This is a genomic window from Nostoc sp. DSM 114160 (genome assembly GCF_053470305.1).
This window is the reverse complement of sequence record NZ_JBPFGO010000001.1, coordinates 1,065,899-1,296,584: the sequence shown is the minus strand read 5'-3', so window position 1 is coordinate 1,296,584 and position 230,686 is coordinate 1,065,899. Positions and strand designations below refer to the sequence as shown.

210 protein-coding genes, 1 tRNA gene and 11 pseudogenes (2 of these 222 cut by a window edge) are annotated in these 230,686 nt (G+C 41.8%); 114 read left to right on the top strand and 108 right to left on the bottom strand.

Annotated features, from left to right (window positions below; all coding sequences use genetic code 11):
- Positions 1–256, top strand: partial view of a DUF1003 domain-containing protein gene (locus NSTCB13_RS06115; RefSeq protein WP_448271708.1) — the final stretch only. Its footprint begins 377 nt before the window's first position; the window shows 256 of its 633 coding nt (coding positions 378–633); the start codon falls outside the window, past its left edge; the stop codon is at positions 254–256.
- Between the two features lie 303 nt (positions 257–559).
- On the opposite strand, the gene crtH is transcribed toward NSTCB13_RS06115, so the two are convergent.
- Positions 560–2,029: a carotenoid isomerase gene (crtH, locus tag NSTCB13_RS06110; protein WP_448271707.1), complete on the bottom strand. Its 1,470-nt coding sequence runs from the start codon at positions 2,027–2,029 to the stop codon at positions 560–562.
- 409 nt (positions 2,030–2,438) lie between these two features.
- Between crtH and upp the strand changes: the two genes are divergently transcribed.
- The 3 genes from upp (at position 2,439) to NSTCB13_RS06095 (ending at position 3,916) form a co-directional block, all read left to right on the top strand.
- Positions 2,439–3,089 carry a uracil phosphoribosyltransferase gene (gene upp / locus NSTCB13_RS06105; RefSeq protein WP_445628777.1) on the top strand — a complete coding sequence of 217 codons (651 nt, stop codon included), beginning with the start codon at positions 2,439–2,441 and terminating at the stop codon, positions 3,087–3,089.
- Positions 3,090–3,163: 74 nt separating this feature from the next.
- Entirely contained in the window at positions 3,164–3,517 is a 354-nt protein-coding gene (locus NSTCB13_RS06100; RefSeq protein WP_448271706.1) for a hypothetical protein, read from the top strand.
- Positions 3,518–3,646: 129 nt separating this feature from the next.
- Positions 3,647–3,916, top strand: a complete 270-nt coding sequence (locus NSTCB13_RS06095) for a YggT family protein (protein ID WP_322671822.1) — start codon at positions 3,647–3,649, stop codon at positions 3,914–3,916.
- 145 nt (positions 3,917–4,061) lie between these two features.
- On the opposite strand, the gene NSTCB13_RS06090 is transcribed toward NSTCB13_RS06095, so the two are convergent.
- Positions 4,062–4,493 (bottom strand): biotin carboxylase, encoded by a 432-nt coding sequence (locus NSTCB13_RS06090; RefSeq protein WP_322702877.1) that lies wholly within the window; start codon positions 4,491–4,493, stop codon positions 4,062–4,064.
- A gap of 140 nt (positions 4,494–4,633) precedes the next feature.
- Here NSTCB13_RS06090 and NSTCB13_RS06085 point away from each other — a divergent pair, with 140 nt between their 5' ends.
- Positions 4,634–5,248, top strand: a complete 615-nt coding sequence (locus NSTCB13_RS06085) for a hypothetical protein (RefSeq protein ID WP_448269019.1) — start codon at positions 4,634–4,636, stop codon at positions 5,246–5,248.
- Between the two features lie 173 nt (positions 5,249–5,421).
- Here the strand turns inward: NSTCB13_RS06085 and NSTCB13_RS06080 are convergent, their stop codons facing one another.
- Positions 5,422–6,621, bottom strand: coding sequence for an alpha/beta hydrolase (locus NSTCB13_RS06080; protein ID WP_448271705.1), 1,200 nt, complete (start codon positions 6,619–6,621; stop codon positions 5,422–5,424).
- A gap of 113 nt (positions 6,622–6,734) precedes the next feature.
- Entirely contained in the window at positions 6,735–6,983 is a 249-nt protein-coding gene (locus NSTCB13_RS06075; protein ID WP_448269016.1) for a transposase, read from the bottom strand.
- Positions 6,984–7,082: 99 nt separating this feature from the next.
- On the opposite strand from NSTCB13_RS06075, the gene NSTCB13_RS06070 reads away from it, so the two are divergent.
- Entirely contained in the window at positions 7,083–7,493 is a 411-nt protein-coding gene (locus NSTCB13_RS06070) for a fasciclin domain-containing protein (protein WP_448269014.1), read from the top strand.
- A gap of 326 nt (positions 7,494–7,819) precedes the next feature.
- On the opposite strand, the gene NSTCB13_RS06065 is transcribed toward NSTCB13_RS06070, so the two are convergent.
- The 3 genes from NSTCB13_RS06065 to NSTCB13_RS06055 all read right to left on the bottom strand — a co-directional run bounded on the left by NSTCB13_RS06065 (position 7,820) and on the right by NSTCB13_RS06055 (position 12,115).
- On the bottom strand, positions 7,820–8,467 hold the full coding sequence (locus tag NSTCB13_RS06065; RefSeq protein WP_448273135.1) for a Uma2 family endonuclease: 648 nt from the start codon (positions 8,465–8,467) through the stop codon (positions 7,820–7,822).
- 319 nt (positions 8,468–8,786) lie between these two features.
- Positions 8,787–10,304: a M16 family metallopeptidase gene (locus NSTCB13_RS06060; RefSeq protein WP_448271704.1), complete on the bottom strand. Its 1,518-nt coding sequence runs from the start codon at positions 10,302–10,304 to the stop codon at positions 8,787–8,789.
- 35 nt (positions 10,305–10,339) lie between these two features.
- Positions 10,340–12,115, bottom strand: a complete 1,776-nt coding sequence (locus NSTCB13_RS06055) for a M16 family metallopeptidase (RefSeq protein ID WP_448271703.1) — start codon at positions 12,113–12,115, stop codon at positions 10,340–10,342.
- A 150-nt stretch (positions 12,116–12,265) separates the two neighbouring features.
- On the opposite strand from NSTCB13_RS06055, the gene NSTCB13_RS06050 reads away from it, so the two are divergent.
- Positions 12,266–12,880, top strand: a complete 615-nt coding sequence (locus NSTCB13_RS06050) for a TetR/AcrR family transcriptional regulator (RefSeq protein ID WP_322681570.1) — start codon at positions 12,266–12,268, stop codon at positions 12,878–12,880.
- A gap of 73 nt (positions 12,881–12,953) precedes the next feature.
- Here NSTCB13_RS06050 and NSTCB13_RS06045 read toward each other — a convergent pair.
- From NSTCB13_RS06045 to NSTCB13_RS06035, 3 genes and pseudogenes are all read right to left on the bottom strand, one after another.
- A pseudogene (locus tag NSTCB13_RS06045) lies at positions 12,954–13,392 on the bottom strand (DUF4332 domain-containing protein).
- Positions 13,393–13,400: 8 nt separating this feature from the next.
- Positions 13,401–13,655: a hypothetical protein gene (locus NSTCB13_RS06040; RefSeq protein ID WP_448271702.1), complete on the bottom strand. Its 255-nt coding sequence runs from the start codon at positions 13,653–13,655 to the stop codon at positions 13,401–13,403.
- Positions 13,656–13,975: 320 nt separating this feature from the next.
- Positions 13,976–14,719: a class I SAM-dependent methyltransferase gene (locus NSTCB13_RS06035; RefSeq protein ID WP_448269008.1), complete on the bottom strand. Its 744-nt coding sequence runs from the start codon at positions 14,717–14,719 to the stop codon at positions 13,976–13,978.
- Between the two features lie 196 nt (positions 14,720–14,915).
- On the opposite strand from NSTCB13_RS06035, the gene NSTCB13_RS06030 reads away from it, so the two are divergent.
- On the top strand, positions 14,916–15,380 hold the full coding sequence (locus NSTCB13_RS06030; protein WP_448271700.1) for a DUF29 domain-containing protein: 465 nt from the start codon (positions 14,916–14,918) through the stop codon (positions 15,378–15,380).
- Positions 15,381–15,388: 8 nt separating this feature from the next.
- Here the strand turns inward: NSTCB13_RS06030 and NSTCB13_RS06025 are convergent, their stop codons facing one another.
- Positions 15,389–16,189: a PhzF family phenazine biosynthesis protein gene (locus NSTCB13_RS06025; RefSeq protein ID WP_448273133.1), complete on the bottom strand. Its 801-nt coding sequence runs from the start codon at positions 16,187–16,189 to the stop codon at positions 15,389–15,391.
- A gap of 270 nt (positions 16,190–16,459) precedes the next feature.
- Between NSTCB13_RS06025 and NSTCB13_RS06020 the strand changes: the two genes are divergently transcribed.
- Complete coding sequence (locus NSTCB13_RS06020) at positions 16,460–16,729, top strand: hypothetical protein (RefSeq protein ID WP_445628764.1); 270 nt, start codon at positions 16,460–16,462, stop codon at positions 16,727–16,729.
- A gap of 45 nt (positions 16,730–16,774) precedes the next feature.
- Positions 16,775–18,157, top strand: coding sequence for an aminopeptidase P family protein (locus NSTCB13_RS06015; protein ID WP_448271699.1), 1,383 nt, complete (start codon positions 16,775–16,777; stop codon positions 18,155–18,157).
- Positions 18,158–18,212: 55 nt separating this feature from the next.
- On the opposite strand, the gene NSTCB13_RS06010 is transcribed toward NSTCB13_RS06015, so the two are convergent.
- From NSTCB13_RS06010 to NSTCB13_RS05995, 4 genes are all read right to left on the bottom strand, one after another.
- The gene (locus tag NSTCB13_RS06010; protein WP_448271698.1) at positions 18,213–18,623 is read right to left on the bottom strand and encodes a hypothetical protein; all 411 of its coding nucleotides are present in this window, start codon (positions 18,621–18,623) and stop codon (positions 18,213–18,215) included.
- Positions 18,624–18,641: 18 nt separating this feature from the next.
- Positions 18,642–19,106 (bottom strand): CYTH domain-containing protein, encoded by a 465-nt coding sequence (locus NSTCB13_RS06005; RefSeq protein WP_448271697.1) that lies wholly within the window; start codon positions 19,104–19,106, stop codon positions 18,642–18,644.
- 323 nt (positions 19,107–19,429) lie between these two features.
- Positions 19,430–20,116 carry a DUF6875 domain-containing protein gene (locus NSTCB13_RS06000; RefSeq protein ID WP_448271696.1) on the bottom strand — a complete coding sequence of 229 codons (687 nt, stop codon included), beginning with the start codon at positions 20,114–20,116 and terminating at the stop codon, positions 19,430–19,432.
- A gap of 1,377 nt (positions 20,117–21,493) precedes the next feature.
- Positions 21,494–23,143, bottom strand: a complete 1,650-nt coding sequence (locus tag NSTCB13_RS05995; RefSeq protein ID WP_448271695.1) for an alpha/beta hydrolase — start codon at positions 23,141–23,143, stop codon at positions 21,494–21,496.
- Between the two features lie 607 nt (positions 23,144–23,750).
- On the opposite strand from NSTCB13_RS05995, the gene NSTCB13_RS05990 reads away from it, so the two are divergent.
- Positions 23,751–24,203, top strand: coding sequence for a hypothetical protein (locus NSTCB13_RS05990; protein WP_448271694.1), 453 nt, complete (start codon positions 23,751–23,753; stop codon positions 24,201–24,203).
- Between the two features lies 1 nt (position 24,204).
- On the opposite strand, the gene NSTCB13_RS05985 is transcribed toward NSTCB13_RS05990, so the two are convergent.
- The 6 genes and pseudogenes from NSTCB13_RS05985 to NSTCB13_RS05960 all read right to left on the bottom strand — a co-directional run bounded on the left by NSTCB13_RS05985 (position 24,205) and on the right by NSTCB13_RS05960 (position 30,140).
- Complete coding sequence (locus tag NSTCB13_RS05985) at positions 24,205–25,254, bottom strand: M28 family peptidase (RefSeq protein WP_448271693.1); 1,050 nt, start codon at positions 25,252–25,254, stop codon at positions 24,205–24,207.
- A gap of 163 nt (positions 25,255–25,417) precedes the next feature.
- Positions 25,418–26,510, bottom strand: a pseudogene (locus NSTCB13_RS05980) (ABC transporter ATP-binding protein).
- A gap of 185 nt (positions 26,511–26,695) precedes the next feature.
- Positions 26,696–27,580 carry a carbohydrate ABC transporter permease gene (locus NSTCB13_RS05975; protein ID WP_448271692.1) on the bottom strand — a complete coding sequence of 295 codons (885 nt, stop codon included), beginning with the start codon at positions 27,578–27,580 and terminating at the stop codon, positions 26,696–26,698.
- Between the two features lie 3 nt (positions 27,581–27,583).
- Positions 27,584–28,495: a carbohydrate ABC transporter permease gene (locus tag NSTCB13_RS05970; RefSeq protein ID WP_448271691.1), complete on the bottom strand. Its 912-nt coding sequence runs from the start codon at positions 28,493–28,495 to the stop codon at positions 27,584–27,586.
- A 221-nt stretch (positions 28,496–28,716) separates the two neighbouring features.
- Positions 28,717–29,932: pseudogene (locus tag NSTCB13_RS05965) on the bottom strand (ABC transporter substrate-binding protein); the annotation flags it as partial.
- Positions 29,856–30,140, bottom strand: coding sequence for a hypothetical protein (locus NSTCB13_RS05960; RefSeq protein ID WP_448273235.1), 285 nt, complete (start codon positions 30,138–30,140; stop codon positions 29,856–29,858). The gene NSTCB13_RS05960 and the pseudogene NSTCB13_RS05965, both read right to left, overlap by 77 nt.
- 243 nt (positions 30,141–30,383) lie before the next feature.
- On the opposite strand from NSTCB13_RS05960, the pseudogene NSTCB13_RS05955 reads away from it, so the two are divergent.
- Positions 30,384–31,656, top strand: a pseudogene (locus NSTCB13_RS05955) (urease accessory protein UreH domain-containing protein).
- Positions 31,631–32,332 carry a hypothetical protein gene (locus NSTCB13_RS05950; protein ID WP_448271690.1) on the top strand — a complete coding sequence of 234 codons (702 nt, stop codon included), beginning with the start codon at positions 31,631–31,633 and terminating at the stop codon, positions 32,330–32,332. The pseudogene NSTCB13_RS05955 and the gene NSTCB13_RS05950 overlap by 26 nt, the downstream one beginning before the upstream one ends.
- Before the next feature lie 139 nt (positions 32,333–32,471).
- Here the strand turns inward: NSTCB13_RS05950 and galE are convergent, their stop codons facing one another.
- Complete coding sequence (gene galE, locus NSTCB13_RS05945) at positions 32,472–33,470, bottom strand: UDP-glucose 4-epimerase GalE (RefSeq protein ID WP_448271689.1); 999 nt, start codon at positions 33,468–33,470, stop codon at positions 32,472–32,474.
- 225 nt (positions 33,471–33,695) lie between these two features.
- Here galE and NSTCB13_RS05940 point away from each other — a divergent pair, with 225 nt between their 5' ends.
- From NSTCB13_RS05940 to NSTCB13_RS05840, 21 genes and pseudogenes are all read left to right on the top strand, one after another.
- Positions 33,696–33,863, top strand: a complete 168-nt coding sequence (locus NSTCB13_RS05940; protein WP_448271688.1) for a hypothetical protein — start codon at positions 33,696–33,698, stop codon at positions 33,861–33,863.
- Positions 33,864–33,873: 10 nt separating this feature from the next.
- A complete protein-coding gene (locus NSTCB13_RS05935; protein ID WP_448271687.1) occupies positions 33,874–34,524 on the top strand; it encodes a hypothetical protein in 651 nt (216 codons plus the stop codon).
- Between the two features lie 245 nt (positions 34,525–34,769).
- Positions 34,770–36,522, top strand: a pseudogene (locus tag NSTCB13_RS05930) (ABC transporter ATP-binding protein).
- A 370-nt stretch (positions 36,523–36,892) separates the two neighbouring features.
- Complete coding sequence (gene acsF / locus NSTCB13_RS05925) at positions 36,893–37,948, top strand: magnesium-protoporphyrin IX monomethyl ester (oxidative) cyclase (RefSeq protein ID WP_445628744.1); 1,056 nt, start codon at positions 36,893–36,895, stop codon at positions 37,946–37,948.
- A 357-nt stretch (positions 37,949–38,305) separates the two neighbouring features.
- Complete coding sequence (locus NSTCB13_RS05920) at positions 38,306–39,694, top strand: eCIS core domain-containing protein (protein WP_448271685.1); 1,389 nt, start codon at positions 38,306–38,308, stop codon at positions 39,692–39,694.
- A 368-nt stretch (positions 39,695–40,062) separates the two neighbouring features.
- A complete protein-coding gene (locus NSTCB13_RS05915; protein ID WP_448271684.1) occupies positions 40,063–41,010 on the top strand; it encodes a zinc-binding dehydrogenase in 948 nt (315 codons plus the stop codon).
- Between the two features lie 15 nt (positions 41,011–41,025).
- Positions 41,026–41,373, top strand: a complete 348-nt coding sequence (locus tag NSTCB13_RS05910) for a hypothetical protein (RefSeq protein ID WP_445628741.1) — start codon at positions 41,026–41,028, stop codon at positions 41,371–41,373.
- A gap of 29 nt (positions 41,374–41,402) precedes the next feature.
- The gene (locus NSTCB13_RS05905; protein WP_445628740.1) at positions 41,403–42,203 is read left to right on the top strand and encodes an SDR family oxidoreductase; all 801 of its coding nucleotides are present in this window, start codon (positions 41,403–41,405) and stop codon (positions 42,201–42,203) included.
- A gap of 96 nt (positions 42,204–42,299) precedes the next feature.
- The gene (locus NSTCB13_RS05900) at positions 42,300–43,214 is read left to right on the top strand and encodes a TauD/TfdA dioxygenase family protein (protein WP_445628739.1); all 915 of its coding nucleotides are present in this window, start codon (positions 42,300–42,302) and stop codon (positions 43,212–43,214) included.
- 354 nt (positions 43,215–43,568) lie between these two features.
- Positions 43,569–44,162, top strand: coding sequence for a glutathione S-transferase family protein (locus tag NSTCB13_RS05895; protein WP_445628738.1), 594 nt, complete (start codon positions 43,569–43,571; stop codon positions 44,160–44,162).
- Positions 44,163–44,230: 68 nt separating this feature from the next.
- On the top strand, positions 44,231–45,610 hold the full coding sequence (locus NSTCB13_RS05890; protein ID WP_448268980.1) for an LLM class flavin-dependent oxidoreductase: 1,380 nt from the start codon (positions 44,231–44,233) through the stop codon (positions 45,608–45,610).
- 186 nt (positions 45,611–45,796) lie between these two features.
- Positions 45,797–46,720 (top strand): DMT family transporter, encoded by a 924-nt coding sequence (locus tag NSTCB13_RS05885; RefSeq protein WP_448271682.1) that lies wholly within the window; start codon positions 45,797–45,799, stop codon positions 46,718–46,720.
- Between the two features lie 15 nt (positions 46,721–46,735).
- On the top strand, positions 46,736–47,392 hold the full coding sequence (locus tag NSTCB13_RS05880) for an HAD family hydrolase (protein WP_448271681.1): 657 nt from the start codon (positions 46,736–46,738) through the stop codon (positions 47,390–47,392).
- A gap of 9 nt (positions 47,393–47,401) precedes the next feature.
- On the top strand, positions 47,402–48,178 hold the full coding sequence (locus tag NSTCB13_RS05875; protein ID WP_448268977.1) for a sulfite exporter TauE/SafE family protein: 777 nt from the start codon (positions 47,402–47,404) through the stop codon (positions 48,176–48,178).
- A 196-nt stretch (positions 48,179–48,374) separates the two neighbouring features.
- The gene (locus NSTCB13_RS05870; protein ID WP_448271680.1) at positions 48,375–48,995 is read left to right on the top strand and encodes an MFS transporter; all 621 of its coding nucleotides are present in this window, start codon (positions 48,375–48,377) and stop codon (positions 48,993–48,995) included.
- A 122-nt stretch (positions 48,996–49,117) separates the two neighbouring features.
- Positions 49,118–49,600, top strand: a complete 483-nt coding sequence (locus tag NSTCB13_RS05865; RefSeq protein ID WP_448273132.1) for an MFS transporter — start codon at positions 49,118–49,120, stop codon at positions 49,598–49,600.
- A gap of 69 nt (positions 49,601–49,669) precedes the next feature.
- Positions 49,670–50,056, top strand: a complete 387-nt coding sequence (gene hpxZ / locus NSTCB13_RS05860) for an oxalurate catabolism protein HpxZ (protein ID WP_445628732.1) — start codon at positions 49,670–49,672, stop codon at positions 50,054–50,056.
- Positions 50,034–50,246 carry a hypothetical protein gene (locus NSTCB13_RS05855; RefSeq protein WP_448273234.1) on the top strand — a complete coding sequence of 71 codons (213 nt, stop codon included), beginning with the start codon at positions 50,034–50,036 and terminating at the stop codon, positions 50,244–50,246. The genes hpxZ and NSTCB13_RS05855 overlap by 23 nt, the downstream gene beginning before the upstream one ends.
- Positions 50,247–50,300: 54 nt before the next feature.
- The gene (locus NSTCB13_RS05850) at positions 50,301–51,116 is read left to right on the top strand and encodes a class I SAM-dependent methyltransferase (RefSeq protein WP_445628731.1); all 816 of its coding nucleotides are present in this window, start codon (positions 50,301–50,303) and stop codon (positions 51,114–51,116) included.
- Between the two features lie 64 nt (positions 51,117–51,180).
- Positions 51,181–51,534 carry a GNAT family N-acetyltransferase gene (locus tag NSTCB13_RS05845; protein WP_448271678.1) on the top strand — a complete coding sequence of 118 codons (354 nt, stop codon included), beginning with the start codon at positions 51,181–51,183 and terminating at the stop codon, positions 51,532–51,534.
- Complete coding sequence (locus NSTCB13_RS05840; RefSeq protein ID WP_448273130.1) at positions 51,452–51,730, top strand: GNAT family N-acetyltransferase; 279 nt, start codon at positions 51,452–51,454, stop codon at positions 51,728–51,730. The genes NSTCB13_RS05845 and NSTCB13_RS05840 overlap by 83 nt, the downstream gene beginning before the upstream one ends.
- A gap of 509 nt (positions 51,731–52,239) precedes the next feature.
- On the opposite strand, the gene NSTCB13_RS05835 is transcribed toward NSTCB13_RS05840, so the two are convergent.
- From NSTCB13_RS05835 to NSTCB13_RS05815, 5 genes are all read right to left on the bottom strand, one after another.
- The gene (locus tag NSTCB13_RS05835; RefSeq protein ID WP_445628728.1) at positions 52,240–52,914 is read right to left on the bottom strand and encodes a hypothetical protein; all 675 of its coding nucleotides are present in this window, start codon (positions 52,912–52,914) and stop codon (positions 52,240–52,242) included.
- A 619-nt stretch (positions 52,915–53,533) separates the two neighbouring features.
- Entirely contained in the window at positions 53,534–53,995 is a 462-nt protein-coding gene (locus tag NSTCB13_RS05830) for a hypothetical protein (protein ID WP_448268971.1), read from the bottom strand.
- A 26-nt stretch (positions 53,996–54,021) separates the two neighbouring features.
- The gene (locus NSTCB13_RS05825; protein ID WP_448268969.1) at positions 54,022–55,860 is read right to left on the bottom strand and encodes an SUMF1/EgtB/PvdO family nonheme iron enzyme; all 1,839 of its coding nucleotides are present in this window, start codon (positions 55,858–55,860) and stop codon (positions 54,022–54,024) included.
- Positions 55,861–56,531: 671 nt separating this feature from the next.
- Positions 56,532–57,341: an ABC transporter permease gene (locus tag NSTCB13_RS05820; protein WP_448271676.1), complete on the bottom strand. Its 810-nt coding sequence runs from the start codon at positions 57,339–57,341 to the stop codon at positions 56,532–56,534.
- Between the two features lie 522 nt (positions 57,342–57,863).
- Positions 57,864–59,894 (bottom strand): protein phosphatase 2C domain-containing protein, encoded by a 2,031-nt coding sequence (locus NSTCB13_RS05815; protein WP_448271675.1) that lies wholly within the window; start codon positions 59,892–59,894, stop codon positions 57,864–57,866.
- Between the two features lie 254 nt (positions 59,895–60,148).
- On the opposite strand from NSTCB13_RS05815, the gene NSTCB13_RS05810 reads away from it, so the two are divergent.
- Together NSTCB13_RS05810 and NSTCB13_RS05805 are read left to right on the top strand one after the other, a co-directional pair.
- Positions 60,149–60,583, top strand: coding sequence for an NfeD family protein (locus tag NSTCB13_RS05810; protein ID WP_448271674.1), 435 nt, complete (start codon positions 60,149–60,151; stop codon positions 60,581–60,583).
- Positions 60,584–60,819: 236 nt separating this feature from the next.
- A complete protein-coding gene (locus tag NSTCB13_RS05805; RefSeq protein WP_445628722.1) occupies positions 60,820–61,827 on the top strand; it encodes an SPFH domain-containing protein in 1,008 nt (335 codons plus the stop codon).
- A gap of 122 nt (positions 61,828–61,949) precedes the next feature.
- Here NSTCB13_RS05805 and NSTCB13_RS05800 read toward each other — a convergent pair whose 3' ends face one another.
- Both NSTCB13_RS05800 and NSTCB13_RS05795 read right to left on the bottom strand, forming a co-directional pair.
- Positions 61,950–62,372 (bottom strand): type II toxin-antitoxin system VapC family toxin, encoded by a 423-nt coding sequence (locus NSTCB13_RS05800; protein WP_448271673.1) that lies wholly within the window; start codon positions 62,370–62,372, stop codon positions 61,950–61,952.
- On the bottom strand, positions 62,369–62,605 hold the full coding sequence (locus NSTCB13_RS05795) for a type II toxin-antitoxin system Phd/YefM family antitoxin (protein WP_445628720.1): 237 nt from the start codon (positions 62,603–62,605) through the stop codon (positions 62,369–62,371). Before NSTCB13_RS05795 ends, NSTCB13_RS05800 begins: the two co-directional genes overlap by 4 nt.
- Positions 62,606–63,032: 427 nt before the next feature.
- Here NSTCB13_RS05795 and NSTCB13_RS05790 point away from each other — a divergent pair, with 427 nt between their 5' ends.
- Positions 63,033–63,602 (top strand): Uma2 family endonuclease, encoded by a 570-nt coding sequence (locus tag NSTCB13_RS05790; protein ID WP_448271672.1) that lies wholly within the window; start codon positions 63,033–63,035, stop codon positions 63,600–63,602.
- An 89-nt stretch (positions 63,603–63,691) separates the two neighbouring features.
- Here the strand turns inward: NSTCB13_RS05790 and NSTCB13_RS05785 are convergent, their stop codons facing one another.
- The gene (locus NSTCB13_RS05785; RefSeq protein WP_445628718.1) at positions 63,692–64,096 is read right to left on the bottom strand and encodes a Fur family transcriptional regulator; all 405 of its coding nucleotides are present in this window, start codon (positions 64,094–64,096) and stop codon (positions 63,692–63,694) included.
- A gap of 146 nt (positions 64,097–64,242) precedes the next feature.
- On the opposite strand from NSTCB13_RS05785, the gene purS reads away from it, so the two are divergent.
- The 4 genes from purS to NSTCB13_RS05765 all read left to right on the top strand — a co-directional run bounded on the left by purS (position 64,243) and on the right by NSTCB13_RS05765 (position 66,923).
- On the top strand, positions 64,243–64,521 hold the full coding sequence (gene purS, locus NSTCB13_RS05780; protein WP_292747447.1) for a phosphoribosylformylglycinamidine synthase subunit PurS: 279 nt from the start codon (positions 64,243–64,245) through the stop codon (positions 64,519–64,521).
- A 133-nt stretch (positions 64,522–64,654) separates the two neighbouring features.
- Positions 64,655–65,326, top strand: a complete 672-nt coding sequence (gene purQ / locus NSTCB13_RS05775) for a phosphoribosylformylglycinamidine synthase subunit PurQ (RefSeq protein ID WP_448271671.1) — start codon at positions 64,655–64,657, stop codon at positions 65,324–65,326.
- A gap of 401 nt (positions 65,327–65,727) precedes the next feature.
- The gene (locus tag NSTCB13_RS05770; protein WP_448268964.1) at positions 65,728–66,252 is read left to right on the top strand and encodes a DUF937 domain-containing protein; all 525 of its coding nucleotides are present in this window, start codon (positions 65,728–65,730) and stop codon (positions 66,250–66,252) included.
- 116 nt (positions 66,253–66,368) lie between these two features.
- The gene (locus tag NSTCB13_RS05765; RefSeq protein ID WP_448268963.1) at positions 66,369–66,923 is read left to right on the top strand and encodes a pyridoxamine 5'-phosphate oxidase family protein; all 555 of its coding nucleotides are present in this window, start codon (positions 66,369–66,371) and stop codon (positions 66,921–66,923) included.
- A 41-nt stretch (positions 66,924–66,964) separates the two neighbouring features.
- On the opposite strand, the gene cls is transcribed toward NSTCB13_RS05765, so the two are convergent.
- From cls to NSTCB13_RS05730, 7 genes are all read right to left on the bottom strand, one after another.
- The gene (gene cls / locus NSTCB13_RS05760; protein ID WP_448271670.1) at positions 66,965–67,798 is read right to left on the bottom strand and encodes a cardiolipin synthase; all 834 of its coding nucleotides are present in this window, start codon (positions 67,796–67,798) and stop codon (positions 66,965–66,967) included.
- The gene (locus NSTCB13_RS05755) at positions 67,767–68,408 is read right to left on the bottom strand and encodes a hypothetical protein (protein ID WP_448271669.1); all 642 of its coding nucleotides are present in this window, start codon (positions 68,406–68,408) and stop codon (positions 67,767–67,769) included. The genes cls and NSTCB13_RS05755 overlap by 32 nt, the downstream gene beginning before the upstream one ends.
- Position 68,409: 1 nt before the next feature.
- Positions 68,410–69,255 carry an endonuclease/exonuclease/phosphatase family protein gene (locus NSTCB13_RS05750; RefSeq protein ID WP_448271668.1) on the bottom strand — a complete coding sequence of 282 codons (846 nt, stop codon included), beginning with the start codon at positions 69,253–69,255 and terminating at the stop codon, positions 68,410–68,412.
- A gap of 245 nt (positions 69,256–69,500) precedes the next feature.
- Positions 69,501–70,313 carry a pentapeptide repeat-containing protein gene (locus NSTCB13_RS05745; RefSeq protein ID WP_448271667.1) on the bottom strand — a complete coding sequence of 271 codons (813 nt, stop codon included), beginning with the start codon at positions 70,311–70,313 and terminating at the stop codon, positions 69,501–69,503.
- 176 nt (positions 70,314–70,489) lie between these two features.
- Positions 70,490–70,960: an N-acetyltransferase family protein gene (locus NSTCB13_RS05740; RefSeq protein ID WP_448271666.1), complete on the bottom strand. Its 471-nt coding sequence runs from the start codon at positions 70,958–70,960 to the stop codon at positions 70,490–70,492.
- A gap of 22 nt (positions 70,961–70,982) precedes the next feature.
- On the bottom strand, positions 70,983–71,639 hold the full coding sequence (locus NSTCB13_RS05735; protein ID WP_448271665.1) for a glutathione S-transferase family protein: 657 nt from the start codon (positions 71,637–71,639) through the stop codon (positions 70,983–70,985).
- Between the two features lie 4 nt (positions 71,640–71,643).
- Positions 71,644–71,928 (bottom strand): hypothetical protein, encoded by a 285-nt coding sequence (locus NSTCB13_RS05730; protein ID WP_448271664.1) that lies wholly within the window; start codon positions 71,926–71,928, stop codon positions 71,644–71,646.
- A 176-nt stretch (positions 71,929–72,104) separates the two neighbouring features.
- Between NSTCB13_RS05730 and NSTCB13_RS05725 the strand changes: the two genes are divergently transcribed.
- Positions 72,105–72,998 (top strand): LysR family transcriptional regulator, encoded by an 894-nt coding sequence (locus tag NSTCB13_RS05725; RefSeq protein ID WP_448271663.1) that lies wholly within the window; start codon positions 72,105–72,107, stop codon positions 72,996–72,998.
- A 73-nt stretch (positions 72,999–73,071) separates the two neighbouring features.
- On the opposite strand, the gene NSTCB13_RS05720 is transcribed toward NSTCB13_RS05725, so the two are convergent.
- From NSTCB13_RS05720 to NSTCB13_RS05705, 4 genes are all read right to left on the bottom strand, one after another.
- Entirely contained in the window at positions 73,072–73,713 is a 642-nt protein-coding gene (locus NSTCB13_RS05720) for a transaldolase family protein (RefSeq protein ID WP_322695995.1), read from the bottom strand.
- 241 nt (positions 73,714–73,954) lie between these two features.
- Complete coding sequence (gene rbsK / locus NSTCB13_RS05715; protein WP_448271662.1) at positions 73,955–74,893, bottom strand: ribokinase; 939 nt, start codon at positions 74,891–74,893, stop codon at positions 73,955–73,957.
- A gap of 89 nt (positions 74,894–74,982) precedes the next feature.
- On the bottom strand, positions 74,983–75,384 hold the full coding sequence (gene vapC / locus NSTCB13_RS05710) for a type II toxin-antitoxin system tRNA(fMet)-specific endonuclease VapC (protein ID WP_448271661.1): 402 nt from the start codon (positions 75,382–75,384) through the stop codon (positions 74,983–74,985).
- Positions 75,385–75,612 (bottom strand): antitoxin, encoded by a 228-nt coding sequence (locus NSTCB13_RS05705; RefSeq protein ID WP_448271660.1) that lies wholly within the window; start codon positions 75,610–75,612, stop codon positions 75,385–75,387. It lies immediately after the preceding gene.
- Between NSTCB13_RS05705 and NSTCB13_RS05700 the strand changes: the two genes are divergently transcribed.
- Positions 75,611–76,081, top strand: a complete 471-nt coding sequence (locus tag NSTCB13_RS05700) for a hypothetical protein (protein WP_448271659.1) — start codon at positions 75,611–75,613, stop codon at positions 76,079–76,081. The two genes, NSTCB13_RS05705 and NSTCB13_RS05700, sit on opposite strands and share 2 nt — an antisense overlap.
- Positions 76,082–76,246: 165 nt before the next feature.
- Entirely contained in the window at positions 76,247–80,482 is a 4,236-nt protein-coding gene (locus NSTCB13_RS05695; protein ID WP_448271658.1) for a Hachiman antiphage defense system protein HamA, read from the top strand.
- A 77-nt stretch (positions 80,483–80,559) separates the two neighbouring features.
- Here the strand turns inward: NSTCB13_RS05695 and NSTCB13_RS05690 are convergent, their stop codons facing one another.
- Positions 80,560–80,787: a hypothetical protein gene (locus NSTCB13_RS05690; RefSeq protein WP_448271657.1), complete on the bottom strand. Its 228-nt coding sequence runs from the start codon at positions 80,785–80,787 to the stop codon at positions 80,560–80,562.
- Positions 80,788–80,833: 46 nt separating this feature from the next.
- Positions 80,834–82,003 carry a cysteine desulfurase family protein gene (locus tag NSTCB13_RS05685; protein ID WP_448271656.1) on the bottom strand — a complete coding sequence of 390 codons (1,170 nt, stop codon included), beginning with the start codon at positions 82,001–82,003 and terminating at the stop codon, positions 80,834–80,836.
- Between the two features lie 216 nt (positions 82,004–82,219).
- Here NSTCB13_RS05685 and NSTCB13_RS05680 point away from each other — a divergent pair.
- Positions 82,220–83,853, top strand: a pseudogene (locus tag NSTCB13_RS05680) (phospholipase D-like domain-containing protein).
- 81 nt (positions 83,854–83,934) lie between these two features.
- On the opposite strand, the gene NSTCB13_RS05675 reads toward NSTCB13_RS05680, so the two are convergent.
- Together NSTCB13_RS05675 and NSTCB13_RS05670 are read right to left on the bottom strand one after the other, a co-directional pair.
- Positions 83,935–85,020, bottom strand: a complete 1,086-nt coding sequence (locus tag NSTCB13_RS05675) for a glycosyltransferase family 4 protein (protein ID WP_445632232.1) — start codon at positions 85,018–85,020, stop codon at positions 83,935–83,937.
- A gap of 1,000 nt (positions 85,021–86,020) precedes the next feature.
- Complete coding sequence (locus NSTCB13_RS05670) at positions 86,021–86,398, bottom strand: hypothetical protein (protein WP_334821438.1); 378 nt, start codon at positions 86,396–86,398, stop codon at positions 86,021–86,023.
- 128 nt (positions 86,399–86,526) lie between these two features.
- Here NSTCB13_RS05670 and NSTCB13_RS05665 point away from each other — a divergent pair, with 128 nt between their 5' ends.
- The gene (locus tag NSTCB13_RS05665; protein ID WP_094353117.1) at positions 86,527–86,715 is read left to right on the top strand and encodes a hypothetical protein; all 189 of its coding nucleotides are present in this window, start codon (positions 86,527–86,529) and stop codon (positions 86,713–86,715) included.
- A 276-nt stretch (positions 86,716–86,991) separates the two neighbouring features.
- Here the strand turns inward: NSTCB13_RS05665 and NSTCB13_RS05660 are convergent, their stop codons facing one another.
- The 6 genes from NSTCB13_RS05660 to NSTCB13_RS05635 all read right to left on the bottom strand — a co-directional run bounded on the left by NSTCB13_RS05660 (position 86,992) and on the right by NSTCB13_RS05635 (position 93,229).
- Positions 86,992–87,540 (bottom strand): hypothetical protein, encoded by a 549-nt coding sequence (locus tag NSTCB13_RS05660; RefSeq protein WP_448271655.1) that lies wholly within the window; start codon positions 87,538–87,540, stop codon positions 86,992–86,994.
- A 91-nt stretch (positions 87,541–87,631) separates the two neighbouring features.
- Complete coding sequence (gene tmk / locus NSTCB13_RS05655) at positions 87,632–88,267, bottom strand: dTMP kinase (protein ID WP_448268949.1); 636 nt, start codon at positions 88,265–88,267, stop codon at positions 87,632–87,634.
- 280 nt (positions 88,268–88,547) lie between these two features.
- Complete coding sequence (locus NSTCB13_RS05650) at positions 88,548–89,870, bottom strand: lactate racemase domain-containing protein (RefSeq protein WP_448271654.1); 1,323 nt, start codon at positions 89,868–89,870, stop codon at positions 88,548–88,550.
- The gene (locus NSTCB13_RS05645) at positions 89,839–90,675 is read right to left on the bottom strand and encodes an SDR family oxidoreductase (protein WP_448271653.1); all 837 of its coding nucleotides are present in this window, start codon (positions 90,673–90,675) and stop codon (positions 89,839–89,841) included. Before NSTCB13_RS05645 ends, NSTCB13_RS05650 begins: the two co-directional genes overlap by 32 nt.
- Before the next feature lie 68 nt (positions 90,676–90,743).
- Positions 90,744–92,171 carry a glucuronate isomerase gene (uxaC, locus tag NSTCB13_RS05640; protein WP_448271652.1) on the bottom strand — a complete coding sequence of 476 codons (1,428 nt, stop codon included), beginning with the start codon at positions 92,169–92,171 and terminating at the stop codon, positions 90,744–90,746.
- Positions 92,172–92,197: 26 nt separating this feature from the next.
- On the bottom strand, positions 92,198–93,229 hold the full coding sequence (locus tag NSTCB13_RS05635; protein WP_448271651.1) for a LacI family DNA-binding transcriptional regulator: 1,032 nt from the start codon (positions 93,227–93,229) through the stop codon (positions 92,198–92,200).
- A 212-nt stretch (positions 93,230–93,441) separates the two neighbouring features.
- Between NSTCB13_RS05635 and NSTCB13_RS05630 the strand changes: the two genes are divergently transcribed.
- The 4 genes from NSTCB13_RS05630 (at position 93,442) to NSTCB13_RS05615 (ending at position 97,473) form a co-directional block, all read left to right on the top strand.
- On the top strand, positions 93,442–93,927 hold the full coding sequence (locus NSTCB13_RS05630) for a gluconokinase (protein WP_445628697.1): 486 nt from the start codon (positions 93,442–93,444) through the stop codon (positions 93,925–93,927).
- A gap of 137 nt (positions 93,928–94,064) precedes the next feature.
- Complete coding sequence (locus tag NSTCB13_RS05625; RefSeq protein ID WP_445628696.1) at positions 94,065–94,388, top strand: DUF1815 family protein; 324 nt, start codon at positions 94,065–94,067, stop codon at positions 94,386–94,388.
- 593 nt (positions 94,389–94,981) lie between these two features.
- Complete coding sequence (locus NSTCB13_RS05620; protein WP_448271650.1) at positions 94,982–95,878, top strand: inositol oxygenase family protein; 897 nt, start codon at positions 94,982–94,984, stop codon at positions 95,876–95,878.
- Positions 95,879–96,663: 785 nt separating this feature from the next.
- On the top strand, positions 96,664–97,473 hold the full coding sequence (locus NSTCB13_RS05615) for a substrate-binding domain-containing protein (RefSeq protein WP_448271648.1): 810 nt from the start codon (positions 96,664–96,666) through the stop codon (positions 97,471–97,473).
- A gap of 116 nt (positions 97,474–97,589) precedes the next feature.
- Here NSTCB13_RS05615 and NSTCB13_RS05610 read toward each other — a convergent pair.
- Positions 97,590–98,157, bottom strand: a pseudogene (locus NSTCB13_RS05610) (IS1 family transposase); the annotation flags it as partial.
- A gap of 67 nt (positions 98,158–98,224) precedes the next feature.
- Here NSTCB13_RS05610 and NSTCB13_RS05605 point away from each other — a divergent pair.
- The 6 genes from NSTCB13_RS05605 to NSTCB13_RS05580 all read left to right on the top strand — a co-directional run bounded on the left by NSTCB13_RS05605 (position 98,225) and on the right by NSTCB13_RS05580 (position 106,289).
- Positions 98,225–98,404, top strand: a complete 180-nt coding sequence (locus tag NSTCB13_RS05605) for a hypothetical protein (protein WP_448271647.1) — start codon at positions 98,225–98,227, stop codon at positions 98,402–98,404.
- Positions 98,405–98,548: 144 nt separating this feature from the next.
- The gene (locus NSTCB13_RS05600; RefSeq protein WP_448271646.1) at positions 98,549–99,601 is read left to right on the top strand and encodes an ABC transporter substrate-binding protein; all 1,053 of its coding nucleotides are present in this window, start codon (positions 98,549–98,551) and stop codon (positions 99,599–99,601) included.
- Positions 99,602–99,875: 274 nt separating this feature from the next.
- Positions 99,876–101,432, top strand: a complete 1,557-nt coding sequence (locus NSTCB13_RS05595) for a sugar ABC transporter ATP-binding protein (protein ID WP_448271645.1) — start codon at positions 99,876–99,878, stop codon at positions 101,430–101,432.
- On the top strand, positions 101,429–102,427 hold the full coding sequence (locus NSTCB13_RS05590; protein ID WP_448271643.1) for an ABC transporter permease subunit: 999 nt from the start codon (positions 101,429–101,431) through the stop codon (positions 102,425–102,427). Before NSTCB13_RS05595 ends, NSTCB13_RS05590 begins: the two co-directional genes overlap by 4 nt.
- A gap of 172 nt (positions 102,428–102,599) precedes the next feature.
- Positions 102,600–104,000, top strand: coding sequence for a sugar porter family MFS transporter (locus tag NSTCB13_RS05585; RefSeq protein ID WP_448271642.1), 1,401 nt, complete (start codon positions 102,600–102,602; stop codon positions 103,998–104,000).
- Positions 104,001–104,675: 675 nt separating this feature from the next.
- The gene (locus NSTCB13_RS05580) at positions 104,676–106,289 is read left to right on the top strand and encodes an iron uptake porin (protein ID WP_448271641.1); all 1,614 of its coding nucleotides are present in this window, start codon (positions 104,676–104,678) and stop codon (positions 106,287–106,289) included.
- Positions 106,290–106,550: 261 nt separating this feature from the next.
- On the opposite strand, the gene urtD is transcribed toward NSTCB13_RS05580, so the two are convergent.
- From urtD to urtA, 4 genes and pseudogenes are all read right to left on the bottom strand, one after another.
- On the bottom strand, positions 106,551–107,297 hold the full coding sequence (urtD, locus tag NSTCB13_RS05575; protein ID WP_448271640.1) for an urea ABC transporter ATP-binding protein UrtD: 747 nt from the start codon (positions 107,295–107,297) through the stop codon (positions 106,551–106,553).
- Positions 107,272–108,395 (bottom strand): annotated as a pseudogene (gene urtC, locus NSTCB13_RS05570) (urea ABC transporter permease subunit UrtC). The gene urtD and the pseudogene urtC overlap by 26 nt, the downstream one beginning before the upstream one ends.
- A 27-nt stretch (positions 108,396–108,422) precedes the next feature.
- On the bottom strand, positions 108,423–109,583 hold the full coding sequence (gene urtB / locus NSTCB13_RS05565) for an urea ABC transporter permease subunit UrtB (RefSeq protein ID WP_448271639.1): 1,161 nt from the start codon (positions 109,581–109,583) through the stop codon (positions 108,423–108,425).
- 165 nt (positions 109,584–109,748) lie between these two features.
- Complete coding sequence (urtA, locus tag NSTCB13_RS05560; protein ID WP_448271638.1) at positions 109,749–111,065, bottom strand: urea ABC transporter substrate-binding protein; 1,317 nt, start codon at positions 111,063–111,065, stop codon at positions 109,749–109,751.
- A gap of 862 nt (positions 111,066–111,927) precedes the next feature.
- Here urtA and NSTCB13_RS05555 point away from each other — a divergent pair.
- The 6 genes and pseudogenes from NSTCB13_RS05555 to NSTCB13_RS05530 all read left to right on the top strand — a co-directional run.
- Positions 111,928–112,449 (top strand): annotated as a pseudogene (locus NSTCB13_RS05555) (SRPBCC family protein); the annotation flags it as partial.
- A 5-nt stretch (positions 112,450–112,454) separates the two neighbouring features.
- Complete coding sequence (locus NSTCB13_RS05550) at positions 112,455–113,624, top strand: zinc-dependent alcohol dehydrogenase (protein WP_445628679.1); 1,170 nt, start codon at positions 112,455–112,457, stop codon at positions 113,622–113,624.
- Positions 113,625–113,686: 62 nt separating this feature from the next.
- Positions 113,687–114,865, top strand: coding sequence for a zinc-dependent alcohol dehydrogenase (locus NSTCB13_RS05545; protein ID WP_448273129.1), 1,179 nt, complete (start codon positions 113,687–113,689; stop codon positions 114,863–114,865).
- A gap of 54 nt (positions 114,866–114,919) precedes the next feature.
- On the top strand, positions 114,920–115,483 hold the full coding sequence (locus tag NSTCB13_RS05540) for a type 1 glutamine amidotransferase domain-containing protein (RefSeq protein WP_445628678.1): 564 nt from the start codon (positions 114,920–114,922) through the stop codon (positions 115,481–115,483).
- Positions 115,484–115,651: 168 nt separating this feature from the next.
- On the top strand, positions 115,652–116,722 hold the full coding sequence (locus tag NSTCB13_RS05535; RefSeq protein ID WP_445632230.1) for a glycosyltransferase family 4 protein: 1,071 nt from the start codon (positions 115,652–115,654) through the stop codon (positions 116,720–116,722).
- A 52-nt stretch (positions 116,723–116,774) separates the two neighbouring features.
- Positions 116,775–116,924: pseudogene (locus tag NSTCB13_RS05530) on the top strand (IS701 family transposase); the annotation flags it as partial.
- Between the two features lie 129 nt (positions 116,925–117,053).
- Here NSTCB13_RS05530 and NSTCB13_RS05525 read toward each other — a convergent pair.
- Positions 117,054–117,479, bottom strand: coding sequence for an ester cyclase (locus tag NSTCB13_RS05525; RefSeq protein ID WP_448271637.1), 426 nt, complete (start codon positions 117,477–117,479; stop codon positions 117,054–117,056).
- Between the two features lie 280 nt (positions 117,480–117,759).
- On the bottom strand, positions 117,760–118,899 hold the full coding sequence (locus NSTCB13_RS05520) for an NAD(P)/FAD-dependent oxidoreductase (protein WP_448271636.1): 1,140 nt from the start codon (positions 118,897–118,899) through the stop codon (positions 117,760–117,762).
- A 443-nt stretch (positions 118,900–119,342) separates the two neighbouring features.
- Between NSTCB13_RS05520 and NSTCB13_RS05515 the strand changes: the two genes are divergently transcribed.
- Positions 119,343–119,630 carry a hypothetical protein gene (locus NSTCB13_RS05515; RefSeq protein ID WP_448271635.1) on the top strand — a complete coding sequence of 96 codons (288 nt, stop codon included), beginning with the start codon at positions 119,343–119,345 and terminating at the stop codon, positions 119,628–119,630.
- 144 nt (positions 119,631–119,774) lie between these two features.
- On the opposite strand, the gene NSTCB13_RS05510 is transcribed toward NSTCB13_RS05515, so the two are convergent.
- Positions 119,775–120,167 carry a hypothetical protein gene (locus NSTCB13_RS05510; protein WP_448271634.1) on the bottom strand — a complete coding sequence of 131 codons (393 nt, stop codon included), beginning with the start codon at positions 120,165–120,167 and terminating at the stop codon, positions 119,775–119,777.
- Between the two features lie 131 nt (positions 120,168–120,298).
- Here NSTCB13_RS05510 and NSTCB13_RS05505 point away from each other — a divergent pair, with 131 nt between their 5' ends.
- Positions 120,299–120,535 carry a hypothetical protein gene (locus tag NSTCB13_RS05505; protein ID WP_448271633.1) on the top strand — a complete coding sequence of 79 codons (237 nt, stop codon included), beginning with the start codon at positions 120,299–120,301 and terminating at the stop codon, positions 120,533–120,535.
- 207 nt (positions 120,536–120,742) lie between these two features.
- On the opposite strand, the gene NSTCB13_RS05500 is transcribed toward NSTCB13_RS05505, so the two are convergent.
- From NSTCB13_RS05500 to NSTCB13_RS05490, 3 genes are all read right to left on the bottom strand, one after another.
- A complete protein-coding gene (locus NSTCB13_RS05500) occupies positions 120,743–121,633 on the bottom strand; it encodes an isopenicillin N synthase family dioxygenase (RefSeq protein ID WP_448271632.1) in 891 nt (296 codons plus the stop codon).
- 244 nt (positions 121,634–121,877) lie between these two features.
- Positions 121,878–123,125 carry a bifunctional metallophosphatase/5'-nucleotidase gene (locus tag NSTCB13_RS05495; RefSeq protein ID WP_448273128.1) on the bottom strand — a complete coding sequence of 416 codons (1,248 nt, stop codon included), beginning with the start codon at positions 123,123–123,125 and terminating at the stop codon, positions 121,878–121,880.
- Positions 123,126–123,147: 22 nt separating this feature from the next.
- Positions 123,148–123,960: a hypothetical protein gene (locus NSTCB13_RS05490; protein WP_448271631.1), complete on the bottom strand. Its 813-nt coding sequence runs from the start codon at positions 123,958–123,960 to the stop codon at positions 123,148–123,150.
- Positions 123,961–124,296: 336 nt separating this feature from the next.
- Here NSTCB13_RS05490 and NSTCB13_RS05485 point away from each other — a divergent pair, with 336 nt between their 5' ends.
- From NSTCB13_RS05485 to urtE, 5 genes are all read left to right on the top strand, one after another.
- Complete coding sequence (locus tag NSTCB13_RS05485) at positions 124,297–126,336, top strand: filamentous hemagglutinin N-terminal domain-containing protein (RefSeq protein ID WP_448271629.1); 2,040 nt, start codon at positions 124,297–124,299, stop codon at positions 126,334–126,336.
- A gap of 73 nt (positions 126,337–126,409) precedes the next feature.
- Positions 126,410–128,233, top strand: a complete 1,824-nt coding sequence (locus tag NSTCB13_RS05480) for a hypothetical protein (RefSeq protein WP_448271628.1) — start codon at positions 126,410–126,412, stop codon at positions 128,231–128,233.
- Positions 128,234–128,795: 562 nt separating this feature from the next.
- On the top strand, positions 128,796–129,902 hold the full coding sequence (locus NSTCB13_RS05475) for a calcium-binding protein (RefSeq protein WP_448271627.1): 1,107 nt from the start codon (positions 128,796–128,798) through the stop codon (positions 129,900–129,902).
- Positions 129,903–130,394: 492 nt separating this feature from the next.
- Entirely contained in the window at positions 130,395–132,953 is a 2,559-nt protein-coding gene (locus tag NSTCB13_RS05470) for a CHAT domain-containing protein (protein ID WP_448273127.1), read from the top strand.
- A 111-nt stretch (positions 132,954–133,064) separates the two neighbouring features.
- Entirely contained in the window at positions 133,065–133,763 is a 699-nt protein-coding gene (gene urtE, locus NSTCB13_RS05465) for an urea ABC transporter ATP-binding subunit UrtE (RefSeq protein WP_445628667.1), read from the top strand.
- Here the strand turns inward: urtE and NSTCB13_RS05460 are convergent.
- Positions 133,726–134,466, bottom strand: coding sequence for a hypothetical protein (locus NSTCB13_RS05460; RefSeq protein WP_448271626.1), 741 nt, complete (start codon positions 134,464–134,466; stop codon positions 133,726–133,728). The genes urtE and NSTCB13_RS05460 overlap by 38 nt on opposite strands.
- Before the next feature lie 8 nt (positions 134,467–134,474).
- The gene (locus tag NSTCB13_RS05455) at positions 134,475–135,788 is read right to left on the bottom strand and encodes a cytochrome P450 (protein WP_448273126.1); all 1,314 of its coding nucleotides are present in this window, start codon (positions 135,786–135,788) and stop codon (positions 134,475–134,477) included.
- A 248-nt stretch (positions 135,789–136,036) separates the two neighbouring features.
- Between NSTCB13_RS05455 and NSTCB13_RS05450 the strand changes: the two genes are divergently transcribed.
- Positions 136,037–136,642 carry a DedA family protein gene (locus NSTCB13_RS05450; protein WP_322711889.1) on the top strand — a complete coding sequence of 202 codons (606 nt, stop codon included), beginning with the start codon at positions 136,037–136,039 and terminating at the stop codon, positions 136,640–136,642.
- 86 nt (positions 136,643–136,728) lie between these two features.
- Positions 136,729–137,259, top strand: coding sequence for a hypothetical protein (locus NSTCB13_RS05445; RefSeq protein ID WP_448268909.1), 531 nt, complete (start codon positions 136,729–136,731; stop codon positions 137,257–137,259).
- Between the two features lie 804 nt (positions 137,260–138,063).
- Here the strand turns inward: NSTCB13_RS05445 and NSTCB13_RS05440 are convergent.
- Positions 138,064–141,798, bottom strand: coding sequence for an EAL domain-containing protein (locus NSTCB13_RS05440; RefSeq protein ID WP_448271625.1), 3,735 nt, complete (start codon positions 141,796–141,798; stop codon positions 138,064–138,066).
- A gap of 607 nt (positions 141,799–142,405) precedes the next feature.
- Between NSTCB13_RS05440 and NSTCB13_RS05435 the strand changes: the two genes are divergently transcribed.
- Positions 142,406–142,627 carry a ferredoxin-thioredoxin reductase variable chain gene (locus tag NSTCB13_RS05435; protein ID WP_445632227.1) on the top strand — a complete coding sequence of 74 codons (222 nt, stop codon included), beginning with the start codon at positions 142,406–142,408 and terminating at the stop codon, positions 142,625–142,627.
- Positions 142,628–142,632: 5 nt separating this feature from the next.
- Here NSTCB13_RS05435 and NSTCB13_RS05430 read toward each other — a convergent pair whose 3' ends face one another.
- From NSTCB13_RS05430 to NSTCB13_RS05395, 8 genes and pseudogenes are all read right to left on the bottom strand, one after another.
- The gene (locus NSTCB13_RS05430) at positions 142,633–142,854 is read right to left on the bottom strand and encodes a hypothetical protein (protein ID WP_448271624.1); all 222 of its coding nucleotides are present in this window, start codon (positions 142,852–142,854) and stop codon (positions 142,633–142,635) included.
- Between the two features lie 176 nt (positions 142,855–143,030).
- Positions 143,031–143,824, bottom strand: a pseudogene (locus tag NSTCB13_RS05425) (YdcF family protein).
- A 173-nt stretch (positions 143,825–143,997) separates the two neighbouring features.
- On the bottom strand, positions 143,998–144,504 hold the full coding sequence (locus NSTCB13_RS05420) for a hypothetical protein (protein ID WP_448271623.1): 507 nt from the start codon (positions 144,502–144,504) through the stop codon (positions 143,998–144,000).
- Between the two features lie 133 nt (positions 144,505–144,637).
- Positions 144,638–146,167: a bifunctional aminoglycoside phosphotransferase/ATP-binding protein gene (locus NSTCB13_RS05415; RefSeq protein ID WP_448271622.1), complete on the bottom strand. Its 1,530-nt coding sequence runs from the start codon at positions 146,165–146,167 to the stop codon at positions 144,638–144,640.
- Positions 146,168–146,241: 74 nt separating this feature from the next.
- Positions 146,242–146,859, bottom strand: a complete 618-nt coding sequence (locus NSTCB13_RS05410; protein ID WP_445628659.1) for a 50S ribosomal protein L25/general stress protein Ctc — start codon at positions 146,857–146,859, stop codon at positions 146,242–146,244.
- Between the two features lie 98 nt (positions 146,860–146,957).
- A complete protein-coding gene (locus NSTCB13_RS05405) occupies positions 146,958–148,301 on the bottom strand; it encodes an adenylosuccinate synthase (RefSeq protein WP_448273124.1) in 1,344 nt (447 codons plus the stop codon).
- A 443-nt stretch (positions 148,302–148,744) separates the two neighbouring features.
- Positions 148,745–148,816: transfer RNA gene (locus NSTCB13_RS05400), tRNA-OTHER, on the bottom strand.
- 5 nt (positions 148,817–148,821) lie between these two features.
- The gene (locus tag NSTCB13_RS05395) at positions 148,822–149,985 is read right to left on the bottom strand and encodes an SDR family NAD(P)-dependent oxidoreductase (protein WP_448271621.1); all 1,164 of its coding nucleotides are present in this window, start codon (positions 149,983–149,985) and stop codon (positions 148,822–148,824) included.
- 261 nt (positions 149,986–150,246) lie between these two features.
- Here NSTCB13_RS05395 and NSTCB13_RS05390 point away from each other — a divergent pair, with 261 nt between their 5' ends.
- The 7 genes from NSTCB13_RS05390 to NSTCB13_RS05360 all read left to right on the top strand — a co-directional run bounded on the left by NSTCB13_RS05390 (position 150,247) and on the right by NSTCB13_RS05360 (position 158,244).
- Positions 150,247–152,448, top strand: a complete 2,202-nt coding sequence (locus NSTCB13_RS05390; RefSeq protein WP_448271620.1) for a PAS domain S-box protein — start codon at positions 150,247–150,249, stop codon at positions 152,446–152,448.
- A gap of 379 nt (positions 152,449–152,827) precedes the next feature.
- A complete protein-coding gene (locus tag NSTCB13_RS05385) occupies positions 152,828–153,454 on the top strand; it encodes a PEP-CTERM sorting domain-containing protein (protein WP_448271619.1) in 627 nt (208 codons plus the stop codon).
- 148 nt (positions 153,455–153,602) lie between these two features.
- The gene (gene modD / locus NSTCB13_RS05380; protein ID WP_448271618.1) at positions 153,603–154,454 is read left to right on the top strand and encodes a ModD protein; all 852 of its coding nucleotides are present in this window, start codon (positions 153,603–153,605) and stop codon (positions 154,452–154,454) included.
- A gap of 794 nt (positions 154,455–155,248) precedes the next feature.
- Entirely contained in the window at positions 155,249–155,926 is a 678-nt protein-coding gene (locus tag NSTCB13_RS05375; RefSeq protein ID WP_448271617.1) for a hypothetical protein, read from the top strand.
- A 364-nt stretch (positions 155,927–156,290) separates the two neighbouring features.
- The gene (locus tag NSTCB13_RS05370; protein ID WP_448271615.1) at positions 156,291–157,100 is read left to right on the top strand and encodes a substrate-binding domain-containing protein; all 810 of its coding nucleotides are present in this window, start codon (positions 156,291–156,293) and stop codon (positions 157,098–157,100) included.
- Positions 157,069–157,221, top strand: coding sequence for a PEP-CTERM sorting domain-containing protein (locus NSTCB13_RS05365; RefSeq protein ID WP_448271613.1), 153 nt, complete (start codon positions 157,069–157,071; stop codon positions 157,219–157,221). Before NSTCB13_RS05370 ends, NSTCB13_RS05365 begins: the two co-directional genes overlap by 32 nt.
- 39 nt (positions 157,222–157,260) lie before the next feature.
- A complete protein-coding gene (locus tag NSTCB13_RS05360) occupies positions 157,261–158,244 on the top strand; it encodes a substrate-binding domain-containing protein (RefSeq protein ID WP_448268895.1) in 984 nt (327 codons plus the stop codon).
- 334 nt (positions 158,245–158,578) lie between these two features.
- On the opposite strand, the gene NSTCB13_RS05355 is transcribed toward NSTCB13_RS05360, so the two are convergent.
- From NSTCB13_RS05355 to NSTCB13_RS05280, 16 genes are all read right to left on the bottom strand, one after another.
- The gene (locus tag NSTCB13_RS05355) at positions 158,579–159,610 is read right to left on the bottom strand and encodes a DUF2817 domain-containing protein (protein ID WP_445628650.1); all 1,032 of its coding nucleotides are present in this window, start codon (positions 159,608–159,610) and stop codon (positions 158,579–158,581) included.
- A complete protein-coding gene (locus NSTCB13_RS05350) occupies positions 159,611–160,711 on the bottom strand; it encodes an amino acid kinase family protein (RefSeq protein WP_448271611.1) in 1,101 nt (366 codons plus the stop codon).
- A 1-nt stretch (position 160,712) separates the two neighbouring features.
- Positions 160,713–161,750: an aspartate-semialdehyde dehydrogenase gene (locus NSTCB13_RS05345; protein ID WP_448268893.1), complete on the bottom strand. Its 1,038-nt coding sequence runs from the start codon at positions 161,748–161,750 to the stop codon at positions 160,713–160,715.
- A 68-nt stretch (positions 161,751–161,818) separates the two neighbouring features.
- A complete protein-coding gene (locus NSTCB13_RS05340) occupies positions 161,819–162,718 on the bottom strand; it encodes a DMT family transporter (RefSeq protein WP_445628647.1) in 900 nt (299 codons plus the stop codon).
- Positions 162,719–162,747: 29 nt separating this feature from the next.
- Complete coding sequence (locus NSTCB13_RS05335; protein ID WP_448271610.1) at positions 162,748–163,542, bottom strand: class I SAM-dependent methyltransferase; 795 nt, start codon at positions 163,540–163,542, stop codon at positions 162,748–162,750.
- A gap of 70 nt (positions 163,543–163,612) precedes the next feature.
- Positions 163,613–164,101, bottom strand: a complete 489-nt coding sequence (locus NSTCB13_RS05330; protein WP_322710748.1) for a GNAT family N-acetyltransferase — start codon at positions 164,099–164,101, stop codon at positions 163,613–163,615.
- A gap of 141 nt (positions 164,102–164,242) precedes the next feature.
- Complete coding sequence (locus NSTCB13_RS05325; protein ID WP_448271609.1) at positions 164,243–165,673, bottom strand: NAD-dependent succinate-semialdehyde dehydrogenase; 1,431 nt, start codon at positions 165,671–165,673, stop codon at positions 164,243–164,245.
- Positions 165,670–166,803 carry a hypothetical protein gene (locus NSTCB13_RS05320; RefSeq protein WP_448271608.1) on the bottom strand — a complete coding sequence of 378 codons (1,134 nt, stop codon included), beginning with the start codon at positions 166,801–166,803 and terminating at the stop codon, positions 165,670–165,672. The genes NSTCB13_RS05325 and NSTCB13_RS05320 overlap by 4 nt, the downstream gene beginning before the upstream one ends.
- A 777-nt stretch (positions 166,804–167,580) precedes the next feature.
- Positions 167,581–167,727, bottom strand: a complete 147-nt coding sequence (locus tag NSTCB13_RS05315) for a hypothetical protein (RefSeq protein WP_448271607.1) — start codon at positions 167,725–167,727, stop codon at positions 167,581–167,583.
- A gap of 165 nt (positions 167,728–167,892) precedes the next feature.
- Positions 167,893–168,348: a hypothetical protein gene (locus NSTCB13_RS05310; RefSeq protein ID WP_448271606.1), complete on the bottom strand. Its 456-nt coding sequence runs from the start codon at positions 168,346–168,348 to the stop codon at positions 167,893–167,895.
- 42 nt (positions 168,349–168,390) lie between these two features.
- Positions 168,391–169,146, bottom strand: coding sequence for an SDR family NAD(P)-dependent oxidoreductase (locus NSTCB13_RS05305; RefSeq protein ID WP_448271604.1), 756 nt, complete (start codon positions 169,144–169,146; stop codon positions 168,391–168,393).
- A 318-nt stretch (positions 169,147–169,464) separates the two neighbouring features.
- Positions 169,465–170,523 (bottom strand): hypothetical protein, encoded by a 1,059-nt coding sequence (locus tag NSTCB13_RS05300; protein WP_448271602.1) that lies wholly within the window; start codon positions 170,521–170,523, stop codon positions 169,465–169,467.
- Between the two features lie 27 nt (positions 170,524–170,550).
- Entirely contained in the window at positions 170,551–171,309 is a 759-nt protein-coding gene (locus NSTCB13_RS05295) for a hypothetical protein (protein ID WP_445628639.1), read from the bottom strand.
- Positions 171,310–171,461: 152 nt separating this feature from the next.
- Positions 171,462–172,229 (bottom strand): hypothetical protein, encoded by a 768-nt coding sequence (locus NSTCB13_RS05290; protein ID WP_448271601.1) that lies wholly within the window; start codon positions 172,227–172,229, stop codon positions 171,462–171,464.
- 591 nt (positions 172,230–172,820) lie between these two features.
- Positions 172,821–173,594: a HesA/MoeB/ThiF family protein gene (locus NSTCB13_RS05285; RefSeq protein WP_445628637.1), complete on the bottom strand. Its 774-nt coding sequence runs from the start codon at positions 173,592–173,594 to the stop codon at positions 172,821–172,823.
- 656 nt (positions 173,595–174,250) lie between these two features.
- Positions 174,251–176,095, bottom strand: coding sequence for an iron uptake porin (locus tag NSTCB13_RS05280; protein ID WP_448271599.1), 1,845 nt, complete (start codon positions 176,093–176,095; stop codon positions 174,251–174,253).
- Between the two features lie 271 nt (positions 176,096–176,366).
- On the opposite strand from NSTCB13_RS05280, the gene modA (NSTCB13_RS05275) reads away from it, so the two are divergent.
- Positions 176,367–176,795 (top strand): molybdate ABC transporter substrate-binding protein, encoded by a 429-nt coding sequence (gene modA / locus NSTCB13_RS05275; RefSeq protein WP_448271598.1) that lies wholly within the window; start codon positions 176,367–176,369, stop codon positions 176,793–176,795.
- Positions 176,774–177,184: a molybdate ABC transporter substrate-binding protein gene (gene modA, locus NSTCB13_RS05270; RefSeq protein WP_448271597.1), complete on the top strand. Its 411-nt coding sequence runs from the start codon at positions 176,774–176,776 to the stop codon at positions 177,182–177,184. The genes modA (NSTCB13_RS05275) and modA (NSTCB13_RS05270) overlap by 22 nt, the downstream gene beginning before the upstream one ends.
- An 82-nt stretch (positions 177,185–177,266) precedes the next feature.
- On the opposite strand, the gene NSTCB13_RS05265 is transcribed toward modA (NSTCB13_RS05270), so the two are convergent.
- Complete coding sequence (locus NSTCB13_RS05265) at positions 177,267–177,455, bottom strand: hypothetical protein (RefSeq protein WP_448271596.1); 189 nt, start codon at positions 177,453–177,455, stop codon at positions 177,267–177,269.
- Positions 177,456–177,475: 20 nt separating this feature from the next.
- Between NSTCB13_RS05265 and NSTCB13_RS05260 the strand changes: the two genes are divergently transcribed.
- Positions 177,476–178,315, top strand: a complete 840-nt coding sequence (locus tag NSTCB13_RS05260; RefSeq protein ID WP_448271595.1) for a DUF928 domain-containing protein — start codon at positions 177,476–177,478, stop codon at positions 178,313–178,315.
- Between the two features lie 39 nt (positions 178,316–178,354).
- Here the strand turns inward: NSTCB13_RS05260 and NSTCB13_RS05255 are convergent, their stop codons facing one another.
- The 3 genes from NSTCB13_RS05255 to NSTCB13_RS05245 are packed head-to-tail and all read right to left on the bottom strand — an operon-like array spanning position 178,355 to position 184,470.
- Positions 178,355–180,796 carry a CHAT domain-containing protein gene (locus tag NSTCB13_RS05255; protein ID WP_448271594.1) on the bottom strand — a complete coding sequence of 814 codons (2,442 nt, stop codon included), beginning with the start codon at positions 180,794–180,796 and terminating at the stop codon, positions 178,355–178,357.
- On the bottom strand, positions 180,753–180,980 hold the full coding sequence (locus NSTCB13_RS05250; protein WP_448271593.1) for a hypothetical protein: 228 nt from the start codon (positions 180,978–180,980) through the stop codon (positions 180,753–180,755). The genes NSTCB13_RS05255 and NSTCB13_RS05250 overlap by 44 nt, the downstream gene beginning before the upstream one ends.
- Positions 180,946–184,470 carry a two-partner secretion domain-containing protein gene (locus NSTCB13_RS05245; protein WP_448271592.1) on the bottom strand — a complete coding sequence of 1,175 codons (3,525 nt, stop codon included), beginning with the start codon at positions 184,468–184,470 and terminating at the stop codon, positions 180,946–180,948. Before NSTCB13_RS05245 ends, NSTCB13_RS05250 begins: the two co-directional genes overlap by 35 nt.
- Positions 184,471–185,118: 648 nt before the next feature.
- On the opposite strand from NSTCB13_RS05245, the gene NSTCB13_RS05240 reads away from it, so the two are divergent.
- The 5 genes from NSTCB13_RS05240 to NSTCB13_RS05220 all read left to right on the top strand — a co-directional run bounded on the left by NSTCB13_RS05240 (position 185,119) and on the right by NSTCB13_RS05220 (position 192,056).
- Complete coding sequence (locus tag NSTCB13_RS05240; protein WP_448271591.1) at positions 185,119–185,478, top strand: hypothetical protein; 360 nt, start codon at positions 185,119–185,121, stop codon at positions 185,476–185,478.
- Between the two features lie 338 nt (positions 185,479–185,816).
- Complete coding sequence (locus tag NSTCB13_RS05235) at positions 185,817–186,176, top strand: hypothetical protein (protein WP_448271590.1); 360 nt, start codon at positions 185,817–185,819, stop codon at positions 186,174–186,176.
- Between the two features lie 259 nt (positions 186,177–186,435).
- The gene (locus tag NSTCB13_RS05230) at positions 186,436–188,634 is read left to right on the top strand and encodes a peptidase domain-containing ABC transporter (RefSeq protein ID WP_448271589.1); all 2,199 of its coding nucleotides are present in this window, start codon (positions 186,436–186,438) and stop codon (positions 188,632–188,634) included.
- A 38-nt stretch (positions 188,635–188,672) separates the two neighbouring features.
- On the top strand, positions 188,673–190,175 hold the full coding sequence (locus NSTCB13_RS05225) for an HlyD family efflux transporter periplasmic adaptor subunit (protein ID WP_448271587.1): 1,503 nt from the start codon (positions 188,673–188,675) through the stop codon (positions 190,173–190,175).
- Between the two features lie 252 nt (positions 190,176–190,427).
- Positions 190,428–192,056, top strand: coding sequence for a sulfatase family protein (locus NSTCB13_RS05220; RefSeq protein WP_448271586.1), 1,629 nt, complete (start codon positions 190,428–190,430; stop codon positions 192,054–192,056).
- 135 nt (positions 192,057–192,191) lie between these two features.
- Here NSTCB13_RS05220 and NSTCB13_RS05215 read toward each other — a convergent pair whose 3' ends face one another.
- The 4 genes from NSTCB13_RS05215 to NSTCB13_RS05200 form a co-directional block, all read right to left on the bottom strand.
- A complete protein-coding gene (locus tag NSTCB13_RS05215; RefSeq protein WP_448271585.1) occupies positions 192,192–194,582 on the bottom strand; it encodes a CHASE2 domain-containing protein in 2,391 nt (796 codons plus the stop codon).
- A 410-nt stretch (positions 194,583–194,992) separates the two neighbouring features.
- Positions 194,993–196,198, bottom strand: a complete 1,206-nt coding sequence (locus NSTCB13_RS05210; RefSeq protein ID WP_448271584.1) for a DUF1822 family protein — start codon at positions 196,196–196,198, stop codon at positions 194,993–194,995.
- Positions 196,199–196,223: 25 nt separating this feature from the next.
- On the bottom strand, positions 196,224–197,414 hold the full coding sequence (locus tag NSTCB13_RS05205) for a sigma-70 family RNA polymerase sigma factor (protein WP_448271583.1): 1,191 nt from the start codon (positions 197,412–197,414) through the stop codon (positions 196,224–196,226).
- Positions 197,415–198,322: 908 nt separating this feature from the next.
- Positions 198,323–199,705 (bottom strand): IS110 family transposase, encoded by a 1,383-nt coding sequence (locus tag NSTCB13_RS05200; RefSeq protein WP_448271582.1) that lies wholly within the window; start codon positions 199,703–199,705, stop codon positions 198,323–198,325.
- Between the two features lie 127 nt (positions 199,706–199,832).
- Here NSTCB13_RS05200 and NSTCB13_RS05195 point away from each other — a divergent pair, with 127 nt between their 5' ends.
- A complete protein-coding gene (locus tag NSTCB13_RS05195) occupies positions 199,833–200,057 on the top strand; it encodes a hypothetical protein (protein WP_448271581.1) in 225 nt (74 codons plus the stop codon).
- Here NSTCB13_RS05195 and NSTCB13_RS05190 read toward each other — a convergent pair.
- The 4 genes from NSTCB13_RS05190 to NSTCB13_RS05175 form a co-directional block, all read right to left on the bottom strand.
- Positions 200,041–200,241, bottom strand: coding sequence for a hypothetical protein (locus tag NSTCB13_RS05190; protein WP_448271580.1), 201 nt, complete (start codon positions 200,239–200,241; stop codon positions 200,041–200,043). The two genes, NSTCB13_RS05195 and NSTCB13_RS05190, sit on opposite strands and share 17 nt — an antisense overlap.
- The gene (locus NSTCB13_RS05185) at positions 200,234–200,902 is read right to left on the bottom strand and encodes a hypothetical protein (RefSeq protein ID WP_448271579.1); all 669 of its coding nucleotides are present in this window, start codon (positions 200,900–200,902) and stop codon (positions 200,234–200,236) included. Before NSTCB13_RS05185 ends, NSTCB13_RS05190 begins: the two co-directional genes overlap by 8 nt.
- Before the next feature lie 94 nt (positions 200,903–200,996).
- Positions 200,997–201,185 (bottom strand): hypothetical protein, encoded by a 189-nt coding sequence (locus NSTCB13_RS05180; RefSeq protein ID WP_448271578.1) that lies wholly within the window; start codon positions 201,183–201,185, stop codon positions 200,997–200,999.
- A 96-nt stretch (positions 201,186–201,281) separates the two neighbouring features.
- Positions 201,282–201,596, bottom strand: a complete 315-nt coding sequence (locus NSTCB13_RS05175) for a hypothetical protein (RefSeq protein WP_448271576.1) — start codon at positions 201,594–201,596, stop codon at positions 201,282–201,284.
- A gap of 442 nt (positions 201,597–202,038) precedes the next feature.
- Between NSTCB13_RS05175 and NSTCB13_RS05170 the strand changes: the two genes are divergently transcribed.
- The 5 genes from NSTCB13_RS05170 (at position 202,039) to NSTCB13_RS05150 (ending at position 204,530) form a co-directional block, all read left to right on the top strand.
- Entirely contained in the window at positions 202,039–202,443 is a 405-nt protein-coding gene (locus NSTCB13_RS05170; protein ID WP_448271575.1) for a hypothetical protein, read from the top strand.
- A 138-nt stretch (positions 202,444–202,581) separates the two neighbouring features.
- Positions 202,582–202,833, top strand: a complete 252-nt coding sequence (locus tag NSTCB13_RS05165; RefSeq protein WP_448271574.1) for a hypothetical protein — start codon at positions 202,582–202,584, stop codon at positions 202,831–202,833.
- On the top strand, positions 202,830–203,054 hold the full coding sequence (locus NSTCB13_RS05160; RefSeq protein WP_448271573.1) for a hypothetical protein: 225 nt from the start codon (positions 202,830–202,832) through the stop codon (positions 203,052–203,054). Before NSTCB13_RS05165 ends, NSTCB13_RS05160 begins: the two co-directional genes overlap by 4 nt.
- Before the next feature lie 69 nt (positions 203,055–203,123).
- A complete protein-coding gene (locus NSTCB13_RS05155) occupies positions 203,124–203,864 on the top strand; it encodes a hypothetical protein (protein WP_448271572.1) in 741 nt (246 codons plus the stop codon).
- Between the two features lie 63 nt (positions 203,865–203,927).
- Complete coding sequence (locus tag NSTCB13_RS05150; RefSeq protein WP_448271571.1) at positions 203,928–204,530, top strand: DUF4102 domain-containing protein; 603 nt, start codon at positions 203,928–203,930, stop codon at positions 204,528–204,530.
- On the opposite strand, the gene NSTCB13_RS05145 is transcribed toward NSTCB13_RS05150, so the two are convergent.
- From NSTCB13_RS05145 to NSTCB13_RS05135, 3 genes are read right to left on the bottom strand one after another with little or no spacing between them, the layout of a single operon-like run.
- Positions 204,454–204,996 carry a hypothetical protein gene (locus NSTCB13_RS05145; protein WP_448271570.1) on the bottom strand — a complete coding sequence of 181 codons (543 nt, stop codon included), beginning with the start codon at positions 204,994–204,996 and terminating at the stop codon, positions 204,454–204,456. The genes NSTCB13_RS05150 and NSTCB13_RS05145 overlap by 77 nt on opposite strands.
- Positions 204,993–205,154 (bottom strand): hypothetical protein, encoded by a 162-nt coding sequence (locus tag NSTCB13_RS05140; RefSeq protein WP_448271569.1) that lies wholly within the window; start codon positions 205,152–205,154, stop codon positions 204,993–204,995. Before NSTCB13_RS05140 ends, NSTCB13_RS05145 begins: the two co-directional genes overlap by 4 nt.
- A complete protein-coding gene (locus NSTCB13_RS05135) occupies positions 205,151–205,732 on the bottom strand; it encodes a tyrosine-type recombinase/integrase (protein WP_448271567.1) in 582 nt (193 codons plus the stop codon). Before NSTCB13_RS05135 ends, NSTCB13_RS05140 begins: the two co-directional genes overlap by 4 nt.
- A 218-nt stretch (positions 205,733–205,950) precedes the next feature.
- Here NSTCB13_RS05135 and NSTCB13_RS05130 point away from each other — a divergent pair, with 218 nt between their 5' ends.
- From NSTCB13_RS05130 to NSTCB13_RS05075, 12 genes are all read left to right on the top strand, one after another.
- Positions 205,951–206,265 (top strand): hypothetical protein, encoded by a 315-nt coding sequence (locus NSTCB13_RS05130; protein ID WP_448271566.1) that lies wholly within the window; start codon positions 205,951–205,953, stop codon positions 206,263–206,265.
- Positions 206,266–206,275: 10 nt separating this feature from the next.
- Entirely contained in the window at positions 206,276–206,815 is a 540-nt protein-coding gene (locus NSTCB13_RS05125; protein WP_448271565.1) for a hypothetical protein, read from the top strand.
- Positions 206,815–209,010: a hypothetical protein gene (locus NSTCB13_RS05120; RefSeq protein WP_448271563.1), complete on the top strand. Its 2,196-nt coding sequence runs from the start codon at positions 206,815–206,817 to the stop codon at positions 209,008–209,010. The genes NSTCB13_RS05125 and NSTCB13_RS05120 overlap by 1 nt, the downstream gene beginning before the upstream one ends.
- Complete coding sequence (locus tag NSTCB13_RS05115) at positions 209,007–209,378, top strand: hypothetical protein (RefSeq protein WP_448271562.1); 372 nt, start codon at positions 209,007–209,009, stop codon at positions 209,376–209,378. The genes NSTCB13_RS05120 and NSTCB13_RS05115 overlap by 4 nt, the downstream gene beginning before the upstream one ends.
- Positions 209,365–209,802, top strand: coding sequence for a hypothetical protein (locus tag NSTCB13_RS05110; RefSeq protein WP_448271561.1), 438 nt, complete (start codon positions 209,365–209,367; stop codon positions 209,800–209,802). Before NSTCB13_RS05115 ends, NSTCB13_RS05110 begins: the two co-directional genes overlap by 14 nt.
- A 134-nt stretch (positions 209,803–209,936) precedes the next feature.
- Positions 209,937–210,254, top strand: coding sequence for a hypothetical protein (locus NSTCB13_RS05105; RefSeq protein ID WP_448271560.1), 318 nt, complete (start codon positions 209,937–209,939; stop codon positions 210,252–210,254).
- A 61-nt stretch (positions 210,255–210,315) separates the two neighbouring features.
- Positions 210,316–210,717, top strand: coding sequence for a hypothetical protein (locus tag NSTCB13_RS05100; protein ID WP_448271450.1), 402 nt, complete (start codon positions 210,316–210,318; stop codon positions 210,715–210,717).
- 23 nt (positions 210,718–210,740) lie between these two features.
- Complete coding sequence (locus tag NSTCB13_RS05095) at positions 210,741–211,079, top strand: hypothetical protein (protein ID WP_448271559.1); 339 nt, start codon at positions 210,741–210,743, stop codon at positions 211,077–211,079.
- A gap of 51 nt (positions 211,080–211,130) precedes the next feature.
- On the top strand, positions 211,131–211,490 hold the full coding sequence (locus tag NSTCB13_RS05090; RefSeq protein WP_448271558.1) for a hypothetical protein: 360 nt from the start codon (positions 211,131–211,133) through the stop codon (positions 211,488–211,490).
- Positions 211,491–211,552: 62 nt separating this feature from the next.
- Positions 211,553–211,756 carry a hypothetical protein gene (locus NSTCB13_RS05085; RefSeq protein ID WP_448271557.1) on the top strand — a complete coding sequence of 68 codons (204 nt, stop codon included), beginning with the start codon at positions 211,553–211,555 and terminating at the stop codon, positions 211,754–211,756.
- Between the two features lie 81 nt (positions 211,757–211,837).
- Positions 211,838–212,746 carry a phosphodiester glycosidase family protein gene (locus NSTCB13_RS05080; protein ID WP_448271556.1) on the top strand — a complete coding sequence of 303 codons (909 nt, stop codon included), beginning with the start codon at positions 211,838–211,840 and terminating at the stop codon, positions 212,744–212,746.
- A gap of 74 nt (positions 212,747–212,820) precedes the next feature.
- A complete protein-coding gene (locus tag NSTCB13_RS05075) occupies positions 212,821–213,132 on the top strand; it encodes a threonine dehydratase (RefSeq protein ID WP_448271555.1) in 312 nt (103 codons plus the stop codon).
- Between the two features lie 323 nt (positions 213,133–213,455).
- On the opposite strand, the gene NSTCB13_RS05070 is transcribed toward NSTCB13_RS05075, so the two are convergent.
- Entirely contained in the window at positions 213,456–213,665 is a 210-nt protein-coding gene (locus NSTCB13_RS05070) for a hypothetical protein (RefSeq protein ID WP_322716912.1), read from the bottom strand.
- A gap of 543 nt (positions 213,666–214,208) precedes the next feature.
- On the opposite strand from NSTCB13_RS05070, the gene NSTCB13_RS05065 reads away from it, so the two are divergent.
- The 4 genes from NSTCB13_RS05065 (at position 214,209) to NSTCB13_RS05050 (ending at position 217,907) form a co-directional block, all read left to right on the top strand.
- Positions 214,209–215,258: an adenosine deaminase gene (locus NSTCB13_RS05065; RefSeq protein WP_322693277.1), complete on the top strand. Its 1,050-nt coding sequence runs from the start codon at positions 214,209–214,211 to the stop codon at positions 215,256–215,258.
- A 48-nt stretch (positions 215,259–215,306) separates the two neighbouring features.
- A complete protein-coding gene (locus tag NSTCB13_RS05060) occupies positions 215,307–215,627 on the top strand; it encodes a hypothetical protein (RefSeq protein ID WP_448268871.1) in 321 nt (106 codons plus the stop codon).
- Positions 215,628–215,637: 10 nt separating this feature from the next.
- The gene (gene mutL / locus NSTCB13_RS05055; RefSeq protein ID WP_448271554.1) at positions 215,638–217,392 is read left to right on the top strand and encodes a DNA mismatch repair endonuclease MutL; all 1,755 of its coding nucleotides are present in this window, start codon (positions 215,638–215,640) and stop codon (positions 217,390–217,392) included.
- Positions 217,393–217,472: 80 nt separating this feature from the next.
- Positions 217,473–217,907 carry a DUF2262 domain-containing protein gene (locus tag NSTCB13_RS05050; RefSeq protein ID WP_448271553.1) on the top strand — a complete coding sequence of 145 codons (435 nt, stop codon included), beginning with the start codon at positions 217,473–217,475 and terminating at the stop codon, positions 217,905–217,907.
- Between the two features lie 153 nt (positions 217,908–218,060).
- On the opposite strand, the gene NSTCB13_RS05045 is transcribed toward NSTCB13_RS05050, so the two are convergent.
- Positions 218,061–221,675 carry a two-partner secretion domain-containing protein gene (locus NSTCB13_RS05045; protein ID WP_448271552.1) on the bottom strand — a complete coding sequence of 1,205 codons (3,615 nt, stop codon included), beginning with the start codon at positions 221,673–221,675 and terminating at the stop codon, positions 218,061–218,063.
- Positions 221,676–221,921: 246 nt separating this feature from the next.
- Positions 221,922–225,110: a two-partner secretion domain-containing protein gene (locus NSTCB13_RS05040; RefSeq protein WP_448271551.1), complete on the bottom strand. Its 3,189-nt coding sequence runs from the start codon at positions 225,108–225,110 to the stop codon at positions 221,922–221,924.
- Positions 225,111–225,418: 308 nt separating this feature from the next.
- Here NSTCB13_RS05040 and NSTCB13_RS05035 point away from each other — a divergent pair, with 308 nt between their 5' ends.
- The gene (locus NSTCB13_RS05035) at positions 225,419–225,592 is read left to right on the top strand and encodes a hypothetical protein (RefSeq protein WP_448271550.1); all 174 of its coding nucleotides are present in this window, start codon (positions 225,419–225,421) and stop codon (positions 225,590–225,592) included.
- A gap of 42 nt (positions 225,593–225,634) precedes the next feature.
- On the opposite strand, the gene NSTCB13_RS05030 is transcribed toward NSTCB13_RS05035, so the two are convergent.
- Entirely contained in the window at positions 225,635–226,438 is an 804-nt protein-coding gene (locus NSTCB13_RS05030) for an aldo/keto reductase (protein WP_448271549.1), read from the bottom strand.
- A 533-nt stretch (positions 226,439–226,971) separates the two neighbouring features.
- Here NSTCB13_RS05030 and NSTCB13_RS05025 point away from each other — a divergent pair.
- From NSTCB13_RS05025 to NSTCB13_RS05010, 4 genes are all read left to right on the top strand, one after another.
- Complete coding sequence (locus tag NSTCB13_RS05025) at positions 226,972–228,462, top strand: glutamine synthetase family protein (RefSeq protein WP_448271548.1); 1,491 nt, start codon at positions 226,972–226,974, stop codon at positions 228,460–228,462.
- Between the two features lie 267 nt (positions 228,463–228,729).
- The gene (locus tag NSTCB13_RS05020; protein WP_448271547.1) at positions 228,730–229,092 is read left to right on the top strand and encodes a microviridin/marinostatin family tricyclic proteinase inhibitor; all 363 of its coding nucleotides are present in this window, start codon (positions 228,730–228,732) and stop codon (positions 229,090–229,092) included.
- 179 nt (positions 229,093–229,271) lie between these two features.
- Positions 229,272–230,261: an MvdC family ATP-grasp ribosomal peptide maturase gene (locus NSTCB13_RS05015; RefSeq protein ID WP_448271546.1), complete on the top strand. Its 990-nt coding sequence runs from the start codon at positions 229,272–229,274 to the stop codon at positions 230,259–230,261.
- An 80-nt stretch (positions 230,262–230,341) separates the two neighbouring features.
- Positions 230,342–230,686 carry the beginning of an MvdD family ATP-grasp ribosomal peptide maturase gene (locus tag NSTCB13_RS05010; RefSeq protein WP_448271545.1) on the top strand. 630 nt of this gene lie beyond the right edge of the window, so the window shows 345 of its 975 coding nt (coding positions 1–345); it begins with the start codon at positions 230,342–230,344; its stop codon lies beyond the right edge, outside the window.

The window sequence follows — 230,686 nt, the reverse complement described above, 5'->3', positions numbered from 1 at the left end:
TCAGGAAAAATTAGCAGAGCAAAGGGCGCAACTTAGCCTTCAGCTTAACCTCCTCTCTGAGCAAAAAATCGCAAAACTTATCGCTTTAGTTGAAGAATTACGCCAAGATATTCCTAATGTCAAAAATCGCCCCGATCCGCAAGCCCAAATAATGAAAGAAGCTGTCGATCCCCAAGCGATTCTAGATACTTTAGAAGAAACTTTAGAATCAGAGTTAGCTAATTTTCAGAACCGAAAAATACCAGATAAGGAGTAATAATGCTAACTATTGTATTAGCAAAATCACTAAAATTAGTAACTTTTTGATTGTATTTGCTACCCCTCTCAATACGGTTTAGATAGGCTGGGGAGGTAGTTTGGAGGCTCTTAAAGTGAAGAGATTAAATTTAAATACTTTTGCTTCCCCAGCACTTTCCTCTACCTTCGCTCAAAAAATTCGCTTTAACAGATAACTTTCTTAACAAACCGTATTGAGAGTTACTCAGATTGTTAGGTAGCTATCAGCTTCACTAGTAAAGCTATCCGCTTACTAGGTTTTTTGCAGAGGCTGTTTCTGTAATTAAAATCCTAAATCTACGGCAATGCGGTGGGCGCAAGCAAACCCAGAAAAAGCGACTGCATTCAACCCTTGACCTGGAAAGGTACTATCCCCTACACAATAAAGTCCTGGAATGGCTGTGCGATTAAAGGGCATATTCAATAACCCCCACAACTTACGCCGGGGAATTGGCCCATAAGTGCCATCCTCACGACCCAAAAAGCGGCGATGGGTGCGCGGTGTTCCGACTTCTAAATAATCCAATCCGGCATCTAAACCCGGAAAAAGCTTCTCTAAACGGTCAATAATTCGCCAAGCTGCCTTTTCTTTTTTTGCTTCGTACTCACTTGGAGAAAGTTCTTGCCAATCATCAATCCAGTGAGGCGTAAAGGCATGAATGATGTGATATCCATTTGGTGCTAAATCTGGGTCAAGCAGTGTGGGAATCGAAACAAACACTGTGCCTTCTGCTGCTGTCATCTTTTCCCAGTCTTCCAGCAAAATATGGTGACACTCTGTCCCTACAGGTAAAACTGACTCCTTCACCCCAATGTGTAAACTCAAAAAGCTTGGAGATTTTTGGTAGTTTTGTTGCCATTTTTTCTCATTATCTTGCATTGCTTCTACTGGTAATAATTGTGTAAATGTATCCCAGCGTGTAGCATTAGAAACTATGCGTTTACCCCGATATATTTTACCATTAGCCAGTTGCACACCTACCGCTTTTCCTTGTTCTGTAAGAATTTTGGTGACTCTAGCTTGGTACTGAATCTGACCTCCAGCCTTTTCTAGACCTTCGACTAGTTTTTGGGCAATTTGCCCGACTCCGCCTTTGGGATAGTTAACTCCGCCATAATGCCTGTCAGAAAAGACCATTCCAGCATTAATCATAGGAGTCATATCTGATGGAACCACCGACCAGCAATAACATTCCATATCAATAAATTTCAATAATTGCGGGTCTTTGATGTAGCGCCGCGCCACATCTCCAGCATTTTGCGGCAGATACTTAGCTAAACCGAGACACGCCAAAGGATGCTGGAAAAATACGCGCAGTAAATACCGAGGTTCTTCCAGCGACAGCAAATCCATGCTGTTGAGACACTTGAATACTTTTTGGCATTCGTCATAAAAGCGACGAATCCCTTGTTCTTCATGACGAAAATGAGCAGTAAGATTTTGTAAAAATTTTTCATAAACCCGGTCAACCTTCAAGTCTAAACCTTGGGGTAAATGATAGTGAATCTGTACCGGATCTGCGATCGCTTCTTGACTGACATTTACAGCTGATAATGCACGGGTGAGTAAGTTGGTAGTACCGTTGTGTCCCAGTCCAAAAATCATTGATGCGCCAACATCGAATCGATAGCCTTGGCGTTCAAAATAACCAGCGCTACCACCTGGAATCAAATAACGTTCCAGTACCAGCACTTTAGCTCCCTTCGCCGCCAACTGGGTCGCTGTTACTAATCCGCCAATCCCAGACCCCAATTACGATCGCGTCATTTGTCATTTGTCATTTGTCCTTTGTCATTTGTACTGAGCGTATCGCTAAAGCGAAAGCTCCGCTAACGCGTAACGTTTCGTAGAGAAGTATTTGTCCTTTGTCTAGAGTCAAATCAATATTTAATTTAACTAATGACAAATGACCAATGACCAACGACTAATCAAAAAAAAGAGGGACGAGCCTGCTACTGCTGGCTAATCCCGTCTGCCGATCCTTAAAAGAGAGGAGAACACTTTATAAAAATATAGCCTTGATTGAGAATTAATGTCAACTATTAATGAAAAAGTTTATCAATAAACTTGAGATTGTCAATTTTAAGCTGTCAGCCGGATGCAGGAAAGAGTATTATGGTGTTTCAGTTCTTATACAATCAAAAGGCGCCTATTTCTGGCTATGACGCTACAATTGCGCGTTTATGTTCCACCCCATCCCCTGATCAAGCACTGGCTAGCAGTTGCCCGTGATGCAGGCACGCCTTCAGTATTGTTCCGCAGTGCCATGACTGAGTTGGGAAGATGGCTGACTTATGAAGCTGCACGAGACTGGTTGCCGACTCAAGAAACAGCAGTACAGAGTCCCTTAGATACCTGTGCAGCAACGGTAATCGATCCGCAAGTGCCTATGGCAGTAGTGCCGATTCTGCGGGCTGGGCTAGGATTACTAGAGGGAGCGCAGACTTTACTGCCTTTAGCATCGATTTACCACCTTGGTTTGGCACGAGATGAAGAGACACTACAACCTCATTGTTATCTGAACAAGTTACCAGAAAAATTTGACCCCCAAACACGAGTGTTAGTTACCGATCCAATGTTGGCAACCGGAGGATCGATCATGACAGCAATGGCAGAATTGACACAACGGGGTGCTGACCCAGCCCTGACGCGGATTGTTTGTGTAGTAGCAGCTCCACCAGCTTTACAAAAATTAAGTGAAGCTTATCCAGGTTTAATAATTTATACCGCTACTATTGACGAAAAACTCGACAGTAGGGGATATATTGTACCGGGATTAGGAGATGCAGGCGATCGCATCTTTGGGACTTAAGCTAGTATGCAGCTAGGGCAGGAAATAGCATAACTACTGTAAAAGTTGCAAGGTTTGTTGAAGGCGGTAAAGATATGAGTCAGCGAGATGGTTTTGGCAGTGGTTTTGTAGCAGGGGCGTTTGTTGGTGGCGTATTTGGCGGTGTTATCGGGGCACTGATTGCTTCTCGACGCGAGCCAGAATTGCTAATAGAAGAGGAGACAGAACTGACAGATAGTCAAGCCGAAGCGAAAAAAATAGCAGCAAAGCGGCGTCAGATGAAAGCCTCAGAAAGCGAAAGCATCGGCATAGAAACGGCCAGGCGATCGCTAGAAGATAAAATTGCCCAGCTAAATGCCACAATTGATGAAGTGCGAAAGCAACTGGGAAATGTTAATGGCGGTTCACCCCAACCAATCAATGACCGCTCCCTCACTAAAGACTCCTGAAGTTTGTTTAGGCGTGGTGAAAGTGTCAAGTGTGGTAAAGGTGAAATCCGCAAACACTTTTGACTTTGGACTAAATTAAAATTAAAACATAAGACCGCGTTTGACACCTAGTAGGAAACAAAGCTATCCATGAGTTTACTGATTACAACACTAATTACCTTTGTCACCTTTTATAGCTATTTGCTAATTATCCGGGTTTTGCTAACCTGGTTCCCGACAATCAACTGGTATAACCAACCATTTGCCGCTTTAGCCCAGATAACCGATCCTTATCTAAATCTATTCCGCTCAATTATTCCCCCATTGGGCGGTATGGATTTTTCGCCGATCTTAGCTTTCTTAGCACTCAATCTAGTTAGTAGCCTTCTGAGTGCCATTCCAGCTAGCCTGCCCTTATAGAACGATTTTGATTACTACCTTGGTAAAGAATTGTGTAGAGACGTTAAGTATACAAGCGTCTCTACGATTTTTTACAGGGTTTCTAATTAGCTAGCCGTACTACGAATTACGTAGCTTGCTTCTCGCCTTTGGCGAGTATTAAGAATTACTTACGCACTTGACCGCTAAACCCCGCAGCCTTGAACTGTTTTAGCTTCAACGGAGTAGGCTGATTCGCAGGTACAGAAATTCTCAATTCAAAATCGCTAATACCTGGTGGTACCTCAGTAATGGAGCCTAAGCGAGTGCGGTTTTGCATCACCGAGTCATTATTAGCATCATAGATACGTCCAAAAATATCTGCGTCGTAGACTGTTTTGTTAGTGCCATTTTCTGCTTTGCCAACGACAAGAAAACAATTGGCAGCAGCGCTACCACTACTGATAACAGCCCCTTGTGCTAGTTCTGGTGGACAATCTTTATATGAGACATCAAATAGTTTAATCTGTGTCAGGGCTACAGCTGGGGGAATAATCACCCACGATAGAAAAGTAATGAGACATGAAATAAAAACGACCGTGAGTGAACGCAACCGCATAAAAGACCCCGTGAGTTAATTTAGCAAACAATATTTAACTTACAACCTCAGCTTACCTGAATTTAACTACAGGGTGATTGGAGACTTGAATTTAACATTTGTAATAATTAGGGGAATAACCCCTCAATTGCTATGAACTTATGACTCCAGATGAGATTGAAGTAGCTATGTTCGCAGCCTTTAATGATTGTGATGCAGCAAGCTGTCCTCTCACTGACACGCAAAAACAGATATTACTGCAAGTGGTTGAGCAAATTCAGGGAAATTCTACCTCTGCGATGTCAAATATTGCTAATCCTTTAGACGAACTTACCCCAGAGGAGTTAGAAGCATTTTTACAATTTGTTAAGGATGAAGAACAACGCAACCGCACTTGGAAAGTGCAATTACTAAACGACTGGTTGCTGGGCAATGACTCTGGAACGGTACAATTTATTCGCCAACGCTATGGTTTACAGTGGTTGAATCGGGTTGAGTCATATCATTTTGACAAGTATTCTTATTTTGAGGATGCACTGAAATTAAGAGTAGGCGATCGCATTGAAGTTTCCAATGCACTATGGGAATGGGTACAGGAGGATGGGCCTTGTAAGCGGGAATGGTTTCCCTGTATGGTGATTAAGGTTAAGGAAATTAGCGATAGCAATGATTCTTCTACTAATTGCGTTGTCCGCTTCTTCAATGGCGCTGAGTATGAAATTCAAGGCATATATGAATGGAATCGCTACAATTGGCGTTGGCCTCAAAAGGAGTAAGGAGGGCTGAGTTTTTAATACTTGTAAGTGATATCAAGTCCGGCTAATTAGTTATGATTCCCGAATCTATGCAAAAACCCAAAAACCCTTCCCCTCTGCCCCTCTGCCCCCTGCCCCTCTGCTGCCTTAATGATAAGTCTTTAACCGGACATGATATGAGTCTGCGAATCAAATCATTGCCTGAACAACGCCCAAGCCAAAAACCTCTCAGTATAATACAACGCTAATTGATTGCTCACACCGTTGAAAACAGCATCAAAAGCGTGTTCTGCCCAAGGAATTTCTAGAAAAACCGCAGTGTTGCCATCATGTAAACGTTCGTACATCTGTCTGCCAAATCGCGCTTGCACCAAATGGTCACGGCTACCGTAAATTAATAAAGTTGGGGGTAAAGGGTGCGTTAGGTAATTTATCGGTGAAGCAATTTGATACCGATTAGGCAATTCTTCTAAAGAACCACCAAGAAATGCTTTTAAAACAGCGCGGCTATTTATAGGATCGGGATTTGGCGGCGTTTTGTATCCTTCGGTTAAATCAACAGGCCCGTAATAGTTCACTACAGCACGAATGGGTGGTGCATCGGGTTGATAAGCTGCTAGCATTGCTAGGTGCGCTCCCGCAGAACGTCCTAAAAGTATCATACGTTCTGAATCGGCTTCATATTCAGTTGCATGTTTGCGAATAAAGTTTAGGGCTGTACGCACATCATCTAACTGAGAGGGAAACTGATATTTAGGTGCGTGTCGATAGTCGATCGCAAATACCGTATATCCATGATTTGCAATATATTGATTAAACTCGGTATTGGCATGAGTATTGCCATATTGCCAAGCTCCACCATAAATTACTACCACTGCTGGATATTTCCCTACCTCTGGGGGTTGGTAAACTTCCATTTTTAAAGGCATTCCCCCAGGAGAAGCAAAGAGAATATCTTTTTGATGACGCGTTTTACCTAATGGAATACCCCAGAAAAAATTAACTAAGTTAAAGGGATAGATTTGCATCTTAGCCCTTACTTGAGGTGGAATTTGCTCTAGATAATTTGCTCCCAACCCTTGTTTCATCGCTTTAGCCATCTGCATTTGAGTTGGTGGAATATTTACTAGCACCCATCCACAAATTAGCAATCCAATGAAACTGAAAATGCAAACTAAACGCTGTAATTTACGGCGACGGATATAGAATAAAGACAGCAATAAAAAGAGCAAGTTTAATAAAAATAACCAAGGACTGACTTCTGGCGCTCCCACTGCAAGGGTGAGGAAAAACATATTTGGAGCCGGAAGAATAATCCAAGAACTAAGAAATAGAGTTGCCAAACTGAGTAACAATGCAACCGATGATAAAAATGTTTTGGGTTTAAAAAACATAGATTAAAATGCGGTAGTAATGACTTCAAAGAAGTACAATTTATCCGCTAATGCTAGGGCGTGTCATCAATTGAGCCAGATGATAGAAGCAGCCAGATAAATATAAATAGCACCTAGAAACTTGGTTGCCCGTTTATCATAGCGAGTTGCGTAGGCATCGCCCGGTACTGTTTGAGTTTAGCAAAGAAGTTTTCAATTAAATAACGAGCTTTGTACAAGTCCAAGTCGTAATCACGAGGATTCCTGCGGTTGCGCTTGAGCGGAATCACGACAGTTTTGCCTTGGGCTTGCAGGGGTTCAATTACGCGCTTATCAGCATCGTATCCTTTGTCTGCCAGCACCAAACAATATCTTGTTGGCATGAATTCATTAACAGAATTTAACCTACCTGTGGATAGATAGTAATAGTTTGAATAAAAGTATATTTTCAGTAACGAAAGATACAGAAATTTATAAAACATATGGCTGACATTGTTGATACTGCTGTGAATGCTGGTTCCTTTAACACCTTAGTAGCAGCAGTACAAGCTGCTGGTTTAGTGGATACCCTCAAGGGCCCTGGTCCATTTACGGTCTTTGCACCAACTGACGAAGCATTTTCTAAGCTACATGAAGGGACAGTAGACTCACTGCTTGCTGACGTTCCACTACTGACAAGAATCTTAACTTATCATGTTGTTTCAGGGAAAGTGTTGTCAACAGATGTGGTCAATTTAGACTCTGCTCCAACCGTTGAAGGAAGCAGCATCAAAATTGATGCATCTAATGGTGCTGTGAAAATCAATGATGCGACAGTTATTACACCAGATGTGGAAGCTGATAACGGTGTGATTCATGTGATTGACACAGTATTAATTCCTGAATCTGCATAGGCACTTGTTTCAATAGCTAATTTGTATTTCGATTTTGTAGGGACAGCGATTATATTTAATTGCTGTCCTACAAATTTTTAGATGCAGTGTAGAGCCTGACTTTTCACGGGAAGTCCTCAAACCTCAAAACAACGTGGCTTTTTCCACTGGTTAATTCTCAATAGCTTTAAATTAATGAAAATGGCTAACGTAAAAATCAGGGTTTGGAAAAGCTAAAAATGGCGTTTTCCAGATGCCGTGAAAAGTCAGGTGCAGATCAGGGGTGAGTGTTGGGTTTCGTTAACTTGAAACCCGGTATATGTTGTGAATTCTGGTGACAGCATAAGTTATTGCTGTTGTATCTGTTTTTGTACCCAAAGACGAAAAGCTTTGAGCGTTGCATTTCTGCCTGCTGTTGTACTTTGCTCCAAATATTGGGGAATGATTTCAATTAGTGAGAATAAAGGAAAATTTAGGCTTTGCTGAGATTCTACATAATGTCCGTCTTGCAAAACGTTAATTTGGAGCTTTCCTCGATCAAAACGCCAAAGTTCCGGCACTTTTAAGGCTTCATAAATATTAGGATGAGTGCGAGAAGTAATATCAATTTCTAGAGCTAAATCTGGAGGAGGATCTACTGCTAAATCTAGCCGCTTCTTGCCGCGAATCTTAGATTCATTTTTTATATAGAAACACCGATCGGGTTCTATACCTTGAGCCATTGCTTGGTTTTTGAAAGTAGTAGAACCAAGGCTGATGAATTCAGTACTCAACTCTTCTAGAAGCGCTTTGACTAAATCACCAATAATTTCTTTGTCATATTCATGTTCTGGCAGTGGTGCCATAATCTCCAGTATTCCTCTGTCATAAGCAATTCGTGCAGCACGATGTTCCCCTAAATCTTCTAGAATTGTTTCCAATTCCTGCCAGGTTACATCTCGCAGTAGCACTCTTTGTCCTGGTGGAACATGGATGCGCTTTAATTCCAACAACATCATCTCCACTCCCGATAGTTAAAACCTAAATTTAGCTTACTCTAGTTGACCCGATCGGGGCGACAACTTTTGCTGCTTTATAGAAGTGTATGCTGGAGCGATCGCTTCTATAAAGATGAATAGAGTAGAGAAAAACCTCTGGAGTTTCCAGAGGTTTTGGTTCCTGATTTAGTTTCTACTTGTTACTCCAATTTGTCCTTAGTCATTTCCTGATAATGGAGAAAATTATTTTAAAAACAAGATCCCCAATTTCTTAAACAGTTGGGGATCTGAGCCTTGCGATTTTATTTGGATATTGAATGTCTACCCATCTACGCTATTAATTCTTTGCCTGTGGCTGCGAACCAGGAATCGTTACATCTATTGGTGTCACCTGTTTAGCTAACTCTGTCAATGGCGGTTGAATAGCGGTTTGATTCCCCACTACTAGAGTCACAATCTTTTCTGGTTTGAGATATTCTCGCGCTACCCGTTGGACATCGGCTGCTGTGGTGGCGACGACGGCTTTTTGATAGCGAAAGAGAAAATCAGCAGGATAGCCGTAATATTCGTATCGCATCAAGCGTGATAAGGTTTGGCTGGGGTCTTGAAAGTTGAATACAAAGGAGTTGAGTGTAGACTCTTTGGCATAAGCCAGTTCTTTTGCTGTCACTCTTTGGGTTTGGGTGCGCTTGATTTGGGCTTGTAAGGCTTTGACAAACTGGACGGTAGCATCCGATCGCGTTTCTCCACCAGCGATAAATATGCCAGGATAATCGTAGCGGGGACTCCACTGCCCGTAGACAGAGTAAGCTAAACCTTGACGCGATCGCAATTCATTAAACAAGCGTCCACCAAATCCATTTAACACTCCATTCAATACATCCAGCGCGGCATAATCGGGACTATCGAAACGTCCGCCCAAATGCCCGATAAGCACACTACTTTGCGTCAGTTGGGGCTGATTGACAAAAAAGACTCCACCTGTATTAGCTGGTGAAACCTTTGGTAATGTGGGTTTAGCAATACCTGGGTTACGCTGCCAATCGCCAAACTTATCTTGAATGAGCGATCGCATTTTCTTACTCTCAAAATCGCCCACAATCCCTAAAATCATATTATTGGGGTGGAAATATTGCTGATAAAACTTGAGCAAATCTTCACGCTCAACTTTATCCACCGTCGCATACTCTATGGTGCGAGCATAAGGGCTATCTTTGCCATAGATTAATTTCTTAAATTCCCGATTTGCAATCCCATCTGGATTGTCATTACGACGGGCAATGCCACCTTTGGCTTGAGTTTTCGCCAAGTCTAGCTTTTCTTGAGCAAATACAGGCGATCGCAACACCTCAGCAAACAGCCCAAACACTGTTTCTAAATCTTCACTGAGGGCGTCAAAGCTAGCACTACCAGAAGTTTCACCAATACCAACTTCTACAGATGCTGCCCGTTGTTCTAATATCTCGTTGAGTTCATCTGCTGAATGGTTCTTAGTTCCTCCAGTTCGCATTACTGCGCCTGTAAAACCAGCCAACCCAACTTTTTCCATTGGTTCCAAGCGATTCCCTGTCCGCACAAACGCCGTACCATTCACCAACGGTAATTCACGATCCTCCATTAAATAGACAACCAAGCCATTTTGCAGCACAAACCGCTCATACTTGGGTAACTTAATCTCAGGTAGCGGTGGTAGCTGCAACTCTGTGTAATGTTTCGCCTCAGCCGTCGCCGCCAGAGAGAAATTACAAGTTAAAAGTAAGCACGCAAAAACAGCAACCAAAGCATAAATCAACCCTTTCCTATTTTGAATTTTCAACGCTATTTGCCTTTTAGCTTTCACCTTGTACTTGTGCATATCTATTTTCCTGTGCGCCCTTTGCGATTTGTTGTTCATGCTGCTTTCGACAACAACTTGCCAATCGTGCGATTTTTCGGCGTAAAAGTTTCCTTTGCCACCCGTTGAATATCAGCCGTTGTCACTGCTGAAATGTCATCCAACTGCTTAAACAAATTCCGCCAAGAGCCAGTTTTCACTTCATATTCCAACAATTGTTGAGCCATGCCCATATTGGAATCGAGAGTACGTAACAAACTCGCCCGTGCTTGGGTTTTCACTCGTTGTAAATCAGCCGCCGCCACAGGCTCAGTTTTTAATTTGTCAATTTCTTGACGTAAAGCCACCGCCAACTCATCAACTGTATGACCAGGAGCTGTGAGAGCATAGAAAAATATCAAGTTTGGGTATTTATCTCCAGGAAATCCACTGTAACCTTGGGCATTTAACGCCAAACGCTGCTTTTCTACCAAAGACTTATATAGCCGCGACGTGCGCCCATCACTTAATAAACTGCCAATGATTTCATAGACGGCATTATCTGGATGAGTAATCGCCGGACGATGATAACCTTCTAAATACCAAGGTTGAGAAGGTAGCTGTAAAGTAACTTCCCGTGTTTGTTGTTGTGGCGGTTCCACCGGAATTTGTTCAACAGCTTTGGTTTTGGCTTGAAAGCGACCAAAATAAGTTTGCGCCAGTTTTTTCACCTGAGTGGGATTGACATCTCCGACAATAGCGATCGCTAAATTACTTGGTACGTAGTGAGTATCAAAAAACTTTTGGACATCTTCTGGTGTCAGATTGCGGATATCTTCGTCATAACCAATCACCGGACGCCTGTAGGGATGGGCTTTATAAGCAGTATCGATAAACTTTTCCACCATCAATCCAATAGGTGAATTCTCTATCCGCATCCGTCGTTCTTCTAAAATTACATCTTTTTCTTTATAAAACTCACGACGAATTACCGGATCGAGAAATCGTTCTGACTCCAACGACATCCAAAGTTCTAGCTTATTGGCAGGAAAGCTGTAAAAATAACGAGTCGCTTCGGTTGAAGTATTGGCATTTAAACCCACGCCTCCCGCTTGTTCGACAATTTGCCCTAATTCATTTTGCTTGACGAGCTTATCTGCTTGCGATTCCACTTGCTCAAACTCAGTTTGTAAGCGGATAACCTCAGCTTTTCTGCCAGCGGCTTTCGCTGTTTTAATTTGAGCATTCAACTGCTCTAAGGTATCTAGTAGCGGTTTTTCTTTTTTGTAGTCTTGTGTACCAATGCGCGTTGTGCCTTTAAACGCCAAATGTTCCAAAAAGTGAGCTACACCAGTTTTACCATCTGGCTCATCCACACCACCCACATTCGCATAAGTGAGAAAAGAAACCACGGGCGCTTGATGTCGTTCCAAGACAATGAATTTTAAACCATTGTCGAGGCGAAACTCCGTTAATTGCTTAATAACTCGATCTAAATAAGGTTGAATTGAACTTTCAACTGGTGGGGTTGGAGTTTTAGTTTCTTGAGGAGGTGCTGTCTGAGTTTGAGCTAGAGCAACTTCTGGCAGCAATCCCCATGAGAGAACGATCGAAGCTAACAAAGCGATCGACAACCGCCGCAATATCACAGATACTCGATCTGACCAATCCAAAATCGTTCGACTGAGCGTACCCCTGCGGGGAAGCAAGCTACGCGTAGCGTCTCGTAGAGAAGTCGAAGTCCCCAATCGTTCGACTGAGCGACTTGCCTTGAGCGTTCGCGTAGCGTCTCGTAGAGAAGTCGAAAGGAGCCGAAGTCTAAAATCTAAAATTGACCGACTGCTCTGGTTCATAAGCGAGAAGTAAGATAAAGTTACATTACCTAAATAACAGGATACTTAGCAAAAGAGCCTTAATCTTGTATTAAGCTTTCAGTGGCTCTTTAACTTGATGTTAGACAATAATGCTACAAGTCTTGTTACGGATATCTAACCATAACTGTTATGCGAGTTTTTAATTCTTCCCCGCCCTCAGAGGCTCAGACGCGCACCCGGATTTTACACGCAGCGCAAAGGTTGTTTGCCTCTCAGGGATTTGACGGCACTACCACCCGCGACTTAGCACAAGCGGCAGGTATAGCTGAAGGTACTTTATTTCGTCATTTTCCAAATAAAAAAGCAATTTTAGTGGAAGTAGCCACGAATGGCTGGGTAGAAATTCTGACAGATTTGCTCACAGAATTAAGTGAAATGGGCAGTTATAAAGCCGTTGCTCAGGTGATGCGCCGTCGGATGTGGAATTTCCAAAAAAATGCCGATTTGATGCGCGTCTGTTTTATGGAGGTGCAATTTCACCCCGATTTGCGCGATCGCATTCAATTAGAAGTCATTACCAAAATGACTGATGTCGGCGAAGCATTCTTTCAAACAGCGATGGATAAAGGTATTTATCGTCAAGGCGACGCGAAGCTAGTTGCGAAAGTTTTCTTAGGAATGTTTGCGATCGCAGGTTTTTCTAACAACACCCTCATGGAACCTGATGCCTCTCCCCAACAAATGCAGGAAATGGCCGAAGGACTCGCTGATATTTTTCTTAATGGTGTTTTAGCTAAAGAGTGAAGAGTTATGAGTTATGAGTTATGAGTTATGAGTTATGAGTTATGAGTTTTAACTCCTCACTCCTAACTCCTAACTAAATGATTGTTTTCGCTTGCTGACTCCACTGTTGTACTAGCTCAAGTGCTGGACACAAATCTCGGCGCTGCATTGTTGCTACTTGCAAGCGCATGATTTGTTGGTGCAATCTGTGAGTGGGAGTTTGAGCTAACTGCACTACAGAACCAATACCCGCATGAAGCAATAAACCACAATATTGTGTCCCGACACTGGGAATACGTGCCAAGTCAGCTAAAGCCATCCATTTATTTACATACTGAAGATGAATCTGTAATTTATTTGCTAACGCTAGTCTTGACTCTAGAGTTTTCCCTTGTTTGACTAAAGCTACTGTGCTAGTTATCCCACAATTTTGGAGTTGAGATTGTTCCTCATGGCTCAGTCCCAGGTAATTGCTCAATTGGCCAATCACGAGATTGGATACTAGTTCTACTATCTTTGTGTTTAGCAGACATTTTTGAAATTAAAATATAGGCTTGTTTAAATATTGTGACAGTTGCTTCTTCGCAAGAGAACGCTCTTGCGGTTTAGTGTTTGTATTGATGTGCAATTTTAAGCCAACCTTCTGCAATGCGATTGCATCGACTGACAATGCGATTGTATCGACTGACAATGCGATTGCATCGCTTGACAATGCGATTGCATCGCTTGACAATGCCATTGCATCGCCTGACAATGCCATTGCATCGCTTGACAATGCCATTGCATCGCCTGACAATTAGATATCTTGCAAAAGTCTCTAACACTTCACAGGCTACAAGCAGACACAGCTTGGTACATAAACCTCATCTATGTTGAAACCTAGAGTTTTTTAAAAAATATATTTTTGTAGGTTGGGTGGAGTGAAACGCAACCCAACATTACCACCAAATTTTATGTTGGGTTACGCTATCGCTGCACCCAACCTACAAAACTTGTGTATACACCGTAGCCTAAAAGGTGAGGGGAGGAGTAACGAGAAAACAAAAGTTTTTGCTCCCCTCTCCTGGTAGGAGAGGGGCTGGGGGAGAGGTCAAAATAGCACTCGTCGAACTCACGTTATTTTAGGCAGGTAATGCCGATCGTATCGGGATAGTCAATGTAATCCTGCCAGAACTCAAAGCCAAATTTATGTATGCCTTTGGGAGAGACTTTTGGATGGTGCCAGCGGATATCTTTAAAACCAGCATTCATCAAGGCCCATTCATAAGTCGCTTGGCTAAGGTAGTAGTTGTCAATACTGATAGACTCACCGTCATCAGGAATACTCAATGTTAAGGTTATGGGAGTACCTTCTTGGAGCGACTGGGCACATCTCCTAGCAATGCCATATTTCTGATGTTTATCATAAAACTCTGGAAGCAGTTCTAAATTATTGTTCAAACTGACGAATCGACCACCAGGTTTCAGATGAATTGCTATGGCCTGACACATTTTGAGTAGTTGCTCTTTAGTTGAAGCGCAATTGAGCAAGTAGGAGACTACCACAAGATCGAAGCTGCCAATAGAACCAATTTCCATGACATCACCGATGATATATTCAATTCCAAGTGGCACAGAGGCTTCTTCAAGTCTTGCCAACTCGATCATTTCTGAGGAAATATCTACACCAACCAAACGTGCAGCGCCATTCTGTTTGAGCAATCGTGTGAAAAATCCTTCTCCACAAGCTAGATCGAGGATTGATTTCCCGGCAACATCTCCGATTAAATTTAAGTATGTATATGCCTCACCATACAAGCGATAAGGCATTTTGTTAAGTTTTTGAAATTGGAGAGCTATGTTATCAAACACGGTTGCCATTTTTTCATCTCACTTGCAAGTTTTTTATTAAAGGATATCTCAAAAGTTAAATTCTACGCTTGTCATCTCAGCATCAACAGTTCAAGATAAGCGCGTTACGGCTCGTATGGCTAAAAAGATGCGATCGTTTTCTTGAAGTTAAAATGGGCGTACAGTATCTCAGTTTAGCTAGTATACGGTAAATTGCAGAAAGATCATGACCCAGATTCCAAAAAGCGCAGCCCAGTTGTATGAAACAGACTTTGCAGCATGGACAGAAAAAACTGTACAACTCATTCGGGCTGGACAATTTGGACAAGTAGACTGGGATGCTGTGATTGAGGAGATTGAAAGCTTGGGACGGTCAGAACGACGAGAGTTGAAAAGCCGCTTGGAAGTATTATTACAGCATTTGCTCAAGTGGCAATATCAATCTAGTTTACGGAGTGGCTCTTGGCGGAATACTATTGATGAGCAGCGCCACAAAATTGCAGATTTACTGCAAGAGAGTCCCAGCCTCAAGTCTTATCCAGAAGAAGTTTTAGCCCAGTCTTATCATCGGGGATTGAAAGCTGCTAGTAATGAAACTGAACTACCAATCAATACGTTTCCAGTGGAATGTCCTTATTCCATTGCCCAAGTTCTTGACGGTGAATTTTTGCCAGATATTATTGATTTGTAATATGAGGTTTATGCGGTAATTAACTCGCCTCGCAACACAGTTACCGCTTGTCCGGCGAGAAAGACGCGATCGCTCCCGTCATAAGACACCTTCACCACACCGCCGCGACTGGATGCTTGATAAGCCAAAAACTCATTTTTGTGCAAGCGATCGCGCCAGAACCAAGCAAGACAGCAATGAGCCGCTCCTGTCACTGGGTCTTCATTAATACCTAATCCCGGTGCAAAAAAGCGAGAGACGAAATCATATTCAGAATCAGAGTCAGTGAGGCTGGTGACAATGACATTAGGAATCGGCAACGTTTTGAGTAGTTGAAAATTAGGCTGTATTTGCCGCACCAATTCTTCAGATTCAAATTCCACAAGATAACCCAGTGAATTCTGCAAAACAGATTTGTAGGGTACACCCAAAGCTTGCTTGAGTTCTGGAGGAGCGATTGTTACTTGTGAGTGATTTACTGGAAAATCTAACTCAATCCAATCATTTTGTAACTTCGCAAACAGCACTCCACTTTTGGTATAAAAACGTGCAACTTCATCAGGTAATAAATGTCCCTCTGACCAAAGTACATGGGCACTAGCTAAAGTTGCGTGACCACAAAGCGGCACTTCTACTGTAGGCGTAAACCAACGCAGATTAAAGCCATCATCCTGTCTGACTAGAAAAGCTGTTTCAGATAAATTCATCTCCTGCGCCACCTTTTGCATCCAGCGCTCATCTTGGGGAGTAGGCAAAACACAGACAGCAGCCGGATTACCTGCAAAAGGTGTATTGGTAAAAGCATCAACTTGAGTAATAATTTGTCCCATTATAGTCACGTCACCTCGCTCCAAATTCAAAATTCAAAACTTGTACTGAGCTTGTAGAAGTATTCACGCATTCAAAATTTAAAATTAATGATCCCCATAAATAAATTTTCTTGTGGGGCGGGCATCTTGCCCGCCAGGACGGGCTAGAGAGCTTATCCCACAAGAGTTTGCTAATGCACTATTTTAGTCCTACGTTGTGTTAATCCAAATGAGAACCACTATATACAGTACCTTAGAAATTAGAAATACAATCTCCAAAAACTAGGGTCAATGTTAAAGCAAACCGAAAACGTGAGGATAAAAATCTTCAGAAGCATCTTTGCTGCTGTCAACTTAGCGCTAATTTCTGGAGGATTAGTTAGTTGTGTTGTTGAAGTCCCGCAGCCACCTGCACCAACTGAGCAACAAAAACCAGTGTTACAACCTAATCAAGAACCTAAGCAGATAAAGCAGAACGACCAAGATGATGATGACAAACATCGCGATCGCAAAAACGATCGAAAAGATGGCGATAAGGATGATAAAGACGATAACGACTAAATAAAGGCAAAACCATCACTTTTATCTTTTTTTGAGTTTACATTTATGCTTATCCCACAAACTTCTACTTCCCTGGGCGAAACTTTACGCCACCGACGGCAACAATTAGCCAAACTGATTGATTTTCCCGCAATTTTGTGGTCAGGTAGCAATAATCCGCGCAATTTTCCGGCAAATTCCTTTCCATTTCGTGCTAACAGTCATTTCCTCTATTTCGCCGGACTGCCATTACCAAAGGCGGCAATTCGTCTAGAAGCAGGCAAACTAGAATTATTCATCGACGATCCGTCACCCAGCAGCGCCCTTTGGCATGGTGAAATGCCAACGCGCGAGGAAATAGCCGAGAAGATTGGGGCGGATGTGGCAGGGCCAATGGCAGAATTAGAGTCTCGGCTAGAAGATGCCGCTACACTTGCCGTCCAAGATGCGGCTACTTGGACGCAGCAATCGCAGCTATTAAATAGATGGGTTTTACCACAAAGTCCTCCTCAAGGAATTGACTTGGAGTTAGCGAAGGCGATCGTTTCTCTCCGCCTCACCCACGATGATGGTGCATTAACCGAGTTGCGAAAAGCTGCGGCTGTCACTGTCAAAGCTCACAAAGCCGGGATGGCAGCAACACCCCAAGCCAAACTAGAAGCAGAAGTTCGGGCAGCGATGGAAGGGGTGATTATTGCCCACAATATGACCACCTCTTACAACAGTATTGTCACTGTTCGCGGTGAAGTTTTGCATAACGAGCAGTATCACAATAGTTTGCAGCCAGGTGATTTACTCCTTGCCGATGTTGGCGCTGAGACTGAAACTGGTTGGGCAGGTGATGTGACTCGTACATGGCCAGTTTCGGGTAAGTTTTCATCTACCCAAAGAGATATTTATAATGTGGTGTTGGCAGCCCATGATGCTTGTATTGCCAAAATCCAGCCTGGTGTAGAGTATGGAGATATTCATTTGCTAGCAGCTACAGCGATCGCTGAAGGTTTAGTAAATTTAGGTATTTTACAAGGAAATCCCCAAGATTTAGTAGAAATGGATGCCCACGCGCTGTTTTTTCCTCATGGGATCGGCCATCTACTGGGTTTAGATGTGCATGATATGGAAGATTTGGGCGATTTAGCTGGGTATGAAGAAGGACGCCAAAGGAGCGATCGCTTTGGCTTAAGCTATCTTCGTTTAAATCGTCCCCTGCGTCCAGGAATGTTAGTCACAATTGAGCCTGGTTTTTATCAAGTACCAGCAATTTTAAACGATCCTAATGTCCGTTCAAAATATCAAAATGTGGTGAATTGGCAGCGTTTATCTGAATTCGCCGATGTGCGAGGAATTCGGATTGAAGATGATGTTTTAGTTACTACAGAAGGCAGCGAAGTTTTAACAGCTGCATTACCAAACGATGCCGATACTGTAGAAAATCTAGTTAATGGCTAAGTTCATATCTCACAGGCATCCTTTGTAAATACTTGCAGTGTGATGCTGCGTACTACTACGGTTTTTCTAAATTACTGGATTGACGTTTAATCCAGTTAAGCATTTGACTTCGCACATCACCTTCAGATCGGGAATCCAGCAAGATCGCTAACATAGAGGCATCGCGCTCATCATCAGTGTTAGAGTACTGCGCTGGCTCTCGATTTACTTGCACTTTTGCAATCTTTACGCTTTCTGCAATCACCTCAAAACGCACTTTGAAAATACAAAAACCAGTCCAACTACGATGCAAGTATAGCCAAGGAGCCTCATAGAAAATGAACCACTTATCTTCCATCTGCTCTGGAATGACTCCAGCAGCAATTCGGTCAAATTCTTCCTGTGAGAAAACTTTTTCTAGTGTTATATTTTTGCATACAGAAGGCATAGGTTCTGTTTTCCAATCATTGCATTTGGCTATTCGCATAGTTTTGATTTCATTCTATTACCATTGTGAAAAAGGGTATTTTACTAAATTGCTGTTGAAATATCTAGAGTCATCAGAAACTTCTTGTCCAATCCAGTTTGGTAATTCAATTTGCTGATTTTCATCAGTGAGTTCAACTTCTGCTAATATGAGTCCTTTATTAACACCATCAAACTCATCTATTTCCCAAATCAAACCACCCGACTCTATTTTATATCTGGTTTTTTCTATAAAGGGACGTTGACATAATGTCTCAAGTATTTCTTGAGCATCTTGAACAGGAATAGGATACTCAAACTCTAATCTCGAATATTTAAGATTGGGGCCTTTAATGGTCAAATAACTTTTTTCCCCTACTATACGTATGCGTACAGTTGCTTTATCTTGTGTAGCAATATATCCTTGACGATATACACTACCTTCAGCTAATCCTCTCCAGCTATCTCCTCTTACTAAATATTTCCGCTCTATTTCTTTTGCCATTTTATTTACCAAATTATTTGCTTTTTTATATCACAAATAATAGATTAATTCTAAATATATTCACAAAAATGTGTGTGCAATTATTACAAATCAAAGTAACTTTCTTGAAGGATTGATATTGACTAATTGATAATTAGCGATCGCTTTTACTGTCGTCCGATAATTTACCTCCTGATGACGATTTAATGCTATCTGCACTAAGCAATTGCAAGTAGCAGTAAATTCGTAATTTTTATCCCACTTATTTCCAGGTACAGTGAATTTAAAAGACTTTTAATCCTCCATACCTATGCTCGATCGCTAACCTGGAATTCAAACATTTGTTATATGTAAGAACTCACCAAATTTTCTTGTTTAATTTGTTCTTTTGCTAAAGCCAATGATTGACGAGCATTTTTAAACTTTATTTCATCTGTAAATTTATGCTCAAAATTCTTTAAATAAGCTTCCAAATATCGAATACGTAAGTGTGGATCGGCAGGATTCTGAAGAAAAGGGAGGTCAGCTTCAACCATAAACCGAATAGCCAACAAGGGGATAGGGCTACGAAGGGGACGAAAGTTTGGGTTGTGTAGACCAGGACTTTCATTACGTTTATGAAATTCTCCGATCATCAGTCCTGACTCAACAAACAAAGGTTTAAGTTTTTGTTGGACACTATCTATTACTTTAGAAGCGTCTTCTATATGAATGTCAGGAAAAATAAGTAAAAAAGCTCTATTAATTGCTAATTCCTGCTCTTTAACATCTATTTGCAGAAATATATCTCGATAGCGTCCAACAATCTCTTCTAATTCTCCTGGATACAAATCTTTTGTGTGAATAACTGCTAGACGAATACTATTTGATTTGAGAGAGTAAGGTACAAAGGGGCAAACTGCGCCAGGTCTACCTAAGTCAGGATGAGGCCTTCCTAAAAAGGTTTTCACCCACTTCATAATTTCATTTAAGGCAGAAAGGTCTTCATGTTGCTGGAGTTGTTCAATTTCACGAGTTGTATAGAGTTGCATAAGCTTGAATGAAATGGAATAATTGTTTAATTCTGAATCCCAAATTAGTTTACCTACATGTGTATTGTAAAACTAATTATTTAAGTAAATAAAACAAGCCCTTTGTTGTTGATTTTTGGTTACTCTTTAACTGGCAGAAGATAACAACTATCTCTCATTTAGTTCTGTGAACTTAAAGTAAGTTACCTCAATACATACACAAACATATTTCACATCAAATAACTTGTTTTCATTTGTTTTGAAATTAGTTTGTAATATGTTAGCTTCAGAACTAATATTTGAATCTTGAACCACTTGTAAGGTGTGCTACAGTTTGCTAATACACCCTACAAGTAATTGAGAATCTTTTTCAAAAATAATTTACGATTTCTATAGGATACGTATGTACCATCATTCGGCATCTACTCCTAGTTTTTTTTCACTCTTAAGCTTCTGTTATTTTTACGAATACATTATAAATTTTATGTGTAAATAGTTATTTTTACTGTAAAAATTTGGTGTAGATTTAACAGCAACTTTAGTGCTACTATCAAGGTAGTATACTTGTAGCAAGTAAAAAGTTTACATAGAATTGGTATAAGTCAATTTTATAAGTTTTATATTACTTACAGCGGATTATAAATTAATAAAGTACACTCTCCCAAATAGATTGGGGAGGATGCTTGATAGGGTGGTAGGGTAGTTAATCTGCTTAGATAAAAAGTACTATATTCTCGATTGGTCGATCTCAACGTCAGGTATTTGTAGCGAATATCAGTATTTTAGGCTTTGTTTGGTCTCAAAATAAAAATAGTAGGGATAGTTAGAATAAGCGGGGGCTTCTACCGTTCCCTATACCCCTATTCTTAAGTAAGCTACTCACAAAATTAAATATTTTAGGACTTACGGTACTATACTAATCAACCATAATATGCATCAAGTCAAATTTATATTTTAGGTGCTGATTGCAACCCCGATTTTGTTGCATATTTACTGTTCTGGGTATTATAGGACTTACGCAAGTGTCACAAAAAAATCGGATTTGTAGTTTGTAGTAAGCGGCTCTAGCCCTTATTTTGAGTACTTTAGTCGTCTCTTCTCTTTCAGAGACGCTGCGCGAACACTAAGAACTGAAAATAATATGTCAGTTGCGTAAGACCATTTTGAAAAATGATTGCGACAGATGGATTCACACCAAGCCAGACGCACCAAGGCAATTTCCAATCCAAAATCGTTCGACTGAGCGACTTGCCTTGAGCGAAGTCGAAAGGAGCCGAAGTCTAAAATCCAAAATCTAAAATGGTATAAGTCCTGTATTAGAAATGGTTCAAAAGCCCAAAATTAGTATAGTCAATATGTATGATAAGTAAGTCCTATATTTGTTTAATTGGAAGTCCCTTATTTATCAACAAATTCTTTCACCACTGCCATAGCATCAGGAGGAATCTGGGTAATTAGACGAAATGGAAATGCGGCAGTTGAAGCAAACTGAGCATAATCTGGTGTCAGGAAAATAGCATAGTTTTTAGCTTCTGGAGTCATCTGGAAAGCAAAGGCCAAGGTTAGAGCTTTAACGTACTTGCGAACATCTGCTGCTTGTTCGCCGACAACTTCACCGCCACTAATTGGTGTATTTGGTTGTCCGATTTGATCTAATGTGGTGCTGGGGTCTTTTACACTGAGATGAGTACCCCCAATAATACCAACTAGCGATTTTGGGGATGGGATCTTGTCAAATCCCACAATTTGTTCAGTTAAAGCTGGGGTGGTTTTATCGGCGGAACCTGCTAACACTATGGTAGGAATTTGTATCTTAGTTAACCCAGTTTCGCCAAAAATTAGAGAAGTTGTCGGATTGAGAGCGATCGCTTGTTTGATTCTAGTATCTCGTAGTTGATAGCTATTTTCTGGTAGTTCTTGAGCGATGCACTGGATATTTTCTCCCAAACTCAAGATAGTCAGGTTCTTTTTACAGCGTTGTTTGAGATGTTCTAGTTGCAACTCGGCTCCAGCAAGTGCTAAAGCTGTACCACCACCCAAAGAATAGCCAACAACCATCGCGTTTGTGGTTGCAAGTTTCCCTTGTAGGGGATGATTAGCCGTTTGGTTGAGTTTTTCTAATTCATCGAGAACAAAACTAATATCTTGAGGGCGATTTAAAAACTCTTGAGGCTTCATAACTCTGGTTTTGCCTTGTAATGCCATATCAGTATTTGCCGCATTACTACCAGGATGTTCTAAAGCTGCTACTACATAACCGTGGGATGCTAAATGTTCTGCTAGGTAACGCAAGTCAGTGCGAACCGATCCAAAGCCATGAGAAAAAACAATTACGGGTTTTTCGGGAGTTGCAGCAGTTGACCAGTAAATATCAACTGGGATTTGGCGTTGGCGCTTTCGATCGTTCAGACTTAAGTTGAGTATTTTTACTTGGGCGCTTCCTGGTTGGCTGGGATCGAAGGGGAAAGCAATCTGCGGTGTTCTCGGATGTGCTGTTATCGGGTCGAGTTGGGGAGCGATCGCTAACATGAATTGCTGGGTACGCCAAAAAGCTGTATTTAAGTTTTTTGTAACAACCCAAGCCTTTGGTAAATCAATTTCTAAGCGTTTACTGGGATAAGCAGCAATAAAACTCAGTATAGAAAGGCCTTGCGGTGCAGTAGAACCTAATACCAAGCCTGCTCTGAGTGCTTGTACCCCAGCTTTATCCTTTCGGGCTAAGGCTGTAGCGAAGTCATTGAGAATAGTTGTACCAATCTGGGTATTAATTAACTTATCAAGTGTGACAACATTCATGGGTATATTCATACCCAGCGCCCCCAAGAAGAAGCGGCGTTGTTCTTCAGATAAAGACTGTAAACTCCCAGGCAATTTTCCTGTTTTTACAGCCTTTTGCAACTCAGTAAGAGAAATGGATTCTGTAAATAAACCCAAACGCACAACAACCGTGTCAGCAGCAATGGCCGAAGTATTTACCCCGAACTGTGTAAGTGCGATGGCGCTAAATAAACCCGCAACTGTCTTCAGACTTCTCCAACTTTTTCCCATAAACTTTTATACCAATTGTTACTTACGGGAATATAACGGATATTTGTGTATTTGACTACCCCAATAATTGATTAGAAATAAAAGTAAATTTTTTCTTAACTTGATGGCGATGTCTACAATGGGTGGTTCCTGAGTGCAGCCGTACCACTTACCTACGACACGCTGTTCGCGTTCGTGAAAGCAAGCTAAAGAGCGTCTCCGGCAGGAAAAGGGCTACATCTATGCTCTAATCTCCTCAAAACATCTGCTAATGCAAACAGAGCCATATTACAAGCATAACAAAGGTAATGAATTGTAGAATTCATCACAGCCAAAAATTTGAGCATAAATCAGTGTTAACAGCCACAAAAGTTTGATTGTTTCTCAGCTAGGTTTAAGACTGTAACGGAGCTACTAGAACAGGGAAAGCGATGCCTGCGGCGATAAACTACGCATCTACAATCTGCAATTTTCTTTGACAGAAAAATTTAACTGAGTGCTTAATGTTTTGTCTTTGCCCTTTAAAACATTTTGCAGATGTGTTGCAGGTGAATAGTCTGACTGCTGTAGCTGCACGATCGTTACTCATCAAATTCCCCCAGCCGCATCAACAATTTTTCTTGGCTTTATGCGTCGCAGACTACCCTATATTTTAATTTTTCTGCTCTCTTTGAGTATTATTACACTGTGGTGGCCTGTGAATGATTCTGATTGCAATTTCGAGGCTTTTATCGCATCAAAAACTCCAAAATTTCAAGTACATGCTACTAAGGTTAGTGTTCAGCCCTGGCGTGGTCGTCACCATGTATATGGAATCTTTATGATTCCTGATGAATACAAACAAGCTCCATTTTTTGTGTTAACAGTCCAAGGTGCTGGTAGTTACTGTTCAAAACAATTTGGTTATAAACAAAACTTTGATGATATCTTTGCTGAACCAGGAACTTATCTGGTAAAGAAGGCTATTAGAACTCGAAAAACTTTGCGGCTCATTCTTCAAGGTTTATATTCTCAGGTCAATGATAAAAATAATTGGACGTTAACTTTCCCTGAACCAAAAGCTAGCCAAGATAATTCATAAGTTAGCTTGGTGCTTGAGTTTCCAAAACCTGGTTTTTCTCTAACAAGGCACTAGTAGCATTAATTACAATTTGTGCTGCTCCGGTAAAGAACGATCGCTCGATCGTCGCTGGTACATCGCTAGGTTTATGATAGTGCGGAGTGCGTAAATTTGCGGTATCTGTCACTAGCACAGCACCCACACCTTGGTACCAAAACGGTGCATGATCGCTGCGTAAGGTGTCTGGTGTCAGTAAACCTTTAAAAGGAATTGGTAGTGTTAGAACTGCTGGCATTGATTTTTGTTTATTCAGGGTTGAGGAAATATTTTGTGAGTTTTGAAAGGCATTTAAGAAAGGCAAATGTTCTGTATCACCCACTACTACTAAAAAGTCGCCCTTGTCGCTAGGTGGCGTAACAGGCAATCCAGCAGGGTATTTCTGACATCCAGGAGTGTAACAAGCGTAACCTACCATATCCATAACGATCGCTCCACCTAAATTTTGCAAGCGTGATTTCTGACTCACAAAAGCCTGACTACCCAAAAGTCCTGCTTCCTCTCGGTCAAAAAAAGCTAGCTGTAAGGTTCGTGGCGTAGGACGAGAACCGAGCAACCGAGCAATTTCCAGCACTACAGCGACACCACTGGCATTATCATCAGCACCAGGGGAAGAGAAAACAGTGTCGTAATGCGCTGCTACAAGAATTGCTTTCGCGGCTTTATTCGTTCCTGGGCGTTCGGCAAAAATATTCACACCGTCAGAGAACTTTTCTAATTTAGGTTTCCAGCCGGCTTTTTTCAGTTCAGTTGTAATATAAGTGCGAGTAAGCGATCGCTCTTTTGCGGTGTAGCGCTGAAAATTCAACTTTTGGATATGGTTCAGCAGCCGATCGGTAGACACTTGCGGGGTAATATCAACTTCCTTTGACTCTGGCTGTGGTTCGGATGTTTCCACTGGAATGCTTTCAACAATTGCCGGTGAGGGGCGCTGTTCAAAAAACGTGCTACCTCTGCTACCCACAACAACAACTGTCATCAGCACCAACAGCATCAGCCAAATCCATTTGCTCATCTGATTTATCCTTGGCTTCCTGACTTAGGGTAGCGCAAATCCCCAAGCATCACTTTCCAGGATTGCTTCGGTTAAAGTTTTTTGATGAAAATTCTAGCGATCGCAAAGACGCGATAAATCTGATTATTGTAGAGACGGCGATTCATCGCGTCTCTTGCTTGCGTTAACCTAACATTTGTCTCTTAACAAGAGCATGGCCAGATTGCACGTCAAACCAGTGAATATCTTCAGGGGGCAATGCTAGTGTAATATCCTCGTTACTCCAATTTTGGTCTGTTGGCAACAAAGCCCGTACCGTAATCGCTCCGGTTTGTGAACCCTCCACCTTGATACTAACCAAATAGTGCATACCCAAATTTTCCACTAAAAACACTTTCCCTTGAATAGTTTGAGTATCACCTGGTTGAGCAATGCGGACATTTTCTGGGCGGATTCCCAGAACAATCTGCGGTGGTACAGTTGGTATATCTGGGAGAAGTATTTGGAAATTACCCAGGAGCGCGTATTTTCCCTTACAAGGTAAAGTCAGCAAATTCATTTGCGGACTACCAACAAATCCAGCCACAAATAGATTAGCTGGATTGTTATAGATGCGGTCAGGCGGGTCAAGTTGTTGGACATAGCCATCGTTGAGCAAGGCAACTTTCGTAGAGAGCGTCATCGCTTCGGTTTGGTCGTGGGTAACGTAAACAACTGGCACTTTCTGAGCGGCAAAAATTTGCTTGATATCGGCTCGGACTCGTTCCCGCAGCAGTGCATCCAGGTTACTTAAAGGCTCATCCAGCAGGTAGACATCGGCATTACGCACCAAAGCACGACCGACAGCAACCCGTTGCCGTTGACCCTCCAGACATTTGGCCAGGTTTGCGGTTCATTAACTCTGCTAATCCTAAAACGTCTGCCACTTCTGCTACTCGCTGTTTAATTTCTGTCGGTGGGACTTTTTTCAGCTTCAGTCCAGAAGCGAGGTTTTCGTACACCGTCATGTGGGGATAGAGTGCATAGCTTTGGAATACCATTGCAATATTGCGATCGGCTGCTCGTTTATAGGTGACATCCACATCCCCAATCTGGATCTGACCGCGAGTCGGTTCTTCAAGACCTGCAATCATGCGTAGAACGGTGGATTTACCACAGCCAGAAGGGCCAAGTAAAGTGAGAAACTCATGGTTATCTACAGTTAAACTAACGTCTTTGACAGGGACGACTTTGGGACTGTAGGTTTTATTCAAGTTTTTAAGTTCGAGTTTAGCCATTTTTCATTTGTCATTTGTCATTTGTCATTTGTCATTTGTCATTTGTTATTTGTCATTGGGCATTGGGTATTGGGTATTTATCTATTGTTATTCCCCTTCATCTCCCTTGTCCCCCTGCTCCCTGCTCCCCTGCTCCCTGCCCCCCTGCTCCCTGCTCCCTGCCCCTCTGCTCCCCCTGCTTCCCCTTATCCCTTGACAGCACCAGCGGTAAGACCTTGGACAATCCGGCGCTGGAAAAACAAAACTAGTAAAATCAGGGGTAATGTGCCGATGACAGTTGCAGCAGCGATCGGGCCATAGGGAATTTCATATATTGTCGCACCACCCAACTGAGCCGCAGCAACCGGAATTGTCTTCAACTCTTCACGAGTCATAAATGTGAGAGCAAAAATAAACTCGTTCCAAGCAAAAATAAAGGTGAGAATTCCAGTAGTTACTAAAGCGGGAAGGGTCATGGGTAGCACAATTTGCCACAGTAGTTGAAAAGTGTTATAACCATCGACCCTAGCAGAATCTTCCAAGTCTTTTGGTAATTGTTCAAAAAAGCTTTTAAGTACTAGAATTGTTAGCGGCAAATTGATCGCAGTATAGGGTATAATCAGCGCCAGATAATTATTACCCAATTTCAGCGCTTGGATAATTTCTAATAGTCCTAAGAACAAGAGAATTCCAGGAAATAAGGTAACAATTAAAATGCTGGCGAGGATAACTTTTTCACCCCAAGGGCGTAACCGTGCCAGAGCATAAGCCGCAGGTGCGCCGATCGCTAAAGCTACAGCTGTAGAAGTAATCGACACAAAGGCACTATTGAAGATGTAGCGCCAAAATGGACGACGGGTGAATAACTCAATGTAGTGATTGAAAGTGAATCGTGTGGGGAAATAAACAGTAGGAACGGCGGCAATATCCTCATTCACTTTAAACGAGGTCAGCAATTGCCATAGAGCTGGTGCTAGGCTAAATAGCACTATTAATACAACTATGATGCCCAGCAAGATTTTTTTCAGAGAAAACTTGGTTCCCCCTGTTCGTTTTGGAGTCGTTGGAACTGCTTGGGGAGTTACACTCATCGGTTAAATGGCTCCTGATGTTTTGGCACGGTATTTGTTAAGTAAGAAACTAGCGATCGCCACCGCGGCAATTAATATCAAAAATGTCACTACTACCAGGGCAGCTCCATAACCAAAATCTAAGTAGCGCATCACCGTGGAGTAAATGTACAATGACACCACTTCCGTAGCGCCACCAGGGCCACCCCCGGTCATCACAGCAATCAAGTCAAAAATTCCGAAAGCTTGAGCAAACCGAAATAGCACTGCAATTAATATCTGCGGCAGCAGTAATGGTAGGGTAATATTGCGGAAACTTTGCCAAGCAGTTGCTCCATCAACCGAGTAAGCTTCATAAAGGTCTTGTGATATCGACTGCAACCCAGCTAGCAACAGGATACTGATAAACGGCGTAGTTTTCCAAACATCAGCAAAAACCACTGCGATCGTCGCCAGCGTTGGATCTCCTAACCAATTAATCCCAGTCTTAATCAGCCCTAAGCGCAGCAGAATATCATTCACAACCCCAAACTGATCGTTAAAAATCCAAGCCCACGCCAGACCAATCAAAGCAGTAGGCAAAGCCCAAGGGATAATGGCAGTTGTACGCACTATACCCCGCCCAACAAACGCCTGGTTGAGAACTAGGGCAATTCCCAGTCCTAGCAGTAGTTCTGAGATGACTGATGCTGTTGTGAATACGGTTGTCGCCCACAAACTCTGCCAAAAACGACCATCCCCCGCCATCCGCAGATAATTCTCCAAACCAGAGAATACGGGTTGTAGTTCTGTTCCCAAATTTCTAGTAAATACGCTTAACCAAAATGCTCGCAAAATCGGGTAGGCAAATACAAACAACAACAGCAGCAATGCTGGTGTTAATAAAATCCAGGCTGTCTGTTGTTCTCGATTTCTTAGTGTATGTAAATTTGTCATTTGTCATTTGTCATTGGGCACTTGTACTGAGCGTAGTCGAAGTATTGGGCATTGGGCATTGGGCATGAAGAAGAGACAAGGTAGACAAGGAAGAGGGGCAAGACTTGGGAGAGACTTATTCAATAATTCTCCCTTGTCCCCCTTGTCCCCCTTGTCTCCCTTGTCCCCCTTGTCTCCCTTGTCCCCCTGCTCCCTGCTCCCCTGCCCCTCTGCTCCCCTGCCCCCAGCAATCGCCGCGTTTCGGCAGCAGCAGCTTGCATTGCTCGTTCAGGATTCATTCGATTGGATAATGCGGCGCTGAGATAACGCTGTAAAATATCTGATGTTTGAGCATATTGGGCGATCGGTGGACGTAAAACTGCATTGTCTACGACCTCTAATAACTGCGGATAGTGGGGGTATTTAGAAACAATCCCTGGGTCTGTAAACAGTTCCCGGCGACTGGGCACATAACCTGCACTGAAAATGAATCGGCGCTGTGCTTCTCGACTGGTAAAATACTGAATTGCTTTCCAAGCTTCTTCAGGATGTTGAGAAGATTTCGCAATGCCTAAACCCCAGCCTCCAAGACAAGCTGCTCCCGTCTTACCAGGAGCATGAACCATCGGTTTAATCGCAATTTTGCCCCGGATTGGCGAATTTTCTGCTTGGGCGAGAGGCCATGCGTATGGCCAACTACGTAAAAACGCTACTTGACCACTTTGAAACAAGCGTCGGGTGTCTTCTTCTTGATAGGTTGTGACTCCAGGAGGAGAAACGCCTTTGCTGATGGTACTACGTAGAAACTCAATGGCTTGTAATGTTTCTGGTCGATCTAGTCCAACTTCGAGGGTGTCGGGTTTAACCCAAAAGCCGCCAAAGCCATCGAGGACTTCCGCAAACATCGCCACGAGTCCTTCATATTGGCGACCCCTGCCAAACATAGCCCCAATTTACCTGGTTTTTCTTCTGCAAGACTTGGGAAATTCGGATCAAATCATCAAATGTTTCTGGCGGTTGCAATCCTGCTTGTTTGATTAAATCTTCCCGGTAATAGAGCATTCCTACGTCGGAACGCACTGGAATGCGGTACAGCTGGTTTTGATAACGTCCCCCTTCTACATCCTGGGGTGAAAATGCTGCCAACTCTTTTTTAGAAATGCGATCGCCTAAAGGTAGCAACCATCCAGCAGCAGCAAACTTGGATGTCCAGATCACATCCATATTGATCAGGTCATAAGGGGATTCACCCAAGATAAAAGATGAGGTATACAGGTCTTCGAGCAAATTTGTGGCATTCGGCCCTTCAACTAGGTTAATGCGAATACCAGGGTTCTCAGCCTCGAAGTCTTTAATCAAACCCTGCCTCCAAGGTTGGGCATCAGGGGCAGTCATTAATAGATTGAGGGTAACTGGTTGCTGCGAGAACGCTACCCAACTGAACAATATAATGCTCAAGAGAGTTGCCAGAAAAACCCCTATATGCAAATAACTTTGTTTTTGGATGAATTTTTGCAACTTGTTTATTGGCTTTCGGTACAACATTATCAATGTAGCGATCGCTAGTAGTAATTCTTAGGAAATAAAAACATAAAACATCTCCAAAAAGATTATTTTGTATTATTTTTTTACGGTTTTTTATAAGTAAAATTAATTTATCGAACAAAATTCAGGAGTCAGGAGCGTCTTTGGCTTTGCTCCTGAATTGTGACTTCTGAATTCTTCTTCAATAGAGAAAACATCAAGTTTGACGCTTTGTCTTTTGACAGCGATCGCAACTTCACTTACAGTTCCGCACTAGAGGAGTTTTGAGTACTGAGTAAGAAGAAAAGAAAAAATTTCTTATTACTTCTTCAAAATCTTTATTCGGACACTCAGGACTCATAACTCAGAACTCGGAACTTTTTTTATGGTAGATTTGTTGCTGATCGTAATCCTGGGGTTCCTGGGGAGTTTTGGACACTGCTTTGGGATGTGTGGCCCGCTAACAGTGGCATTTTCTCTGTCTCATCAGCCGCAAAGTCCAAAAACAGTCTCTTTGGGACGAACATTAACCTTAGAAAAACCCGATACTTGGCAACAGCAATTAAAATTTCATATCCTGCTAAACCTGGGGCGGATGTTGAGCTATGCTCTAGTCGGTGCTGGCATTGGGGCGCTAGGTTCGGTATTGCTGCAAGGTGGACAGCTAGCGGGTGTTGGCAGCGAGTTCCGGCGCTGGATGGCAATTCTGACTGGTGTGATGTTGATTTGGTTTGGCTTAGGACAACTAAAACCCGATTTACTCCCGCGCATTCCCGTATTACATCCCCTATTGCAAGGTAGTTTACACGATCGCCTCAGCAGCGGAATGGTTAAACTTTCCTTAAAAACCAAATGGTGGGACGCCAATGCTTTTGGGGATGACTTGGGGTTTAATGCCCTGTGGTTTTTTGTATGCTGCCCAAATTAAAGCCGCTGAAACTGGCAATTTATGGATGAGTACAGCTACTATGCTGGCTTTTGGCTTGGGAACCTTGCCGACGATGCTAGGTGTAGGCGTTTCCACTTCTTTGGTAAGTAAAGACAGGCGCAGTCAGTTGTTTCGATTGGGCGGTTGGGTAACACTCACCATTGGCATCATCACCTTGCTGCGGACTGGTGACACAATGGTAGATTACACCGGACACGCGGCGTTAATCTGCTTAATTTTGGCGTTAATTGCGCGTCCGATTAGTGGCTTGTGGGCTTCACCACTGCGTTATCGTCGCGGCTTGGGTGTGGGAGCTTTTGTGCTTTCTGTGGTTCACACCTTCCACATGATAGAACACTCATTGCAATGGAATTTTGCCGCCTTTTCGTATCTGCCGCCAGAATTTCAGTGGGGGATGGCTGCGGGTGCTGTAGCATTGATATTAATGTCCCCCGCCGCTTTTACAAGTTGGGAATCGTTGCAAAAATCTTTGGGCAAGCGTTGGCGACAGATTCATCTATTGGGCGTGCCAGCCTTGCTCTTGAGTGCCATTCATACTGTGTTGATTGGTTCCCATTACCTGGGTTCCTTGCAATCAACTTGGGGAAATAAATTAGCGGCAGTACTGATGGTAATGATTACTCTCAGTGTCTTGCTTGTGCGTTCGCGCTTTTTTTGGTCAAAGTTAGCCGTAGAAAAGTTTTATGTTCCCCCAACCAAATCGCGGTAAATCATCTTTATTTTCTGGCTTTGTTTCAACGAGTCAAAAACAGAAGCGTTACCCTCAAAAAGGCATTTTCTGGAAAAATCAAAGAACAATAAAGTATTTATTATTCTTGAGTTGCTTAGTTATATCAATAACTAATCTTTACCCTGCTTTTGCTCATAAGGTGGAAGTAGCCTCAGATGTCGGTGGTACTCTCCACATTGAACCAAATGATAATCCCCGTGCTGGAGAACCAAGCCAAGCCTGGTTTGCACTTACCCGCAGAGGTGGAAAGGTGATTCCTCTATCACAGTGTAATTGTCAGTTGGCTGTTTATGCCGAACCTTATGCAGCCGGAGAACCGCCGCTATTAGAACCACAGTTACAACCTGTGGCAGCCGAACGCTATCAAGGCATCCCAGGTGCAGATATTACCTTTCCCAAACCAGGTCTTTATGAGTTGCAACTAAATGGAAAACCTGTTTCTGGGGCAAGATTCAAACCCTTTGAATTCAAATTTGAAGTAACTGTGGCAGGAGGCGGGTCTACACAAAATACACAAAATGTGCGAAATGTCAATGGCGATTTAGTAGAGGGTCAATCTCAACAATTACCAACTTGGGCGATCGCACTGCCAATTCTCGGATTTATCGGCATCTTAGTTGTCGTCATGCAAAGTATGAGGAGAGGTGGGGAGTAGGGAAGAGGCAGGGAGTAGGGGGGCAGAGGAGCAGGGAGACAAGGGAGACAAGGGGGAATTATTGAACAAGTCTCTCCCAAGTCTTCCCCCTCTTCCTTGTCTACCTTGTCTCTTCTTCAATGACCAATGCCCCATGCCCTTACTTATGTCGCTTCTGATGCCACTGCCACGCGTCAGCGACGATATCTTTGATGGATGGATACTGAGGTTGCCAGCCTAAAATGGTTCTGGCTTTCTCGCTGGTGCCAATGAGAACTGGGGGATCGCCAGGACGGCGATCGCGTTGTTCTACTGGTATCGAAATTCCTGTCACCTCTTCAACTGCGGCAATGACTTCTCTAACGGAGAAGCCGCTACCATTGCTCAAATTAAAAACTTCGCTATCGCCACCTTTTAATAAATATTCCAATCCCAAAATATGGGCATCTGCTAAGTCGTTAACGTGAATATAATCGCGAATACACGTACCATCGGGCGTTGGGTAATCAGTGCCGAAAATTGAAATGGATTCTCGTTTCCCTAAAGCTGTCATTAGCACCAACGGAATTAAATGGGTTTCTGGGTTGTGATCCTCGCCTAGTAAGCCATCGGGATTAGCACCAGCAGCATTGAAGTAGCGAAAACGCACTGATTGCAAACCGTAAGCAACATCAAAATCAGAGAGAATCCTTTCTACCATCAGCTTTGTCGCGCCATAGGGATTAATCGGATTTTGGGGATGGGTTTCTGGAATGGGCACGAATTCCGGTACCCCGTAGGTGGCACAGGTAGAAGAAAAGACAAATTTCTTTACAGATGCTGTCAGCATCGCTTCTAACAGCGTTAAAGTACCAAGGACGTTATTGCGGTAATATTTGGCTGGATCGCTCACCGATTCTCCTACGTAGGCATAAGCAGAAAAATGCATCACTGCGGCAATATCGTGGGTTTTAAATACACGATCCAGCAAGGCGCGATCGCTTGTGTCCCCAATTATCAGTTCTACCTGTAAAACCTCTTCTACTAGATCGCGATGTCCATAGACTAGATTATCAAGTATGACAACGCCATAACCCGCTTTCTTCAAAGCAAGCACTGTATGAGAACCAATATATCCAGCTCCCCCCGTTACCAGAATAGTAGGCTTTCCAGGCGACATAGTTTTTCCTTTTGAGTCGATTACTTAATTAATTTAGTTTACCGGTACTAGATTACTCTTCTGGAAAATTATAAATAATAGACGCAGTGTCAAAAAATTGCACTAAAATCACTACGACGGTAGTCATTGGGTGTGAGGTTTGAGAAATTTTAAGTCAAACAGTACGATTACAATTTGACAATAAAATAAATCCATTTCCCGAAACCTCTAGGTTGAGCCTTACGGGTGACGCTTATCACGTCGCTATCAGTAAGAAGTCGCCAGTTGTTTTATGTATGGTTTCCCTGCATGGCAGTCTTTTCTGGGGGCAACCCCGATCGAAACGGACTGCCTCTCCTGACGGAGACGCTACGCGAACACCACCACACTGGCTCACTGCACCAGAAAATTTGAGAGTTAGTCTATGTTTCTATTGTTAAGCCGGGTACTGCTGTGGCTGCTGATTGGCACTATCGTTTATTCTCTGTTCCAGCGATTTTATCCCTCTGGAACTTTTGTCGGACGATTAATCTTAGTCGTTATCTTGGTAATCGTAGCCCTATCATTTCTTAACCCGAATGAACCTGCTGTGGCGTCGTTGTGGAGGATGCTATCTTTTCCACTCAAGCCTCTAGGAGCCTCTGTTTTACTGATGATTCTTGCCGCTCAGAAAATCAAAGGAGGTGGAATAGACAAACCAGGAGGATACTTGATCGGTTGGGCACTGACGATTTTGCTGTTGGCAAGTACACCAGCAGTCGCCTATTTCCTTTATAGAGCACCTCTAGCAATGACGGGCGAAACATCTGTTGCAACTGCTACACCAACATCTGGGACACTGGTAGCATTAGGGCAACCCGCCACAGCGAATATCTCAGATGTAACGGGGGATAGCATTCTTTCTTATAATTTGAGAGTGCCTCCCTATTTATTACAAGGAAGTCCTCAAGATATTCGCACACGCGGTTTACGACTTGAAGACTTTGTACCAAATTCGGAAACGTTGCAATTGACAACAAGAACTTGGGAAAGTTATCTGGTTGAAATTTACAGGTTCTTGCGTGTTCAGCGGTAATAGGCAAGAGAACAATACTTAGTTCGTAGTCAGCGCTTGAGCGCTTAATTCAATGCCTAAAGTCCTGACTACGAACTTATTTCTTCATTAAAGTTGCTGTGGTGGACTACTAGTACCGAATGGCAATAGCTATCCAGTTAAAAGAGGTAACAAAAGCTGAATTTATCACAAGCGATATTTCCTCTTCATAGCTGCCTTCTGGGACTAGCAGTTAATCTAGATGATAAAGTTGCACAATTGCTTTAATGGCAAAATCTCGACGAATCGCTAAACTCAGTGCTTACCTACGACCCCCATTGGCGGGAAGCCTCCTTGGGCATTCTCGCTTTGTTGTCTGTCAATGCACTGGGTGTTTATATCCCTTGGTTGATTCGTGCTGGTGTTGATAAACTCTCGACAACCTTCAGCTGGAACCAAATACTACATTACGTAGTAGTTATTGTCTTGCTCAGTTCGGCAATGTGGCTAATGCGGATGGCATCACGCATTTGGCTATTTGGGGTGGGGCGTCAGGTAGAATTTGACCTGAAACAACGGATTTTTGAACACTTACTGAAACTGGAGCCTGGTTATTTCGCCAGTAATACTGCTGGCGATTTGATTAGTCGCGCTACTAGTGATGTGGAAAATATCAAGCGGTTATTGGGTTTTGCGGTCTTGAGTTTGGCAAATACGATGTTTGCCTACGCCCTGACACTGCCAGTAATGCTGACAATTAGTGTGGATCTCACCCTAGCCGCCCTGGCAGTATACCCTTTTATGCTCTTATTGGTGAGTCTGTTTAGCGATCGCTTACGCAAACAACAAGCAAAAGTCCAAGAGCAACTCTCTGACATCAGCGAACTCATCCAAGAGGATATCAGTGGCATTGCTTTAATAAAAATCTATGCTCAAGAAGCAAACGAGCGTCGAGCTTTTGCCAAGAAAAATCAGCAGCTATTGACTGCTAACCTGGAATTGGCAAAACTCCGCAATACACTGTTTCCGCTAATTGGTGGGTTAGCTAATATCAGTTCGCTGGTAATCATCTGGCTAGGGTCGGCACGAATGTCTGCTGGGACACTTCAGGTTGGCGATTTTTTAGCATTATTAATTTATGTAGAGCGTCTAGTTTTCCCTACTGCTCTTTTAGGATTCACAATTACTGCCTACCAACGCGGTGAAGTTAGTATCGATCGGCTTGAAGCTATTCTCTCTGTCACACCAAAAATTCAAGATGCAGCCGATGCCATACATCTGCCAGTGGCTGAACTCAAAGGCGAACTGACAGCTAAAAATCTCACCTACAGTTACCCTGGTTCTACGACTCCAGCTTTAGCAAATGTTAACTTTACCATTGCTGCTGGAGAAACTGTCGCGATTGTTGGGGCAATTGGTTCGGGGAAATCTACTTTGGCCAATGCTTTACCGCGCTTGTTAGATATTGAATCAGGACAATTGTTTTTAGATGGCGTAGATATTACTAAGATCGCTTTGACAGATTTACGAGGTGCGATCGCCTACGTTCCTCAAGATAGCTTTCTATTTAGCACTACAATCAAAAATAACATTCGCTACGGCGATCCAGTTAGCGAACAACAGCAGGTAGAATCTGTCGCTAAACTTGCCCAAATTGAATCTGAAATTCAGAATTTTCCCCAGCAATATGAAACTATTGTTGGCGAACGCGGTATTAATCTTTCTGGCGGTCAACGCCAACGTACTGCTTTGGCTCGAGCAATGTTGGTCAATGCTCCAGTATTAATTTTGGATGACGCTCTCTCTAGTGTAGATAATCAAACAGCTACGAAAATCCTCAAAAATCTTTCTAGTGGTACTGAACGCAAAACAGTAATTTTTATTACGCACCAATTATCAGCGGCAGCGGCAGCTGACCGAATTTTTGTCATGGAGAAGGGAAAAATTGTGCAGATCGGAAATCACCTAGAACTTTTACAACAACAGGGGTTATACAGAACTTTATGGAGCCAGCATCAAGTTGAAGAATTACTGCGGTGAAGAGGGCAGTTCTTGCTGGGAGTAGGGGGAGTAGGGAGAGTAGGGGGAGCAGGGGGAGAAGAATTAATAACCAGTCCCACAGTTCCCAATACGGTTCAGTTAAGCGCTACTTGTACAAGATCGTGGGTTTTTAAGACGCGATAAATCGCCGTCTCTACAAGTGTTTTGGTCTTATCTGAACTGTATTGCCACAGTTCCCATTACTCACCTTCAAGCTTGGCTGAAATTGGGGAATCCTGGGCGCGACCCCGTTGAAGAAAAATTCAGAAATTCCAACTTTACTGAAGGATTGTAAATAGGTCTAGCAAAATAATTGCATTTGTCATAGCTTTATAGTTATAGAACTATTGACTCGATCGCCTCATCACTCATGGTTAACACCCTACCCAAGCCAGAAACTAAAACCCCCAGCAAAGAAACTGTACTCACCCCCCGGTTTTACACTACAGATTTTGAAACCGCAGCCAAGCTGGATTTGTCTGCCCAGGAAACGGAATTGCAGGCGATGTTGACAGAAATGCGGACAGACTACAATCGGCACCATTTTGTCCGGGATGAAGCGTTTGAGCAGTCTTGGGAACACATTGACGGTGAAGCAAGGCAGGCGTTTATAGAGTATTTGGAACGTTCTTGCATTTCTGAGTTTTCCGGCTTCTTGCTGTTCAAAGAATTATCCCGCAAGCTGAAAAATCGCAGTCCAGTGCTAGCGGAAATTTTTCAAATGATGGCGCGTGATGAAGCCCGCCATGCCGGATTTCTCAACAAAGCAATGGCCGATTTTAAACTCTCTCTTGATTTAGGTGCTGTTACTAAAACCCGCACTTATACATTTTTCCCAATTGAATGGGTACTTTACACCGTTTACCTCTCAGAAAAAATCGGCTACTGGCGTTACATTATTATTTTCAGGCATCTAGAAAAGCACCCAGAAAACCAGTTTTATCCGATATTCCGCTACTTTGAGAGCTGGTGTCAGGACGAAAACCGCCACGGAGATATATTCAAGGCATTATTGCGTTCTCAACCCCAACTCTGGAACACCTGGAAATCTAGGCTGTGGAGTCGCTTTTTCTTGCTATCAGTATTTGCTACTCACACCCTGACAGTTCATGAACGTTCTGGGTTCTACAAATCATTGGGACTTGATGCCACAGAATTTGATATCCAAGTTGTCCGCAACACCAATGAAACCGCAGGACGGGCTTTTCCTGTAATGTTGAATACCGAACATCCCCAGTTTTTCCCACGTCTGCAACGCTGTGCAGGTTATAACTTGAAAATTGCAGAGATTGAAGGCAGTTATAATCCGAAATTAATGAAGCTAATTCGCAAACTACCTTTGATTGCAGCAATTGTTTGGAATCTGCTGTTAATTTACCTCATCAAACCAATTGATGCTGAAGCCCTGCGGGGAACGGTTCGTTAGCTATTTATTAGACATCTGCTTGTGAAATTAATTATGTGTTCTGAATAACGCATAATTAATTTCCCTAGATGTCAATTTTTGAATATTTGGGTAGCTGAATAATGACAAAACTAGACTAAAGTCTATATATAAGTATGTTAATAAAATAGTTAAATTTTTGTATAAGTATCTAGGCATAAACAAATTTCAAGTTTGTAGTAAGGACTTTAGTCCCGATCATCCTTGCTCTGAGCGATAAATCGCTCACTACAAACTAGGAGTTGATTTTATATTTAATTATATCTACCTACTTAGAAGATACTGGAATGCAATCTATAAGAGGTTACTAATTAATCTAGAAAATGTAGGAATTGAGAGATGAGCGACATTAAAAGACAAGCCGCTTCGCCTTTAACCACATGGAAAGGGTCCAACACAGGAACATCAAATTTTACGAATCCATCGCTTGTCTCATCCAATATTCCCACATTGGCCAATCCAACACGCGGTTTTGGTTTACCAACAAATAATAGTACTGCGCTCAATGGCGACGTTCAAGAAACCCCGTCTGCTAATAATGAGCAATTATTAGAACCAGAAGCTATTAAAGAAAAACCTCTAGTTCACGACATTAGTCGGATATCTTTGCGTCGTCCACAGCCGCAACTTATAGGTAGCCAGCCAAAAGACCAGTATGAGCAGTCATCTGACCAGATTATGCTTCTACCTAGACTTAAGTCAAATATAAATATCGGTGCAATAGATTCACATCTAGTACAACGAGAATGTGCAGATTGTGAGCAAGAAGAACAAGAAGTAGAAACCGAGTTGTCACTACAACGCGTTAGCGATCGCAGCGTTCAAACCCAAGATAATATTGAGAGTCAGTTAAATAATAGTAAGGGTGGAGGAAGCCCGTTATCTCCCGAAGTGCGAAACTTTATGGAACCACGCTTTGGTAGTAAATTCGACGATGTGCGAGTACATACTGACTCCAATGCTACGCAGATGAATAAGTCGTTGAGAGCGCAGGCCTTTACTCATGGTAGTCATATTTACTTTAGCGCCGAGAAATCACCTGGTAATAATGAGTTGACAGCCCATGAGTTAACCCATGTGGTACAGCAGACAGGCAAAGTACAGAAACAAAGCGATGCATCTACAGCACCAGCCGCTGTTGAACAGACATCTAGTGGGATGCCGCCCAAAAAAGGGACAACTAAAATTGACAAAAAAAATACCACAATTACTGCTTCTGGAAAAAATATTACCGAAGCAATTACAAACTTAACATCACAAGGAAAAGGCGAAGCAGGGAGTGTTACTTGTGCCCCTGAAAAAGATGTCAAAACTTACCAAGCAGAAGATAAATCTGATGAAATTGTCTACGAAGCAGATGTCTTAGTAACAGAAACTAAGGCAATGCCCGTCTGGACGGAACTCGACCAACAATGCGAACCCGTTAAAAAAGAATGGGCAAGGTTTTATAGCGCTCTTGATACACACGAGAATGGGCACATTAGTATTGACGAAAAGGCTTTTAAAGATTTACACAAAAAGCTTCTTGGCAAAACAACTTCAGCATCTGACAAGATTTTTAACGATACTTACGCCCAAGCAAATACTGATAACAATACTTATGACACTACAACGAAACACGGACTCACTCAAGGTACAGGAGTAACTCCGGTACAGTGCGGCCCAGAAAAAGTTTCTCAAAGTGGGGATGAATCGGATGCAAAGGTAGAGGTTCAAACTCAACAATAAAGGCGAAAACAGCATAATGCAAACCTGCTAATAATTTTCGCGCTTACACTGTTTGGAGTCAAATTGAAAAATTACAAAAAGAACTCCGAACCATACGGAAGCCACTTGGCTTGACTATAGTGCAAGAAGTGTCAACGGCGAATTTATCCACAAGGTGCTTGATTCTTCTGGCTGTCTGTGATAATTTTTTTTGTACAAACCATAAAATACTGTAATCTTATCAAGATACCGTTGTTTTCAAACCTCGTTAACCTATTTACACAGATTGGGAGTTAAGAATAAATAGCTAATCTATCGAGATTATTTATTGCAGGTATAAGATTGCGAACCAACGAACTAGAAATTAATCTCTAAGCTAGGGCAACCTTATGAGCAAAATACGTGCTGTGATTGTTGATCCTAATGTGCCGGGGCGTTTGGCACTGAGTGAAGTGACTGCACCCAAGCCTGCCCCAGATGAAGCTCTAGTGCGGGTAGCGGCAATTTCCCTCAATCGAGGAGAGATAAAACGTTCAACCACTGCTGAGGCTGGTTGGCAACCTGGTTGGGACTTGGCAGGTGTAGTGGAAATCCCCGCCGCCGATGGTTCCGGGCCTCCCCAAGGGGCACGTGTAGTTGGCTTGCGTCGTGCTGGTGCTTGGGCAGAACTTGTATCTGTTCCCACCAATGCCTTAGCAGTAGTGCCGTCATCGGTATCTTTTGCTCAAGCTGCCACATTGCCTGTAGCGGGTTTAACTGCATACCATGCGGTGTTAAAAGGTGGTTCACTTTTGGGTCGGACAGTTCTGGTTACAGGCGCATCAGGAGGCGTTGGTTACTTCGCTATTCAATTGGCGCAACTGTCAGGAGCACAAGTTGTGGCACATATTCGTCAAACTGGCTATGAAACTCTAGTTAGAGAAGCTGGGGCGCAATCGGTAGTGATTGGCGAAGACCTCTCACCCGCCAGCGAGTATGGGCCCTACGATCTAATTGTAGAGTCAGTAGGTGGCAAGACTTTGGGGATAGCCCTTGGCTTACTGGCACAGGATGGGAAAACTGTGCTGTATGGAGTATCTGGGGGATCTGAAGTAACATTCAACGCGGCTCAATTTTTTGGGACTGGTAGCGTCAGCCTGTATGGTCTACGTCTGTTCGATGAATTGAGATTTGAATCAGCAGCAATCGGTCTAAAACGGCTTTTGAGTCTAGTAGAAGCAGGTGAGTTACATCCTCACATTGATTTAGAAGCTTCTTGGACACAAATAGCTGATGTGGCCCAACAACTGCTCGATAGGCGTTTTCCTGGCAAAGCTGTGTTGCACATTTCAAATTGAGCGATCGCAGATGGTATGAGGGATAGTACTGAATTCTGGTTCAAACTAGATCGGCTTGTAGCCATTAGTAATCTCAAGATAGATCGCCCAAAGGGTACATCGCATCCACGTTATCCATCCTTTGTTTATCCGTTGGACTATGGATATTTGGAAAACACTCGCTCTGGAGATGGAGCCGATATTGATGTCTGGATAGGTAGTTTATCTAGTAAAAAAGTCACCGCCATCATTTGTAGTGTTGACTTGGAAAAACGGGATACAGAAATCAAAATACTTCTGGGCTGCACTTTTGGGGAAAATCAAGCCATCTTGGATGTCCACAATACAGGCTCTCAATCAGCAATATTATTGGTTCGCAATTAAATTACTTACATTTTTGAGGGTAAGTTTGTATGAGTTTAGAACTAAAACTATCAGGTAAAACAGCGATCGTTACAGGAGGAAGTGCGGGAATTGGATTAGCTACTGCCAAAGCACTTTATAGTGAGGGTGTGAATGTGGCGATCGCAGCTCGCAATCAAGAAAGACTGGAAAATGCAGTAGCTGCCATCCAGTCCTTACCAAGTTCAGGCGCTAAAGTTATTGCCATCAGCGCCGATTTAACGAAAGCAGAAGATATTGAAAAAGTTGTCTCCACAACATTAGCCCAGTTTAATCAGATTGATATCTTGATTAACAATGCCGGATCGGCCCGTGCTGGGTCTTTCCTAGAATCCACTGATGATTTATTTTTGGATGCTTGGAACTTAAAATTATTGGGCTATATCCGCTTAGTTAGAGCCGTCGTTCCCCATCAAAAAAGTCGCGGTGATGGGCGGATTGTCAATATAGTCGGTGGTGCAGGACGGACACCTCGTCCGAACTTCCTAGCTGGTGGTACAAGCAATGCTGCTTTGCTGAATTTCACAAAGGGCATTTCAAAAGAACTAGCCGAGTACAAGATTCGCATTAACGCTATCTCCCCTGGTGCTACAGCTACCGAGCGTGCCGAGACTTTAGCTCGGCAAAACGCCCAAGCGCAAGGCATCACCGTTGAGCAAGTGAAGGCACAAAATATCCAAAGTATTCCTTTAAAAAGAATCGCCCAGCCAGAAGAAATTGCCGCGCTGGCGCTATTTTTGGTGTCCGATCTTGCTGCATCGATTACAGGAACAGAGATTATCGTTGATGGCGGATCTACCCCTGGTGTTTAACAGACGCGATGAATCGGACGCGATGAATCGGACGCGATGAATCAGACGCGATGAATCGCGTCTCTACAAAAATACAAACTTCTTGGAGATAAAAACATGGGTTCTCAATACTTTGATATCAAACCAGTTGCAGGACGTATTGGTGCTGAAATTATTGGTGTTAATCTGAGTTCTAACCTCAGCGATGACATTATCAGCGATATTCGCAAGACTCTAGTCAAATACAAAGTGATCTTTTTCCGCGGTCAGCAACAACTCGATGCTGATGGACAGGTTGCTTTCGCTCGTCGTTTTGGTGAAGTCACTACAGCCCACCCCACTGTACCATCGCTGCCAGAAAACCCAGAAGTCTTAGATTTGAACTATGGCCGCACCACTTCCCGCGCTAATAGCTGGCATACTGATGTAACATTTGTAGACCGTCCTCCTCTCGGTTCTATCTTACGAGCGCTTGACATTCCGCCAACTGGTGGCGATACAATCTGGGCAAACTCGGTAACTGCATACGAAGATTTACCTATCCATTTGCGTAATCTTGCAGACCAACTTTGGGCAGTACATAGCAATAAATACGACTATGCTACTGCATTTGACCTACCTGAAGATGCGAAGGCTTACCGGGCTGTCTTCACCTCGACTGTGTACGAGACTCTGCACCCAGTAGTACGCGTCCATCCCGAATCTGGGGAGCGGGGGCTATTCATCGGTGGATTTGTGCGCCAATTCCGTGGCTTATCAACAACTGAATCAGATGATATTCTGCGGTTGTTGCAAGCATATATCACACGTCCTGAGAACACAGTCAGGTGGCGTTGGCAAGTTGGTGATGTTGCATTTTGGGATAATCGGGCTACTCAACATTACGCGATCGCAGATTACGGCAACCAGCCTCGCCACGTTCAACGAGTGACAATTGTCGGCGACCTCCCAGTTGGCATTGATGGTAAACAAAGTGAGGCGATCAAAGGAGATGCTTCTGAGTACAACCGACGTGAGGCGGTGACTGCCTAATATTTGGGCATTGGGCATGGAGCATTGCGCATTGGGCATGGGGAATAGGGGATGAGTCTTTGATACTCGTGAACGAGTCTTTAATACTCGCCGACGAGTCTTTGAACTCCGTTAATGAGTCTTTAATACTCGCCGACGAGTCTTTGAACTCCGTTAATGAGTCTTTGATACTCGCTGGCGAGTCTTTGAACTCCGTTAATGAGTCTTTAATACTGGCTGACGAGTCTTTGAACTCCACTCTCCTACTTTCTCTGCTCTCCCTCATCTCCCCATTCTCTTTTGCTGGCTTAACCTTCCACTGATTAATGAGTCCTGAATTCTGAATTCAGTATCTAATCACGATCGCACTTTTTTATGAAACTCTTCTATACACCTAATTCACCCTATGCACGCATTACACGGATAGCAACACTAGAATTGAATCTCAGCAATCAGATCGAAACGCAAAAAGTCATTGCACGAGATCCAAACAGCGACCTAGTGAATTACAACCCTACAGGTAAAGTTCCAACCCTAGCGACTGACGACGGATTTATCTTGAGTGAAACACGTATAATATGCGCTTATCTAAATCACTTAAATCCTGAAATCAAACTAGTTGCTGACATTTCTAATGGCTTTTTACAGCAACTTGAAGGTATAACTGGTGGCTTCATAGATGGCATTGCTGTCTGGGTACGGGAGTTAAGGCGTCCTCTAGGCGAACAGTCTCTTGGGGCGATCGAGTTTGAGCATGAGCGGGCGTTGAGAATTTTAAACTACTTCGAGAAGATATCAGATAAACTCGACCAAACTCCTAAACTTGCTCATATAACCCTCGCCTCTGCACTTGGACTAGAGATCCGTCTTCTCAATCTGCAATGGCGGCAGAAATATCCAAAACTTGCTAATTGGTACGATGAATTCTCTAAACGACCATCCATGCAAGTAACAAAACCAGAGTCTTAATAACTAATACTTTCTTATTCCAAACAAGAAAACGAAAAAAGCATAAGTACGCCGTCGCAAATAGAAATATGAGTACAAAAAAACAACTTAAACTCGGAGCATTTTTACCCGGTAGTGGACATCACGTTGCAGCATGGCGGCATCCCAACACCCCGGCTGATGGAGGTTTAAACTTCCAACATTACAAGCAGCTGGCACAAACGGCTGAACGGGGTAAATTTGATATGCTTTTCCTCGCAGATGGTTTAGCTGTCTGGGATAGAGGACAAGGGGCTGAGGCTTTTAGCCGTTCGGGACAATTCAGTGTCCACTTTGAACCTTTAACCTTGTTGTCGGCTCTGTCTGCTGTGACAGAAAATATCGGTTTGGTGGCGACATCATCAACGACTTATGATGAACCTTATCATCTCGCCCGTAAGTTTGCATCACTGGATTATCTAAGTGGTGGTCGTGCTGGATGGAATCTCGTAACCTCTGCTGCTGAAGCCGCAGCGCAGAATTTCAGCCAAGAAAACCACCTAGAACACTCACTACGCTATGAACGAGCGAGGGAATTTGTGGATGTTGTCACCAAACTTTGGGACAGTTGGGAAGACGATGCTTTCCTCCACGATAAGGAGTCAGGTATTTACTTCGATGCAGAAAAGCTGCATGTTCCCCACCACAAGGGCAAATATTTCTCGGTGCGCGGCCCGCTCAATGTGGCGCGTCCACCGCAGGGATATCCAGTAATTGTACAAGCTGGATCTTCCGAGGCTGGACAGGATTTAGCTGCCCAAACAGCAGAGGCGATTTTCACTGCTCAACAGACATTGGCAGAGGCTCAAGCCTTCTACACCAGCGTCAAAGGGAGATTAGCTAAATACGGACGTTCCCCCGATCATCTCAAAATTATGCCAGGGGTATTCCCGGTAATTGGTAAGACTGAGCAGGAAGCTAAGGATAAATATGAGCAACTTCAGGAGTTGATTCATCCCTTGGTCGGATTAGGGCTACTTTCTGGGCTAGTGGGTGGCCATGATTTGTCCAAATATCCCCTAGATGGGCCGCTGCCGGATCTGCCAGATACCAACGGTGGCAAAAGCCGCTTGCAGTTGATTACCGATCTTGCCCGCAGAGAGAACTTAACAATCCGACAACTGTATTTGTGGATTGCAGGAGCGCGGGGACATCGAACGATTCTCGGAACACCAGAACAGATTGCCGATCAGTTAGAAGATTGGTTTGTTAATGGTGGGGCTGATGGATTTAACATTATGCCGCCCTGGCTACCTGGGGGTTTGGAGGAATTCGTGGACTTGGTAATTCCCGAACTGCAACGCCGAGGAATATTTCGTACTGAGTATGAAGGCAGTACTTTACGCGAAAATCTTGGTTTACCCCGTCCGGTGAACCAGTTCACCACAAAGACTGCTCCTGAACCTGTGAGCGCCGGTTCCTTAGCATAGTAATAATTGATGGATAAATTCCTTGTAGAGACGGCGATTTATCGCGTCTTTTGAAGCAACGGCTTTGATTTCTTCAAACTTCATCTGGTTTGTTATTCCAGTGGTTTTAACAATACAATCAAGTCGTCTCTACGGAAACTTTTTATCGTGTTGGGCATCCTAACGGTTCTTGTATCCTCCTTTGTTTTGACGTTTCACAACGTTACTGTCCGAGTTTTGTTTTCAGAACATCTCGTACTAGGTTTATTTTTACTCGGTGGATACGTTAAACCGGATTTGCAGAATTCCTTCTTGCTGATGTTCATGCGAATGCTGCTGGTGGTTCCATTCATGGCATCTCTATCATTCAAGCTATATCCATCTGCTTGGACGGAACTCCAATACTTGTTTACCCGCAACAGTAGGGATATTCTAATCCAAGCTCTTGGCTGTGGGGTGCTGATGTTTGTGTATATTGCCTCACTCTACATTGCTATTGGCTTGATTCCCACAGGCATTGCTTTGACCCTTTTCTTCACTTATCCCGTATTTACAGCGCTGCTGTCTTGGAGGTTTTTTGGCGATCGCCCCACATTGTTTCGTTGGCTAGTAATGGCTATTATTCTGGTAGGAAGCGCTCTCACCATTCCCCAATCTTCTCCTACTTATAGCAGCCATACCATTGCGATCGGCATTTTCGCTAGTTTTGGCGCTGGCATCGTTTACGCCTTTTATTGCATCATTGCTCAAAAATGTTTAGAAAAATTCCATCCAATTCCCTTTACCTGGATCAGTTTTGCCTGTACTCTACTGCTTTCTGGTGTTAGCTTACTGTTCTGGCCAGGTAAAAACGCCCAACTTGATTGGACACCCCTATGGATTGGTAGCATATTTTCTGGTCTGGTTAGCTTTCTCGGACACACTTTAAACAATGTCGGGATTCAGATGATTGGCGCAACTACCGCATCAATCATCGGCTCTAGCAGTCCAGCATTGACAGCGTTAGTTGCATGGATAACCATTAGCGAAACTTTAAACGTGATTCAGAGCATCGGGATTGGTGTTGTCACATTGGGGATCGCCTTACTTAGTGCAGAAGGCTTTGTGAAATCGCTCAAAATTAGGGGTTGAATTGGGAATTAAGATATGCCTTTCTCCGCTATCCTTTTCGATCTCGACGGGACTTTGACAGATCCTAAACCTGGCATCACTGGTTGTATTCAATATGCACTCTCTGAACTCGGTTACAAACCACCGAATGCTGATGAATTACATTGGTGTATTGGCCCACCACTGAAAGATAGCTTTTCGCAATTACTCAATACTTTGGATAGCACAGTAATTGAACAGGCTATTTTACATTATCGTCGTCGCTTTGCCACAATTGGATTATTTGAAAATTCCCTTTATTCCCAAATTCCAGAAGTCCTAAAAGCCATTCGTTTTGCTGGATATAAAACTTTTGTTGCAACTTCCAAACCATATATTTATGCTACACAGATTATTGAATATTTTGGGCTATCGTTGCTTTTTGATGGTATTTATGGTAGTGAACTTGACGGAACACGGAGCATAAAAGGTGACTTAATTCACCATATTTTATTAACAGAAAAACTTTTACCCTCTAGTGTGGTGATGGTAGGCGATCGCTCACATGACATCATTGGAGCCAAGCGCCATCATATTACTTCAATTGGTGTCACCTATGGCTATGGAACTGAGGAGGAATTAAAAGCTCATGGTGCTGACTTGATTGCCCATTCTCCAAGTGATATTCCCAAATTAATAATTCGTAATTCGTAATCAAAGATAATGCCACCATCATTAACGTTTATCCATAGCTTGCTGTTGTTTAGTACCGCTTTTATTGCAGGTGGCTTAAATGCTGTAGCAGGTGGTGGAAGCTTTATCACGTTTCCAACTCTCATCTTTACAGGTGTCGCCCCGATCGCAGCTAACGCCACTAATAATACTGCAATTTGGGTAGCTTCCCTTGCCAGTGCTGGAGCATATCGTCAAGATTTGGGCATTGAGCGGCGAGATTTTTTACTTCTATGTGGTGTCAGTTTAGTTGGTGGCATGATTGGCTCCATCGCCTTGTTGTATACATCGCCAGATGTCTTTAAAAAGCTGATTCCCTATCTATTGCTGCTAGCAACAGTTGTATTTACCTTTGGCGAACCGTTCAAAAAGTGGTTGCAGCGTAAAAGCCAGAATACATCACCAGAATCTGTACCGTTGTTTAATTTGGTACTGGCTCAACTTGCGATCGCCATCTATGGCGGTTTCTTCGGCGCAGGTATAGGGATTTTAATGCTGGCAACTCTGACATTGTTAGGTATCAAAAGTATCCACAAAATGAATGCTTTTAAGACATTTTTAGGGAGTTGTATTAATGGTATTGCGATCGTTCCATTTCTTTTTGCTGGTGTGATTGCTTGGCATCAAGCTATTTTGATGGCAGTCGGTGGCTCTCTTGGTGGTTACTTAAGTGCCCATTATGCTCGTAAACTTGAACCGCACTTAATTCGGAAATTTGTCATGATTGTTGCCTTCAGCATGACTGCCTACTTTTTTATTCACGGTTAAGAACTGGGAACTACTCAGGGGTGATGTATGCAAGCATCAAACAAATCACAGGTCATGTTGCGTGCTTTTAGTTCTAGAAATTTTCGCCTGTACTACACAGGTCAGGCAATTTCTCTAATTGGTACGTCAATGACTCAAGTAGCTACTAGTTGGTTAGTATATCGCCTCACCGATTCCGCTTGGTTACTAGGGTCTAGTGGGCTTTGCCAGCCAAATTCCTACACTTCTATTGATTCCTCTAGGTGGAATCATTGCCGATCGCACCAACCGCCATCGCATTCTGCTTGTTGCCCAAATTCTTGGGATGCTTCAGTCTTTGGCTCTGACTTGGCTGGCTTTGAGCGGTACTATTAACGTTTGGCAGATTGCATTTCTTGGTGTACTGCAAGGGATAATTAACGCCTTCGATATTCCCACTCGACAAGCATTTCTACCGGAAACGGTCAGTAAGGAAAATCTCGGTAATGCGATCGCTTTGTACTCCTCCCTTGTCAGCGTTTCACTTATGGTTGGACCTGCGATCGCAGGTTTGTTGATTGTAGCGCTGGGATCGGGGCTATGTTTCCTGATTGATAGCATTAGTTACATCGCTGTAATTATTGCCCTCCTAGCAATACGGCTGACATCCAGAAAAGCCGTCATTCCCAAACGCAAACCCTTAGAAGAATTAAAAACTAGTTTTAAATATGCCTTTGGGTTTTTGCCAATTCGCTCAGTCTTGATTGGTTCGGCTTTAGTTTGCTGCGTGTGGGGATTTTACTTAGCTTTGGGGCCGATTTTTGCTAAAGAGATTTTGCAGGGTGGCCCTAAGAGCTAATTTGTAAACTCAAGTAAAGTACTTGTCTTGCAAGGATTTCAGGAATTTGAGTCAAAAAAATACTTATTCGCTGAAACTCAGACCTAGTAACGAGTTGAGTATCCTTCAGATTTTCTTTACGAATCAGCTCTAACACTTTCGGTTTCTTGATGACAGCTTCCAGTTTGGGAACCTTAGCAGGTGGTATCTATTTAACGAAGCATAGCAATGTACTAGAGTCGGGTAAAGTTCTAACATTGGGAATAGGTTTTATGGGGTTAAACTTGATTGTCTTTGCCTTATCCCGTGTATTCTGGCTTTCACTGCTTTCATTATTAGCAGCTGGTTTCGGCTTTATTTTGCAGATAATTGCCGGACGCACTTTGCTTCAGTTGTTGGTGAGCGATGAAAATCGCGGACAAATTACTGGTCTTTATGTTATGGCCTCTACAGGCGCATTTGCTATCGGCAACTTAATAGCTGGCGCACTAGCAAGCAAAATTGGTAGTAGCAATACTGTCATCCTTGGTGCAAGTATTTGTATTGCAAGCTCAATTTTCTTTATGCAGCAAATTTCCACCTTCCGCAATCTGGTTCGTCTGAATCTACGTACTGAAGCAACTTAAAAGAAAAATAGCTTTGACTATTTGAAAGAGTGCATTATCTAGCCATAACACTAAGAATTGGTAAAAAAAATGACTACTATAAATGACCCTGCTGTTGTAGCTGAAGTAACCGATTTGTACTTCAAGTATGAAGAAGCCCTTTCTAATAACAATTTGGAAGTGATGGATAGCTTGTTTTGGGATGCACCCGAAGTAGTGCGCTTTGGCATCACAGAAAACCTCTATGGTGGCGATGAAATTCGTAACTTTCGCCAGAATCGATCAAACCCGAAAATAGAGCGAGAAATCTCGAATCTCAAGGTTGTAACCTTTGGGAAAGATGCAGCAACAGTGACTTTAGAATTTCACCGGATTATCAATGGTGTAGAGCGTTTCGGACGACAAAGCCAGACTTGGTACAGGTTTACCGAAGGCTGGAAGGTGGTTTCAGCCCATGTTTCATTATTGCCAGTGTGATTGTTTTTTAGCAACAGATGTGGAATGTGTAGCTGATTTAAAGTTAGACGTTACCGAACAAATTGATGTAGTTTTATTGCCTTTAAAAAAGGTCATTGAAGGTATTGATAAAGGTATATTGCTGCAAACATTACATATTAGCTCATTATTCTTCGCTCTAAAAAAACTTGGTAAAGTGCAATTTGATTAGTCATCTGGCTATAGTTGCCTTTGCCAATAACTATCAAGAAAGGATAAAAGATATATGACTGCAACCATTTCATTCGATCGCGTTTCTGATATCTACGATGCAACACGAGGACTACCGCCTGGGATTTCTGAGGAAATCACAGATTTTATTCTCAATCTAGTTTCAGCAACAACAGAAACCAAATTTTATGAAACAGGTATCGGCACTGGTAGAATTGCTGTCCCGATCGCAAAAAGAGGTTACTCTTATACTGGTGTAGATATCTCTGAAAAAATGTTAGCTGAACTGCACCAAAAGCTAGAGGGTGTGTCTCATAAATTAACAGCAATTAAGGGAGATGCAACTTCTCTACCATTTGCTGACAATTCTTTTGATGTGGCGTTGACAGTTCATGTGTTTCACTTGATTTCAGCTTGGAAGCAAGCACTAGCAGAAATTCGTCGAGTCCTCAAACCGGGAGGAATTTACCTCTACACTCACGGTAATATGAATTACAGCAAAGTTAATGAAGATATCAATCAGGGTAGGTTTGATTTTCAGCAACGTTGGCAAGATATCATTGCTGGCTATAATTACCCTTTACTCCGTTATGGTGCAACAGAAGAAGAAGTTTTAACAGAGTTGCGCGAACAAGGAGCAAATTTAGAAACAGTTGTTGCAGCCAAATGGCAGCCTGAAGTAACTGTGGGCAAATTGCTTGAATATCATAAAAACAAAGTTAATAGTCATACCTGGCACATCCCAGATGATATCTTTGCCCGTGCAATTCAAGATTTGCAAGACTGGGCTTTGCAACACTACGGCTCTTTAGACTACGATTTGTCTGGTGAAAGGAGGTTCAAAATTGTAGTAGTACGCAACTGGGCTTAATTGCGATAAACAGGTTTGTAGTAAGGACTTTAGTCCTTGTCTATGGCTAAATGAGGATTCACTAATGATATTGGAAACTCAACGCCTATTCCTGCGGGAAATGACGCTTTCTGACCTTGACGCGCTACTGCTTGTCCTCGGCGATGCAGAGTCGATGCGCTACTACCCAAAGCCCTTTGACCGCGAGATGGTGGAAAAATGGATCGATCGACATCGCCGCAACTACGAACAGCACGGCGTGGGCTTATGGGCGATGGTTCTGAAAGCAACAGGCGAGGTAATCGGCGACTGCGGACTGGTTTGGCAAGAGGGTCGAGGGACATCGAGAACTCGAAATTGGTTATCATGTCCGCCGCGACCAACAAATGCAGGGTTACGCCACCGAAGCCGCGTATGCTTGCCAAGACTACGCCTTTAACGTGTTGGGTTGCGGCGATCGCGTCATTTCCTTGATTCGCCCAGAGAATATCCCCTCTCGCCGTGTAGCTGAAAAGAACGGACTCAAGGTCGTTCAGGAGACACTCTGGCGCGACATACCGCATTATATATATGCTGTGCAGCGCTCAGAAAGTAAACTTTTTACAACAAGTAATTTCAAAAACAGAGAAGTTTAATAATCTCTGTACCAACGTTGAGGCTGTTCACCGGAAATATAATTATACCAATTTAAAAAAACAATGCGACAAATAAACCATTTGTAGAGACGCGATTCATCGCGTCTTTACCCAAGGATGTGTTGCAACCATTAATTGAATTGGTATTAGCCATTATATCTCTTGGCAAAAGTGCTTTTTGCACTCTTGGGGGAAAAGGGTAAAGGTTAAAGGGGAAAGGGAAAAGGTATTGGTTTTGAATACATCAAAGCTCTTGGCAAAAGTGCTTTTTGCACTCTCGTGGGAAAAAGTTTTGGTTAAAGGGGAAGGGAAAATACAAAACCTTTACCCTTTCCCCCAAACCCAATTCCCGACAAATGCCAAGAAGTCTATCCTTTACCCAATACCTCCAAACGCATTCCCCCTGCCCCCTGCTCCCTGCCCCCTGCCCTCAAAGCGATGGGATATTTTTGTAGTTGGAAGTCCCATAGGTTGTAGAGCGAACTTTTGGTTGGCTATGCTTCAAAATATCAGGTGCATTTAATTTTTCGAGTATAAAATCTACTTGCTAAAAGAACTGCACCTGCTACTAAAGTTGCTAGTACACTATCAGGTTCAGGGACGGCAGCAACTTGAGCATCAATTCGTGCAGTTCCAGCAAACAAACCGATCAATTTAGAGTCGCCTAATATATTAGCAAACTCTGGAGAAATTAATAATTTCACATCAGGGATAGTTAAATTTTGGCCATCAAATGCTACAAGTCCTGGAGCGCTCAAATCAAACAAAATTGTATTTAAAGAAAACGTATCTCTTAAAACAAGTCCGCTGGCACCTGTGACAGTACGTCCTGGAGCAAAACCGATTGAAAAGTTACCAACAGTAATTTGATTGTTGAATGTAACAGTACCAGTATGCTCGATTGTACCTGAGAGCGGAGTAAAACCGCCCTCGTCACTGAACGTGAAGTTGGTGGCTGAGTCGATGTTGAAGCCGACTAAATAATTGCTAGGAATTGGTGCAACCGTCTGATTAGTACCTGTCAAGTTTAGCCCAATACTACTAAGAATCTCTTCGTGATCGCGATCGATACTGGTGACTCCAGATATCACTTTAAAAGTTGCAGCTTCTACCTGTATGGGTGCGATTGAGATGAAAGCTGCTGTAGTACAACCAAGAATCCCTGCAAACTGAAAAAAATGCATATATATTTCTGATGATCTTTGTATTTTATTTTAAATAATAAAACCTTTTTTATTAATCTATAAAGTCAAAATTTACTCTAAAAAAATATTTGCAAAAGTTAAGTTTACGTAAACGTGCAGTTAATAACAAAATTTAAACCAGGTGTTTCAAAAACTTAGTTAAGTAAGTAGGTACAAATAAAAATCAATCATCAGAATCAAGCGTAAAGTAGAAAGCATAAAGCATTAAGGGTAGAAAATGAAAAAAATATAGTTACGTTTAATTATGCCCAATGCCAATTATTTACCCTTCAACCTAATAAGTATGAAGTGGTCAAACATAAGTTTATCTTTAATTATTAATAAGTTTAAATTAAGAGTTGCAGTACTGTCTTATATATATAATTTCAGTGTAATAATGATAAAAAAATGATATAAATACGTTGATAAAAGCACAGCAATGCTCATGCATATCAACTTCAGCCAAAACACAAGAGAAAGTTTTCGTTTCCAGCCAGAGGTAATGCCTTAAAAGCAGTTCTGCTGGAAATTTAGGAGGCGTATCCTTACAATAGGTATTCCCAGACTCTAGCTGAGAACCAGAAAAAGCTGATTTATTCTCGCCGATTTACTTTTTAGTTCACAGATTTGTTCTAATCCACCAGCTTATTTTCTCCAAATTAGGATCTATTTCCTGCCAAAAGCTGGCTGAAAAGTCTACTTCTCTTGTTGCTGCAAGTATTTTATCTATACTGTTGAAGTTTTTTTGAATCAATTGCTTATCTAGTTTAGGAATATCTAATTTCAGATATTTCAAACGGTTGGGTAACTCTACTTGCTCTTGTGTCGGCAAGTGGGGAATTTGAGTAACTTGTTCTAAAATTTTGTCTATTGATGTAATAACTTCTTGTAGACTCGGTTTTTTAGTTTGTAATTGTAAATCTTTTTCTTCAAAGGCTTCTTCTTGATTACCTAACTTTACTAAGACTATTTTGACAAAGAAAATATTGTAATCTACCTGACTAACTTCACCCACTTGCTGATGATATTTTCCATTTTTAGTTATAACTACTATGTCACCTTTCTCAATTCTATTGCTCATAATTTATATAGCTTGGTATTAAATTACTAAATAATCTCCTCTACAGAAAATACTACTCTAAAGCCACAAACCCTCAGTCCACCGTCTGACTCATTCCAGCTACGGCTAGCGCTGCGACACAGTTCTGGACTGAAACTCCAAGAACCACCGCGTAGCACCCGACGATTTATATCGCCGCCAATTTCCCAAGCTGTTCCATCTACGGGTGCGTCGTTATAATTGTTATGCCAGGAATCGGCACACCATTCCCAAACTAGCCCGTGCATATCGTACAATCCAAAGGCGTTGGCGACTTCAAAACTACCGACGTTTGTTGTTTCTTTACGGAATTTGCTTTTTGGTTCCATAGTGCAGCTGACTAACTCAGAGGTAATGGTTTCGCCAAAGTGGAATGAGGTTGTAGTTCCAGCTCGACAAGCATATTCCCATTCAGCTTCACTCGGTAAACGATAGTCGCGTCCAGTTTTTTCTGATAGTCTGAGACAGAATTCTACAGCCTCATACCAAGATACATTTTCTACTGGTCTATCTAAACCTTTGAATTTCGATGGATGGGGATTTAAAGCTTGTTTGACTTTGGGTAAAGCTGCTACTACTCTCCACTGTGCTTGAGTTACAGGAAATTTACCCATAAAAAATGGTTCGACAGTAACTTGATGTTGAGGACGTTCGTCAGCATCTCCTTCAAATTCCGGTGAACCCATCATGTAAGTACCACCAGGAATCGATACCATTTCTAATGTGACAGACTTACCTAATTGTTCAGCAAAGAAATTTGCGTTACAGTTCATGCGGTTTACTTCTCTACCACCTGTGTCTACTGTCACTACATCAAATTCAAAGGTTTCTAATGGGGGTAATGGGACGATTACTTTTTGTGGTAGCGGCGGTAATATAGATTGAGGCATCGAAACAATTTTTAAGGCAACAGGTTCAATGTTCGATGTGGCAAACTTCAAATCGTTAATGACTTCTACTGCTGTTTGATACCTTTCACTCGGTAGATGTTTGAGTAATTTATCTAAAATTTTTCCTAATTCGTCGCTGATAGTAATACCTTTTTTCTGTAAATGTTCGCGCCACAACCATTTAGCATTCATGGCATCATAAATAGGGTCATTAATCTGTCCAGAAGCATCTTGCAAGGGTAAACATTGAGTCAAAAGACGCACACAAGTTACACCCAAAGCATACAAATCACTGCCGTGACAAGCAAATCCAGCCATTTGTTCTGTTGGGGCATAGCCAAGGGTATAAATTACCGTAGCTTGTCTTCCGATACTGGTTTGTGTTACTTGTTTAGCACCACCAAAGTCAATTAAAACAGGTTTTTCATCACTTGCACGGCGGATAATATTTTCTGGTTTGATATCCCGATGAATGACGTTATGGGTATGAATGAATTCCAGAACTGGCAATAAATCAGCTAAAAGTTCCCAAATTTGTTGTTCGCCATAAATTTGCTGCTGAACTTCTTGTAAGAGAGTTTTTCCTTGAATAAATTCTTGTACAAGATACAAGCTAGTACCTTGTTCAAAATAAGCTAGTAATCTGGGAATTTGGGTATGATTTTCTCCCAATTCATACAACCGAAAAGCCTCTTCTTTGAAAAATTCTGCGGCTTTAGTGCGTTGTCCTGTTCCCTGGAACTGCGGGAAAAATTGCTTGATGACGCAAGGGGCGTTTAGTCTGTCTACATCTTCTGTAGAATATGTTCTACTAAATCCACCTTCACCTAAAAGTCTTAATACGCGGTAACGGTTTCTGAGAAGTTTGCCAAAGTTGCTTTGTCCGCAACTCACGCAAAATCTATTGCTATCAGAGTTGAATGGATTTGAGCAATTGGGGTTTTGGCAGATTTGCATAATGAGGGGGAAATAGCATCTTCTCCAAAGTTAGCCCCAATATTATCTAATTGAAAACAGTTATGTAGAGAAGCGAACACGGAAGTTTATTCATGTGTTTAAAACTATGTTTTATACGAGGGCATAAGGATGAATACAATTCAAAATTCAAAATTCAAAATTCAAAATTTAAGAGAGTTACATTAGAGGATGTTTTAAAAGTCTGTAGTAGTGTATCAAATCTTTGTTTACCCCACCCTAACCCTCCCCTTATAAAGGGGAGGGAACAAGATTTCTTATTTCCCCACTTTCTAAGCTACGGTGTATACACAAGTCTCTAGTAGTTAATAAATCTTGGTTTTACCCCACCCTAACCCTCCCCTTGTAAAGGGGAGGGAACAAAATTTTCTAGTTTCCCCCCTTTATAAGGGGGGATTAAGGGGGGTAATTTGACTTGTGTATCCACAGTAGGCTTTATAAGGGGGGATTAAGGGGGGTAAAAATGTGATTAAAATCACAGCCAACCACTTTGAAAACAACCTCTCAGGAGATTTAAAATTCTGAATGACATTGAGATTTGTGCGTTATAGCAAGCATAACTCACTCGATATTTTAATATAGCTGTTGTTCGCTATCTAAAAAAGTTCATAAAGAACCAAATTACCCATAATTTTTATTGGCAATAGCAAGTCTTATTTAAAAGTTTTCTTCTCTCCAGAAGCGCGAATTAATTCAGCTACAAAGGCAACGATCGCAGATACTAAAATTAACATTACACTGAGAGCATTAATATCAGGTTTAACTCCGGTTCTAATGCGGCTAAAAATCTCCATTGGCAGGGTGTTAGAACCGCTACCAGCAGTAAAACTAGCAATCAGAAAGTCATCTAAGCTAAGAACAAAAGCTAACAGACAACCAGCGATAATCCCAGGCATTAATTGAGGTAACAATACTTTGATGAAAGCTTGGGTTGGTGTCGCACCTAAATCTAGTGCTGCTTCTTCTAAGTGGGGATCTAAATTAGTCAGTCGGGAAGCAACTACAAGTCCAACATAGGCTAAACAAAACACTACATGGGCTGCAACTATTGTCCACAAACTCAAAGGTACTGCAAAGGCTGCTAGACATACTAGGGTAGCCACTGCGATCGCAATATCGGGAATAATCAATGGTAGGTAAGCAATACCCAGATACAATTTTTTACCAGGAAATTCGTAACGCGCCAACCCAACCGCCATCAAGGTTCCCAGCACTGCGGAAATTGCCACGGCACAACCGGCAACTATCATACTGTTTTGCAAAGCCGATAAAATGCGATCGTCACTGAACAACCTGCGATACCAATCGAGAGTGAATCCTTGCCAAGTTGCACTGTAAGGCGACTTATTGAAGCTATAAAAGCCAAGTACCAGTATGGGCAGGTACATGAACACAAATATCAGCAGTGAGAAAACCGCTTGCCATGAGACACGCGGTTTTTTGAGAGATGGAGAGATATTCACGTTTATATATGATTTTTCTTGATAGCAATCGTTTGTATCATATTTTATCTAAAAAGTCAATGATTACTGACTAGCGATCGCCACTTTCTTTTCCATTAGAATGTACAAGTAGTTGTTGTCAAGATTGCAATATTTCTGGCAAACATTGCAATATTTCTGGCAAACATTGCAATATTCCTGGCAGACATTGCAATATTTCTGGCAAACATTGCAATATTCCTGGCAAACATTGCAATATTTCTCATCAACATTAGAATATTCCTTATCAATACTGCAATATTTCTCATCAACATTAAAATATTTCGGTATAAGTAAGTCGGTGCAATAAAACCAAACCGTGCCAACAAAAGTAAATAAAGCTCAAACTCTCTCCCCCTGCCCCCTGCTCCACTTCGACTACGCTCAGTGACCCTCCTGCCCCCTGCCCACTATTCTTAACTAGACTTCTTTCTTCCTTGTCCCCCTTGTCCCCCTTGTCTTCCTTGTCCCTCTGCTATTGAATATTTTTTACTTGGAAGTCCCCTATTTCCCACTCGGACACACTGACTGCATTTCTTGGGGAAGTTGCCGACACATCTGCTGTAATCCTTGAGGATTAATTTGCCACCAAGCAAATAATCCCAGACTTGTACCCCCTACAAGCAACGCTAACACTCCCCCCAGCATTACCAAAGGTTTACTCCACTTCGGTTTTGTAATTAAAGTTGGTGGAATTTCTGGGTTGAGAGGTGGTTCTTCTGAAAGATCCAAATCTAGATCCGAATTTAGATCCAAATCTAGCAAAGCTTGGGAACTTTCTGTAAAAGAAGTTGGTTCTTCTAATTTCTCTAGTTCTTCTAGTTCTTCTAGTTCTTCTGATTCTTCTAATTTCTCTAGTTCTTCTTCCTGTATTTCTGTTTCTATAATCTCTTCTGGCAACGCCGGAGTCACGGGTACTAAGTATTCTGGAGAGACACGGCAATAGGTGATAACAACCGATGTATTATCAAGGCCATTTTTTTCGTTTGCTAAGTTAATCCAGTTGCGGACAGCATCTTCAACTGTCATTTGCCCTGTTAACACGGGTATTGCATAATCCTGCCAAGATTGTTCTACCCAGTTGCGATCGCTTAAACCATCAGAACACAGTAGCAAAATGCCATCTTCTTCCAGAATAAATCGCTGAACATTGAGACGTAAAGATTCGGAATTTCTTGTCCCCAATGCTTGAGTTAAGGCACTCGCATCTGGTCTTAAAAGTGCCTTTCGATACAAGCTTTTAGCAAGGCGTACTTCTCGCGTTGCCACATCATCATCTACTGTTAGTAGCTGGCAATAATTGCGAGTAATCCAATAGGCACGGCTATCGCCAACATTAGCCAAGTAAAGCTCATGGGTATTATTTGATTGCCATCCAGTACTTGTCTGGATTCGTTGTGGAACTTGCAACGCCATCACAATAGTTGTAGCCATGCGTTCTTTGCCCTGGCGTTTTTGTTCGTTATTGCGGGCACAAATTACATTATTTACCACCCGTAAGCTTGCTTCTAATTGTTCCTGCAACAACTCAGGTGGAAAAAGTGCAGTTTGTTCTGTCACCTCAGTTAGTAAAGCGCGAATTTGCAACTTTACAGACTGCACAGCCAATTGACTTGCAACCTCACCGCCTTCGTGTCCGCCAATGCCATCGCACACAATCGACAAGTGGCGCAATAAAGGTTCATCTAAATCACTCAAACTATTGGGATAGCAAGCATCTTCATTTTGCGCCATCATTGGGCCAATATCTGTAGAACCTGCCACCTTTAAGGCTAATGGCAATTCTGCCGCCGCCGCTAGTAGTAAATTATTGAGTTGAATACTAATTTCCTCTAACTCAATCTCAGTTTCACACATCTCCTGCACAATGTCCTGTAAGGCTTTGGCTACTGATGTTTTTGCAGAAACTACCCAAAACTGCCAACATTCCCCCAGATTTTGTAAACTCAGCTTTTCATCAGCTGGTGTTTGATAGAGTTCCAACAGTCGCATACACCAACCTTCGACTCTCAAGTTGTCTACTACTAATAAACTGCGGCTAAGTCCCAATTCTGCTAGAGGTGTCCAAAGTTGGAGAATTTGCCACAGCCAATAAACTTGTCGTACTGCCGTGGCTTCCTCCCAAGCCTCAACAATAGTTGGATAGATATTTCCTGTCTTATCTATCGGCGCATTTTCTAATAAAAGGATATCAGTTGTATCTTCTTCAAGATTACTAGCAAACCCATAAGCTTGGGGCAGATGTAACCGCTGTTGATATAACTGTAAATAAGGAATTACTGCGGCTGGCAATTCTTCAGGTACATCTGGCGGCAGTCCCGGTTGAGTATCTAGCCAAATCTGTTGTTTAATTACCTCATACCTATCTGCTACCTTTGTGCCTGGTGGGATGTAAGCAGCCAATGAGCCAGTCGCCCAAAGATAGCGGTGAACTAAAGGAGTTTGGCAACTGGCACAAACGTTATCTCCCATAGGATTGATGGGGCTATTACAGCGTGGATTTATACAAAAAATTATCAGTTGAGTAGAAATCATAAATATAGGAGTCAGGAGTCAGGAGTCAGAATTCTTATTTATACATAAACTTCGATTAACTTTAGCTGGCAATGAATTGAAGGCTAGAATAAACTGGACATGTGTACCGTTAGCTACACCTTGTTACTGAAATTAATCAAAATTACAAAATTATTGGTAGAAATACCCAGTTTTGTTTTCTGTAAATAACTTACGTCTGGCTGTATCTAATCGTAGAAATGCATTTACGTCAATGTAGAGTTTAGGATGGCGCTATGCCAAGTTTTACCTTAATCTGGCTTCTGGCAGGAGCAGTTTTATGTTTAATGGAACTGTTCTTACCGTCGGCGTTTGTCGCCTTGATGATGGGAATTAGCGCTTTTGTGGTGGCGCTGCTGTCTGGAGTGGGTATGGGAAGTGTATGGTTGCAAATTGTAGTTTGGCTGTTGCTTTCCATAGCCCTAATCGTGCTTTCTCGTCGGTTTTTGCAACCAAGACAACGCAAATCAAAAATTCGGGATGCAGTCATAGCTGAAACCTTAACAGAAATTCTGCCTGGAAAAACAGGGCGGGTACGGTATGAGGGAAATTCTTGGCAAGCAAGATGTGACGATGACAAATTTACCATACCACCCGATCAAAGAGTTTACGTAGTTAGGAGGGAAGGTACTACTTTGATTGTTGTACCGGAAAATCTGTTGAATTCTTGAGTATTTTGTCATTTGTCATTTGTCATTGGACTTCTTGCAAAAATCGATTTTTCATCAGGATAAAAGTAAAAAGTCAGAAGTTATTCTCCTTGTCTCCCTTGTCTTCCTTGTCCCGCCATCTCAATGACTTTTGCAAGAGGTCTATTTGTCATTATGTCATTTGTCAGAAAGCAGGAGTTATTTTCTTCCCCTGCTCCTCTGCTCCCTTTTTCATATTTAAAATTAGGAGATTCATAATGGAACAGTTTTTTTTACTAGTATTTTTAGCTCTTGGTGGTTCTGCTGTAGCAAGTTCGGTAAAAGTCGTCAATCAGGGCAATGAAGCTTTGGTGGAAAGATTGGGTAGCTATAACAAAAAACTGGAACCAGGACTAAACTTTGTTGTTCCTTTTGTAGATAGAGTTGTCTACCGAGAAACTATTAAAGAAAAAGTCTTAGATATTCCTCCTCAACAGTGCATTACTCGTGACAACGTTGGTATTGAGGTAGATGCAGTGTTTTATTGGCGCATTGTCGATATGGAAAAAGCCTGGTACAAGGTAGAAAATCTCCAAGCGGCAATGATAAATATGGTGCTGACTCAAATTCGCGCCGAAATGGGACAACTAGAGTTGGATCAAACTTTTACTGCTCGTTCTCACATCAGTGAGCTTTTATTACGAGATTTGGATGTTGCTACCGATCCTTGGGGTGTGAAAGTGACACGGGTAGAACTGCGAGATATTATTCCGTCTCAAGCAGTACGAGAATCGATGGAATTGCAAATGTCAGCAGAACGACGCAAACGGGCAGCAATTTTAACTTCAGAGGGCGATCGCGAAGCTGCTGTCAATAGCGCCAGAGGTAAAGCTGACGCGCAAATCTTGGATGCGGAAGCTCGTCAAAAATCGGTAATTTTGCAAGCAGAAGCCGAACAAAAGGCGATCGTTTTGAAGGCTCAAGCAGAACGTCAGCAGCAGGTTTTAAAAGCCCAGGCGATCGCAGAGTCATCAGAAATTATTGCCCAAAAGCTCCACAATAACCCCAATGCCAATAAAGCAGTGGAAGTACTATTTGCCTTGGGCTATTTAGATATGGGCGCGACAATAGGTAAAAGCGATAGTAGCAAGGTGATTTTTATAGATCCGCGTTCCATTCCCGCTGCTTTAGAGGGTATACGCTCCGTCGTTTCAGATGGTGAGGTTAACTCTAACGAATTGTTTTCCAAACAAATCCCAGGATTAGAAAACAATCGCTCTAGTTAAGAATAGGGAGCAGGGGAGCAGAGGAGCACAGGAGCAGGGGAAGAAAATAACTCCTGCTTCTGCCTTCTAACAAATGACAAATGACCAATGACAAATGACTAATGACTTGGTTATGCTTTGATTTACCGCAGTAACAAAACCTCAACTCCTAAAATTTCAGCACTTGTTGCTAAAGCTTCATCAGCCGTTACCAATTGGATATTATTTTGAAATGCAATTGTCAAATGTAGAGCATCAAGTGTACGCAATGGTGTATCAAATCGACTAATCCACTCACGCGCTAAATTATAATGAACTATTTCTACCGCAATTTGAGTATAAAATCCACTATCTAAATCTGCTTGGAACCTTTCTACAATGGCTGTTGCATCCTGCTGAGATATTTCTCGCATTCTGACTCGACGCGATAACGCAGAAACGAATTCAACCTCAACCAATTGACTCAAACCTACTTCAGTTTCATTGAGTAATAATTGTTCAACTGCATCGCTCAAAGCTTCTCTCCAATACAAAGGAGCGATAACGCTTGTATCTAAATAAATCAACGACGTTCCTCTGTACGCGCATTGATGACAGTTGCGCTCAATGACTCACCCTTAATCGCAAGAGAATCACGAAATTGTTTCATACTTGCTAATCGTTCTTCCTTTTGTAGCGGAGGAACTAAACGAGCTACAGCTTTATCTTGGTCTAGCAAAATTACTTCTTCTCCCCTAGCTACTCGTTCTAAGAGAGATTTTAAATCTATAGCTGCTTCTTCAACGCTAATTCTCAACACTCCATTACTCCTGTAGTTAGATTTGAAGATAAAATAAAATTCCCTGTTTAAATTATTGTAATTGAATTGAGTAGTTTTCTATCTTCTTCTGTGATATAGGAATCCGGTTTGATTTCTGAAAAAAATCCGTACACTTATAATCCTCTTCTTCACTATTGCCTATTGCCTATTGCCTATTGCCTATTGCCTATTGCCTATTGCCTATTGCCTATTGCCTATTGCCTGTTCCCTGCCTCTACGAGTAATTTCAAAAATCAAATACTAGTCCTATATATAAAAAATAGGTACGGTAGAAGAAAGATAGAGAATAAATTTTAGGCGATACCTAGCGGTAAGTTTGCGCGATGTCTACGATGGGCTATGCCTATGCGCTACTTGTCTAATTATTTTCGCGATCAAATAATCAAGCTTTGATAAGTTGTAAATTATGACCTTATCTATTGAGTCAACTACAGCATTAAATATAGAAGAGTTCTTAAAACTACCAGAGACAAAACCAGCAAGCGAATATTTTAACGGCAAAATATACCAAAAGCCTATGCCGCAAGGAGAACACAGTACTTTACAAAGCAGTTTAATCATAGCTATTAATGAGATTGCTAAACCACAAAAAATTGCTTATGCCTTTCCTGAATTACGCTGTACATTCAAAGGTCGTTCCATAGTACCAGATATTGCTGTGTTTGAATGGCAAAGAATTCCATTGCTTCCTAATGGAAAAATTACAAATAAATTTGAGATTCCCCCAGATTGGATAATTGAAATTCTTTCACCCGAACAATCGCCTAACCGAGTTATCCACAAAATTACATTTTCGATTCAAAATGGAGCGAAGCTAGGTTGGTTACTCGATTCTGCTGATGAATCCATCATGATTTTTGAACCCAATAAATTACCAGAATTAAAAGAACAGCAAGATATCTTACCCGTTTTGAGTGTTTTGGAAAATTGGCAATTAACAGTTACAGATGTATTTAATTGGTTGAGTTTTGTTTAAATAAAGCATTTATTACAACAGAATTCAGGAGTCAGAAATCAGAAATCAGAAGTAAAACACGCTTTATCCGTCTCATAAAATTGGTATGGCTATTGACTAATTCCAGTACTTTGATTCACCTGGCATTGATTGCACAACCCAAAAAACTCTAGGGTGTGGTAAAAAACTTTAAACTGATGGCTTGATTCTAACTGGTTTTCTAAGTCATGAACTGGGCATTGATTAATCGCAATTGAGACGCCACATTGCAAGCAGGTAAGGTGGTGTTTATCTTGTTGTGCTAGGCTATAGAGGGCTTCACCGTTAGCCAAATTTCGCACTTGTACCATGCCTTCTAGTTTTAAGGCTTCTAGAGAACGGTAAACTGTTGCTAAACCCATGCTCTGATTGATATTACGTAGTTCTACGTAAATATCTTGGGCAGAAATGCCTTTTTTGATAGTTTTCAGTAGGTTGAAAATACGCTCTTGACTGCGGGTGCGTATGACTTTCATAGACAATTATTTAAGTATGCCACTGTAGTTTGAAGCTGTTAGGATGAGCTAATCAATCGATTAAGTTTAACCGCTTCGTAATCTTATTTTCACTCAGTTGGAACAGAAAGTTATAGTATAGCGATCGCAGCATTCAGCAAAAGCCCGTGCAAACCAAGTATCTAGCCAAAATTTTCGTGACCCTTCGTCCTTCAGTTTTAGACCCCGCTGGTGTGGCAGTACAATCCGGTCTTAAGCAACTGGGATACGATAACGTTGACCAGGTGCGGATTGGCAAGTACATTGAACTCACCATCACCTCAACTGAAGAGAAGAAAGCGCGTCAAGACCTTGATACCATTTGTGACCAAATGCTATCAAATCCGGTAATTGAAAATTACCGCTTTGAATTAATTGAGGTCGAAACTCAAACTGGGGTATTTTAGGAATTGGGTATAGGGCATTGGGCATGGGGCATTGGGCATTAATTATTCTTTCTCCCCCTTGCCTCCTCTGCTCCCACTTCGGCTACGCTCAGTGACCACCTGCTCCCCTGCTCCCCTGCTCCCCTAACTAATCATGAAATTCGGTGTTGTTGTTTTTCCCGGTTCTAATTGCGATCGCGATGTTGCTTATGTAACCAGAGATTTACTGGGGCAACCAACTCGCATGGTTTGGCATCAAGAAACAGATATTGCTGATTTGGATGTTGTGATTATTCCTGGTGGCTTTAGTTACGGGGATTATCTCCGCTGTGGTGCGATCGCGCGTTTTTCACCTGTGATGCAACAAATTGTGGAACACGCCCAAAAGGGTAAGTTTGTCCTCGGTATTTGCAACGGCTTTCAGGTATTAACTGAAGCTGGACTTTTGCCAGGAGTGTTAACTAGAAACCGAGATTTACATTTTATTTGCGATCGCGTCCTCTTGAAAGTTGAGCGTACTAATCTATGGACGCAAGCTTATACAACTGGTGAAGTTATCACTTTGCCCATTGCCCACGGAGAGGGGCGATTCTACGCTGATGCAGCCACTCTGGCAAAAATTGAAGATAACGGACAAGTCATATTTCGCTATGAAGGGGAGAATCCCAACGGTTCACTAAACAACATTGCCGGGATTAGCGATCGCCGGGGCAATGTGTTGGGAATGATGCCGCACCCAGAAAGGGCATCAGACGCAATGTTAGGGGGTAGTGATGGCTTGAGGTTGTTTCAAGGCTTACTAGAGAAAGTAGCAGCATTAGCGTAAAGCAAATAAGTTGAGCGTTTTGCGATCGCTGTCTGTAGAAAAATGTTCATCTATCTTTCAGACAGCGATTTATTTTTTCCGAACGACGCATTAGTAAAGGTTTGGGGTTAGCAATGCCTGCGGTAAATGCTCGCCTACGCACCTCAAATTGTAGTAAAAAAACATTTGGGTAAAATTATTTACCAATTTGAAAAAAGAATGTGACAAATAGACCATTTGTAGAGACGCGATTCATCGCGTCTTTACTCAAGAATGTGTTGCAATCATTAATTGAATTGATATAGGTTAAAATTTAGAGGTTGCGTGTTTTAATCTTTTAGTAGACTTACAAAAGTCCGCGTACACAAAAAACTTCCAGCCAGTTTTGGCAAGTTTTTGAAAACAAAGAGAGAAACAAACTTATGGGACTTTTCGATCAAATTCTTGGTGCTGTCGCTAATCCCAATCAACAGGGCAGCTTAGGTGAAATAGGAAGCATTGTTAATACTGTACAGCAGTTGAGCGATCGCACAGGCGCAGATCCTTCTACCATCCAATCAGTTTTGTCAGTTGTGGGTGGTCAAGTACGTTCTGCTTTACAAGACAAACAAGCTACAGATGGTAATGAAGCCACACAAAATTTAGTCAGTCAATATGCTGGTACTTCTGCCAACCCCCAAGCCGTCAATTCGTTGTTTTCTCCTCAGATACAACAGCAAGTAGCTGAAGTTGCAGCCCAACGCACTGGGTTAGATGCTGGTATCGTTCAACAATTGCTGCCTTTGGCAGTACCTTTGGTGCTAAAGTTTTTGCAATCAGGAGCCAATGCTCAAAATCCCCAAGCTGGCGGAAATCCTGTCCTAAATTCCTTCTTGGATGCTGATGGTGATGGCGATGTCGATATTGCTGATGCCATCCAAATGGCTAGTCGATACATGAGACAGTAACAGTTCTCCCCACTCTTTTGGGATAAACCAGACATCGGTAATTATACCTTGCTAGATTTTTAGCCAAGACATAGGCTGAGAAAACGATCAATTTGTAAATATAAATCAGACAGTCTATGTCTAAATTATTTGACTGTATTACTGAAGAACTGCAAGACTTTATTGCTGCCCAACACCTTTTCTTTGTCGGCTCTGCACCTTTGAGTCCTACGGGTCATGTTAACCTGTCTCCTAAAGGTCAAGACTGTTTTCGTGTCTTGTCTCCCAACCGAGTAGGTTATGTAGACCTCACAGGTAGTGGTAACGAAACATCAGCCCATTTGCAAGAAAATGGGCGGATAACCTTCATGTTTTGTGCCTTTCAAGAACCCCCGTGTATCTTGCGTCTTTACGGTCAAGGAACCACCATTTTACCGAATTCTCCAGAGTGGGACTCGTTGTATTCTCTATTTTTGCCGATACCAGGAACTCGTCAAATTATCGTCGCTGACATTGAAACAATCCAGACTTCCTGTGGTTTTGGCGTACCACTTTATGAATATCAAGGTCAGCGACAGACTCTAGTAAACTGGGCTACTAAAAAAGGCGAAGAAGGAGTTAGAGAATATCAACAGAAGAAAAATCTTGTCAGCCTTGACGGTTTGGCAACACCACTGAGTAAATTACTCTAACTTTGCCTGATGGATTATTCTATTAATCCGTATATTAGCGATTAAAGTAAAGGAGTCAGCAATCGAGAGACTCTCACAGCTAACTTGAACCACAAAGGTTTTTTATCGTACTCATTAAGATCGACAGCAACACAGACAGCTAAATCATCCTCTAACATCTTTTTCACACTTTGGACAAACCCAGGCTCGGTAACAAAACCCATAACTTCAAAGTTAAGGGCAAAAGAGCGATTATCTAAGTTAACGGTTCCTACCCCTGCTAAATTCTCATCAATGACTATAATTTTCTGGTGCATAAACCCATTTTTGTAACGATACAACTTGATACCGATTTTTTCCATTTCAGTGTAGTAAGAGAAGGAACATAAATAAACAAATAAATGATCGGGTCGATTTGGTAAGAGAATTCGCACATCGACACCTCGCATTGCTGCCAGTTTTAAAGCTGACAATGTTGCCTCATCCGGTACAAAGTATGGACTAGCAATCCACAGGTGAGTTTGAGCTTGATTAATTAGTTCGACGAAAAAAAGCTTACAAGCTGGCAGACGATCTGCGGGGCCTGTAGGAAGTATCAATACAGTTTGATTAGTCTCTTGATTAATTTTTACCTGCCAGTTAACTTCGATAAGTTTTCGAGTTGCCCAATACCAATCTCGTACAAAGGAGTTTTGTAGGCTTTGTACGCTTGGGCCTTCAAGCATAATATGAGTATCGCGCCAGGGACTCAAGCGAGGATTTTTTCCTAAATATTCATCACCAATATTTAGTCCACCGACAAATGCGATTTCTCCATCCACCACCAAAATTTTGCGATGATTGCGAAAATTATATTGGAGCCGATTACCCTGACCCTTGGGTGGTGTTAAATGCACTCACTGCAATTCCATGCTGTTGTAGAGATTGGATATAAGGGCGAGATAATTTCTTGGAACCAATTTCATCGTAGAGAAAATAGATGCTTACTCCTTGATTGGCTTTAGCAATCAACGCTTCTCTAAATTCATTACCTGATTCGTCATCGTTAACAGTATAGAATTGAAACAAAATATAATTCGTCGCCGATGCAATCTTTTTCAGCATCGCTTCATAGGTTTGCTGACCATTAATCAGTAATTCGGCAGCATTCCCTGATGTGAAAGAAATGTCTGTAAAAGCCTCTGCTAAGGGTTGCAACTGGGCTAGATTATCTGGTGGTGCAACCTGAAATTTAATCAGTTCGTTATAAGTAGAATGAAAAAGCTTATAGTGTTGTGCATAGACTGAGCGCAGTGTTTCAGCATATCCATGAAATTTAGTTCTTCCTAAAATCCAATACAACGGAATCGTTAACCAGGGAAAGGTAATGAGAGAAATGCTCCAGGCAATTGCCCCTTGAGAAGAACGCACATTCATCACTGCATGGGCTGCATGTATAACTCCCACGCAATGAACAACAACTGTAGCTGTGCTAAAAATAGCTAGAACACCAGCATCTACAAGCATCTTAATTTTTTTGAGTATTGGTATAAGTAAATTCTGCCAGCAATGGCTTATGATCGGATGAACAAATTTGGTCTAGCACTTTAGCACTGGCTTTCTTCACACTGATATCTCGATAAAAGATATGATCTAAAGGAGGTGATAACAGAAAGCGTTTAATTTTCTCCTTCTCATCAGGTGCGAAAATTACAGGCGTTAATCCCAATTGAGTTGTTACTTGATTGAGAATAACTGCTCTTTTGCGACTCCAAGTATTGAAATCTCCTGAAAATATTAGTGGCCCTCGATGTATAGATAAGGCTTGCTCTAATTCATTTAGTTGGATTTTAAATTTATTTATATCTACAAAATTTATTAAATGAGTATTGATTGTCATCAGAGTTGTATTTTGCTCAGATAGCAGATACTCAGTAATTAAAGAAATTTTAGGAGTTTTAACAATTGGCTCATAATGTTTAGTAGCTATAACTTTTTTGGTAATTGGGTTGATTGTCGAGGCTGTAAAGATTCCTGAATAAGTTTGATGATGAATATCTACAAAATTAGGAGCAAAACTCCAATTCATTTTCAACCATTTTGCCCATTCCTCTGCTTCTAATTTTAAAGAAAATTCTTGTAAAAATATGAGGTTTGGCTGATAAGTTCCAATTATTTTGGAAAAATCTTCTAACCAAGCGTTATTATAGTTTTGTTTAGCAATATTCCAACTGAGAATTTTAATTGATTGACTATTAATTTCTGTTTGGATTGAATTATTTTTATCAATTGTGAGTTCTTGTAAACGGAAAAATCTATAACCAGGAATAAATTTTGTAAAAAGAGTATTTACGTGTTCTTGAATATTAGGCATTACTAATATCTAAATGGATTTAAAGACCATTTATCAAGTAAATCCTTAGGTAGCCCAACTGTTCCTCTTTAGATTTACTTTTTAAATAGACTCTTGTAATTAGATTATAATTCAAACAGAGGTACAAAGGTTGCAATTATTCTTTAGAAATAAATAAGCATTTCTGCCTCTTGGACGGCAACTTTTTACAACCTTTTACCTTAATGGTTGGGAAAAATTACCTTTAAGTCTCAAAAATAAGCTGATTATCTTTGAAAACATCCTTTCTTAATTTTACTAAAAATGAAAGGATCTCCCAAATATTTACCTAACCTAGTTTTGCAAGCAGGTAGTCCTAATTTGGCGCGAAATTCTTCGTCATATACTGCTTCTTCCCAATTTTCTGCCAATTTAATCTGCTCGGTTGTCAGATTTTTAGCATGACGAAAGTCTGTTCTATCTACGCTACTTTGAGTAAAATCAACATCACGGAGGTTTGCACCTCTTAAATCATTTCCATCCAATTTTGCGACATTTAATCTAGCACCACTCATATCTACATTTCTTAAGTCTACATCGACGATTAATTCGCTGTGGCTTAAATCAGCATTTTGTAAGTTTGCCGAGTGAAGGTTAACATTGCCGAAGCTCGTGTAAGATAAATTAGCTTGATTTAGATTTGCTCCCGTTAAATCTACTTTGCTAAAATACGTACCTTTGAAGTTAGCACCACTTAAATTCGCAGCATGGAGATTACTATCAGAAATAAACAAGCCAGAGAGATTAGTATCAGAAAAATTAGCTGATTGTAAGTTAACTTTCTCTAACGAAACTTTATAGTCTACATTACAACTAAAATCAATATCACCCATTTCTGAGAATCCAGATTCTCCACGATCGTCTTCAGATTTATCAGTCCATCGCATCTCTGCTTGCCGTAGATCGGCTCCTTGTAAATTTGCACCATTTAATTTAGCATCTGTCAGTTCAGCTTCTCTTAAATCTGCTCCAGCTAAATCAGCATTTGTTAAATCTGCACCACCTAAGTCACACTTGGGACATTTTTTAGTTGCTAGCAACTGCTTTATGTGATTAGGATTTGAAGTTTTTTTAGCCTCACAATCTGTACAACCAGAAAGGAAAATGAGTAATAGAGATGATGCAATTAATATTTTTAGGTTCAGAAGTGCCAAAACTGACTCAATTTTATCCATCAATCTTATTTGTAAGCGTGAGTATTGTAATACACACCCTACTATAATATCTGACTATCTAAGCGACATACTTTTACTTTATTCATAATCTTTGCACCTATTCTTTCATAAAAATTGATTCCACGCTCGTTAGACACAGCTACAGTCCAATCGATTCTGCCACAACCTTTTTCTTTGGCAATCTGGCACAAGCGTAGCATGAGTGCCTGACCAACTCGGTGGCTTCGGTATTCAGCTTTGACATATAAATCATCCAGCCAAATTCCAGGTTTTGCTAAAAAAGTTGAATAGATAAAGTGATAAGTTGCCAACCCAATAGTATAGCCATCAACCTCAGCCAAAAGAACAAAAGCAAGGGGGTTGTCTCCAAATAAATCAATTTCTAGCTTTTGAGGATTTGCTTCTAAAGATTCAGGACAACCATCAAATTCGGCTTTCAAATAAATCAATTCCATAATTGCAGGAATATCTCTTTTATTTGCATATCGAATGAAAATGTTTTTACAGGTCATATTCTCGCTCTTTACTAGTTAACTAAAACTCATATTGGGGAATAATTTCTGTCTCATTCTTTGCTGCATTTATCCACTCTTGCATTGCTGGAAGTGCTAAAACTGACTCTACATAATCTCTAGAAATAGTATCTAACTGCACATCATAGGCGACAAACCGCAGGACAACTGGAGCAAAAAACGCATCGGCAATCGTAAAATTACCAAACAAAAAATTGCCACCAGTCCCAAACTTTTGACGTGATTCTTGCCAGATAGTAGTAATGCGGTCAATGTCTTGTTGTACGCCGGGTTCTAAACCTTTACCAGGATATTTAGTACGGCAGTTCATTGGCATATTCTGACGCAAGTTTTGAAACCCTGAGTGCATTTCTGCACTGATACAACGAGCTAATGCTCTTGCAGCCTTATCCTCTGGCCACCATTGCAGGGTTGGAAATGTTTCAGCTAAATATTCACAAATAGCAAGAGAATCCCACACTGTTTGTCTATCGTGCAATAACACAGGTACTTTTCCTGATGACGAGTATTGCCGAATTTTCGATGAAAAATCTGGGTTGTTGTAGAGAGGAATCCGAATCTCATTGAAGTCTAAACCAAATTGTTTCATCGCTAACCAAGGACGAAGCGACCAAGATGAATAATTTTTGTTGCCGATTACCAAAGTAAGTTGTGTCATATTTTTAATATCGATAAAGTTGTTCAATCCACATAGACACATCAGTTTCGGAACCTGATGAAAAAGATTTTCCGGTTACAGGGTCGTAAGCTTGCCAATAGATATTACCGTGGCGGTCAACCTTTTGCCAAACTTGTAATTCATTACGATCTGCTAGGAGTTTTTTGACAAAATTTTCCCAAATCAAATACAGAGATTTCCAGAAGTTTGAGTGGCTTTTTCTCTGGAATAATGGACTACAATTTATTTCTATATCTTCTTTTGATAGACACTTAATGTTATTGTTCATAGAATTATTCCTGAAAATTGCTCAGTAAATAAAACAGTAACAACATCTCAGTTAGGAATCAAATCATGGCTTGCATAGGTTCTATAAATGGGATTTATAGATATGAAAAATCAGTAATACAACCTTTTTGCCACAATAAAGTCAGAATATGTATACCTTGTTCTCATCGATTGCCTATGAAACTCTCCCAACTCCGAGCCATAGTTGCAGTAGCAGATCGTGGTAACTTTAGTGAGGCAGCCTTAGAATTGCAGCTTTCCCAACCTGCAATTAGTCATGCGATCGCCACCCTAGAAGAAGAATTGGGTGTGCCATTATTTGCGAGAGGTCGTCACGGTGCTGTGCTGACACCTGCTGGAGAGCGTATTTTGTATCATGCGCGTCAAGCAATGGAGCATCTAAATATGATGCAACAGGAAGCCAACCTACATAAAGGTTTACACGGTGGTCATGTGCGAATTGCAGCTTTTCGCAGCGTCGCTACTCATCTATTACCAAAAGCGATCGCTCAATTTCACAATCAATTCCCAGAAATTGCTGTCACAATCATAGAGTGTGCTGCTTTCACGGATGTAGAGCAGTGTTTGCATGATGGACGTGCCGATATTGGTATTACCTGTTTGCCAACTGGTGAAGAATTTGAAACTTGGGAAATTTTTCGGGATGAGTATGTAGCTTTACTACCACCAGATAGCAAAATTAGCAGTCCGCAAATCACTTGGGAAGACATCGCAGCCTATCCGCCAGTTTTGCTTCCTTGTACACCCTGTGGACGCATTCTTCACAACCATCTGAAGACTTTGGCAATTCCAATTCATACTGCTAGCGACATTCAAGAAGATTCCACAGTCGTTAGCATGGTGAATCAAGGACTGAGAGCAGCTATTATGCCTCGTTTAGCAGCTGTACCCATTCCGCCAAAGGTGCAAGTATATAGTTTACCTGCACCACTTGAAAGAGTCATTGCAACTGCAACTTTATCTAATGCTTTGCAAGTACCTGCGGTATTCACCTTTTTAGAAATGTTGAGTAAATTTGATTTTTATAGTTTAGCTAAATTCACTTATTGAACGCATACAAATTACGAACTTGTACTGAGCGACTTGCCCTGAGCGTAGTCGAAGGGAGCCGAAGTATTACGAATTACGAATTACTTAAACCGATGCCTCCTTTCGCGAATTCTTCAACGGTTTTTTGTGAGAATTCATGAGTTGCGATCGCCTGCAACATTGCCAATGGTAAAGTTAAATGATCCGCTCCGGCTTGCAACGATGCGGCTGCTTCTTCAGGAGATTTGATACTAGCTGCCAAGATTTCCGTATCACTACCTTTGAGTACGCTAGCCATATCCCGCACCAAGGCAATACCGTCACCTAACAATCGGGTAGCTCGATTTACATAAGCTATGGCAATTTTAGCTCCTGCTTCCCGTGCTACTGCTGCCTGTGCTGCACTATAAATCGCTGTCACCGAACAGGTAATTTCTGGTGAGAGACTCGCCACCACTTCAAACCCTAACGGTGTTGCGGGAATCTTCAAAATTGTTTGTGAACCAATAATCTCGAAAGCTTTTCTACCTTCAGCTAGCATACCAGCCTTATCAGATGCCATAAGTTGGTAGTATAACGGCCCATTTGTCAAGGCAACCAACTTTTTGAGCGTGGTTTCTGGTGGAGTATCGCTTTGAGATAACAGCGTGGGATTTGTGGTGATGCCTTTTACCCATCCCCAAAGCTTAACAACTTCAGCTTCCGATGCGATCGCTGAATCTAGATATAGTGCCATACTTAATTCCTCACTTTTCCTATCTGCATTTCTGCTGCTATACACCCTACATCGTTCAGAAGCTTTGCACTAATATTTCTGCCAATCCCTATCAGATAAGTATTTTACCTGTTTATCTATGCCTTTTTTAACTAGTTTGGGGGTTTAAGTACCCTGGCTAACGACCGCAGAACGAATTGAAGCCTAAATCTAAATCCTCGTCACAAAACGTAATTACGAATTACGAATTACGAATTACGAATTATTCAATACCACCATTCATTCCCCTTTCCTTAAGAAATGCATCAAATGTAAACCTATCCGGTAGCGAAGTTTGTGCGCCTGGTTTTGTTGCTGTCAAAGCACCTGCTGCTGCACCCCAAACAACTGCTTGATGTAAGGAAAGTCCTTCAAAAAGTGCCGCCGCTAAACCACCATTAAAAGCATCGCCTGCGGCTACTGTGTCAACTGCATGAACTGAAAATGCGGGTACAAAAAACTCTTCTTCAGCAGTCGCACAAAAAACACCCTTAGCACCCAGTTTGATGATCGCACATTTCACACCCCGTTGCAATAAAACCGCAGCTGCTTTAGCTGCTTGTTCTTCTCCATTCACAGGAAAACCAACCAACTGCGCTGCTTCAACTTCATTCGGTGTAATAATGTCCACCAATGGATACAATTCATCTGGTAAATTAGATTGTGCGGGTGCGGGGTCAAAAATTACTTTTATATTTGCACCTTTTGCGGCTTTTGCAGCAGCAATCACGGCATGAATAGGAATTTCTAGTTGTAAAAGTAGTGCTGTAGCTGCTGGTAAAAAGTGGGATAATCGTTCTACATCTTCTTGATTGACGTGCCCATTTGCACCAGGAATAACGACGATTTGATTTTCACCAGCTTGACTCACGGTGATAATAGCGACTCCAGAACTAACAGTTTTATCCACAAAAATGTTATCAGTCTGCACACCAGATGCTTGCAAATTGTTAACAAGTTCTTTACCAAAATCATCTGCACCTACACGCCCTACTATGTGGGTAGGAATGCCCAATTTTGCTAATGCTACGGCTTGATTGGCTCCTTTCCCTCCCGAAACTTTAAAAAAATCTTCTCCTAGTAACGTTTCTCCTGCGACTGGCAACCGGGGGGTTGTTGCTACCAAGTCTATATTTATGCTGCCGAAGACGATAATACTCATGATGCTGATTTTGATTGAGCTTAAAGTTATTTTGATTGATATTACAGGATGCCAGTAACGTAATATCATCACATCTCGCATATTGACAACTACTCAACCCAGTTTTCTAATAGGAGCGTAGGAATACGAGAAAACTCTCGCACATTATTGGTGACTAGGATAACTCCTAAACTCAGCGCATGAGAAGCAATGAGCATATCCATTGCACCAATAATAAGTCCTCTACTTTCGAGATCGCTTCTAATGCTGCCGTAAATCGTTGCAGATGCTTGATTGAATTCGACAATTTCTAGAGGTAGCAGAAATTGCATTAGGGCAATGCGGTTTTTCTTTTGCTGTTGGCTTTTGGCAACTCCGTATTCGAGTTCAGCAACGGTGATAGACGAGATACCAACATCAGAAATGCTAAGGGTTTGAAATTTATCCAGTACTTTTTGGGGTTTTTGCTTTATCAGGTAAATGCAGATGTTCGTATCAAGCAGGTATCGCATTTAAAAACTTTCTCTAGTGTCAATAACTGGCTGAACTCTGGTAGTCATAAAGTCATCAGAAAAATTGTCTAGACTATCAATGAGGGATTCCCAAGGGTTGTCTTTGGCAATCAGGACAATGGCGTTACCAATTTTTTTGATATAAACTTCAGTCCCAGGAAGTTGAAAGTCTTCGGGTAAAATAACGATTTGGTGAGTACCATCAGTGGTGAGTTTAGCAGTGTTCATGGTGTTATATATCCTGAAATTAGCTAATATTTCTGGTCTGGTTAGCACGAAATTTGATAAATGCAACTCTGAAACTTGGTTGAGTAGCTCATTGTTAAATCGAATCTATGGAAATCCTAGCAGTCCTGCCGAGGAATATGATGGTGACGAAAGGATCAATATGGTAAAGGCGATCGTTTATGGCCAGTTATTTCTTGCCGAAAGTGCTCGCAAACTGCATAAATACCGCTTTTACTCAGAAACTTGCATGAGAATTGCGATCGCATGGGAGACACGCTCAAAATTGTACTTATTTGTAAAAACTGGAGTGATGCTTGCGGTGATAGTGACATATCGCCTTAGCAGTTCTGCTAAAGAATGTGACGGTAGTGAAGGGTTCTACGTGCTAAAGGCGATCGCATCTTTAAGACTATTAGGTAAGGTGGTTTATTATATCGCTTTAGCATTACTTCCATTGTTCCAGTATTGACTTTTTTTGAGTAGGCATACGATAACGAGTAACCCCACAAAAAGCTCATCTACCTTTAAAGGGCTAGTCCTACTGATAAGTTGATATACATTAACAAGACATTTCAGTGTGTATTATGTTAGTAATAAGTAACTATACCCAGCTAGTACTTTTCATTATTTCAAAATGCCTTTTCTACAAGACTTCACTGCTAATCTAGTTTTGGTCTCTTATGCCAAGTCTATTGCCAAAGATTTTGAAAGACAAAAAGTTAATCTAAAAAACATTGAAACGTTTTTACGCCACTTGCAACTGATAATTCCCTATTTCTGTCGGCATCCCCAAGGCATCATTGAAGAGCTAGAGAAGTTGAAAGAAGACGGGTTAGAGTCAGTTCTTAAAGACCTTCACCAAATGACACAAGGTAGTGTGCAGGTATGGAATGGCACTATAGGTGAAGCAATAGCCTCTTCTTATATATTAGGTTGTACGGACTACAAGATTCCCGTTTTTAAGCTTCGTTTTGCCACTAATAGAAAAATGGCAATGCATGGTGATGATGTACTGGGGCTAAAGTTCAATGCTAATGGAATACCACAAGCATTACTGGTCACAGAAGTTAAAAATTACGGTAGCAATCCGAAAGAAGCTGTTAAAAAGGCTAGTGAGGGTTTGCTTAAAGTTCAGGAAGGTTTAGTTACACTTCTGGATTTTATCATCAATGTTCTTAGAGGGGCTGGACGATACAACGAGGCAAAACTGGTTAATAGATTTAATGATACCTATACTTATTCATATCGCACAGAATATCTGGCAGTTGTTGTGACTGAGCAAGAAAAATGGAAAGAACAATATTTTGATGCTGTTGTCGAAGGTATTACAACTCCTTTGACTGTTAACGCATTTCTCATTCCAAACTGGATAGCTCATCAGAAAAATTTAGTTAATTCTCAAAAAAATCAAGAACCTTCAAAATTATCATTTCCTTCTATTGAGATTGATGAGCTAAAAGATATTGTGAATTTACTCAACAACTCTGATTTTAAGAAAGAACATAATCAGCTAGCTTCAGAAGCATTAACAATCGATTTGAGGAATGAGCAAAGAAAGTTTATTTCTTATAAATATGATCCTATTAAACTAGAAAAAGCAGCTAACTTTCTAGCATTAACAGGCTATAACCTTTTGATGGACGGTTCTGAAGAAGCAGAAAAGGTACTCAAGGAATCCGCTGTTATTCATGAGAGATTGGCGATTCTTAGAATTGAAGATGGCCAAGCTTATATTGCTGTAGAAAATATTGTTACTAGCGCATTATTGTACAGTATCGCAGGATATAATGCCAACGCTAAAGTCTTAGTATCAAAAATTCTATATCGACAAGATATTAAAGATGTCTTACTCTCGAATACTCCAAGAATTTTGCTGACCTATCTACTAACTGGCGAAATAAGCCAATTACAAGATGCTTTGGCACAGTTCTTTTTTAAATTCGCTCAGAAGGAATTAGAATCATCTGATTATCCATTGGAAGAAGAAGAATGGATGGATTTAGTATCCGCTAAAATTGCTGATATCGGTGACTGGCTAACAGCAAAAGCCTTCGCAAATTTTACTCAATACCTGCGTACAGGAAATGAATCACATCAGACAGAAATTCTTAAGCTGACAATAGCGGCAGGTAAACAATATGCAACGGTTAGTGATTATCACTCCTACGTTTTACTTAACTCTATAGGCAAGTATTTGCAAAGTTTAATCAACCATTCAACACAAAGGCTTGTCAGTCCTCATGTTCCTGACATGAATGCCGAATGGAAGCTTTACCTGCGCTTCCTTTGTACTCTTGGTAAATTTCCCATGATGTCAATGTGGAAATCGCAGCAGAAAGCTTTGCATGAAGGTTTGTTGACGGATAAATCCCTTGTTATTGCCATGCCAACAAGTGCAGGTAAAACCAAAACTGTTGAGCTGGCAATTTACCGTTCGCTCAAAGATAAACCTGATAAAGTCTGTGCTTACGTTGTTCCAACCAAAGCTTTGGCGTATGAGGTGGAAAGCAGCCTGTCCACAAGCTTATCCCGCGTCAATATAGCTGTTTCTATCCTCTATGGTGGATATGATTTTAGTCAATTGGAAGAGGATATTTTACAAGACAATCAGGTGTTTGTTCTAACTCCTGAAAAATTAGATTTGCTTACCCGCAATAGCGAAGAGTTCAAAAGTAAGCTTGCACTCATCATCATTGATGAGGCGCATGATTCTGCTGCCGCAAATCCTAGAAGTCTTCGGCAGGAGTTAATTTACTCAAGATTGCTGACTATTGCAGAAAAGAATCACGCCAGAGTGATTGGGATTTCAGCGGTTATTAACAATACTAGTGATTTCGCCCAGTGGCTTTCTGGAAATGAAAACAATGTTGTCAAAATAGACTGGCGACCTACAAAGCAACGGTTGGGCTTCTTTGAATGGAGCCAAACTACAAGAGCAACAGTTTGTTATTTGCCCCAGACAGGTGATTATCCATCCGATAACTTCTTCGTGCCATTGCCTTTCTTGAAACCTAGAAGTCTTATGAAGAATAGAAATGGCAAATCTTATCGATCATACGTTGAGGTCGCAGCACGACTGGCTATATATTACACACAAACTGGCTCTACCTTGGTTTTTACAACAACCAAACCAATCGTTGAAGCCATTGCTGAGTGTTTAATCTCACTTTTGCAAAAGCAGCCTTTAGCGGTTTCACCAGAAATGCAACAAATTGCAGATGAATGTGGTGAACTACTTGGCTCTGAACATTTACTTGTGAAAGCTATTGCACTCGGATTTTGCTATCACCATGCTGAACTCCCTAATGTTGTTAGGCGGCGTATAGAAAATGCAGTGCGCGATAACATCATTCCACTTATTGTCTCTACAACCACTTTGTCACAAGGTGTTAATCTGCCAATCAAGAATGTAATCGTCCATTCTTTGTCAATGGACAACATGATTAGCATGGCCCAGTACGCCAATGCGGTTGGACGAGCAGGACGAGCAGGTTGTGAAACAGAAGGTCACATTATCTTTTGTGACAGCAAGGATTTGGAACGAGTTCGCCAGGAAGCGCCGACAGAAGTATCAGAAAGTTTTATTGTTTCAGGTATAAAGCATTTGGCACAATCAAGGTTATTGTCGCTTGAGACAACTGAGGATTTCCTTTCTCTATGGTCATTAGCCTCAACAAGCCAGTTCAGAAAGGCTGGCAATGACTATGAACACTGGACAAAGAAAAAGCAAACTCTAGCAAGCAAGAACCAGACTGAAATTTTATCTTATCTGGATTCACAACTTTTGGCATGGATTCTAGAATCCTGTCTTGATGAAGTTGATGAGGAAAAGGTCGAATTTATTTTTAAGAAACTGCTGTGTCATGTACAGTCTCTAGATATTGAGGATGTATTGCTTGAATTCAAGAATGCGCTAAAGGCAAGAATAATTTTGCTGAAAAATGAAGTAACGGATATCCAACAGCGTAAGTTGTTTAACCTTACAGGGTTAAGCGTAGGTAGTAATCAAGTGATAACAGCCTATGCACAAAAACTTGTTGGAGAAATTGACAACTACACTGCCGTAAGTGATTTGCCCATAACATTTTGGCAGGAGTCTTATGATGTGTTCAAAAAAATCCCAGAACTGACAGAAGGTTTAAAGCTTGACAGTATTGAGCCACTTATAGGGTGGCTTCAGGGTAAAGATTATAAAGAATTAGCAGATTTATATTTCGAGGGTAAAACAGAAACTGTCGTCAAAAAACTGGAAAAAGTGACTCATGCTTTTGCTTGGGGATTTGACTCACTAATCAGGCATATTGGATTTTATTTTAACAATCAAAAAATTCCTAACGTTTTTAATAGCCTCACCTCGTTTGTGACTCATGGCGTGTCAACTACATCAGCAGTTTATGCAATCAGCTTAGGTGTTTATGATCGTCAGATTGCTATTACTTTAAGCAACGCTTATCAGACGCTTTATCCTCAAACAGAATATCCAATTTTTAAGGAATGGCTGTTCAATCTAGACTTTGGACAATGGGTTCAACTGCTTAAACTATCTAACGGAAGTAGTCGAAAAATCGAAGAATGTTTTGATAATGTCCAACAGAAACAGCAAACATTGCAAACGAATCAAAAAGTTTTTGATTGCACATTCATTGATGTTGGTAAGTCTCTCAAGCTAGATGATTCAATTAAGTTAGATGAACTGCTTGTTGTTGGGTTTGACGATCATTTGTGGCTCGTAACCTACGATTATCAAAAATATTGGCAGCTTTGTGGAGAAAATGTTGATAAACTAAAGCGATTTAATCGACAAATGCAAGATTTGATTTTGCAAAAGATTGATGTACAACAGGCGACAGTCACAATTTCAGTACATTAGAAGCAATTTTAAAACGTACATAAGCTTATCTCATGTAACATAATTTCAAATGATGTTGGTATCAATCAAAACTCTCATTAAAGATATTTCTCCACCCGACGCTCTTCTAGCATGAACTCCACTTGTTCATCAGTTGGCGCTGGCTGGTCAGTCTTCAATAAACCTTTCATCTGCTTGATGATGCGCGATCGCTCAGGTGATTGGGTTGGAACATCTTGCAAGGATTCAATAATCGCACGGACGAGTTCAAGGCGATCGCTTGGTGGCAGTTGACGGGCTTGCTCTTTAAGCTCTTGCAGTGACATAGAAAACACTCCGACAAATGCTGTATCTCAATTTTAGTATGAGCGATCAACGCTTAACTAAAGATAAATCCAGTGTTAGCCTTTGCAAAACTTGCTTCAACACCATTACTGTCCAATCTATATCAGCTTCCGTTGTATCACGCCCCAATGTGATGCGAATTCCCCCCAAAGCAGCTTTTTCGGAATAGCCCATCGCTAAAAGTATCGGACTAGGGCTAAGTTTACCACTATGACAGGCAGCACCAGCACTGATACCAATACCAGCAAGGTTCAGCTGTCGTACCAAGGCTTTACCGCTAAGTTTTTCGCCATCAGCGTATTCTAGGCACATACTGATATGGTGAGGTAAACGATCGCAAACATCCCCTGTAGGAATTAAACCAGGAATTTCAGTTAATTGGGCAAAAGCGCGATCGCGTAACTCAATTAATCGTGGTGTTTCTGTAGCTAATTCTTCGGCTGCTAATTCTGCTGCTACACCAAATCCGGCAATTATCGGTACTGCTTGCGTACCAGAACGCAGTCCCATTTCTTGTCCACCACCACCCAGCAAGGGCATCAAATCCACACCAGGACGCACATACAACGCCCCTGCACCTTGCGGCCCATATATTTTATGACTAGAAAGGCTAAGTAAGTCTACAGGTAGTTGTTGCACATCTATGGGTAAGCGTCCCGCAACTTGCACCGCATCTGTATGGAACAAAGCACCATGCGATCGCACTATCTTACCCAGTTCTGCGATCGGTTGCACTGTCCCAATTTCACTTTGTCCGTAAATTATAGAAACCAAAACTGTATTATGTCGCAACGCCGCCTTTAAATCCAAGGGGTTGACTCTGCCTTTAATATCTACAGATAAGCGCGTAACTTCCCAACCCCACGTTTCTAGAAACCTTGCTGTTTCAGAAATTGCCGAATGCTCAACGCTGGAAATAATTAGATGTTGAGGAACAGCATACAACCGAGCCACACCCATAATCGCCAAATTATCTGCCTCAGTGCCACCAGAGGTAAAAACGATCGATTCAGGGGTAGCGGCGTTAATTAAACCAGCAACTTGGACTCTGGCTTGTTCTACAACCGTTGCCGCCCGTTGTCCCCACTCATGTAAACTGGAAGGATTGCCCCACTGTTGAGTCAGGATTGTTTGCATAACTGCGATCGCTTCTTTTCGAGTCGGAGTAGTGGCGCTGTAATCTAGATAAATTTGCATAAAACCGATAATAGTGAGAACACACGTTAGTGAGAGACTGCGGATTTGTCAGTATATACAGTTTTAGTGGACAAATTCTAAAAAAAATATTTGTAATTTTACATCTAGCAGTAGATTTTTCCCTTTACTTGGAAACTTATTTCTCTACTTAATTCAGAACACAAAATTTTGGGAATGATAAATTATCCACTTTCAATCTACTTTTAACAGATTACAGTGCAACTTATCTCTAGACAAAGATATTTTTTATCTATCTTTTTACTGATATTTTCTCTGGCGGGTTGTCAACGAGTCCAGTCCTACAATCAGCGTCCAGCACCCTTACCACAAGACCCGTTAATTCAAGCTTACTTTAACCATTCTGAGTCTTCAGAATATCAAGAAGCTTACCGTCAGCAAACTCGTCTGGGGGATGATTTAGAAAAACAGATTGTCGATGCTATTACACAAGCTAAATCTACAGTAGATGTAGCGGTGCAAGAACTACGTTTACCCAAAGTTGCCCAAGCATTGGTTGATAGACAAAAAGCTGGGGTAAAAGTCAGAATCATTTTAGAAAATACCTATAGCCGACCTTGGAGTAGCTTAACATCTGCTGAAGTAGGTAAGTTAGATAAAAGAGAACAGGAACGTTACAACGAATTTCGCAAATTTATCGATCTTAACCAAGATAATCAACTTAGTCCAGCCGAAATCAATCAAAGAGATGCTTTAATAATTTTGCAGAATGCCCAAATTCCCTGGATAGACGATCGAGCAGATGGTTCAGCGGGTAGCAGCTTGATGCATCATAAATTTGTGATTGTAGACAATCGCCTTGTAATTATCACTTCCGCCAACTTTACATTAAGTGATACTTCTGGTGATTTTACAAATCTTAGCAGTTTAGGCAATGCCAATAATTTATTGCAGATTGACAGCCCAGAATTAGCTGCTTTATTTACAGAAGAGTTTAATATTATGTGGGGTGATGGCCCAGGAGGTCAACCAGATAGTCGATTTGGTTTGAAAAAACCGATGCGTTTACCTAAACAAATAACTTTAGGTAACACCAAAATTACTGTGCAATTTTCGCCGACTTCTCCAACTCAACTTTGGAGTAACAGTAGTAATGGTTTAATTGGTAAAACTTTAGATTCAGCAACCAAATCTATTGATATGGCGTTATTTGTCTTTTCCGAACAGCCTCTTGCCAATATTTTAGAAAAACGCCATCAAGAAAGTGTGCAAATTCGCGCTTTAATTGAACCACAATTTGCTTATCGTCCTTATAGCGAAGCCTTAGATATGATGGGGGTTGCTCTTAGTAACAAATGTAAATATGAAGTTGACAATCATCCTTGGTCAAATCCAATTACTACCGTAGGTGTACCTGTATTACCCAAAGGCGATTTATTGCATCACAAATTTGCTGTTATTGATAGTCAAACAGTAATTACAGGTTCTCATAATTGGTCAGATGCGGCCAATAATGGTAACGATGAGACGCTTGTAGTGATTGAAAATCCGGTAGTTGCTGCCCATTATATGCGAGAATTTGCTCGTCTTTATGCCAAAGTAAAACCAGGCTTACCACCAGCAATTCAACAAAAAATTAAATTAGAGCAAACACGATGTCCTCAAATAAAAACTTCTTCATAAACTGAGTTAAAAGTAATTCAAAAAGTAAATATTAACACTGCAAGTTTAGCAGAATTAGCAACTCTTCCTGGCGGGGATCAAAAATTAGCACAGCAAATAATTATTAGTCGTCAACAGCAACAATTTATATCTTGACAAGACTTAGGAAAAGTTCCAGGAGTGAGTGCTAGAACTTTAGAAAAATGGAGAGCGATCGCGTGACTTGGTAGGGCGCACAGCTAGCTGCACACCCTTACAACGATCTGTATTCTACCTAGTTAAAAACATCTAAGATTACACAAATACCATATTTAAATTTGGCTGCTACCTAAACTAAGCAAACTACGGAAACGTCCATTCTGAGAAAATCGTTCTGCTATTATCTGTTGATAAACTGCCTCATAACCATCAGTCATGTGCTCAACGCTAAAAAGGTTTTCAACATAGCGACGACAGGCATAGCGGTCTAACTCTGTTACCCGATCGATCGCACTGATGCACTCTTGAATATTATTGCAGAGGAAACCCGTCTTTCCGTGGGAAATTACCTCTTCAGTAGAACCCAATTTCATCGCAATCACTGGCGTACCGGAAGCCATTGACTCTACCATCACCAATCCAAAGGGTTCCCGCCAAGTGATGGGGAACAGAGTTGCTACTGCACCTCCCATCAGGGCATTTTTTTGAGCATGGTTGGCTTCACCTAAATACTCTATTTGCTTTCCGTCGATATGTGGTTTAATTTCCTTCTCAAAATATTCCACATCAACGACATCTATCTTACCCGCCATTTTTAAATGCCAACCAGCAAGTTTTGCAATTTCTATGGCTAAATGCACTCCCTTTTCTGGAGACATCCGACCTAAAAATGCTAGGTAAGGAGGATCTTCTGGTTGGGAGTGAAACTTATAACTGTTAACATCAATCCCATTGTAAACCGTTGCTATACAGTTCAACCCTAATCTTGGTTCTCGTTGTGAATTGGAAATACTGACGTAGGGTTGTTTTTTCCCAAAACTAAAAATCTTTTCGTTGTCAGGGGTAAAAGTACCGTGCAACGTGTGAACTGTAGGAGTTTTTACTAGATTTGCATAAGGCAGTGCCCCATGACCAATATGGGAGTGAATAATATCAAACTCTTCTGCACGTTCATACACCGAAGCTAGATTCAGCATCTCGTAAGTGCTGTAATCTTTGATTGTGCGATCGAGTCTGAGAGCGCGGGGATGAACTGAAATTAGTTTTGCTAGACTAATCGAATCTCCCGATGCAAATAAAGTTACTTCGTGTCCGCGCCGGACTAATTCATCAGTCAGTAACCCTACTACTAACTCTATGCCACCATAAGCTGGAGGTGGAACTCTTTCCCACAGTGGAGCTACTTGAGCAATTCGCATCATAAACCTCCTAACAAATAAAACTTGAATTAGAAGTTTTTTCTTTCTGTTGTTGTAGTGCTTTTAATTGATTCACTTTGCATCAGAAATTAACTTCAGATACTAAACTTATAAACAATTGCTTCTAAAGCCTAAGCTTTTACTTATATAATTTTCATCTATCCTAGTACGCAAATTATCCACTTCTAAAGAGGTAAATTTACTCTAAATGATTAACTTTTGGTGATTTTGTACAATCTTAAATATATATCTTGCTAAGAACAAAAAACTTTCTAAAATCGTCAAATTTGCAGATAAATGCTGATATTTAACGTACCAAACTAACCAAGTCAATACATGATGCTGGTTTTGGTATGCTGCTTAATTTCATCAGCTACAAACTAGAGAGAGGGAGGTAAATTTATTCAAATTGACAGCTTATTTCTTAGTTTAAAGCTTTATTCATGCTGATGAAAATGCCGCACGGAACTTACAGCAGAAATCATGTATTTGAACCACATCTGTTGTCAGGGCACAGCATTGCTCATTAGTGTCAACTTAGCGCCAAACCCCTTATCCGTCGGGAATTGAAATTCCTGCCTCATAGCGAAAGTCATCTGAAGATGACTAAAAATCTCCAGTCTACTTCAGTAGACTTAAGCTAAAAGCCGGAAAATTTATTTTTGGGCGGGGATATCAGCCAACAGATAAGCTATTTCCAGTTGAAGTTGACACATATCAGCAATGCTGTGCCCCTACCGCGTGGTCTATTTAACGTGAGTTTGACAAGACCTTTTTTGACCTCTCCCCCAACCCCTCTCCGACACGGAGAGGGGAGTCAAAACCGTAATTTCTCGTTGCTCCTCCCTTGACCCCGTGGGAGAGGGAGGTTGTCCGGGAGAGGTTCATCGAACTCACGTAAAGGTTAATAGCGACAGCAAACCCTTTGGGTATATGGGATATAGAAAAGTCCCCAGCTTTAGGTTGCTAGGAACTAACTACTTTCGGCTTGTAAACTGATTTACTGATTTAGCAGTCCGATAGCCATCTCAAGGTGCATTTTAGCTTTGTGCAAGTTTAGTAAACTCTCTTGGTCGTATCGGTCAGGGTAGCTCATAGCCTTGCCCTCTAAAGTTATCCGAATTAATGCTGCTTGTTCATCAGTGGGGGAGTTGATCTCATCTACAACCCCTTCGAGGAATTGAATAACACTAAAGCCTGGTGATTTTAACCCTCTTCCTTGCCTTAATTGAGAGAGTGCTATCTGGGGAAATGCCATCAAGGTGACAATCCAACTAGTCTTGTACCCTCCATTCCCGGTAGGCTTTAATCCGTAACGCCTACATAAGTCTCTTAACTCAGCAGTAGTTTTGATTTCGAGTTCTGACCTTGTGAACATAAAATAGAATTACCCATTTGTAAAAGTGGTATCGGTGGTGAACTGTTTTGACAGACGCGAACACCACCGATTTAAAACTCTATCTATATGTTCACGTATCGTTCAAGCTATATTTACATCTCTCAACAATGCCTAACCCTAAAGGTAATCCAGAAAATTTAAAACCACTTAAGTCTGATAGAGAAGAACCGCTAACACAAAATCTTAATTTTCGTGTCACCGAAAAAATGAAGGAAGAGGTAAAGGCACAAGACGACCCTCCTGAGTTTTGTAGAGAAGCTATTCAGAAAGCACTGGATGAGAAAAAAGGTAAGTAGTGAAAAGTTGTTGCAGTTTAGTACAGCAACTTTTCATAAAGTTGAGATTTTTGGTTAACTGAACCGTATTGCAGCTAATTTAAAAAATCAGTCAAAAATACCACTTTTTGAAATAACGGAAAATGCTAAAAATCCCCACCTTTTGGGTAGGGATAAAGCGGTTGTAGAGTTTGGGGTCAAAATCGCCCACGAAGCGCATCCACAATCGCCGTGATAGGGCTTTTAGGTTCCAGTTATCCGTGCTGGATTGTGAAGGTTTCCAAATTATTTAATGGCTTACAAATTTAATTTTTGTTTTAAGTGTTCTCTTAATTGATCGATAGTACACCACTTCTCCATTAACTTGTCACCAGACAACGATTTAGCACAAGTGTCATACCAACCCCATCTGGCTTGCATTACCTCCCGATCAACAGGAATACTGTCCCAATTCCTCAAATCAGCAGAGCAATCCCTCAAATCAGCAATCCAATGAACCTTAACCCATCGAAAAATCCCCCACGGATGCTTTTCCCATTGAGGTTCATCCTCACTTCCTTCATTCACCAGTTCAACTACGTGTGTTAGATATCTCTTTTTGCGCTCATCTGGTATTTTTTTTTGATCTCCTGCGGTATTTTTTTTGGATTCATGCGGTACTTGAGAAAGGATGATAAGAGAGCCTTTTGGTAATTTACGGGCGTGAGATTCTACTAGTTTTGTACTTTCACTTCTTTTAAAATTTAACGGAAAGTAAGCTCCAATAGGATAGTTAGGATATGCCCACTCTCTCTCATCACCTTTGTCAGTGACACTTTTAATATAATCCAGACGATTACAATCCATTATTTCTTACTACTGCCTTGTATCAACTAGACCTTTTTCCATATCTAGTTTGCCCAAACTCTCATTAAAAACTTTTAGGTTTATGTTTGTCCTACCTCGCCAAGTGCAGATGTACGCGTAAAATTCCTTGAATTACCTGTTGTACAGCTTCTTTACTCAAGCTGCCATCTACCCGAACAATTCGTGAGGGATGAGACGCTGCTAAATGCGCGTATCCTTGCTGAACGCGCCGATGAAAAGCGATTGTCTCCTGTTCAATGCGGTCTAGTCCTACTTGGTCTGAGAGTTTGCGGGACAGTCCTACTTCGACATCGACATCTAGCCAAATAGTTAGATCGCTTTCTAAACCACCAGTGGCAATATTATTAAGCTGATTGATTAAACTCATATTCAGACCGCGACCATATCCTTGGTAGGCAATGGTAGAGTCAGTGTAGCGATCGCATAAAATATATTTCCCAGCTGCAAGATTTGGTTTGAGTTCTTGTTCAACGTGTTGCGATCGGTCAGCAGCATACAACAAGAGTTCTGTCACCTCTGCAACTGGTTTATCTTCTGACTTTTCTAGTAGCAAGCGGCGAAGATGTACACCTAACTCTGTTCCCCCCGGTTCGCGAGTTACTACCACAGAAACACCGAGACTTTCCAGCCACTCAGAACAAAGCTGCATTTGGCTAGTTTTGCCACAGCCTTCCACTCCTTCAAATACAATTAATTTTCCACCCATGCTTTTTTGTTCGCTGCGATAAACTGATTCGCTGAGGTTTCATCAGATCAAGAATAGCGCGAAGTGTAAAATTAACCTGCAATTGCGTAGGCGTAGCCCATCGTAGATATCGCAGTTTACGATCAATACAGTTCAGATAAGACCAAAACACTTGTAGAGACGGCGATTTATCGCGTCTCAAAAACGGCGATTTATCGCGTCTCAAAAACGGCGATTTATCGCGTCTCAAAAACGGCGATTTATCGCGTCTCAAAAACGGCGATTTATCGCGTCTCAAAAACTACGATTTAGTTTCCTGAAAATTACTGCCACTTAAACGGTACAGTATTTCGCCAGCTTTCGGCACAAGCAATATGCCTTCATCTTCTCGATTAGCCCATTGAGTGGGTTGAATGGTCGCCGGATCGCGATAGTTTAAGTTATGAGCAGCACAGCGTTCAGCAGAAATGCCAGTAGCTAAAGTAACGCGAATCCGCGCTTGTTCTCCTTTTATCGGATCGAAAGTACCCATCCCTTTTAAGTGAGTACTATGGGCCAGCACTCCAGCAGGATAGTCTTGGAATTTATGCCACTGTTTAAGAAAGTAATCCCGCACATGATAGCCAATTTGGGAGAGAATTTTGCCGTGTGTATAGCTAAACTCGGTAATATGAGGAGCATATATAATTACTTCGCCTCCGTCAGCTATTACTGGCTCTAACTTGTACATTCCTTTAGCTGCTGTCCAAATGTCATCATACATTTGGGGCATGACTGAAAGCACTTGTTTAAAAGGCCGATCTACATATTTAATATGCAGTTTAGCTGATAGTTTTGCAGCAGCTTCCCAGGCTGACTCTGGTTGACCTATATAAAGTCCAGCTAGCTGATTTGTTTTCGGTGCGACCACCATCGCCAAACAAAGCTTTGGGGTAGAAATCAGGCTAGCGGCTCGGTTAATCAAACGCCGGACTGGTGTGATTCCCAGCGTACCAATAATTTCGTAACAAGTAATTAAAGCACCTAACCAGTGTGAGAGATTAATTACTTCTTGACCACCAATACCAGGAAAAAAATATTTATTTCCACCAGAAAAACCGACAACTTCGTGGGGAAAAACTGGGCCGCAAATTATAATCAAATCGTATTCTGTTATCAGCTTATTAATCCGCACATCAACTGACTGATGTAGCATTCCACCGCTAATTTCTGCTATCTCGTCTGCCGAAATTACTCCACAAGAGATAAAGGTATCTGGTTCGTTCCAAAGGTGGTTAAAGATGCGAACTTTTTTAAAAGTTGTCTCTCGTTCCTCTGGTGTTACTCCTACCAAGTGATTGATTTGTTCTTCACTCATCGGATTGTGTGTACCCAGAGCAATTAAAAAATCCAGAGCCGCTACCCTTTGACCCAACTCCTGATGCAGTAATCGAAACATTTGCGGGATGGGAGCAGTGCGGGTACTATCTGGAATTAACACCAAGATGCGCTGTCCATTCAACTTCGGGTCTGCTAAAGCTTGATGAACTACCTCGGAAACTTGCTCATCTGAAAGCGTCCCGTTATTTACAGCTAGTGAATACATGACATTATTAAACTCCACTGTAGATACTAAATCCACCATCTACCGGCACAACTACCCCGTTGACGAAACTAGAACCAGAACTACATAACCAGATTAAGGTGCTGAGTAATTCATCTGGTTTTCCGAAACGTCCGGCGGGAGTATGGTCAATAATTTTTTGCCCGCGAACGGTCAAACTACCATCAGAATTTAAGAGTAAATCTCGATTTTGTTCGCCAATAAAAAAACCTGGTGCGATCGCATTTACTCGCATTCCATCACCATACTTTTGGGCGAGTTCTACGGCTAGCCAGCGAGTAAAGTTATCTATTCCCGCTTTCGCGGCCGAGTAGCCAACCACTCGACTAATCGCTCGAATCGCAGACATAGAAGAAATATTCACAATGCAACCGTGGGGCTGACTTCTTTCCACCATTACTTGACCAAAAACCTGGCAAGGTAGTAAAGTGCCAACTAAATTGAGGCTAACTACTTCCTCGAAAGCTGTATGTGGCATCTCAAAAATATTCCCATCAGCAGTAATTGTGGCAGCCGGAATATTACCGCCAGCCATATTTACCAAAATATCTATCTCACCCCAACGCTGTATAATAACATCCCTAGCAATTTCTAATTGGGAGCGATCGCTAACATCGGCCACCACAGCCATACTTTCTCCACCGTTAGCAGTAATTTCAGCCACCACCGCCCCCGCCCTGACTTCATTGCGACCCAAAACTACCACTCGCGCTCCAGCCAGAGCCAAACCCTTTGCCATAGCCCCACCAAGCACACCAGAACCACCAGTAACTACCGCAACCCGCTCCTTCAAACTAAAAAGTTTACTCAAAATCAACTCAGCCATCACCCATTCCCCCTCTCTGCGTACCTCTGCGCTTCCCTCTGCGCCCCTCTGCGTTTAAATTTCCCCCCTCAATTCCCCTCAAACTTATAAGCAACCTTAGCAAGGTCATAAGCCAAAGCACGAGCCATACCATACCCTTCCTCTTCCTCAACCAATCCCCGTGCAACCAATCCAGCCAACCAATTACAAGCTACCCGCCGCCAGACATGATGACGAGCCGGAATCGAAACAAAAGCCCGCGTATCATCATTAAATCCAGCAGTATTATAAATTCCCGCAGTTTCCATAACCTGATTGAAATAACGCTCCATACCATTTACGCTGTCATGAAACCACCAAGGCGGCCCGAGCAATACACTGGGATAATGACCAGCTAACGGAGCCATCTCGCGGCTATAAGTGCTTTCATCCATCCCAAAAATGATTAAATGGAAGCGGCGATCGCTACCATAAGCTGACAACAATGGGCGTAAATTTTCAGTCCATTCGATTTTTACGGGAATATCAGCACCTTTATCAGCTCCAAATTTCTCAAATAAAGCCGGGTTATGGTTACGCATCACACCGCAATGCATTTGCATCACTAACCCATCTTCCACACTCATCCGCGCCATTTCCATGAAGATATGACCGGTAAAATTTTCAACATCACCTGGATTCAGCTTGCCGGCTAATGCTCTGGCGAAGATAGCTTCGGCTTCTTGGTCAGAAAGGCGTGTGGTATAAGGTGTAGCTGCACCTTGATCGGTAGCTGTCGCGCCCATTTTCTTAAAGAAAGTTCGACGTTCTTCGAGAGCTTGCACAAAATTGGCGTAAGTGTTAATTTCTCTACCGATACTGCTTTCCAACTTGCTAAGATTTCCGCGCCAACCAGGGGCATCTAGATTAACTACTGCATCAGGGCGAAAAGTTGGTCTAATTTGAGTAAAACCTTCTTCGTGGAGCGATCGCTGATTCTCTAGATGATCGCTGGCGGCATCGGTAGTACAAAGCACTTCGATGTTAAAGCGTTTAAACAAAGCACGAGGGGAAAACTCTGGTGAAGCTAACAAACCTTCTAGATCGTCATAGATACGTCCGGCATTGCGAGAATTTAAAGGTTCATCCACCCCAAAGACGTTAGTTAGTTCCTCTTTCAGCCACAACCCAGATGGAGTACCTTGGAATAAATAAAAATGGTCGGCGAACAATTGCCAGATTTTACGATGGTCGGTTTCTACTGGCGAACCATCATTGGTTGGTATGCCCAAAGCTTGCAGAGATACGCCCCGACTATAGAGCATCCGCAATAGGTAGTGGTCAGGAATAATCAATAATTCTGCGGGCGAACCAAAACGGGCTGCGGGATTAGCTAACAAAGCTGGATCTACGTGTCCGTGTGGGCAAACTAAAGGTAACGCAGATATGCTATCAAAAAATTGATGGGCTAGTCGTCTTTGAGCTGGTTCTGGAGAAAAGCAGCGATCGGGAGATAAACCCGGTTTTTTAGTTAACATAATTTTTGTATAAATTGTTTTGAATTTTAAATTGTTAATAATGGTGCACTGCTACCACGCTTTAATAGAAAAGGAGATAAAACGCGGTTTTCCACAGTTTTTTCTTCTATTAAATCGAGTAACATTTGCATGGCTATGCCACCAATTTCTAACATGGGCTGGCTGATTGTGGTCAGCGCTGGCGTAACGTAACAACCCAGAGCAATACCATCAAATCCGACAAGGCTTAAATTTCGCGGTACTAAAATACCTAATTCTTGGCAAGCTAACAGAGCGCCAATTGCTACCATATCGTTGTAACAAAATATGCCTGTAACTTCTGCGGCCAATAGTTTAGACAGCATATTTTGTCCGGTGTTCACGTCGCTGGTTCTGGTATTATACTCGTCACTAATTGAAACCCAATCAGTATTTTGTGGGATACCAGCTTCTGCAAGGGCCATTTGATATCCTTCTAGGCGCTGCTGGTTCGATCTGCTGCGATCGCTCACACCCAAATAACCAATAGCGGTGTGTCCTAAACTAATTAGATGCTCTGTCGCTAATTTAGCACCTAAGCGATCGTCTATTGCTACTGAATGAAATATTTCTGATTGGTCTTCAGTCTGACTATTAATTAAAACTGTTGGTACAGCAATTTGTGTGAGTTGTTTAGTATGCTGTTTACTAATTCGCGAGTCAGCTATTAAAATCCCGTCCACCCTACGGCGATGAAAAGTATCAATAGCTGCCATTTCTTGCTCAAAATCTCGGTGTGAAGCACTCAACAAAACACTCAAACCCGCTGGTTTGGCTATCTTCTCGATTCCTTCTACCACCTCAGCGTAAAAGGGATCTGAAATTGAAGTTACTACTACACCAATAGTATTAGTACGTTTATTTTGCAAACTTTGAGCAATAGCATTCGGCACATAACTCATCTCCTCTGCCAGTCGCTTAATTTCTTCTCGCACTTTTGGGCTAATGAGAGCGTTATCTCGCAAAGCGCGTGAAACTGTAGAATGAGAAACCCCTGCTCTGCGGGCAATATCTTCAATTGAAATTCTTCGTTTATTCATTATTTTATTTGAGCTTTTAATTATTGCACACGTGTGCATTTGTATGTATTATAGAAAATAATCGTCATTTGTCAAGAGATTTGAATACAACTGACATTTTGCATAGCAAGGAGTTAAAAATCCTCACTTTCACCTCCGTCAATGATTACAACTACAAGTTACAAATCACAAATTCCGAATTCCGAATTAGTTGAACTTTTATTAAGAAAAAAATGATTATTATCGTCATGGGTGTATCTGGTTCTGGAAAAACCACTATCGGAAAACTACTAGCAGACTCCTTAGAATGGGAATTTAGCGACGCTGATACTTTCCACTCGCCAGAGAATGTTGAGAAAATGCGGCGCGGTATTCCTCTGAGTGAAGAGGACAGAATGCCTTGGTTACAAGATTTGCAAACAGCCATCAAGCATTGGCTGCAAGAAAATAAAAATGTAGTGCTGGCGTGTTCGGCTTTAAAAAATAGCTATCGGCAATTTTTGGTAGTGGATAGCGAACGCATCAAGCTAGTTTACCTCAAAGGGTCTTACGAGTTGATTCAAAAACGCTTAAAAGAGCGTAGCAATCATTACATGAGTGAAAAACTACTCGATAGTCAGTTTTATACACTTGAAGAACCAGTAGATACTCTATCTATGGATGTTGCACAGCCACCCCAGATAATTGTCCAAAACATTAGAACTGCTCTAGAAATTTAGCTGAGTGGTGACAACCGTAATATTAAGATTAATCACGTATCTAGGAAAACACGAATTTTTGGCAACTAAATCACATCAGATGTAAGTCTAAAGAAATATCAAAGCAAGCAGATAACTGTAATGGTAGGAGAAAAGTAGTGTTTATAAGATTAGCGCAACAGCATCAGCAATTCATCCAAGACTTAGTAATGAACCTGCAAGCCTTGACAATTATACTTGAGCGGCGTGGCTATACTGCCTCTTGTTATACATGCGGCGAGCAAATGAACAGTGCTTCATTTATGGTTAGCCTGAAAGAAAAGCACCTGATTCGGTTTTTAGTGTCTGATTACGGAATTACTTGGATGGAATTGTGGGACGATCGCGAATTAATGAAGTTGGAGGGTGCAGAAGCGATCAACCAACTACAAGAGTTGGCTAATATTGTCAAGCATTCCACTGCCATACAATTAATAAAATAGTTAACGACTCCCTTAGCTGAGTTCGACAAAAAAATTAACAGAGGTTTTGCACACGTGTGTAAAACAAAAGAGATTATATATAATCAAAGGCTTGTGTACACGTATGCACAAGCCTTTTCAAAAATCTATCCAACACAAAAATCAGCTATAGAGGCGTAGCGATATGCTGACGCTGCGCGATCGGGTGCTGTGGTAGCAGGTTGTCGCTACCCAGAAGGCATCAAAGTCTCTGAAAAGTAGACCTCTTGCAAAAGTAACTTTTGCATTCTTGGGGGAAAGGGACTCATCTTTATTGGGAAAAGGGTTTTTATTAGCCCTTTCCCCTTTACCCCTTACCCTTTTCCCCACAAATGCCAAGAAGTCTCTGAGAATTAATTAGCGATCGGATCGCATCAGTGCTTTGTCTTAACTCCGATCCAAACTGGAATAAATTAGGCTAGGCACAGGTATGCAAAGACGAAATGAAACTTAACACCTATTTTTGCACACGTGTGCAAAAATAATAAATAAGTCTAATACAGGTTTTGCACACCTGTGCATAATAGAGTGCGAAAGTACGATTTAACAAATACAATATCGACAACTAGGAAGATATGTCTCAAACTCTAAATAATGCCATTGCTCAAGTTCAAAACAATCCCTTACGTTCGCTAGAAGAATGGGAACAAGACTTACTTAATCGCTATCCCGATCCAGATAACATTGTTAAAGAAGGTAAAACCACCGAAGAGTACAGGAATTACGAAACTACTATTAGATATACAGTAAAAGAATTTTATCGGTTAAATCATATTAATCAAACATATAATTTTGTGCTTCAAAAAGAAAAAGAGTTTTTGAAGTTTGATAAAAAAGAAATGTCTGTTTGGGATGCGGTCGAATTTTTGAATCAGTTGGTTGATGATTCCGATCCTGATACTGACATGGATCAGTTACAACATCTATTGCAAACATCAGAAGCTATTCGCGCTGATGGTCATCCTGACTGGATGGTACTTACTGGCTTCTTTCACGATATGGGGAAAGTGCTTTGTCTGTTTGGCGAACCTCAATGGGCTACCGTAGGGGATACTTATCCTGTAGGTTGTGCATTTTCTGATAAAATTGTTTTCTCAGAATTCTTTAAAGAAAATCCTGATTATAATAACCCCGATTACAACACTAAATATGGCATTTACGAACCTAACTGTGGATTAAGTAATGTACACATATCATGGGGACATGATGAGTATTTTTATCAGATGATGAAAAACTATTTGCCCGAACCTGCATTGTATATGCTTCGTTATCACTCATTTTATCCTCAACATCGTGAAAATGCCTATGAGCATTTGATGGATAAACACGATCGAGAAATGTTTAAATGGGTACGTTTATTCAATCCCTACGATTTGTATTCCAAAAACCCTATTCCTCCTGATTGGGAGAAAATAAAACCATACTATGAAGATTTGGTGGCTAAATATTTACCGACAACATTAAAGTTTTAAACTGTTAAAAGAAGATGCAATCTTCTATTTTTGATGGGAGAAAGTAAGAACAAAAATTAGTATGCAAACTTTCTTTATCCCTAATCAAGCTTAAAAACATTATCTTGTTTACTCTTTTATTGCCTGCATGTAATAAAAGAGGAATAACAAATAAATACACTTGTCAAGCTGATGAAAGTTGATTTGAAAAATCTAACCAAAGGATGTTTACATTTTCCGAAATTCCGTACTATCAATCAAAAAGCTCTCTACTCTAATGTATCTTTTCTGAAGGAGATTGATTGAGAAATGTTAACGTTTTTAACATCAATCATAATATGGAATAGCCTAATTTATCCGAATGCTTTGGAATCAAGACTTTGAGTTCTATCGAAAGATTTAAACACTTTACAAATGTAAAGTTCGATAAACAAATTAATTTTTTTTACTGGGTCGGGATAAAATGAAATAAATTCAAAACAAATAAAGACTTATAAGTTTAATAAAACTAATTTTGGGAAGTTTCACTTAAAAGCTACTTTCAGGCTATGCACTACGAAGTAATTTTACTCAAAAATAATGTAAATATTTGAAGTAGTGTAATCTTCGTAAGTTTGCTTTAAAAATAAAACATTTGGGTTCGTGAAACTAATAGCAATAACTCCCATTAAGTCAAATAACAAGCTTTTTTGAGTTTCAATTCCAAAAGTTAGTAGTAACGCTAGGTTAAGTCTAAGTTTTTCAGACCTAGTTTATCTGGTTATGACCTTTATCCAATTTAAATCAGTTGTTAGAAACAGAGGAATATGAATAAAATTTCGCTCATAGCTGGTATATTAGGTTTTGTAGTTGTTGGTTGCACAAATGGCGCTGAAAATGGTAACACTGCTACTAATACTACTAACAAGGCTACTAATATAAGCGCAGAGAGTCTTAGTACTTCAAATAGAAAATTGCAAACAATCGGCGTCGCTTTGGGTGACTTAGGCAATCCTTTCTATAATGCTGTGCAGAAGGGGACTGAGACAGAAGCTCAAAAAATCGGCGGTAATATCAGAGTTAATGCGGTTTCCAGTGCCTTCGATTTGAACCAACAAACCAACCAAATCGAAAATTTTACAGCTGCAAATACTGACTTAATTATCCTCAGCGCTGTTGATAAAAAAGGAGTTAAACCAGTTATTGACCAAGCAAGGCTTGCAGGTAGAGTTGTTATTGCATTAGATTCAGCCGTTGATGCAGATGTGGATGCAATGATTAGTTCCAACAATACCCAAGCTGGTGAGGTTGCTTGCCAATATATTGCCGATCGCCTCAAAGGTCAAGGTAATGTAGTCATCCTCAACGGTACCCCGATGGATTCAATAAATCAGCGCGTAAGTGGCTGCGAGAAGTCATTGTCCAAATATCCTAATATCAAACTCATCTCTAAAGAACAAAACGCAGAAGGATCTAGGGATGGCGGACTCAGAGTCATGAGTGATTTGCTTACAACCTTTCCGAAAATTGATGCCGTTTTTGCCACGAACGATCAAAGCGGTGTGGGTGCAGATTTAGCTGCTAGACAAGCAAAACGCAATGAATTTTTGGTGTTGCATATTTGCGGGATGAATTAGGCTTAAAGGGTGACAAAACCGTCATGGAGGTAATGAAGTAATAATTTAATTGAAAGCCTAAGCATTTCCTCTGATTTGGAATAACACAAAGTCTTACGATGGAGGCGAGCCAAATAATGTCTTAATCTTGTATTTTCTCCTTCAACTCTCGTCATATATGTTTTCTTAACAATATGATCTCCATGATCAATAAAACATGGATAAACCGGGTATCCATCTGTTACATAAAAATAGCTTCTCCAACACTTGATAATCTTCCATAACTTTTCAAAGGTTTTTGCACTACGGTCTCCTAATACCCAGGCGAGAATTCCCGAATAGCTTTTATTTACTGCCGTCCAAATCCATTTCTTGTTTTTTTTTACCAACAAAAGTTTCCAATTCATCCACTTGGGTTACTTCAGGAATTTCAATACTCGGCGGTGCATCAGGTAAGGGGTCTGCGGCTTGTTTCACCCATTGAATTACCGTATTATGGTTAACTCCTGTTTGTCGCTCAATTGCTCGAAAACCTGTACCATTAACATACATTGTCAAACATTGTCTCTTAATTTCATCTGAATAACCTCGCTTTGAATATGATTCTACAAATTGGCGATCGCATCGCACACAGATGTAGTTCTGCTTACCACGACGATGCCCGTTCTTACGTATATGAGTAGATGCACAATTAGGACAGTTCATCCCTTAATTATGCAACACCGAATTTTTTATTGTTGGGGTTGACGGATCGCCAGATGCAACCAAAGCAATGGAAGACAAAAATGGTGTATTTGCTGCAACTGCTGCTCAAAATCCCGCAGCAATGGCTCAAAAAGCAGTTCAGATTGGAAATGATATCATCCAGGGCAAAAAACCTGAATCATCTGAGATTCTGATTCCAGTTAAGTTGGTGACTAGAGAGAACCTTAGCAGCTACAAAGGCTGGTAATACTAATTTGTAATTCGTAATTCGTAATTTATATTTACAACACATAGAAAAGGCTTGATATAGGAGGGTTGCCATACTTTACTCTGTTTTTTGAATACATCGTTTCTAAATTTGGTGTAAGTAAGAATGACTTTTAGGAGATATATGAATGTAAAAAAGATTTCGCTTACTTCTGGGGTTGCGCTTCGCGTAATCGCAGCTAGCATATTAGGTATCATTAGTGGTAGCCTTGTCGGCTGTACAAATAGTTCTCCCAATGACAACACTGCTACTAACACTGATATTAAACCAGCTATCAATACTAGTGCAGAAACTAAAATTCCCAGTGGGAATAAAAAGTTGCGATCGGTTGCCTTCACCGTTGGCGATTTAAGTAACCCTTTCTTCGTTGTTATGGGAGAAGCAGTTGAGGCAGAAGCGAAGAGAATTGGCGGGAAAAATGTCAATGTGATTATAGCTTCTAGTGCCTATGACCTTAACCAACAAGCCAATCAAATTGAAAATTTTACGGCTGCAAATACTGACATCATTGTTTTGAACGCTGCTGATAAAAGTGGCATTAAGCCAATAGTTGAAAAAGCAAAACAAGCAGGTAGAATTGTCATTGCCGTAGACACAGGTGCTGAGGGAGGTGTGGATGCCACCATCACTACTAATAATACCCAAGCTGGAGAAGTTAGTTGCAAATATATTGCTGACCGCCTCAAAGGTAAAGGCAATGTAGTAATAGTTAACGGCCCGCCAGTAGATTCGGTAATTCAGCGTGTTAGTGGCTGCGAGAATGTATTGTCTAAATATCCCAATATCAAAATTCTCTCTAAAAACCAAAATGCAGGCGGTAGTCGGGATGGAGGACTCAGAGTGATGACTGATTTGCTGACAACCTTTCCGAAGATTGATGCTGTTTTTGCTATCAACGATCCGAGTGGAGTTGGCGCAGAACTAGCGGCTAATCAAGCACAACGTAAAGAATTCTTTATTGTTGGGGTTGATGGTGCGCCAGAAGCAATCACTGCGATCGCTTCTAAAAACAGTTTATATGCTGCAACTGCTACTCAAAATCCGCGAGGAATGGCGCAAAAAGCAGTTCAAGTTGGCAACGACATTTTAAATGGGAACAAACCTAGCAATCCTACAATTTTGATTCCAGTTAAGTTGATTACAAAAGATAATGTCAGCACAGAAAAAGGCTGGTAAATAATAAAAATTGTAAATTTACAATGCAAATTATTTCTAATCTGAGTTGAGTCTTTTGGTGCATTGACAGACTTTTTGCACATAGCCATGATGTATATATATGCATTTGCGAAAAGTTCTAAATTTTGGAAGACGACGTTTAGAAGTTTCCAAAATAGCGATCGCTTTTTAAAACATGATTTTGTGATGATTTTAATTTCACATCAAGCAAGTGTGAGTTCATCGATTTCTAACTCACGATGCAATTTAAAAATTGTTTTTAGAGGTTCTGCTCATGACAACAAATATTAAAACCTCATTTCCTGATACACCAACCACCACCCCTGTATTAGAAATGCAAGGGATTACGAAACGATTTCATGGTGTATCTGCGCTCCAAAATGTCAATCTGACGATTTATTCAGGAGAAGTTCACGCCCTCATGGGTGAAAACGGAGCAGGCAAAAGCACATTGATGAAAATCCTGGCTGGGGCTTACATTGCCGATGAAGGAGAAATTCGCATCAATGGTCAACCCCTGAAAATTACCGATCCGGCGACAGCACGCAAGGCGGGAATTAATCTTATTTATCAAGAACTGAATGTTGCACCAAATTTAACCGTTACCGAAAATATGTTTATGGGTAGCGAGTTGCGGCGAGGTCAGTTTTTAGACCGCAAAGCTATGCAACTGGAAGCAGAGCAAGTGCTGGAAAGTCTTGGAGCCAATTTTACAGCCCAGACTATAGTTGGTACATTATCGATCGCAGAACAGCAGCAAGTGGAAATTGCCAGGGCGCTGAAGGATAAAAGCCGCGTTTTGGTGATGGATGAACCAACAGCAGCACTATCTGACCGCGAGAGCGACCATTTATTTGAGGTAATTCGCAAACTACGCAATGATGGCATTGCGATTATCTACATCAGCCATCGGATGGAAGAAATCTATGCTTTAGCTGACCGGATTAGCGTACTGCGCGATGGTCAATATATTGGCAGTCTGACACGCAGTGAAATTTCTCCACAGCGATTGGTGCAAATGATGGTCGGTCGCTCCATGCAAGACTTTTACGAACATCAACGGCAAATGAATCCTGGGCCAGTAGTGCTGGAAGTCAGAAATATGAGCGATGTCCGTCAGAAGATTGAGCCGGCTAGTTTTGAACTTCATGCGGGGGAAATTCTCGGTTTAGCGGGGCTGGTTGGTGCCGGACGCACAGAACTATCCCGGCTGATTTTTGGTGCTGACCGCAAAGCCAGTGGTGAAGTATTTTTGAATGGCAAAAAACTAGAAATTAATTCGCCCAGTGATGCCATTGCTGCGGGAATTGGCTACGTCCCAGAAGACCGCAAAGATCAAGGTTTATTTCTGGAGATGAGCGCCCGCAAGAATATTGCCATCAACACACTCAAGGAGGATGCAAAGGGTGGAGTTGTTGACTGGAGTTCAGTTAATCGGCTGTCAACAGATGCGGTAGAAAACTTTAATATCCGCCTAGCCAATTTGGAAATCAGAGCATTGGATCTTTCTGGTGGTAATCAACAGAAGCTAATGCTAGCGCGCTGGTTAGCCATTAAACCGAGAGTCTTGATGTTAGATGAGCCAACACGCGGCGTAGATATCGGTGCTAAAAGTGAAATTTACCGAATTATGAGCGAATTAGCAGCGCAAGGTGTTGCTATTTTAATGGTTTCCAGCGAACTATCGGAGATTGTCGGTATGAGCGATCGCGTTTTAGTGATGCGAGAAGGACAACTGGTAGGCGAACTGGACGGCAGTCTTGGCAAAGAAATCACCCAAGAAAAGATTATGCATTTTGCAACTGGAGCATCGGAGGTATCAGCATTATGAGTCAGACAGTCAGACCGCCTGCCAATAAATTAGCCAACAATCCCGCAGCTCGCAACCGGAAATCAATCAGCACTCTGTTGGAAGTTGCGGGTATTTTGCCAATTCTAGTAATTATCTGCATCTTATTTGCCTTCCTTTCTCCCAACTTCCTCACAGGCAGTAACATCGTCAATATCTTGCGTCAGTCATCAATCAATATTGTGCTGGCCACAGGAATGACCTTTGTGATTCTCACCGGAGGGATTGACCTTTCAGTTGGGTCAATATTGGCTGTTTCTGCCGTAGTTGCCTTACTGGTATCGCTGCTGCCGGCTTTAAGTTGGGCGGCCGTGCCTGCTGCGTTGCTGGCGGGATTACTTTTAGGCTTAATCAATGGCGCTCTCATCACCTTTTTGGATGTGCCACCTTTTATTGTCACATTAGGTTCACTTACAGCCTTGCGGGGTGTTGCCTTTTTAGTTGCCAAGGGAGCAACGCTGATTAACCCAGACATAAATTTTGCTTGGGTGGGTAATAATTATGTCGGCCCCCTACCGTGGCTAGTAATCATTGCGCTACTGACCGTAATCGCTAGCTGGTTTGTGCTGCGACAAACTGTTTTGGGAGTGCAGATATATGCTGTTGGCGGTAACGAACGGGCAGCCAGATTAACAGGGATTAAAGTTAATCGCGTGTTGCTATTCGTCTATGGTATTAGCGGATTACTGGCAGGTTTAGCAGGAATCATGAGCGCCAGCCGTCTTTATAGTGCCAGTGGCGTATTAGGTCAGGGTTATGAATTAGATGCGATCGCAGCTGTTATTCTAGGTGGAACCAGCTTTACAGGCGGTATTGGCACCATTGGCGGCACTCTTCTCGGTGCATTGATTATTGCGATTCTCAACAACGGTTTAACTCTGTTGAACCTATCTTACTTCTGGCAACTAGTCGTCAAAGGCCTAGTAATTATTTTGGCAGTAACGATCGATCGGTTACGCAGACGTTCTAGACGGTAAACAAGCAAGGGAGCAGGGGGCAGGGGGCAGGGGAGCAGGGGAGATGAGGGAGATGAGGGGACAAGGGGATAAACAAAACTCCTAACTCCTAACTCTTAACTCATTACTCATTACTCAGCACTCCTAACGCCCAATGCCCAATTCCCCATCTTCAATAATAAATATATAAACTATGACCTCCACTACTACTCGTCGTAAAGCCAGCACGTTTTATGTAATTTTGATTGCTGGTGCCGCTGCCCTCGGCGGGTTTTTATTCGGTTTTGACACTGCTGTAATCAATGGTGCGGTTTTATCTTTAGCAAAAGCTTTTAATACCAGTAGTTGGGTGACAGGGCTGGCAGTGTCCCTAGCGTTGCTGGGGTCTGCGGTAGGAGCCTTCTTTGCCGGACAGATTGCAGACCGTTATGGTCGAGTCAACGCAATGGTGGTCGCTTCGGCATTGTTTACTATCAGTGCCATTGGCTCTGGAATAGCCTTCACAATCTGGGATTTTATCTTTTGGCGATTATTGGGTGGGATTGGCATCGGCGTTGCTAGCGTCATTGCGCCAGCTTACATTGCCGAATGTTCTCCCACCCATTTGCGAGGAAGGTTAGGATCTCTGCAACAATTAGCGATCGTAGTCGGAATTTTCGTTGCCTTATTGAGCGACTACTTTATCGCTGTGTCAGCAGGTTCAGCAGACTCGCCGTTTTTGTTTGGGGTTCCAGCTTGGCGCTGGATGTTTTGGACAGCAGTCCCGCCAGCTGTATTCTACGGGATGGTAGCTTTAACAATTCCTGAATCTCCCCGTTATTTGGTTGCCAAAGGACGAGAACCAGAAGCTGCTAACGTTCTGACCAAGATTTTAGGGGGTGACGTACTGCCAAAAATCGAAGAAATTCGGCAGACAGTGCTTCGCGAACGCCAACCCAGGTTTTCTGACCTCTTAAGCAGAAGTGGCGGACTGCTGCCAATTGTTTGGATAGGAATCGGCTTATCTGTATTACAGCAATTTGTTGGGATTAATGTAATTTTCTACTACAGCAGCGTTTTGTGGCGAGCTGTCGGCTTTTCCGAAAAAGATTCCTTATCAATCACGGTGATTACAGGAGCCGTCAACATTATTACAACATTGATTGCGATCGCCTTCGTAGATAAATTTGGTCGCAAGCCTTTACTCATACTAGGGTCGATTGGCATGACCTTGACCTTAGGGACGATGGCTTATCTTTTTGGCCATGCTCCCCTCGATGCTGCTGGAAACCCCAATCTTACAGGCAGCGCCGGCACTATAGCTCTGATTGCAGCCAACTTCTATGTATTTTGCTTCGGTTTCTCTTGGGGACCAGTGGTTTGGGTGCTGTTGGGAGAAATGTTTAATAACAAAATTCGAGCCGCCGCACTTTCGATTGCTGCTGCTATGCAATGGGTTGCTAATTTCCTCGTTTCCACAACATTTCCTCCGATACTGCAATATTTCGGTCTAGGTTCTGCCTATGGACTCTATACAATTGCAGCAGCTACTTCATTCTTTTTCATTCTCTTTTTTATTAAAGAAACCAAAGGGATTGAGTTAGAAGATATGTAATTTGTAGTCTCATCAAGTCTGATTTTGTTACGAGTTTTAAGGTAAGAATTCACAAGTCAAAATTCCGAATTCAGAATAGTTAAAGAATTAGGAGAAAATTGGATACATAAATGTACTATAGCGTTTCCCGACCTACTGAGGTACTGAGTAAATCACTAATAAAATTAGGTAAGCCTCTGCGTACCTTTGCGTTTGACTCTGCGCTCCTCTGCGTTTAAAAACATTATTTCTGTACCTCACGAAACCAGGAATTGCTATAATCATGCTGCATTTCTTTGAAATTAACGTGAGTTCGACAGACCTCTCCCGGACAGCCTCCCTCTCCTTTTAGGCAACGCGTAGCGTCTGGGTAAAAAGAGGGAAGAGTAACGAGAAAAGAAAACTTTTTGCTCCCCTCTCCTGGTAGGAGAGGGGCTGGGGGAGAGGTCAAAATAGCACTCGTCGAACTCACGTTAAATTACGACTTTTGAGTTTTGAATGCTGAATTTTTACGTTTGTAGTAAGCACTTTAGTGCTTAGATGAGAGTTAGAGCCACTCGCTACAAACTTATCAAAATTAATTTGGTGAACTAGATATAAACTCTCGCTTCAGTCAACCACTAAAAAATCAGCTGATTCGAGGGTAATTTGTTTCGTTACCAGCTGATAATTCAACCATTTTCAATTAATAAATCAATGCTAAAAACTATTTTTCCTAGCTTTTTTATTTTATTTTTGGCAATTCCAGCAGTTTGGGCAGCACCTCCAGAAAACGATCCGAATGCAGTAGATGCTAATAGGACTTTGCAGGGGCAAGTCACTTCTGTTTCCCAGTTTTCTGATGTACAACCAACCGATTGGGCGTTTGGTGCATTGCAATCGTTAGTGGAACGCTACGGTTGTATTGCAGGTTATCCCAATTCCACCTATCGCGGCAACCGTGCCTTAACCCGTTATGAATTTGCCGCAGGTTTAAATGCTTGTTTGGATCGGATTAATGAGTTAATTGCCACAGCTACTAACGATTTAGTTAATAAGCAAGATTTAGCAGTAATGCAAAAGTTGCAGCAAGACTTTGCCGCAGAACTGACAACTCTGCGCGGACGAGTAGATACCTTAGAGGCACATACAGCAACATTAGAGGCGCAGCAGTTTTCTACAACTACTAGGTTGAATGCTCAAATTATTACCGCCATTAGTGATAGCTTTGGCGATCGAGTCGGTGGCGAAGATGATGAATCCCACATCTACTTTGCAAATCGGGGTCGTCTCAACTTTGAGAGTAGTTTCACTGGCAAAGATTTATTGCGAGTCCGGCTAGAATTTGGTAACTTTGCGAATTCCAACGGTGTCAGCCAAATTGCCGCAGCCACAGGCACAGGGATGACACGCCTGAACTTCGATTATGACAGCAACGAGACACTTTATGTCCCCCACATCCGTTATTACTTCCCAGTTAGTGATTCCCTTAACTTCGTTGTTGGGCCTACAGGCATTGGTTACACCGACATTTCCACCACCGTCACTCCCCCCACAATTGCTGACGACGGCAATGGAGTTCCCTCATTATTTGGATCGTACAGTCCCTTATTCCGGCGAGGTGGCGGCGGTGCAGCCGCTAACTGGAACATCACCAAAGACTTGGTTCTCACCTTGGGCTATTTAGCAAACAATCCCAATGTGCCATCGGCTAGTAACGGCTTGTTTGATGGCGGCTACAATGCCTTAGCGCACTTAGCCTATTATGGTAAGCAAGGAGCGATCGGTGTTGCTTACTCTCATGGCTATAGCCCTGGTGGAGTACCCGATATCTCCGCCGGGACGGGTAGCGTCTTGTCAAACGCTCCCTTTGGCAACAACATTGCTACTTCCAACGATATTGTCGGCACACAGGGATACTATCGCTTCTCCCCGAATTTCCAAGTCCACGCTTGGGGTGGATATATTTGGGCAAATGCCGAGAGTTCTGGTTTGAGTGATGTTTCCAATGGTAGAGGTGGAACAGATTCTCTATTTGTGAACAATGGTGCCAATGCCAATGTCTGGTTTGGGGCGATTGGTGTTTCGTTTCCCGATGTGGGTGGTAGAGGCAATCTCCCAGGAATTCTCTTTGGTATACCACCCCATGTCTCTAACAGTGATGTTCGTCAAGACCGAGATAACGCTTACCATATCGAAGCATTTTATCGCTACCGCTTGAATGACAACATCTCGGTGACTCCTGGTTTTTGGGTGATTCTCAACCCAGAAAACGACAGCAGAAATGATACGCAGTATGTGGGTGTGCTTCGCACAACCTTCGATTTTTAACTGAATAGACCTCTTGCAAAAATCTTTGAATCACCCCTCCCCAACCCTCCCCCCTTCGACAAGCTCAGGGCATCGCTTGTGAAGGGGAGAGCGCAAGATTTCAAGTTTCCACCCAATATATCGCAGGGCTGTTTCATTCCACAAGAACAAGGAGTTTGTCAATGTCATGAGAGAGAAATCTTTGTGCAATTGTTATGGAAGTATAACCATTTCGGCGTCGCAAATTGAGTGCGATCGCTCAAGCCTTGTAGAGCTAAAAATTTATTCTTCCTGTTTTCCCAGATACACCTCAATCACACGAGAGTCATTTTGCACTTCTTCAAAATTACCTTCGCACAATACCGAACCTTCGTGTAACACCGTTACTTTCTTAGCAATTTGACGCACAAATTCCATATCATGTTCAATTACTAAAATTGAATGACTCTGCGCTAGTGCTAAAAGTAGTTCGCCAATGTTGTAGGTTTCTTCATCTGTTAAACCAGCAACGGGTTCATCTACAAGTAATAAATCTGGAGACTGTGCTACTAACATTCCAATTTCTAAACGTTGCTTTTCTCCGTGAGAAAGTAAAGCTGCTTTGATATCGGCTTTCGGCGTTAAACCGATAGTTTCTAATAATCCTTTAATATTATTCTTTTCCACAGCATGAGAACGTTCAAATAAAGTAGAAAAGACATTTTTCTTCTTATGACTGGTAATGTCTAAATTTTCGCGGGCCGTTAAGTTAAGGTAAATTCGAGGTGTTTGAAACTTGCGTCCAATTCCCAATCGGGCAATTTTATATTCAGGTAAAGAACGCAGGTTTCTTCCTTTGAATAAAACTCGCCCCACGGTTGGCTGAACTTTCCCCGTAATTACATCTAGAAAGGTTGTCTTTCCCGCACCATTGGGACCAATTACGACTCGTAATTCCCCCACATCCATACTAAAGTTAAGCTGGTTTAAAGCCTTAAAACCGTCAAAGCTAACAGTTACATTTTCAGTTTCCAATATTTTCGCGTTCATGTTGCACTTCGAGGTCTTCTTCTAAGGTGGGATATGTCGCAATTTCTTGACGACGGTTAAAAAGAGAAATATTCTGACTGCGCAACCATCCCACAATGCCGTCGGGAAGGACTGTAACGACTATCAAAAATAGTGCGCCTTGGAAAAATAGCCAGATTTCAGCAAATTGTTCGCTTAAAAAAGTGCGGGCATAATTTACTAACAAAGTTCCCACAATCGCCCCAATTAAAGTAGCGCGTCCCCCTACAGCTACCCAAATTACCATTTCAATGGAAAAGGCAATATCCATTGCTCTGGGTGATACAGAACCACTCTGAATCGTGTAAAATGCTCCTGCTATACCTGCGATCGCACCGGAAACTGCAAACACCAACACCTTAAAATCTGTAGGGTCGTACCCAGAAAATCGTACCCGACTTTCATCATCACGAATCGCTATTAATAACCTGCCAAAGCGTCCCCAGTTGTCAACCAGCGACAAATTCCGTAAGTGGCTGCGAGAAACACTACCGTCAACGTGTAGAAAACAAACTGCGTCTTGGCATCGCTCACCGTTGCGCCAAACAAAGTTGTAAAATCTATCAGTCCGTTCGTGCCGTTGAAAAATTGTTGTTGACCGTTAAAGAAGTTGAAAAATACAATAGTTCCGGCTTGAGTCAAGATAGAAAAATAAACTCCCTTGAGGCGATTTCGGAAAACCAAATATCCTAACAATCCCGCCAATAACCCCGGAATTAGTACCACAGCAGCTATTGTCAAAGGAAACGAATAAAAAGGTTGCCAAAAACTGGGAAGTTCTGTAACCCCATAAAGACTCATGAAATCAGGCAATTCTCCAGTGGGGACTTGCAGCTTCAGGTACATTGCGATCGCATATCCACCCAAACCAAAGAAAATACCATGTCCCAAACTTAGTAAACCAGTATAACCCCAAATCAAATCGATACCTAAAGCTGCGATCGCCAGCGATAAAAATCGTCCCAACAAATTCAGGCGAAACTCCGTAAGCAGCAGTGGCATGATAATTATAAGGAGGAGTGCGATCGCGACTACCACCCCCACTTCAATTAAAATTAACCTTCCCCCCTTCCTTTTCATTCTCTGCGTCCTCTGCGTCTTGGCGGTTTAAACATCAACAGTACGTCCCTTCTGCGGAAAAATTCCCCCAGGCTTCCACTGTAAAAACACAATAATCAGCGCAAATACCATCACCTTGGCCATACTTGTGGTGGCAAAAAAAGTAAAGAAATCTACCAAAGGTTTAACAGGAGTCAACAACAAAGCCAAAGTCCCAGAACCAATTAAAAAATTAGCCGTACCAATACCCAACGCCGCCACAATCGTCCCGGCTAAATTGCCCACACCTCCAACCACAACCACCATAAAAGTATCAATAATATAGTTTTGTCCCGTATTTGGCCCCACAGAACCGAGTAAACTAATCGCACATCCCGCCACACCAGCTAAACCAGAACCCAGTGCAAAAGTAATCGCGTCCACCTTTTGAGTTGGGATACCCAAACAAGCACTCATACTCCGATTTTGTGTCACCGCCCGAATTCTTAAACCCCAGCTAGAACGCTGTAAAAATAAGTAAATTCCTGCCACACAGATTATTGTTAAAACAATAATAAATAATCTGGCAAAGGGTAATTGCACACCACCTAAAGATATCCCTGCTTGTAACCAATTCGGTGCTGTGACATCGACATTTTGAGCGCCAAACCAAGGTTGAGTTACTGCTAACTGATAAGTTTGACTTAATAAATTGCCCGTTGTGATTGTCACCCCCAGCGATAATAAAAATATCACCGCCACAATCCAGTTACGAACCCTTCCCAAATCAGTGCGAGAATTTAAAATCCATAAACCTCCAAAAAACAACAAAGAAAATAAGCCGATACCAATTATCAATACCCAATTCACACTGCGAACAAACTGCTGAAAAATTAAACTTACTCCCCAAGTTGCTAGTAAAGTTTCTAATGGGCGGCCATAGAGATAACGAATCACACCTCTTTCTAAAATCAATCCCACAGCAGCCGTGAATATAAATGCAATAATCAAAGCCAAAAATATATAGACTTCAAACCACACCCCACCCAATTGTTTGCAGACATTTTGCACAACAAATGTTGTATAAGCGCCGAACATCATCAATTCACCATGCGCCATATTGATGACACCCATCAAGCCAAATATAATCGCCAGTCCCAACGCTGCGATTAATAATACCGCGCCAATACTAATACCATTAAATACAGCTTCTAAAAATCCTGCTAACACTTATTTCTCCACAACAGCTATCAGCGAGTAGTTAGTGTCTCGTGTGCCTCGTTCCCAGTCTCAGACTGGGAATGCCTATTAGGAGGCTCTGCCTCCTGACTCGCGGCAGAGCCGCAATGAGCAGCATTTCCAGGTTCTACCTGGAAACGAGAAATGACTAATAAATTAAACTTTCTTGAACTTACCACCCTTAGCAGGGTCACTCCAATCACAAGCAAATCCCTTAGTTTCTTTCACAAATTGATTCCAAGGAACTGGCTCAACTGGTGTAGGAGTAGTATAGACAATATCAAATAAACCATCTTGTCTAACTTGACCAATCCGCACAATTTTGGATATGTGATGATTGGCATCCATTGTCACTTTACCTTCAGGCGCGTCTAGAGTTTGACCATAAGCCGCAGCACTGACTTTAGCTATATCTGTAGTACCAGCTTTTTGGACTGCTTGTTTCCACAAATAAACTGCAATGTATGCTGCTTCCATTGGGTCATTTGTTACCCGGTTTTCACCGTATTCTTTCTTAAAAGCTGCTACAAACTTCTTATTAGCAGGTGTATCTACTGTTTGAAAATAGTTCCAAGCTGCATAGTGACCTTTGAGATACTCTACACCAATTGCTTTGACTTCTTCTTCAGCAATACTTACAGACATGGAGGGATATTTATCTGGTGTCAATCCAGCCCCTTTTAATTGTTTGAAGAAAGCAACGTTGCTATCACCATTTAAGGTGTTATAAATCACGCCACCATTGGGCAAGTTTTGCTTGATTTTAGTGATAATTGGTGTAACTTCTGTATTGCCTAGAGGTAAATAATCTTCACCAACTGTTTTTCCGCCTAAAGCTTCTAATTGAGCTTTAATGATGGTATTAGCTGTTCGGGGAAAAACGTAGTCAGAGCCAACTAAGAAGAATTCTTTGCCCTTATTTTTTAACAGCCAATCAACAGATGGTTCAATTTGTTGATTGGGTGCAGCGCCAGTGTAGAAAATATTTTTAGAACACTCTTGACCTTCGTATTGCACGGGATACCAGAGCATGTGATTTTTGCTCTCGAATACTGGCTTAACATTCTTGCGGCTAGCAGAAGTCCAACAACCAAAAACTACAGCGACTTTATCTTGATCGATTAGCTTAGTTGCCTTTTCTCTAAAAGTATCCCAGTTAGAAGCGCCATCTTCGGTAATTGCTTCAATTTGTTTACCTAAGACACCACCAGCTGCGTTAATTTCTTGGATTGCTAACTTTTCAGCATCAACAACGCTTTTTTCACTAATAGACATCGTACCACTCAAAGAGTGCAAAATACCTACTTTGATTGTGTCACCAGCAGTAGCCGCCGCTGGTGAAGCCGTAGGAGGTGCGGCTCGACTCTCTGTCGCAGTTGGAGAATTATTCGCGCAAGCTTTCAAAAAAAAGCTGCTGCCAAAAGTTAAAGAACCGTAGATTATAAACTTGCGCCGATTAAATTGCCTTCTCATCTTTTTATGAATTTTCCTGTAGATGAATCAGCTAACTTAATAGAAAGCTGACAATATCAAACTTTAAAGTGTGATAATAGTGCGATAGTTTACTAGTAAAAAGTGACGCCTTATACAAAAAAGTTTGTTTTTGTAATAAAAAACAAACTTTTTAAGATTAAGCTTTATTAACTTTATAAAGATTCTCATATCTATGTAACACGTTATGGAAGAATAAAACCTTTCTCTTCCACAAACGTCTTTGATTCTAAACAGTTAAAAACTGCCAAGTATCTAAGCATAATTAAATTTCAAGTTTGTAGTAAGGACTTCAGTCCCGATAATCCTTGCTCTGAGCGATAAATCGCTCACTACAAACTATGAGTTGATTGTATATAGGACTTACGCATTGACAGGAAATGGACTATGTGCATCCCCTTAAAGGGAAGTGAAGCGGGATGAATTAACATAGGTCAAAGCCTCATGCTGGGGAGCCTACTCCCAGTATACTTTGCCTAAAAGAAGACATTCTCGGCAAAGTTAAGCATCTAAAAATCCTGGAGTGAAACACTTGTCAAGTTATGTTTGAATGTCTAGATTGCAATAGGTGACAGTTTCCCTAGCATGACGCCAATGTATAAGCTAGAACCAACTAACTTAACACTAATCTCATTCTTTAGTTAGAGGTTAGGTTTAGTTGAAAGCTTTAAGGTTCAGGTGTTGATTTGTAGTTGTTAATTTTTTTAGTAGTCTAGAAGGCTGATACGAAGGGTAAATTTTTTCAAGAGACTTCTACATGCCTCTCGCTAATAAGCTTTTATTCTACACTATTCTCCGCTCCTGGTATTAGGGTTTGGACAAATTTGTTTGTCCAAACTGCGATAAACAAAGCACCATACAGCAAGCACGGGAGATAATAGACATGAGCCAACCAATTAAAGTTGAAAAGACGGTAACGATTAGCAAACCAGCAGAGGAACTTTACCGCTTTTGGCATAACTTTGGGAACTTGCCGCGTTTCATGAAGCATCTCAAAGACGTAAAAGTACACAATAATAAGCGATCGCACTGGACGACCAGTGGGGTGTTAGGTGTGAGTGTTGAATGGGATGCAGACATCATTGAAGATCGGGAAAACGAATTGATTGCTTGGACTTCGGTTGAAGGTGCAGATTTTGATAACTCTGGTTCTGTCCGCTTCCAGCCAGCACCGACCAATCGCGGTACAGAGGTAAAGGTCGTCACGAAATATAATAACCCGCCTGGTGGTGCGATTGCATCTGTGTTTGCCAAACTCTTCGGCGAAGAACCAGAACAGCAGATTGGAGATGATTTACGCCGCTTCAAAATGCTGATGGAAGCAGGGGAGATTGCAACAACAGAAGGTCAACCAAAGGGAGGTTAAAGATTATGAAAGCAGTTTGCTGGCACGGCACTAACGATGTACGGGTGGAAACAGTGCCAGATCCAAAAATCCTCAACCCGCGCGATGCCATCCTCAAAGTTACATCAACAACCATTTGTGGTTCTGACTTGCACCTCTACGATGGCTACATTCCGACGATGCAACCGGGTGACATTTTGGGTCATGAGTTCATGGGGGAAATCGTCGAAACTGGCAGTGAAGTCAAGAAACTGAAAAAGGGCGATCGCGTAGCTGTTTCTTCGATGATCGGCTGCGGTCAGTGTTTCTTCTGCCAAAAGCAGATGTGGTCGCTGTGCGATAACTCCAACCCCAACGCTTGGATGCAGGAGAAGTTGTTTGGCTTTGGTACGTCGGGTATCTATGGCTACTCACACTTGTTTGGTGGTTATGCTGGTGGCGACGCGGAATACGTGCGCGTGCCATTCGCTGATTTCGGCGCTCTCAAACTTCCCCAAGACATTCCCGATGAAAAACTGCTGCCGATCAGCGATGCCTTTCCCACCGGCTACATGGGAGCAGATTTATGTAATATTCAGCGTGGAGATATCGTCGCAGTCTGGGGTTGTGGTCCGGTCGGACAATTCGCCATGCGTAGCGCCTATATGTTGGGTGCAGAGCGCGTGATTGGTATCGATCGAGTTCCCCACCGTCTGCAACTGGCTAAGGACTTTGCTAAAGCGGAAACGATCAACTATGAAGAAGTCGATGCTGGCGAAGCCCTAAAAGAAATGACAGGTGGTCGCGGTCCCGATGCTTGTATTGATGCAGTGGGAATGGAAGCACACGGTATGGGGCTGGAAGGATTCTACGATGAAGCGAAGCAAAAAGTCGGACTAGAAACCGATCGCCCTACCGTGCTGCGGCAAGTAATGCTTGCTTGTCGTAAAGGCGGCACCCTGTCAATCATGGGCGTTTACGCTGGCTTTGTAGACAAGATGCCGATGGGTGCTTTCATGAACAAAGGCTTGACGCTTAAAACCGGACAAATGCACGGGCAGAAGTATATGCCGAGGTTGCTGGAGAGCATTGTGGCGGGCGAAGTCGATCCATCTGCTGTATTCACACATCGCTTGCCCCTAGCAGAAGCTAAACAAGGCTTCGAGCTTTTCAAACACAAAAAAGACGGGTGCGTAAAAGTTCTCTTGCTGCCCTGAAATGGCTCATAGAAGACTGGCTAATAGTTAATAGTCGTTCAATTAACAAAAAAGGAAAAACAATGAAAGCACTTTGTTGGCACGGCGCTAACGATGTACGAGTTGATACAGTACCCGATCCAAAAATCATCAATCCGCGTGATGCGATTGTTAAAATCACGTCAACGGCGATTTGCGGTTCTGATTTACATCTTTATGACGGTTACATCCCCACGATGGAAAAGGGCGACATCCTTGGTCATGAATTTATGGGGGAGGTCGTCGAGCTAGGCAGTGCCGTCAAGAATGTGAAGATAGGCGATCGCGTTGTCGTCCCCTTTACCATTTCCTGCGGTCAGTGTTTCTTTTGTCAAAAAGATTTGTGGTCGCTGTGCGATAACTCCAACCCCAACGGCTGGATACCGGAAAAACTGATGGGTTATTCTCCATCTGGTCTTTTCGGCTACTCCCATATGATGGGCGGTTATGCTGGAGGTCAAGCTGAATATGCCCGCGTTCCCTTTGCCGATGTCGGTTTATTCAAGATTCCTGATGGACTAACAGACGAACAAGTCCTGTTTCTGACGGATATCTTCCCCACTGGCTATATGGCAGCGGAAAACTGTGATATCCAGCCAGGAGATACTGTAGCAATCTGGGGCTGCGGTCCAGTCGGACAGTTTGCCATTAGAAGTGCATATATGCTAGGTGCCGAGCGCGTCATTGCGATCGATCGAGTTCCCGAACGCCTACAGATGGCGAAAGACGGCAAGGCAGAAGTCCTTAACTATGAGGAAGTCGAGGTGGGTGAAGCATTGAAAGAAATGACGGGTGGTCGCGGCCCCGATGCTTGCATGGATACTGTGGGAATGGAAGCCCACGGTACGGGCCCTGATGCGTTTTACGACCAGGTAAAGCAAGCCGTGCGTATGGAAACCGACCGACCCACTGCCCTAAGGCAAGTGATTGTTGCCTGTCGCAAAGGTGGCACTGTTTCAATTCCTGGTGTTTACGGCGGCTTTGTAGACAAGATACCGATGGGTGCTGCCATGAACAAAGCTTTGACGTTTAAAACGGGACAAACGCACGTTCATAAGTACTTGCGCCCGTTACTCGAGCGCGTCCAAAATGGCGATATCGACCCATCTTTTGTAATCACCCATCGTCTGCCGCTAGAACAAGCACCGCACGGCTACGAAATTTTTAAACACAAGAAGGACAACTGTATCAAGATCGTGCTCAAGCCAGGTCAGGCTGCCTAAAACCCCACAAGAACACGAAAAAACCAAGTCTAGCCAACACTTTAGGAGGTAGAGATGACAGAAGAGCTCACAAATAAGAAAGTTGCCATTCTGGTTACAGATGGCTTTGAGCAAGTTGAAATGACTCAACCAAAGCTTGCCCTTGAGTCAGCAGGTGCTCAAACCCACATTATTTCACCTAAGAGCGATCGCGTTCAGGGCTGGAACCATTTTGACAAAGGGGATTTTTTCCCGGTAGATGTCCCCCTCGATCGAGTAAATCCAGCCGACTATGATGCCCTCCTGCTTCCCGGTGGTGTTGCCAATCCAGATCAACTTCGGACTCAAGCTAAGGCGATCGAGTTTATAAAGTCCTTCTTCGATACCGACAAGCCGGTAGCGGTGATCTGCCACGGGCCTTGGACTCTGATCGAGGCAGATGTGGTGCGCGGACGGCGGATCGCCTCGTGGCCGTCGCTCAAGACCGATCTCCAGAACGCAGGTGCCCAGTGGGTAGATCGGGAAGTTGTAGTTGATAACAACCTCGTGTCGAGCCGCAAGCCAGACGACATCCCAGCCTTCAATCGGGAAATGATCGAGCTGTTCAGCCATGCAGGGCAGGTACGGCAGATTGTGTGAGGACTCGGAGCGTTAATCAGGAGAACAGGTATGGAACAAGCAGGGGGAGTACAGAATGTCTTTTCTCCCTCTGCCTCAAGAGCTTCCCCAGCCCAAGGTGCTTGCCACCATGCAAAGTTCACTTGGCGAACTACTAGGTCTAGTTGTATACATCCTGAGGAGATCGTGATGCGAATCGCTCAAGTTGCTCCATTGTGGGAACAAGTACCGCCTCCTGCTTATGGAGGAATTGAGTTGGTGATTAGTCTCTTGGCTGAAGAACTCATTCGTCGTGGTCATGAAGTGACTCTGTTTGCATCGGGTGATTCGAGTAGTTTTGCCAAGATAGAATCTGTTCACTCACAGGCATTGAGCTTAGACCCTACCGTTAAGGAACCAAGCGTTTACGAAACATTGCAGCTAATGCGAGTGTACGAACAGGCGCACAAGTTTGATGTCATTCACTCTCACGTTGGCTACCCTGCACTACCCTACGCCAGATTGGTGGAGACACCGACCATTCATACGCTGCATGGCATCTTGACACCAGATAATGAAAAGGTGTTCAAGTATGCTCGCTCTCAGCCGTTTGTCAGCATTTCCAACGCGCAGCGAGAACCAAGAGTGGGACTCAATTACGTTGCCACTGTCTACAACGGCATCGATCCAATGACTTACAAGTTTTACCCGCAGGCAGAGTCGTCTCCCTATCTTGCATTTCTGGGTCGAATGTCACCTGAAAAGGGGGTGCATTTAGCGATCGAAATTGCTAAACGTTCCGGCTGGCACTTAAAGATAGCAGGTAAAGTCGATGTAGTTGATGTGGATTATTTCGAGCAACAGATCAGACCTCACATTGATGGAACGCAGATTGAATACCTGGGAGAAGCTAACCATGCCCAAAAGAGCCTCCTGATGGGAGGAGCAGTTGCGACTCTATTCCCGATTACCTGGCGTGAACCCTTTGGACTGGTGATGATTGAGTCGATGGTAACAGGTACACCTGTGATTGCTATGAATTTGGGTTCCACCTCTGAAGTGATTGTTCACGGTAAGACAGGATTTTTGTGTCGCTCAGTCAAAGACTGTCTCTCTGCCATTGATAGAGTGCCTGAGCTAAACCGCTACATCTGCCAAGAGCATGTGCTGAGAAACTTCACGATTAAGCAGATGACAGATGGCTACGAAGCTGTCTACAGCAAGTTTGCTAGTCGTACAACCGAAGACCTTAGTATGATGTACCCCGAAACCTGGACATAGCAATAAGATAGAGTCGTTGCTTACACAACGAGTAGAACTATGGAGACAACTTAGTGCAATTCGAGCTTTTACACAACTAGAATTAATGCGCTCCGAAGAGTTAATTGAAAATTGGTATGAAATCCAAAGGAATTTATCTCTTCAAGTAGCTCGTGACTTTATTCTAGAACACCTAACACAGAAATTGGGCTTGACCGCATAGTATCAACTTTCTGTCAATGCGTAAGCCCTAGTATATTTAATTATGTTTATCTACTTATCTGTTTTCAAAATTCTGGTCTGTGCTGAACAGGTAGCTGGTTAACACAACCATAGTTTTTATCAACTACTGCTATGACTCAGATATTCCTGGTTCAATCCGTGCGCCAAGCTGAAGAACCCGTCCAAGGTCGTCAGCGTTTCGCCAGGTTTCAATTATCTTACCATCAACAATATAATGAATGAACGTAGCGGTGAATGTCTGTTGACGGCCGCGACTTGGTATGCCAAGAAAACTCTCTTGGATGCAGGTATTAGTCGCACGCACAACAACTTTGTCACCTTCAGCGATTATGTCTTCAATTGTCCATTGCTGCTCGATAGGCCCAAATGAACCAAAGAGTTTACGTACCCCTTCAGGGCCGAGGGGAAGTCCTGGTAAACCACCGTGCATTTTCCAATTCGGGGCGGTTATCTCGCAAATTTCTTCGATTTTATGCTCGCTAATAAGTTCCATCCACCGTTGAGCAATGATTTTGTTGTCCTCAATGGAAGACATTGCTGCTATTCCTCTAATTAAGCGAACTCTAGTTATTTATTTAGCCAGACAAGATGCACTATTGTCAATTAACCAAGTATGAGATTGAATTAAAATCAGTGCAGCGCTTAATGTGCCAGCATCAGTAATATTTGTGTTTTTCACTGCGGGTCTTTAGGCAATTTTCGTTAATAAATCTACCGCTGCCGTTGGTTTCGACTTCGCTCAACCAACTAAAGAATCAAGAGTTGAGCGAAGTCGAAACTCGTCAACCTGGGTAGATTCTTTGTCACAAATCACCTTAGATTAGCATTTGTGTAATAATTTCATCTTCTTGGCCAGTTGCAAAATTAGCAAAGCGTTTTGCCAAAGGTGGTATAAGTACTAGGGGATTACTAAATCCAGAGAAAACATGGACGCCTTGCAATCCTGGAATAGCACCAATTAAGGGAAGTTGATTGCTACTAAATGCCACTAAGCAGTGATACCAAGTTCCTGGTAAATGCTCTAATGCTGGTAAAATTTGACCAGCACCTTTTCGCAACCATTTTTCGCTTACGTCTGAGTTTACCTTGGTATGAGGATCTGCGATCGCCCGGCTAATTTGACCGATGCGGATACTACCATCTTGAAACTGAATTGCACCCACATCTAAAATTGGCGGTACTAATTCATTACCAAGTTCATCCCACAATTCATCAACTTGAGTAGATTCAGCTTCTAGTTGAAACCGTTGCAGATTCGCTGGCATAACTAAGGTGCGTAACTTGACATCAACGGCTGGGGTTTCAATAATTTCTTCGTGAGTAAAATACAGCTTGATGGAAACACCAGCAGATTTAAGCAACTGGCGGCTGAGTCCACCCGCACAAACGACAACGTTAGCGCTGTGGAAAGTTGCAGTGGTGGTTTGTACACCATCTTGCAATACTTGCAATACTTGGGTAATTTGCATTTCACCCCCAGCACGCTCAAAAGCTTGGATGTAAGCAAGTGATGTTTTTTCTGGGTGAATATGACCGTGTTTGACAGTTAAAGCCCCAGATATTGCCTCTGGATTTAGCTGCGGTTCCAACTCACAAGCTTCTTGAATATCGAGTAAACGCGGTGGAATGGCAAAATGATTATATGATGCCGCAGTTGCTTCTGGGTCGTTATCGGCTGAAATAGTCAGTAATAAATCTAATTCCCGAAATTGAATATCAGCGTCTAACTCTTGAGATAAGATACGGTAACGTGCGATCGCTTCTTCGCACAATCGCCGAGTGAGTGGTGTAGTACCAGACCAATAAGCCAGCCCACCATAACTATAGCGAGTTGCATTTTGTGGTGTAACATCTTGTTCTAGCAAAAGTACAGCAAAACCTTTCTTTGCTAGTTCGTAGGAGAGTGTAGCACCTGTAATTCCACCACCAACAACAATCCAGTCGTAGGTTTTCATATTTTGCAAATTATGAATAGGTCAAGGTAATTCGTAATTGATAATGACCGAGACAATTTTAGATTTTAGATTTTGGATACTTCGACTACGCGGTAGTTGAGCGCAGTCGAAACTCAGTACAAGTTTTGGATTAGACTCAAAATCTGAAATTTAAAAAAGGTTTCAAGTCTCTCCATTTATGGAGAATTTTTAATAACTAATATTACTAAAATTATGCATAATTTATTTCCCTTAAAACTCGATAATTACTAATAAAAATTTTTCAACTACTGCTTGACAAGTATAATTTTATACAGTAGCATTAAAGTACGATCGAGGCGAACGCTAAATCCCGCAAAGAAGACAGCTATTGCCCCTATCTAAACCCCAAAATCGATAAAGACGATCGCCAAATCCCGCAAAGAAGACAGCGATCGCCTTTATATAAACCCCAATATCGGAGTATGAATATAATCATGTCACAATTACCAGAATCTGCCCAGTCCAAGTTAAAACAGTTTTTGTCTGGGGAAAATTTCGATACATCCACCAGCCATCAACCAACCGGACAACCATTACCCCGGCGAGAACCGATTAAACATACATTGATTGGTTCTGCCAAAGCCGTTACCAGCACCATCCACTATTTACAAGTAATTGGCTACGCCAGCGTTGGAGACTGGAGTCCACTAGTACCCACCGAGAACCCAAATCAGGTAATGAGCATTTTAATCCGCCAGATTCTTATCTAATAGACCTCTTGCAAAAGTAACTTTTGCAAGAGGCGGGAAAAGGTGAAAGGTTAAAGGGGAAAGGTTTTTTTTATTCCTTTTCCCTACAATGCCAAGAAGTCTAATAACCTAAATGTAGAGACTAGCAATTGCTAGTCTCTTTTTCTATTTGATGAAAGAACCAGTAGGTGCGGGTTCGCTGACAGCAGAAACCACGTTTTTACGCACATTAGGCTTACGATCGCTTTTACGAATACCTCCAGCCATTTGGTACTCATAGCTATTCTTACCAAATTTATAAGCAATACCACGCAAAATTTTCTCAGAATAATCTGCTAAATCTTGCTCATTTTCAAGGATCTGGGTTAGTAAGACATCAATAGTGGAGAGGGTAGTATTGTATGTTTCTAGAGATTGTCGCAGGGTTTCGATTTTTCCAGTATAATCTTTGACTGACAATCCTTCTCCGACATCTAGACTTGAATTGATAGATTTAACGCTTGCTAGACGTGTTTCAGCTTTGCCAAGAATACGTGAATTTCGTTTTGGTCTTGCCATAATTGCTACTTATTTTTTAAATTTTTCATAACTCTATAATGGACAATTGTTTCAAAAGTTGTCATACGTAAAATTATTGGTTTTTATTTAAAAACCTAAAATTTAAGTAATTTCCGGCTACTTCTGATAACGTGAAGGCGGAATTCGATTCAGAGTGCGCGAAACACTCAAACGTGAAGGCAAAATTCGATCCAGGGAAGACGGAATTCGATCCAGAGTGCGCGAAACACTCAAACGTGAAGGCAAAATTCGATCCAGCCAAGGCAGAATTTGATCCAGAGTGCGCGAAACACTCAAACGTGAAGGCAAAATTCGATCCAGCCAAGGCAGAAGTTGATACAGGCGAGCCTTATAAAGGGGGGAAATAAGAAATCTTGTTCCCTCCCCAATACATACGGGGAGGGTTAGGGTGGGGTAAAACCGTGTATTTCTCAGCTATTTCAGACTTGTGTATACACCGTAGCCAATACATCGAGGGGATTAAGGGAGGTAATTCGACTTATGCAAGAGGGTCTAATGTCTTTCTTAATTACAAATTACAAATTACGTAGCTTGCTTCTCGCCAAAGGCGAATATTACGAATTACCATAAGTTGCTTGTAAACGTTGTAAAAGATATTCTCCCGCCAAGATAGGAGGATAGATAGGCGATTGTTCTTTCTGGCAACTCTCCAAACAAGTAATTTCCGTATCATCATTAGGATGACAGAAAAAAGCGATAGAATACCGAGACTGATTTACCCTATTATCAGTGGGAATCATCACTCGATGCTTAGTTGAGCAAAATTGATGATTTGTCCACCGTTGCATTAAATCGCCAGTATTGACTATTACAGTATCAGGAATCGCAGGCGCAACAATCCACTCTCTAGATACTGTCTGTACTTCTAACCCGCCAATGTCATCTTGGAAAAGCAAGGTAATACTGCCATAATCGGAATGCTCGCCAGCACGCACCTGTCCGGGTTTCGCTGGTGTCTGCAATGGCGGATAGTGTAATAGTCGTAAGGTATGATTTTGTTGATTATGTCTGATAGTAAAAAAATCTTCTGGCAATTCCAATGCCAACGCATAAGCTTGTAATATCGTATTAGCAAGTTCTGTACAACCAGCGTAGAAGGTGACAAGAGAAGCATCTATCCCTACCGCTTGTTTGTTGACATTAAATGCCTCTTTTAAATCGCCTGGTTGATTGGGGTTAAGACGTTCTCTTTCAATCCCAACGTAACCCATATTACTAAATTCATCACTCCAAGCTTGCTTTTGCTTAACTTCTAAAGGTAAATTGAAAAAAGATTTGCTGTGAGCGAATACTTCCTCGATTAGGTTTTTTGATATTCCCGAATTTTGCAAGTACATGAAGCCAATTTCATGACAAGCTTCATAGATTTGTTTGATGACAGCTTGCCGAGTTATTGCGTTGCCCTTAGTAAAATTAGTGAAATCAATTACTGGAATTTTGACCATTGATTCAAAATACCACATCTTTACTGAGAAGGGGAAAAGGTTAAAGGGTAAAGGGAAAAGGGAAAAGGTTAAGGGGTAAAGGGAAAAGGTTAAAGGGTAAAGGTTAAAGGTTAAAGGGTAAAGGTTAAAGGTTAAAGGGTAAAGGGAAAAGGTTAAAGGGTAAAGGGTAAAGGGGGAAGGGGTAAAGGTTAAAGGGTAAAGGTTAAAGGTTAAAGGGAAAGGAAAAATTCTATTTATTTACCCCTTACCCCTTCCCCTTTACCCCTTCCCCTTTACCCCTTCCCCCTTCCCCCTTCCCCTCTTCTTTACGCAGCTTCAGATTTTGAATGCGAGTATCTTCGGTAGGCGGTACATCCTTTTGAGCAAAGGGAATCTGCTTAAAGTTAGCAGCCAGATATTCTGCTAATGCATCTTGTTCGGAACCATCAGCAGCAAAGGTGGCTAAACCTGTACGTTTAGCATCTTTTGATATCAAATCAACCCGTTCAGTTTTGGGAAAAGGATAACCATCACCACCATTTGCTAGGAAGTTTAAGGTGACAGCGCGGAAGATGCGATTCGAGTCACCCACTAACTCTGCATTTTTCACTACTACATCAATAATTTTGCCTTTCCTATCTTTGATAACCAGGGATTTAACACGCTTACCTGCTGGCAAATCTGGGTCAAAGCTAAAGGCTAATCCCGCTACTTGGGGAAAACTACCAGGGGTAGCACCCGGCGCGATCGCTGCGACACTGTGTTCAATTATTGCTACTAGTTCTTTAGCATTTAAAGTAACTAAAGTCAAGCTATTGTTGAACCGTAAAGCATTGGTGATATCAAGTTGAGAAATTTCTTTTTCTTTCTTACCTGCTACAGGATTTGCTTGGGGTGGCAGTTTGATAACATCCTGCGAGCGAGTCGAACCTGCGGGAAAGGTATAAGTACCAATACTGTCACGGATACCACCACCATTTTTAATGGAAATCACCGTTTTAGGATCGTATCGTTTAGCGATCGCTAAATTAGCTTCAGCTGTCAAATTCCCTAAATTGGTTTCTTGGGTGCGGACATCACCCCGCCAGCCATTGAGAAAAACGTTGGTTTTCCCGAAAATCTGACCATCTTGGGCAATAATCACTTTTTTGAGTGCTTCTGTAATCGCAACAATTTTGGCATCGGGTTTCCCGCCTACAGCTGCTACCCCTTGGGAATCAGTCGCATAAGCACCACTAATTTTGGGGTCAATACTTTTAGGAATAATCACTCCCTTGGCATCAAAGTTAACTACTAGACGACCAACATAGCGATAGTTTCCATCAGTATTAACTACAGCTATCGGATTACCATCTGCGGCTTTTTTGATGATTGGATAAGTTCCAGCAGATTTATCACCCACTCGCAGACGGTCTGTTTTATCGGCTAGTAAGGTATTGGAACCACCAGCAACAATAATATCTACTCCCTTGAGTAATTGTGCTAGCTTTTGCTCAATGGCAATTTGCTGCATATGTGCCAAGAGAATGACTTTATTAATCTCTGGGTTTTTGGGTCAGCACTGCATCAACAGAAGTTTGAATTTCAGCAGCCAAAACAGCAATATCTGCGGCATCGCGGTCATTAAATTTTTTAGGCAACACAGTCACACCACCAGGAGAAGAAATAGTCCGCAGTGTGGGAGTTGTCGCCCCAACTACAGCAATTTTTTCCCCATTGACAGTAATAATGGTGCTACGGGCAATTTTATTGGAAATTTTACTTGCTTCTTGTCCATCAGCAGTCACTAATTTTGCCAGGTCTTTATCAGTGCTGAAGTCTAGATTCGCGCTGAGATAGGGAAATTTTGTACCTGGGTAATCTTCTTTAGCACGCAGCAAGTCAGCAACAACACCCGTACCTAAATCAAATTCGTGATTACCAAAGGCGATCGCACCAAACCCAAGAGCATTTAAAATTAAAATATCTCCCCGTCCCTGTCCACCAAAAGCTGTGTCACTGGCAAATAAAAAGGGACTGGGAATATAAGCATCTCCAGATGAAAGAATTAAAGTATTAGGATAATCAGGCTTACCGTCGCGATTAGCATCCTGATTTTTCAGTGCATTCAACACCGCCGAAAAGTTCGGTGCATCCTTCAGCGCTGGGACACCTGCTTCTTGGTCGGAAGTATGTAAAAGTTGTAGTGTGAACCCTGACTTCTGTGCTGGTTTAACTTGCACCATACCACCAGCAGTTCCTAAAAATAAAAAGATGCTAGATATAATCAGCAAACTTAACTTGCTAGTCCCTAAATCTCGACGATTAAACTTACTGAAAAATCGACTTTTCCGCTCTAAAAAAGACATATTAACAATTCACGCATTCAAAATTCACGCATTTAAGTTAAGAAAAATTGTAGTAGCGTGTCAAGGCTAAAATTTTACAATTAATGTGGAGGCTCAAGGATAAATTGTCGATGCTAATGGTAAGATTATGCTTGTGGCTCAATCTGGGCAAAGTTTTTCTATTCCCTCTGCCATTTCTTGTAGTCAATAATTCGTTACTTCAAGGGTCGCGGGAGGAATTACGATGAAACTCAAAATTGAGCTAGCAAAAAACCCTTGAATATGTGGCTCGAAGCTGTGGTGTAAGAAAATTGCATATTCACAGGTAAGAAATGAGCAAGCGAGGCTGGTTCTAATATGACAATCGGTAAAGATAGGAATTGGCACTCAGATTTATTAGAAGCTATTAGCATTATTGGAGTGTTTGCTGGTGTCATATTTGGTTGTGAAAATCACGTCTTAGCCCAGATTACTCCTGATAAAACATTGGGTAATAACTCTTCAAAAATCACTCCCAATGTGAATATAAAAGGTAGTGCTACTAACCGCATTGATGGTGGAGCAATTCGCGGTGCAAACCTCTTCCATAGTTTTCGTGAATTCAATGTTGGAGAATCCCAGCGAGTTTATTTTGCCAATCCCACAGGAATTAACAATATTTTCACCAGAGTCACGGGAGGTAAAGTATCTAATATTTTGGGTACTTTAGGAGTGGATGGTGCAGCAAATTTATTTCTGCTCAATTCTAATGGGATAATTTTTGGCAAAAATGCACGTCTTGATGTAGCAGGTTCGTTTGTGGCGAGTACGGCGAACTCGTTTGTCTTTGGCGATGGGATGGAATTTAGTGCTACTAATCCCCAAGCGCCGCCACTGTTGGAAATTAATCTAACACCAGGGTTGCAGTATGGCAAGAATGACCCCTTGAGAACCATCGAAAATACGGGAAATTTAGCAGTAGGACAAGATTTAAAGCTGTTTGCAGGGAATTTAGATTTACAGGGACATCTGCAAGCAGGCAAAGATTTAATCTTGCAAGCCGATACCATCAAAGTGCGCGATCGCTTTACCAATCCTTTCGTTGCTGCTGCTGGAGGTAAGCTGTTAGTTCAAGGTAATGAAAATATAGATATTTTTGCCTTAAACGATCCAAGTAGTGGTTTGTTCTCTCGTGGGGATATGGTTTTACGCAGTGTTAATACTGTGGGTGGTGATGCTCATTTCTGGAGTGGGGGGAGTTTTCGGATTGAAAAATTAGACGGAAGTTTAGGCAATTTATTTAGTCCCCACGATCCAATTATTCGCTCTCAAGGCGATGTCAGCTTTTTTGCATATCAAGGAGCTTCTTTACATATCTTGGCTGGGGGAAAAGTAGATATAAATACCGTGGTGATCACAGATCCCGATACAGCAGGTGAAACCATTAACCCCGCAAGCACTCCTAGTTTGGCTAATGTTACTTTATCGGATGGAACTCCCATTATTATTGATGGTAGCGTCAAACCAACGCTTGATATCCGCGCCGGGATGAACCCAGAAGCAATAGGAAATCCTTTAGGAACTATAGGCGATGCTGGTATTTTCTTAGACTCCTCGATTTCTATTGTCGCGCCTCCTGTAAACAATTCTGTAGCGACAAGTGCAGATATTACTATTGGTGATATTAGGGTAAATTCTCCCAAGGGCATTGTTTTACTCACCAATCAGTATCAGCCTAATCCGGCGCTGACAGAAGGAAACATTACTCTCACAGGGAAGGGAGCATTAAATCTTGGCGGAATTGTCGCAGGTAGTGAAGAAGGTGATGGCACGTCGGTTATTTTTGACTCAAGAGATAAAATTACACTAGCCAGTAGTTATATTGATACCTTTTCTAAATATACTCGCGCTGGAGATATTGCTTTGCTCGCAAATGGCGATATCAAACTTAATGGTGCGTCAATTTACGCTAATGCGTTGACAATCTCTGCTGATGATGTAGCCAGTGCTTTGGGTGGTGATGTTAGGCTGATCAGCAGTGGTGGTGATGTATCCCTCAATGGAGCTGCTATTAACGTAGCCAGTAACGGCGGCGGAAGTTTAATGATTGATGCTCAAAACATCAACATTTTGAATAATAGTTACATACTTTCTGGAATCCTCGGCAATTCTGGAACACTTGAAATTCAAGCAGGAGACATTCAACTCAATGCTCACCAGAATATCTCAATAGCAGATAGTGATATCAGCAATTCTGTATTTAAAGGAGCAGTAGGTAATGCTGGAAAGATTTTAGTACAAGCAAATGGATCTGTATCTCTTTCTGGTAACAATGGAATTTTCAACTCCGTAGGGTCTTGGACTCAATCCAGAGGGAGGAGGGTATGCACTTGGAACAGTTGGAGGAATCGCAGTTAAAGCTGACTCACTTTCTTTAAGCGGAGGATATGAACTCGTAACTTCCACTCAAGGACAAGGTGATGCAGGTAACATGGAAATTAACGTTCGCAATCTGACTTCCTTGGATGGAGTTGATAAAACAGGATTTCCTAGTGGCTTATTTGCTACCGTTTTCAAAAGTGGAATTGGTAACGGAGGCAATATTAACCTCAGAACTGGTTCCCTCTCGATCGCAGATGGCGCTCGTATCCAAACTAAAAGTGAGGGACAAGGTAACACAGGAAATGTGGCGATTGAAGCGAGCGATCGCATCTTTTTTGATGGAACCGAAAAAAATCCCAATCCCGCAATCGAAAACTTAACGGGAATTTTCACTACTGTGCAAACTACTACTCCTCAACAAGGAGGAAATATTAACCTGAAAACAGGTTCTCTTACTGTCACTAATGGCGCTCAACTGACTAGTAATACTTTTGGACTAGGTAATTCTGGCAATATTACGATCGAGGCTAGTGGTAAAGTCTCTCTCGATGGCATCAACAATCGCGCCAGTAACAGTGGAATATTTAGTGCTGTTGGCAGAGATGACTTAGGAAATATAGGTAAAGGACGTGGTGGGAACATTGAAATTTTCGCCAATTCCCTTTCGGTAACGAATGGTGCAGCTTTAACTTCAGCCACTGAGGGGGTAGGCGATGCTGGCAAAATCACTATTATTGCACCAGAAGAAGTCTTCTTAGAGGGGATGGGGAACAATGGATTTTCCAGTCAGATAGCAACCTCCGTGGAACCTGAAGCAGTTGGTAATGCCAACGATATTGCGATCGCAACTGGATTACTCACCCTCGCCAATGGCGCTCAACTGCGTGCCGATACTGCTGGACAAGGTAAAGCAGGCAATATCTTTGTGACAGCCAACACCTATAAAGCCAGCAATGGCGGACAACTTCGCACCACTACATCCAGTAATTTTGATGCTGGCAATATCACCCTCAAAGTGCAGGACAACATCAGCCTATCTGGTTCACAAACAGGATTATTTGCCAACACCACTGATAGTTCAATTGGCAACGGTGGTAGCATCTTCATTGACCCCAGAACTTTAAATATTACGGATGGCGCGAAAATCGCAGTTGATAGCCAAGGTACAGGAGACGGTGGCAGCATTAAACTAGCAGCAGGTATCCTTACCCTTAACAATGGCAGCATCTCTGCCGAAACTCGCAGCAACACTGGCGGTAATATTACCTTGAATCTGCAAGACTTATTATTATTACGCAACGGCAGTCAAATCTCCACCACTGCCGGAAATCGCCAGTTTGGTGGCGATGGCGGCAACATCACCATTAATAGCCCTTTCATTGTCGCCGTTCCTAAAGAAAATAGCGATATCACCGCTAATGCTTTCACAGGTATTGGTGGCAAAGTTGATATTACAACAAACGGTATTTTTGGTATTGTCTCGCAAAAACGCCCAACCGAAAACAGTGACATTACAGCAAGTTCCGAATTGGGAGTGAGTGGGGAAGTAACTATCAACAGTCCAGATACTGACCCCAGTCGCGGCTTAATTCAACTACCCTCTAACCTCATAGATGCATCCCGACAAATTGCTCAAGGTTGCACTCCCAGAAGAGGGCAAAACGCCAGTCGTTTTATCGCCACTGGACGCGGTGGATTACCCCAAAGCCCTAACGAACCGTTGCAGGGACGAGCAGTGATTACTGGTTGGGTAGATATGCCACCACAAACAACAGCGATCGCGGATAAATTATCTACTGCATCTATAACCAAATCTAGCAACCCAATTGTCGAGGCTCAAGGATGGATTGTCGATCCTAACGGTAATATTATGCTCGTGGCTCAATCTGGGCAAAGTTCTTCTATTCCCTCTGCCATGTCTTGTAGTCAATAGACCTCTTGGCATTTGTGCTTTTTGCACTCTTGGGGGAAAAGGGTAAAGGTTAAAGGGAAAAGGGACTTTTGCAGTACCTTTTCCCCTTTCCCCTGCCCCTTTTCCCGACATAATCCTTTTCCCTTTCCCCCTTACCCTTTTCCCTACAAATGCCAAGAAGTCTATTTTAGAACAGTACTGTTATTAGCCCTTTTCCCTACAAATGCCAAGAAGTCTATCGACCGATAATACAAAATTTCTGCTTGGGGTGCATAAAAAATAAAACTCATCGTATATGAGTTTAACAGGGAGATTCACTTAGCTCAACTTTATTCAGCAAAAAGCCTAGCTTTTGGGCAAATACTTTTTAAGTAAAACTACCTTCCCTTAAAGGTTTCAGGGATAGCGTAGACCCTATTTAGCGGTTTGTTGCAGGTATCTTGTTACTAACAAAACCGATAAAGTTGAGCTAAAACCGGACTTCCAATTGCGTCTGATTGTGATGAAATATCACCCCAGATAGACCTTATTGAAACCAAAAAACTAAAACCTTTTACTTTTACTACTCAGAGGAATAATTAAAATGCCAACCTACAGTGGAACTAACGGAAATGACAATATTATCGGTAGTATTTTTACTGATAGTATCTTTGGGTTTGGAGGAAACGATACCCTTAATCCCGGATCTGGACTTAATGATTATATTGATGGCGGCACGGGGATTGATTTACTCGTAGCTGACTACTCTAATGTCAGCAGTCCCTACAGCTTTTCTTTCAATAACATCGAAAAAATTTACTTCAAAGGTGGTAACGGAGTTGATAATTTTACCTTCAACAACACCACTGATACCCTATACGGTAATGGTGGTAATGATATCTTAGATGCTGGGGCTTTTGATGACTATCTTAATGGCGGCAGTGGGAGTGACTCTCTCTACGGAGGAGATGGCAACGATACCCTCAATCCTGGATCTGGAGTGAATGATTATATAGATGGCGGTAACGGAGTCGATTTACTCGTAGCCGACTACTCGAACGTCACTGACGCCTACAGCTTTTCCTACACTAATATCGAAAAAATTTCCTTCAATGGCAGTAACAGCGTCGATAATTTTGTCTTCAACAACACCACTGATACCCTATACGGCAATGGTGGCAACGATACCTTGAATGCAGGAGCTTTAGATGACTATCTAAATGGTGGCAGTGGCAATGACTCTCTCTTGGGAGGCACCGGCAGAGATACTATCTATGGCGGTAGTGACAATGATTTTCTCTTCGGTCAGGGTGATAACGATATTCTTTTCGGCGAGAGTGGCAATGATTTGCTCAATGGCGGGGAAGGCAATGACTCTCTCTACGGAGGCGATGGCAATGATATTTTAAATGGCCGTAAAGATTACGATTACCTTGTAGGAGGAAGTGGAGCCGATACATTTGTCTTCGACTCTTTGTCTGATGGACTTGATTACATTGCAGACTTTAAGTACTTTGAAGGAGATAAAATTCAGATTTCTAAACTTGGATTTGGTGCGAGTTCTACCAGTCAGTTTAGTTATAACAACAGCACAGGTGCTTTGTCTTTTGATAAATCTCCATTTGATGCGATCGCATCGGTTCAATTTGCCTCTCTCCAAACCAACTTAGGGAGCGGATTTATTCCCAGTCTTGACATCGTTTTGGTTTAAAACAGGACTAATGTTACCAGGAGTAAGAGTTACATTAGACCTCTTGCAAAAAACACTTTTGCAAGAGTTGGGAAAAGGAAAAGGTTAAAGGGAAAAGGTTAAAGGGGAAAGGTTTTTTTATTCCTATTGCCTTTCCCCCAAACCCAATTCCCTAAAAATGCCAAGAAGTCTATAGGACAGGTTACTGGATTTGTTGTTATTTTCAGCTTACTACCTGTCCTTTTTCCAATCCCGAACTCAGGTTAATTAGATTGTGGAGGCTCAAGGATGGATTGTTGATGGTAACGGTGATATTATGCTTGTAGCTGAATCTGGGCAAAGTTCTTTTATTCCCTCTGCCATATCTTGTGGTCAATAATTCATTGCCCAAGATTCAAGGGAGGAATTACGATGAAACTCAAGAGTTATAAAAATAATCAGTGGCAACAGATATATAACGGATGCAACAGATGGTTCATTCGTCCCTTTAAAAAACATAACTTACCTGTTTTCATGCTCTTGGTTGTGGTGACAGCTTTTTTGTGCGTTACTGCTTTTCCTGTTGCTGCAACTTTAGAGACACAACATATCGCAATTGGAGTGTCAATCCAAAATCCGACTGCACAAACACAAGACTTGCTGCAACAGGGGAAAGTGCTGTATGAGGCAGGACAATTTGCAGAAGCGGTTAAAGTTTTACAACAAGCAGTTAAAAGTTTTGGCAGCCAAGGCAATGAATTGCAGCAAGCTGTAGCATTAAGTAATTTGGCGTTGGCATATCAAAAACTGGGTAATTTGCCACCAGCGCAACAGGCAATTACAGATAGCTTGAAGTTGCTCGAAAAATCCTCTAATTCTCAAAATCTTCAGGTTTTAGCTCCAATTTTAGATATTCAAGGTAGTATTCAACTAGACTTAGGACAAGCTGAACAGGCACTCAACACCTGGCAACGTGCGGAAGTTAGCTATAAGCAATTAGGCGATCGCAATGGCATTATCCGCGATCGCATCAATCAAGCACAAGCATGGCAAGTTATGGGATTTTACCGTCGGGCTTTGACGATCTTGACTCAATTGCAGCAGGAGTTACAATCAAAACCTAATTCAGTCAGTAAAGCAGTAGAATTACGGTCTTTTGGGAATGCTCTGCAATTAGCAGGAGATTTGAATCAATCTCGTCAGGTATTACAGCAAAGTTTGTCAATTGCCCAAAAATTGGATTCTCCTCAGGATGTCAGCGCGGCTTTATTCAGTTTAGGCAACACGGCACAAGTACAGCAAGATTTTAAGGGTGCAATACAGTTTTATCAGCAAGCTGCTGCGATCGCTCCTAACCCGATTAACAAAGTTCAGGCTCAAGTTAATCAGTTGAATTTACTAGTGAACGCGGGACAAACAGCCGCAGTACAGACACTATTGCCGCAAATTCAAACTCAACTGGCACAACTACCTGCTTCTGTGACAACTATTTATGCGCAGATTAATCTAGCTCAAAGCTTGATGAAATTCGGAACTACACCCGAAGCGATCGCTCAAATCTGCGCCAGGGCCCTGCAACAAGCTGAAAATTTAGCAGATAAACGAGCCGAGAGCTTTGCCCTTGGGACTTTGGGCAGTGTATACGAGCAAACTAAACAATGGTCAATAGCCCAGAACCTCACTCAACAGGCATTGAACATCGCCCAAACAATCAACGCCCCAGATATCGCTTATCGATGGCATTGGCAGTTAGGACGCTTGTTAAAACAGCAAAGAGAGATTGAGGGCGCTATTGCCAGCTATGATACTGCGATCGCTGAGTTGCAGACTCTCCGTAGTGACTTAGTAGTTGTAAATCGAGATGTCCAGTTTTCCTTTAAAGAAAGTGTAGAACCTGTATATCGAGAGTCCGTAGAATTATTGTTGCAGTTTCAGCAAACTCATCCGAGCGAACCAATCCTAGACAAAGCGAGACAAAGGATTGAATCACTGCAACTAGCGGAATTAGACGACTTTTTTCGGGAAGCTTGCATTAATGCCAAAACTGTTTTGCTTGACACAGTGGTAGATAAAGATAATCCTACAGCCGCAATTATTTATCCAATTATTCTGCCCGATCAACTCCAAGTGATTGTCAAAATTCCTAAACACCCACTGCGTAATTATACAGTAAATAAGTCACAAAATGAGGTAGAAGGTACTATCAAACAACTTAGAGAGTATCTATTAGAACCCGATCGGACTGAGGAAGTGCAGGCGCTATCACAAGAAGTCTATGGGTGGTTAATCAAAGAAATTGAGTCAGATTTAAAAGATCGTGGCGTCAAAACCCTTGTATTTGTACTGGATGGCATATTGCGAAATATACCAATGGCTATATTGTATGACGGTCAGCAATATCTGGTAGAAAAATACGCTGTAACCCTCAGCTTGGGACTCCAGTTACTCGCACTCAAACCCTTGACACAAACAAAACTCAATGTGCTAGCTGCCGGGTTAGTGCAACCACCACAAGGCTTTAAACAGCAATTTCCACCGCTACCAGAAATTAAATCAGAATTCGACTCTATTTCCCAAGCGATCGCGTCTACCACCCAGTTACTAAATCGAGACTTCAACAGCAAAAACCTAGAGAGTAAGGTAAATACTGTGCCATTTAATGTGTTACATCTGGCAACCCACGGTCAATTTAGTTCCAATGTTGAGAATACTTTTATACTTGCAAATGATGGGCCGATCAACGTCACGCAATTTGATAGCTTGTTGCGCCGTCGAGATCAAACTCGCTCCGAAGCCTTGGAAATGCTAGTGTTAAGTGCTTGCCAAACCGCTACTGGTGACAATCGCGCCACGCTAGGGCTAGCAGGAGCATCCGTGAAAGCTGGCGCTCGTAGTACCTTGGCTTCACTATGGCATATCAGCGATAAATCTACTGCTATTTTAATTGGGGAATTTTATCGTGAGTTAGTTAAAACTAAGGTGACAAAGGCTGAAGCCTTGCGTCGTGCCCAAGTAAAGTTGTTAAAAGATTATCCCAATTACAGTCGTCCTGGCTACTGGGCACCTTATGTTTTAGTTGGTAACTGGCTTTGACAAATTCTACTCATTTATTGAAGTTTCTAGAGCTTGCCCTTTTGTTCTGACTCCTGATATCATGTCTGCCTAATTAGTTATAATTCCCGCATCTGTTTAAAAGTTCTTTATATGCTCAAAATTTCTAACCTTAACGTTTATTACGGCGAAAGCCATATTCTCCGCAATGTAGATTTGAGCGTACCATCTGGGCAAATGGTTTGCCTAATTGGACGCAATGGTGTCGGAAAAACTACCTTACTCAAAACTATCATGGGTTTACTCAAACCCCGCAGCGGTACTATTAATTTAGCTGAAGAATTAATTAACTCCAAATCTCCAGACCAAAGGGCAAAGTTGGGAATTGGTTATGTCCCCCAAGGACGAGAGATTATCCCTCGGTTGACAGTTAAAGAAAATCTACTGCTGGGATTGGAAGCTAGACGCAAACCAGTCAAAAAAGCAGAAATTTCCGAGGAAGTTTTTAGTTTATTTCCGGTGTTAAAAAGTATGCTTTCGCGGATGGGTGGTGATTTAAGCGGAGGACAGCAGCAACAATTAGCGATCGCACGTGCTTTAATGGGAGAGCCTCAATTACTCGTTTTAGATGAACCCACTGAAGGTATTCAACCCTCCATCATCTTAGAAATTGAAGCCGCAGTCCGGCGCATCGTCGAAACCACAGGTATTTCGGTGTTATTAGTAGAGCAACATTTACACTTTGTCCGTCAGGCTGATTACTATTACGCTATGCAAAAAGGTGGTATTGTCGCCTCCGGTTCCACCACCGAACTCAGCCAAGATGTGATTCAGCGCTTTTTAGCTGTTTAATTTTTGATACTTCCATATCAATTGTGTCGGCAGCAATCAAGTCTGCCGCTTCTTGTAAAAGCTCATGTTGTTCTTTTTGAATTGCTGCCAAACGACTAGAAATTTCTGCTAATCGTTGTTGTTTATTTGGTTGAAAACTTTCAGGTAATAAAGCTGGTAAATTATCAGCTTTTTTAGCACCTGCGATTCTTTGAACAGCAAAACTCCCAACTTTAGTTAAAGATAGAAAGCTAACTTGAAACAAAACCTGAAGCAATTTTAACGGAACTTGGAGTATTGACCAACTAGCTGTCTCAATTAAGCGGACAATTGCTCTGATGATGCTCCAAAGTAGAGCAAGTGCAAACAGCAAAATTACTACACTAATAATTGGGTGATTAGCTCCCCAACCTAATATTTGAACCAATCGAAAAAATATCGGGTGTTGTGTCAACCAATCACTTACAGAAGATGCGATCGCATCTTTAACTGCTCCCGATGTGGTATTTTTAAATTGCTCTGCTGTTTGCCAAGTTTGCTCTAAACTTGTTGTAACTGTATCAATTGCTCTATCAGTTGTGGTAGTGGCTGTTGTCTTCAAAGACTCACCAGCTTGTTGCGCTGAGTTACTTAGAGAGTTAACGCTCCCGCCCACAAAATCTTTCACACTTTGCAAGCGTTGTAAAACTCCGTTAGGCAAATGTATGTTTATTTGGGATGTCATAAAACATTTTACCGAGGTTGAAATCTAACCCGCAATCCATCTTTCGGGCGATTAGTAGGAACTACAACTTCCTCTAAACTTTGATTGGGTAATATCTCCCAATGATAATTGCGTAGAAGATGAGCAGCAACAATCTTCATTTCCATTTTGGCAAAGGCTAGACCGATACAGATGCGCGGGCCACCGCCAAAACCAACTAAACTAAAAGGATACTTTTTATTTTCTTGGCGCTGGGGACTGAAACGGTCTGGTTCAAACAGGTCTGGTTCAGAATAAATTTCTTCAATTCGGTGAGTAACTCCAATTGAATAGTATAACTGCCAACCAGCAGGAACGTGATAACCTTTAAACTCAAAATCTTTAATTACGCCACGGAACCCGCCTCCGACAGGTTGATGTAATCTTTCAACTTCCCACAAAACCTGCTCTAAATAAGGCATTTTCCCTAATTGTTCTAAATCCAAATTACCTTTACTTGCAAGTTGCAATTGTTCAGCTTTTGCTTTTTCGAGTACTTCTGGATGACGGGCTAACTCTACACACAACCAAGTCAGCATCGAAGTAGTAGTTTCATGTCCAGCAAATAGTAACAGCACCGCTTGGGCAATGAGTTCTTTTTCGCTGAGGCTATTACCATCTTCATCTCTAGCTTGGATTAACAAGCTGATGGTATCTTTTGTTGGGTTTTGCTGGCGTTCTCTGACAACTTGAGTTAGATGTTCTAAAATCTGATTACGAGCGGCTATAGCTTTACCAAATGTAGTAAATGGTAAGGGCAACGGGTTAATAGCAAACAGCCCATTGGTCAAGGTTGTAAACAACTCGCTCAGGCGCACACATTCAGGGCCAGGACGCGTACCCAACAACAATTGACTAGCAATATCAAACGTCAGTTGTTTAAATTCTTGAAACCAAGTAAATTCCTGCTGCTTCTCCCACTTTTGCAGATAACTACGTGTAATATCTTCCATTGTGGAGACATAATTTGCCAATGCTGGGCCATGCAATGCTGGCATCATCAAGCGACGGTTTCTGCGGTGTTCTTCTCCATCTTGCAGAAAAAGTGATTCACCCAGTAATGTCTTGAAATTATCAGGCCATCCCTCGCGCCAAGAAAAATTCTCCATTTGGCTTGACAAAACCAACTCCAATGCTTCCGGCCCGACCATCACTACAGTCGGTCTGCCAAGAAGATGAGTTTTGAAGATGGGCCCATACTGTCGATAGCGCTTTTGAGCGAAATTGCGGTCGAAAACAAAGGAGGGTGTTTCACCTAATACAGGTATACCAAAGCTTCCAGGAGGAAATTGATGACTTTTCATATCTCTAAGGGTAGCTATGAAAAAGTTAACACGATATTCCCGCTCTGCTGCAATCGCAGCACCCCAAAATATTCTTAGTACTTGCAAATATCTTTGTCTCTTGCACCCATAACTCAAAACCTGTCATCTGTCATTACATTTCTTCAGATTACATAATAAATTTACAGAAATTTAATATTACTTTTTATTCAATAAAATTGCTGAACGTTAGGATGTTGTGGATCTATTGAAAGAAAAGTCAAAATTCTATGCATCTGGATTTGCCACAACTGATTAAATCACTTGGCTATTTTGGGGTCTGGGCGATTGTCTTTGCTGAATCTGGCTTGTTAATTGGTTTTTTTCTGCCTGGGGATAGCTTATTGTTCACCGCTGGATTTGTCGCATCTCAGAATTTATTGAACATTTGGGTTCTGATTTTTGGTGCTTTTATTTGTGCGGTCTTAGGTGACAATGTTGGCTATTTTACTGGGCATAAATTTGGCAGAAGACTATTTCAGAAAGAAGATTCATGGCTGTTTCATAAAAAACATCTTGTGAAAACTCAGAACTTTTATGAACAGCACGGTAAAAAAACGATTGTTTTGGCACGATTTTTACCCATTGTACGCACTTTCGCGCCCATCGTGGCTGGGATTGGTGCAATGCATTATCGCACATTTATGTCTTACAACTTAATTGGTGGCTTTATTTGGACATTTGGCATTACCCTATTAGGGTTTTTCTTAGGAAAATCTCTGCCAGCTGAACAGGTAGATAAGTATTTGTTACCGATTATTGGATTAATTATAGTCATTTCTTTAGTACCATCGATTATTCATTTGGTACAAGAAAATAGAGCAAACAAAAGTTGAAATATCTTTGGGATTTTGTGTAGATATAATTACGAATTTGAGCAAAGCGACTTGACACACAAATATCAGAGTTTGATAATACTCTCATGGCTTCCTTAAACATCAACCTCTATCTGTTCCTCGAAAATCTCCTCTTTTTCTTTTTTGCCACACTTTTTATTGTGGTTGTGAACTGGGGATGGAAAAACGCAAAGCCTTATACTTTACCTTTACCATTTCCCGGTTGGTATAAAATCTGGTTTGGCTCGGTGCAACTGCTAGGGATAGTGCCGCCATTAGTGGTTATGTTATTGTGGGGTGTATGGTGGGGCGATCGCACAGTCTTAACTGTGCTTGCTTGGTATTTTATCGTCTTAGGGCTGCAAATCATCTCTGAAAGTGTGACGCTTAGGAAGTTGCAAAATGTCGTCTGGGTAATGGTTCCTTATATATATCTTCCTTACCGCTTTTGGCAGTTGTATGAGGGTTTGACACTTTTGGATTCGACAAGCGAGTTGCAGTGGGTACGATATTTATTGATTTTTGAATTAGTAATGTGGATTATTAATTACGCCATAGATGTATCTCAATTGCCGCGGCTGTTTCATTGGGAAGTACAATCAAATGACGTGAGCTAGGGATTAATCGCAGAATTAGCCATTTTTACTAAAGAAGTGCGATCGCCGCAGAAGAACTAAAAGAACCAGCTTCTTTTACAGGAAATTCGCAAGCTTTGCTAGATTAAGTCGGGAAAAGGGGAAGGTGGGGTTCTCTCTGGGGGAAAGGGTAAAGGTTAAAGGGGAAAGGGACTTTTGCAGAACCTTTTTCCCTTACCCTTTCCCCTTTTCCCCCTCTTACAAAAAGCACAAATGCCAAGAGGGGTCTAGTGTACACACAACTCTGAAATAGCTGAGAAATCACGGATTTACCCCACCCCAACCCTCCCCGTATGTATTGGGGAGGGAGCAAGATTTCTGTTTCCCCCCAATATATCGGGGGGACTAAGGGGGGTAAATCCAAGGTTTGTGTGTACACCGTAGCGCCTTTTAGGAGAGGGAGGCTGTCCGGGAGAGGTCTGTCGAACTCACGTTAATATTAGTGAGGAATATTGCAATGTTGGTGAGGAATATTGCAATGTTGATGAGGAATATTGCAATGTTGGTGAGAAATATTCCAATGTTGGTGAGGAATATTGCAATGTTTGGGAGAAATATTGCAATGTTGGTGAGAAATATTCCAATGTTGGTGAGGAATATTGCAATCTTGACAAGAACTACTTGTACATTAGACTTATTGCATAAATCGGGATAAAGGCGGGGGAAAGGGGAAAGGGTTTGTTATTTTCCCTTTCCCCTTTAACCTTTCCCCTTTAACCTTTACCCTTTAACCTTTTCCCAAATCCAATTCCAAGTTAGAAATCTTTAACCGAGCAGTATTGGGAGCTAGCCCAATGGGTAAGGTATTGCAATGCCATATCCCTGTGCGTAATCAATTCCAAGTGCCGTAATTCGCTCTAAAATCGCGTCATTCTCGACAAACTCAGCAATCGTCTGAATACCCATCACGCTAGCAATCTGCGTGATTGCTGTCACGATCGCATTATCCACAGGATTCTCGATAATGTTACGAATAAAGCTGCCGTCAATTTTGAGGTAATCCACAGGCAGAGACTTGAGATAAGCAAACGACGACATCCCCACCCCAAAATCGTCCAAGGCGAAGCGACAGCCCATCCGTTGAAGTGACTGAATGAACTCTCTGGCTTTGATTAGGTTAGCGATCGCTACAGTCTCGGTAATCTCAAAGCAGATGCGCTGGGGTGAGATAGGGTATAAGGTAAACTGCTCATACAGGAAATTAATGAACTGATCGTCATTGATGCTAGAGCCAGAAAGGTTAATTGCATAGATGCTTTGCTCATCGCCAACGAACCTTGACCAATTCTTGAACATAGTCACAATCACCCAGCGATCGATCAGGTGCATCAAGTTGTAGCGTTCTGCTGCTGGAATAAACGCCATCGGCTGCACTAAATTTCCCTGCTCATCTTGGAGCCGTAGCAGCACTTCATAATGGTCGCTGTTTTCGGCTACCGGGGCGATACCTTCTCTACGAGAGGCTTCTCTTTCAGAGACGCTAACGCGAACGCCAACGGTGAGCTTCGCTAACGCGGCAATCCTTTGAACATAGAGACAAAACGAATCACTTTTCAAGGCTTGAGAAATGCGGTTGACCCACTGCATCTCCCCGCGCTGTTGCACTCGCTCCTGGTCGTCAGTCCGAGCAACATAGACGCGATTGCGCCCTCGGTTCTTCGCGGTGTAGCAAGCTGCGTCAGCCGTGCTGATAATCTCTGCAAGGCTCTCGCTATTTGTATCGATACTAACTAAGCCGATACTGACTCCAATTGAGAATGCCTGCTGTTGCCAAACAAACCGGAACTCTTGAACACACTCACGCAGATCGTTGGCAACTCGTAAAGCTTGCTCCAGCGTACACTGGTTGAGCAATACCCCGAATTCATCGCCTCCTAACCTTGCCAATGTGTCAGTTTTCCGAATCTTCTCCTGTAATAGGGCAGAAATTTGACGCAGTAATTCATCTCCAGCCAAATGACCACAGGTATCATTGACAATTTTGAAGCGATCGAGATCCAAATAGCACAACGCATGAACCTGGTAGTCTGATTTGGCAAGGCACAATGCTTGTTCAACCCGTCGCTCAAATTCCTGGCGATTCACCAATCCGCTTAAGGCATCATGGCTGGCCTGCCAGGATAGCTGACGGGAAAGCTTGCGGTTCTGAGTCACGTCATGAAACACCATAACTGCGCCAATAACTTGTCCCTCACGATTGCGAATGGGCGCGGCTGAATCTTGAATCGCAATCTCTCGATCGTTTTGAGCAATTAAGACGGTATGGTTTGCTAAACTGACAATTCGATTTTCCTCTAACGCTTGCTCAATTGGGTTCGGAACTGACTCGCGTGTAATTTCATGCACAATTCTAAAGACTTCTACTAAGGGCAACCCTTGTGCCAATGCTTCGGTACATCCAATCAGAGATTCTGCAACCGGATTGAGGTATTGAATCCTGCTAAAAGCATCTGTGGTTATAACTGCATCTCCGATGGATTGCAACGTCACCTGAGCTAATTCTTTTTCTTGAAAAAGTGTTTCTTCGATTTGCTTGAGGGCTGTGATATCGCGTCCCACCGATTGAAATTCGATAAAACATCCTTCCTCGTCAAACAGCATTCGGTTATGCCACTGAGTCCAACGCACCTCATTTGCCACAATCACGCGATTCTCAATGATGACTACAGGATTATCAACACTAATTGAAGCGACTAATTGAGCAACTCGCTGCCGATCTTCCTCAAAGATAGCCGGTTGATAGCGGCTGCCGATAAATTCCTCTGGCGATCGCCCAAAATAAACTGCATAAGCTTGGTTGACAAAAGTGAGTGTACCATCTGGTAAATATCGGGCAATAAGTTCAGTCTGATCTTCGACAATGGCACGATAGCGAATCTCGCTTTGTTTCAGAGCAATTTCTGCCTGTTTGCGATCTGTAATGTCTAAAATAGCTCCATACAGTCTAATAGTCTTGCCTTGAGTATCATAAGCTACTTCTACTCTTAACTCCAGGTAGCGTAATAAGCCATCAGGTCGGACAATGCGATATTCAAGATTGAAAGGGGTTTTATTGGCGATCGCCTTTACTAGATGCCTCTGCAACACTGGTCGGTCTTCTGGGTAAACCGTCTGGAGAAATGTAGCCTGTGTCGGTACTGATTCAGTAGGATTTAGACCAAAGATGCGGAAGGTTTCGGCTGACCAAATTTGTTTTTGAGACTCTAAGTACCATTCCCAACTGCCTAGATGAGCGATCTTTTGAGCAGTAGCTAGCAGCGTTTCACTGCGTCGGAGTTCTTCCTCGGCTTTTTGGCGTTTATTGAGTGCGGCTTGGCGTTCTGTAACATCTTGGGCAGTTCCATAAAGGCGAATTACTTCTCTATCCGCATTAAGTTCTGTATGTCCAATCCCCTCAATATAAATTGTAGAGCCGTCAGTTTGAGACGCACGCAAAATGAGTTTGTAGGATTCGCCAGTTGAAATTGCCTGTTCAATTGCTTGGGCTAATTTTCCTGCATCTTCTGGGTAATATAATTGCAGATTTTCTTGGTAGTTCGGCTCAAGAAGTGCCGGATCTCGATTAAAGAGGGTAAAAAGCTGCTTTGACCAGGTAATTTTGCCAGTGGCAATATCAAACTCCCAATTACCGAGACGAGCAACTCGCTGAGATTCTTCTAATAAGGCTTCATTCTTGCGTAGTGTTTCTTCAGCACACTTAAGATTGGTGACATCCACCACCAGCCCATCCCAAAGCACTCTTCCATCTTGCAATTGGCGTGGTGTAGAACGAAAATGGAACCATTTAAGCAGACCGCTAGGCGTTTGGATTCGCACTTGGATATCAAACACCGAGAGATTCCGCCGGGATTCATCGACTGCTGCCTGGAAAAATGGTACATCCTCTGGGATAAACTGACGATATAGCAAACTTGAATCTTTGAGTGCATCTTCTGCACTGACTTCCATCAGTTTTTCAATCCCCGCGCTGATATAAGAAAAGCGATCGCTGCCATCCACTTCGCGGATTACCTTATAAATTGCTCCATTAGGCAAATTATCGCCAATTCGCCGTAACATAGCTTCCCGCTCTTGTAGCGCGAGTTCTGCCTGTTTGTGTTCGCTAATTTCCTGCTCTAGTTCTTGATTGGCTGCCTCCAGTTGTACAGAACTGGGGAAAGCAAGTGCTTTTGGTATTAAAGGTATAAGTTCAGAAGCTGTGTACAGTGAAACTACGGCTGTAATCGCTTTAATACAACCACTCAACCAATAAGTTGGATACCAGAGCGTCCAAATATTCATCAGGTGGGTAGTGCCACAAGTAACAATAAATATTGCAAATAGCAGAAATATCCAGTTGAAGGGCAAATCTTGGCGCTTGCGGACAAGATAAAATAGCGTAATGGGAATGGAATAATAAGCAAGTGCAATTAAACTATCGGATAAAATATGCAACCCTACTAATTCTGGTTTCCAAAGATAGCAATGACCGTGGGGAATAAACTGCTTATAAGCAAGAAGGCTTTTCCAAAATTCCAGCATCACGTTGTCTCAAACACAAGTTGTTTTATTGAAATAGCAGTTAATTATATTACCCAAATACCTTCAGCGTTGGGTAGCTTTGCGTCGTAGTATCGTTGTTAATTTAGCATAAGCGGCGCACCTTGTAGCGATAATAGTGCTATTCCTACCAACTAAATTACAGAAAATACATGTATTTTTTATTACAATTTCAATTTGATTGCATACAAACGAGCGTAGGTTTAGCCCTTCGTAGACATCGCGATCGCAAAGCATCTGCCATACACTAAAATTCTTAAGAGAGTTGACCTGGGGAACATCCTAGAGTCAAGATAAAAGAGTTAGATATCTGTCAAAGCACTAAACACTCTGATGTCGCCTGATTTCCTTTCATTTCCCTGCTTTTGGGTAAACACGAAAGGTAGGGGCGATACTTATTAACGTGGCAAAAAACTGAAAAAAGTACGCGCGGATTGCTAAAACGTGCCTGGACGTAGAGGGTTAAATGCGCCGTTGCACCCCGATGAAGCGTCAAGAAATAGCTGATTAAATCAAATTCTAAGCGATTTAATCATATATTTTGTAGCAGATACTTGTGGAAAAGAAAATGCTAGGTGTGAATGTTGTTATGAAAGTTGGCGATCGCGTCCGCGTTAAAGATTCGGTAGTGGTGTATCATCATCCTGAACATCGGAATCAGCCTTTTGATATCAAAGGTACAGAAGGCGATGTAGTAGCTATTGCCAGCCAATGGCGAGACAGACCAGTAAGCGCTAATCTACCGATTGTAGTCCAGTTTGGTAAAAAGTTTAAAGCCCACTTGCGTGAAAATGAGTTAGAAGTCATTTAAAGCACTTATCTGCGGCGAAACCACTGGAAAATATTCAGTTCGCCGCGCATTTTTTTAAGCTCTTGGCGGTTTTGTTCTGCTGTTGTATAATACCAATCACAATAACGCTGAAACTCCGCTCGCGATCGAACTTCGTGGTAAAACTCATGGGTTGTTTGGTAAGAGGCAAAAGCTTCCTCAACTTGGGGTTGAGCAACTGGAATAATATAAGGTAAATTTTTTGACATAAAATTAATTTAGTTTGTCATTTGTCATTTGTCATTTGTCATTTGTCATTGGTCATTTGTCATTTGTCATTAGGAGTTTCAAATTCAGGCAATTACTGCACTTCATAACTCATAACTCATAACTCATAACTCATAACTCATAACTCATAACTCATTACTCATTACTCATTACTCGATTAAAGCCACCCGCGTAAGCGATAAACTAAAGAACCAATATACTCTTTGAAAGCGATGGTAAATTGGTGTAAGTTATCAGTATCAGGTAATAAATTTAGTATAGCGGCTTTGGGAGTACTACCGAGTTCTTGCAACTCACCCTCACTAACTAAAAAGTCAGTCGGTGCGGGAATAACATTGATTCCTTGACGCTGGAAAATCTGAAGCGATCGCGGCATGTGCATTGCTGAAGTAACTAATAATACCTGACGAATGCCACGAGCTGACAAAATCTTTCGGACATTTACAGCATTTTGATAAGTATTGAGAGAGTCAGGTTCTTGGACAATCGCTTCCGATGGAATACCAATAGATGTACGGATTGTGGCCATATCTGCCGACTCTGGCGAACCACTTCCCCGCCAATCAATGCGTCCCCCACTGAGAATAATTATAGGCGCTTTTTTTTGGCGATACAGTTGTGCTGCATAGATGACGCGATCGCCTGCTTCACTTAAATCGACAGTAGGGGTCTTGGGGGAAAAGCTGATTTTGTTGCGCCACCCAAAACCACAATTGCATCTGCATTAGGTATTTGGGCGGGTGGAAGATTTTGCCATTCTAGCGATCGCACTAATGATTTAGCGATCCAAGCATTGCTACAAAATAGCAATAAAATTAGGGAAAAAGCAATTGCGATCGCCGCAGTCCGGGGTCGTTTCCACAAAGTCACTAATGCTACTACCAAGCTTACACAGGCTAATCCTAGTGGATAAAAAAATAGTGGCAGTAATTTGGATAGATATAAAAACATATTATTAGGGCATAGGGAATAGTGAAGAAGAAAGGGAGTAGCGAGACAAGGAAGAGGGGGTAGACAAGGAAGAAACGTTATTCAATAATTCCTCCTTGTCCTCCTTGTCCTCCTTGTCTCCCTGCTCCCCTGCTCCCCTGTTCCCCTGCTCCCCTGCTCCCAGTCACCATTCCCTACCTTTCCCAAAACTTGTAATTGAAAGTACTTCCAGGAGCGCGACGGTAACGGCGACCGGCTCTTTTGATTTGCCGTTTGTTGATCCTTTGATTGGTTGGTTCAACTTCAACCTCTTCTGATTCTTCAACTTGTAACTGAGTTCTAGTATCTTCCTTACTTCCCCACCAAGCAGTAATCCAGCCTCCAGCTAAAGCACCTAATCCACCGAGCAAGATACTCATAGGTGCTGGATAGCCTAAATATACAAAACCCAGCATGAAAAATAACCAGTATTTCAGTCCTGCATCAACACCATCAGAGGAGGCGACCGCTGGAGCTTGGGGGCTATTATCAGTTAAATTTGCGATCCAGCTTAAGATGAAACCGCCCATGATTCCTAAGAAGATGCTTAGGGCTGGTGCGGAGCCGGTCATTATTAATATAAATGTTAAAAATGCCCCAAATAATAGTTGAGAAAAGAAGCTGGGAGAAATACTGAATAAGTCGTTCTTTTTGTCTGCCATAAAATAAAAAACTTATTTAACAAATTACTAATGACGCTCGATAGCAATGCCTTAGCGACGTAGGAGCGTCTGACTCGCTAACGTAATTCCTAATTTTCGATTCAATTACGAATTACGAATTACGAATTACAAATTATTTTAATTGTGCCTGTTGTGGTTGAGTTGTATCCCAAATCTTTACATAAGGTTGTTCCTCTTCAGTGAAAGGTTCAGCTTGTTTGATTTGTGAGGCTAATAAATCGGCGGTAGCATCAGCAATATCACCAGTGCGATTGTTCAAACGCTCTTTTAGAACTTCAAGTGGTGCTGTGCATTGGATAATCTGAAAGGGAAGTTGATGTTTTGTAGCTTGTGCGATCGCTTCTTGGCGTAACTGCTGTTTATCATACTTGGCATCTAAAATTACCGAAAAACCTTGTTTAGCCAGGATAATTCCCAATTCTAACAGTCGTGTGTAAGTTTTCTCGATCATCTCTGGTGTATACAAATCATTGCCACCCCGTTCCCACAACGGAATTCCCCCTAGATGTTTCCGCACCGCATCAGAACGCAGGTGAATCGCTCCCTGTTGACGGGCTAAAGACCTTGCTGTGGTACTTTTACCAGAACCCGACAACCCCGACATCAAAATTAGTTGTCCCTGCTTGGGTTTAGTGTATTCCCAAGCTTGTTTGTAATAATCAGTGGCGGTTTTTGTCGCTTCTTCCTTTACCGTCGCGGATACACTCAGATCGTCTAGTAAAAATGATGTCACCTTTGCCCGGACATAAGCCTGACGGCTTAAATACAAGGGCAACACCTGTAAGCCTTCCCAGTCTCCAGTTTGCTCTGTATAGGTATTCAAAAACGCATTACCCAAGTCTTGACGCTGGCCAGCTTCCAAATCCATCACAGTGAACGCCACATCGTACATCACATCAACAAAGCGAAACGACTCATTAAATTCAATGCAATCGAACAACAAGATTTTATCGTGCCATAGAGCAATATTTCTTAGGTGTAAATCCCCATGACATTCACGAATATAACCGTTGTGAATTCTGCTAGCAAATAATTCTGGACGTTCGGCAAAAAATTTATCTGTATATTGCTTGGTTTCTGTAAATTGCGCCTGAGTCTGGGAGCCACCAATATACTTCTCAGTTTGCTGATAATTCTCATCAAAGGCAGCCCGGATATTTGGCACTTCCCCAAAAGTACGAATGTAATCATTCGTCTGTGCTTGGGCATGATATTGAGCAACCACTCGTCCCAACTCATTTAGAAGTGTCTCATTTAACTTACCTTCTTCAAAAAGGATACTTAGTAGCGACTCTTGAGGAAACTGACGCATCTTCAGCGCATATTCTACAGCCTCGCTCGTTCCCTCTAACTGATATTGCTCCCCAACCAAAGTTATGGGCAAAACTTCTAAATATAATTCATCAGCACCGCGCTGATTTAACCGTAACTCTTCCTGACAAAAATGCTGCCGCTTATCTAAGGTAGAAAAGTCCAAAAAGCCAAAATTCACAGGTTTTTTCAGTTTATAGACGTAATCCCCAGTTAACAGCACATAAGAAGCGTGGGTTTGAACTAGTTGAATAGGTTCTGTTACCTTATGAGGATAAAATCCCGGCTGCAACATTTGCTCAATTAAAGCTGGGAGAGTTACTTCTGTCATCTCTTTGCTCTGCGGATTCAAATACAAAAAAACCAGGAGTTTCCCCCTGGCTATCATCAAAAATTATTACACACTTACGTAGCTTCAGAGGTTGTTTCACTCTCTGACTCAGCTTCATCCTCAGCAGCAGCACTGATTTGCGGCTGCGAGACGCTAACTACGACTCGCTCCGGATCGCCAAGAACTGTAACACCTTGAGGCAAGACCAGCTCGTGAACACGCAAGCTGTCTCCGAGTTGCAGGTTAGAGACATCAATTTCAATTATTTCCGGGATGTTTTCTGGCGCACAGGTGACTTGCAATTCAGTGATCACAGTGTCTAAAAAACCACCTTCTTGTTTAACACCAACAGCAGTTCCCACATAACGCAGAGGCACTTCTACAGTGGTGTCACCGTGGCCAGCAACCGCGAAAAAGCTGAGGTGATAAGGCGTACCTTTGGCTGGATGGATCTGAAGTTCCCGCAGCAAGGTTTTACCGCGCCAAGGTGCATCAGCAATATTCAACTCAATCAAGGTGTTGTTGACGGAAGCTCTTTTGAGCAAACGCTCAACAGTTTTAGCTTCAATGGTCAAAGAAATGGATTCTGTACCCTTATGACCATACAAATTGGCAGGTATCAATCCAGCACGGCGCAAAGCTTTTGGCTTGCTGCCTTCTGGACGTTTTTGAGATTCGACTGTAATAGCCATAAAAGTTGTCCTTTGTCAGTTGTCCTTTGTCCTTTGTCCTTTGTCCTTTGTCATTTGTCATTTGCTAATGACCAATGACAAATGACTAATGACTAAATTTACGCACTAAGTAGGGTAGCAGGTGTACCGTCAGGGTGCAATAAAGCGCGTTTGGGGCCGTGGATCGGGTCTTCTACGATTATGGTTTGATCGCGGCTGGCTCCTAATGAGACGATCGCGATCGGAACTTCCATCAATTCGGCTAAGAATTTCAGATAATCCAATGCTGCTTGTGGCAAGTCTTCTAGGGTGCGACAGTGAGTTGTTGACACTTTCCACCCTGGCAAGGTTTTGTAAATGGGACGACATCTAGCAAATTGACGAGAACTGGTGGGGAAGTGTTCGCTACGTTGACCATCTATGTCATAGGCGACACAAACTTTGATTTCCTCTAATTCATCAAGGACATCCAGTTTGGTGAGCGCCATACAATCCATGCCGTTAATCCGCACGGCATAACGACCGATGACTGCATCAAACCAGCCGCAACGCCGTTTGCGTCCGGTGGTTGTGCCAAATTCGGCACCGCGATCGCACAATAATTCTCCCAATTTTCCATCTAATTCGGTGGGAAATGGCCCCTCTCCCACACGAGTTGTATAGGCTTTCGACACCCCAATTACCCGGTCAATCATTGTCGGCCCTACCCCAGTACCAACGCAAGCCCCACCCGCCACTGGGTTAGAGGAGGTAACATAGGGATAAGTTCCATGATCTAAGTCTAGGAGCGTACCTTGTGCGCCTTCAAACAAAATATTGCGCCGTCGCCAAATTGCATCGGATATTTTCAACGATGTATCAACAACGTAAGGCCGCAAGCGTTCTGCATAGCCCAAATATTGCTCGATCACCTCTTGTGGATCTAGAGGCGGCAAGTTGTAAAGCTTTTCTAAAATGACGTTTTTATAATTGATCGTCCATTCCAGCTGCTCGCGCAGTCCATTCGGGTCCATCAAGTCTAAAACCCGAATCCCTGTACGTTCAGATTTGTCAGCATAAGTCGGCCCAATGCCCCGACCTGTTGTGCCGATCTTATGGCTTCCCCGTCGTTCTTCAGATGCCTGGTCAATCAATCGATGATAAGGCATGGTTACGTGGGCTGTCTCAGATATCAGCAGGTGGTCAGTGGAAATATTTAATTCTTTTAGTTGGTCGAGTTCTGCGATCAAAATCTGTGGATCGATCACTGTTCCACAGCCGATAATGCAATCGGTATTTGGATACAAAATCCCAGAGGGAATCAAATGCAGTTTAAAGGTCTGACCTTTAACTACAATCGTGTGTCCAGCATTGACACCCCCTTGGTAACGCACCACAACATCTGCGGAACGGCTGAGTAAGTCAGTTATTTTACCTTTTCCTTCATCGCCCCATTGGGCACCTATGACAATGACGTTAGCCAAGAGCTTAATATTAAGAAGTAAAGTTTCCACAAACTATTATTATTAACATATTGCGTGAATCATGTCAATAATCAAAATATCCCGCCCGGAACTTTAGTTCCGGGCTGATAGTTAAAGGCTTCTTTTAGAGGACTAAACAAGAAATTTAGTTTAGTCCTCTAAAAGAAGCCTTTGGTTATGAGACTTGGAATTTATTCCGAGGCGGGATAGATACACTCACTGCACCAACACTTGTGTGTACACCGTAGCCTTTTAGGAGAGAGAAATAGAAGAGAGGTTTTTCAGATACCGTGAAAAGTCAGGTTGGGGGAGAGGTCAAAAAAGGGCTTGTCGAATTCACGTAATTTTAGATTTGAGAGTTTTGATTAAAAGGCAACGACGGGAATTGCACCCGTATCTCCTGGTGTACTCCAAGGAATTCTACTGTTTGAACTACGTTGCTGGGGCAGAGAACCGAATCGAACGGTTGCCTTCCGCTTTGAACGGCGAACGCTCTACCATTAAGCTACACTGCCAGAAATTACCAATCTATTTCTCTATAATCCTTAAATAATTTAGCAAAAGGTGTTTTACCTTGGTTAATTCCTAGATAAATTGGGTCACAAATGCGTGCAGCCGCATCATTGACATCAAAGGGAGGATAAACACCACGTTCTTGCATGGATTTTGCTTGATGATAGGGATGTTGAAAGCTAATCCATCCAGGGTCTACTGCATTCATAAAAATACGATGTTTGGCGTATTCTTTGGCACAGGTACGGGTCATTTGATTGAGAGCAGCCTTTGCCATATTGGTGTGGGGATGTCGCCAGGGTTTGTCAACATCGTTAAATCGCCCCTCCATTGAAGAAACATTAATAATGTATTTATTAGTTTCTTTGGAGTTGCTCATTAATTGCTTGAGTCTACTGTTAATCACAAATGGAGCGATCGCATTAATTATATGCACTTCCAATAATTCTAAAATACTGACTTCATCATCCTTCATCAGCCAGCTATTAAAAGGACGCAAGTCAAGTTGTTGTCCATCATCGGTATACCCTCCTAAAGGGAAAGCCGAATTATCTACGCTGTCTTCGGGAATTAAAGGGATTTGGGAGAGGAAAGCAGAATTTTCGGTAAATGTGGCTTTTTCTTCTGTATTACCTAATAGTGTTGGATTCTCAGCCTTCACTCCATGATTATGGCTGACTAACACCTGTATTTCTGGCGGTAGTTCCCCGAAAGGTAGTGATTCAAACTCAATTAAATGACGATAAAACGCAGGCGGACGACGTACTGTTTGTGCTGCATTATTGATAATAATGTCGAGTCGCGGATAAAACTTGCAAACGTGTTGGGTAAATTGCTCAACACTGTGGAGATGGCGCAAATCGAGTCCGTAAATTTGCAAACGATGTTGCCATTCTAGAAAATCTGGCTCTGTTGCGTACCTTTTTGCCGCATCATGAGGAAAACGGCTTGTCATTATCACAGTTGCACCATTTCGCAACAGTCTCAATGCTACCCCATGACCAATCTTTACCCTGCCTCCTGTGACAATGGCAATTGTACCCCGTAAATCAGCAGTTTGTTGACGCTTGCTGAAGTTAAGATTTCCACACTCAATACAGAGTCCAGTGTAAAAACTATGACCTTGTAAAAAATTTGTCTTACAGACAATGCAACGTGGTGGTTTGGTCATTAGTCATTTTTGGTATTATTGCCTTGCATACCTGTAGCTCACTGGATTGAAAATGGCTATATCTCATCTAAACTGCATTGCCCATATTACTGTAAAAATGAATTTATATTAAAAACTAGCTGATTTATTTGTAACTATTATGTATAAATCATCATTCCAAAAAATCCAGATATTTACAACTTTAAGAGATTGTATTTTGCTACCCGTGTTATCAAAATCCTTAAAATTTCTCAGTATTTTTTTAATATTTAATCTTAACTGATGAAAGGCATCTGCGGCAGAAAGGGCGATCGCACGATCAAAAAATGGTATCGAGTCCAAAAGCTGAAAGCAATATTCATCTTAGCATTGGCAGTTGTATTTACTAATGCTGTAGTTTCGTATAGTAACACTGTGAAGTTAATTCACAACCAACAATGGCTAACATACTCTTATAAAGTTATTAGCCAAATTGAAAGTATCCAATCTACACTCAAAGATACTGAAACTGCACAACGTAGTTATTTAATTACAGCAGATGCAGATGATTTCCAAACTTATCTTGCAGCTGCTCAACAAATAAATAGCAATATTCATAATTTCAAAAAACTAACTGCTAATAACCGTCAAAAGCAGCAGTGGATTGCTTTGCTAGAGCCGAAAGTTACCAACAGGCTCAACATTTTGCAACAAGAAATTTACCTCAGAAAAAACCAGGGATTAGAAGCAGTTCGGCAGCAAATATTATCTGATAATGACAAACAAATTGGCAAAGAGATTCAACAACTGATTAACGACTCTTTGAAGGCAGAGAAAAATTTATTACAGCAGGAAATGCAGCAGTCACAAGCAAATTCTCAAAAGGCGATAGTGACATTTTTTATCGCTGCGATTGTGGATTTGGTGTTGGTGGCGTTGCTATATGATTTGTTGTGGCGTTATCTCAGGCAACTTCAGCAGACAGAACTGGCCCTACGTCAAAGCGAAAATCGTTTACGCGCCATGATAGATGCAGAACCAGAATGCATCCAGCTAATTGCCAGAGATGGCACCCTTTTGGAAATTAATGCTGAAGGGCTGGCAATGATGGAAGTAGAAAGTGCTGATATCTTGATTGGTAAACCAGTTGATGCCGTAATTGTACCAGAGTATAGAGCCGCCTTTGCCAACTTGCATGAAAGTGTCTGCCAAGGTAATAAGGGGACTTTGGAGTTTGAAATCGTGGGATTTAAAGGCACTCGCCGCTACATAGAAACCCATGCCGTACCGCTACATAACGAATCTGATGGTACGTTCATCCATTTGGCACTGACGCGAGATATAACCCAGCAAAAACAGGCAGAACAGAAAATCCGCGAACAAGGGTTGCTGCTGGATGTATCAACTGACGCGATTCTGGTGCGAAATATCCACAACCAAATCTTGTTTTGGAATCAAGGTGCTGAACGTCTGTATGGCTGGAAGGCTGAGGAAGTTGTGGGTAAGAATGTTTTGCAACTTTTGTATAAAGATTCACCACAGCTAGAAGATGCTTATTTGCAGGTGATGAATACGGGTGAGTGGCGGGGTGAGTTGCATCAACTGACAAAAGAAGGCAAAGTAATTATCGTTGAAAGTCGGTGGACACTGATACCAGATGAGAATGGACAACCCAAATCTATTTTGAGTGCGAATACTGAGATTACGCAACAGAAACAACTAGAAGCTCAACTTCTGCGATCGCAACGTTTGGAGAGTATCGGCACTCTAGCTGGCGGTATCGCTCACGACCTCAACAACATCCTATCGCCAATTTTAATGTCAGTTCAACTATTGCAGAAGAAATTGCCCGATCCGCAGAGTCAGCAAATATTACAAACTTTAGAAAATAATGTCAAACGCGGCGCTAATTTGCTTAAACAAGTGTTATCTTTTGCACGCGGTATTGAAGATAAACGGACAATTGTGGAAATTCAGCCTTTGATGGCAGAGATTGAGCAAATTATCGCTCAAACATTCCCTAAATCCATTATTTGCCAAATAGATATCCCTAAAAATCTCTGGTACGTTCGTGGAGATATAACCCAACTACATCAGGTATTGATAAACTTAGTAATCAATGCCCGCGATGCTATGCCCAATGGCGGTATTCTTCGGATTGCGGCGGAAAATCTGGTGATTGGCGAACATTCTACCCAGATAAATATTGATGCGAAAGTTGGTTCTTATATTGCGATCGTGGTGACGGATACTGGTATGGGGATGTCGTCAGAAGTCCAGCAAAGAATTTTTGAACCATTTTTCACTACCAAAGAGGTAGGCAAAGGTACAGGTTTAGGACTTTCTACGGCATTGGGTATTATTAAGAATTACGGTGGTTTTGTCAATGTTTTCAGTCAATTAGGCAGAGGTACTCAATTTACAGTGTACTTGCCTGCCTCAACATTCAAAGACACACATTCGCTGTCTCAACAATTGGAATCAGATAAAAAACTTTTTACTTAAAGTTTTGATAAAGTCAGCGTTTAATTACGTAATTGAATTGATTTGGTCCAACTTAGTTGGTATGATAGCTTCAGTTGAAAACACCAAATTGTATAAAAGCATACGCAATCAATACTGTTGAATAATTCATAAGTTTAAACGCTCAGATCGAAACTGTTTAAGCATTATTTAAGCTGTTTCACACTTTTTAAATCATATATGGTCGTGTTGGCTGTTGAGTGTTAACTCTTGACTGTCAACTGTCAGCAGTCAATAAAACTCACTCCTTCACTATGCAATAAATATGTGTTTTAGCTTACCAAAAATGAGAAAGTAATTTTTTCCTTACTTATGGGCTGTTAAAAATGATGAAATGTTAGAAAATATCAAGAGATAATTTATGTTAGAAAGAAAGTTTTTTCAAAAACCATTAATGGTTATTCTGGGGTTAGCATTAGTTACTGTTTCTACCGCTCAACCCTCTAAAGCTGCTACCTTGACTTATCAGGGAGATACAACAAACGAACCGATTTGGCGGCGTGTAGCACCAGGGAATCCTCCCACTCTTATCAGTGGTGAAAAAGATGGGAATTTGGGAATGAGTGTACCTTACAGTGTATTCGATTTTACGGTCGAGCAATCGGGTTTATATAATATCAGTGGTGAATCTGAACCTACGCCACCTGCAAATAGAAAATGGGATATTTTCTTAGCTTTATATCAGGATAGTTTCAATCCTACTGAACAATTAACCAATGTTCTTATAGCAAGTACTACTACTAATGGTAGTACTGTTACTTTCAACCGAGAATTCCTTACAGGACAGAAATATTTTTTAGTTACTACCGGTCGTCGAGTGAATGATTTTGGCCAGTTTAGCAACACAATAAGTGGTTTGGGTCAAATTACACCAATTCCTGAATCAGATTCAATATCTGCTATGTTAGTCACGGGTGGTATAACTTTACTACTGTATAAGCGAAAAGTAGGTTTAAGAATACAGCATTTAACTCATTTTGGCGACTGAGGTATATATTCTTTCTTAATAAAGTTATTTTTTTACAAACTATTTGGAACAATAGTAGTAATTATTACAATTCTTACAACTGAATGAGATTAGGTTTAGTGGGAATCTTGATTGAGCTATTTATTTGTCAGCCGATCATAAAACTAAAATGAGTGTTTTCTTCTCAGATGAGGCGATCGCTAGGTTAATTCAGGAAGATGTTCCCTACTTAGATTTGACAACCTACGGACTTGGCATTGGCAAGCAACCTGGTGAAATCGAGTTTTCTACCCGTCATCCAATGACCATTTGTGCTATTGAAGAAGCAGCCAGAGTATTAAAATATTGTGGTGCTGAAGTTCATTATCAAGTCGAAAGTGGTACAGTCTGCCAAGAGAAGCAATTAATTCTTCAAGCTAGTGGCACTGCTCAAGCTTTGCACAGTGGTTGGAGAGTTGCTTTAAATTTGATGGAATATGCTTCCGGTATTGCTTCGCGTACAAGAGTATTAGTAGATACTGCTAAAACAGTAAATCAGTCAGTTTCTATTGTGACTACTCGTAAATGTTTTCCAGGTACTAGAGCGCTTTCCATCAAAGCAGTTCTAGCTGGCGGAGGATTTTTTCATCGCTTAGGATTATCTGAAACAGTTCTGATCTTTAACCAACACCTGATATTCCTGGGAGGTATAGGTGGGTTAATTGAGCGTATGACTGAACTGCGACGACAGTTTCCAGAACAACATATTTGCGTTGAAGTAGATACACCAAAAGATGCTTGGATGGCTGCTCAAGCAGGTGTAGATTTAATTCAGTTTGATAAAATTTCTCTACCAGACCTTGAGCCTCTAGTTTTGAAGTTGAAGCAGCAGTACCCAAACTTAAAACTAGCAGCTGCTGGTGGTATTACCTCTGAAAATATTAAGGATTATGCTAGTACTGGTGTAGATATTTTAGTGACAAGTTCACCGTACTTTGGTAAACCATGCGATATTGCAGTCAGAATGACGATGGCACAGTAGTGCATTTTGATATTTAGTTTGATACTTAAGATTGCAGTTGTTAAAACGCAGGAGTTGAGCCAGAAAGAACAGTGCTTAGGCAAGACTTAGAACGGCAGTAAATGGACGTTTTGCGAAGCTCTTAAGCAGTTGATGAAATAGAGCGATATGGCCATCTATCGCTCTATTCACTGCACCATGAATTGTAGCATTTATTTGGTTTATTGGTTGTATACACGGAGTAGTCTAGTTGCTCTATGGTTTTGCTTCAACTATAGTGTCGGGACAACTACAACCCTTCCCCATAACTCGGACAGTTTTCCAATTTACAGGTGAGTCTCACTTATAAAAAGTTTATTAGCTTGATAGTTACCTACTTATAAGGCAAATAACGACGGCTTCGTTTATTTACAACATTAAGCTGAACTATTTTAAAAAGAAATAAAAATTAATTTTGTTGGTGTTTGATTACTATATTAGTTGGTATTTTACTCAATAAGTTGGTATTATCTTCATTAGATTGCACAGATATACTTATCCATTTGGAAAAACGCAAATCTAACAAGAGGTTTGCGGCTAACTTTGGCGTTAGGATTTATTAGTTTTTAATAACTCATATTAAAAACTAGCTATTTAGTAGCGTTTGGTAAGGAGTTGAAAGTTTAACGATAGAACCGTTTTTATTTTTATCTAACAGAATTTATTGTCAAATTGCTCAATTTTGGCGATAACGATACTAATTTTTGGTAAGCAAACAGCTTTGAGCAAAACAATCTAGTTTTTTCAATATTCAATAGTAAACGGAGAAATGTTTTATGCGTTTTACCCGCCAGATACCCATTGCGTCTTTAATGCTATCGATACTGGTTTTATGGCAGCCTACTTTAGCCGACTCCAGGAGCGATCTTCCTTGGAGTCGAGAAGAAAAAACACCTTCTGTCTGGGATAAAAATAAGTGTCTTGGAGGTTCTTCGCAAAGTTTTCGCTTGGGTGGAGAACTCAAGAATCCAGCCACTTATAACTTGCAAAAACTGCGAAATTTACAAGATGCTTTAAAAAAACAAAATCCAGCATTAGTTACTGAAATCACTGTGAGCTTTCAAACCGGCTCAGGGCCACGAACAGAAACATACTATGGAGTTCCTCTATGGGAATTGATTAATAATCCGAAAGCCGGAGGTGGTCTAAAACCTGGGAATTCTGGGGTGAATAGTAAAAACTCTTTTCTGAGGCAATATGTTCTAGTTGACGCCACAGATTGCTATGGTGCAGTCGTAGCTATTGGTGAAATTCAACCTAATTTTGAAGGGAAAACAGTGCTAGTTGCATTTGAAAAAAAAGGTAGTGATGGTAAAGTAGTGCCTTTAACAGACGAAGGATTTGCTCGTTTAGTAGTTCCAGGTGACAAAGCTGGAGGTCGTTACGTTAGTAATGTGAGAAATATTGTCATATTATCTGCTCCTCCTTCTCCTTTGAAACCAAAATATTTCTGATATACAGACTAAGGTTGTCAATCTCAATAATATCAGCAATAACTTCTGGAGAGATTTGTAAATCTCTTGAGTATCACTGGCGTAAAACAAGTTTTACGCCTACCATATCTTCAATAATTAACAAAGCCGAATACGGTTTGGATCAGCTGTTGAAGCAGGGGAGGAAAAAGAGTTATTAAGCAATAATTCTTTCTCAATAACTGCTCAATAACTGCTTGCCTTAACTGATAACTTTCTTAACCGAAGATTGTAAGTAACAAAGTCAACATTTGTCTATATAAAGTAATTGACATTTTTCCAACTAAGTTGGTAATGTGAGCTTTGAGGATAAAATACCCAAAAACTTGAAGATTTTAGCGAACAGATGAAAAAATATTTTTTGACAGGTTCTTTGGCAGCTTGTGCCTTTAGTGTTCTGATACCAAATCAAGCTTTTGCAGCTAATCTCAACTTATATGGAGCAGGTAGTTTAAGAAATGCACTAACGGAAGTCAGCCAAGACTTCACCGAAGAAACAGGAATAGGAACGAATACAGTATTTGGGCCATCAGGGATTAGAGAGCAAGCAATAGAAACAGAACTCCAACTGGGACAACCTACTGCTGATGTCTTTGCTAGTGCAGATATTGGAAATCCCCAAAAACTCTACAGTAAGGGGTTGAGCAGTCAGCCAGTGGAATTTACTCAAAACCAGATTGTAGCGGTGTTTTCATCAAAGTATTCCCAGGCAAAAATTACACCAAATCAGGTGTTAGATTACTTACTAAATCCCAACATTAAGTTGGGAATTGCAACACCTATATTAGATCCTCTTGGAGACTATACTCAACAGATATTTACTCAAGCTAATTCAAAAAAACCTGGTAGTTTTGATACCCTCAATAGTAAAGCCTTGCAATTAACAGGTGGAAGGAATTCCCCAATAGTCCCATCAGGACAAGACAGCTTAGTATATTTTCTAGACAAAACTCAGCAAGCAGATGTTTTCTTAAGTTACTATACTGGCGCGATCGCATCGCAAAAAATTGATCCGAGCCTGCAAGTAGTTGGGCTACCAGATTATTTGTCTGTTGCAGCACCATTCGGTTTAACAGTTATCAAAAATGCTGACCCCAAATGCACAGAAACTAGCAGATTATATTTTGTCAGACAAAGGACAGCAAGTTTTGCATAAGTATGGCTTTATTAGCTCCAGCAAATCAGTACCCGAACCCAACTATGTTTGGGGACTATTACTAGCTGCAATTATGGGTTTAGCACTCAAGAAAAAATTGGCAGAACAAACTGTTAAATAAGCTACCAAAAAATAGTACTGAACCCAAAGCTGTATAAACATGAAAAAATACTTAGTCGCTGCTTCACTAACTAGCTGCATTTTTAACATAATTGTCAGCAACAAAACTTTTGCTGCTAACATTGGAACCTCGCCTCAAACAGAACCTTCTTCAGTTGTTTTATTTGGTGCTGGCAGTTTGAGAGCAGGTCTTTCTGAAGTAGCTGATGATTTCACTAAGGAAAATGGTATTCCTGTAGAAACGAGTTTTAATCATTCTGATATCCAGCGCGATCGCATAATACAAGGAGGGGAAAAACCTGATATTTTTGCTAGTGCTGATACTGATAAACCACTCGAAGTATATGAGAAAGGTTTGGGTGGACCAGTGGTAAAGTTCGCTAGCAATCGTTTAGTTGCTGTCACTAGAGCTGATTCGTCTTTAACATCCAGTAACTTTTTGGAACAGTTACCTAATCTTCGGATAGGTACACCGCCTGACACCGATCCTTTGGGATACTATGCACAGGTCGTATATAAAAAAGCCGATCGAATCAAACCAGGGAGTTTTCAAAAGTTAAATAAAAACACTGCTTTTTTCTCACCAAACAAAATAGAGAATCTGGGTAATTCAGGGCTGATGCCACAGATAATACCACAAAACAGGAATGATTCAGGTGGTAGTATATATTATTCTTTGGAAGAAAGTCCTGAGCCAGTAGATGTCAATCTGGCATATTATACTAGCGCTTTGTTAGCATTACAAGTTCCATCTGATTCAACAAGTCTGAAGCTGGTCGAATTACCACAAAACCTAGCAGTCAAAGCTGATTATGGTTTAACAGTATTAAATGATGCCAGTTCAGATGGTCAAAAATTAGCTAATTACATTATTTCATCAAATGGACAAAAAGTACTGGCGAAATATGGATTTAGCGCCCCCTCTACTTCTATTCCTGAACCTAATACTATAGGTGGAAGTATCCTTGCAATGGGCTTAGTTTTTGCCCTTAAGAAAAAACGAGTATTTGTTTGTCACAAGTAAATAGCTAAAGTAAAAGAACACTAGGCCGAGAAAAAAAAGTATTACAAAATCTAATAGCACTTGAGTTTATCCTCAACGAATTCACATTCGAGCTATTAGATACTTTAACTCTTGCTCGATTTATGGTTCAGAATTTTTTCCAAATTATCATTCAAAGCACAGAAAAATACGTCTTCATTTACGGTTGATGCTTGCATACTGCATGGCTATCCCCTGACTCTGGCTATTTCTGGTGCTTGTCTTTAAACCAGATAATTTGTTCAAGACCTTTGTTCAACAAGCATCTCTTAATTTATTCTTGTTCGGGATACCGTCTTTTGAAAAGAGCCGCACCCTAATCATTTAACATTACACAGGCTTGTTTATAAACTGTTATTGCATTTAATAAAACCTGACTACGCCATGTTAGATCGGAGGGTGAAAAGACCTCTAGCAATCGCTGCTTAGAGGGAGCAAACAAGTTTTTCTGTGCATAGTGATGCAGTCGATTCTCGTTGCGTAACGCAGCTAAAACATGGAGCATATTATAGGTGCCAAACTCACACGTAATCCCATCGTAGCGGACACCCTGAAGACGTTGAGCTAGAGCGCGGGTAAAGCCACCACGGACTAGGTAGCCACCTTTGCGATCGTAACGGCTTTTCAACCTAGAGCCAAACGCACGCTCCGCTCGTGCGACTTGCTCTGGATTAGACTCTCCTTCAAGTAGCAAAGATATCTCGCTAAACTTACCAAGACCACTGTGCAAATCAACGTGTACAATTCTCTCTCGATGACTCAGCGTTTTGTCGAGAAATAATAATAGCCGAGACAACCCAGGCTGTAACGATTTACCACCAAAGAACAAACCTTGGGGATACTCATATTGCCCAGTAACCACAGCACTTTTCACGTTCTCGTAGCCATGTTGAAGTACTGCCTTTATAACTAGCAATAAAAAGAAATCTCTTGTTGGTGGCGAAGGTGGATTCAGCAGAGGGTCGAGGAGACTATAAGTCGGATGTACGCCTTGGTACTCCTTTTCTTCTGCGAGAAAGTTACGATTCAGGTCTACGTTTGCGTTATCCACGCGTCGCAGATTTGCCATTCCCCAAGGGTTGAGTACATGCAGCCAAAGCGTAGAGATTTCAGAGTTAAGAGAAAGCAAATAAAGTTGAGCAGCACTACCAGCAAATCCCTCAATGCCGTGAAGTCCGCTACTAAAGACTAGGACGTGAGGAGACTTGGAGTCTCCCGACCAAGCCCAGTCAATAGTCAGACCATCACCAACCTCTATAGCTCCGTGTTCTAACAAATGCGTTGTTTTTCGGAAACGTTCTTGAGCTTGCGCGTAGTCTTGAGAAAACCAAGAGTAAATATCATCCATTTAATTCACATTTGATTGTGACAGTTTTGGACTTTCGCTATGTTTATACAAGCGATCGTGGATTGTTTGGCATAATGCGATCGCCTCACTAGTACTGACAATATGCCTTAGTACTAGGCTATTACCATTAAATTCACTAATTAGCAGAGAATCTCGGCGATGTGCGTCAATACCAGACTCAGCTAGGAACTTGACAGCATCAAAAAAACCGCAAGTAACTACAAGCATTGGCATTTTTTGGTCTTCGAGTAAAATAACAGGAATATTCGCTAGTTGTAGCTTAAGTCTGGCAATCTCGAAATCTCGTTTTGACGCAAACTCTAGAACAATCGATCGAGGATCGAGTATGGTCGCCTTTGATGTCTTGCCATCACCAATTACCGTCCCAATGCGATAATCATCCCGATTATGCCGACACACGATTTGCACTCCTTTATCTTTGGCAACTTGTAGTGATTTATAGTGCAAGACTTTTGCCCCACTGAATGAAAAATCAATTGCAGTGTCAAAAGATACAGCCTCAAGAAGTCTAGCATTTTGGATGAGATGCGGATCGGCGCTGTAAATGCCATTGACATCAGAAAAAATCTCGCAACTTTCAAGTTCAAGTGTCGTTGCTAGTGTCACAGCAGTAAAGTCAGAACTATTTCTACCAAGAAATGTGGGACGATTATGGCTATCAACTGCTTGACCACCAGGAACTACTACAATATCAACTTCTGTAAGTGCTTGTTTTAAAACTGCTCCATCAATTTTTTGGATCGAAGCATGGGAAAAGTTAGAGTCTGTAATAATGCCTAGTTGATAGCCAGACAGTACTTTTGCAGAAATACCTGTCGCCTCGACTGCTAAACGAAGCAGATTTGCCCCGATAGTATCAGCAAGTGGAAGAAGTGAGTCAAGGGCTTCGGGTGATGGATTAGTGTTAACTTCCAAAGCGAGTTTATGAAACTCATCCGTCAAACCAGCCATTGCACTAACAACTACTACAAGCTTGTCGCTATCTTGTTCAAGCCGAGATTTGAGAAATGCTGCAATGGTGTTGAAATCAGTACTACGTTGAAAGGTTGACCCACCGAACTTGAGGACGCGGATTTGCATTTTAAATCACCTGCCTTTGGATCATCTCCTCAGCGATTTGAATCGCGTTCAAAGCTGCACCAATCCGAAGATTGTCAGAAACTAGCCAAAACCATCCAGCTTTGGGATTATTGGGGTCAATTCTGATGCGACCAACATGGATATAGTCGGGATTATCTATAGTTCGCGGTGTTGGATAACCTTGCGTACCTTCACCGTCATAAACTGTCACTTCTGGAGCATGACGGAGTAATTCAACGATATGATTGCGATCTAAGTCGCGATCGCATTCAAAATAGACTGCTTCTGAGTGGCAGTTAATAACTGGCACTCGCACGCAAGTTGCAGAAACCTTCAAGTCAGGACGGTTGAGTATCTTCTGCGACTCCTGAAGCATTTTTTGCTCCTCCAGTGTGAAATGGTTATCAAGAAGCACATCAATGCTAGGAATCAGATTGAAGGCCAAAGGCAGAGGAAAGCGCTCTGCTTTTGGTGGTTCTAGTGGAGTTTTGATGATTTGTAAACAACCGTTTTTGAGTTCCTCAATACCCGTGACACCTCGACCAGAAGCAGATTGATATGTACTGACAATCACCTGCTTGACGTGGTAACTTTCTTCAATCGGCTGTAGAAGGCGTACCAACGGAATTGTTGAGCAGTTGGGATTGGCGATGATTCCACTTTTAGGCCGCTCTACTAAAAGATGACGGTTTACCTGCGGTACAACAAGTGGTGTATCGGGATGCATCCGAAACGCATTTGTGTTGTCAATCACAATTGCGCCTTGCTCTACTGCCTTTCCTACCCATTCACGACTAATGGACGTTCCAGCAGCAAAGAAGGCAATGTCAACACCTGTAAAGTCAAAGTCCGCCAAATCGCAAACTTCATAATCGCGTCCACCCTGAGTTAAGCAACGACCGACTGAGCGCGATGAAGCGACTAAATGCAAATTTGAATACTTAAAAGAGCGCTCCTCAAACAGCGACAAGAAAGTAGTACCGACGATACCTGTCGCTCCGACAATCGCGATACTAGGATTTTTCTGAACAATTGGCATGGGCTTTCTCCCTAAAAACTTTGTAGTGGATAAGATTTTAAGTTCAACATCCACAGTTGTTGATTAGCTCACATTTTTGAAGCCAGGTTAGTTGGTAATAATGACCAGTTTAAGTTCACAGCAAGGCTGGCGAGTACGATGAGTGCAACGCCGATTCCCTGTATTGGCTCTAAGATATGCCCGTAGATGACGTAATCACTAAGCATCGCACTAGCCGGATTAGCAAAAGTAAGAACTGCGATCGCTGATGTTGTCAGCTTTTGGTAGGATGAATACATCAAAATGTATACAATACCAGTGTGAATTACACCTAACCCCAACAGGTAGTACCAGTGGTTGCCAAAAAGAGGAACTTTTTCAAGAGACGTGAATGGTAGAACCAAAAATATTCCCAGTGTCAAATGAATCAGGACGATGAGGTGGGGACGCACACCCTCAAGACACTTGACAAGGAGGGTAGTCAGAGCATAAAAGATAGCTGCAAGTAGAGCAAATAATATACCAATAATATAAGAACTGTGGAAGGACACCATAGTGAACCGCAGTTTAGTAACCAGCACTAATCCTAAAAATGCGATCGCAATCCAGCCAATTTTGTTTTTGGAAATAGTAGTCTTAAATATTAAGCTACCTAGTATAACCACAAAAAAAGGCTGAGTATGAAAGACTGTTGTCCCTAGTGCGATTGAGATTAGCGAGAAAGATTTGAAAATTAATGTCCAATTTAAAATCAGCGATACACCACTAAGTAGAGCCAGTGTTAGTAGTCGTAAGGTTAAATTATGTTGCTTAAAATATCCTTTAAAATAGCAAAATAAACTTAAAAAAATTGCTCCGAATATACAGCGATAAAATACAACATTAAAAATCGCTTGATGCGACTCTTTAAAAAACACGCCAACTGTTCCTGACACCAGCATAGCAACAGTCAGTTCAACAGTTCCAGTAGAAAAGTTTTCCTTTTTCATCTTTAAATAAGACTAAAAATATTCAACTTTTACTTGTACCCCCAAACCTGGAATAATCTAGCAAAGACTATAATACTTTCTTGGCTTTCAATAAATTGACCTAGCTCTGCTAAAAGAGAATCTATCTCCTTTTGTGAGGCAAGCTTTTCGGAAATAATTGCTTTTTTAATATTAAACAGCGTTATTTGGGGAATTATTTTTTCTGAAAGTTTTGTAAATATTGGTTGTACTAAATTAACTTGAACATTTTTAAACCCTGACTCTCTCAAAATTTTAGGAATTTTAGCTCCCAGATCGACATTTCCACCTCTTCGGTCAATTACCTGGCGGTGTAGTTCAAGATATCTTGCAAAAGCTTGGGATTCTGGATGACAGTAATATCCAGAAAAGTCTGTTTCTTCAACTATAGCAACTCCCCCAGGCTTTAAAGCATGATACATTTTTGTAGTCACTATTCCGGGATTTGTTAAATGTGCTAGTAAAAACCGGGAATAAGTCAAATCGTATTGTGATTCTTCATCGAGATCAAAAGCATTTAATACTCTAAATTGAATATTAGTAAATTTCTGTTGAAATTCTTCTTGAATCAACTGAATAATACTACTATCCATATCGATGCCAACAACTTTACCTTTTGCACCTATTAGTTTAGCTATCTCTATAGTTACATCACCACCTCCACATCCTACGTCTAGACAATGCATTCCTTCACTAATTCCAACGTTTTTTAAAAGATTTAGTGTAGTTTTTTGCACAACTTCTGCTAGTAATTTCAGACGATCTTTACCCTTTTTACCTCCAGAAATTACATAATTAGTTTTCATTTTGCTGTCCTCTCATTATGCAAGAAATATTTAATATTTCGGATGATTAATCAAAAATTATTTAGAGTATTTAGATTGAAAATGCGAAGCCGTACATTTGAGTTTGATTAACATCATTCATTTGGCGTGTATCAAGTTGGGTAAAGCCAAATTGATTATAGAGACGATGACCTTGGGTAAATTGAGTAAAAGACCATAGCTCTATATGAGTTTTTCCCTGTAATTGTGCCCAGTCAACCGCAGTTTTAAGTAATTGGTAGCCTAAACCAAGACCTCGAAAATCCCGTTTAAGATAAAGCCTGACGATTTCAGCTTCTGAAGATTTGATTATTTTTACACCTACAGTCCCAATAATTTCTTCTTGCACTAATAGAACAAAGAAAGCAGCAGATTTTTGATTGTATTTTTGCTCAAAATCTAAAATATCTGGGATTTCTTGAGAAACTTCAAATACAAGACCATGCTCGATATAAACCTCACGCATAATATTGATTATGCTAGGAACATCATTATGAGTGGCTAAACGAATTTTGGAATTAATAGTTGGTTTTGTTGACATAGATAGTTATATAGGACTCGTATTTGATTGCGTGAAAAAAACTCAGTACACATTTATTCCTTCTTCCCTGTTCCCTATTCCCTATTCCCTATTCCCTATTCCCTCCCTACGCAAATAATTTCTCCGAATCAAAGCGGATTCCTATAAGACCTTTTGACTGAGCAACTTGAGGTTAAGAAAAGCTTCGAGTCCTTCAGTTCCGCCTTCATATCCATAGCCACTGTCTTTAATACCTCCCACTGGTGCATTAGGAGGTACTCCACTCAGTTGATTGATGCCGACATTACCTACTTCTAAAGCCTTAGCGGCAGCCTCTGCTACTACAGGCGAACTAGTAAATACGTAAGCTGCAAGTCCATAAGGATTATTATTTGCTCGATGAATTACTTCATCAAAATCAGCAAAAGATGCGATGGGGATGACCGGGCCGAATGGTTCCTCATTCATAATGGCTGCATCGTCTGCAACTTCAGTCAGTACTGTAGGCAAAAAGAAATATCCTGGTCTTGGCAGCCTTTTTCCTCCAGTTACCACACACCCGCCTTTAGCTACTGCATCAGCAACTAAGCGTTCCATTGCTGCAATTCGACGGGAGTTTGCCATTGGTCCCATATCAGTGTTCTCGTCCATACCGTCACCGACTCGAATATTTTGTACGAGTTCTGTAAACCGTTTGAGGAATGGTTCATAGAGAGTTTCATGCACATAAATTCGGCTAGGTGCATTGCAACTTTGACCAGAGCCTTTAAACTTGTAAGCAGCGATCGCTTCAGCAGCAGTATCAACATCTGCATCTGCAAAGACGATCGCTGGTGCATGACCGCCAAGTTCCAGGGTACAGCGTACTAGATTATCTGTGGCTAGCTTTGCCAGTTGTTTGCCGACTACTGTCGAACCAGTGAAAGAAAGCTTCCTGATAATTGGCGAAGCAAGAAGATGTTTAGAAATCGCTGGTGGATCGCCAAAAACTAAATTGATTACGCCAGGTGGCAATCCGGCATCAATCAATGCCGTTGCGATCGCTACAGCTGAACTTGGTGTTTCTTCCGCAGCCTTGAGAATTATTGTGCAGCCAGCTGCAAGTGCTGGTGCTATTTTTCGGGCAGAAACAACCGCCGGATAGTTCCAGGGTGTAAAGGCAGCGACAACACCAATTGGTTCAGGTACGATAAACCTGTGATAGTCTGTCACAGGAAAATTACGGTACTCTAAAATTTGTTCTGCTTCTTTGGCGTTCCAAGCAATGGTTTCGGCTGCTCGGATAAATTCTTGGCGGGATTCGCTTACTGGCTTACCTTGTTCGCAGGTAAGCAAGAGTGCGGCAGCATCAATCCGGTCATAGAGTAATGTCGCTGCCCGATCTAATATCTTCACACGAGTACTTACTGGTGTGTCACGCCAACTTAAAAAGCTTTTTTTGGCAGCAGCGAGTGCTCGGTCAAGATCGGTTTGACTTGCATAAGCTACCCGTCCTATTACCTGTTCGTTAGCTGGATTGATTAATTCCCCAAAACGATTATCGCTGCCATTACACCAGTTGCCGTCAATTAACAAACCAAACTCTTGATTCATAAAAGAGTTTTATGGGTAGTAGTACCATTAGTTCCACAGAAGCGCAAACATACTTGCACATTTAAATTACAGTGCATTACCTTGTTGCTGAAAGCGTTGCTGCCTTGCCAACAAGTGCTTCTCCATTCCGACCCCAGTACTTGGGTATCTGGGCAGATCAGGATCAGCGCATACTGAGTATAAGGTGTCAAACCGATTCCTAAATGGAACACCCCGTTACTGCCGCCATAAGTTTCGTTCATACCGAAATTCCCAGGTAGAAGTTCGTGAGCGGTATTAATGCCAAACCCCATTTCCCAAATAATCCGGTAACGGGAATCTAACATGAACATATTATTGAGCATATCAACTGCTGGTTGAGCTTCTGGATGAGATGCTCGTAACTCTGTAATCAGACCGTTTTTAACTGTAGCAATGACTGCGCGATCGCGCATACACTCAAGCCCTTTGTAAATTCGTGCCCGATCTTCAGGTAAAAAGGAAACTGTTCCTGAGTGGACTGTAGGCTGACCTTGCAATGCAATCTCACCGTTGACTGCTAATCTGAGGTTGGCGTTAAATCGCATAATGTCATCAGGTAGAGCGCTGAGTTCCCCTGCTGGCGCGATTTGCTGCTCTCCCCATTCGATAAATCCTGCCTGCTGGTTCCATTCATAGCTCTCATCTAGGTGTTCAAAGATTGCTTTAGTACCTTGAGCTTCGTTGATAATTTCCAGATACTCACTATTCCTTCCCAAATCGAAGAAGCGATCGGCAAAGGCTTCTAGTTTTTCCGGATCGGTGCGCTCCATGATTCCCAAAAAATGCTGAATCGCTAATAATGGCGTTGGTGTGGAATTGCAAGGCATGACAACTAGCTTGCGCTGTCCCAGCTTTTCGGGTGCAGGAGACTCAAAGAAGTATTGGGGAGAAATCACAAGAATATGGGCTGGCTCAGGAATACTCTCGTCAAACAACTGTTCAAGCGATCGCTCTGCATCGTAAGGCACAATTTTTGTAGAAGTATAGCCGCTATCTTCTACAATTTGAAACTGGTTTACTAAAGAGGAGTTGGTAACAAGGCAGAAATGACTATCTTCGCTAGCTCCAAATTGACGAAGGCGTTGTGGACGGATGAGTATAGTTTCCATGTTGATAATATCCGTAAATAGAAAATGTTGATTCTTTACAGAATTTTCTTAAAAACAACTTAAAATACTATGTTTTGTGGTTGTTACTATATCTGCGCTCAAATTAACAAGTGTATATGAACGTCGATTGATTCTGAAAACTTATTATTTCATCATTTACAATTTTTGTTGCTATCAAAAATATTATTTGAATAAATAGGGGGGATTTTTCCCTCCTATTTATCAGGCTGTTATCCAATTAAATTACATCTTGTAGAACTCAGATTTATTAAATATTCCGAATTCTTGAGATTTATTTAAGAACCTCTTACAAATGCAACTTAAATGCTAACTGGCTTAATCCAAAAAGATTAGCCTAACAATGTGCCAAGGTAACGACCGTTCTTGTTTACTTTCTTCATGGTTGTTTCTCCATTCTGGTTAACATTTGTTGTTGAGGCTATTTAAAAACCCGGAAATCCAAATTGAGCAGTAGTTAGCTAATCCAAAAAGATTAACCTAACAATGTGCCAAGGTAACGACCGTTCTTGTTTACTTTCTTCATGGTTGTTTCTCCATTATTGTTAATGTTTTTCTGCTTGTACAAGCTAAGTAGACAATACAACTATTTTTTGAAAAATACAAGCTTTTAAAAAATGTTTTTTAAAATTTTTTAAGATGCATAAATTATATTTTGACAACAAAATTAGAACGATTTATACACAGTGATAAAAATCATTAATACACTGTATTATATCGTCTAAGCAATGAATAAAATATTTTTTATGTTTTTCTTAACTAGTTAAAAATTTCATTTATATCACCAATTACTTCTTTTAAAAAAGACAAAAAATTAGCAATTTTTTGCCTTTTTCTCTTATTCAAAGAATTTTTTTGAGCTAATGCAGATATATAACAGCTACTGCTCGCTACAGCGATATTCATCCTATTTTGATTAATAACGTAGCTGAACCAACTGAAAGTCCGCATTACAAACCAATGCTCATCAATTATCTGTGCGGTATATACTGCACTAAGACTTGAATAAAGGTGCGTGTAAAAGCAAGTCCAAGTCTAAAAACATTGACACTTTTGATTTAGATCGACTAATTAGGACTGAGAATTCTGTTCTTCAATCGAAACGACTGGTGTCCAAGCTCGTAAACGTCGTTGTTGTCGCGATCGCATAGTCTCTCCATCGTAGTCCACAGTTACTGAATCTTGAGAGACTAACTGAGCGCAATCTAGGACATTGACATTGATGGTGGCAAAGGACTGCTGTGTTTCATTCTGCATGAGAGCGGCAACATAAACGCCGCAGCAACCGCAAATTAGAAAGTCGGCTGTGTGCATACCAAAGCGATAACGAATGACTTGCTCAGGATTGATAATCTGAATTTGCAAGTCTCCATTGGGATCTGAGGTACTACGGGTGCCGTGTTTCCGACAGAAGGAACAAGCGCACGTCCGGACAGCTAATCGGTTTGGAGTCTGTGTGCTGTTAAATATAAGTTTGAGGTTGCCACAGTGACATCCGCCTCGAAGCGGAAAGTGTTGACTATCCATCTAACTTTCATCCCTATACTTGCTGTCAGGAGCCTGCGACACTCAACGGACGTAACTCGCCCCGTTCACATCAATGGTAGCGCCTGTCACATGACGTGCCAAATCTGATGCTAGAAAAATTACAACGTTAGCAATATCCTGTGGCATTGCCATTTCTCCCAGTGGTGTCTGGGAGATAGCAGCTGACTCACCATAGCTATCGAAGTACTCGGCGTTGAGTTCTGTACGGACAAATCCGGGAGCGATCGCATAAACTAGGATATTCTTATCGGCAAATCCACGAGCAATTGTACGAGACAAAGCAAGCATTCCTCCTTTCGATGCTGCGTAGTGGGTATAGTCAGGCAAGTCACCCCGGAATCCTGCTCTACTGGCAATATTAATAATCTTTCCACCACCTTGCTGTTTAAAGTGATGGATAGCCTCACGACACAGGGATGCCGGAGCAACTAGGTTAATATTGAGTGTACGCATCCAAGAGGTATGCCAGTCATCAAAATCACCCTCAATAAGTGCTTTTTCATACACTCCTGCATTGTTCACAAGTACATCAATGCCATCTCGCCAGTCAGTTGCACGCTCCCATAGATATGGGACAGCCGTGACATCTGCGAGATCGCAAACAACTACGTGACAGCGCTCAGAGCCTAAATCGGCTTGTAAAACATCAAGTTGTTCTGCAAGTACATCGTTGGCTACTACAGAACCACCCGCAGCCACAACAGCGCGTGCAGATGCCTCGCCTATACCACGAGCCGCTCCTGTAATTAGTACTACTTTTCCTGTGAGGTCAATCATAGTTACCCTCCCCAAAATCTAGACAACATAGCAAGCTTTGTCAAAATAATTCGTAATGCCGCTCTCTATGAGACGCTCTTGCTAGCTTGCTTCTTTGCAGGAGTACGCAGACTCACTATCGCGACTAACGTAATTCGTAGTTGCAAGACGCTCGCGGACTCGCTCTAAGCGAAGCCATGCCCAAGCAAGGCTTTACGCTGCGCTATCAGTAAGGCTGCTGAACCCTCCACTGTCTTGTCAATCGCTAAATTTGTGATGAACGTGTTGGCTTTGCAGCCTTTTAATTACGAATTACGAATTACGAACTAGTAATTTGGCTCATCTAGTAACAGCGCTAGTGAGTTCTGGAGTACCGAGAAGTAGCTTTTTATCCTTTCCATATACCCGAATACCAGGACAAATCAAATCGAGATGATACTGTGTGTAGGGTGTTAGACCAAGCCCAAAGTGCAGCGCTCCACTAGTACCACCGTAAACTTCGTTCATAGCATAATTACCCCAAAGCAAGTCGAGTGAGGTATTGATCGCAAAGCCTAACTCCCAAATAGTCAAATACCGGGAATCAACAGCACCCATTGCTTTAAGCATCTCTGCTGCTGGTTCTACATCTGGGTGAGTGGGATGCAAATCCGTTACAACACCTTGCTCTACCTTGGCAATCAGCGCGTGATGCTTCATATGTCGCAGCTGATTGAAAATGCGTGCTTGATCCTCTCGTAAGAAAGACGGTTCACCACTATGTAGAATCGGTAGTCCTCGAAATGCAATCTCACCATTGATTGCAAGGTAAAGATTGGGATTAAACTCCCAAATATCGGCAGGTAAGACACTAATTTCTCCTGATGGCGCGATTTGTTGTTCGCCCCACTCTAGAGGCCCAGCCTGCAAATGCCATTCGTATTTGTCGTTAAGATGGTCGAAGATTGCGCGAGTGCCGTACTCTTCATCTACAATTTCTAAGCGATCGCTTTTTTGTCCTAACTCAAAGAAACGGTCAGCAAACTTTGCCTGAGCATACGGATCGGTTCGTTCGATGACACCAAGAAAATGCTTCACAGCTTCTAATGGTGTTGGTGTGGAATTGGAAGCCATCGCGATCAGCTTGCGCTTGTCCCCCAATACCTCTGGATTGGGAGAACGGAAGAAACAGTTTGGTGAAACTACAAAAATATGCGATTTTTCCGGGATTTCGTTTTGTAGTATTGTTTCAAATGACCCTTCCTGGTCATAAGTAACTGTTCGATAGTCTGTATAAGCACCACTTTTCTCAATCAAGAATCGATCGACAATATCAGTGTTAGTCACCAAGTAAAAAATACAATCCTCTGACGGGCCAAACTGTCGGTAAGAACCAGGTCTAATGGTAATAAGCTCCATAAATCACCCCTTTTTTTTTAACAACGGTTATAGTTTCTTGTCCAACGACTGTAATATGCGATGTTTTGCTAAGTCTGTTGATATGTGAAGAATGCAAAGTAGCCGATCTGCTGGAGTCAGATTGTTTTGGAAATAGTGTCCTACGTCAGCTTTCTTTGTTGTTGGTAGCGAGGGATAAAAATCTCTCGGTACACTAGCATTTTTAATCACGCCAGTATGCAAACAAAACTCCAGATCGGGACAAATACTCTTTGCAATCAGACAAGCTATCTCGTTTATCTCTGGCTCTGGCATTTCACCCTCAATCCGAGGATACAATTGAACACCGTCAAAACGTGAGAACACCCGCATTGCCGAGAAAACAGCAGGATGACAGGTTTTTAGAGCAACGATTGATGGGAATCCAAAATGTCCTTGACTCACCTTGTAAAGGTGAAATCCCCACATATGTTTGAGCAGATGTGTTTTCTGATAACGCTCTGCAATCATCTGTATTTTGATGTGCAGAAAGGGTAATGAGTCTGTTTCTACCCAACTGGATGCCAATACAGCGATTAGGTCATTCGATATCGCCTCGACTGCAACAATTAAGTAATCACATTCTTCAAACCAGTTTCGCTTCGCCTCAAAATACTGTTCAATCTTTAAGGTTGGCATTGCTTGGGTCAATCCCTGCACAATCCATTCCTTTATTGCTGGTTGAATAAGTTGTTTTGGAGTGGCATAGTGAAGGATATAACGGTCAAATAATCGCGAATCAAGCCAGTTTTTTTGCAAAAGTTGCATATTTGCAGGATGATTGAATGAGCTTTGTCCCCGCGTCAGTCCTAATGATAAGTATTCAATCGGACTTGATATTAGAGTTAAAGGGAGAAGATACTTGCCTCAAACTACACAAGAATCATCCTTAAATCTTCTGCAACAAAACATTGCATAGATCAAGACACCTGCGCTAGTAAACTCATCTCAAGGGATTTCCCAAGGATTAGATCGTCAGTTTGACCTACGATCAACTCCTGATGGAGTTCCATAAAGTATGCAACGTAAAGACGACCTACATTACGTATATGTTCGAGGACTTTCTCCTCATCCTCAGGAGTCTTGATTAAAGATACAAGGACATCCCACACGAAATCGTCATGGTCATCTTTGAGATCGAGGTTCACATGTCCTCTAGCTCCGATAATTTTGTCTTTGCCCAGAATCTTCGCCAAATTGTCTAACCATTGCGGCTGGGTCTTTACAGTTGTATATTCGACAAAGTAAACGCTTGAAATCAAGGCCAGTGGACTATCTTTGTATTCAATGTCAAACAGCAAATATCCCATAAGCAGCTTCGTTGAGAGCAATGACTCTTGCGAGTAAATCGCATCCTTCGATACACCTACAGCCTCAAGATCCCTGACGAAGAACTCGGTGTCGTGAAGCATCTCCTCCTCAGTATATTTCGCCCATGCTTTGGCTTGAACTGGGTCATGCTTAGTGAAGTATCGGATAGCTAGTGCATCTACTGTACGTTTTAGCCGTAGCCGAAGAATAGTTTCAATGTTGTGCCGCTTGTAGTAATCCATATTGATTTGCGAACCGTTCAACATATGTTGAGAAAACGGAACTTCTTTATAGAACTTCACAATCATCGAGTCTAGGAGTGCGTTTACACGGGATCTGAGTTCCGGTTTTTTAGGCTGACCAATAGGCTTTTTCATTTTTTGTACAATTGATTTATTTTCAATGGTTTCAGAACTTTGGGAAAGTGCAGAATCAGAAACTAGGAATCGAGAAGGTTGGTATTTGAGAAAAGTTTTTCTCGCTGTCTCTAGGATTACCCATTCTTCTAATCCCTTATCATCTAGGGGTTTTAGCTTAAGTTAGTGCATTCGATTGGCACTGAAGTTGTGGTTAGTAGAATATCTTGCTAGTGGTTAAATACCAACTTATCTGGTATTAAATCCTATACCAATCCGATTGGAGAAAATGTAATCCAAGATACACTTTTTGATTTATCTCCTGAATCCCTATTGAGTCAATAGGTTTTTTAAATCCTATGCATTAGTCACATATATGAATGGCACTAATGATAAACCCAAAGTCTTGTGTTGCCTCGTTCCCAGCCTCCAGGCTGGGAATCTATTACGAGAGGCTCTGCCTCTGGTCAAGCCACTGGAGGCAGAGCCTCCCAGGATCGGTTCCTAGCCTCCAGGCTAGGAACCAGTCAAGACAGGGGCTGTGTCTTAACAAGCGTGCCATTCGTCACATAGATAAGTGTAAAAATGTTATCGACGAGTAGATTCGGTTGTTTATAAAGATGCTGCTTGCGAATTTTCCGAGCAAGAACGGCTACCACACACTAGACATGAAGGATCGTGGTAAGAATGTCGTTTGGCAAATTCCATTCGCATCAAATCGATTGTCAGCAGTTGTGACAATAGAGGTTCACTAAACTTAGTAATCAGCTTTATTACCTCTAATGCACTAAGACAAGCTAGTGTCCCAGAAACAGCACCGATAACCGAGAACCCACGCCGATCCCAATCCGGCTTTTCTGGAAACAAGCATGATAGACAAGGAGTGACACCAGGAATAATCGTCGTCAGGTAAGCTTCCATTCCATCCATTGCAGCTTCCACCATTGGTTTTTGCCAGCGCACGCAAGCTTGGTTGAGCAAGTTTCGCTCTGTGAAATTGTGGGCGCAATCAACAGCTATATCAGCGGATTGCACTAAAGAGTCTACATTCTCCTTTGTAACGTAATCATGAACTGCTTCTACTTGAATATCAGGATTAATAGCTTGCAGAGTTTCTCTGGCTTTGAATACTCTTGGCTTACCTACCCAATCATTTGTCATCAGAACCTGACGATTCAGATCGTCTAGCCGTAAGTCACCACCCCGAACTAGAATTAGTCGCCCAACACCTGCTACTGCCAAATAAAGCGCTGATGTACCGCCTAATCCCCCTACACCTGTAACCAAAACCGTTGCAGACTTCAAACGCTTTTGTCCTGCTTCTCCAAAATTAGGAAGCATCATTTGGCGGTGATAGCGTTCTAACTCACTGGGTGTTAAGTTCATCGCTTTTTACCTCTTTATCAGTCGTAAAATCTACCACCTAGTTGGTAGCAAGTATTGTAATTGTCTATACATTTTTCTAATTTTATACCTGTTAAGTTGGTATTTTTTCTAGGCATCATTAAGGGAGCTGTGTGCAATACTCTTTATCTTAAGTTGAATGCTTAATGAAATAAGCCCCACAGCAAAGCGTGGGGCCTTTGAAGTATTATTACTTTTTGATGGGATATAAAGCATTGGCTGATGCAGGAATCAGTACGGCATCTATAACTGCTGCCTTAAGGTTGGGATTTATCCTTCTTCATAGTGTGCTTATTTGACAGATGCAAGATAAGTTTTCGGTGCAAGTTCATCTTTTTTGAGGTCTTCGTACTCCAATTAGATCGTTCCATCGGGTATCCTTCTCCTGTCACAGACGCTACGCATAGCTTGCTTTCACGTATCGCTAAAGCGAAAGCTCCGCTAACGCGTAGCGTCCCGTAGGCAAGTGGTACAGGATCTTGCTACATTTCAGAACAATATTTGGGGAAAAATTCATATTTCCTTCTGCAACGGCAGTCTCCACAATTCAGGAAGGCATTCTATTGACAAGTCGCCAAAGCCACCTAGCAGACTGTCTCCCTGTTGTAACGACTGCCGTTTTTTTAATGCAAAATTATCTAGAATCGGAATGTAGTACGAACAACTCCTGTATAGATAGTGTCATTATTGCTGTTCTGCTCTGGGTTAAATATCACAATCAAGCCTGGTGTAATTGAGATATTGTTATTCACTTGGTAGCGATATAGTCCTTCTAAATGGAAAGATGTATCGCTATCTTCACGAAGATTACTAGTAGTAGTAAGAACAGCAGGGCCAAAGTCATTACTCGTCACCTTGGGTGGTTGACCAAAGATTAAACCTCCCAAGTTACCCTTTTTGCCTAAATCAGGGAAAGCTAAAGTGACCGCCCAGTTCCAGATGTCTGCCTTATCGCCTTTATTAACATTTGCACCAGAACTAACCTCTGCGATCGCTTGACTATACCCAACCCAACCAGAAAGTACCAATTTGGGGTTGAAACGATAGCTAGTTTCTATCCCATAATGATTGGCTGAAGTGGCAATACCAGCACCAAATGGGGTATTAGCGAAAGCGCTACCATAAGCTCCCGAAACGGAAACATCATTATTACTACCAGTAAAGTAAGAGTGTGCATAGCTCAAAGCAAGAGTTAAGTTTTGGTTGGGCTGGAATGCTAATTGAGCTAAAGCACCATAACTACCATCAAATAGCCCTGCACCAGCACTAGGATCGTTAACTCTTCTAGCAAGATAACCCCCAGATAAAGTAATCGCGTCGCTCAATTTAAAGATGGCGCTGACACCTGAACCTGTATTACTAGCAGAACCCGTATTACTGGCACGGTAAATAGGGGAGAATCGACCAAACCGCGAAAGAGATCCAATCGGAGTTGAGGACAACAAAGGGTTAACAGTGTTGAAGTTGTCGTAGAACTCCCCACCAATAGCATCAACAATGACATTGATTTTGTCACCTACCGGGAAGCGATAATATAATTTGCCCAGTACAATGGTGTTGTCGTTGTTCCCGTCCCACGATACACGGGTCATGTTTGTACCAGTGACTGCCCCACTAAAGGCTGTGGTGTTGTTCGCTTCTAAACGGGTAAACAACTGGTCTTTACCAGTGAAACTACTAATTAAATTCAAGCGGATGCGATCGCTGAAAATCGCGTTGTCCTGAAGCCTTCGTCCACCCGATGCTGTATACTCGTTAGCTCTTGCAGCCTCTCTAGCTGTACCCTCTGGAGCTGCTTCGATTCTTCTCCAGCGATCGGAGTCTAGCGCTCTATCCCCACCAAACACACTCCCAACAGAGAAAATTATTTCTGCATTTAACTTGGTAGTAGTTGAAAATTGTTGATTTTCCAGGTTTGCATTACGAGCTTCCAACCCATCTATCCGTCCCCGTATTTCAACTAGCCCGTCAGCGAATTCTTCTTGCAATTTTCGCAAGGTTTCTAAGTCTTCTTTTGTGACTAAATCTGCTGTGCTAGTAGCAATCAATTCATTAACCCGATTCAGACAAGCGTTAAGACCTGCGGCAAACTCATAACGAGTCATTGCCCGATTTCCTTGGAAGCTGCCATTAGGATATCCAGCTATACAACCGTAGCGCTCAACTAAAGATTGTAAAGCCTGGAATGCCCAATCTGTAGGTTGTACATCAGATAGTTGAGAGACTGAAGTAACCTGACTCATGACTGAGTTTGGATTTTTGCTGCTGCGATCGTTGAACTGCTGGCTCTGGTCAGATAAAGTAACGCCGATAGGTGCAGTCAAAACAGCTTGATTATCTGTTTGAGCAACCACACCTTCTTTTGCCGGAGACTGAGTAGTCTGCATATCTGCTGGAATAGCTGATGCACCTTGAGCATTAACCAGACTAACTACTAATAAGATTGGAGCAATCAACAATGAATTATGTAAAAAACCAGACATTAACCTCACACCTCAAATACTATTAGACCAACTTGATTCCTGAAATAGTTGGTACTAAAAAACACCCGATGCATTATTATTACCAGATTTTCAGCTTTTTACCATATAAGTTGGTAAAAAGCTGGCAAAATTTTAGTCAGTATCGGCACAGTTATTGATAACAGTCAATTCTAAGTGGTAATCTGTGATTTTTTACCAGTTTTTTTGGTTACTAGGTCGTTAGATTGGTAAATTATGAATTGATTAAGAAAAAATGCTTGAGAGACTGCAAATGAATAACAAACGAATCCTAACTTTTGTCAGTTGGGTATTTATCTCGTTTTTACTAATCGTTGGCTGTAGTCAAACAATTACACCTAAGTTATCCTCAACTACTAGCCCAGCAGCCCAAACAGCAAATTTGACGATATCAGCAGCTGCTAGCCTCAGAGATGCAATGAACGAAATCAAACCTCTCTACAGTAAGGAAAAACCAAATGTTACTCTGAGCTACAACTTTGGTTCATCAGGCGCTTTGCAACAACAGATTGAACAGGGTGCTGGAGTTGACGTTTTTATCTCAGCTGCAACTAAACAGATAGATGCTTTACAGCAAAAAGGTTTATTAGTTGATGGAACTCGCAAAAACTTGCTGAAAAATCAGGTGGTGTTGATAGTACCCCCCAAAATTCTACAGTTGTGGCTGATTTCAAAGACTTAACTTCACCACGGATTAAGAAAATTGCTCTAGGCGAACCCAAAAGTGTCCCTGCTGGACAATACGCTCAACAAATCTTAACTTCATTAAAAATTCTTGACACCGTTAAAAGCAAAGCCGTCTATGCTAAAGACGTTCGTCAAGCACTCAATTACGTAGAATCAGGTAATGCTGATGCTGGAGTCGTCTACCTTTCAGATGCTAAAAGTACGCCAAAAGTCAAAATTGTAGCAACTGCATCTGAAAAAACCCATTCTCCCGTCGTCTATCCGATCGCGATTCTCAAAAGCAGTAAAAATGTCGATGCTGCTAAGGATTTTGTGCAATTTTTATCAAGCAATGAAGCCAAAACTGTGTTTGAAAAACAGGGATTTACGGTAGCTGGTAGTTAACATCAGAGAAATTTTGACAAGGCTGGTTGAGGATTTAACGCACTACTCAAACCAGCCTTAATAAGCACAGTTTTAGCACCAATCAGAAACTGTTAACCATAAGTTTTATTTCTTGAATAAATCGATTAAGTGCTTTCTGTGCTGCTTTGTAAGCTGAAGCTTGCCGTCCTAGCTTCAATTCAAGTAAAATGCGATCGCGTACAAAAAAATGGTAACGATAGATTTCACCAAATGCTACGTTAACCTTTATGATGACGATAGCAACAAGCAAAAATCGTACCTGTTAAGTTAATGAAATGGATCTTAACAACTGCTCTGATTTTGAGCAGCACTACTCAATATTCCGCACAAGTAATAAATCAAACTAAACAACCGCCTACTAATAAACAGCCTGCACAACCAGTTAAAACACCTGCTTCACCTCAACAACCTACTTCTCGACCAGTTTTTATTTTGCCAAAAGCACCTGCTCCATTAAGTCCTGTATCTGGGCGTAGAACGGGAATGGGTAGTCGAGATAATTGTCCTGCGGTTTCAACCCCGCTCACTGCCTTAGTACCATTTCAAGAGGAACAAAAGGTTGGCAAACAGACAAACAAATCAATTATCGGGACTGTAGAAGGACTAACCACTTTAGAACGGCCTACGTTTTGGTTTTACATTCCCTACACTAAGAATTTGTCTAATTCAAGTGCTGAATTTAGCTTACAGGATAGCGCCGAAAATGATGTTTATAGAAATGCGATCGCCCTACCTTCAAAGCCAAGTATCATTGGGATTTCTCTCCCTAGTACTGCTTCATTAGAAGTAGATAAGACATATCGCTGGTATTTCAAAGTACGTTGTAACCAAGAGACAGCAAGCATTCCTGTATATGTAGAAGGGGACATTAAAAGAATCAATTTAGATGAGCGTGTTGTGCAACAATTAAAAGCCGCAAATGAGCCTCGACAAAAAATTATAATTTATGCTGAAAAAGGAATTTGGTTTGACGCTTTAAATATGCTAGCACAACTACGAATTTCTAATTTTAATGATGCATCTACTGAAAAAGATTGGCAAATTTTATTGCAATCAATCAATTTAGATAATATCGCTATGATGCCCTTAATAAAGTTACCAACCCGCTAATCATTTCAGATCCAGTAAAGTATCTATAAACCCAGATTTTTACAACCAATTACCAACTATAACGTAGGGTGCCCAGTACATCGGACGGTGATATTCAGGAGTTTCAAGTAATTTTAATTGAGCAAAGCGTAAAGCTTCTGCCGTAGTTTTACCACTCACTAACTGGCGGTAAAATTCCTCAATAAATAAAGCTGTAGAGTTATCGCCAATTTGCCATAAAGAAGCTAAAGTACTCCGCGCACCAGCACGAAGAGCAACTCCTGCTAATCCCAATGCAGCTCGGTTATCTCCTGCTGCTGTTTCGCAAGCGCTCAAAACAAGTAATTCAACTGGTTTTGTTAGTTTTTGCTCTCTACTTTTGAGCAAACTATCTAATTCACTCACATTGATACGTCCATCAGCTGCTAGGATAAAAGTGTCTTTGGCTTTAGAGCTAAATTGTCCGTGAGTTGCCAAGTGAACAACTTTAAAAGGTTGAGCGTTGATGGTTTTCCCTAAATTTGCACTGGTAAAATTTTTATCCAATAATGTAGTTGTCGATACCCCTGATTCCTGAATTAATTTTAGTTCAACCTTAACGTTGGGAAGCGGTGCAAACTTTTCATTTTTGGGTGGTTGCGATAGTCCTCCAGCAAGGGCATTTAATTTTTTCTGTTCTAGAGGTTTGGGAGCAAATAGTTGCAGTCCGGGGCTAATAACTACAGAGTATTTTTGGACTAAATACTCTCTGCCATCATATAATGCAGACATCGGAATATTTCGCAATAACCCATCTGGAATAAAGACTAGAGTATTAACTTTACTATTTTTCAGGTTTGTTTCAACTGGTTTAATTAACCAGTTATAAAGTTGTTGAGAAACTGCTTGAAGTTGCAGATTAGCATCAGGTTCGACTATTGTTTTTCGTATTTTTGTAATAATTTGCTCTACTTGCTGACGGTTGACTTGAGAAGTTTTATGAATCAACGGTTGATTAGGAAGTTTGATAATAATTTCTAAATAGTTATCTAGGATAATCGGATAGAAAATAGCAGTATTCGGGTTGTCGCGGTCTACTACTTTGTCCAAAACCACAAATTGGTTACTCAAGCAAGCTTCTCGGAAAAAATTGTCGAGTTCTGCAACTTGCAAAGCTTCAATTCGCTGTCGTGCCTTATCTAAATCTGGTTTTCCTTGTCCTTTCTGTTGTAAAATCAACTCTACAGACTGCCGATAAATCGGTTCTATGCGATCGCGAAAATTGAACTGTACCTCTCGATTAACCGCAACTAAATCGCTGCGAAGAGACTGAAGAGTTGTGACAGCAGCATCATAAGCAGATATGGCGGTTTCGATATTTCCCTGTGCTTTGAGTAAGCGTCCTAACTGCCACTCAAGGCGATAAACTATATCTGAGGCATCAATTTTTTCAGCCATAAACAATGCTTGCTGCGTCAAATCTTGTGCTTCTTGCAATTGTTGGTTTTGCTCGTAAACTTCTCCCAAGCTGCCTAGTGCATAGGATTCGGCACGTTCATCGCCGATGATTTTGGCTTGCTGAACGCTAGTTGCCAGAATCTCTGCAATGTCTTTTTTATTACCAATTGTGGTTAAAGTCTGAGCAAAATTGATCCGTGCATAAATACCAGCTTGATTGGTAGGCAGATTCGGGAGTTGAGATTGAATTGTGGGTATTAATGACTTTGCTTCAGTGATGCGTTCGTTTTCGACCAGTAAACTCAGCTGATTAATCAGGGCTTGAACTTTGGCTAAAGAGTTTGGTGCAATTTTGATAGCGTTTTGATAATGAGCGATCGCATCTTTAATATTACTCAACGACCTAGTAGTATTACCGAGGCTAAATTCCGTCAAACTAATTTCTAGAGGCAGTTGTAGACGTTGAGCGATTTTTAAGCTTTGTTGTAAGTTTTTCTGGGATGGCTCTAGTTCGCCTAATTGTTGTAAGACATTGCCTAGCGATCGCAAAGCTGTTACTTTTACAAGAGAATCAGGTTGAGCTTGTAACTGTTTGGATACTTCCTCTAATATATTCAAGCTACGGCGGTAAAACCCAGCAACTCGTAGAGCTTGCGCTTGGTTAATCCGGCTGCGCGTTACTCCAGCAGTATCACCTAATTTCTTCCAGATTTGCTCTGCTTGTTGTGATGTTTTTACAGATGCATCAGTTTGTCCCTGTGCTAGTTGCAATTCGCCCTGAATATTTAGAGTTTGTGCCAGAATTTCTAACAATTCAGATTTGGGATTGTTGACATTTAACTTTTGATTTCTCTCATCCCAGCCAAGCAAATTTAAGCTATTGTCAATAGTTGCATAAGCTTCTTTCCACGAGCCGAGTTGTTGGTATACAAGAGAGAGGTTAGTCAGTGCTGCGGCTTGTGCGAGGTTATTGCTTTGTTGTTGATAGCTACGGACAGCTTGTTGGAGAACATTTACTGCTTCAGTAAAGCGTCCCAGCTTGATAAAGTGCTTCTCCTTGCTCAAGAAGTTGCTGTGGTGTTGTGGCTGGGGGTTTATTGGTTTGGATGTGAAACCCGTTTGGTGAATTTGTCTGGATTTGTTTAGCAAATGTACTAGGGGTAATAGTCAGGAAAACAGCAAGGGTAAATAGGACTACAGGAATTACCGCAAATCTAATTACTCGCTTTGGCAGCTGAAATTTTGCCATATTTCACACCTCCCTGAGATACAGGACAGGAAGCAGGTGTTTGCCAAGGGCTGTGGGGGTTGAGTTGAGGAAGTGCTACTAGTTCTATGTTTCCCTTGCGATCGATTACCCAGCCAGAAGCTTCCACAATTGGAATTGTCGCAGCAATAGAAGTAGTTGAAACTGCTGTTGATTTTGGCACAGGCTTTGTGTTTGCCAAGTTTTCTGATTTTGGTCTTAATTTCACCCACCCAGACACAGTACTTGAATCTTGTAATGGTTCAGTAGGACTCATGGGTAGTCCGCCGCGTCCTGTTGCCACAAATGTGTTTTGGAATTGCCGAGTTCCTGGCGTGCAGGCGGTGGAAATTTGCCTAGAAGCATCAACTAGATTAATTGGGAGTTCAACTAAGCCGCGAGTAGGGTTAATATCAGGTGTAATGATTTCTACATTACCGCTCAAGCTGCGAGTTTGCCCTGTAGCGGTGATATCGCTTGTTTGTAGCTGACGCGGGTCTAAATCTTTAGGACGTAATCTCTCAAGTTCTTGTCGACTGAGAGGTGCGATACCAAAGATACCTTTAGTATTGATTGTGACATTCCCCCCACGAAATTTAGCAGAATTAGCGCTGATGTCGCTATTTTCAAAGCCAACCAAGACATCGGCATCAATATTGATGTTGCCGCCGATAACCTTTATTCGTCTGGCGTTGGTTCTGATGTTGCTATTGCCAGTCATGATTAAATCTTTTGAGTTAATGTTAATTGTCGCCTCTTCCCTATTTCGGTCAACTTTGGGGCTACCTGTATCGGCGATGAGTAAGCCGTGGTTTAAACGGATAGAGCGTGCATATAATGTCATCTTACCTGCGGTTCCTGTTATGGAACTCCGCACGCTTACTCTTGCATCTTGTACTAGTAAGGTATGGGTTGTGACTGTCAAATTACCCGCATCTCCTATTGAGTTTTGGCTGGCTCGTGTAAACAAGCCACCATTCCGCTTATCAGCACTTCTACCAATCAGTTGTACATCTTGGGCATCAACTCTCAAATTTCCCCCGTTACCCGCACCGGAAGTACCAGTATTTACTTGTGCCTCATCTCGCACTAGTAAGGTATTAGTTTTGACCGTCAAATCACCCGCATCTCCTGTTGAGTTTGCTCGTGCAAACAAGCCACTACGAAACCGATTGTCAGCGCTTGTACCAATCAGTTGCACATCTTGGGCATTAACGCTCAAATTTCCCCCCTTGCCTGCACCGAAAGTAGCAGTATTTATCCATGCCCCATCTCGCACTAGTAAGGTATGGGTTGTGACTGTCAAATCACCCGCATTTCCTGTTGAGTTTGCTTGTGCAAACAAGCCACTACGAAACCGATCGTTAGCGCTTGTACCAATCAGTTGCACATCTTGAGCATCAACCTTCAAATTTCCTCCCTTACCCGCACTAGATGTACTAGTAATTACCTGTGCCCCATCTCGCACTAGCAAGGTATTAGTTTTAATCGTTAAATTACCTGCGTCCTCTAATGAGTTTCGCTGTGCAGAAGTACCCAAGGAACTGGGAAGCAGATTATTAGAACTTCTACCAATTAGTTGTACATCTTGGGCATCAACCCTCAAATTTCCTCCCTTACCCGCACCAAATGTAGCAGTATTTACCTGTGCTCCATCTCGCACTAGCAAGGTATTAGTTTTAATCGTCACATCACCCGCGTCCCCTGTTAAGTTTGGCTGTGCGCCAGCACTCAAGCCACTGGGATACTTACCATCGGCGGTTGTAGCAATCAGTTGCACGTCTTGAGCATTAACGCTCAAATTTCCTCCCTTACCCGCACCAAGTGTAATAGTGCTTACCTGTGCCCCATCTCGCACTAGCAAGGTATTAGTTTTAATCGTTAAATTACCTGCGTCCCCTGTTGAGTTTGGCTGTGCGCCAGCAAACAAGCCACTGGGATACTCACCATCGGCACTTGTACCAATCAGTTGCACATCTTGGGCATCAATGCTCAAATTTCCTCCCTTACCCGCACCAGATGTAATAGTACTTACCTCTACCCCATCTCGCACTAGCAAGGTATTAGTTTTAATCGTTAAATTACCTGCGTCCCCTGTTGAGTTTGGCTGTGCGCCAGCAAACAAGCCACCGGCTTTACCATCAGCGCTTGTACCAATCAGTTGCATATCTTGGGCATCAATGCTCAAATTTCCTGCCTTACCCGCACCAGATGTAATAGTACTTATCTGTGCCCCATCTCGCACTATCAAGGTATTAGTTTTAATCTTTAAATTACCTGCATCCCCTATTGAGTTTGGCTGTGCGCCAGCAAACAAGCTACTGGCAGATTGATCGTCAGCGCTTCTACCAATCAGTTGCACATCTTGAGCATCAACGCTCAAATTTCCTCCTTTACCCGCACCAGATGTAATAGTACTTATCTGTGCTCCAGCATCAACTTGTAACGTGCTAGCACTGATATTGACATCGCCTCCCTGTCCATTTGCTTGCGATCGCACCTCATTACCAATTACACTCCCATTGTTAAGGTTTATTGCAACCGTGGCATTAACCGAAATATTTCCTGCCTGACTATTATTAGAACCTAATCTACTGTCTATGCCTGCAAACAGTTGACTCTCTCCCGTCATCTCTAAATTCCGGGCATTAACCGCGATACTACCACCATTGCCAGCAAATACATTTACTTGCGCGCCATCGCTAAGGAAAACATCGCTTCTTTCTACACTATTGGGAAAACTCAAACGACTATTATCATCTCCATTCAACCCAACTGTACCGGCACTAGCTAACCCACCCAACTCGACGAGTCCACCAAAAGCATTCAATCTTCCACCATCCATGTTCACATTACCGCCTACTAGCAGCAAACTTCGACCATCTGGGACACGTAGACCAAATGCATTCTCGTTACCAGGAGTAGATCCTGCTGGCGCAGTTGAACTATTTTGAATCGGTGCAGCCGCAATTTGATTAAATAATAAGGCATTTGGATTTACTGTTAACAAGGGTGAAGGTGCTTCTGGATTTGAGGCGCTGAAAAATCCCAAATTGCTAAACCCAATGGCGTTGGCTGTTGTGGCGATAAAGGAACCGCCGATATTCAAACTAGCATTTTTACCAAAAATAATCCCATTCGGATTGAGCAGGAATAAGTTTGCTTTACCGTTAGCACGAATTAAGCCATCTATATTAGAAATTGACTTACCTGTTACTCGTGTCAGGATGTTCTGAATATCGGGTGAATTATTGAACCAAGCAGTACTGTCATTGGGAACAGAGAACTCCTCAAAGCTGTGGAACAGATTAGCACCTCGTGTGGTTCCACCTTCAATCATCCTGGTATTGCCCTCTAATTTCACATTGGAATTATTTGGCAGAGTGCTGTCTGGAGTGATTTGGGCAACTGAGATATTTGCATATAAGGTAACTGCACTGACAATGGCAACTCCTAGACCTTGTAACCAGTTTGGCGCAGTTTTAAAAGACATTGCACTCTCCTATAGAAAAGGAAATTTAGGTTGTCAGCCGCAATCTTGAGTAGAAGTGTCAGGATAATAAACTGATGCACAACAGAGGATATTAGCAAATTGACACTGCTGAATCAAGTGAATAAACCAGAGCAAACGCGCCTCGCATCTAAGTAGAAGAATCCTTTCATAGCAGGGGTTTGAGCGTTTGAGAATTGAGGCGATTTTTTCATCAATATCTTTATGCAACAAGGGTTTCACAAATTACGTGCGTTTGGCTTGATGAATAAAATTCTACCACTGCTACCAATTAAGAATTAGAAGGCAAAGCTAAAAAACCTCTGATTTCCAGCCGTGAATAAACTTACCTCACTGCTACCAATTAATAATCAGAAGGCAAAGCTAAAAAACTTCTGATTCCCAGCCGTGAATAAACTTATCTCACTGCTACCAATTAATAATCAGAAGGCAAAGCTAAAAAACTTCTGATTCCCAGCCGTGAATAAACTTATCTCACTGCTACCAATTAATAATCAGAAGGCAAAGCTAAAAAACTTCTGATTCCCAGCCGTGAATAAACTTATCTCACTGCTACCAATTAACAATCAGAAGGAAGAAAACAAGCTGACCTTCAGTTCAAACCCCAATCTAAAACTTAGGGGAAAAACAATGTCTAACATCAAAAACCACGGAGTAGATATGAACAACAAGCAAATCAAAGACCTCTACAGCATCGAAGCTGTGCAAGACCTTGACCATGAAGCCGCTGCCACTATTAGTGGTGGTGCTTTAGACTTGTCCGACCTGAAGGGTGGTAAAGGAAAGCGGCTAGATAATATCGGAAAGGCACGACCCGATTTAGGCAAATTTAACAATAAAGCAACTTGGTACGAGGTGACGGGTAAAAAAGATTGGATTGTCTACACTGGTAAGAGATTCACAGGTGCATCAAGGACTCTGAAAGCAGGTACAAAAGGTAACTTCATCGGTACTTTTAACAACAGCATCGAGTCTGCCAAACCTGCATAATCAGCTCTGGTCTATTTCATACCGTGTACTCGAATCCTTCAAAACCTCAAAAAGAAAAGAATGCTCTGACATCAGCTTTTAGCTGAGTAACATTCTTCTGTTGCAGTTTGTAGGGGCGAAGTCGTTTTCGCTCCTACTTTTTCATTCATATCAAAATAGCACAAATAAACGTCAACGGTGTTATCAGTAACAGCCGCATTTATCAGAAGGCAAAGCTAAAAAACCTCTGATTCCCAGCCGTGAATAAACTTATATCACTGCTACCAATTAACAATCAGAAGGAAGAAAACAAGCTGACCTTCAGTTCAAACCCCAATCTAAAACTTAGGGGAAAAACAATGTCTAACATCAAAAACCACGGAGTGGATATGAATAACAAGCAAATCAAAGACCTCTACAGCATCGAAGCTGTGCAAGACCTTGACCATGAAGCCGCTGCTACTATTAGTGGTGGTAGCTTAGACCTTTCCGACTTGAAGGATGGTAAAGGAAGGCGGCTAAATAATATCGGAAACCCACGAGTCAATTTATACAACTTTAACAATAAAGCAACTTGGTACGAGGTGACGGGTAAAAGAGATTGGATTGTCTACACTGGTGTGAAATTCTCAGGTAAATCAAGGCGGCTGAAAGCAGGTACAAAAGGTAACTTCACTGGGTCTTTTAACAACGACATCGAGTCTGCCAGACCTGCATAATCAGTTCTGGTCTATTTCATACCGTGTACTCGAATCCTTCAAAACCTCAAAGAGAAAAGAATGCTCTCACATCAGCTTTTAGCTGAGTAACATTCTTCTGTTGCAGTTTGTAGGGGCGAAGTCGTTTTTGCTCCTACTTTCTCATTTATATCAAGATAGCACAAATAAACGTCAACGGTGTTAATAGTTATCAGTTATTAGGTAGGAAACGGACTCGTTCACCTCTTGTTAACTGCGGCTGGTATTGATTTTTTAAACTATGAAATACCACAGTATATTGCAACACAGTGAAGAAGATTGTGGTGCAGCAAGCCTAGCCATGATCGCCAAATACTACGGACGCACCTTTGCCCTCAATCGCGTGCGAGAAGCAGTGGGTACAGGTTCGCGGGGAACCACACTACTAGGTTTGAGACGGGGAGCCGAAACTCTGGGATTTCATGCCCGTCAAGTTCAAGCTACCCCAGAACTGTTTGAGAAATTAGATGAAGTTCCTTTGCCTGCCATTATTCACTGGAAAGGCTACCACTGGGTAGTATTGTACGGGAAAAAGGGGAAAAAATATGTCCTCTCTGACCCTGCCGTTGGTATCTTGTACCTCACCTCCCAGGAGTTAATCGCGGGTTGGAGTGATGGTGTGATGCTGCTGCTGATGCCAGACGATAGCCGCTTTTATGAGCAAGGGGAAGATAAAATTGGCGGTTTTGGGCGGTTTATTGCCCGCGTTATGCCCTATCGCAATCTTTTGGTTCAGGCGATCGCGATCAACTTTGCGATCGGGCTGTTGTCCCTCGCTTCCCCGTTAATGATGCAACTTCTCACCGATGACGTACTAGTGCGGGGAGATACCCAACTGCTAACAACAGTGGCAATTGGTGTGATTGCCATGAACCTAATCCAAAGTGCCATTGGTTTGGTACAATCTCACCTGATTGGTCATTTTGGTCAACGATTGCAATACGGGCTAATTCTAGAATACGGCCGAAAACTGTTGCGCTTACCCCTATCATATTTTGAAGCACGTCGCAGTGGGGAAGTCGTTAGCCGGATTGCTGATGTTCATACCATCAATAATCTAGTTTCTCAAATTGTTCTGGGTTTACCCAGTGAATTTTTTGTGGCTCTGGTTTCCTTGGGTTTCATGCTCTTTTATAGTTGGCAACTGACTCTCGCTTCCGTCGCCGCTTTTATCATTGTCACTTTTGTCAACCTGCTTTTTCTTCCCGCCTTGCGCCAAAAAACCCGCAGCCTCATCGTTAAAGGTACGGAAAATCAAGGCTTTTTAGTCGAAACTTTTCGTGGTGTTCAAGTTCTGAAAACCACCCAAGCTACAGAGCAAGCTTGGCAAGAATATCAGACAAATTTTGGTCGCCTTGCTAACTTAGACTGGACTACGATGAAGTTGGAGCTTTACAGTGGCACAGTCACTAGTATTCTTTCCAAATTGACGAGTATTGGCATACTCTGGTTAGGTTCTAGCTTGGTGATTAATCAGACATTATCCATCGGTCAACTGCTGGCGTACAGCGGTATGAGTGGTAGTTTTCTGGAATTTTTAGAGTCAGCAGTCGGGCTAATCGATGAATTTATCACTGCACAAATTGTCGTTCAACGCTTGACAGAAGTGATAGATTCTACCCCAGAAGATAAAAATGACATTAAAAAACCTTGGGCAGAAATTCCTGGCAATGCAGATATTAGTTGTTCTCAAGTGAACTTTCACCATCCTGGTAGAACTGACCTGTTAGAAAATTTTTCTTTAACTATCCCTGGTGGTAAAGTAATAGCCTTAATCGGTCAATCTGGCTGTGGTAAAAGTTCTTTTGGCAAATTAATTACTGGTTTATATCAAATCCAATCTGGTAATATCCGTTATGGCATATACAACCAGCAAGATTTATCTTTAGAATGTTTGCGGCAACAAGTCGTATTAGTTCCCCAAGAACCTCATTTTTGGAGTCGTTCGATTGTAGAAAATTTTCACTTCAGTTATCCCAACATTAGTTTTGAGGAGATAGTCCTTGCTTGTCAAATTGCTGGTGCAGATGAATTTATTAGTAAATTACCTGATAAATATCAAACTGTTTTAGGCGAATTTGGTGCAAATATTTCTGGCGGACAAAGGCAGAGATTAGCTATAGCTAGAGCAATTGTGATTGACCCGCCTGTATTAATTTTAGATGAATCTACAGGCGCTCTTGACCCAGTAAGTGAAACTCAAGTTTTAGATAGATTACTTAATCACCGTCAAGGTAAAACCACAATTATGATTAGCCATCGTCCTCAAGTTATCAAACGGGCTGATTGGATTGTGTTGCTTGAAGATGGACGCTTAAAAATTCAAGGAACTCCAGAAGAATTACGTCATATCCCTGGAGAGCATTTAAACTTTCTTGATGAGATTTATTCTTCTAATAATAGAAATGAATTGAAATCTTCTTTACTTTTTCGGAATTAGTTAATGTTTATTAGACATTTTAGAGAGATTTATAACTTATGATTAGTAAGTCTCAAACCAATTTTTTACCCTTAGTTCAAGACAATGAATTTCTCCCACCAATTAGTCGTTGGACTACATTTGGCGGACTATTTATCGTGTTTGTGTTGTCGTTAGCTGTTCCTGTGGCTGCGATTGCTAAATATAAAGTTACAGTCATTGGACAAGGGGTTGTCCGTCCTGCGGGTGAATTGCCAATTGTGCAGGCGGCGACAGAAGGACAGGTAATGCATATTTACGTCAAAGAAAATCAAACGCTGCGAAAAGGAGATATAATTGCTACTATTGATGACTCTCGATTGCAAACTAAAAAAAACCAGCTGCAAACCAATATTCAACAAGCTAGGTTACAACTAATTCAAACCGTTCCCCAAATTAATGCAATCGATAGTCAAATTCGAGCCGAAAGCGATCGCACCAATCGGACTATCGCCTCTGCTAAAGCTGAATTGCAGGGACGCGATCGCGATTATCAAGACAAAAAAATTACCACTATCACTGAACTTCAAGAAGCAGCAGCCAATGTCAAAATGGCTCAAGAAGAATTATATGCAGGGCAAGCACAGTTACAATCAGCATTAGCTAATCTGCACGCAACTGAAGCGGCTTTAGGAGCAGCGACATCAAAGCAGAGCCGATATGAAAATGTTGCTAAACAAGGGGCATTATCCCGCGACCAACTAGAAGAAGTACAGCTGGCTGTGAAACAGCAACAACAAGCTGTACAGGCGCAAAAAGCAACTTATAAGGCCCAAGAAAAAACAAATGAACGGCTAAAACAAGCTGTGAATGGGGCTATTGCCAAACGCGATCGCGCTCAAGCAGTTCTCAATCCCAGCAATGCAGAAGTAGCAATGGCGAGTGAACGCATTGCTCAAGAAAAAGCTTCTGGCGAAGTGAATAAAGCATCTTTAGAAAGAGAACTTCAAGCACTTATCAAACAGAAAATTGAAACGGAAAAACAATTAGAGCGCGATACTAGCGAATTCAAGCAAGCTGAAATTGACCTGAAGCAAACTACTATTACTGCTACAGCAGACGGAATTATTTCCAAGCTCAATTTGAGAAACCCCGGTCAAACTCTCCGGGCTGGGGAGGAAGTTGTGCAAATTGTTCCTAGTCATGCACCTTTAGTTATCAAAGCAGCTGTCGGTTCTGAGGAAAAAGGTAAGATAAAAGTCGATCAAAAGGTGCAAATGCGAGTAACAGCTTGTCCTTATCCTGATTACGGTACTCTCAATGGCGTTGTCAAAGCGATTTCTCCGGATGCTGTTAAGTCGCAAAAAAACGATGCTGATACTGATCCGAACTCTAGCCCAAAAGCAACTGCTGTAGGTGCTTTTTACGAAGTCACAATTGAACCAGAGAAACTTGCTTTAGGTCGCAGTACAAAGAAATGTCAAATTCAATTGGGTATGGATGGCAGAGTTGATATTATTACCCGCGAAGAAACTGTACTGCAATTTGTGCTCCGCAAAGCAAGATTAATCACCGATTTTTGACCAATTATTCCTTACCCTTTACCCCAAACTCGATTCCGAGTTAAAAATGCACAAAGCAAGAAGTATTGAGATAAATTTTATCTTTTTGCACCAAATCTCACACTTAAATATTACATCTACCAGTCGGACTCCAATTCAATTGGAGAATTCTGACGACTGACGCCTCTATTCTGTTTTGATAAAAATTTGGTTTTTTACCATACCCAAAGCCAAAAAATGAAACTATGACATTGTAAATCAAGAGGTCATTTGATGAAAACATTCAATTTGAGAATAAAGTTCTTTGCTCTAATAATGCTCGGTGTTTTGGTATTCAATGTGTTCTTATTAGCACCACAAAAAGCTTTCACCGAGACAAGTAAACCCAATATTGTTTTCGTCCTAGTAGATGACATGGACGCTGACACAATTAACAGAAATCCAAAGAAGTATGCACCAAACATTAAGTCGCTTTTGATCGACCAGGGCGTAACATTTCCTAACTTTTTTGTAAACGTGTCTCTATGCTGCCCATCGCGCACGAATATTTTGCGCGGTCAATATGCCCACAATACGGGGATATTGACCAATTCACGACCTGATGGAGGTTTCCAGAAAGCCTATAGCCAGGGCTTAGAAAAAGAGACGATCGCCACCTCGTTACAAGCAAATGGTTATCAGACAGCGTTGATTGGCAAGTACCTCAACGGCTACCCCGACACAGCCCCTAGTGATACATACATCCCGCCTGGTTGGACAGAGTGGTATAGCCCGATGGAAAAAGGCAAGAAGAAAAACGACCAAAAGAAATATGGCAATCCTTACTCTCAGTTCAATTACACGCTGAACAAGAATGGCCAGCTGGTCAAGTACGGTGACAACCCCAAAGACTACGGTACAGATGTTTATACTGGCTTTGCCATTGATTTCATCCAACGTTCTGCCAAGAACGGCAAGCCGTTTTTCGTTTATCTAGCTCCCTTCAACATTCACGGACCATATACGCCAGCACCACGCTATAAAAACCTCTTCCCAGATGTTCAAGCGCCCCGCGTAGACAATTTTAACGAAGCCAATGTCAGCACTAAGCCTCAATTCATTCAAGATTTGCCTCAACTCAATCAAACACAAATTGACGAAATTGATAAAAGTTATCGTTTGCGCTTGCGATCGCTACAGTCGGTTGACGATACAATTGACAAGTTGGTCGATACGCTCAAGGCAAATGGGCAACTTAACAATACTTACATCATTTTCACCTCCGATAACGGTTACAAACAGGGTATTCACCGAGCAAGTACAGGCAAAGAAAGTGCCTACGAGGAAGATATTCGCTTGAATCTGGTAGTGCGCGGCCCGGGAATTCCAGCTGGCAAGCAACTGCAAGAGCAAGTGGGTAATATCGACTTTTTCCCAACCTTTACCGATATGGCTGGAGTTAAACCACCTGCTTTTGTTGATGGACGCTCATTCTTACCTTTGTTAAAGGGTACGATGTCAAATCTCCCTAAGTGGCGCTCTGCATTTTTGATAGAACACAAACAAAATCAGAAGCGACGTGCTGCACTTGAGAATCAGACAACGCTTCTTCAGGATCGGTCAGAGCTTGACGATCAGTTAGAGCTTGAGGATCAGTCAGAGCTTCAATCGCTCCAAAAAGGAGGCCAAGTACCGAAGATCCCTACTTACCAAGCGATCCGGACACAAGATTATACCTATGTTGAGTATAAAACTGGAGCGAAGGAACTGTATAACATCAAAAAAGACCCATATCAGTTGAACAACCTGGCTTCTACAGCCGATCCAACTCTACTCAAACAGCTTGCTAACCGACTGAGTAAACTGCGTACTTGTCAAGCCGATTCCTGTCGGGCAATTGAGGAGGAGCCGTTCACTCTCTAAGAAGGTTCTGCCAGGATACTTATTACGTATCCTGGGAAATCAGACAGAGCAACAGCGAATATCCAAAGCCTCAAAATTCAGTTGCAACCTTGCTACTTTTACCCCTTATTCTAATTAATTGAAGATAGTTTTACATTACTCAACTAATGATTGTAGAGGAATGGAAAATTGTCTGCGACTTTGAATAAATATAATTACAACACCATTTGCAACCACGACAAAGGCAGAAGGAATAAATGGCAACCATAGCCCTTGTTTTAATAGAGCGATCGCACAAACTCCATATAATATGACAACTGTCACAAAGATCGTGCATCCCTGATGTGAGAGCGATCGCACCCGCCAAATAATCAGACTCCCAACTACAGACCAGCCGCATATCCAGAGAATATCGCCCCAGTAAGGCAAAACCCCAAGAATTGGACGTTGGTCTAAAACTGCACTCAAAACTTGGCTAATCATTTGTGCTTGTATAAATACCCCTGATATTTCTTGGTAATCTTGTTGTGCAGTACTGTAGGGAGTTGACCAAGTATCGCTGACTGTATTAGCTGTCACTCCAACGATAACTACCTTATCTTTAAATGATTTACGATCGAATTTATTACTCAATACATCATCAAGGGAAACTCTCTGATAATCTGTATTACGGTAATTGACAAGTATTTGATTTCCGCCTAAATCAACTCCTTGTTGATAGGCACCACTGCGACTAGGTTTTAAGCGTTTAAATACTTTAGAGCCAAACTGTACATAATCTTCATTAAATTTAGGTTTAATATTTTCATAAGATAAGTAACGAGTAACTAATTGCAACGAGAGCGAATAAGGCGTTGTACAAGTCGAGGAAGGCTCTTGTGCCATCATCAAAATTTGGCGACGGACGATACCATCAGGGTCTTGAATTGCATCAGTAAAACCCTGACGTTCTATAGGTACGTCTTTCGGAGGTTTAACACCTTGGAGATCGTATTTACTATCGCGGCTTTTGCAGATAACAACAACGTTTTTTTTATTAAGTTCAGTCGGAAGTTGTATTAGATTTGATTTGTTTGGGGGGTCAGCTAAGTCTCTATAAATATCCAGTCCAATAACTCGCGGTTGATATTTTTGTATTTTGTTGAGCAATTTAGCTAACGTACTATCCGAAATGGATTTCAGTCCTTTGGTGATGTCTTGTCGTGATTGAATATCTTTTTCAGTAATTTCTACAATTATCAACCTTGGATCTGGATCTTCCTTGAGTCCCAGCCGTAGCATTCGATCGAAAGTTTGCAGTTCGATTTTCTCAAAGACTCCCAAGTATCTCAAACCTACCGTTGAAACAGCCACAAGAAAAGTACTAAGTAGTACATTCCAAAACTTAGATTTTGATGTCGCAATTTTACCTTTTCTCGAAACTTTACCCACAAATTTAGTATTATCCAAATTACCACGTAGTTCTTGCCACGTAGTAGGAACAGTTGTAGGATTTTGACAGATGACTGGCAACCAACTGGCACAAGGAAATTCATTTTCCAGTCCTTGAAGTCTTTCTCGCGCTTCTCGCACAGCCAAGTAAAATGGTTTGCTATCTGCAAAGGCAGTAAGAAAGTTTTTTAAAAATTCCTGTGCGATTAAATCTGGCACTCCTTCCCGCATTACAATCATTTGGGGAATGTTTAAATCCGCTAAATTTCGTCCTAAACCAATTCCGTCACAAGAGTTGAAAATTGCTAGTTTCAAACCGCGTCTAATTGCTGCCTTTAGTCCATTTTTCAATTGCGAAATTGCTAAACTTTCTGTTTGATTGATGCAGATTTCTCCAATCTCTCCGTCAGCAAGACTATTGCTATGTCCGGCAAAAAATAGAATATCCCAATCCTGATTCCATAAATACTCATCAAGTGTTTGCCGTGTTGGTTCTATAAGAAAGGTGGTTTTAGCATCTGTTAAACCTTGTAACAAAGAGGCGTCTTTTTCAATATCAATACCAACTCTATTGCCTAGAATTGCTAAAATTTTGACTTTACCTGTAGGAGATTTTTGTAATAGCTGAGGAGATTCATACTCTTGATTGCTCAAAGCTAATTCCGCATTCGGATAATCTTCAAAAAAATTCCATAGATGCCAAGGCAAGCGATGCAGTAGAACTATATTTGTTTCAATAATTACTCTAATTTCATCATGACGACTGAGTAGAGTTCGCAACTGCCGTTCAATATTCTGAAATGACTCAAATTTCAACCAAGCATTGATATTTGCTTGTAGCTGTTGACACACTTCATCGAAGTCATTAACAGAAATATTGGTTATGTCTTGTGAATGTACTTTTATCCGTTGATTTTTACGATCGAGGCGTTGATGAACTGCTGCGTAGAGTAACTGCCATCTGCGGTAGAGTTCGCTTAGTTCTGGTGCTGGCGGTAGACTCCCTGTTAATTTCACGGGTACAAATTGGTTATGACACCAAAGTTGAGCCGTGACAACAGGAAATCCTTGATTTAAATCTCCTCCCAAGAAGCTGAAGACAACTAGCTTACTCATAAGTTAAGTAGACTTTGCCATTCGTGATTAACTAATGATTAATCAACAGAAAGCATTCTATTTATGCAAAAATTCCAAAAGAAAGTGTAGTATCAAGACTACACATGATAGGTTTATTTCTACCACGTTGTACTAGCGATCGCTTCTTTCTCATCTGAGTATAGAGCAGTAAGAATCGAAACTTAGTACTAATCCAAGAAGCTACGCTTATTGTGATTATTTAGCAATTTATTGATAATAAGTCGCTCTTATTGACAAGATTTATTCGCCTTGCAGTGGCATCCATTCGATGTTCCTTCTATACTAGAATTACGTTGTGCCTATCTCAATGCTCAACTCGCTATTTGATATTTTTCTATAAGTAAAATGTTCCCAATCAATACCAATTTGACACTGCTGGCTCCTCATAACTAAATTATGAAATTTTCTGTTATTTGATAATTATTTAGCTCGATCTGGATGCTGAAACATTCTCCCACTTCCCCATCAAAGAGTTTTAACTGCACATAACTATCTTGAATTCTTGCTTGTACTTCTTGAAGTATTTCTCCTCGATCTGAAAGTAAAACTAGCTTGATATTAGCAGGTAAGTAAGGTTGATTACAAGCTGGATGTAGTTGGACGCGAATCTTAACTTGTTGGTTAGCTTCTGGTATTAAGGCAACTAATAAAATAACTTTTTGAGCCTCTATTTCTATTCCCAAGTCAATCAGCTTGGCGCGTTTGATCGCGGCAGCATTTAACCCGGAAGAAGTGCGGAAATTAAAAGCTAGGCTACTGGAGTTTGGCTCAAAAAAAGTCTCTATAGCTTGCCAAGAAGCATCATAAATCTGCTCCAGCCAACGACTGAGACTCACTTGTACTTGTGAAAATTGCGTAGGCGCAGCCTGTCGTAGATATCGCAGCCTTTCTTGGTACAAACGCTGCCGCCACTGCTCATTTTCTAGTAGCACTCCCCAAGTTGTAAATGGCACTGCAAGTCTCGGAAATGTTACAGAGGAATTACTTAACTGTTGCACAAGATTTTCTGCTTCAACAGTCGATAATTCTGGTAGTGGAGCGATCGCACCTTTCATCTCTTCTGTTCCACAAAATTGATAGGTCATCCAAAAAGCATTAAGGTCTTTAATTAAGTGCCGTGCATCTATACAATAAGTCCTATCTACTTGGTCATAGTCTGCTAGTGATTTAAGTTCTTGATGGGTTATATAGCTCCAAATTCTTACCCACTCCCCATCTGCTGTAACTTGCACTGCTAAATAATAATCTGCTGCCCAACTAGGAATGTCTACCCATTCTTGAGGAACTTCTAACTCGCTATCATCAATTGCCTCGCTAGGAATTAAAACGACTCGCTTTTGGTTTAATAAAATTGCTGTACCATTGACAAATTCCCAAAAAGCAGGAATACCAGGGGAACTATGCCAGATACTTGCTTCTGGAACATATTCAGCTTTTACCCAATTCAAAAACCCATAAAGGCAAATTTGATTCATGTAAGCACGCCAGCGACTGCTAGGTGTGGCGTACATTTGGCTTTCTTGCCAAGAACTTGCCTGTAATGATGGTGATATTTCTAACAATAGTTCCTGCGGTTCTGTAAAAGCGAAAGTCATTTTTACTACCTCATCCTTCATAATCTCAGCGAGATTCCCCATACTTAACTTGCAACCATTCTTCCAAAGCGGTACTCATATTATTAACTAGGTTGGAAGTCACAGAAATATTAAGCGTATCCTGACTCCATTGGATCAACGCTGAAAGCATTGATTCTCTGGCTTTGAGCAGTCGGCGAGAAACAGTAGGCTGACTAATTTGTAGGTGTTCTACAATCTGTGGCTGAGTTAACCCCTGTTGGTAGTAAAGTTTAAGTATTTCCTGAGTTTTTACCTCCAGAGTTTGTATTTTTTTTAACAAAACACCTGCAATCTGAGATTGTTGATTTTGTTGGTTTTGGGCATCCTCTTGGGCTATTATCTCTGCAATTAATGAGTCAGAGGATGGATCTGGCAAATCAAAAGTTGTTGTGGAGTCATCTTCTGATATTGCCAAATTTAAAGAACTAACAAGTGGATACAGATAACCACGCACGTATACAGATGTCTGGGTTAGCCACTGTTCCATTTTCTCTCTCGTGCATTCTGGAGTAGGTTGAGTTAACTGATTTTGGCGATCGCGGTTGTAGAGGTTGACAATAGCTTCCCAAAGTTGAGGTTCTGGTTCTGGTAGTGACTTTGTTCCACCTGGTTGGTTTTGAACATACAGTTCTTTGAAACAAGTCCAGGCGAGTCGATATTGGGCGATTAGAATCGGTGATAATCCAGCTTGAGTAAGAGCTTCTAATAACTGCTTTTTGCTTACTTTGCGTAACAATGCCCAATTTGTGCAAATATCAGCTTCCTTGCGTTGGCGTAAAATATCTTTTAGCCGACTGGGAACTGCCATAGTAGCATAGGTTTTTAAGCTAAAGCATTTTTCTAGATTAAAATTTTTGAGAATTGTTTCAATTTCAGCATTCGCCATTTGAAAATAATCTGCGAGGCTATGTTGACCATTTGTAAACTTGGCAATTGTTTTTTTAGCAGCCCAATAATTTGGTTCCTGTAAATAAGCAGATAAATGCATTCTAGCAAGGCTATTAGATTTCTCTCGCCAGCATTTGTGCCAATGTAACGCCCAAAAATTTTCTGAGTTAGCGACGAATGGTGAAGACTCCAAGCAATTTTGAATATTTCGATGCAGTTTGATATCAATCAACCATTTGCTGAATCTGTCTCCTTCCAACTCAACGAAGGTTGAGAACATCTCGATAATTTTTTGACGAGGACGCATAAGCAGTTAACAATTTCAATTTATTATCTGAACTTAAGCAACTATCAAAGCCGCAGATAGCTCTGTAGACAATTGCAAGATACTGGTTTGCTAATTTGCAATTCAATAGCGCACATATTTTATTCCTTGATGTTTTTTGAAGATAACTATACTCATATTCTGTTGAATCTAGATAATTTAGTTATTTTAAAGTTAAATTGGCATAAAAAGCGATTTTAAGCGTTGTATAAATGCGGCATAACTCGAGTAAACACTGGTTGAGAAGGTCTAGCAAGATATTAGACCTCTTGCAAAAGTAACTTTTGCACTCTTGCGGTCAAAGGGGAAAGGTTTTTTTATTCCTTTTCCCTTTCCCCCAAACCCAATTCCCTACAAATGCCAAGAAGTCTATTGTCTCTTAACTTTTTGAAAATTACCTTGCCAATTTCCGTGTGTCGAAAAGTGTTTATCGATTAGCGGTTATATGTTCATAGGCTCTATTTGAGTTAGAAGTATAGGCATATCATCGACTCCTGCGTTTGTAATTATGGGTTCAGTAACTATAGTTGCGAACATATACCTAATCAAGTCTTTTTGGGAATACGCCCTTCGGTATAGTTTTGACTATTTACTTTTCCTAAATCCCTAAAAAATGGGCGAACCGGGAATATAATTATTTTTCACTCTAAACTATTGAGGGATTTTAAAACCCCTACAGTAATGTAGGGGTTTATTAGCATTAGGGAAATCTTTTGTCTCTTCGACTTGGATCTTCTAACATACTTTCTGCTTCCTTAACTTCTGGTTCGTAACCACAGTTAATGCAGTGGTACAGCTGAACGCGCACCCTTTGGTTATTCTCATTTACGATCCAATAAGGTGATGGGCTGTAACATTTGTAATGACAACTAGGGCACGGATATTTATAGTCATGCATCAGTTTTGGCGATCGCTCTCGACAACTCCCGAAACAACATATTGGCAACCTTGGAACTGAGTTTAGCCTGCAAGTGTTTACCATTAAGGAGTTGCTTACCGGAAGCATCAACATTTTTTTTGAGTTCAGCTTTATATAAAGCAATTTCTTCACCAATAGGGTTATTGGGTAAGCGACCATCAATTTCAATTTTGGTAATCACATACTGCCAAAAGTTCATTCGGCATAAAGCACTACCACTACCTTTCTCAACTAGCTTATCGCCGGACTGCTCCAAGACAGTACCCATGCCTAGCCTGAGTTTAAAACCGTCGCGGCTGCGGTTGCGTTTAACCCGCTTCACGTCACCAGGGAGAAACTTGACTACAGATTTACCATTTTCGCGGGCGATCTCTTTCTTCTTAACTTCCCTGACCTCTCGCTCAATCAACTGTTTACCATTGGTCAAAAACGCTTCAAAAGGATAAATTCGACTTAGCAGCCGGGCACGAATCCTTAGTCCAAATTTGAACTGGTCAAAGACGTGGTTATAGGTTTTGAATTGTTCGTGGTTGACCAAAGGCGACAGCAATGCTTCCAAACGCTGCTCTTCGAGGTCGATATCACACAACCAATCAGCATGAAGTCGGACAATCGGATCTATTTCTAGCCCAAGTTTTACCGCTATTGATTGCTGGTATATTTTGGTTATGGATTTATAAGTTGGTGGATGCACTTCTAGCTGACGCTGTGCTAACCAACCCCATAATGGCGGGACATTTCCCACTTTAGTACTCTCAGTTTTACTGTGAGCTTTTTCTGGAAATTGCCACGCCAGGGCCTGGCGGGTGTAGTTAACTATCGGTGACTGAACGCGGTTAAGGTGTTCGAGTTGCTGTACCAAGGAGCGCAGTTCATCAATCGGTTCGGGACGGTGCATTAGAAACTGACGCCCGTTGAGTTCTCCAGTTTCTAAATAATTCTCTTGGTCTAAGGCGTATGCTGCCATCGCTAAGGCATCGGCGGCATCGGATTTATTGGGTAGGTTTTTACCGCCGCGATAACGCTTGAGTTCAACGTGTCCAACCCAGAGGATTTTGATCTCTAAGCTTTCTAGAATTTGTGCCCAAAGACGTGAATAATGATTGCCTGTTGGCTCCAAAATGGCGACATCAGGATTATTATTTCTCACATAATCAGCAAAATCAAAAGCTGATTTTTGATTGCTTTTCGGCTTTGGACTAGAGTAAAAACTAGGGAATAAGTTCGAGGCTTTAGTTCTAGTTTTTTGCCAATAGTTCTTCAAACCTCCTACTGGGTATTGGGTTAAAATATGGCAAGTGACTGACGACTTGCTAACATCAACTCCCAAGGATGTAATTGATTTAATTGTCATGGTTCTGCCGAGAATTGGGATTTTTAGTATTCGTGGTGGCATACGAATTGATTTGAAAACCCAGTTTGACGCTTGAATCCCCTAACACCCCACCAACAGAGGGGCGCGATTCACTCTTAACGCTGGGTTGAACCCGGTAGCTCTAGAGTTGGTGCGCTTGAAAAATACAACACCCCATAAATGGAGGTGCGATTCAGCTTTAACGCCCCACTCCCTAGAAACAGTGGGGCGGGTGCTTTGGACACAACCCGCGACGGTGGAGAAAGCCACCGTTTCGGCTACTGTGTCAGGTAGCCCACGCCGTAGCGCGATCGCAATTACGATTCATCAGGCGGTTATAGGCTTTCGATAGTGGTGATAATTATCGCTGCATCTTGTTGCAGTATTTCTTGAGTGTCTTCTGTGGAATTTTCACATTTTGAAATAAACTCAATTAACTTTTCTAACTGAGTTTTAGCCCTAAGTAATTTGTGCCATTCAATGTAATAATCCCATGCTGGATCTGGCTGGGGAACTTCTAAATTTTCATTATTCATAAATTTCATCTTCATCAAATTCCTCATCATACCCAACTAATGAATATGAGTTTTCTGGGTCAATTTTGTTAAGAATATCAACCGTTGCACGTCCCATTAAGACATCAAAAGCTGAGTAGCCACCCTCCGCGATCGCACTCTCAACTTTCCTCATTTTGAGAGCTTGTTGAAGCTCTGGAGTTCTGAGGCGCAAGTCAACGTCATCAATGGAGTTAATTGGCGGCGGCTGTTCGTTACCGTCAACCCATCTCTCGATCTGGCTTGTCAAAAATTCCTGCCAAGCCTCGGCGCTAGGTGGTTGGGGTGCAGTTTCTAAAAAGTCGGCCAGTTCTTTACTGCGCTGGAAGCCTTCATCACCACACTGCATAGACTCAACCCACTCGTGACTCATAGCGAAACCACCTTTATTCATTGTTTCTGTTGCCACTTCAAGCGGTGAGGCGTTTCTGTGGTGGGCAATGAGTTGACTGATGGCAGTAGCTTGAGAACTTTTGAGCCGTTCTAAATCGATAATCCACAAGCTTTTACCCTCAAAAGCATCCCCTACGCGTTCCATTGGGAACGGATCGCGCATGGGTATCATACCGTCTGGAAATAAATCTAAAATTGGCTCGTAAGGACTGCCGGGTTTGAGTTTTACCCAAGTATCGTGTTTGGTCATTAGTCCATGATTGTGTGCTATTTTTTACTTGTTTGGAACGATTTTTTTTAGCTGCGATCGCGCCATCTCCTGCCGCGATCGCAAAAAAATTGAGCTATCCTTGGTTAACTCCCTGGGCTTGGGGTAGGTCGTAAACTACCTCAAATATTCCCCCTCCCTGACGCAGAATGCTGGTGTAGGCATCGGCATCAGTGCGGCTACGAAGTCGAGCAACACAAACATTTTCCCCACTGGGCAAGCGTCGGAAAATCGCCCAAGGTCTTAGCCCATTGCTGTAAGTCATAATCTAAATTCCTAATTTTCAAAAAAACACTCTTCGCTTGCTCTCCAGCCTGCGCTGGTGCAACTTTATAAATGAGAGGTGTTGTGATTAGTGGGTTTATTGCTGCATAGGCAATACCTCCGTATCTAAAAGACTACGCCCCCAGCGCACTTGATTAATCAGCGCTTCGATTAATCCCTCTCTGTCGCCCACGGGCAAAGAGCTATTAATTTGATGCCCCACTACATAGATTTCATCGCGGCATCTGCCGGGAGCTTGATCGCACAATTGAATGGCGATCGCACTAATTAAAAACAGCTTCTCGCGTTTGGTCATCTGCTCAAATGTCGGCCCGTACTCCTCCTGGAGCGATTCCAGCAAAGAGCCGTCGTTTAGGGTGTAGTTGGTAAAATATCCGATCGGCTTGCTCATTGGTACAATTTCCTCAATGCAAATAATTCGTAGAGTGGCGATCGCTATCCAAAATCAGGGATGGTAGGCGATCGCCTTTTCAATTACTTATTTCTCCTCCTTTGGCTCCTCCTTCTCAATCAGTTCTTGGACTGTGGTTGTCATCTGGTTTCCTGGGTTGTTGATTGTGCAGACATCAAACATCACCGCGCGGCAAACTCGTTAACCGCGCTCAGTTGTCTGGTGATTACAGGGTGTTTCCGCGCCGGGGCTTACGCAGTGGCGCGGGTGCTTGCTCCGGTGATGCCCTCACAGGCTCAATGGCAAAGGTGAGGGGGGAGCGAATATATCATCTAGCAATAGTTGTTCGTACAAGAATAAAGATAGTATACTGTACGAACGTTATCTCTTGTCAAGCGTTCGTACATATAAAAACGTTCGTACAGTAATATAGGAAAATCAGATGGGAATTACTAATGATGGCGAAGCCGAAAAAAATAGAAAACGAAATAAGGGCAACAATTCGGATCAGCGAGGCAGACTGGGAAGCGTTCGCGGCTCAAGCTCAGTCGATGGGGCTGAACCGATCGGAATTACTACGACTGATAGCTCAGGGCAAAGTACCCCTGGGGCAACTATCGTCTGGGACGGAGAAAGTGCTGCTGGTAAAATCCTAGAGCGCCTTGAACTCCTTGAAAAAGCATTTCGTACTTATGTAGGCGGTCACCAGCATCGTCTTGAGGCGCGTCTAGGAGAGAGTAAGGAGTTTGAAGCATCTTTCACAGAAGAGGTTCAAATATTAAAGCAAGAAATCTATAATCTGGCTGTTAACCCAAAAAAATCTGAAAAACCAGAAGAACCTGAATAAAACCGTCCTGCCTACTGTGGCTTGGGCGGTTTTGTTTTGCGATCGCGGTTAGGGGTTAGGGGTGGAGGGGTGCGATCGCGGTGCAGCTTCCTTGTGTGTGTTTTGCGATCGCAGCAAATGACTTATGACTTATGACAAATGAAAAAATCAAAAATCTCATCATCAAAAGTACTTCGAGCTAGAAGCCTTGCTGTATACGAACTAGAGAAGCTTTTCGACTATATCCGCACCGTTGACCCAGAACTCGAACCCGACCAAGCGATCGTGCTGACAGCATACCTCTTGGCTGATTTACCGAAATTATTTCAACAAAATCTTGAGTTATTCGGTCGGATAAAAGAGATAGCAACCACGGTCAAGCTTAAAAATCGCGCTCCTAATAACCAATGAAGAAACAAACGATTTATGTTGCTCTTGCCCTAAACCCTGATAAAAATGGGCTTGTTGCCCTGTGCTGGCACGCAGACAAGAATAGAGCCGGCGATGTCGGCACAGCACTGACTCAACAGAACGCGCTTGCTTTTTTCGGTGTTACCAGCTGTGAAAATGCTGATTTTGAAGCAGATTCCAGCTTCCCCGATGACCACTGGTTGAACGCAAACAAGACTTAGAAAAAACCAAAAAGCCACCCAGATTTACAAGGTCGGTGGTGGCTCTCTGTGAGAATAACTAATAATATCATGACAGAAAATACTCTAAAAATCAATCTTCCGTGGACGGAAGAACACGAAGCATACTGTTACAAACACCATATTCCACCAGCTGCAAAAATTCTCTGGCAGTGGCTAATGAGACAAGGGCAAATTGCCAGCGAGATCGAGCCAGATTTATCAGAATTTAATGCTTGGGTAGCCAAGACCAGAGGTAAACCTTATGCTCATAATTACCTCAAAAAGATATTTGAAATACTGGTATCATGCCGGGTTTTACAAGTAATTAAACAATATTCTTGGAAAATAACCAAGTTACTTGTAAGACCTCTGTCATGGTTAAATCCACCTAAGAAGCCGCGAGAAAAAAAGTTATATAACCATAACTCTAGTTACAATTCACCCCCCTCAAATGATATCTCTGCCGAACAGGGGTTAAACAGCAGCAGCAATAGTATTACTCCTACAACGGCCGAATTTGAGGAGTTAGAAAGACAACACGAGATACTGACCGCTTGTGCTGAGTACGAAATATACTTCGATCCAAATAAACGAACAACAAGACATCTCTTTGAGTTTGATATTGAAGATATTCGCAACGCTTTAAAGCACTTTGTTAAACGTGGTGGACATCAATCTGTCCGTGATGCTCAAGCATGGTTAATTGGCTGTTTACGTGAGTGTTATTGGGCAGATAATTCACTTGATTTATCTGGATTTATTGAAACTTTAAAATCTTGGTTCCCTAGTAACCTGCCAAGGGATTACTAGGGAATAACTGCATAAAAAAACTGCTTCCTCCTGGAAGCAGCGACCATAATAACCAGTTTGATTATGAACCAACCTACACTTTTTGATTTACAAGCTTTCACTAAGGTTGATACCCCTGTTTACGTTCACGATCCAGCTTGGGATGAAGAAGAAACTGCGCCCCAACACCTCCAGACAGAACAGAGGTGGAACCCTGCCCACTTTGGGGAAGTACCCCGCAAGTTAAGTGACAACGGACAACTGACAATTTTCTTTGATGACAGTGACGAGCCACCAGACCCAGACGATTTTAAAAATCTGGATGATTACGAGCAAGCCTGGGGGGATTGGGAATTACGTGTTGGGGCGCAAGTTACATCTAGCACAACCGTAGAATCATGTGTTGGGGCGCAGGTATCACACGTTACCGAAAAAACTGCGCCCCAACACGATACCCACTGGGTAGAGAAGTACTGGGTTGAGCGGTCAGGTAATAAATACTGGTACTACCGTTATTGCTGGATGCAGGGACGGAAGAAAAACCGCCGTTACCTGGGTAGTGTCGATAGTCCCAAAGCCAAACAGAAAAAGACAGACGTAGAAATTGCGATTAGCGACGGACAGTCACCACAGGAGATTGAAGAGTTGATTCGCTCCTGGCGCAGCCAGAAGCGATCGCAGTCCTAAACCGCCGCAATTCATCCCAGCGTCGGGAAGTAGTCGAACCATTACGGCTGTGCTGATTGGGGTGAAACTCTGCAATTCTGGATTCTACAAAAGAGTCGATGGCCCGTAAAATCATCTGTTGATCCATAACGTGACCAGAGTCAACGGCATAGGCGTATTCTAAAATTTGTTCTGCAAGTACGACTGGTACGCGGATAGTTTTGGTCTTGCCATTGTTCCAAGCTGGTTGCCAGCTGGTGCTATTCTTTCCCGGAGGCTTCGCCATAGCTGTTTCTTGAAAGGCCTGTGTCAAGGCAGGATACAGCGTTTTTACTTTAATTGCAATTGCTACCCCTGCTCCCTTGTTCCCAATGCCCAATGCCCAATGCCCAATAAAAAGCGATCGCACTTGGTCAGAGGTGAAAGTGCGATCGCTTGCTAGTTGTTTTTGAAATTTAGGATATATAAGCTTATCCGCTCGTTTCATGCTTTGTCCAAATTCGGATAAACCCGATCGACTTCATCCCATGCCTGGTTAGTGAGATTTTCCAGTGCCATAGCCAAATACACAGGATGGTCATATTCCCCTTTCTGCAAGCGCTCGAAGAAGATTTCGATTTGGAGGAATAGCAGGTTGGGGTTCATAGAGTTGCGATCGCGCTTTTGACTTCATCAAGTTCAACATCGATATAAGGGTCAAGCCCTTTATTGTCACGGTGTCCGGTGATTTTGCGAATCACATCTTTGTCAACAGAATTTTTCCGCAATCGGTTCACCAAGCTCCGGCGGGTACTGTGAGTTGAAATTCCCTTGGTAGTCATTCCTGCCTTTTGGGTGGCCCGCTGGAGAATGTTGTAGGCATTGCGCCAAGTAATTGGCTTTGTGCCGCAGCGCGAGGGGAAAAGCCAACCGGAGTTGTCAGGCTCATATCCTTTGAGAGATTCCTTCAAAGCTTCATGAACTGGAATCTCCACAGTTTCAGCTGTCCCGTCCGGTCTGTGCTTTCTGACCATTGCCGGAAAAATCAGTACGTCCTTGGGTTGGCCATTGCGATCGTAAACATCTTCAGTTTTCAGTTGAACCAGTGCCCCCCAGCGCTCACCTGTATACCAGGCTAAATCCATTAGTAATTTATACTTATCGGTCTTGACTTGTCTTTTGATTTTGACAAACTCACTATCTGAGATGACCGCGGCTTTTCCCTTTCTGTTATTCTTTGGCATAGATATAAAAAAGAAACTTATAGTGTTCCGCTTTTACCTGGTTCAGAGGTAAAAGTGGAATTTCCTAAATATTCACTATTAGTAAATATTCGCTCAATCCTATTCCCAGTAAAGGATACGCGTCGTCAGGATATATACCACTTCTACATAAAAGTGGAACATTTACATGATTTTCTAAAGCGAATACAACGGATTTATTCACTTCACAAAAATCTGTTATGCAACCTGGAATCACTGATTTATTTGGCCCGACTGCAACATTCTCTGGGACTCCGAAAGTATTAGAAATTCCTCTAAGTTCTCTGACTGCGCTTACAAGTTCCAACCCTACAGCATTGGAAATTTATGCAGCCATCGTTCAAACTGCTCACACTTGGATAAATGCCAATACAGATACTTCGGTAATGGCAACTAGTGACTTAACTATCAGCTCTCCAATCACTCGAAATGGGGTTGCTAAAACGCAGTTTCAATTCTCAGAAAGGTTCTTCGGAACTTACGCCGCTCCAACCTTCGATCCAAACGCTGTTTAAAAATTAAAAAATGGCTAACTCAACAGATCCTAGAGGTTGCGCGGGTACTTGGTATTTAGATGATGGCTGGTCGGGTAGTCCCTCATCTGATGGGATGGATGTCGTTGGTGGATTTGAGCTAGATGATCCTACTTGGGTACAACTTGGCGGTGGCACTGGCGGCGGCTCGGCGGAGCTAAGAGCCACAGGTACTGATAATAGAGTTTTATTGTCAACTCCAGGGCTTTCCGCCTACCCTCCAGCGCGGATTTACACGAAATCAAAATCTTTTACAAAAACAGATCCAAGTTGCACCAGCAATACAAGCTATCAAGAAAAATACGATTGCATCAACGGTCAATGCAAAATTTCTACTACTTACAATACCCCAGGACTTTATCAATCTTTAGCAGATTGTCAGGCTGCTTGTGCAAATGGTGGTGCTTGCGCTTCGGGCAAGCAATGCGTAGACCCCACAACATTTATCCCTAGTGGTAAAGTCTGCATCGATCAAGGTGAATTTGATTCAATTGAAGCTCTAATCTCTAAAATTGGTAGCGAGGTTTGTTGATGTCTACAGAAGGTCAGTCGCTGATATCCTCGTTATCAAATATTAGTAACTGTTCGGGGCATCAATGCAATTGTTGCACTGAATTGCAATCACAAATTACTAATTTACAAGCACAAATACATTTTATAAACGAAAGATTTGGAGCAGTTGAAACTTTACTTGACAATACGGCAATCAAGGCTGAACACCTTCAAGAACAAATCGATCTACTTGTACTCGTAGATTTGGCAGCAGCGTTGTTTGCACTGATTATGCCAGAAATCTTAGCTGTAGCTGGCCCAGCCATTGCCGGGATAGTAGGAAATGTTGTTCCAGTTGCAATAGCAGCAGCACTAGCTGGCGCACTCAAAGAAATCACAGAGGCAGTAAGCTTAGGAGGAGAAGAAATTGCCGCATTAGGTCGCTCTGCCAAAAGTGAGGTAGAAGGTGTTGGTAGCAGTATCAAAGGCGAAGTTGAAGGCGTTGGCAGTAGTATCAAAGGCGAAGTTGAAGGCGTTGGCAGTAGTGTAAAAGGTGAGGTTGAAGGTGTTAGTAGCTCTACTAAAGCTGAAATTGAAGCGACGGCTAGGAGTGCTAACGCTGAAATTGAAGCAACAGCTCGTAACGCTAAGTCTGAAATTGAAGCAACTTCAGTTTCGGCAGAAACTGAATTAAAAGGTGTTGCTGATACTGTCAAGAATGAGGTGAAGGCAACGGCTGAAACTGCCGAAACTGAACTTAAAGGAATTGCTGACTCTGCCAAAAATGATATTAAGTTAACTGCTGAATCGGCAGAAAGTGAGCTAAAAGATATTGCCAACTCTGCAAAATCCGAGGTGAAGGCAACGGCTGAAACTGCCGAAGCTGAACTTAAAGGAATTGCTGACTCTGCCAAAGACGATATTAAATCAACTGCTGAATCCGCCGAAGGTGAACTAAAAGATATTGCCAACTCTGCCAAAGATGAGGTGAAATCAACGGCTGAAACTGCTGAAACTGAACTCAAAGGTGTTGCTGATACTGCTAAAAGTGATGTCAAAGCAACTGCTGAAACTGCCGAAACTGAATTAAAAAGCATTGGTGACACTGTTAAAGATGAAGTGAAAGCAACTGCTGAATCGGCTGAAACTGAAATTAAAGGAATTGCTGACACTGCCAAAGATGACCTAAAAGCAACTGCTGAATCGGCTGAAGGTGAGTTAAAAGGTATTAGTGATTCTGTTAAAGATGACTTGAAATCAACTGCTGAATCGGTTGAAGGTGAGCTAAAAGGTATTAGTGATTCTGTTAAAGATGACTTGAAAGGTATTGGTGATTCTGTCAAATCAGACTTACAAAGTCTTGGCGATTCTGTAAAAACTGAACTCTCAACAGCTACCAAGTTAGCGGAAGCTGAACTAACAAGTGCGACTCAACTTGCAAAAACTGAACTTGAAAATACTGCCAGACTTGCAGAAACTGAATTGGAAGCAGTTAAAGCAGCATCTAGTGCGACTAACCCAGCATTGATTTCTACTTTAGCCGGATTGATTACTTATGATTTAGTTAATTCAGGTGTCGTCGGGCAATTACTTGGTAACGAAATTCAGAGTAACGCCAACATTGATGCTCTAGCGAAATCAATTAATGATTTACAAAACGAAATTGAAAATAAACCAGATAAACCAGTGCAAATGTCAACGATAACCGTAGACGTATTTGAAAGATGCGACCAAAATAATAATCCTGTTTATGGTTCAAGAACTGTTTCAGTAATTCAAGGAACCGAGGAAGCTGAAATTTTAAAATTTCAACAAGAAGCTATTGCTAATGGCGCTACTTGTAGAATTGGTTCTGGTAACGGTTTCGCCAATCTTTTAAATGAAGTGCGCGAAATCGGGTCAATAGTCGTAAACGCATCTGAGCAAACACTTAACACAGTTTCAGCAGGATTTAATGGACTCCAAGACGATGGAATCTTATCAGAAAGTAATTGGAAATACCACCCTGCCAATATATCACTCAAAGCGGGGACGCTGGCAAATCCAGTTGACGCAGAGACAGTAATTAATAATCAAAATCCCACAACAGCGGCAACTTTATCTCAACAAATAAATACAGAACTAACAAACTTAGACACTAATATTCAAACCGCAATAACTAACGCATCTACTCAAAGAGCAGAAGAAATTCAGCAGTTAACTACTCCTGATTTTAGTTGGGAGGATTTAACGTGAGTGGTGTTAGGAACTGGGCACTAATTCGCCAAGGTTTAATTAATGGCACTTCTTACAATGCAGAAGTCAATGCACACTTCGGCGATACTTCTGCTGATTCTGGGCGTAACGCTGCAAAAAACCTGTGCTTGATAACTTCTACTGACTCAATGCAAATTGCTGCACAACGACAATCATTCTTTTATCATCAAGTTTTAAAAATCCAAAACAAACCAACTATTATTGGCAAGCCAAAAGTCGATGTAGATGCTGATGTAACTTATCATCCACAAGTTTTTGTTAGACTTTGGCAAGATTCTACAGCCGTGCCACGTGGGAAATTTCCCAAATCTGCGGAATTTTCTTATCGGGGTCATGGGAGAAACTAGCGAAACTATTACCAATGAAAAGTTAAATAATTATGCAAGACTTGTTTACACTGCTTTTTTTCAAGACCAGTTTGTAATTAACAAAGGCAAATACATCGGCTGGTACACTTCACCCACTGATGGGCTACATTTGCAGCTTTACTGCATTGATGAAGCAGAATGCTCTCGTGTAGCTCAGGCAATTGTTTCTAAACTAAACAAAGCTTGGAGCGAGTCACTGTTCAAAATTACCAAGCCAGCCAGGAGCAATACCGTCTCCTCAAGCGATACAATCACAATTCTTGGTGAAACTAAGCAGCGTCCACAATGGCGACCAAATTGCACTGTGCGCGCCACAGAAGCCTGGATTTCTTTATGGGCAGAGGCAGAAGAAATTCCCTTGATTGCGAAAACAAATGGCACGTTCAGACCAGTCATCAGATAAGCGCCTAGTTGCTAATTGGCTCTTATCATGTGTGTTTTTTGTATGCTTTCTTTAGAACCCTATAGGGTTCCATATACGTAAGACGAGTGTTTGTCAATAGCATAATAAAGTACACGGTTAAATAAGTGTCTATTATGACGAAAAAATCTTACGTATTGGCTTCTGGTGGCGTGCAGTACGCTTTGCATTTATCTTCTGATTACGATGGAATTAAGGATGCGTGCGGTCTAACTGACATGCCTACGCCTGTTCCTGATAATGTTGTTGACGAAACCGAATCTTCTATCTGCCGCAAAGGAAAGGCTATTAAAGTATCTGTTGGGCTGGAAAATGGTAAGCGCAGAAAAGTAATAGTAGGTAGTACAAAAACAATTAAAGGACTGATCGGCAAGACTTATGGAAGTAGTGTAATTAAATCTGCTTCTGTTGTTCAACACATCAGATTAGGGTAAAACCTTACCGTTTAATTTAGGGCAACATCTTAACGTTTAGTATTAAATTAGGAATAAAAATATGGCTTTGCTTGCAACGCTCGAAGTTCAATTCCATGTTGGTTCTGGACAAAATCAGACTACTCAAAAAGCATGGTTTTTAGGCGCTAAAGGTGTTTATGCCGATGCTGATATGGCTACAGCTACAGGTATAACTGACGTAACCAATACCCTAGCCGGACAAGTACCGCTACACGATGTAGATCAACTTTTGTTGCACGGGATAATTCGCACCGTAGAAGTTGATTTGGGAGGTTCTGATAATAAGATTGTTGGACAAAGAGCAATTAGGTACTCTGGTTTAAAATCAGCAACAATCGAAGCAGATATTCTTGGTAAAAAATACGCTGGTGGTAAAAGTGCAAAGTTCAATAATACAACTGTTAAAGAAGTTATTGAACGCCGGAACAAAAGTTTTGTTTAGTTTTTAGATAAAGACAAACAAAAATGGATTTATCTACTGGTTGGACTTCTGTAGGGAATGGTAGCTTTAGTTCAGCCAGTGGCTCTATTCCTTTATTTAGTGTTCCTGGTTTTCTTAATTCTCAGATTATTGGGATTAAGATTTCAACAATTAATGCCAAATCCAGTTGGTATACGGGAGGCTGGATAGAGCAAAAAATTCTGACTGAGCTAGATTCTACCCCTTGGATTACTTTTGCTAAGAAGCTTGAGATTGGAGGAAATATTATCTTTTTTCCTCAAGCCATCTCTAATTACTCAATAGATATTAGTTTTCCAGTTTATTTCAAAACTGTATCTGTTGGTGTTTGGATTCGGGAATAACAACTATGAAGTTCATGCTTGAATAATATTTGCCCCTGCCCTTTCCACCAAATGATTGATTTAAAAAATTCTGTAGACTTGCTTTTGGGAATATTTGCACTAGTCGCTATTGTGTATAGAATTTCTCATATGGAAGCTGCAATTTATCGAGAAATTGATAAAGTTTCTGATGAACTTAGAAAGGAAGTCAATTTAATTCAAATGGATTTTGCTGTACATGAAGCTGATTATAAAGTTCGTAAAGAATGGCAATTTGAAGTTGCACACGGATTAAAACAGATGATTAAGCATAAGTCCAGCAGGTTGAATTTTCACATTATTGATATTCAACGCCACTTGGAAAAGCAAACTGGTTTCATTGTTCGTTCCCAACCTGTAGCTGACCCAGATGAAGATGAGAATGAACGTTAACTCTATGATTCTGAGTTAAAAACTTGGGAACACTACAAACACACTTATTAGGACTAATTGAAATGTCTAAGTCAACTCTTAATATTCTTACTACAGTTCTTGGGCTGGCTGCTGGTGCTGCTACCTTCCTTGGGAACATTGGCGTAATTAACCACACTGTCGCTGGCACTATCGGCGGGATTGCTACTGCTGCTCTCGGCTACTTGGTACAGCAACCAGCAGTAGAGGAAAAACCTCAAACACCACAGCCACAACCCCAAAAGTAACTCTCTGGGGATTCAGCTTAAAGTATTTTAATTAAATCGATTAAATCAACTTTTTTGAGCTAACCGCACGTGAGTTTAAAAGTGAGAAAAATCAAACTACTGGCTTTGATATTAATTAGTTTGGCAATGGTGTTGTGGTTTAATTTGCGTTTTTCAACACCGTCGATACCCACTATTGCAGCTTCACCAGCAAAAACTATCCGCTACTTTGATCGCACTTTGCCCCAAAGCATCGCTCACATCGTGTTAATTCCAGCTAATAGCAAATTTTTGGTGACTCCTGCGATATCACAGAAGGTAGCCACTGTAGAGGAATTTGCCCAAAAGCATCGAGCCGTGGCTATTTTGAATGCAGGATTTTTCGATCCAGCCAACCAAAAAACTACATCTTATGTTGTCCGCCAAGGAAAGTTGATAGCCAATCCCAAGGAAAACGAGCGGCTGGTGAACAATCCCAACTTAAAACCTTATTTAAGTCAAATATTCAATCGCACAGAATTCCGTCGCTACTTATGCGGGCAAACTAGCCGCTATTCCATTGCCCTACACAATCAGTCACCACCAGCAGGTTGTCAGTTAGTTGATGCGATCGGTGCTGGCCCGCGCCTATTACCAGAACTCACCTTAGAAAAAGAGGGCTTTATAGATAATACCAATAAACGAGATGCCCTTGGCAGCAACCAACCCAACGCCAGAACTGCCGTAGGTATCACCCGCGATGGCAGCGTTATTTTAGTTATGGTGGCTCAAAAACCCTTGGCTCCCGCGAATGGAATATCTTTGCCAGCATTAGCTGATTTGATGAAAACTCTTGGTGCCGATCGAGCGATGAATTTGGATGGAGGAAGTTCGTCTTCGCTTTATTACAACGGGAAAACCTTTTACGGAAAGGTTGATTTAGAGGGAAATTCTATCAAGCGTCCCTGTGAAGTCGGTTTTGCTGGTTCAGGAAAAATAGGGGTTATGGGAATTATACCTACCTACTGGTAGATTTTTTCCATAGCACCAATCTCCGAATCCAAATTGAGTCACAATAATAATAGGCAATCATTGAAGGTGCTTTTATGCTTCGTCTAACTCAAATTATTCGGAACTTGTTCCTTCGTATTGAAGGCTTGTTTGGTGTTTTATTCCAAAGTATTTCTAATTTTTTCGGAAATTTATTTGGTTTTTTTGCCAAGCTTTTCGGATTCTCTCAGTCTGGTTATTTCTTGGAATCCGATCGGGTGCAAGGCGTAAATCAAGTTTCAACTAAACAGCCAATTGAAACGAATCGGGATAACACTACTAAAATTTCTGCCCCTAACCGCCGTCGTTCTAATGCCAAACTTGATGACTACTACCTCAACATGGCTCGTGATGTGAAAAAGAACTAACAAAAGCCATAAATTAGATTTTTCTCTCAGATTTTTATTAATGACTGTTCCCTATACTAGTGGTCTGTCCTATTAGTTACAAGGGGTGAATAAGTTTGTAGTAAGGACTTTAGTCCTGGATTTTTAAGCACGCTTTGTGCTTACTACAAACTGATTATATTTAATGGAACAGACCACTAGGTAGTGTGAGGTCGCGAAAATCATTCAGCCATAATTAACAGATGCGTATGTGCGTAAACATCGCACCTTTCACAAAAATTTTGTCCAGTTTGAGGCTGGACAATAGCTAGAAATATTTTTGAGCTTAAATATATACTTGGTTTTTAACTTACCAAGTCAACTAAGGCGTTGCTTTGGAAGCGGACTATAGATGAAACTGAGCAGCCGCGATAATTCTCAGAGGTGAATACTGATAGTGTAATATTGGCTTGACCTGGATCTAAAATGCGTTTTACCTTGCAGATTTGCATTTTATTGTTGCAGTAAGCAATAATGCGATCGCCAGCCTTGACTTCCAACGCTTGAATTTTCAATTAATACCAACCTTGCCAGGAATTTGCTTTGTTAAAGGAAAAACATATTGCTATATCTCAGCCGCTTAACAATAGCAATGTTCTTCTAGTATAGCACAAAAATTAAGGATATCAATGCTATCAATTTAATCTTGGTAATGTCAAGTTGATTCATACTGCAAATACTAGTGCAAAAGGTAGGAGGCAGAAATTTATCTGTTGCTCTCAACCCTATCTAGTTCCAAGCCACCAAATCGTTCGCGCAGCAGAGTATTTATTGAAATTCTGATGTAGGGAAACCTCCAATACGGTCAGATAAGCATTTTGAACTCAAAATAGGGTTTGGGGAAAAGGGAAATGGGTTTGCGGTTAAAGGTTTTTTATTCCCCTTTCCCCTTTACCCTCGCCCCTTATCCCCAGAGGGGACCCCCACCTTCCCCTTTAACCGAACCGTATTGGGGAAACCTCTACTCCAAAGAAGTTAGAGCAAAATTTTTTTGAAGACAAATTTTTCTTTCGATGTTTTTGTTACAATCATTGAAATTTTTACCTAAAAATACCACTATGGCTTTATACGCTGAATTACATAGACATCTAGGCGGCTCGGTCGTACCACGAGTTTTATGGCGATATTTCGAGCGACATTCTGCGGAGTTGATTTCCCGCTTTGCTGACTATTCAGAATTTGAAGATTTTTATACCCGTCCACGTAACACCCTAGACGAGTATCTAGAATTACACACTCTGGTAGAAAGCGTGCAAACCGTGGAGACTTTGCCTTACTTTATCTATCGCTTAGTGCGGGGTGCTTACATATTTGAAAATTTGGCTTATCTGGAACTGCGCTACACTCCTTATTTGCGGACACCTGAGCATCTGAGTCAATCTGCAAGAATTGACAAGATGGCAGAAATTGTGCGAGTAGTAGGACTTGCCAGCCAGCAGCCAGAGTATCCAATTGTTACTAGCCAAATTCTCTGTATGCACACGCGCCTACCTTATGAGGTGAACAAGGCAATTGTTGATTTGGCGGCGCAAAATAAACAGTATGTCTGTGCAGTAGATGTAGCCGGAGGTGATAGTTATTACGCCGATCGCTTAGAAGAATGGATTAGCTTATATGATTATGCGCGATCGCTGGGCGTTAATACCACGGGACATCTATATGAAACCACTGCTGGTTGTTACCCAGAACTGTTACCATATTTGATGCGGATTGGTCACGGCATTCAAATTCCCCTACTATATCCAGAGCTACTTAATGATGTCGCTAGACGCGGACAATGTTTGGAGGTTTGTCCAACAACTTACCTAAAAACTGGAACTTTGCAGGATATACGTCAACTCAAATTAGTTTTTGACCGTTGTCTTGATGCTGGGGTTGATATTGCTATCTGTACTGATAATGCTGGATTGCACAATGTGCGTCTACCATTTGAGTATGAGAATCTCTTGACTTACAACATTATTAGTTTTGAACAACTACAAGCTTGTCAAGATGCGGCTTTCCGTCATGCTTTTGCTTGGCCTTACAGTCAACGTCCTGCATCACTGTTGAACGGTTTGCTCAAACCTGAACCAGCGAAAATTTTGTCCATGAGAGATAGTAATTAACGAATCGCCTAAAGATATTCATAAAGTCAGGTGATTTAATGTTAATTAATGTTGCAATTACTAATTTTTTCTGATGCCATAGAGAAAGTTGTAATGCACAATAGATATCTTGCAAAAGTATTTTTGCACTCTTGGGGGAAAGAGACTCATGTTAAAGTGAAAGGATTTTTCTTATCCCTTTCCCCTTTCCCCTTTACCCTTTTCCCGACAAATGCCAAGAAGTCTAATAGATATCTTGCAATAATTAATGTTTTAGAAATTAAACCACAGATGCACACAGATAATTTATCAGTGTTTATTTGTGGTTCTTTTTTTGCTGAGAAAAGATTCTTGCTAGAAGTTGTATATAGTGTGCGCCAAAAGCTATAAACTAGAATTTATGGCATCTACTATTCAAGCTCTACCAACAGAAGTTGTATATCTCATTACAGCTGGAGAGGTAATCGATTCTTTAGCCTCTGTGGTGCGGGAATTGGTAGAAAATTCCCTAGACGCAGGTGCAACGCGAATTGTGGTTTCTCTGTGGCCGCAGCAATGGCGAATTCGGGTGGCAGATAATGGCTGTGGAATGAACCTAGATGATTTGCAACAAGCAGCCACAGCCCACAGCACTAGTAAAATTCGCTCTAGTGCCGATTTGTGGAAAATTAACAGTTTGGGGTTTCGTGGTGAGGCGTTGCACAGTTTAACGACTCTGGCTGATTTAGAAATTTTGAGTCGTCCTCTGGGGGGAAAATTAGGATGGCGGATAATTTATGGCAATGGCGGGAAAGTTGTACAAGTTGAAGCAACTGCGATCGCACCTGGTACAGTAGTTACAGTTTCCCATCTTTTTGGTAATTGCTCATCTCGTCGTCAGGGATTACCCACAACAGCACAGCAAATGAAAGCTGTGCAAGCCACAATTCACCAAATCGCCCTGTGTCATCCCCACGTCACCTGGCAGATTTGGCAAAATGACCGTCAATGGTTCACCATTTGTCCGGCTGCCACAACTGGACAACTACTACCGCAAATTTTACCGCAAGTGCGACAAGGTGACTTGCAAGAAATAAAATTAGAACTCCCCAACCCTCCAAACTCCTGTACAGAAGACGCGATAAATCGCGTCTCTACTCTGGACTCTTGTACAGACGCGATTCATCGCGTCTCTCAGCACTCAGCACTAAATTTAGTGGTAGGATTACCCGATCGCACTCATCGTCATCGTCCAGATTGGGTACGTGTAGCCATTAACGGCAGGATGGTGAAGACACCGGAATTAGAGCAAACCATATTATCAGCATTTCATAGAACATTACCACGCGATCGCTATCCAATTTGTTTCTTACATCTTGCCATTTCCCCCAATCAAATTAACTGGAATCGCAATCCAGCAAAAACAGAAATTTACCTCAACGAAATCATTTATTGGCAAGAGAAAATTACCCAAGCAATTAACCAAGCACTCAGCATTTCTTCTAATAATCTCAAAGAAGCTGTTCACACAACGCGAGTTAGTAAATTACTCAAAGCCGCAGAAGCCAAAGGTGGTTACAATTTCAATCCTCAAAATCCCAAACCTTGTACAGATGCGATGAATCGCGTCTCTCCTAACTCTTTAAAAGCTGTCGCTCAAGTTAGCAACACTTATATTGTGGCGGAACATTCAAGTGGGATATGGTTAGTAGAACAGCACATTGCCCATGAGCGAGTTTTGTATGAGCAATTGTCTGATAATTGGCAACTTGTACCCGTCGAACCGCCAATCATTCTTTATCAATTATCGCCAGCGCAAGTATCGCAACTGCAACGCATTGGTTTAGAAATAGACCCCTTTGGCGAACAACTTTGGGCAGTCCGTAATCTCCCTGCACCTTTACAACAGCGAGACGACTGTGCAGAAGCAATTTTAGAACTTAGTTGGGGAGGTGATTTACAAACAGCCCAAGTCGCTGTTGCCTGTCGTAGTGCTATTCGTAACGGTACACCGATGAATCAGCAAGAAATGCAGACACTTTTAGATAATTGGCAACGCACTCGCAACCCCCGCACCTGTCCTCATGGACGACCAATTTATCTATCTTTAGAAGAATCAGCATTAGCCCGATTTTTCCGGCGGAATTGGGTAATTGGAAAAAGTCACGGAATTTGATGTTTTTGGCAAGACATTACAATAGCTGTAAAAATGGAAGCGACAACTAAAAAATAGCATTTTATAACATTTAAAAATGCATGAATTACCCCGATATAAAACATGAATTTTTGGGATATATACGGTATAATTCCGAATTAGATTGGTATGATAGCCAAGTTGTATTCTATGAAACACAACTTACTATTAGTATTTCAACAGACGATAATGATAAGGTCAAGTCAGCCTTGGACAGAGCTAGTAGTGTTGTACAAGAGTTGAAACATCATGCTAAAAGTGCAAAAGAATATGCTGTTCAACAATTGCTAAAGCTTAAGAATGATACATGGCTTGATGAAGATGAGACATTAACATCTGAAGAGTTCAAAAACCGAATGACGCTTGAAGGATTGGTCTTTTTTCCAGATGGTGAAGCAGAGTTCTACTATAACGATGGAAACCTATTTTTTGGACACTGTATCATTATTAAAATGGATAAAAATGATTGTTTTGTAGATGCTAGGATCGGTGGTTAATTGAAGAGGTAAGTTTTTAATAACTAACACTTTCATATTTTACGCAATAAAAAACCCCACTAATATCAAGTCCAGCTAATTAGTTATGATTCCCGAATCTATGCAAAAACCCCTTAGATAAATAGAAATTCCTCTGCCGATTAGAGTCACGAATTATTGACTACAGGACATGGCAGAGAGAATAGAAGAACTTTGCCCAGATTGAGCCACGAGCATAATATTACCGTTAGGATCAACAATCCATCCTTGAGCCTCGACAATTGGGTTGCTAGATTTGGTTATAGATGCAGTAGATGATTTATCCGCGACTGTGTGTGTTGCTTGTGGTGGCAAATCTACCCAACTAGTAATCACTGCTCGTCCCCGCAACGGTTCGTTAGGACTTTGGGGTAATCCACCGCGTCCAGTGGCGATAAAACGACTGGCGTTTTGTCCTCCTCTGCGAGTGCAACCTTGGGCAATTTGTTGGGATACATCGACGAGGTTAGAGGGTAGTTGAATTAAGCCACGATTGGGGTCAGTATCTGGACTGTTGATAGTTACTTCCCCACTCACTCCTAATTCTGAACTTGCGGTAATGTCACTGTTTTCGGTTGGGCTTTTTTGCGAGAGAATCCCGAAAATACCGTTAGTTGTAATGTCAACTCTACCACCAGTGCCAGTAAAAGCGTTAGCGCTGATATCACTATTCTCTTTGGGAACTGCAACGATCAATCTTGAATTGATTTTGATATTACCGCCATTGCCACCTAATTTTTTTGTACCTGCGTTGGTGGAGATTTGACTGTTGCGGCGGAGTAAGAGTAAGTCGCTGTTGACGTTGATGTTACCACCGTTACCGGATGCAGATTCGGCATTGAGTTTGCCTTGGTTATCTAAGGTAAATTTGGGTGAGTTAATTTCGATGTCGCCTGTGCTTCCTGAACCTGTGGAATTGACAAATAAGCCACTGTTAGCACCGATATTTAGTACGTTGTCAGGAAAGTTAGTAATGCGATCGCTGTAACTAGGGTCAATACCGCTAATTATTAGCCGATCGTCAGCGTTGACAGTAATTTTACCTGCACGTCCATTGCTTGAGGTAGTGGTGGTGAGTTGTCCGCCGTTGAGTGCTTCAAAAATATTTGCATTTACCGTAATATCGCCACCCTTTTGATTATTTCTAGTGCGTGCATCCAGTAAAGCACCGTCGGAGATGCGAAAGATATTGCTGTTTAGGGTAATATCGCCACCTTTCCCAGTGGAAGTAGAATCAGTAAATGTGAATAAACCACTAGAAAATTTGCTCTCTTGAGTAGTTCCAGAAACAGTTACTGTATCTTTCGCATTGATGCGAATATTCCCTGCATTCCCCTGTCCACGGGTTGAGGCAACAAGTTGAGCGCCGTCTTGTAATGATAAGTCACCAGAATTGATGGTAATGTTACCTCCATTCCCAACAGTCCCCATTCCCACATAGCTGAAAATCCCACTGGTAAAATCGTTTTTCTCCCCGGAGATGTCAACAGCACCTGTTACAAAAACATTGACATTGCCTGCATCCCCTTTTCCTGCTGGTTGGGTAGCAGATGCTTCACGAGTAATGGTTAGCAGTTGAGCGTCATCAGTGAGTGACAACGTTGCTGCATGAATGTCGATATTGCCACCCTTACCTAAACCTCCTGTTTCCACGGTGCTGAGGATATTAGCATTACCTGCAAGGGAGACAGCATCTTTTACACCCACTGTCACATTCCCTGCATTCCCCTGTCCATAAGTTGAGGCAGAAAGTTGAGCGTCATCAGTGAGTGACAACGTTGCTGCATGAATGTCAATATTGCCACCCTTACCTACACCTCCTGTTTGCACGGCGCTGACGATATAAGCATTACCTGCAAGGGAGACAGCATTTTTTGCACCCACTGTCACATTCCCTGCATTCCCCTGTCCATAAGTTGAGGCAGAAAGTTGAGCGTCATCAGTGAGTGACAACGTTGCTGCATGAATGTCAATATTGCCACCCTTACCTACACCTCCTGTTTGCACAGCGCTGACGATATAAGCATTACCTGCAAGGGAGACAGCATTTTTTGCACCCACTGTCACATTCCCTGCATTCCCCTGTCCAAATGTTGAGGTAGAAAGTTGAGCGTCATCAGTGAGTGACAACGTTGCTGCATGAATGTCGATATTGCCACCCTTACCTACACCTCCTGTTTGCACGGCGCTGAGGATATAAGCATTACCTGCAAGGGAGACAGCATCTTTTACACCCACTGTCACATTCCCCGCATTCCCCTGTCCAAATGTTGAGGTAAGAAGTAGAGCGTCATCAGTAAGTGACAACGTTGCTGCATGAATGTCAATATTGCCACCCTTACCTACACCTCCTGTTTGCACGGCGCTGAGGATATAAGCATTACCTGCAAGGGAGACAGCATCTTTTACACCCACTGTCACATTCCCCGCATTCCCCTGTCCAAATGTTGAGGTAAGAAGTAGAGCGTCATCAGTAAGTGACAACGTTGCTGCATGAATGTCAATATTGCCACCCTTACCTACACCTCCTGTTCCCATGGTGCTGAGGATATAAGCATTACCTGCAAGGGAGACAGCATTTTTTGCACCCACTGTCACATTCCCTGCATTCCCCTGTCCAAATGTTGAGGTAGAAAGTAAAGCGCCATCTCCTAATGATAAGTCACCAGAATCGATAAAAATGTTACCGCCATTGCCTTTTGAATCCTGACTCACAAGATTGCGAATCCCACTCCCGGAGTCAGCAACTTTGATTTTCCCTGTAGCATTAAGCGTAATATCCCCCGCAGTCGCCTCTGGTTGACCCAAACCAGAGGCGATACCAGCAGAAAGCTGACTTCCTCCCAAAATATCTATATTGCGGGCATTAATCGCAACATCACCACCATCAGCAGCTTCTACATACACAAACGCTTCATTGGTAAGTGACACATCTGCACGAGACACATTCAGAGGAAACTTCAAGCTGAGATTATCGCCATTAAAAAGAAGATTGACATTTCCAGGTGCTGCTAACCCCCCTAATTCAACTCTCCCACCATAAGCATTTAACTGGCCGCCATCCATGACGACATGACCGCCCACTAGCAGCAAACTTTTACCATCTCCGACTCGTAAACCATATGCATTAAAACCTGCGGGATCTATTCCTGCTGGTGCGACTGAGTTGTTTTGAATCGGTGCAGCAGCAATTTGATTGAATAGCAAGGCCGAAGGATTAACTGTTAGTAATGGCGAAGGAGTCTGAGGATTAGTTGCACTAAATTCCAACCCATTGCCAAACCCAAAAGAATTCGCCGTACTCCCGACAAAGGAACCCGCCACATCAAGGCGTGCATTCTTCCCAAAGAAAATGCCATTCGGATTAATCAAAAACAAATTTGCATTACCATTCACCCCCAATGTACCGAAAATATTCGAGATATTACTTCCCGTCACCCGTGTGAGAATATTGGAGATTCCCGTGGGATTAGCAAAATAAACTCGCTGCAATTCACCCACATTGAATTCCTGGAAACTATGGAACAGGTTTGCACCGCGAATTACTCCACCATCAATCTGGTCAGCAGCACTACCTTTAATATTCACATTGGGAGTGATTTTTGAAGAGTTATCGCCCAATGTTCCATCAGGGATAATCTGGGCTAAGGCGTGATTTTCACAAGAAAATATGCCATGAGCCAGCACTCCAATAATGCCTATAGTTTCTAATAAATCTGAGTGCCAATTCCTATCTTTACAGGTTGTCATATCAGAATCAGCCTCGCTTGCTCATTTCCTACCTGTGAATATGCAATTTTCTTACACCACGGCTTCGAGCCACATATTCAAGGGTTTTTTGTTAGCCGTCCCGATCAATTTTTCTACAATTAATTTCAGCAGATATTTTAACTAGATCGGAGTAAACTTTTTAAAACTTAAAAATAGGTAACGCATCTGATTGTTTCGATCGCTCTTGAGTTTCATCGTAATTTCTCCCCCGATTGGAGTCACGAATTATTGACTACAAGACATGGCAGAGGGAATAGAAGAACTTTGCCCAGATTGAGCCACGAGCATAATATTACCATTAGCATCAACAATCCATCCTTGAGCCTCGACAATTGGGTTGCTAGATTTGGTTATAGATGCAGTAGATGATTTATCCGCGATCGCTGTTGCTTGTGGTGGCAAATCTACCCAACCAGTAATCACTGCTCGTCCTCGCAACGGTTCATTAGGGCTTTGGGGTAATCCACCGCGTCCGGTGGCGATAAAACGACTGGCGTTTTGGCCTCTTTTGGAAGTGCAACCTTGAGCAATTTGTCGGGATGCATCGACGAGGTTAGAGGGTAGTTGAATTAAGCCGCGACTGGGGTCAGTATCTGGACTGTTGATAGTTACTTCCCCGCTCACCCCCAATTCTGAACTTGCGGTAATGTCACTATTTTTAGTTGGGCTTTTTTGCGAGAGAATACCGAAAATACCGTTAGTTGTAATGTCAACTCTACCACCAGTGCCAGTGAAGGCGTTAGCGCTGATATCGCTATTTTCTTTAGGAACGGCGACAATGAAAGGGCTATTAATGGTGATATTACCGCCATCGCCACCGAATTCGCTACTGCCGGCAGTGGTAGAAATTTGACTGTGATTGCGTAGTAATAATAAGTCTTGCAACTTCAGGGTAATATTACCACCATTCCCCGCTCTGGTTATGGCGGCGATCGCTCCTTGATTATCCAGGCTCAAAGAACCAGCTTGGATGTCAAGGTTGCCTGCCGTCCCTGCGCCGGTACTACTGACAGTGACTTCACCTCCATCCCGGACACTCATCTGCTCAGTTTCAACCTTTAAACTTCCCCCACTACCAGTACCTTCTGGTGTCACCGCAGCGCTGATTTGGCTGTTAAAGTTACCATTTGCTGATTTGCCAACGACTTCTACAGATTTCGACGCATGAATTCGTAAGTTACCTGCATTGCCCACTCCAGCAGTTCCAACCGATACTACTGCACCACCTCTCACACTCAAGCGATCGGTTTCAATTGTTAAATCGCCACCGTTACCTCTGGGTGGAATCACTGTTTCGTCTGCGTCTACTTCCACACCTGCATTGATACCTGTAGCATAGAGGTTATCAATAAGTGTATCAAATACCTCTACCTCAGAAGCACGAATTGTGAGATTACCAGCGTCGCCTTGACCAAAAGTAGCGACTTGCACTTTGCCTCCATTACTGACACTCAAGCGTTTTGTCTCAATGGTCAAGTTGCCACCGCGACCCTCACCTCTAGGGTTTACCTGAGCAAATAAGCCAGCAGGATTTTCAAGATTAGATGTAAATGATTTGATTTTTCCGCTAATTTCCACTGACTCGGCAGCGTGAATAGTCAAATTTCCGGCAAAACCTTTACGATAAACACTGCTTCCCACTTGACTGTCAATGATATTCATAGTGACAGTTTCAATGTTTATATTGCCAGCATTCCCTTGTCCAAAAGTACTGGCAGATAGTTGTCCATTTTGGACAATCAACTGATTGGTATTAATTGCCAAATCTCCTGCTGTTCCTGTACTCGATGTTTGAGTTAACAAGCTGCTGGGAAAGGGAAATAAACTATTACTATTAGTAGCAGATCCGATCAGTTTAACTGATTGGGAGGCATTGACTGTCAAACTTCCTCCAGCCCCACTACTGCTAGTTCGAGCTGAAATCGCTGCTCCATCTTGGATTAACAACTGATTGGTGTTAATCGTAATCTTTCCTGCGGGCCCTATGTCATAGGCGTTAGAACTTATTCTGCTAGGGTACCATCTATTAGGAAACTGTGGAAGAATAGCAGTACCGACTAGCTGCACTGATTCGGCATTTACTGTTATACTCCCTCCAACCCCTTTAGCTTCGCTATCGGTTATAATTCCGGCTCCATTTTGGATGAGTAACTGTCTAGTGTTAATCGTGATGTCTCCGGCGTCTCCTACTCCATTAGATGCAGCAAACATACCAGTAGAGCCTAAGTTGGGATTATCTGGAATACCGATTATTTGCACTGATTCTGAGGCATTCACAGTCAAATTTCCTGCCACACCTGCATTCGTTGTACTAGATGAAATCTTTCCTCCTGCTAAGATTTGTAACTGTCTGGTGTTAATTGTCAGGTCTCCTGCATCTCCTGTCCCAGAATTTTCAGCAAATAAACCACTGCGAATTCCAGTAGGTGATTCTCCAACGACTTGCACTGATTCAGAAGCATTTACACTCAATCCTTTTCCAGGTAATGCTCCTAAAGTGCTGGCTTCAATCTTGGAACCTCCACTAACTGTAACTCCTTTACCCCACACCTGAATAGCGCCGCCACCTTCGCCACTGGTACTGACCAAGGCTTGATTACTGAGTGAGATATCGGCTTTAGCTAGATTATCAGGAACAATCAAACTTAAATTATTACCATCCACATTCAGTCCGACTGTCCCCTCACCTGCAACTCCTGCTAATTCCACTCGCCCACCCGGAGCATTCAATTTACCTTCGTTGATGGCAATTTCTCCACCGACTAATAGCAAACTCTGGCCATCTGGTACTCGTAGACCAAAGATATTATCTCCTGCTGGTGCAATTGACCTGTTTTCAATTCTGCCAGCCTGAAGTTGATTGAATAGCAAAGCAGAAGGATTAACTGTTAGTAACAAGGAAGGAGTCTGAGGATTTGTTGCACTAAATTCCAACTCATTGCCAAACACAAAAGAATTCGCCGTACTCCCGACAAAGGAACCCGCTACATCTAAGCGTGCATTGTTGCCAAATAAAATGCCATTCGGATTAATCAAAAACAAATTTGCATTACCATTCACCCCCAATGTACCGAGAATATTCGAGATATTACTTCCCGTCACCCGTGTGAGAATATTGGAGATTCCCGTGGGATTGGCAAAATAAACTCGCTGCAATTCACCCACATTGAATTCCTGGAAACTATGGAACAGGTTTGCACCGCGAATTACTCCATTATCAATCCGATCGGCAGCACTACCTTTAATATTCACATTGGGAGTGATTTTTGAAGAGTTATCGCCCAATGTCCCATCAGGAATAATCTGGGCTAAGGCGTGATTTTCACAAGAAAATATGCCGTGAGCAAGCACTCCAATAATGCTAATAGCTTCTAATAAATCTGAGTGCAAATTCCTATTTTTACAGGTTGTCATACAGAATCAGCCTCGCTTGCTCATTTCCTACCTATGAATATGCAATCAATTTTTTGAGAAATTTATGTACAATCAACCTTCATCTAAGTTGAAACCGAGAGTTTTTTAATAAATATATTTTTATAGGTTGGATGGAGTGAAACGCAACCCAACATTGCCACCAAATTTTATGTTGGGTTACGCTATCGCTGCACCCAACCTACAAAATTACGGTTCTCAAGGTAGACGAGGTTTAATTTCATTTCAGCAGATATTTTGACTAGATGAAAGTAAAATTTTAAAAACTTAAAATTAAGTATAGACATCTAGTGAAATTAAATATAAGCGATCGCTTTGACCGTAAAATTAAGAATGGTAAGGAAAATCTCTCTAAACCCATTAATCCCTTGAAAGTTAGCGTACCTGAAGCATCAGGGGAATGGCTTTTAGGTGTGAGTGCGATCGCTCTGTTATCCTTTGTAAGCAGTTTCAATCAAAAATAGCACCATAGATGAATTGCTTTACCACTAGCAATAACCAGGATTTTAAATCCATTGAGTATCAAAAGAGTCTTGTCCAGCACCATAAATTAAGTCGCCATACTCCTGCCAATGAGTTAGTTCCTGCTGCGAAAGTTGGGGTGAGTGCAGCACAGAAAGATTTTCCAGTAATTGCTGCCTATTTTTTGGGGCAGTAAGTGCCAGACGCACTGCCCGATGACTTAGTGCCATTCGGTAACAGTCTGTTGCTAGTGGTGGTTTTTGTTGCCAGTTGGGATGCCCCTTAAGTAATGACCCCCAACGAGTACAGGTAAACGCTACTACTGGAATACCTGTCTTTGAAGCGCTGGGAAGAACATCTTCTTCAGCTTTTCGATGTGCCATATTATAGCGGAGCATCAGCACGTCAATGTGATGTGCTTCAATTAATTGTTTGGCAATGGGTAGGTTGTGAGTTGTGACTCCTACATAACGCACGAGTTTTTGCTCTTTCCAAGAATGCAGTTCGTCAAGCACCGCTTGAAGTTGACCTATGTCATCAGCAGGGGAAACATATTCAGCAAAAAATACATCCACTTGCGCGATATTTAAACGATGGCGCACACAGTCCAAGTAATTGCGTAAAGATTCTATATTCCGATTTTCACTACCTGTTGCTACCAAGGTCTGCTCGCGCTTTCCTACCAACAGAGATTTCAAGCCATCCAAGAAGTTTTCCGATTCCAAATTGTAAAAGAAAAAGTAATTGATCCCCGCTTCAAATGCCAATGAAACAGTTGCAGCATCTATCGATTGCCCTGCTAAACCAAGAATGCTTGCTGGCTGTCTGTGTATAGTTACTAACTCCACGTCAACGCTCCAATTCTCACTTTTACTCTATTACACCTTCATGATGTTAGTGAAAACTCAATGAATCTTAATTTTTAATCATCTCTTGGAACGATCGATCAAAATTGATTAACTTATGAAAAAAGGCAGTCAGGAGTATTGAATTAGGAGCTACAAATTGGAAACTACGCAATCATGTCACGGTTAAGTATATAGTAATTCCTAGTTACGTGAGGTATAGAAATAATGTTTTTAAACGCAGAGGAGCGCAGAGTCAAACGCAAAGGTACGCAGAGGCTTACCTAATTTTATTAGTGATTTACTCAGTACCTCAGCAGGTCGGGAAACGCTATAATAAAATATAAAATTCTTACTGTTGAATATTATTTTACAATGATATAAGCTAATATTCTCACTCTAGAATGTATATTTCAACCAAATAAAGTAATTGAGTTTTAAAACGCTTTAACTCATGCAGAACTCTAGTTGATATTGTCACATTCGTCAAGCGTTAAAAGAATCGCTCCATATTAATTTAAGACCTTTTGTGTGCAATGAAAAAGCCTGGATTTATTGAGCGTCATCACCTGTGGACAGAAATCCAAAAAGAAGCATCTGAAAAGATCCAAGCTGTTGTCAAAGAACGGGATCTATTGTTGATTCGTACCGCTTGGTCAGATCAGCATGGCATCGTTCGCAGCAAATGGCTCTTACCGCAGACATTTTTCAGCGCTTTAGAAAACGGTATGCAAATCAGCACAGGGACATTTTTGTTTGATACTGGTGGTGCAATAGTATTTAACCCGTTTGTTCCTGGCGGTAGTTTAGATATGCCTTTGATGACAGGTGCACCAAATCTTGTGGCTGTTCCTGACCCTGATACCTTCAAAATTCTGCCTTGGGCAAAACGTACTGGCTTTATTCTCTGTGACGAGTATTTTCAAAATGGTCAGGTAATGCCCTTTTCCAGTCGCGGTATTTTGCGCCAATCATTAGTAGAGTTACATCAAAGAGGGTTGGAGCATATTGTCGGCTTAGAAGTTGAGTGGTATCTAGCAAAGTTAGAAGATCCGATGTTAGCGATCGCTAATGTTGGTACTTCTGGAAAACCTGGTGAACCTGCTAAAGTTAGCGCTGTAGAGCATAGTTTCCAATATCTTTTAGAATCCCACAATCCAGAGATTCACGACTTACTGCGCGTTTTAGCAGAAAACTTAGTTGAAATGGGATTGCCTTTAAGGAGTGTAGAAAATGAAGGAGGTGTCGGTCAATTTGAATTTACCTTTGACCCAATTCCGGCGTTGCAAGCTGCGGATACAATGATGATATTCCGCATGGCAACCAAGCAAATCTGCCGTCAACAAGGTTACATCGCCTCATTTATGTGTCGTCCAGGATTGCAAGGTTCTTCTTCCAATGGTTGGCATTTGCACCAATCCCTGGTAGACCGAACCACAGGCGAGAACGCTTTCATGTCTGCAAACTCTAAAACCCTAATGTCAGATTTAGGTAAACATTTCGTTGGTGGTCTTCTGAAACACGCCAATGCTGCTTCTGTGTTCACAACCCCGACAATTAACGGCTACAAAAGATTTAGACCTTATTCCCTAGCTCCCGATCGCGCTGGATGGGGATTGGAAAACCGAGGGGCAATGATTAGATTACAAGGCGGTTATGATGACCCCACTACCCACATCGAAAACCGAGTTGGAGAACCAGCAGCCAATCCCTACCTGTATATGGCATCGCAATTGATTTCTGGGCTAGATGGTGTAGATCGTAAACTTGACCCTGGCTCTCCAACAGAGTCACCTTACGCCACAGAAAGTCCCACCTTACCCAAAAGTTTGCCAGAGGCGATTTCATATTTGAGCCAAAGCGAACTTTTTGCTCAAAAAATGGGGCAGCAGTTCATCAATTTCATCATTAAGATGAAACAGAGTGAAATTAATCGCTTTTTGCAGTCCGTTGCCGATCGGCTACCAGAAGAGTATTTAAAGCAGGTGACTAACTGGGAGCAAAGAGAATATTTTGAATTATTTTGAAGTGAATAAGCTAGTACTGTTTCACAATTGCGCCCCGTCCATACTTGCTGTAAGAAAAATTATTATATTTTTGACTTTATACAAGCATAATTACACAAAAGTAAATATTTGTTAAATAATAAATTAATACTTATTTTGGTAAGTCAAACCTCGCCAATTTCCGAGGTTGAGTTGATGTATAAACTCTTATTTTGGCAAAGGTATTAGTATGTAATATGTCATATAATACAGGAGATATTTAAGTTCAGTTTTTATAGGAGAAAGATTGTGTCTGAAAACAAACCAGAAAAGTTGAATTCACAAGCAGTACCATTCTTTGCTCGATTCTTGGAAGGGCAAAGCCTTGAAGACCTTTCTGATGAAGACTCAAAAGCGATTATCGGTGGTAAATGTAATAATGCCACAAACAAGAATAAGCATGAACTTGTAACAACTCTGAAGTCTCCATCCGATCAAGAAGATGCCACTTCAGTAACCAAGAAGCACCCTTCTGATAGTGATGAGTACGCTGTTACTCAGAAGTATCCATCAGATGGTGAAGACAGTTCGCCGTCTTCACCTTCAGAGGTGGCTGTTACTCTGAAGTATCCTTCAGATAATGAGGACAGTTCGCCGTCTAAACCTGTATAGCTGCATACTTTTGATTACACCAAAGATGCGGTTTTAAAACTATTGTCAGTATAAAAATACAGTTAGTGCCAACTTCGTCTAGGGGTTGGCTTCTCATTAAAATTAAGTTCACTTGTTTAATATTTTGCTTTCTCAAGAGTTAACAATAGTGAAAATGCAAAAACTAATAAAAATATTTTATGCACCTCGATCGTAATGTAGTTTTATTAATCACCCATAGTGGTGATTACTTTACAATAGATAGAGTTGCAGAAGCAGTATCAAAACTAGGCGCACAGCCATTTCGTTTTGATACCGATCAGTTTCCGATCGCACTCCAACTCCAGGCTAATTTAAGTAACTCTGGTAGCAACCATACATTGATATATAACGATCGCTCTCTCAATACCGAGCAAGTGCAAGCAGTATGGATGCGGCGTATTTGGCAACCCGATCTCGGTCAAGAATTGGCTCCCCAATTTCAAGCAGTCTGTTCTAATGAATCACTCGCAGTCTTAGATGGCTTTTGGGACAGCCTCAGAGATGCTAAGTGGGTGGATGATTTACGCCGGATAAGTGCGGCTGAAAACAAGTTACACCAACTGCGGGTTGCATCGGAAGTAGGTCTTGTCATACCTCGGACTCTCGTCACCAACAATCCTCAAGAAGCACGAGAATTTTTCCACCAAGTTAAGGGAAAAATGATTGTCAAGCTGCTTAGACCTCTTTCTTCTGGGATGCAAGCCTCCTCTTTTTTCATGTATACCAGCGTCGTTAAAGAAGAAGACTTACTTGATGCTGAAACACTGCGCTATTGTCCAGTTATGTTTCAAGAACAAATCCCTAAACAGCAAGAACTACGGGTAGTGTATGTGAATGGCAATCTCTTTGTCGGGGCGCTAGATGCGTCTGAGTATGCAGCATCTACTCAGGATTGGCGACGTGAGACAAAAGAGATTCTTACCTGGCAACCAGAGCGATTACCTGATAAACTAATCCGTTGTTTGGATGCCTTTATGGCTAAGTTTGGACTGGTTTTTGGAGCATTTGATTTTATTAAAACACCATCAGGAGAATATGTTTTTTTAGAAATTAATCCTACAGGAGAGTGGGGGATGCTGGAGAGAGATTTAGACTATCCAATTGCTCAAGCGATCGCATCTGCACTACTTTCAACAAGTCCGAAGTAAAATGCTCTTATTTAAAAATCCCAAACCAACTGATAACTTCTATATTTATCTGTAGCGTACTTCATTCTCCATATTTGTAAATGACTGTTTTAATCATTACTCACAGCCAAGATAACGAAAGTATTCCTTTAGTTATTCAGGCAATTGAAGCCCAAGGAAAGAAAGCATTTCGTTTTGACACAGACCGATTTCCCACAGAAATGCAGTTAGATATTTACTATGGTAGTAGTCAGCGAGTGATTCTGAGTGTCGATGACCAGACATTAGATTTAAATGAAGTGTCAGCAGTTTGGTATCGGCGCATTGCAATTGGGTCAAAAATTCCCAACTCGATGGACAGGCAACTTAGAGAAGCCTCACTGAAAGAATCTCGCGTCAGCATTGAGGGAATGATTGCTAGTATCAGGGGCTTTCATCTTGACCCT

Coding starts and splice junctions, on each gene's coding strand:
- upp (WP_445628777.1), top strand. CDS start 2,439: ATGACGCTACAATTGCGCGTTTATGTTCCACCCCATCCCCTGATCAAG.
- NSTCB13_RS06100 (WP_448271706.1), top strand. CDS start 3,164: ATGAGTCAGCGAGATGGTTTTGGCAGTGGTTTTGTAGCAGGGGCGTTT.
- NSTCB13_RS06095 (WP_322671822.1), top strand. CDS start 3,647: ATGAGTTTACTGATTACAACACTAATTACCTTTGTCACCTTTTATAGC.
- NSTCB13_RS06090 (WP_322702877.1), bottom strand. CDS start 4,493: ATGCGGTTGCGTTCACTCACGGTCGTTTTTATTTCATGTCTCATTACT.
- NSTCB13_RS06085 (WP_448269019.1), top strand. CDS start 4,634: ATGACTCCAGATGAGATTGAAGTAGCTATGTTCGCAGCCTTTAATGAT.
- NSTCB13_RS06080 (WP_448271705.1), bottom strand. CDS start 6,621: ATGTTTTTTAAACCCAAAACATTTTTATCATCGGTTGCATTGTTACTC.
- NSTCB13_RS06075 (WP_448269016.1), bottom strand. CDS start 6,983: ATGCCAACAAGATATTGTTTGGTGCTGGCAGACAAAGGATACGATGCT.
- NSTCB13_RS06070 (WP_448269014.1), top strand. CDS start 7,083: ATGGCTGACATTGTTGATACTGCTGTGAATGCTGGTTCCTTTAACACC.
- NSTCB13_RS06065 (WP_448273135.1), bottom strand. CDS start 8,467: ATGTTGTTGGAATTAAAGCGCATCCATGTTCCACCAGGACAAAGAGTG.
- NSTCB13_RS06060 (WP_448271704.1), bottom strand. CDS start 10,304: ATGCACAAGTACAAGGTGAAAGCTAAAAGGCAAATAGCGTTGAAAATT.
- NSTCB13_RS06055 (WP_448271703.1), bottom strand. CDS start 12,115: ATGAACCAGAGCAGTCGGTCAATTTTAGATTTTAGACTTCGGCTCCTT.
- NSTCB13_RS06050 (WP_322681570.1), top strand. CDS start 12,266: ATGCGAGTTTTTAATTCTTCCCCGCCCTCAGAGGCTCAGACGCGCACC.
- NSTCB13_RS06035 (WP_448269008.1), bottom strand. CDS start 14,719: ATGGCAACCGTGTTTGATAACATAGCTCTCCAATTTCAAAAACTTAAC.
- NSTCB13_RS06030 (WP_448271700.1), top strand. CDS start 14,916: ATGACCCAGATTCCAAAAAGCGCAGCCCAGTTGTATGAAACAGACTTT.
- NSTCB13_RS06025 (WP_448273133.1), bottom strand. CDS start 16,189: ATGGGACAAATTATTACTCAAGTTGATGCTTTTACCAATACACCTTTT.
- NSTCB13_RS06020 (WP_445628764.1), top strand. CDS start 16,460: ATGTTAAAGCAAACCGAAAACGTGAGGATAAAAATCTTCAGAAGCATC.
- NSTCB13_RS06015 (WP_448271699.1), top strand. CDS start 16,775: ATGCTTATCCCACAAACTTCTACTTCCCTGGGCGAAACTTTACGCCAC.
- NSTCB13_RS06010 (WP_448271698.1), bottom strand. CDS start 18,623: ATGCGAATAGCCAAATGCAATGATTGGAAAACAGAACCTATGCCTTCT.
- NSTCB13_RS06005 (WP_448271697.1), bottom strand. CDS start 19,106: ATGGCAAAAGAAATAGAGCGGAAATATTTAGTAAGAGGAGATAGCTGG.
- NSTCB13_RS06000 (WP_448271696.1), bottom strand. CDS start 20,116: ATGCAACTCTATACAACTCGTGAAATTGAACAACTCCAGCAACATGAA.
- NSTCB13_RS05995 (WP_448271695.1), bottom strand. CDS start 23,143: ATGGGAAAAAGTTGGAGAAGTCTGAAGACAGTTGCGGGTTTATTTAGC.
- NSTCB13_RS05990 (WP_448271694.1), top strand. CDS start 23,751: ATGCGTCGCAGACTACCCTATATTTTAATTTTTCTGCTCTCTTTGAGT.
- NSTCB13_RS05985 (WP_448271693.1), bottom strand. CDS start 25,254: ATGAGCAAATGGATTTGGCTGATGCTGTTGGTGCTGATGACAGTTGTT.
- NSTCB13_RS05975 (WP_448271692.1), bottom strand. CDS start 27,580: ATGAGTGTAACTCCCCAAGCAGTTCCAACGACTCCAAAACGAACAGGG.
- NSTCB13_RS05970 (WP_448271691.1), bottom strand. CDS start 28,495: ATGACAAATTTACATACACTAAGAAATCGAGAACAACAGACAGCCTGG.
- NSTCB13_RS05950 (WP_448271690.1), top strand. CDS start 31,631: ATGTTCCCCCAACCAAATCGCGGTAAATCATCTTTATTTTCTGGCTTT.
- galE (WP_448271689.1), bottom strand. CDS start 33,470: ATGTCGCCTGGAAAGCCTACTATTCTGGTAACGGGGGGAGCTGGATAT.
- NSTCB13_RS05935 (WP_448271687.1), top strand. CDS start 33,874: ATGTTTCTATTGTTAAGCCGGGTACTGCTGTGGCTGCTGATTGGCACT.
- acsF (WP_445628744.1), top strand. CDS start 36,893: ATGGTTAACACCCTACCCAAGCCAGAAACTAAAACCCCCAGCAAAGAA.
- NSTCB13_RS05920 (WP_448271685.1), top strand. CDS start 38,306: ATGAGCGACATTAAAAGACAAGCCGCTTCGCCTTTAACCACATGGAAA.
- NSTCB13_RS05915 (WP_448271684.1), top strand. CDS start 40,063: ATGAGCAAAATACGTGCTGTGATTGTTGATCCTAATGTGCCGGGGCGT.
- NSTCB13_RS05910 (WP_445628741.1), top strand. CDS start 41,026: ATGAGGGATAGTACTGAATTCTGGTTCAAACTAGATCGGCTTGTAGCC.
- NSTCB13_RS05905 (WP_445628740.1), top strand. CDS start 41,403: ATGAGTTTAGAACTAAAACTATCAGGTAAAACAGCGATCGTTACAGGA.
- NSTCB13_RS05900 (WP_445628739.1), top strand. CDS start 42,300: ATGGGTTCTCAATACTTTGATATCAAACCAGTTGCAGGACGTATTGGT.
- NSTCB13_RS05895 (WP_445628738.1), top strand. CDS start 43,569: ATGAAACTCTTCTATACACCTAATTCACCCTATGCACGCATTACACGG.
- NSTCB13_RS05890 (WP_448268980.1), top strand. CDS start 44,231: ATGAGTACAAAAAAACAACTTAAACTCGGAGCATTTTTACCCGGTAGT.
- NSTCB13_RS05880 (WP_448271681.1), top strand. CDS start 46,736: ATGCCTTTCTCCGCTATCCTTTTCGATCTCGACGGGACTTTGACAGAT.
- NSTCB13_RS05875 (WP_448268977.1), top strand. CDS start 47,402: ATGCCACCATCATTAACGTTTATCCATAGCTTGCTGTTGTTTAGTACC.
- hpxZ (WP_445628732.1), top strand. CDS start 49,670: ATGACTACTATAAATGACCCTGCTGTTGTAGCTGAAGTAACCGATTTG.
- NSTCB13_RS05855 (WP_448273234.1), top strand. CDS start 50,034: ATGTTTCATTATTGCCAGTGTGATTGTTTTTTAGCAACAGATGTGGAA.
- NSTCB13_RS05850 (WP_445628731.1), top strand. CDS start 50,301: ATGACTGCAACCATTTCATTCGATCGCGTTTCTGATATCTACGATGCA.
- NSTCB13_RS05845 (WP_448271678.1), top strand. CDS start 51,181: ATGATATTGGAAACTCAACGCCTATTCCTGCGGGAAATGACGCTTTCT.
- NSTCB13_RS05835 (WP_445628728.1), bottom strand. CDS start 52,914: ATGCATTTTTTTCAGTTTGCAGGGATTCTTGGTTGTACTACAGCAGCT.
- NSTCB13_RS05830 (WP_448268971.1), bottom strand. CDS start 53,995: ATGAGCAATAGAATTGAGAAAGGTGACATAGTAGTTATAACTAAAAAT.
- NSTCB13_RS05825 (WP_448268969.1), bottom strand. CDS start 55,860: ATGCAAATCTGCCAAAACCCCAATTGCTCAAATCCATTCAACTCTGAT.
- NSTCB13_RS05815 (WP_448271675.1), bottom strand. CDS start 59,894: ATGATTTCTACTCAACTGATAATTTTTTGTATAAATCCACGCTGTAAT.
- NSTCB13_RS05810 (WP_448271674.1), top strand. CDS start 60,149: ATGCCAAGTTTTACCTTAATCTGGCTTCTGGCAGGAGCAGTTTTATGT.
- NSTCB13_RS05805 (WP_445628722.1), top strand. CDS start 60,820: ATGGAACAGTTTTTTTTACTAGTATTTTTAGCTCTTGGTGGTTCTGCT.
- NSTCB13_RS05790 (WP_448271672.1), top strand. CDS start 63,033: ATGACCTTATCTATTGAGTCAACTACAGCATTAAATATAGAAGAGTTC.
- NSTCB13_RS05785 (WP_445628718.1), bottom strand. CDS start 64,096: ATGAAAGTCATACGCACCCGCAGTCAAGAGCGTATTTTCAACCTACTG.
- purQ (WP_448271671.1), top strand. CDS start 64,655: ATGAAATTCGGTGTTGTTGTTTTTCCCGGTTCTAATTGCGATCGCGAT.
- NSTCB13_RS05770 (WP_448268964.1), top strand. CDS start 65,728: ATGGGACTTTTCGATCAAATTCTTGGTGCTGTCGCTAATCCCAATCAA.
- NSTCB13_RS05765 (WP_448268963.1), top strand. CDS start 66,369: ATGTCTAAATTATTTGACTGTATTACTGAAGAACTGCAAGACTTTATT.
- NSTCB13_RS05755 (WP_448271669.1), bottom strand. CDS start 68,408: ATGCTTGTAGATGCTGGTGTTCTAGCTATTTTTAGCACAGCTACAGTT.
- NSTCB13_RS05750 (WP_448271668.1), bottom strand. CDS start 69,255: ATGCCTAATATTCAAGAACACGTAAATACTCTTTTTACAAAATTTATT.
- NSTCB13_RS05740 (WP_448271666.1), bottom strand. CDS start 70,960: ATGACCTGTAAAAACATTTTCATTCGATATGCAAATAAAAGAGATATT.
- NSTCB13_RS05735 (WP_448271665.1), bottom strand. CDS start 71,639: ATGACACAACTTACTTTGGTAATCGGCAACAAAAATTATTCATCTTGG.
- NSTCB13_RS05730 (WP_448271664.1), bottom strand. CDS start 71,928: ATGAACAATAACATTAAGTGTCTATCAAAAGAAGATATAGAAATAAAT.
- NSTCB13_RS05725 (WP_448271663.1), top strand. CDS start 72,105: ATGAAACTCTCCCAACTCCGAGCCATAGTTGCAGTAGCAGATCGTGGT.
- NSTCB13_RS05720 (WP_322695995.1), bottom strand. CDS start 73,713: ATGGCACTATATCTAGATTCAGCGATCGCATCGGAAGCTGAAGTTGTT.
- rbsK (WP_448271662.1), bottom strand. CDS start 74,893: ATGAGTATTATCGTCTTCGGCAGCATAAATATAGACTTGGTAGCAACA.
- vapC (WP_448271661.1), bottom strand. CDS start 75,384: ATGCGATACCTGCTTGATACGAACATCTGCATTTACCTGATAAAGCAA.
- NSTCB13_RS05700 (WP_448271659.1), top strand. CDS start 75,611: ATGGTGTTATATATCCTGAAATTAGCTAATATTTCTGGTCTGGTTAGC.
- NSTCB13_RS05705 (WP_448271660.1), bottom strand. CDS start 75,612: ATGAACACTGCTAAACTCACCACTGATGGTACTCACCAAATCGTTATT.
- NSTCB13_RS05695 (WP_448271658.1), top strand. CDS start 76,247: ATGCCTTTTCTACAAGACTTCACTGCTAATCTAGTTTTGGTCTCTTAT.
- NSTCB13_RS05690 (WP_448271657.1), bottom strand. CDS start 80,787: ATGTCACTGCAAGAGCTTAAAGAGCAAGCCCGTCAACTGCCACCAAGC.
- NSTCB13_RS05685 (WP_448271656.1), bottom strand. CDS start 82,003: ATGCAAATTTATCTAGATTACAGCGCCACTACTCCGACTCGAAAAGAA.
- NSTCB13_RS05675 (WP_445632232.1), bottom strand. CDS start 85,020: ATGCGAATTGCTCAAGTAGCTCCACTGTGGGAAAGAGTTCCACCTCCA.
- NSTCB13_RS05670 (WP_334821438.1), bottom strand. CDS start 86,398: ATGTTCACAAGGTCAGAACTCGAAATCAAAACTACTGCTGAGTTAAGA.
- NSTCB13_RS05665 (WP_094353117.1), top strand. CDS start 86,527: ATGCCTAACCCTAAAGGTAATCCAGAAAATTTAAAACCACTTAAGTCT.
- NSTCB13_RS05660 (WP_448271655.1), bottom strand. CDS start 87,540: ATGGATTGTAATCGTCTGGATTATATTAAAAGTGTCACTGACAAAGGT.
- tmk (WP_448268949.1), bottom strand. CDS start 88,267: ATGGGTGGAAAATTAATTGTATTTGAAGGAGTGGAAGGCTGTGGCAAA.
- NSTCB13_RS05650 (WP_448271654.1), bottom strand. CDS start 89,870: ATGGTGGATTTAGTATCTACAGTGGAGTTTAATAATGTCATGTATTCA.
- NSTCB13_RS05645 (WP_448271653.1), bottom strand. CDS start 90,675: ATGGCTGAGTTGATTTTGAGTAAACTTTTTAGTTTGAAGGAGCGGGTT.
- uxaC (WP_448271652.1), bottom strand. CDS start 92,171: ATGTTAACTAAAAAACCGGGTTTATCTCCCGATCGCTGCTTTTCTCCA.
- NSTCB13_RS05635 (WP_448271651.1), bottom strand. CDS start 93,229: ATGAATAAACGAAGAATTTCAATTGAAGATATTGCCCGCAGAGCAGGG.
- NSTCB13_RS05630 (WP_445628697.1), top strand. CDS start 93,442: ATGATTATTATCGTCATGGGTGTATCTGGTTCTGGAAAAACCACTATC.
- NSTCB13_RS05620 (WP_448271650.1), top strand. CDS start 94,982: ATGTCTCAAACTCTAAATAATGCCATTGCTCAAGTTCAAAACAATCCC.
- NSTCB13_RS05615 (WP_448271648.1), top strand. CDS start 96,664: ATGAATAAAATTTCGCTCATAGCTGGTATATTAGGTTTTGTAGTTGTT.
- NSTCB13_RS05605 (WP_448271647.1), top strand. CDS start 98,225: ATGGAAGACAAAAATGGTGTATTTGCTGCAACTGCTGCTCAAAATCCC.
- NSTCB13_RS05600 (WP_448271646.1), top strand. CDS start 98,549: ATGAATGTAAAAAAGATTTCGCTTACTTCTGGGGTTGCGCTTCGCGTA.
- NSTCB13_RS05595 (WP_448271645.1), top strand. CDS start 99,876: ATGACAACAAATATTAAAACCTCATTTCCTGATACACCAACCACCACC.
- NSTCB13_RS05590 (WP_448271643.1), top strand. CDS start 101,429: ATGAGTCAGACAGTCAGACCGCCTGCCAATAAATTAGCCAACAATCCC.
- NSTCB13_RS05585 (WP_448271642.1), top strand. CDS start 102,600: ATGACCTCCACTACTACTCGTCGTAAAGCCAGCACGTTTTATGTAATT.
- NSTCB13_RS05580 (WP_448271641.1), top strand. CDS start 104,676: ATGCTAAAAACTATTTTTCCTAGCTTTTTTATTTTATTTTTGGCAATT.
- urtD (WP_448271640.1), bottom strand. CDS start 107,297: ATGAACGCGAAAATATTGGAAACTGAAAATGTAACTGTTAGCTTTGAC.
- urtA (WP_448271638.1), bottom strand. CDS start 111,065: ATGAGAAGGCAATTTAATCGGCGCAAGTTTATAATCTACGGTTCTTTA.
- NSTCB13_RS05550 (WP_445628679.1), top strand. CDS start 112,455: ATGAAAGCAGTTTGCTGGCACGGCACTAACGATGTACGGGTGGAAACA.
- NSTCB13_RS05545 (WP_448273129.1), top strand. CDS start 113,687: ATGAAAGCACTTTGTTGGCACGGCGCTAACGATGTACGAGTTGATACA.
- NSTCB13_RS05540 (WP_445628678.1), top strand. CDS start 114,920: ATGACAGAAGAGCTCACAAATAAGAAAGTTGCCATTCTGGTTACAGAT.
- NSTCB13_RS05535 (WP_445632230.1), top strand. CDS start 115,652: ATGCGAATCGCTCAAGTTGCTCCATTGTGGGAACAAGTACCGCCTCCT.
- NSTCB13_RS05525 (WP_448271637.1), bottom strand. CDS start 117,479: ATGTCTTCCATTGAGGACAACAAAATCATTGCTCAACGGTGGATGGAA.
- NSTCB13_RS05520 (WP_448271636.1), bottom strand. CDS start 118,899: ATGAAAACCTACGACTGGATTGTTGTTGGTGGTGGAATTACAGGTGCT.
- NSTCB13_RS05515 (WP_448271635.1), top strand. CDS start 119,343: ATGAATATAATCATGTCACAATTACCAGAATCTGCCCAGTCCAAGTTA.
- NSTCB13_RS05510 (WP_448271634.1), bottom strand. CDS start 120,167: ATGGCAAGACCAAAACGAAATTCACGTATTCTTGGCAAAGCTGAAACA.
- NSTCB13_RS05500 (WP_448271632.1), bottom strand. CDS start 121,633: ATGGTCAAAATTCCAGTAATTGATTTCACTAATTTTACTAAGGGCAAC.
- NSTCB13_RS05495 (WP_448273128.1), bottom strand. CDS start 123,125: ATGCAGCAAATTGCCATTGAGCAAAAGCTAGCACAATTACTCAAGGGA.
- NSTCB13_RS05490 (WP_448271631.1), bottom strand. CDS start 123,960: ATGTCTTTTTTAGAGCGGAAAAGTCGATTTTTCAGTAAGTTTAATCGT.
- NSTCB13_RS05485 (WP_448271629.1), top strand. CDS start 124,297: ATGACAATCGGTAAAGATAGGAATTGGCACTCAGATTTATTAGAAGCT.
- NSTCB13_RS05480 (WP_448271628.1), top strand. CDS start 126,410: ATGGAAATTAACGTTCGCAATCTGACTTCCTTGGATGGAGTTGATAAA.
- NSTCB13_RS05475 (WP_448271627.1), top strand. CDS start 128,796: ATGCCAACCTACAGTGGAACTAACGGAAATGACAATATTATCGGTAGT.
- NSTCB13_RS05470 (WP_448273127.1), top strand. CDS start 130,395: ATGCTCTTGGTTGTGGTGACAGCTTTTTTGTGCGTTACTGCTTTTCCT.
- urtE (WP_445628667.1), top strand. CDS start 133,065: ATGCTCAAAATTTCTAACCTTAACGTTTATTACGGCGAAAGCCATATT.
- NSTCB13_RS05460 (WP_448271626.1), bottom strand. CDS start 134,466: ATGACATCCCAAATAAACATACATTTGCCTAACGGAGTTTTACAACGC.
- NSTCB13_RS05455 (WP_448273126.1), bottom strand. CDS start 135,788: ATGAAAAGTCATCAATTTCCTCCTGGAAGCTTTGGTATACCTGTATTA.
- NSTCB13_RS05450 (WP_322711889.1), top strand. CDS start 136,037: ATGCATCTGGATTTGCCACAACTGATTAAATCACTTGGCTATTTTGGG.
- NSTCB13_RS05445 (WP_448268909.1), top strand. CDS start 136,729: ATGGCTTCCTTAAACATCAACCTCTATCTGTTCCTCGAAAATCTCCTC.
- NSTCB13_RS05440 (WP_448271625.1), bottom strand. CDS start 141,798: ATGCTGGAATTTTGGAAAAGCCTTCTTGCTTATAAGCAGTTTATTCCC.
- NSTCB13_RS05435 (WP_445632227.1), top strand. CDS start 142,406: ATGAAAGTTGGCGATCGCGTCCGCGTTAAAGATTCGGTAGTGGTGTAT.
- NSTCB13_RS05430 (WP_448271624.1), bottom strand. CDS start 142,854: ATGTCAAAAAATTTACCTTATATTATTCCAGTTGCTCAACCCCAAGTT.
- NSTCB13_RS05420 (WP_448271623.1), bottom strand. CDS start 144,504: ATGGCAGACAAAAAGAACGACTTATTCAGTATTTCTCCCAGCTTCTTT.
- NSTCB13_RS05415 (WP_448271622.1), bottom strand. CDS start 146,167: ATGACAGAAGTAACTCTCCCAGCTTTAATTGAGCAAATGTTGCAGCCG.
- NSTCB13_RS05410 (WP_445628659.1), bottom strand. CDS start 146,859: ATGGCTATTACAGTCGAATCTCAAAAACGTCCAGAAGGCAGCAAGCCA.
- NSTCB13_RS05395 (WP_448271621.1), bottom strand. CDS start 149,985: ATGACCAAACCACCACGTTGCATTGTCTGTAAGACAAATTTTTTACAA.
- NSTCB13_RS05390 (WP_448271620.1), top strand. CDS start 150,247: ATGAAAGGCATCTGCGGCAGAAAGGGCGATCGCACGATCAAAAAATGG.
- NSTCB13_RS05385 (WP_448271619.1), top strand. CDS start 152,828: ATGTTAGAAAGAAAGTTTTTTCAAAAACCATTAATGGTTATTCTGGGG.
- modD (WP_448271618.1), top strand. CDS start 153,603: ATGAGTGTTTTCTTCTCAGATGAGGCGATCGCTAGGTTAATTCAGGAA.
- NSTCB13_RS05375 (WP_448271617.1), top strand. CDS start 155,249: ATGCGTTTTACCCGCCAGATACCCATTGCGTCTTTAATGCTATCGATA.
- NSTCB13_RS05370 (WP_448271615.1), top strand. CDS start 156,291: ATGAAAAAATATTTTTTGACAGGTTCTTTGGCAGCTTGTGCCTTTAGT.
- NSTCB13_RS05360 (WP_448268895.1), top strand. CDS start 157,261: ATGAAAAAATACTTAGTCGCTGCTTCACTAACTAGCTGCATTTTTAAC.
- NSTCB13_RS05355 (WP_445628650.1), bottom strand. CDS start 159,610: ATGGATGATATTTACTCTTGGTTTTCTCAAGACTACGCGCAAGCTCAA.
- NSTCB13_RS05350 (WP_448271611.1), bottom strand. CDS start 160,711: ATGCAAATCCGCGTCCTCAAGTTCGGTGGGTCAACCTTTCAACGTAGT.
- NSTCB13_RS05345 (WP_448268893.1), bottom strand. CDS start 161,750: ATGCCAATTGTTCAGAAAAATCCTAGTATCGCGATTGTCGGAGCGACA.
- NSTCB13_RS05340 (WP_445628647.1), bottom strand. CDS start 162,718: ATGAAAAAGGAAAACTTTTCTACTGGAACTGTTGAACTGACTGTTGCT.
- NSTCB13_RS05335 (WP_448271610.1), bottom strand. CDS start 163,542: ATGAAAACTAATTATGTAATTTCTGGAGGTAAAAAGGGTAAAGATCGT.
- NSTCB13_RS05330 (WP_322710748.1), bottom strand. CDS start 164,101: ATGTCAACAAAACCAACTATTAATTCCAAAATTCGTTTAGCCACTCAT.
- NSTCB13_RS05325 (WP_448271609.1), bottom strand. CDS start 165,673: ATGAATCAAGAGTTTGGTTTGTTAATTGACGGCAACTGGTGTAATGGC.
- NSTCB13_RS05320 (WP_448271608.1), bottom strand. CDS start 166,803: ATGGAAACTATACTCATCCGTCCACAACGCCTTCGTCAATTTGGAGCT.
- NSTCB13_RS05315 (WP_448271607.1), bottom strand. CDS start 167,727: ATGAATATCGCTGTAGCGAGCAGTAGCTGTTATATATCTGCATTAGCT.
- NSTCB13_RS05310 (WP_448271606.1), bottom strand. CDS start 168,348: ATGGATAGTCAACACTTTCCGCTTCGAGGCGGATGTCACTGTGGCAAC.
- NSTCB13_RS05305 (WP_448271604.1), bottom strand. CDS start 169,146: ATGATTGACCTCACAGGAAAAGTAGTACTAATTACAGGAGCGGCTCGT.
- NSTCB13_RS05300 (WP_448271602.1), bottom strand. CDS start 170,523: ATGGAGCTTATTACCATTAGACCTGGTTCTTACCGACAGTTTGGCCCG.
- NSTCB13_RS05295 (WP_445628639.1), bottom strand. CDS start 171,309: ATGCAACTTTTGCAAAAAAACTGGCTTGATTCGCGATTATTTGACCGT.
- NSTCB13_RS05290 (WP_448271601.1), bottom strand. CDS start 172,229: ATGAAAAAGCCTATTGGTCAGCCTAAAAAACCGGAACTCAGATCCCGT.
- NSTCB13_RS05285 (WP_445628637.1), bottom strand. CDS start 173,594: ATGAACTTAACACCCAGTGAGTTAGAACGCTATCACCGCCAAATGATG.
- NSTCB13_RS05280 (WP_448271599.1), bottom strand. CDS start 176,095: ATGTCTGGTTTTTTACATAATTCATTGTTGATTGCTCCAATCTTATTA.
- modA (WP_448271598.1), top strand. CDS start 176,367: ATGAATAACAAACGAATCCTAACTTTTGTCAGTTGGGTATTTATCTCG.
- NSTCB13_RS05260 (WP_448271595.1), top strand. CDS start 177,476: ATGAAATGGATCTTAACAACTGCTCTGATTTTGAGCAGCACTACTCAA.
- NSTCB13_RS05250 (WP_448271593.1), bottom strand. CDS start 180,980: ATGGCAAAATTTCAGCTGCCAAAGCGAGTAATTAGATTTGCGGTAATT.
- NSTCB13_RS05245 (WP_448271592.1), bottom strand. CDS start 184,470: ATGTCTTTTAAAACTGCGCCAAACTGGTTACAAGGTCTAGGAGTTGCC.
- NSTCB13_RS05240 (WP_448271591.1), top strand. CDS start 185,119: ATGTCTAACATCAAAAACCACGGAGTAGATATGAACAACAAGCAAATC.
- NSTCB13_RS05235 (WP_448271590.1), top strand. CDS start 185,817: ATGTCTAACATCAAAAACCACGGAGTGGATATGAATAACAAGCAAATC.
- NSTCB13_RS05230 (WP_448271589.1), top strand. CDS start 186,436: ATGAAATACCACAGTATATTGCAACACAGTGAAGAAGATTGTGGTGCA.
- NSTCB13_RS05225 (WP_448271587.1), top strand. CDS start 188,673: ATGATTAGTAAGTCTCAAACCAATTTTTTACCCTTAGTTCAAGACAAT.
- NSTCB13_RS05220 (WP_448271586.1), top strand. CDS start 190,428: ATGAAAACATTCAATTTGAGAATAAAGTTCTTTGCTCTAATAATGCTC.
- NSTCB13_RS05215 (WP_448271585.1), bottom strand. CDS start 194,582: ATGAGTAAGCTAGTTGTCTTCAGCTTCTTGGGAGGAGATTTAAATCAA.
- NSTCB13_RS05210 (WP_448271584.1), bottom strand. CDS start 196,198: ATGACTTTCGCTTTTACAGAACCGCAGGAACTATTGTTAGAAATATCA.
- NSTCB13_RS05205 (WP_448271583.1), bottom strand. CDS start 197,414: ATGCGTCCTCGTCAAAAAATTATCGAGATGTTCTCAACCTTCGTTGAG.
- NSTCB13_RS05200 (WP_448271582.1), bottom strand. CDS start 199,705: ATGACAATTAAATCAATTACATCCTTGGGAGTTGATGTTAGCAAGTCG.
- NSTCB13_RS05190 (WP_448271580.1), bottom strand. CDS start 200,241: ATGAATAATGAAAATTTAGAAGTTCCCCAGCCAGATCCAGCATGGGAT.
- NSTCB13_RS05185 (WP_448271579.1), bottom strand. CDS start 200,902: ATGACCAAACACGATACTTGGGTAAAACTCAAACCCGGCAGTCCTTAC.
- NSTCB13_RS05180 (WP_448271578.1), bottom strand. CDS start 201,185: ATGACTTACAGCAATGGGCTAAGACCTTGGGCGATTTTCCGACGCTTG.
- NSTCB13_RS05175 (WP_448271576.1), bottom strand. CDS start 201,596: ATGAGCAAGCCGATCGGATATTTTACCAACTACACCCTAAACGACGGC.
- NSTCB13_RS05170 (WP_448271575.1), top strand. CDS start 202,039: ATGGGAATTACTAATGATGGCGAAGCCGAAAAAAATAGAAAACGAAAT.
- NSTCB13_RS05165 (WP_448271574.1), top strand. CDS start 202,582: ATGAAAAAATCAAAAATCTCATCATCAAAAGTACTTCGAGCTAGAAGC.
- NSTCB13_RS05160 (WP_448271573.1), top strand. CDS start 202,830: ATGAAGAAACAAACGATTTATGTTGCTCTTGCCCTAAACCCTGATAAA.
- NSTCB13_RS05155 (WP_448271572.1), top strand. CDS start 203,124: ATGACAGAAAATACTCTAAAAATCAATCTTCCGTGGACGGAAGAACAC.
- NSTCB13_RS05150 (WP_448271571.1), top strand. CDS start 203,928: ATGAACCAACCTACACTTTTTGATTTACAAGCTTTCACTAAGGTTGAT.
- NSTCB13_RS05145 (WP_448271570.1), bottom strand. CDS start 204,996: ATGAAACGAGCGGATAAGCTTATATATCCTAAATTTCAAAAACAACTA.
- NSTCB13_RS05140 (WP_448271569.1), bottom strand. CDS start 205,154: ATGAACCCCAACCTGCTATTCCTCCAAATCGAAATCTTCTTCGAGCGC.
- NSTCB13_RS05135 (WP_448271567.1), bottom strand. CDS start 205,732: ATGCCAAAGAATAACAGAAAGGGAAAAGCCGCGGTCATCTCAGATAGT.
- NSTCB13_RS05130 (WP_448271566.1), top strand. CDS start 205,951: ATGCAACCTGGAATCACTGATTTATTTGGCCCGACTGCAACATTCTCT.
- NSTCB13_RS05125 (WP_448271565.1), top strand. CDS start 206,276: ATGGCTAACTCAACAGATCCTAGAGGTTGCGCGGGTACTTGGTATTTA.
- NSTCB13_RS05120 (WP_448271563.1), top strand. CDS start 206,815: ATGTCTACAGAAGGTCAGTCGCTGATATCCTCGTTATCAAATATTAGT.
- NSTCB13_RS05110 (WP_448271561.1), top strand. CDS start 209,365: ATGGGAGAAACTAGCGAAACTATTACCAATGAAAAGTTAAATAATTAT.
- NSTCB13_RS05105 (WP_448271560.1), top strand. CDS start 209,937: ATGACGAAAAAATCTTACGTATTGGCTTCTGGTGGCGTGCAGTACGCT.
- NSTCB13_RS05100 (WP_448271450.1), top strand. CDS start 210,316: ATGGCTTTGCTTGCAACGCTCGAAGTTCAATTCCATGTTGGTTCTGGA.
- NSTCB13_RS05095 (WP_448271559.1), top strand. CDS start 210,741: ATGGATTTATCTACTGGTTGGACTTCTGTAGGGAATGGTAGCTTTAGT.
- NSTCB13_RS05090 (WP_448271558.1), top strand. CDS start 211,131: ATGATTGATTTAAAAAATTCTGTAGACTTGCTTTTGGGAATATTTGCA.
- NSTCB13_RS05085 (WP_448271557.1), top strand. CDS start 211,553: ATGTCTAAGTCAACTCTTAATATTCTTACTACAGTTCTTGGGCTGGCT.
- NSTCB13_RS05075 (WP_448271555.1), top strand. CDS start 212,821: ATGCTTCGTCTAACTCAAATTATTCGGAACTTGTTCCTTCGTATTGAA.
- NSTCB13_RS05065 (WP_322693277.1), top strand. CDS start 214,209: ATGGCTTTATACGCTGAATTACATAGACATCTAGGCGGCTCGGTCGTA.
- NSTCB13_RS05060 (WP_448268871.1), top strand. CDS start 215,307: ATGTTGCAATTACTAATTTTTTCTGATGCCATAGAGAAAGTTGTAATG.
- mutL (WP_448271554.1), top strand. CDS start 215,638: ATGGCATCTACTATTCAAGCTCTACCAACAGAAGTTGTATATCTCATT.
- NSTCB13_RS05050 (WP_448271553.1), top strand. CDS start 217,473: ATGAATTACCCCGATATAAAACATGAATTTTTGGGATATATACGGTAT.
- NSTCB13_RS05045 (WP_448271552.1), bottom strand. CDS start 221,675: ATGACAACCTGTAAAGATAGGAATTGGCACTCAGATTTATTAGAAACT.
- NSTCB13_RS05040 (WP_448271551.1), bottom strand. CDS start 225,110: ATGACAACCTGTAAAAATAGGAATTTGCACTCAGATTTATTAGAAGCT.
- NSTCB13_RS05025 (WP_448271548.1), top strand. CDS start 226,972: ATGAAAAAGCCTGGATTTATTGAGCGTCATCACCTGTGGACAGAAATC.
- NSTCB13_RS05015 (WP_448271546.1), top strand. CDS start 229,272: ATGCACCTCGATCGTAATGTAGTTTTATTAATCACCCATAGTGGTGAT.